Origin of the sequence: Phycicoccus sp. 3266, from assembly GCF_031456495.1 — a bacterium.
In the GTDB taxonomy this organism is placed as follows: domain Bacteria; phylum Actinomycetota; class Actinomycetes; order Actinomycetales; family Dermatophilaceae; genus Pedococcus.
In genome coordinates this window covers 1,590,199-1,814,426 of record NZ_JAVDUW010000001.1, presented here as the reverse complement: position 1 = coordinate 1,814,426, position 224,228 = coordinate 1,590,199, and the positions used below count along the sequence as shown (strand labels likewise).

Below are 224,228 nucleotides of genomic sequence, written 5' to 3'. Positions count from 1 at the left end.
GCGAGGGAGTTGACGGCGGTGGAGTGGTCGGTGGCCCCGGCGGCGTGGCCGGCGAGCGCCAGCGGCAGCAGCCCGCCGACCGCGAGGGCGAACAGCCACGCTATCGTCGCCCGGCTCGTCGCGACGAACGCCCCCACGCACACGACCAGCGCGACCCCGGCGGTGATCAGCTCGACCCGCACGGGCAGGAACTCCCAGGCGAACGTCGTGAACTGCTGCGGGAAGCCCGGGTCGGTGAGGGGCGTGCCGATCGAGTCGGCCATGGTGAGCAGCGCGCCGGCCACCGCCGCCAGCGCCCAGAGGGCCGCGGCCACGCCGGCCAGCCGGGTGGCGGTCTCGCGGCGCCGGGTGCGGGTCGTCTCGGGCACGAGGAACGCCGCGTTGAGCAGCAGGCCCACGGTCGCCGACGCGGCCACGTCGTGGACGACGCGGGCATAGACGACACCCCAGCGCACGACGGCCCCCGGGTCGGAGACCACGGGGGCGGCGGCGGCCTGTCCCACGATCGCCGCGAGGGGGGCGGCCACGAGGCCGGCCACCACCAGGACCCACAGCGGCAGGCGCGTGGGCAGCCGGGCGGGCGCGGACACGGACGTGCTCATGACGACAGCCTAAGTAGGGTGGGGTCATGCCTCTCCACCCGGCAGCCCCTGAGGACCTCGCCGGCCTCGTCGCAGCGTACGAGCAGACGACGCAGGCCGTGGTCGACCTCGGCCGCAGCTGCCGGGACGAGGACTTCTCCCGACCCACCGCGCGCGAGGGATGGACGGTGCGCGACGAGATCGCGCACGTCGTCGCAGGCGACCCGGCGCACCGCGCGGGGGTGAGCGCGCCGAAGCTCGTCTCCGAGCTGGAGCTGGTCGCCGAGCGCCGGGTGCGCGGCCTCACCGAGGACCCGGACGCCGTCGCCGCCCTGCGCCGGGACACCATCGCCGCCTGGGTGGCCGAGCAGGACATCCGCCAGGCCCTCGGCCGGCCCGGCGACCTCGACTCGCCCGCCGCCGCCATCGTCATGGAGGAGCTCTTCGGCCGCCTGCCGGAGCTGGTCGCCGAGCGGGCCGGCATACCGCCCGGCAACGTCGTCATCCTCGAGGTGACCGGGCCCGTGCTGGGACGCGCGGGGGTGTGGGTGGACGCCGGCGAGGACGGCCAGGCACGCGGCATCCCGCTGTTCTCCGGGGTGGCCCACGACGGCGACCCGCAGGACGTCTTCACCACCATCACGCTGTCGACCGACGCCGTCACCCGGCGCTGCGCCGGCCGGGGCGCCGTGGACGAGATCCACTACACGGCGCACGGCGACGAGGACGTGGCCAGGCGCGTGCTGGAGAACCTCACCCTCACCTCCTGAGGGGTCGCGCGCCGGGGTCGGCCGAACGGCTGACCCCGTTTTGCGGGTGCCGCCCCGGTGGCGGATACTTGTATGCCGCAAACAAGTATCCTCGACGAAGGTTCCGATGACGACCCCTGCCCATCGACTCGACCGGGCCACGACCGAGCGGGTCAGCCTCGACCTGGTCCGCCTGGTCAAGCTGCTCAAGGCCGTCCGCCAGCACGCCCCACGGCTGCACCCGGCGGTGGACACCATGGCCTACCCGGTCCTGTTCAACCTCGCCCACGAGGAGCGCCGCGTCTCGGCGCTCGCCGAGTGCGTGCACTCGGACATCTCCACCACCAGCCGCCAGGTGAGCAGCCTGGTCAGCCACGGCCTTCTCGAGAAGGTCAGCGACCCGGAGGACGGCCGGGCGCAGGTGGTGCGGCTCAGCCCCGCCGGGCACGACCTGCTCGCCCGGATCCAGGAGCAGCGCAGCACCTGGTTCGAGCAGCTGCTCGAGGGCTGGACCGCCCAGGAGGCCAGCGACTTCGCCGACCACCTGGAGCGCTTCACCGCCGCCCTCGAGCGGTCGCACCTCTCCTCACCCACGTCCACCACGTCCACCACGGAGCACTGACACCCATGGCAGCAACCGCCACCACACCGCCGGACAACGGCGCCCTCTCCCACCGGCAGATCGTCACGATCCTCGTCGGCCTGATGATGGGCATGTTCCTCGCCGCCCTCGACCAGACCATCGTCGCCACGGCGATCCGGACCATCGCCGACGACCTCAAGGGCCTGGACCAGCAGGCCTGGGCCACCACGGCATACCTGATCACGTCGACGATCGTCACGCCGCTGTACGGCAAGCTCTCCGACATCTACGGCCGCAAGAAGTTCTTCTCGGCCGCAATCACGATCTTCGTCATCGGCTCGGTGCTGTGCACCCTCTCGCAGTCGATGCTCCAGCTCGCGTTCTACCGCGCGGTGCAGGGACTCGGCGCCGGCGGCCTCTTCTCGCTGGCGCTGGCCATCATCGGCGACATCGTCCCGCCGCGGGAGCGCGCCAAGTACCAGGGCTACTTCCTCGCCGTCTTCGGCACCTCGAGCGTCCTCGGCCCGGTCATCGGCGGGTTCTTCGCCGGCCAGACCACCCTGCTCGGCATCTCCGGCTGGCGCTGGGTCTTCCTCGTCAACGTGCCGATCGGCATCGCCGCCCTGCTCGTCGTCGCCCGCACCCTGCACCTCAACCACACCCGCCTCGACCACCGCATCGACTGGTGGGGCGCGGTCACGCTGTCGGTCGGCCTCGTGCCGCTGCTGCTCGTCGCCGAGCAGGGCCGTGACTGGGGCTGGGCCTCGGGTCGCTCGATCGCCTGCTTCGTCGTCGGCGGCCTCGGGATCGTGGCGTTCCTCCTGGTCGAGCGGGCCATGAAGGACGAGGCGCTGCTGCCCCTGACGTTGTTCACCAACCGCACGGTCGCCGTCGCCTCCGGGGCGTCGGTCCTCATCGGCATGGCCATGTTCGGCGGCCTCGCGTGCCTGCCGCTCTACCTGCAGATCGTCAAGGGCGCCTCGCCCACCAAGGCCGGCCTGCTCCTGCTGCCGCTGACGCTCGGCATCATGTTCGGCTCGATCCTGTCCGGGCAGATCATCAGCCGCACCGGCCGCTACCGGCGGTTCCCGATCATGGGTGCCGCGCTGCTGACGGTGTCGCTGTTCGTCTTCCACTACGTCCACGCGGACACCCCGCTGTGGCAGACGATGATCGTGATGGTGTTCTTCGGCCTCGGGCTCGGCTTCAACTTCCAGCCGCTCACCCTCGCCGTCCAGAACGCCGTGTCGCCCCGGATGATCGGTGTCGCCACCTCCTCGGCCACCTTCACCCGCCAGATCGGCGGCACGCTCGGTACCGCGGTCTTCCTGTCGATCCTGTTCTCGACGGTCGGCGACAAGATCGCCTCCGCGCTGCAGAAGGCCGTCCCGACGCCGGAGTTCCAGGCCGCGCTCAAGGACCCGGCCAACGCGGCGTTCGCCAAGCAGATGCAGGCGGCCCAGGCCTCCGGCGGCAGCGCCTCCGGGACCGGCGTCCTCAAGGACTCCTCGTTCCTGAACTCGCTCGACGCCCGGCTCGCCAAGCCGTTCCTCCAGGGCTTCTCGGACTCGATGGACCTGGTCTTCCTAGTCGGGTCCGGCGTCATGGTCATCGGCTTCCTCGTCATGCTGTTCCTGCCGCACGTCGAGCTGCGCGGCGGGTCGGCGTACTCCGAGCGGGGAGCCTCCGACAAGGCCGACGCCGAGCGCGCGGCGGCCGCACCCCCGGCGATGGGTCACTGAGGGCCTCGGTCCTCCGGACGGCCCGCACACGACGAAGGCCCCGCCGCTCTCCGGAGCGGCGGGGCCTTCGTCATGCGGGATCGTCCCGCCGGGGTTCCTCGTACGGGTCAGCCCCAGACGAGCCCACGGGCCGGGTCGGCGAGGATCGCGCCGACGTCGGCGATGAACTTGCTGCCGAGCTCGCCGTCGACCAGGCGGTGGTCGAACGACAGCGCCAGCTGGGTGACCCAGCGCGGCTCGATCGTCTCGGTGCCGTCCTCGGCGGTGACGACCCACGGCTGGCGGCGGATGGCACCGAACGCCAGGATCGCCGACTCGCCGGGGTTGATGATCGGCGTGCCGGTGTCGACCCCGAAGACGCCCACGTTGGTGATCGTGATCGTCCCGCCCGACATCTCGGCCGGCTGGGTGCGACCCTCGCGCGCCGTGGCGGTGAGGGCCCCGATCGCCTCGGCCAGCTGCCGCATCGACATCTGGTCGGCGTCCTTGATGTTCGGGACGATCAGGCCGCGCGGCGTCGCGGCGGCGATGCCCAGGTTGACGTAGTGCTTGACCACGATCTCCTGCGCGGCCTCGTCCCACGTCGCGTTGATCTCCGGGTGGCGGCGGATCGCGATCGCCATCGCCTTGGCCAGCACCAGCAGCGGCGTGACCTTGACGTCCTTGAACTCGCGGTCCTTCTTGAGCCGCTCGACGAGCTCCATCGTGGCGGTCGCGTCGACGGTGACCCACTCGGTGACGTGCGGTGCGGTGAACGCGCTGCCCACCATGGCCTGCGCGGTCATCTTGCGGACGCCCTTGATCGGGATGCGCGTCTCCCGCTCGCCCGTGCGGGCGAAGACCGGAGCCGTGTATGCCGCCTGGCCTGCTTCCGCCGCCGCCGCGCCGGCCTCGCTGCCGCCACCGGCGGCAGGAGCGGTCGCCGGGACACCGGTCGTGGCACCCGAGGCGTGGGCGTCGACGTCGGCGCGGGTGATGATGCCGCCCTCGCCCGACCCGGCCACGGAGGCCAGGTCGACGCCGAGGTCCTTGGCGTACTTGCGCACCGGCGGCTTGGCCAGCGCGCGGGCGCCACCGGCCCGGGCAGCGGGCACCGCAGCCGTCGCGACCGCGGCAGCCGGGGCGGCCGGTGACGCCGCGGGCACGGCCGCGGCAGGCGCGGCGGTCGCGCCGTCGGCCGGCGCGGGAGCGCCTGCACCGGGCTTGCGCGGGCGGCGCTTGGCCTCGGTCTGCTTGACGCCGTAGCCGACGAGGACAGCCGTGCGACCGGTGGACGTCGTCCCGCCGATCTTGCCCTCCTCGATCTCCTCCTCGGCCTGCGCGGCGGCGACCTCGGCGGCGAGCTTCGGTGCGGGGCTGCCCTCGAGACCCGGCTCGACCGGGCCCTCGGCGGGGGCGTCCTGCACCGACGTCGGGGCACCGGCACCGGCGCCGCCGGCGGTGTCGACGGCGATGATCGGCGTGCCGACCTCGACGGTCGAGCCCTCCTCGACCAGCAGGGCGGTGACCGTGCCGGCGAACGGCACGGGCAGCTCGACCAGGGACTTGGCGGTCTCGATCTCGACGACGATGTCGTTGACCTTGACCGTGTCGCCGACCTTGACGTTCCAGGTGACGATCTCGGCCTCGGTCAGGCCCTCGCCGGGGTCGGGAAGCTTGAACTCACGAACGGACATGGGTGTGCGCGCCCCTCTCAGAAGGCCAGCGAGCGGTCGACGGCGTCGAGCACCCGGTCGAGGTCGGGGAGGAACTCCTCCTCGAGCTTGCTGGGCGGGTACGGCAGGTTGTAGCCGCCGACCCGCATCACCGGGGCCTCGAGAGAGTAGAAGCACTCCTGCTGCAGGGTCGCGGCGATCTCCGCGCCCATGCCGAGGAAGGTCGACGCCTCGTGGACGACGATCGCCCGGCCGGTCTTGCGGACCGACTCGGTCAGCGCGGGGACGTCCAGCGGGGACAGCGAGCGCAGGTCGATGACCTCGAGGTCCTTGCCCTCCGCCGCGGCGGCCTCGGCGGCCTGCAGACAGGTCTTGACCATGGGGCCGTACGCGATGAGCGTCGCGTCGGTGCCCTCACGGACGACGTTGGCGCGCAGCAGCTCGCGCGGGGCGCCGTCCTCGGCGACCTCGCCCTTGTCCCAGTACCGGCGCTTGGGCTCGTAGAAGAGCACCGGGTCGTCGGTCTCGATGGCCTGCTGGATCATCCAGTAGGCGTCCTCGGCGTTCGAGCAGCAGACGACCTTGAGGCCGGCGGTGTGCGCGAAGTACGCCTCGTTGGACTCGGAGTGGTGCTCGACGGCACCGATGCCGCCGCCGACGGGGATGCGGATGACCATCGGCAGCTTGACCTTGCCGAGCGAGCGGGCCCGCATCTTGGCGACCTGGCTGACGATGTGGTCGAACGCCGGGTAGACGAAGCCGTCGAACTGGATCTCCACGACGGGCCGGTAGCCGCGCAGGGCCATGCCGATCGCGGTGCCGACGATGCCGGCCTCGGCGAGCGGGGTGTCGATGACCCGGTCCTCGCCGAAGTCCTTCTGCAGGCCCTCGGTCACGCGGAAGACGCCGCCGAGCTTGCCGATGTCCTCACCCATGAGGACGACCTTGGGGTCGCGCTCCATGGCGGCGCGCAGCCCCGAGTTGATGCCCTTGGCGATGGTCATGGTCCCCATCAGTGACCTCCCTCCTCGGCGAAACCGGCGTGGTAGGCGGCGAACTCCTTGCGCTCGGCCTCGACGACCGGGTGCGGCTCGACGTAGATGTGGTCGAACATCGAGTCGCCGGTCGGGTCGGCCATCGACAGGCAGCCCTCGCGGACGTGGGCGGCGAGCTCGTCGGCCTCGCGGTCGACCTCGTCGAAGAACGCCTGGTCGGCCTTCTTCTCGTGCACGAGGTAGGACTTGAGCCGCTCGATCGGGTCGCGGTGCTTCCACACCTCCACCTCGGCGGAGACGCGGTACTTGGTGGGGTCGTCGGAGGTCGTGTGCGCACCCATGCGGTAGGTGAAGGCCTCGATGAAGGTGGGGCCCTGGCCGGTGCGGGCGGCGTCGAGCGCCTGCTTGGTCACGGCATACACGGCGAGGACGTCGTTGCCGTCCACCCGGACGCCGGGGAAGCCGAAGCCGCGCGCCCGCTGATAGAGCGGGATGCGGGTCTGGCGCTCGTTGGGCTCGGAGATGGCCCACTGGTTGTTCTGGCAGAAGAACACCACCGGGGCGTTGTTGACGGCCGCGTAGACGAACGACTCGTTGACGTCGCCCTGCGCGGTCGCACCGTCGCCGAAGTAGGCGATGACGGCCGCGTCGCGGTCCTCGTCACCGGTGCCGACGGCTCCGTCGCGCTGGATGCCCATGGCGTACCCGGTCGCGTGCAGCGTCTGCGCGCCGATGACGATCGTGTAGAGGTGGAAGTTCTTCTCGTTCGGGTCCCAGCCACCGTGGTTGACGCCGCGGAAGAGGCCGAGGAGGTTGAGCGGGTCGACCCCGCGGCACCAGGCGACGCCGTGCTCGCGGTAGGTCGGGAAGGCGTAGTCCTGCGGGCGCAGGGCGCGACCGGAGCCGACCTGGGCGGCCTCCTGGCCGAGCAGCGAGGCCCAGATGCCCAGCTCGCCCTGGCGCTGGAGCGCGGTCGCCTCGGCGTCGACCCGACGGATGAGGACCAGGTCGCGGTAGAAGCCGCGCAGCTCCTCCTCGCCGAGGTCCTTGACGTACTCGTCGTACTCGGTGTTCTCCACGCGCTGCCCCTCGGGGGTGAGCAGCTGGACCATCTCGGGCCCGCCGTCACCCACCTCGGGCACGGGTGCGGTCAGCTCGGCGATCACGTCGCCCTCATGGTCGACGCTGGTGGCGTCGGCGACAGCGTTGTCGCTCACAGGCACTCCTTCTTCACCCTGGCGGGGTCCCCGCCGGTGTCTGGCGGCATGGTGGTGTGGCACTGCTTGTGGCGGCGCTCACATGTGGCCCTTGCACGGGCCAAGATATCGGCAGCAGCCGGGAATCTCAGAATCCGGGACGGGACCCCGCTCCACCGCGGTCGTGGGCGGTGGCGGCGCGCGGCGTGGGGCGGCCGGGCCCGCCGGTCAGCCCGCTGGTCAGCCCGCGGCGGAGGGGGCGGTCCGGCCCAGCAGGGTCGCCTCGGCGGCCGTGGCGGACGAGGTCGACGGGACCGGCGTCCGGGTGGGGGCGGCCGTAGTCGTGCACGAGGCGGTCGGGGTGGGCGAGGCGGTCCCGGAGGGGGACGAGGGGCTCGTCGTGCCCGAGGTGGCCGTGCTCGTCGTCGACCCGGACGGGCACGCGGCGGTGGTCGTGGAGGACGACGGGCTGCTCGTGCCGGTGGGCAAGGTCGTGGTCGACGGCGCCGACGTGGTGCTGGTCGTGGTCGACGTCGTGGTGCTGGTCGTCGTCGGGCTGCCCGAGGTCGTCGACGAGCCCGAGGCCGTGGAGGTGGCGGACGTCGTCGGACTCCCGGTCCACGTGCGGGTGGCCGTCCTCGGCGTGGCGGCCGCCGTGGGGGTGCCGGCCGCGGGAGCCGTGCTCGTCCTCGGGCTGGGGGTGTCAGCCGGGCGGGTCCCGGGCGACGCGGACACCGGGGCGGCCGTCGTCGGCTGGACCGAGGGGGGACCCACGAAGAGCGCGGCCTGGACGGAGGGCGCGCTCCCGAGCACGGTGGTGCCGAGTGCCCCCGGGGTCATCCGCGGCACGAGGGCCAGGACGGTGGCCAGGTAGGTGGCCGAGTGGTTGTAGGACAGGATCGCGGCACGCAGGTCGGCGGGGGCGGACAGGTCCCGACCGCCGGCGCAGAGGTGGTACGCCGCGGAGAGCGAGGCGTCCTCGATGTCCTGCGGGTCGGCCACGCCGTCACCGTCCGCGTCCACGCCCCAGCGCGCCCATGTGGAGGGGATGAACTGCATCGGGCCGACGGCGCGGTCCCACACCGGGTCGCCGTCCCACCGGCCGTGGTCGGTGTCGTGGATGCGCGCGAACCCGTTGCCGTCGAGCACGGGCCCGAGGACCGGCGGTACCGCGCGGTGGCGCGAGTCGAGGCTGCGGCCCGCCAGGGAGCCGGACTCGACCTGGCCGATGGCTGCCAGCAGCCTGGGGTCGAGGTGGCACGACGCCGGGACGGCGGCGGCCGCAGAGCGGTAGGCGGCCCACAGGTCCGCTCCGACCCCGACGGCAGAGCCTGGGCTGCCGGGCGGCTCCACCAGCACGACCGGGGAGAGGGGCAGCACGACCGGCGAGGGAGCCACCGGGAGGCCCGTCCCGGATCCGGCCGCCACCGCGGTGCGTGGCTCGGCCTCCTGCTGCCAGCCGGGGACCTGGGGTGCCGACGCCCGGTCACGGGATGGCGCGGAGCGGCCGTGCGCGTCCGCCGCCTGCGCCCCCGGGCCGGTCGGCGCCGAGGCCGCACCCACCAGCAGGGCCAGCAGCACGAGCGTGGGCCCGGGACGCAGCAGCCGGCGCAGGGAGGGCACGCGCACCACCCGGGGGGCAGCGGGTCCGCCGAGCTGCTGCACGTCCTTCGTCGAGGTCACATCGCGCTCCCACCCCGTCGAGCCTGGCCACGGTCGTCCCTCGACCATGCCCCGCGGCGGCGCGGCCCAAACACCCGCCGATGACGTAGACGGGCCGACCGTGTCGGCCCGCGCCGATCAGGTCGCGACCGGTCAGCCGGCCCACCCCTGTCAGTCCCGGCCCGGTCGGCCCGACCCGGTCAGCCCGGTCCGGTCAGCTGAGCTGGGACTGGGTGCGCCAGAGGTCGATGCCCGCCTCGACGGCGTCGCGGTCGATCTCCTCGAGCTCGGCGTCGCTGAACCGCAGGTTCGCCACGGCCGCGGCCGAGTCCTCGAGCTGGCCCACGCTGGACGCGCCGATGAGCACCGAGGTGACCCGCTCGTCGCGCAGCACCCACGACAGCGCCATCTGCGCGAGGGACTGCCCGCGCTCCTGGGCGAGGTCGTTGAGCTTGCGGACGTGGGCGAGCGCCTCGTCGGTCAGCAGGTCGGGCGACAGCGACTTGCCCTGGCTGGCGCGGGACCCCTCGGGGATCCCGCCCAGGTACTTGTCCGTGAGCATCCCCTGCGCCAGCGGGCTGAACGCGATGCAGCCGACCCCGCGCTCGCCGAGGGTGTCGAGCAGGCCGCCCTCGACCCAGCGGTTGAGCATCGAGTAGCTGGGCTGGTGGATGGTCAGCGGGACGCCCATCTGGCGCAGGAGGTCCGCCGCCTGGGCGGTGAGCTCCGGGCCGTAGCTGGAGATACCGGCATACAGCGCCTTGCCCTGCTGGACGATCGAGGCGAGCGCCCCCATCGTCTCCTCGAGCGGGGTGTCGGGGTCGGGGCGGTGGCTGTAGAAGATGTCGACGTAGTCGAGGCCGGTGCGCTTGAGCGTCTGGTCGAGGCTCGCCACGAGGTACTTGCGCGAGCCGCCGTCGCCGTACGGGCCGGGCCACATGTCCCAGCCGGCCTTGGAGGAGATGACCAGCTCGTCGCGGTACGGGCGGAAGTCGTCGCGCAGGTGGCGGCCGAAGTTGGTCTCGGCGGCGCCGTAGGGCGGGCCGTAGTTGTTGGCCAGGTCGAAGTGGGTGATCCCGATGTCGAAGGCCCGGCGCAGGATGGCGCGCTGGGTCTCGAACGGCTTGTCGTCGCCGAAGTTGTGCCACAGGCCGAGGCTGACCGCGGGCAGCCGCAGGCCCGACTGGCCGACCTTGCGGTACGGCATGGGGCCGTAGCGGTCGGGAGAGGCGAGGTACGGGGGGAGCCAGGTGTCGACCATGGCCCCCACCCTAGGAGGCGGGGTGGTCCGTGAGGAACCGGCCCGCGACCTCGACGAGCGCGTCGTTGGCCTCGGTCTCGCCGATGGTGGCGCGCACGCCGTCGTTGCCGTACGGGCGCACGGTGAGGCCGGCCTCCTGGGCCGCCTGGGCGAACTCGGCCGAGCGGTCGCCGAGGGCGAACCAGACGAAGTTGGCCTCGGTGTCGGGGATGAACCAGCCCTGGCCGCGCAGCAGCTCGACGACCCGGGTGCGCTCGGCCACGAGGGCGTCGACCCGCTCCTTGAGCTCGTCGAAGGCGCCGAGGGAGGCGACGGCCGCCGCCTGCGCGAGCGAGTTCACGCCGAACGGCACGGCCGTCTTGCGCAGCGCGCCCGCGACCGGCTCGTGCGCCACGGCATACCCGACGCGCAGGCCGGCCAGGCCGTACGCCTTGGAGAAGGTGCGCAGGACCATGACGTTGGGGTGCTCGCGGTAGAGCTCGAGGCTGCGGGGCGCGTCCTCGCCGGTGACGAACTCGACGTACGCCTCGTCGATCACCACGAGCACGGTGCGCGGCACGGACTCGACGAACGCCGCGAGCTCGGTGTGCGTGACCACCGTGCCGGTGGGGTTGTTGGGGGTGCAGACGATGACGACCTTGGTGCGGTCGGTGATCGCCGCGCGCATGGCGTCGAGCCGGTGCCGGGCGTGGTCGTCCAGGCCCACCTGGACCGACTTCGCGCCGGCGAGCGCCGTGACGATGGGGTACGCCTCGAACGAGCGCCACGCGTAGACGACCTCGTCGCCGGGGTCGCAGGTCGCCTGGATGACCTGGCCGAGGACGCCGACCGAGCCGGTGCCGGTGGCGACGTGCTCGACCGGGACGCCGAGCCGGTCGGCGATGGCCTGGGACAGCTCGCCGACGGCCATGTCGGGGTACCGGTTGATCGAGCCGGCTGCGTCGCGGACGACCTCCAGGACCGACGGCAGCGGCGGGTACGGGTTCTCGTTGGACGAGATCTTGTATGCCGTGACGCCCTCGCGCGCGGCCGCCGGCTTGCCGGGGACGTACGCGGGCACCTGGTCGAGGGCGTCGCGCAGGCGGACGCCGCCGTCTGCGGCCGAGTCGCTGGAGGTCATGGCGTCACTGTATGCGGCACCGGCCCACGTGCGAGCCCGGCCACGGTCCCCCCACCTGCGACTTCTTGCCCGGCGACGACCTCGGCAGGCCGCCGCCGGCGCCGATCCGGTGCCGACCGGGCAAGAAGTGGGACGAACGCGCGTCAGTCGTCGTCGTCGGGGAGGACCCAGCCGAGGACCATCGAGACGATGGTGATGACCAGGGCCCCGAGGATCGCGTCCCACCAGAAGTGGTCGATGACGAACGACAGCCCCAACGGCCCGGACACCCACTCGGTGAGCTGGAGCATGAACGCGTTCACGACGAAGGTGAACAGCCCCAGGGTCAGCACGATGAGCGGGAAGCTGAAGAACTTGGCGACCGGCTTGACGATGGCGTTGATGAGGCCGAAGACCAGCGCGACGAGAAGGACGGTCGCGAACTTGGACCCGAACTTGCCCTCGCCGAACGAGATGCCCGGCACGAGCCACGCGGCGACCCACAGGGCGACGGCGTTCACCGCGATCTTGATCAGGAAGTTCATGGCCCGATCGTGCCAGAGGGAGGCCGCCGTCCGCTGACCGCGCGGCGGCGGGTCGGCGCCCGACCTGTGCGCCACGATGGCCCCATGACCGACGGCGCAGCGGACGGACCCGACCTCACCCACGTCCGGCGCATGTGGGCGGACGACCGAGCGAGCCGCGGCCTCGGCATGCAGGCCCGCACCATCGAGCCCGACCATGCCGTCGTCTCCATGGCCGTGACGGAGGCGATGGTCAACGGCCACGACATCGCCCACGGCGGCTTCATCTTCACCCTCGCCGACTCGACCTTCGCCCTCGTCTGCAACTCCGGCGGCCGGCTCACCGTCGCTGCCGGCGCCGACATCACCTTCGTCACCTCGGCCCGGCTCGGCGACGTCCTCGTGGCCGAGGGCCGCACCCGGGCGGCCTACGGGCGCAGCGGGCTCACCGACGTGACGGTGACCCGCGAGTCCGACGGCGCCGTCGTGGCCGAGTTCCGGGGGAGGTCCCGCTCCCTCCGCGGTTGAGCGTGGCCGCACAGGCGCCGCGCGGCATACGGTTGCCCCATGCGCGTCCTCGTCACCGGCGGTGCCGGCTACATCGGCTCCCACACCGTCGTCCAGCTCGTCGCCGCCGGCCACGAGGTCGTCGTGGTCGACAGCTTCGCGAACTCCAAGCCGACGGTCGTGCCGCGGCTCGAGGCGCTCATCGGCGGGCCGCTCGAGGTGCACGCGTTCGACCTGACCGACCGCGACAAGACCGAGTCGCTGTTCGCCGAGCGGCAGTTCGACGCGGTGATCCACTTCGCCGGGCTCAAGGCCGTCGGCGAGAGCGTCGCGGTGCCGCTGGAGTACTACCAGAACAACCTCGACTCGACCTTCGCCCTCGTCCGAGCCATGCAGCGCCACGGCTGCTTCAAGCTCGTCTTCTCCTCCTCGGCGACGGTCTACGGGGACAAGGCCGAGCCGCCGTTCACCGAGGACCTGCCCACCGCGGCGACCAACCCCTACGGCTGGACCAAGGTGATGCAGGAGCAGATCCTGCGCGACGTCGCGCTCACCGACGAGCGCTGGCGGGTCGCACTGCTCCGCTACTTCAACCCCGTCGGCGCGCACGCGTCCGGCACGATCGGCGAGGACCCGTCCGGGATCCCCAACAACCTCATGCCCTTCATCGCGCAGGTCGCCGTCGGGAAGCTGGACAAGCTCCGCGTCTTCGGCGACGACTACCCGACCCCCGACGGCACCGCGCTGCGCGACTACATCCACGTCGAGGACCTCGCGGCCGGGCACATCGCCGCGCTCACGAAGCTGGGGGCCACCGACGAGCGGGTCTGCACCTGGAACCTCGGCACGGGCCACGGCACGAGCGTCCTGGAGGTCCTGCACGCCTTCGAGAAGGCCTGCGGCCACGAGCTGCCGCACGAGGTGGTCGGCCGCCGGGCGGGCGACATCGCCGCCTCGTTCGCCGACCCGTCGCGCGCCGAGGCCGAGCTGGGCTGGAAGGCGACGCGGACCATCGAGGACATGTGCGCCGACCAGTGGCACTGGCAGCGGGAGAACCCGCTCGGCTACCCCGACTGAGAGGTCGCCGAGCGGGTCCGTGACCCCCGGCCGTCGTGCGGGACCGGGGCTCGGTCCCGGAGACCGGGCCACGAGGTCCCCGACATCAGGCCCCGAGCGCGGGCTCGCTGCGTGAGGGTCGGCCGTCCTCGAGGTGCCCGGCGAAGGCGCGCAGCCAGTCGCTCCCCGGCACCGAGACGGTGAGGTCGTACCAGCCCGAGGCCGCCGTGGTGTCGAGCACGGCCCGGCCGCCGCGCAGGCGCAGCGTCCCGGCATACCCGTCGCGCACCACGACCTCGACAGCGCGCGGGGCGTCGACGACGACCCCGAGCCGGCGGCCACCGCGTGGCTCGACCCGGACCCGGACAGAGTCGTCACCCGTGCCCCGCAGGCGGCGGAAGAAGCCGTTGGGGCCGTGCAGGTGCACGTCGTACGCGTCGCCGGCCGGCCAGCTCGCCGCGAGCCGGTCGCCCGCGCCGACGGTGTAGCTGTGCGGGTCGCCTGCGGGGGCGATGAGCCTCGCTTGCACGTGCGCACCGAGCCGGCCGCGGTTCACGAACGTGACGCCGACCCGGCCGGGGACGGGCTGCTCGACGACGTCGAGGTCGTAGCCGACGGGCCGGGCGGGGCGGGTGCCGGGCTCCTGTTGCGGCAGGGACCCGGTCACAGGCGGCACCGGCTTGTAGGACGGGTGGCGCTCGTCGTCGGCCGGCTTCCAGGCCGCCGTGCTCGGCAGCTCCGGCACGCGGGTCACGGTGCGGGAGAAGTCGAACGCCGAGGTGAGGTCGCCGCACACGGCCCGGCGCCACGGCGTGATGTTGGGCTCCTCGACCCCGAACCGCTGCTCCAGGAACCGGATCACCGAGGTGTGGTCGAAGGTCTCCGAGCAGACCCAGCCGCCGGTGCTCCACGGGGAGATCACGAACATCGGCACCCGCGGGCCGAGGCCGTAGCTGCCCGGGCCGTGCGTGCCGTCGTAGAACTCGTTGTCGGTGGGCACGGTCGAGGCGCCGGGGATCACCGGGCTGGTGGCGTGCGGCGGGACGAGGTGGTCGAAGAAGCCGTCGTTCTCGTCGTAGGTGATGAACAGGGCGGTCCTGCTCCAGACCTCGGGGTCGGACGTGAGCGCGTCGAGGACCTTGCTGAGGTACCAGGCGCCGTAGTTCGTGGGCCAGTTCGAGTGCTCGCTGAACGCCTCGGGCGCGGCGACCCAGCTCACCGACGGCAGGGTCCCCGCCTGGACGTCACGGCGCAGCTGGGCGAAGTAGTCCTCGCCGGCCGCTGCGTTCGTCCCCCGGCGCGCCTTCTCGTACAGGGCATCGCCCGGCTTCGCGTTGCGGTAGGCGTTGAAGTACAGCAGCGAGTTGTCGCCGTAGTTGCCGATGTACGGGTCGGACGTCCACCCCCAGGAGCCCTGGGCGTCCAGGCCGGTGCCCTGGTCCTGGTAGACCTTCCACGAGACGCCGGCCCGCTCGAGCCGCTCCGGGTAGGTCGTCCAGTCGTACCCGAGCTCGTCGTTGTAGAGGACCGGGCCGCCGCCCTTGCCGTCGTTGCCGGTCCAGCCCGACCAGAGGTAGTAGCGGTTGGGGTCGGTGTTGCCGATGAACGAGCAGTAGTACGCGTCGCACACGGTGAACGCGTCGGCCAGCGCGTAGTGGAACGAGGCGTCGCGGCGCTCGAGGTGCGCCATCGTCGTCGTCCCCTTGGCCGGGACCCAGCCGTCCCAGTGGCCGCGGTTGACCGCCGCCTGCCCGTCGGTCCAGCCGTGCGGCAGGCCCTCGAGGAACTGCGCGCCGAGGTCGTCGGCACTGGGGTGGAACGGAAGGTACTCGCGGGTGCCGTCGGACTGGTGCCACACCGAGCGGCCGCTGGGCAGCTGCGCCGGGTGCGGGTCGCCGAAGCCGCGGACGCCGCGCAGCGAGCCGAGGTAGTGCTCGAACGACCGGTTCTCCTGCATGAGGACGACGACGTGCTCGACGTCGCGCAACGAGCCGGTGGCCCGGTTCGCGGGGATGGAGGCGGCGCGGGCGATGCTCTGGTCCAGCAGCGTCAGGGCGGCGGCGCCGCCGGTGATCTGCAGGAACCGGCGGCGGTCGAGGTCGACCATGGGAACTCCTCGGGGAGACGGGTATGCCGTGGGGGCGGGCACGCGGGCCCGCCCACCCTCGTCGGCAGTTCAGCGCCGCGGCCCAACTCCCGGTGCCGCCCCGGTGACAGCCGGTGGAAGTTCGGGTGTCAGGTGGTCCGTCTCGAGCGGTCCGTCTCACGCGGTCCGTCTCAGGCGGTCCGTCTCAGGCGGTCCGTCTCAGGCGGTCCGGCCGGCGGCACGCACGACCCAGTCGAAGAGCGCCTGCTGGTGCGGGACGCGCTCGGCGTCCACCTCGGGGTGCCACTGCACCGCGAGGACCGACCCGTCGGTCGACTCGAAGGCCTCGACGCAACCGTCGGGAGTCGTCGCCGACAGGACCATGCCGTCGGCCAGCCGGTCGCAGGCCTGGTGGTGGTTCGACCAACCGCCGCGCGCGCCGGGCCCGACGACCGACTCGAGCAGGGTGCCCGGGACGACGTCGACGTCGTGCGGGTTGCTGGCGTGCGCCACCGTGGTCTCGTCGTAGTGCTGGTGGATCGTCCCGCCCAGCACGACGTTGAGGACCTGCATGCCACGGCAGATGGCCAGCACCGGCAGGCCGGCGGCGAGCGCGGCCCGCGTGACCGCGACGTCCGCAGCGTCCTGCTCCGGCAGCGGATGGACCTCGCGCGGGTGGACCTCGGTCACACCGAACGGCCGCAGGTCGAGGTCGTCGCCGCCTTGCAGGACAACGGCATCCGCGACTGAGACGAGGACCTCGGCACGCTCGGCCGTGTCGGGCCAGGCCAGCACCGGCTCGCCGCCGGCCCGGCTGACGGCGTCCACCAGCGTGCGGGGCGCGAAGACGCCCGGCCGCTCGCGGCCGTCGATCACGGCCGCAAACCGGGCGGGGACGAGAACGAGCGGACGGCGGGCACGCGGCATACCGGCGACCCTAGTAAGCCGGTGCGCTCGAGGAGGTGCCGCAGGTCACAGCCGCCCGGGACCTTCGGCCCTGCCAACCTATCTACGACGAGGCGTAGTATTTACTACGGAACGTAGTAGTTCGGCGTCCGCAGCACGCCTTTCTCGACCCGACGAGCCCCGGAGAGTCCCCGATGGACAACCTCGACCTCGCGCGGTGGCAGTTCGCCATCACCACCGTGTACCACTTCCTCTTCGTGCCCATCACGATCGGGCTGTCAGCCCTGGTCGCGTGGTACCACACGGCGTGGGTCCGACGGCACCGCCCGGACGACCTGAGGCTGGCCAAGCTGTTCGGGAAGCTCTTCACCATCAACTTCGCCCTGGGGCTCGTCACCGGCATCGTGCAGGAGTTCCAGTTCGGCATGAACTGGTCCGACTACAGCCGGTTCGTCGGTGACATCTTCGGGGCGCCGCTGGCCATCGAGGCGCTGCTCGCGTTCTTCCTCGAGTCGACCTTCCTCGGGCTGTGGATCTTCGGCTGGGGCCGGATCCCGGAGAAGCTGCACGCCGCGACGATGTGGATCGTGCACGTCGGCACCCTGCTGTCGGCGTACTTCATCCTCGCCGCCAACTCGTTCATGCAGCACCCGGTCGGGTACCGGTACAACCCGCAGACCCACCGGGCCGAGCTCACCGACTTCGTCGCCGTCCTGACCAACAAGGTGCAGCTCGTGACGTTCCCGCACGTGGTCACGGCGGCGTACATGGTCGGCGGCGCGATGGTCATGGCCGTCTCGCTGTGGCACCTGCGGCGCGCGGACGTCGGCGAGGACGCCCCGATGTACCGCCGGTCGACCCGGCTCGGCGCGTGGGTGACCCTGGTCGCCGGCCTCGCGGTCTCGGTCACGGGTGACATCCAGGGCAAGATCATGACCGAGGTCCAGCCGATGAAGATGGCGGCCGCCGAGGCGCTCTACACCTCCTCCGCCGGCAACGCGCCGTTCAGCCTCTTCACCGTCGGGTCGCTCGACGGCAGCCACGAGAAGTTCTCGATCACCGTCCCCGGCCTGCTGAGCTTCCTCGCGACCGGCCGCTTCGACGGCAGCGTCCAGGGCATCAACGACCTCAAGGCGCAGTACGCGACGCAGTTCGCCGGCAACCCGCTCACCATGGACGCGACCTACGCGCCCAACATCCCCCTGTCGTACTGGGCGTTCCGGCTCATGATCGGCGTCGGCGTCCTGGCCGCCCTCATCGCCGTCGCCACGCTGTGGACCACCCGGCGCGACCGCGTGCCGCGCGCGCGCTGGTGGCACTGGCTCGTCCTCGCCGCGCCGCTGCTCCCGGTGCTGGGCAACAGCTTCGGCTGGATCTTCACCGAGGTCGGCCGCCAGCCCTGGCTCGTCTTCGGCGTGATGTCGACCGCGACGGGCGTCTCGCCCTCGGTGTCGGCAGGGGAGGTCGTCACGTCGATGGTCGTCTACACGCTGCTCTACGGCGTGCTCGCGGTCGTCGAGGTCAAGCTCTTCCTCACCTACCTGCGGGCCGGCGCCCCGCCGTTCGAGGAGCCGGCCACCCCCGAGTCCACCGACGAGGACGCCCCGCTGGCGTTCGCGTACTGAGACCCCAACCACGAGAACGGAATCCGTCATGGAGCTCAGCACCGTCTGGTTCATCCTCATCGCCGTCCTGTGGACCGGCTACTTCGTCCTGGAGGGCTTCGACTTCGGTGTCGGCATGCTGCTGCCGGTCCTCGGCCGCGGCCGTGACGCCGAGGACACCGAGAAGCGCCGCCGGGTCCTGGTCAACACGATCGGCCCGGTCTGGGACGGCAACGAGGTGTGGGTCCTCACCGCCGGTGGCGCGACCTTCGCGGCCTTCCCGCACTGGTACGCCACGATGTTCAGCGCGTTCTACCTGCCGCTGCTGCTCATCCTCGTGGCGCTCATCGTCCGCAACCTCGGGTTCGACTACCGGGGCAAGAGGGACGACGCGCAGTGGCGCCGGCGCTGGGACGTCGCGATCGTGGCCGGGTCGGTCGTGCCGGCACTGCTCTGGGGCGTCGCCCTGACCAACGTCGTGCGCGGCCTGCCGATCGCGGCGAACAAGGAGTTCACGGGCAACCTGTTCACCCTGCTGAACCCGCTGTCGCTCCTCGGCGGCCTGGTCACGCTCGGGCTCTTCCTCACCCACGGCGCCTTCTTCACCGCCCTGAAGACGACCGGTGACATCCGCGAGGACGCCCGCCGGATCGCGATCCGCACCGGCGCCGTCACCGCGGTCCTCGCCGTGGCGCTGCTGGGCGTGCTGGGCTTCCAGCAGGGCGACGGCTGGTCCTGGGCGACCACCGTGCTGGCCGCCGGGGCGCTGCTCGGCGCGCTGGCCGCCGGGGCCCGCGGTCGCGAGGGCTGGGCCTTCACCGGCACGTTCGTCACCATCGCGATGGCCGTGGCGACGTACTTCCTCCTGCTGTTCCCCGACGTCATGCCGAGCACGACCAACGCCGCCTGGTCCCTGACGACCGCCAACGCCTCGAGCACCGACCGGACGCTGACGATCATGACCTGGGTCGCGGTCGTCTTCACGCCGCTCGTCGTGGCCTACCAGGCGTGGACGTACTGGGTCTTCCGCAAGCGGATCGGGACCCAGCACATCCCCGCGCCCGCGATGCACTGAGGGCTTGGCTGTCGATGCGTCCGTTCGACCCCCAGCTCCTGCGCACCGTCCCCGAGGCCCGGCGGCCCCTCGCCGTCCTCGCGGCAGTCGGCATCGCCTCGGGCGTGGCCACCGTGGCCACCGCCTTCGCCCTCACCGCCGTCGTCGTCGCGGTGGTGAGGGGCACCTCGCTGGCCGAGCCCGCGGCATACCTCGTCGCTCTGTTCGTGGTCCGCGGCCTGCTCGCCCACACCGGTGAGCGGGTCGCGGCGCGCGCCGGGACGACGGTGAGCTCGGCGCTGCGGCACCGCCTGGTCGCGCGCTGGCTCGGCGCACCGGTCGAGACACGCCCGGACCCGGCCACCGCCGTCACGCTCGCCACGTCGGGGTCGGCGAGCGTCGAGCCGTACGTCGCGCGCTTCCTGCCCGCGCTGGTCACCGCCGCGGTGGTCCCGGCCCTCGCGGTCGTGGTCATGGTGGTCGTCGACCCCCTCAGCGCGCTCGTCGTGGTGCTGACGCTGCCGCTGCTCCCGGTCTTCGCCGCCCTGATCGGTGCGACGACGCAGGACGCGACCCAGCGGCGGTGGCAGGCGCTCGCCGGTCTCAGCGGCCACTTCCTCGACGTCGTGCGAGGCCTGCCGACCCTGGTGTCGTACGGCCGCGGCGAGCGCCAGGTCGAGGTCGTCGGCGCGGTCAGCCAGCGGCACCGGGTCGCCACGATGGCGACGCTGCGACTGGCCTTCCTCAGCTCGGCCGCGCTGGAGCTGCTCGCCAGCATCTGCGTGGCGATCGTGGCCGTGTTCGTCGGCATCCGGCTGACCCACGGCACCGTCGACCTGTCCACCGGCCTGCTCGCGATCCTGCTCGCGCCCGAGGCGTACTGGCCGGTGCGCCGGGTGGGCGCCGAGTTCCACAACGCCGCCGACGGCGCGCAGGCCCTCGCCGACGCGACGCGGGAGCTCGCCGGCGACGACCCGCAGGCCGGGCCCGCGGAACCGCCCGTGCCCACGGTGCCGGGCATCTCGGTGCGCGGCCTCGCGTACACCCACCCCGGCGCGGACCGCCCGACCCTCACCGGTCTCGACCTCGACGCCGGACCCGGCCTCACCGCGGTGACCGGCCCGTCGGGCATCGGCAAGACGACGCTGCTCGAGCTGCTGGCCGGGCTCCGCACGCCGGACGCCGGGGTGGTCCGGGCGCCCGCGACCCACCTCGTCACGCAGCGGCCCTTCCTCACCGCGGGCACCGTGCGCGAGAACCTCACGCTCGGCACGGGGCCCGACACCCCGGCCGACGCCGTGTGGTCGGCGCTGCGGGCGGTCGGCCTCGACGGCGTGGTCGCCGCCCTCCCGCAGGGCCTCGACACCCGGCTCGGCGACGACGGGCGCGGCCTGTCCGCGGGGCAACGGGCACGCCTCGTCCTGGCCCGCGCGGCGCTCGGCGACGCACCGGTCGTCCTGCTCGACGAGCCGACCGCACACCTGGATGACGACTCGATGGCGATGGCGCACAAGGCGATCCGCGCGCTGGCCGACTCTCGCTGCGTCGTCGCCGTGACCCACCGGCCGGAGCTCGTCGCCCTCGCCGACTCCCACGTCCACCTCGGCGCGGAGCACCCCCAGGCCCGGGCGGTGCTCGTCCGATGAGGCTCTTCACCCCCCGCACCGTCGGCGCCGGGGTGCTCGGCGCGGCGGCCCTGTCGTCCGGGGTGGCCCTGACCGCCACGTCCGGCTGGCTCATCGTGCGCGCCAGCGAGCGCCCGGTGATCCTGACCCTGCTCACCGCGATCGTGGCGGTGCGCACCTTCGGCATCGCCCGCCCGGTCTTCCGGTATGCCGAGCGGCTCCGCTCGCACGACGCCGCCCTCGACGAGCTGGCCACCGAGCGCACCCGCCTGTATGCCGCGCTGGTGCCGCTGACGCCCGCCCGCCTCGTGCGGCACGGTCGGGCGGCCATGCTCTCGGGGATCGTGGACGACCTGACCGACCGGGTCGAGGCGCAGGTGCGGGTGGCCGTGCCGTTCGTCGCCACGGCGGTCACGGGGGTCCTCACCGCGGTCCTCTGCGGCGTGGTCGAGCCGTGGGCCGGCGTCGCCGTGGCAGGGCTGCTCGTCGTGGCAGCAGCCACGACCGGACTCGCCTGGCTCGTCGAGGAGCGGGGGCACGACGACCTCGTCCGGGCGCGCGCCGAGGCGACGGCGACCGCGGAGCTCACCGCGAGCCAGGCCCTGGACCTGGCTGCGGTCGGCGCCGGGCCGTCGGCCCTTCGGTGGCTGGGAGATGCCCACGACGCCCTGGCCGCGGCGGTGCGCCGGCAGAGCCGCGGGCGCGCCGGCGCTGCCGCGGCCATCCCGGTCGCCACCGCGGTCGCCACCCTCGTGGCGGCGCTCGTCGCCACCGGCAGCGACCGACCCACGCCGGTGCTGGCCCTCGTGGTGCTGGCGCCGTTCGCGCTCGCCGAGGTGCTCAGCCCGCTGCCGGACGCCGCACGCGCCCTGGCGAGCGCCCGCGCCGCGGGCCGCCGGCTCGACGCCCTGACCGAGGAAACGCCCGCGGTGGCCGCAGCCGCCCGCGCGCCGGGGGACGCCACCGACCGGGCCGCTTCGGCGATGCCGCCTTCGGCACCGCCGCGGCTGCGGCTGAGCGGTGTCACCGCCTCGTGGGACGGGCACCGCCGCGCGGCCGGCCCGGTCGACCTCGAGCTCGCACCTGGCTCCGTCGTCGCGCTGACCGGCCCGTCCGGCTGCGGCAAGTCGACCGTGCTGGCGGTGCTCGCCCGGCAGCTCGACCCGCAGGACGGCACCTACAGCGTCGACGGCACCGACGCCCTCGGGCTGCCGCTGGCCGACGTCCGGTCGCTCTTCGCCGTGGTCGACGACGAGCCGCACGTCTTCGCCACCACCCTGCGGGAGAACCTGCGGCTCGCCCGTCCGGGCGCCACCGACGCAGAGACGGTCTCCGCCCTCGACGCGGCTGGTCTGCGCGACTGGCGCACCGGACTGGCCGACGGGCTGGACACGGGGCTCGGCTCCGGGGGTCGTGGGCTCAGCGGCGGCGAACGCGCCCGGCTGTCGATCGCCCGCGCCCTGCTGTCCGGGCGACCCGTCCTGCTGCTCGACGAGCCGGTCGCCCACCTCGACCACCCGACGGCCGTCGCGGTGCTCGAGGACCTCCTGCGCGCCCGCGGGAACCGCACCGTCGTCGTGGTGAGCCACCGGCCGGAAGGCCTCTCCGGTGCAGACGGCATCATTGACCTGGGTGGCCGCGTCCCTGCGGTCGCCGGAGGATGAGGTAGCCATGCCGCACAAGGCCATGAACCAGCTCGGGGACCTCGAGCGCGCCGTCATGGACGCCATCTGGTCCGCGGTCGACGCCGGCCACCCCTCCGTGTCCGTCCGCGAGGTCCACGAGGCGATCGTCGCCCGCCGCCGCATCGCGTACACGACGGTCATGACCGTGATGGGCCGGCTCGCGGACGCCGGCCTGCTCACCCAGGAGCGCAGCGGGCGGGCCTACCGGTACGCCCCCTCGAGCAGCCGTGAGGCCCTCACCGCGGCGACGATGCGCGAGCAGCTGCAGGGCATGGCCGGCGAGGACCGCCGTGCCGCGATGCTGCACTTCCTCGACGACGCCACCGCCGACGAGATCGAGGACCTCAAGGTGGCCCTCGCGCAGGTCGAGGCCCGTCACTCGGGCACCGGCGAGGGCGGGTCGAGGCGCGGACCGGGGGCGTCGCGCTGAGCCTCGCCCTGGCTCCGGCCGCCCTGGCCGTGCTCGCGGTCCTGCTCGCCGGTCCCGCCCCACGGGTCATGGCTCCGCTCGTGCGCTTCCGGCGTGCTCCGCTGGAGGCGCTGCTCGTCTGGCAGGCGGTCTCGCTCGCCGCGGTTCTCTCCGCGCTCGCCGTCGCGCCCGCGGCGTGGGCGACCGGTGGACCCTCGTGGTGGGGACCGGTGGCGACCCTCATCGGTGTCGCGGTCCTGGCGCGGCTGCTCTGGTCCGGCCACCGGGTCGGCACCGGCATCCGGGCCGACCGGCGGCGCCACCGCCAGCTCGTCGACGTGCTGGGCACCGAGCCGCCGCGCTCCGCGGCCTCGGTGACCACGGGCGGCCACGCGCCCGAGCTGCGCGTGCTGGCGCACCCCACGCCCACGGCATACTGCCTGCCCGGGCTGCGGCGGCGGGTGGTGCTCAGCGAGGGGGCGCTGCAGGCGCTGCCACCCCAGGAGCTGGCGGCCGTGCTGGCGCACGAGCAGGCCCACCTGCGCGCCCGGCACGACCTCGTCCTCGAGTTCTTCACGGTGCTGCACCGCTCGGCCCCGGAGCGACTGCGAGCCCCCGAGGCCCTGCGGGAGGTACGGCTGCTCGTCGAGGTGCTCGCCGACCGGGCCGCCCGTCGGGCCGTCGGCGAGGTGCCCCTGGCCCGCGCGCTGGTCACGCTCGCGAGCGGGCACCACCCGTCCGCGGCGCTCGGCGCGGCCGACCCGGGCAGCACGTCGGCGACCCGGGCGCGGATGGAGCTGCTCAGCCAGGAGGAGGCGCCGCGGTGGCTGCGCGCCCTCATGACCGCCTTCGCGCTCGCCGTCCTCGCCACGCCCGTCGCGCTCCTGCTGCTCGCCCTGCGCTGAACCGGGGCGGGCCGCGGGACCCGCATCCGCTCCCTGTTGAATGGAGGCATGACCGCCTCCCGTCCCTACCGCGTGACCGTCGTCTGCACCGGGAACATCTGCCGCTCGCCCATGGCCGAGTTCGTCCTGCGTGAGCGGTTCACCGAGGCGGGGCTCGGCGACCGGGTGGTCGTCGACTCGGCCGGCACGCACTCCTGGGAGGTCGGCAACCCCGCGGACCCCCGGACCCTGGCCGTCCTCGAGCGCAACGGGCACGAGGACTTCGGCGGGGCCGACCACGTGGCCCGCAAGTTCGAGCGGTCGTGGTTCGACGAGGTCGACCTCGTGCTCGCCGCGGACTCCGGCCACGCGCGCGAGCTGCACCGGCTCGCCCGCACCGACGCGCACCGCGACAAGATCCGGATGCTCCGCTCGTTCGACCCCGAGTCCGAGCGCGCGGGCACCCTGGACATGGACGACCCCTGGTACGGCGAGGACGAGTCCGCCTTCGACCAGACGTATGCCGAGGTGACCGCGGCCGCGGACGGGGTCGTGGAGCACGTCCGCCGCGAGCTCGACGGGCGCTCCTGACCACCGGGACCTGAGGGACAGGGGCGGCAATCCGCCCGTTCGGCCCGGTTCGGCCACGTTCGGACGCTCTCGTCCTCCTCCCTTCGGTCGGGGATCCCTCGTCCCCACCCTCCTCGGTTCGTGTCGTCGGCGAGGAGGTTCGTACCCTCGTGGTCATGCATGAGCCCCACGCCAACGACGAGCGCGTCCTCACCCAGGAGCAGCGCCAGGAACTCGTCGACCTCATCCTGCGCGGCGGCTGGCGGATGTCCGGGAGCGGAGCCACGCCGGCCTGAGCCGCACGGGCGCAGCCCCTGCGGGCCGGGCTCTCCACCGGAATAGTTGAATTCGCAACTATGTTGTGAGGGCATGACCACCACGACCAGCCCGTTCGCCCTCCGCCTCGCCTGGGCGCGCAGCCTGTTCGACCGCGGCGACCACATCGCCGCTGCCGGCGCGCTCGCCGACCTCGTCGCGCAGACCCGCGACGCCGACGTCCTGCACGACACCACCGAGCTGCGGGTCCTGCTGGCCCGCGCCTACTTCGGCTCTGCCCAGCTCGGGCGCGCCGAGGCCGTGCTCCGCGAGCTGGTGGAGGAGCGCCCGGCGGACGGCTACCTGCACCTGCTGCTCGGCCGCACGCTGCAGCGCCAGCAGCGCCACGACGACGCCCGCCGCCACCTGGCCCTGGCCGAGGTTCTGGGCGACTACGAGCGACCCAGCGCCTACGGTGAGCCCACGGCACCGGCGTCGACCTCGGACTGACGCCGGCCCGCACCCGGACCGACGGCGACGACGGGGAGGACCTCGTGACGGACTACGGACACCAGCTGGAGTTCGGCATCTTCCCGACCCCTGACGCGGCGGCGGCCGACCTCGTCCTCGAGATGAGCGAGGCCGCCGACGTCAGCGGCCTGGACCTCGTGACGGTGCAGGACCACCCGTACAACGCCCGGCACCTCGACGCCTGGACCCTGCTGTCCGTGGTCGCGGCGCGGACGACGACGGTGCGGGTGGCCCTCAACGTCGCCAACCTGCCCCTGCGGCCACCAGTGGTCCTGGCCCGCAGCGCCGCGACGCTCGACCTGCTCTCGGGCGGGCGCGTGGAGCTCGGGCTGGGCACCGGCGCCTTCTGGGACGCCATCGCGGCCGCCGGCGGCCCGCGGCGCACGCCCGGTGAGGCCACGACCGCCCTCGAGGAGGCCATCGCGGTCATCCGCGGCGTGTGGTCCGGGCGGGGCTCGGTGTCCGTCGACGGGCAGCACTACCGCGTCAAGGGCCTGCACTCCGGCCCGGCGCCCGCCCACCCCGTCGGAATCTGGCTCGGGGCGTACAAGCCGCGGATGCTCCGACTCACCGGCCGGCTCGCGGACGGCTGGCTCCCGTCGATGGGGTATGCCGGGGCCGCCGAGCTCCCGGCCATGAACGCGACGATCGACGAGGCGGCGCGCGGCGCCGGCCGCGACCCGGCAGCCGTGCGACGCCTCTACAACGTCGACCCCGGCACCTCGCCCCAGCAGCTGGCCGAGCTGGCGCTCGAGCACGGGATGTCCACCTTCATCGTCCCAGTGGCCTCCGTCCGGGACGTGCAGCGGTTCGCCGCCGAGGTGGCCCCGGCGACCCGAGAGCTCGTCGAGGACGAGCGCACCCGGCGGGACGCCGCACCGGCCCCGGCCGTGGTGCACGAGCCCGTCGGCTCGGGCGCGTCCCGGGCGTCGGGCGATGCCCCGGCGCACGAGGGGGCGGGCGCCCACCTCGTGGAGGTCCACGACGGCCTGCGCGCCGAGCTCGCGCGGCTGCGCGACATCGTCGAGCAGGTGGTGGCGGGCGAGGAGGAGGCCCACAGGGCGCGCAACGCGATCAACGAGCTCACCATGCGGCAGAACAACTGGACGCTGGGCGCGTACTGCCAGCAGTACTGCCGCTTCGTCACCGGCCACCACGGCCTCGAGGACCGGTCGGTCTTCCCGCACCTGCGGCGCAGCGACCCGGCCCTCACCCCGGTGCTCGACCGGCTCGAGCAGGAGCACGTCGTGATCCACGACGTGCTCGAGCAGCTCGACGACGCCCTGGTCGGCCTGGTGTCGGGTGCGTCCGGCACCCCCGAGCTGCAGCGCGTCGTCGACCGGCTCTCGCAGTCGCTGCTCGAGCACCTGTCCTACGAGGAGGACGAGCTGGTCCCGGCCCTGGACCGGTACGGCTTCTACTGAGGGATCAGCGGCCCCCGGTGAGCTTGCGGTCCCGCTGGGCGACGCCGGCGGTGCCGTAGGGGTAGTCGTCGGCCTGCGGCGCGCTGACCTCGGTGAGCCGCTCGAGGTGCTCCTTCGGCACGTCGAGGTCGGCGGCGGCGAGGTTGTCGCGCAGCTGCTCGACCGACCGCGCGCCGAGGATGATCGAGGTGACGGCCGGCTGGGCGCCGACCCACGCGAGCGCAACCTGCGCCGGGCTGGCGCCCACGGCATCGGCGACCTCGCGCACCGCGTCGACGACGGCCCACGTGCGCTCCTGCTTGTTGCGCGGACCCCACGCCTCCATGCCGCGCTCCGGGTCCTCGCCGAGGCGCGACGCCCCCTCGGGCTGCTGGTCGCGCTGGTACTTGCCGGTGAGCCAGCCACCGGCGAGGGGGGACCACGGCAGCAGGCCGATGCCGGCGTCGAGGCAGGCGGGCACGACCTCGTGCTCGATGTCGCGGACGAGCAGGTTGTACTGCGGCTGCAAGGTCACCGGCGGCGCCCAGCCGTGGGCGCGCGCGACGTGGACCGCCTTGGTGACCTGCCAGCCGAGGTAGTTCGAGAACCCGTAGTAGCCGATCTTCCCGGCGGCCACGGCGTCGTCGAGGAAGCGCAGCGTCTCCTCGAGCGGGGTCACCGCGTCCCAGGCGTGCATCTGGTAGAGGTCGATGTGCTCGACCCCGAGCCGGCGCAGCGAGTCGTCGAGCGCCCGGCGCAGGTGGCGGCGCGACAGGCCGACGTCGTTCGGGCCGTCGCCCATCGGGAACCGGCCCTTGGTCGCCAGGACGGCCTGCCCGGCCTCGGTCGGGTGCGCCTTCAGCCAGCGGCCGACGATCTCCTCGGACGTCCCCGAGCTGTAGACGTCGGCGGTGTCGAGGAACGTCCCGCCCGCCTCGGCGAAGGCGTCGAGGATCTGCCCGGAGGTCTGCTCGTCGGCCTCCGCCCCGAAGGTCATGGTGCCGAGGCACTGGGTGGAGACGACGGTTCCTGAGTTCCCGAGGGTCGTGTAGCGCATGGTCCCGACCGTATGCCGCGCGCCCGGGCGCGGCACCCCCAGCGGACCGCGGTGCGAGACGCCCGCCGGCGGGGCCGCCGGCGACGGGGACCACCCGCCACCGGGACCCGTCCCACGGACGGCACCTCGCGGCATACGCGCTCCGGCGCTCTGGGAGACTGTGGGCCATGGCCTCGCTTGCTGACGCGACCCCGCCCATCGCCCTCGGCGCCCTCGACGGCCGCTACCGCGGCGCGGTGGCTCCCCTCGTCGACCACCTCTCGGAGCCGGCGCTCAACCGCGAGCGCGTCCGGGTCGAGGTGGAGTGGCTGGTGTTCCTCACCGACCACGGCGTCGTTCCCGGCGTGCGGGCACTCACCGACGACGAGAAGGCGGCGCTGCGCGCGGTGGTCGCGGACTTCGGGGCGGCGCAGATCGCGGAGATGGCCGAGATCGAGCGCGAGACCCAGCACGACGTCAAGGCGGTCGAGTACTTCCTCAAGCGGCGGCTGACCGCCATCGCGCCGGCCGACGAGGACCGCGGCCTGGCCGAGCTGATCCACTTCTGCTGCACCAGCGAGGACGTCAACAACCTCTCCTACGCCCTCATGGTCAAGGGCGCGGTCGAGCAGGTCTGGCTCCCGCGGGCGACCGAGCTCGTCGAGGCCGTCGCGACGTTGGCGTCCGACCTGCGCGACGTGCCGCTGCTCGCGCACACCCACGGGCAGCCGGCGACGCCGACGACCATGGGCAAGGAGCTCGCCGTCCTCGCCCACCGTCTCGGCCGGCAGCTGCGCCGGATCCGCGGGGCCGAGTACCTCGGCAAGCTCAACGGCGCGACCGGCACCTTCGGGGCGCACCTCGCCGCCGTGCCGGGGGCCGACTGGCCGGCGCTGAGCCGTGAGTTCGTCGAGTCCCTCGGCCTGCACTGGAACCCGCTGACGACGCAGATCGAGAGCCACGACTGGCAGGCCGAGCTGTACGCGGACGTCGCGCGGTTCAACCGCGTGCTGCACAACCTGTGCACCGACGTCTGGACCTACATCTCCATGGGCTACTTCGCCCAGGTGCGCGGCCAGGGCACCGTCGGGTCCTCGACGATGCCGCACAAGGTCAACCCGATCCGGTTCGAGAACGCCGAGGCGAACCTCGAGGTCAGCAACGCCCTGCTCGACGTGCTCGGCTCGACGCTGGTGCAGTCGCGGCTGCAGCGCGACCTCACCGACTCGTCCATGCAGCGCAACATCGGGACGGCGTTCGGCCACTCGCTGCTCGCGCTCGACAACGTGCTGCGCGGCCTGGCCGGGCTCGACGCCGTGCCCGCCGCCATGGCCGCCGACCTCGACGCCAACTGGGAGGTGCTCGGCGAGCCGGTGCAGTCGGCCATGCGAGCCCTGGGGGCACAAGGGGTTCCCGGCATGGAGAACCCGTACGAGCGGCTCAAGGAGCTGACCCGCGGCCGCCGCATCACCGGCGACGACCTGCGCGCGTTCGTGGCCGGCCTCGGCCTGCCCGACGACGTGGCCGCCCGGCTCTCGGCGATGACGCCGCAGACGTACGTCGGCGTGGCGCCGCAGCTCGTCGACCTGCTCGACGTCGACTGACCGCACGAGCCGGCCGACGGCGCCGGGTGGACGAAGGGGGACGCGCGTGGCCGCGCTGGGATGGTTGGTGCTGGCGCTCGTCTTCCTCGACGAGGTGCTGGCCGCGGTGGCCGCCGGGGTGTGGGGCTCGTATGCCGGGGGCTGGTCACTGGCCGTCCTCGCACCGGTGCTCGTGGTCGCCGTGTGGTGGGCCTTCGCGTCGCCGCGGGCGCGCTGGGGCGGCCCGGTCGTGCGCCCCGCGGTCAAGGTGCTGGTCTTCGGCCTCGCGTCGCTGGGGCTGTGGGTGGCCGGGCACCACGGCTGGGCGGTGGCGCTGCTCGTGTTCTCCGTGGTCGTCAACGGGCTCGCGCAGCTGCCCTCGGTCCGCGGGCTGGTGACCGAGCAGGAGCGACCCCCCGCGAGCTAGGGCACCCGGCCCTGGCCCGCACCCGGCGGGTCCACCCCGAACGTCCGGCGGCCCCACTCCACCATGGCCCCCAGGTGGGCCAGTGCGGTGAGCACCCCGACGACGCTGGTGACGACCGGACCTGCGCCCACGGCATAGGCGACGAGGGCCCCCAACGTGCCGGCGACCATGGTGTTCACGGCGTTCATGAACATGGCGGTGCTCGCCACGACGTGGCTGAACGTCGAGCGCCGGGCACCCATGAGGTAGGTGAGCATCAGGCCTTCGCGGTCGCTCGTCGTCCCGGCGACGAGGTACGGCGCGATGCCCGGGTCGAGGTCCACGTAGGCGGCGCGGAGCCGGTTCATGCCGAGCACCATGGCCGCGTCGTCGTGGCTGGCGTTGTGCACCCGGGCGGCGGTGAGCGTGCCGAGCACGAGGGAGTATGCCGCCAGCCCGATCGCCATGACCCGGAAGCCGGTCCCGAAGCCGGTCGCCTGCGCGACGAGGGCGAGGACGACCAGCGAGGCCGAGGTGACGGTGAGGTGGATCGTGATGCGGCTCATGACCTCCGACCACGTCATGCTGCGGGTCGCGAGCAGCGACCAGTGCTCGGTGGCGAGGACCTGGGCACGCACCGACGGCGGCACGGGCTGTGCGGGCGTCGCGTCCACGGCCCCTCCTGCTCGGGCGCTGGCGCCGGCCAGGGGCACGTGACCGGCCTCCCCACGGTAGGGCGGCTGTGACGGGGCCGGGTCGCGCGTTCGTCGTAGACGGCCTGGAGGTCGGAGGCCGCGATCACCGGCGCGCGCGCTCTCGAACACGCTGGTCTGTGCACACATGTCCGTGTCACTGCGCGCTGAGCGGATCCGCGCGCAGTGACACGCTGGTCTGTGCGCAGACCTCCGATCAGGGGTGCGACGGGCCAGGGAACGACGACGCCCCGCGCCGGTCGGACCGGGCGGGGCGTCGAGGCGACGTACGGATCAGACGGTGACGGTGCCCGTCGGGGTCGCGAAGGTGACGGCGAGCAGCCCGGGGGTGCCGTGCGGCGCCACGAAGGTGAAGTCGATGACGGTGGAGGTGCCCTCCGGCGGCAGGTCCAGCCACTCGCGGACGCGCGCCGGGTCGCCGGCGATCTGCAGGCCCTCGATGGTCACCTCGGTGTGGGCACCGACGGACGGGTGCAGGGCCCGGTCCTCCCACTGCACGAAGAACGGCAGCTGCGGGTCGGAGATGAGGCCCTTGACCCCGAGCTGGCGCCACTTCAGCTCGACACCGTCGGGGCGGTGGCGGTTGCCCTCGACCGACTGGCGGCCGATCCGCTCCTCGACGGGCTTGATGTCGTCGACGGCGACGACCCAGCCGAGCCAGCCGCCACCGTTCTCGGAACGGGCGCGCACGGCCTGGCCGAACGGCGCCTTGTCGGAGGCGGGGTGGTCCAGCACCTCGACGACCTCGACGTAGCGGTCGTGCGCCAGCGGCAGGATCACGTTGCGAGTGCCGAACCGCGGGTGGATGCCGCCGTCGACGGGGTCCACACCGATCAGCTTCGACAGGCGTTCCGCGGTCGCCTGCAGACCGTCGTGCTCCGCCGCATACGACACGTGGTCAACTCGCATACCCGACATCGTGACACACGCTCAGGAGTGCTCCTGACACGGGTGGGGTCAGTGTGACGAGGCTCCCGCCAGGCCGCGCTGGCGCACCGCCTCGTAGATGACGATGGCGGCCGATGTCGCCACGTTGAGCGAGTTCGCCTTGCCCGCCATCGGGATCCGGACCCGGTGTGTCGCGCGCTCCAGCACCTCGTCGGTGAGGCCGTACTTCTCGGCGCCGACGGCGATCGCGACGGGCCCGGTGTAGTCGACGTCGGTGTGCAGCAGGTCGGTGTCGGGCGTCGTCGCGACGAGGGCGATGCCGTGGGCCTCGAGCCAGGCGAGGGTGTCCTCGGTGCTGTCGCTGGCGACCGGCACGCTGAAGACCGTGCCCTTGGACGCCCGGACCAGGTTGGGGTTGCCCCAGTCCGTCACCGGGTCGGCCGCCACGACCGCGTCGGCCCCGGCGGCGTCGGCGGTGCGCAGCATCGCGCCGAGGTTGCCGGGCTTCTCCACGCCCTGGCAGAGCACGACGAGCGCGCTCGCGCCGAGCTCGAGGTCGGCGCAGGTCCGGGTCACGGCCGGGACCACGGCGAGGAAGCCGTCAGGCCCCTCCCGGTAGGCGACCTTCTCGAACGCGGCCCGCGACACCTGCACGGTGTCGACGCCCCTGGCCCGGACCTCGTCGACCACGCGGATCTGCGTCGCCGGGTCGAGCATGAACTCGGGGCAGTAGTACAGCGACTCGGGCAGCACGCCGGCGTCGAGGGCGAGCGACAGCTCCTCGTACCCCTCGACGAGCGTGCGGCCGGACTCCTCACGGCCGCGGCGACGGCGCAGCGCGGCGAGGGACTTCAGGCGCGGGTTGGCGGGCGAGGTGAGGTGCAGGTCAGCCATGGCGCGCCCCAGTGTGGCAGGTGCGCGCCGGTCGGGGTGGCCGCTCCCGGGTCTGTGCACACACCTGCGTGTCACTGCGCAGGGATTCGCTCACCGCGCAGTGACCCGGGCGTCTGTGCGCAGACGAGCGTGCACGTATGCCGGGCGGCTGCCGGGTCGCCGTCGGGGCGGGTGGCCGGCCGGGTCAGGCGTCGAAGCCGGCTCGGTCGACGACGATGCGGGTGACCCGGCCGTCGGCGACGAGCCGGCCCTCGTCGTCCACCGCCCGGACGTCGAACACGAGGCTGTGTCCCTCGACCACCGGGTCGTCGGCCACGACCTCGACCGCGGCACCCACGGCGGTGGGTCTGCGGTGCGCGAGCTCGACCGACCGGCCCACGCTCGTGGAGCCCTCCGGCACGTGGTGGGCGGCCGCCTCGACGGTCGCCGCCTCGATCCACGCCAGGAGCCGCGGCGTCCCGAGCACCTCGACGTCGCCGCTCCCGAGGGCCCTGGCCGTGTCCTCCGCCGTCACCACGTGGCGCATACCGGCACGCTACCCGGCGGGGGTGGCGTCAGCCCTCGAGCAGGGAGCGCAGGACCGGCAGCAGACCGTCGTCGTCGACGTGGCCGGTCACCTCGTCGGCGACCGCCTTCACCTCGTCGGGGGCGTTGCCCATGGCCACGCCGCGCGCCGCCCAGTGGAGCATCTCGACGTCGTTGCGCTGGTCGCCGACCGCGACGGTGTACCGCGGCTCGACGTCGAGGCGGCGGCGCAGGATCTCCAGCGCCGAGCCCTTGGAGACGCCCTCGGGGTTGAGGTCGAGCCAGGCCGAGAAGCCGACCGCGTAGTTGACCCCGTGCAGGCCGATCCGCTCGGTGAGGGCGAGGAAGTCCTCGGCCGTGCCCTCGGGCGCCCGGAAGGTCACGCGGGTCACCGGGTCGGCGACCAGCTCGTCCCAGGGCACGACCCGGAGCTCGCCCTGGAGCTCCCCGTCGGGGAACGGGGCGCTCAGCTTGAACCCGACGCCCAGCTCCTCGACCGCGACGACGGCGTCGGGCCACTCGACCCGCAGCAGGTTCAGGGCCGGCGCCGGGTCGAACGTCACGGCCTCCAGCACGCGGAAACCCTTGTCCTCGGCGGGATCCAGCTCGATCGTGACCGCGCCGTTGGAGCACACGGCATACCCCGTCGCGATCCCGAGCTCCTCGAGGATCGGGGTCGTCGCCACGATCGAGCGACCGGTCGAGACGATGACGTGGTGGCCGGCGGCCACCACGTCGCGGACGGCGTCGCGGACGGCCGGCGACATGACGCCCGCGTGGTCGATGGTGGTGCCGTCGACGTCGAGCGCGACGAGGTGGGGCTTCATGCCCCGAACCTACGGGAGGCGGACGTGGTGCGGGTGCAGGTCCGCGACCGTGGGGACACCGAGCAGCGCCATCGTGCGCCGGACCTCGGCGGTGAGGATGTCGACGGCCCGCTGGACGCCCGCCTCGCCACCGGCCATGAGTCCGTAGAGGTAGGCGCGGCCGACCATGACGCTGCTCGCGCCGAGGGCCACCGCGGCCACGACGTCGGCGCCGGACATGACGCCGGTGTCGAGCATGACCTCCTTGTCGGGGCCGAGCGCCTCGCGCACCTCGGGCAGCAGCCGCAGCGGCACGGGCGCGCGGTCGAGCTGGCGCCCGCCGTGGTTGGACAGGACGATCGCGTCGACGCCGGCGTCGAAGACGGTGCGCGCATCCTCGACCGTCTGGATGCCCTTGATGATGAGCGGGCCGTCCCACTGCGAGCGCACCCACTCCAGGTCGGCGAGCGTCATCGTCGGGTCGAACAGCGCGTCGAGCAGCTCGGCGATGGTGCCGTCCCACGAGCTCAGGCTGGCGAACGTCAGCGGCTCGGTCGTGAGCAGGTTGACCCACCACGCCGGGTGCATCGCGGCGTCGGCGACCGTGCGCACCGTCAGGGCGGGCGGGATCGAGAACCCGTTGCGGGCGTCGCGCAGGCGAGCCCCGGCGACCGGCACGTCGACCGTGAGGACGAGCGCCTCGTACCCGGCCTGTCGCGCGCGGCGCATGAGGTCCTCGGCCGCGCTGCGGTCGCGCCAGACGTAGAGCTGGAACCACTTGCGGGCCTGCGGGGCGGCGGCCGCGACGTCCTCGATCGACGTCGTGCCCATCGTGGAGAGGGTGTACGGGATGCCGGTGCGCTGGGCGACGCGGGCCACGGCGCGCTCGCCCTCGTGCTGCATCATCCGGGTGAAGCCGGTCGGCGCGAACGAGAACGGCAGCGCGGACGGCCGCCCCAGGAACGACGTCGTCGTGTCGATGGCCGAGACGTCGTGCAGGATCGCGGGCCGGAACTCGAGGTTCGCGAACGTGCCCCGTGCGCGGCGCAGGCTGATCTCGCCCTCGGCGGCGCCGTCGGTGTAGTCGAAGACCGAGCGCGGGGTGCGCCGCTTGGCGACGGCGCGCAGGTCGGCGATCGTCAGCGCGGAGTCGAGCCGTCGCCGGGTGGGGTCGAGCTGCAGCGGCTTGGGCCGCAGCAGCGGCTTGAGCTCGGACCACTTCGGCAGCTGTCGTTGCGTCACGCCACCCAACCTAACCGGGTCGGGCCCTTCGCAAAACGGGAGTTGCTGGCACGAAACGGCAGTCCAGCAGTCCCGTTTCACGCCAGCAACTGCCGTATTGCGGGGTGCGCGGGTGCGAAAAACGGCGGGAGGTCAGGCGGGGCGCAGGACCTCGAGGCCGAGGTACGGGCGCAGCGCCTTCGGGACGACGACCGAGCCGTCGGCCTGCTGGTGGTTCTCCAGGATCGCGACCATCCACCGGGTCGTGGCGAGCGTGCCGTTGAGCGTGGCGACGGCCCGCGTGCCCTGGCCGTTCGGGTCGCGCTCACGGGTGCCCAGCCGCCTCGCCTGGTACGTCGTGCAGTTCGAGGTCGACGTCAGCTCGCGGTAGCGACCCTGCGTCGGCACCCACGCCTCGCAGTCGAACTTGCGCGCCGCCGGACCGCCGAGATCGCCCGCCGCCGTGTCGATCACGCGGTACGGGACCTCGATCTTGGCGAGCATCTCCTTCTCCCAGCCGAGCAGCCGCTGGTGCTCCGCCGCGGCGTCCTCGACCCGGCAGTAGGTGAACATCTCGACCTTGTGGAACTGGTGCACCCGGATGATGCCGCGGGTGTCCTTGCCGTACGACCCGGCCTCGCGGCGGTAGCAGGCCGACCACCCGGCATACCGCTTCGGGCCGTTCGACAGGTCGAGGATCTCGTCGGCGTGGAAGCCGGCCAGGGCGACCTCGGAGGTGCCGGTGAGCCAGAGGTCGTCGTCGGCGAGCCGGTAGACCTCCTCCGAGTGCTTGTCGATGAAGCCCGCACCCGCCATGACCTCGGTCTTGACCAGGGTCGGCGTGATCATCGGGCTGAAGCCTTGCTCGACCGCCTGGGCGACGGCCATGTTCAGAAGCGCCAGCTCGAGCCGCGCGCCGACGCCGGTGAGGAAGTAGAACCGCGAGCCCGAGACCTTGGCGCCGCGCTCCATGTCGACCGCGCCCAGCATCTCGCCGAGCTCGAGGTGGTCGCGGGGCTCGAAGTCGAAGGTGGGCACCTCGCCGACCGTCTCCAGCACCTCGTAGTCGTCCTCGCCGCCGACCGGGACGCCCGGCTCGACGACGTTGCCGATCTGCCGGATGAGCGTGCCGAGCTCCTCCTCGGCGGCGTCCGCGTCGGCCTGCAGCGACTTCACCTGCGCGGCGAGGTGCTTCGTCTTGGTCAGGAGCGCGTGCTTCTCCTCGCCCTGCGCCTGCGCGACCTGCTTGCCCATCGACTTCTGCTCGGCGCGCAGCCGCTCGAACTCGGTGAGGCTGGCCCGCCGGCGGTCGTCGGCGGACAGCACCGCGTCGACGACCCCCTCGTCCTCGCCACGGGCGCGCTGGCTCGCGCGGACCCTGTCCGGGTCCTCGCGCAGGAGCTTGATGTCGATCACCGGGTCAGCCTAGCGAGGGGCCCCGCGGCGTCCGCCACGTGATTCCCCGTTGCCCCGCATGCGCGTGGGGTCCGATCCTGTCGGGTATGCCGTCCGCCGCCACCCTGGGCACGTTCGCCCTCGCCGCCACCGCGCTGATCCTCCTGCCCGGCCCCGCGATGCTGTTCCTCATCTCGCGCGGGATCGGCCAGGGCAGCCGCCGCCTGGCGCTGGCGTCGATGGCCGGGATCGAGACCGCGACGGCCCTCATGGTGGTCGCGACGGCGTTCGGGCTGTCGGCCGTCATCAGCGCCTCGGTCGTCGCGTTCTCCGTCGTCAAGTACGCCGGCGCGGCATACCTGCTCTGGCTGGCGGTCCGCGAGTTCCGCAGCCGCGGGCACTTCGCGCTCGACCGCGTGCCGGTCACCAACCCGCGGCGGGCGTTCGCCGACGCGTTCCTGGTGGGCATCACCAACCCCAAGACCGCGGTGTTCTTCGTGGCGTTGTTCCCGCAGTTCCTGCACCGGGAGTCCGGCCCGGTGTGGTCGCAGGTCCTCGTCCTGGGGGCGATCTTCGTCGTCATCGGCGCCCTGTTCGACAGCGTCTACGCGCTCAGCGCCGGTGGCATCGGCCAGTGGCTGGCCCGCCACCCGCGCGCCGTCGAGCGGCAGAAGTACGTCTCCGGCTCGATCTTCCTCGTGATGGGTGGCGCGGCCGCCCTGACCGGGCACCCGCAGAAGGCCTGAGCCTCAGCGCGGGGCGGCGCTGGGGACGACCCCCACGTCGACGAGGTGGTGGGCCAGGTCGTGCAGCATGTACTGGCCCAGGGTGAGCACGGTGAAGTGCGAGCCGTTGCTGCGCAGGCCCGTCCGCTCCCAGGCGTCGCCGTCGACCTCCTCGAACGCCCGGCACGCTGCTACGGCGGACTCGACGAGCTCGTCGGCGACGACGGTCGGGTCCTGCTCGCCGTAGCGGCCGTCGACGGCGGCCCGGTCCTGGTCCCAGTTGGCGAACCGGGCGCCGTCCTCGGCCAGCATCTGGCGCACCCGGCCCTCGAAGACCCGGCACACGTCGCGGACGTGGCAGGCGTACTCGAGCGGCGACCACACGTCGGGCCGCGGGCGGTCGCGCACGTCCTCGCGCTCCAGCACCGTGCGCCACGGCGCGGTCAGCGACAGCACCTGCTCGGCCACCTGCGGGGCGGTGACGCCGGCCGCCTCGAACCCGCACTCCGGGCACGGGTGCTCCAGCGTCCAGGTCCAGTCCTTGGTGTCCGGTGGGACCGGACCGGACACTTCGGGCAGGCCGTCCTGGTGCTGGTCGGGGGAGGCGTCCATGACCGCAACGGTATGGCAGCACCCCCTCCTACCCTGGGGTAGCGTCTGCCCGTGCTCCAAGAACATGCCGGGTGGGTGGTCGTCGGCGCGATCGCCGTCGTGCTCCTCGCCGCCCTCGGCATCGCTGCCTGGTCGAGCGAGCGCAACAGCCGCCGGCGGGGCGCCCACCGGGCCCGACGCTGGGACCGCCGACCGCACCGCAACGAGTTCCGGCCGGAGGGCACCGTGACAGAGGCACCACGTCGTCGCGTCGCGATCATCGTCAACCCGACGAAGTTCGACGACCTCGAGTCGGTCAAGGAGCACGTCACCCGCGAGGTCGTGAACCACGGCTGGGCCGAGCCGCTCTTCATCGAGACGACGGCCAAGGACACCGGCCGCGGCCAGGCCGAGCAGGCCCTGCGCGAGGACGTCGACCTCGTGTGCCCGCTCGGCGGCGACGGCACGGTCCGTGCGGTGGCCGAGGCCCTCGTCGGCACCGACACCCCGCTGGGCCTGCTGCCGGGCGGCACCGGCAACCTGCTCGCCCGCAACCTCGACCTGCCGGTCGACGACCTCGACGACGCCCTGCGCGTCGCCCTCACCGGTCAGAACAAGCGCATCGACGTCGGCCGCCTGACCGTCGACTCGAGCGGCGAGGACCAACGACCCGAGACCCACGTCTTCCTCGTCATGGCCGGCTTCGGCTTCGACGCCGCGATCATGGCCGACGCCCCGGAGAAGCTGAAGGCCAAGGTCGGCCCCGCGGCATACATGGTCTCGGGCACCCGCAACCTGCGCGGGCCGCAGTTCAAGGTCCGCGTCACGATCGACGACAACGAGGAGTTCACCCGCCGCGCCCGCACGGTCGTGGTGGGCAACGTCGGCAAGCTCCTCGGCGGCCTGGTGCTGCTGCCCGACGCCGAGCCCGACGACGGCCACCTCGACATCGTGATCCTGTCCCCGAAGGGCATCGTCGGCTGGGCCGCCGTCGCCGGGCGCGTCCTCAGCAAGCGCCGCAAGGGCCACGAGCGCGTCGACCACCACACCTGCGAGGTGATCCGCGTGCGCGCGGACCGCCCGCAGGAGGCCCAGGTCGACGGCGACACCATCGGCAAGGCCCGCGCCATCTCCGCCGAGATCGTGCCCGGCGCCCTCGTCGTCCGGGTCGGGTCGGCCGACTGATGCAGACCGCCACCGCGGCCCCCACCTCGGCCACCCGCTCCCGGGTGGTGCGGCTCGGCCGGGGGGCGCTGGCGATGGTCCTGTTCGCGGTGCCGTTCGTGCTGATCGGGTATGCCGTGCGGCAGAAGTTCGACCCGCTGATCCACCTCGACAACGCGATCGCCGACCACGCGACGGACGTGACGCGGTCGCTCGGCGCCGGCAGCGCCCTGCTCGTGCTCCAGGCCGTCAGCCAGCCGTGGGTGCTCTACATCGCGGCGACCCTCGTCTGCCTCTGGGCCTGGCTGGCGAAGCAGCTGCGAAACCGCGCACTGTGGGCGTTCGTCACGATGATGGTGGGCTGGAACCTCGCGCTCGCAGCCAAGCTCGTCGTGCAGCGCGCCCGGCCCGTGGTCGACGACCCGATCTCGCACTCGCCCGGGTACTCGTTCCCCTCCGGCCACGCCGCCAACGTCGCGATCATCGCCACGGCGATGGTGTTCCTGCTGTGGCCCCTGCTGTCGGAGGCGGGGCGGCGGGTGCTCACCACCGTGGCTGTGTTCGTGGTCCTGCTCGTCGGCCTCGACCGCATCTTCCTGGGGGTGCACTTCGCCTCGGACGTGGTCGCCGGGTGGATTCTCGGTGTGGGCACTACGTTCTCCTCATGGCTCGGATTTCTCGGCAGGACCTCACCCAGCTCGTCACCCGGGCCATCGCACCCGGCGTAGTCGTCTGGGCCGCGATCGTCGGCTTCGGCTTCCTCATCACCGGCCCCCTCAAGGGCCTGTCGACGAGCGAGGAGTCGGTCAGCAAGACGCTGGCCTCGGACCGCACCAGGACGTGGAACACCATCACGATGTACTGGTCCCACATCGGGAACACCGAGTACGTCATCGCGGTGTGCATCCTGGTGTCGCTCATCATCCTGTGGCGCACCAAGGACCTGCTCTTCAGCCTCGTGCCGGTCATCGCGATCTCGTTGCAGGCCACCATCTTCGTGCTCGCGACACTGGTCATCGGCCGCCCCCGGCCCAAGGTCAGCCACCTCGACCCGGCGCCCCCGACGTCGAGCTACCCGAGCGGCCACGTGGGCGCCTCGACCGCGCTGTACCTCGCGTTCGCGCTGCTGGCGCAGCGGATCGAGCGGACCTGGCTGCGCGTGCTGACCACGGTCGTGTGCCTGCTGCTGCCGCTGCTCGTCACCTACGCCCGGCTCTACCGCGGCATGCACCACGTCACCGACGTGGGCGTGGGCATGCTCAACGGCATCATCTGCGCCGTGCTCGCGTATGCCTGGTGGCGCCACCGGGCGCGGGAGAACCGCAGCGGTGTGCAGCCGCGGGATGCCGGCACCGGGCGCCGCATGGCCGCGGGGGCGCACGACCGGCTCGGCGCCTGACCGCGACGTCCGCTCAGCGCTCCGGGCGCCCGCCACGCCGGACCCGACCACCGGCCGCCCTCGCCGTGACGAGCCGGGCCACAGCCCCCAGCAGCAGCACGTTGAACAGGATGTGCCCGGAGGCGACGGCGCGAGCGAGCTGTCCGGTCGGGTGGATGTCGCCGTAGCCCACCGTGGCCGTGGTGGACAGGGTGAAGTACAGGGCGTCGAGGCGCGTCCGGATCCCCACCATCTGGCCCACCGCCTGCGTGCCCAGCACGTAGTAGGCGAGGCTGAAGGCGACGGGCCACCTCCACCAGCAGGACCAGGCGCAGCGCGCTGAGCCCGGGTTCCTGCCGTCGCCCCCGTCCGAGCTCGCGCGTGAGGACGACGGTGACGGCGCCGACCCCCACGAGGCTGACGGCCAGGCGTGGCAGCAGCACGTCGGTGCGCACGGTGGCAGTGGGGACGGCGAAGTAGAGCCCCAGCACCCCCGCGAGGTTCGTCGCGCCCAGCACCCACCGCCTGCGCGAGGACCCGCGCTGGGCCGACCGGTCGGGCATGGCGCCGATCATCGCATCCGCAGGTCGTGCGGGCGACCGTCCCCGATGCCATGATCGAGGACGTGCCGGAAGCCACGCCGCCCCGCCCGCAGACGATCTCCTACCCGGCCACGGAGCGGGTGACGAGCCGCAGCCCGCTCGAGCCCGTCGACCCGCACGTGATCGTCCTCTTCGGCGCGACCGGCGACCTGGCCCGCCGCAAGCTGCTCCCCGGGCTGGCCTACCTCGTCACGAGCGACCTCGCCCCCGACATCCGCGTGGTCGGCACGTCGTTGGAGGACTTCGACGACGCCGCCTTCCGCGCCTTCGCCCGGAAGGCGATCGACGAGTTCGGCTCGCACAGGCTGTCGGCCGAGCAGTGGGACGCCTTCGACGACCGGCTCGTCTACGTGCCGCAGAGCGCCGGCCCGGACCGGCTGGCGCAGGCGGTGAAGGAGGCCGAGCAGCAGCTCGGCCCGCAGACGCTGCGGCTGCACTACCTCTCCGTGCCGCCGAAGGCCGCCGTCGCGGTCCTGCAGATGCTGCGCGAGGCCGACCTCGTCGACCGGGCCCGCGTGGTCATGGAGAAGCCGTTCGGCACCGACCTCGCGAGCGCCATCGCGCTCAACAACACCGTGCACGAGACGTTCGCCGAGGAGCAGGTCTTCCGGATCGACCACTTCCTGGGCAAGGAAGCGGCGCAGAACATCCTGGCGTTCCGCTTCGCCAACGGCCTGTTCGAGCCGATCTGGAACCGCAACTTCATCGACCACGTGCAGATCGACATCCCCGAGACGCTCGGGCTCGACCAGCGCGCCGGCTTCTACGAGTCGACGGGCGCCTACAAGGACATGGTCGTCACGCACCTGTTCCAGGTCATGGCGTTCGTGGCGATGGAGCCGCCGACCGCCCTGGAGCCACGGGCCATCTCCGAGGAGAAGAACAAGGTCTTCCGGTCGCTGCTGCCGATCGACCCGGACCAGGTCGTGCGCGGGCAGTTCGCGGGGTACACCAGCCTGGACGGGGTGGCCCCGGACTCCGACACCGAGACGTTCATCGCCCTCAGGGTCGGCCTGGACAACTGGCGCTGGGCCGGTGTGCCGTTCTACCTGCGCACCGGCAAGCGGATGGCCGAGGGCGCCCGGATCATCTCGATCGCGTTCCGCGAGGCGCCGCGGTCGATGTTCCCGCACAACTCCGGCGTCGGGTCGGCCGGGCCCGACCACCTCACCTTCGACCTGGCCGACGAGTCCAAGGTGTCGCTGTCCTTCTACGGCAAGCGTCCCGGCCCGGGCATGCGGCTGGAGAAGCTGTCGATGCAGTTCTCCACCCACGAGACCGAGCGCGCGGCCGACGTGCTCGAGGCGTACGAGCGGCTCATGCTCGACGCGATGCGCGGTGACCACACGCTCTTCACGACGGCCGAGGGCATCGAGTCGCTGTGGGAGCGGTCGCAGCCGCTGCTCGACGACCCGCCGGAGTCCAAGCCGTATCCGGTCGACTCGTGGGGCCCCAACGCGATCCACCAGCTCATCGCGCCGCACGCCTGGCGGCTCCCCTTCGAACGCGCCTGGCGCGAGAAGAAGTAGTTCGGCAAAACGGCGGTTGCGCAGCAAACCGCGGGACAACAACCCGAGTGTTGCCGCGCAATCGCCGTTTCGCGGGGGAAAGCCGGGGTCAGGCGTCGCCGGCGCGCAGGGACCGGAGCCAGGCGCGGGCGCTGCCGAACGCCTCGTCGGTCGTCTGCGGGCTGACCTGCACCGCCGCACCGTGGGCCGCGGGGTAGCTGCCGAGGAACCGCACCTCGGCGCAGACCCGCTTCAGCCCGAGCAGGGCCTCGCCGACCCGCTCGTCGAGCACGTGGCCCTCGATGTCGATCGAGAAGCAGTACGAGCCCATCGAGGCCTTGGTCGGCCGCGACTCCAGCCGCGACATGTTGATCCCGCGGACCGCGAACTGCTCGAGCAGCTCGAGCAGGCCACCTGCGTGGTCCTCGCGCTGGAACAGCACCAGCGTGGTCTTGTCGGCGCCCGTGCGCTCCGGCAGCCGTCCCGGCCGCGCCACCATGACGAACCGCGTGACGGCCGCGGCGTTGTCGCCGATGTCCTCGGCAAGCACCTCGAGGCCGTGGTTGCTCGCCGCGACGGGGGCACAGACCGCCGCGTCGTATGCCGGCCGCTCGCCGGTCGTGGGGCCGTGGCCCGTGCCCGCGGCCGGACCGCCGTGACGGCCGTCCGGACCAGCATCCGGGTCGCCGTCCGGGTCTCCGTGGAGCGCAAGGCCCTCCGCGGCCGAGGCTGTGGAGAGGGTCGGCACGTACGCGGCATCCGGCAGGTGCTCGCCCATCCAGCCGCGCACCTGCGCCCACGCGTGGCTGTGGGTGCCGACGGCGCGCACCGCCGACAGCGGCGTCCCCGGCCGGGCGGCCAGCACGAACGTGATCGGGACGAGCACCTCGGCGGTGACGACGAGCGGGTCACCGCTGGCCAGGGCGTCGAGGGTCGCGCTGACCCCGCCCTCGACGGAGTTCTCGATCGGCACCATCGCGCCGTCCACCTCGCCGGAGCGCAGCAGTGCGAGCGCCTGGTCCACCGAGCCGCAGGGCCGGTGGACGGCCCCCTGCGACGGCGCCCACGCGGCCAGCGCCATCTGGGTGAACGTGCCCTCGGGGCCGAGGTACGCGTACGTCGTCATGGAGCGACCCTCTCGGATCCGGTGGGCCGGCCGTCGGCCGTGGCCACCTCTCGGACGGTGTGCCGGACACCGGCCAGCGTAGGGGCGCCGCCCGGATAGGGTCGACGCGCCATGGACCTCGACCTCGCCACCATCGCCATCGTCTTCGCCGCCATCTTCGTCGTGGAGCTGCCGGACAAGACGTTCATCGCCACGCTCGTCCTCGCGACGCGGTTCCGGCCGCTGTTCGTGTGGATCGGGGTGTCGCTGGCCTTCCTCGTGCAGACGCTCGTGGCCGTGGTCATCGGCGGGCTGCTCGCCAACCTGCCCAAGCGGCCGGTGGAGGTCTTCGCGGCGCTGATGTTCCTCGTCGGTGGCGTGATCCTGCTGCGCGGCGCGAAGAAGGCCGACGAGGAGGAGAAGGAGACCGAGGAGGAGTTCGCGCACAAGGGCGCCGCGACGGCCGTCGGGCTCAAGGCGATCGCCGTCTCGTTCTCGGTGCTGTTCCTCGCCGAGTGGGGCGACCTGTCGCAGCTGCTCACCGCGAACATGGTGCTGCGGTTCCACCAGCCGCTGTCGGTCTTCCTCGGTGCGTTCCTCGCCCTGGCCACGGTGTCCGCGCTCGGCGCCGTCATCGGCCGGGCGCTGCTGGCGCGGGTCCACCTGACGACGATCCGCCGGGTGGGCGGTGTCGTCTGCCTCCTGCTCGCGGCTCTGACCACGCTGGAGATCCTCGGCGTCGTCAGCGCCCCCCACGCCTGACCCACCCGCCCGGCCGCGCCCCGGCATACCCGCTCGTCTGTGCACTCACGAGCGTGGCACTGCGCGCGGAGCGGATCAGGGCGCAGTCACACGCTGGTCTGTGCGCAGACCTGCGTGCTCGACGACGAGCTCGTCGCCGCCGGTCGTCCCCGGCTCGCGCAGGTGCAGCGCCCACCACAGCAGGCCCAGGGCCATGAGCGAGCCGAACGTGTCGGCGTTCTGCAGGACGCGGCCGAACCAGCGCGGCCAGTCCGGGTGGTTGAGCCAGGAGATGCCCCACCACGGCATCCGGCACAGGAAGAAGCCCGTGATCGCGGCGGCTGCCCAGATCCGCCGGCGGTCGCGCAGCGGGTTCGCCCCGAGCACGGCGAAGACGACGACCACCATCCAGTGCAGGTGGTGGATCCACGCGACGGGCGACAGCAGCACGGCCATCAGGCCGACCGCCGCGACCTCGCTGATCGAGTCGCCCGCCCGGTAGGCGCGACGGGCCAGCCGGTAGCCGATGGTCCCCACGACGGCGACCAGGACCAGCCACAGGACGTTGCCGGCCAGGCCGTCCGGGCCGACCCGCAGCAGGAAGCCGCGGATCGACTGGTTCGACGTGCCCGCGTTGGGCCCGAGCCGGGTGGGGTCCTGCAGGGCTCCGCCCCAGAACGCGAACGACGCCTCGGGCAGCAGCACCCACGACCCCAGCGTGACGACGACGGCAGTGACCACCGCGGTGACCGCCTCGCGCCAGCGCCGGTTGACCAGGTAGTGCACGACGAAGACGCCGGGGGTGAGCTTGATCGACATCGCGAGGCCGACGAGGACGCCCGGCGGGACCCGGCGCAGGACCCCCGGGCGCGGCCGGCGCAGGTCCATCAGGCAGGCCAGCACCATGAACGCGTTGACCTGCCCGAACCGGATGCCGTCGGACACCGGGTGCAGCCAGATCATCGGGGCGGTGAGCAGCGCCAGGGCGATCGGCATCCACGGACCCGTGCGGTGCAGCAGGCGCCACCCGGCATACCAGACGATCGCGGTGGTGGCGGCGACCTGGGCGAGGGTCCACAGCCAGCCCACCGCGCCGAAGGGCAGGAACGCCAAGGGGATCGCGAGCACGGCGGCGAACGGCGGGTAGGTGAACGGCAGCAGCTGGGGCGACTCGGTCATCGCGGAGTAGACCGGCCGTCCGGTGAGGATGGAGACGCCCGCCTCGCGGTAGACCTCGACGTCGACCTGCCACTGGTCGACCGGCCAGTAGACGAGGTAGCGCAGCACCGGGATGGACGCCGCGAGGAGCACCAGCACGACGGCCAGCGCCCACCGGGCTCGGGCGGGCCAGGTGGCGATGCGGCGAAGGGGAGTCACACCCGCATTCTGTCGTGTGCCCCGACCCGTAGCCTGTACGGGTGACCCGCCGCGCCCTGACCCTGCTCGCCGGCCTCTTCACGGTGCTCGTCGTGGGCGCGGGCACGGCGTCGGCCGCGAGCGCCGCACCGGCCGCCGACAGCGCCCCCACCGGCCCGGTCATCCTCATCGGCACGGGCGGGCTGACCTGGACCGACGTCGACCAGCAGAACACCCCGGCCCTGTGGTCGATGCTCCGCGACGGGTCGACGGCCGCCCTGTCGGTGCGCTCGGTCTTCACCAACACCTGCGCGGTCGACGGCTGGCTCAGCCTCTCCGCGGGCAACCGCGCCGCTGCACCCGGCCCGAAGGGCGCCGACCGCAGCACCTCCGACCCGTGCCCGGCGGTCCCCGAGGTGGACAGCGGCGTCGTCCCCGGCTGGGACACGTACGTGCGCGCGGCCGACGCCCGCAAGTTCGACAGCAACCCGGGCACCCTCGGCGAGACGCTCGCCACGAGCGGCCAGTGCGTCCAGGCGATCGGTCCCGGCGCCGGGGTCGGCGCCGCCTACACGTCCGGCTCCGTGCCCCGGTATGCCGCGTACGACGCCGGCCAGCTCACCGGCCTGCTCTCCCGGTGCCGGGTGACCCTCGTCGACGTCGGGGCGGTCCGCGACCCGGCCGAGCTGCCCCAGGGCGAGTCGCCGGGCACCCCCGGGAGCCGGGCCCAGCAGGCCAAGTCGGTCGACGACCGCATCAGCCAGGTGCTCAAGGCGGCCCCCAACGGCTCCGACGTCATCGTGGCGAGCCTGGCCGACGCCGGTGCCGAGGAGCGGCTGCGGCTCGTTGCGGCCAAGGGCCCGCACTACGGCTCGGGCACCCTGTTCTCCCCGTCGACGCGCCAGGACGGCCTGGTCCAGTCGGCCGACCTCACCGTCACCCTGCTCTCCGCGGCGGGCGTGGACACCCCCAGCGGGCTCGGCGGCAAGGCCCTGAGCCGCGGCGAGGAGGGGTCGAACTCCGAGTCCGCCGCCCGCGACCGGCTGCGCCACCTCGTCGACTTCGACGACGCGAGCCACGACGTCCACGCGCTCGTGCCCCCGTTCTTCAACGCGGTCGTCTACACGCAGATCGCGATCTACCTGCTCGCCGCGGTCGTCTGGCGCCGCGACTTCGGCGCCATCGGGCTGCGGCTGAAGCTGCTGCGGATCACCCGCCGGGTGGCCGTCGTGGCCGCGGCGGTCCCGGCCTCGACGTTCCTGGCCAACCTCATCCCGTGGTGGCGCTTCCCCGTGCCGATGATCGGGGTCGTGGCGGCCGTCGGCGTCTTCACCGCGATCATCTCCGCCGTCGCCCTGCTGGGCCCCTGGTCGCGGCGGCTCACGGGTCCGCTGTCCGTGGTGGCGCTGGCGACGTTGCTCGTGCTCGGGATCGACGTCATGACCGGGTCGACGCTGCAGATCTCCTCGCTCATGGGCCTCCAGCCGGTCGTCGGCGGCCGGTTCTACGGCATGGGGAACGTGACCTTCGCGCTCTTCGCGACGGCCGCGCTGCTGCTCGCCACCGCGGTCTCCAGCTCGCTGGTCCGCCGCGGCCACACCAGGCTCGCCGCCGGCGCAGCTGCCGCGATCGGTCTCGTCGCCGTGGTCGTCGACGGCCTGCCCGCCTGGGGCGCCGACGGCGGCGGCCCGCCCGCCCTGCTCCCCGGGCTCGCCTACCTCGTGCTGGCCATCCTGGGGATCCGGATGACGTGGCGCCGGGCGCTGGTCGTCGGCGGTGTGACCGCCGGGCTCTTCCTGCTCGTCGCGTTCCTCGACTCGCTGCGCCCGGCCGACAAGCAGTCGCACCTCGGCCAGTTCTTCGAGGCGCTCGGCAACGGCACCGCCGGCGACATCGTCAGCCGCAAGCTCGACCAGAACCTGCAGATCCTGTTCGGCAACTACCGGCTGGCCCTGCTCGTGCCGGTGGCGCTGGTCTTCGTCATCTACATCCTCGCCCGCCCGACCTCGTGGGGCTCCCGTGCCCTGCAGCGCTCCTACGACGCGCTGCCGACGCTGCGGCCCGGGCTGATCGCGCTGCTGGTGACGCTCACGATCGGGTTCGCCATCAACGACTCCGGCGTCGCGATCCCGGCGAACGGCGCGATCATCGCGGTGCCGCTCATCATCGCGGTGGCGGTGCGGGCTCTGGAGGACGAGGCGCGCGCGAGCGCGACGACCCGCTCCATGCGGCGCGTGTGAGCCACCCCCACACCAGCAGCACGGCATACGGCACGGGCACCCGGCGCACCCACAGGGTGACGCGCTGGACGGTCGCGGTCATGCCCTCGACCCGCCCCGGGACGTAGGCGAGCGTCGCCGCGAGCAGGTGCACGAGCAGCGCCCGGTCCAGGACGCTGGCGCCGAGCAGCGGCAGGGTCGCCCAGGTGAGCAGCAGGTACCAGGGCAGGGAGTAGGCGGCGGAGAGGGCGTAGGCCGTCGACAGGACGAACGTCCACCGCGTCGCCGTGCCCAGCACCGACACGGGGGCCAGCCCGCGGGTGAGGCGAGCGAGGACGACGACGAGCAGCAGAGCCACGACGACGGACAGGACCGTCACGAGGGTGCGTGCCGCCGCCCCGCCCAAGGGACCGTCGACGAGCTGGTAGACGAGCCGCCACGGAGTCGCCAGCGAGATCGAGCGACGGGCGCGTTCGAGCTGGTCGAAGACGTGCGGGCCGGCCCACCAGTGCAGCGGCACCGCGGTGACGAGGACGCCTCCCACGTACCGTGCCGAGCGGCTGCCCCACCCGCGGCGCTCGTGCACCCACCACGCGACCAGGACGGCGACCACCACGACGGCGGCGGTCACCTTGGTCGAGACGGCGAGGCCGGCGAAGAGCCCGGCCACGAACGCGCTGCGGGGCGCGGCCCACAGCGTCAGGACGACGAGGGCCGCGGCGACGACGTCGACGTGGGCCCCGAACACCGCGAGCCCGAGCACGAGCGGGTTGGCGAGCCACAGGGCCGTCACGCGCGAGCGGCTGGCGCCGGACTGCTCGAGCAGCATCGGGACGACCGCGAACGCCACGAGGCAACCGACCTGCCACCACAGCACCGTCGCTCGCAGGTTCGACCCGCCGAGTGCCGACGCTGCCTGTTGCAGCAGCGTCGCGAACGGGCCGTAGATGCTCGTCGTGCCGTCCCAGGGCGGTCGAACCGCCGAGATGACCGGGTCGTGGCCGGGCCAGGAGTTGGGCGCCGTGAGGTACGGGTCACCACCGAGGTCGGCGATCCGCCCGTAGGCCGCGTAGTTCGTGTGGTCGGCGGAACCGAACGCGGTCGCCCAGCCGGTGGCGACCGCGATGGCGGGCAGCGCGAGCGCCCAGGTCCACGAGCCGCGCGTCGGCAGCCCCCAGCGCAGGTGCAGGTGCACCCCGAGGGCCCCGAGGACGTATGCCGTCCACAGCAGGACCGTGACGAGCCAGGGACCGGGGGCCCACGGCAGCTCCTGGCCACCCGGGCCGAGCGGGGGCTTGGCCGCGCTGGGGCCGGCGATGCCGACGAGCAGGAGCAGCAGCACGGCGGCCAGGAGCAGGCCGGCCGTCGTCACCCGCCGCGGCGTCCACGGGACGTCGGCGCCCGTCGTCGAGCGCTCGTCCCGCCGGAGCCCGGCCGCCACGGGGCCTGCGTCCCTACCGGAGCCGGCGCCGCGCCCGGCGCCGGGCGAGGGCCAGTCCCACGTCGCGGTACTGCGCGGCCCGGTGCAGCTGGGAGCGCAGGTCCGTGCCCGTGACGCGGTGGTGCAGCTCGCACGGCACCTCGCGCACCTGCATCCCGGCGAGCAGGACGTCGACGGTGAGGCCGACCTCCACACCCCACCCGCGGGCCAGGGGGCTGGCCGCGTCGAACGCGGCCCGCGTCAGGCACCGCATGCCCGACAGCGGCTGCGCCGCCACGAAGCCGGTGAGCTCCTCGATCCCGCCGCGGGCGAGGCGGACGACGAAGCCGCGGCCGCCACCGGGGGTCCGCTGCGGGGGCAGGGTCGCGATGGTCATGTCGACGGCGCCCTCGAGCACGGGGGTGACGAGCACGCCGAGGTTCGCGGCCGAGTCCTCGAGGTCGGCGTCGACGAACAGCAGCGGCCGCCGCTCGTCGGAGCCGCCGACCCGTCCCTCGACCGCCTCGTGCCGGGCGACATAGCCGGCGCCGGTCGTCATCGCCGCAGCCTTGCCGCGGTTGCGGGCGTGGCGGACGACCTCGGCCCCGGCCTCGCGGGCCACCTCGGCCGTCGCGTCCGAGCTGCCGTCGTCGACGACGACGACGAGGTCGACACCCGGCAGGGCCCGGACGGCCCGCACGGTCGCGGCGACCCGGTCGGCCTCGTCCTTGGCCGGGATGACGGCGGCGACGCCGGTGGCAGGGGAGGTCATGTCAGCGCAGGGTGACCTGGCGGCTCAGCAGCCCGGACCGGGCCCGGCGCTCCTCGGGGGTGAGGGGCGTGTCGGATCCGAGCACCGCGGCATACCGCTCCATGAACTCGGCGAGCTCGTCCTCGTAGTCCGCGGCCTCCTTGTCGGGGTCGAGGTCCCAGACGGGCACGAGCAGGCCGCAGGCGCGGAACGCGCCGAGCAGGCGGGTGCCGGCACCCACGGCGTCGTCACCCGCGGCGCGCAGCCGCGCGAGGGCGTCGGTCGCGACGTCCTCGTCGTCGGGCAGGACGAGGCGGATGTGGGTGCGCTCGCCGATGCGGCACCAGTACGCCGAGCGGGTGCCGGCCATGCGCACGGTGGGGATGACGGACTCGTTCGCGCGGTCGAGCGACTCCTGCGCCGCCTCGTCGAGGTCGCTGTCGCCGACCCAGAACTCGAAGCCGTTGTGGACGGTCACCTCGAAGTCGGCGGTGGTGTCGAGCAGGTCCTGCAGGCGGGGCGAGTCGGCCGTGGAGCCGGGCGTGTGCACCACGGGGACGCCCTGCTCGGCCTCGGCGGCGGCGAGCAGGGAGGTCGCGAGGTCGCGGGAGGCGTCACCGGAGACCGAGCCGGACTGGGTGCTGAAGAGCACGGCGCCGTCGGCCCGGTGCAGGCCCGGCCACGCCATCGGCAGCACCGTCGCCACGGTCACCTCGTCGGGCGCACCCTCGGGCGCCCTGCCCTTCGCGAACCGGACCGTCGCGGTCGCCGCCGGCAGGATCTCGCGCATGGCCACCCAGTCGGTCTCGTTCGGCAGCCCCTCGAAGGGACGCGCGACGAACGGGGCGGGCTCGACGCGAGCGGGACGCGAGCCGGTGTCTGCGCCCTTGCGGCGCCGTGATGCCTTACCCATGCCGCAAACCCTAGGGGGTCGGGCGTGGGGTCAGTGGCTGCGGCGCCGGGACGGGCCGCCGAGCGAGGCCCAGACCGTCGAGCCCGTGCGGTCCTCGGTCACGCCCCACTCGTGCGCGAGGCTGCGCACGATCCGCAGCCCACGGCCCGACGGCGCCCAGACGGTGCGCGGCGCCGGGCGCGGGGTGCTGTCGCTGCCGCCGTCGGTCACCTCGACCTCGACGACACCACCCTTGACCTTCCAGTGCACGCGCAGCATCCCGTCGGAGAGGGGGCGCGCGTGCCGGATGGCGTTGGACACCAGCTCGGAGGCGACGATCTCGGCCTCGTCGACGACGGTGGCGGGGACGTCCCGGCCCGCGAGGTCCTCGACGACCGCACGCCGGACCTGCGCGACCGAGGCCGCGCGCCAGGGCACGCGGATGGTGCGCGAGGCGTCGCGGACGGGCGCCGCGGTGGCCGTCCGGAGGGGCCGGTGAGGCTGGGGTGCTGCTGTCATGCCGTGCTCTGTCCGTTCTTGGGGAACGCGAGGGAGGTTACCTGCTGGCGTGCACAGCGTCGAGGACGGCGCTCGGGCGGTTGGTGATGATCGCGTCGACACCGAGGTCGATGCACAGCTGCACGTCCTGCGGCTCGTCCACCGTCCACACGTACACCTCGTGGCCGCGGCGGTGCTGTCGCTCCACCGTCTCCGGGTACCTGCGCACGATCTTGAGGTCCAGCCCGACGGTGTGGACGCCCCTCGGGAGGGAGCCGTCGCGGAACCGCAGCGGCACCGAGTCCTCGACGAGGTAGACCGACGCGACGTCGGGGCAGAGCTGCCGCATCCGCTGGACGGCCAGCTGCGAGAACGACATCACGCGCACCCAGTGGTGGCCGGGACGCTGCGGTCCGTCGAGCCCGAACTCGGCCAGCACCTTGGCCAGCTGCCGCTCCACCAGGCCGGCGTACCGGGTCGGGTGCTTGGTCTCGATGGCCAGGCCGATGGGGCGCTCGCTCTGGGTCACCGTCGTCAGCAGCGCCCGCAGGGTGAGCAGCTGGTTCCGGTTGCGGTCGGGCACCTCGTCCTCGCCACCGTGCTGGGCCTTCCACGAACCCCAGTCCAGGCCCTCCAGCTCGGCCAGCTCCAGGGTGGACACGATGCCGCGACCGTTGCTGGTGCGGTTGACCCGGCGGTCGTGCACGCAGACGAGGTGGGAGTCCGCGGTCAGCCGGACGTCGCACTCGAGGGCATCGGCCCCCTCGTCGATCGCCCGCGTGTACGCCTTGAGCGTGTGCTCCGGCTCGGCCGAGCTGCTGCCGCGGTGGGCGACGACCAGCGGGGTGCGGGCGCGGTCGCCGGAGGGCTGCGCGGGGACGACGGCGTCGGGCACGCGTCCATGCTTCCACACGGCGGCTGGCACAGTTGGCCCCACCGGGTCCGGGAGCGGTGGCGCTCACACGTGCGGGAGGTGCGGCGTTCGATGGGTGTGACCCTGCCTCCCTTCCAGCACCTCGTCGACGCGCACTGGCGTGACGTCGCGCGGCTCGCGCACGCCCTCGCCGGACCCGTGGACGGCGACGACGTGGCGCAACAGGCGTGGACCCAGGCGCTCGCGGCATACCCGCGGCTGCGCTCGACCACCAACCTGCGCGGGTGGCTGCTCACGATCACGCACCGGTGCGCCATGGACGCGCACCGCCACCGGGCCCGTCGCGCGGTGCCCCACGACGACCCGGGACGGTTGGGCGAGGTGCCCACCGCCGCGGCCGCGGACGCGGCCCTTCCCGACACCGACCTGTGGCACCGCGTCGGCGCGCTGCCCGAGCGCCAGCGCCAGGCGGTGGTGCTCAAGTACGTCGCCGACCTCGACCACCCGACCATCGCCGCCGCCCTCGGCTGCTCGCCGGCCATGAGCCGGCGGCTCGTGAGCGACGCGCTCGCCACCCTGCGCAAGGACCTGCCATGACCGACCCCACCCGCCTGCTCGAGGAGTTCCGGCCCCACGTGCGGCCGCCGCAGCTCGACCCCACCGACGTCTCGTACGTCGTGGAGGACACCGCCGTCGGCCGGATGCTGTTGGCGCGCAACGACTCCGGCGCCCTCGTCGCCTCGTCGTTCGTTCCCGGCACCGCCGACGAGGACCGCGTGCTCACCCGGCTCAGCGCGCGGGTGTCGCCCCGCATCCTGCGCCAGCCGCGCGAGCTCGACGAGGCCCGCCGCGAGCTCGAGGAGTTCCTCGCGGGGCGGCGGCGCGCGTTCTCCCTGCGCACCGACCTCGCGCTCGCCTCGGACTTCCAGCGCGTGGTGCTGCCGCGACTCGCCCAGGGCGTCGGCTACGGCCGGCGCGCGACGTACGGCGAGCTGGCGCGGGCGGTCGAGCGGCCCGGCGCCGCGCGCGCCGTGGGCGCCGCGCTCGGTTCCAACCCGCTGTGCGTCGTGCTGCCGTGCCACCGCGTCGTGGCGTCCTCCGGGGCCCTGACGGGGTATGCCGGTGGGCTGGCCGCCAAGCGCTACCTCCTCGACCTCGAGGCCCAGCACGCCACCGACCCCGCCTGACCCGCCGCGCCCCCTCGGCAACGCGGGAAAGGGGGGACCGGGTGGGTCAGGCCGGGTCGCCGGGGTGGTCGCGGGCGTCGAGCTTGGCGGTGAGGGCGTCGACGGCGCGGCGCAGGTCGGCGACCGTCGCGTCCCGCGCGTCGGGCACGAGCTGGAGCGTCAGCGTCCCGCCGGGCTCCATCGAGGCGGACCGCACCTCGGCGAGGCCGTCGGCGCCCTGCTGCTGCAGGGCGTTCAGCAGCTCGGCCTGCGTCATGCCGAGCCGGCGCAGGGCGCGGTGGTCGGCGACGCCGTCGACCACGACCACGGTCGGCTTCCCGTCGACCAGCCACGCGACCCTCGGGCTGACCATGGCCCAGAGGTCCAGTGCCGTGTTGACCGCGACGAGCACCACGGCGCCCAGGACGCCTCCGCCGAGCGAGTTGTCGTTCCCGATGATGGCGTTCTGCACCACGTTCGAGAGGAGCAGCACGACCACGAGGTCCTGGGAGTTCATCTGCGCCATGAGCCGCTTCCCGGCGACGCGGATGATGAGCAGGATCGCCACGTAGACCAGCACGGTCCGGACGACCTTCTCCCACGGCGGCACCCCGAACGCGAGCAGGTCGCTGCCCACGCCACCCGGCAGGGCGGGCAGGCCGGCATACGCACCGGCGAGGGTGGTGAGCAGCTGCGGCACGGGGACTCCTGGGGTCTCCGGGGATCGGACGCCTCAGGTCACCACGGCAGGGGAACGTTCGCGGGGAGCCTCGCCGTGGCGCCGGTGCGGGCACAATGGCGCGACACGGCGCGAGAGGGGACGGCAGGTGCGCGAGCAGCCGGAGAACGACGAGTGGGAGTTCCGCGGGACCGTCTGGTACTGGCGCGGTCCGTCGCCGTACCACTTCGTGACGGTGCCCGAACCGGTCGCCGGCGAGCTGCGCGAGTGGTCGTTCGTGAGCTACGGCTGGGGCATGATCCCCGTGACCGCGAGCATCGGCGGGACGACCTGGCCGACGTCGCTGTTCCCCAAGGACGGCGGGTACGTCCTGCCCCTGCGCGACCACGTGCGCCGGGCGGAGGACCTCGACGTGGACGACGAGGCGTCGGTGCTGCTGCGGATCCGGGAGTCCTGAGTGGCGGGGTCCAGGCCGTCACCCCGGGTCCTCACAGCCGAGCAGGCCCGGCGCATCGCCGTGCGCGCCCAGCTCCTCGCCGCGCCCCGGCCGACCGACCTGCTCGAGGTGATACGGCACCTCACCGTGGTCCAGGTCGACCTGACGGCGGCGGTGGCACCGAGCGCCGACCTCGTCTGCTGGAGCCGGCTGGGTCCGACGTTCCAGCCCGACGACCTCGACGACCTGCTCGACGCGCGTGAGGTGGTCGAGCTCGAGGGCATGCTGCGGCCGGCCGACGACCTCGCCCTCTTCCGCGCCCAGATGGAGCGGTGGCCGGGGCCGGAGCCGCTCAGCGAGTGGCAGGTCCAGCTCCAGGAGTGGGTCGAGGACAACGACGGCTGCCGGCTCGACATCCTCGACGTGCTGCGGTCCGACGGCCCGACCGCCGTCCGGGACCTGCCCGACACCTGCGTGCGGCCGTGGCGGTCGAGCGGCTGGAACAACAACCGCAACGTGACGATGCTCGTCAGCCTGATGGAGCGCCGCGGCGAGATCGCGGTGTCGCACCGCGAGGGCCGCGAGCGGATGTGGGACCTGGCCGAGCGCGTCCACCCCGACGACGACCGGGTCGTCGCCCTCGACGAGGCGCTCCGGGAACGGGCGCGCCGGCGGCTGGCCTCGCTGGGGCTCGCGCGGGCACGCGTGGCCGAGGTGCCCGGGGAGACGTATGCCGTGGGGCCGGTCGGCGAGGAGGTCGCCGTCGAGGGGGTGCGCGGGACCTGGCGCGCCGACCCGGAGCTGCTGGCCCGGGTGGACGAGCCGTTCGAGGGACGCACGGTGCTGCTGTCGCCGCTCGACCGGCTCGTCTTCGACCGCAAGCGGCTGGCCGAGCAGTTCGGGTGGGGGTACCAGCTGGAGATGTACAAGCCGGTCGCGAAGCGTCGCTGGGGCTACTGGGCGCTGCCGGTGCTCGACGGCGACCGGTTCGTCGGCAAGCTCGACTGCACGGCGGACGTCGAGCGTGGCGTGCTGAGGGTGGACGCCCTGCACCGCGACGTGACCTTCGACCGCGGGCTGGAGCAGCGGGTGGACCGAGAGGTGGCCGCCCTGGCGCGGTGGCTGGACCTCGAGGTGACCGGGCCGCGATGAGTTCGGCCCCGCCCGCCGGTCGGTAGGTTCGACGGCGACGGACCTCGGCGGACGGCACCGCCCGGGTCCACACCGGACCCACCGGCCGGACCACCGCACCGGGGTACCGCTACGGGCACCTCACTGCGCCGGACCGCACAGCAACGGAGGAGCAACCATGGGCCAGATCCACGTGCACGAGTTCATCTCGCTCGACGGCGTCTTCGAGGACCCGGCGTGGACGTTCGAGCACGGGTTCGACCCGGCGATGGGCGAGACGCTGGGCGGCATCATGGCCGACGTGCGCGGGATCCTCCTGGGCCGCACCACGTTCGAGATGTTCGCGCCCGCCTGGCGCGTCCGGACGGCGCAGGACGACCCGGGCGCACCCTTCTTCAACGAGACCACCAAGTACGTCGTCGGGGCCACCGAGCCCTCGCAGGAGTGGTCGCCCACCGAACGGCTCGGGGCGTACGACGCCGGCACGATCCGCCGCCTCAAGGACGACCTCGACGGCGACCTCTACGTCAGCGGCAGCGGGCGGCTGGTCCGCGGGCTGCTCGCCGACGGCCTCGTCGACCAGCTGCACCTCTTCGTCTACCCGGTGGCCCTCGGCGCCGGCGGCCGCCTCTTCCGCGAGGGCGAGTCCCACCGGCTGTCCCTCGTCGGCCACGACGTCTACGACAACGGCGTCGTCCACCTCGCCTACGCCCCGGCCTGAAGCCCGTCCGAACCGCAGCCCGTCAGACCTCAGCCCGGCCCTGCCGCCTGCAGCAGCCGCTCTGCCAGCGCAGCGGTCGCGGACCGCACCTCCTCACCCCGGACGACGCGGTAGGCCACTGGCAGGTGGGCCAGGTCCGCGGCATACCCGCCGGGGTTGCTCGTGCTGCCGACGAGACGGGACCGCTGGTCGTCGACGGGCTCGACGCGGCCCATCGTGCGCGGCAGCCACCGCGCGGCGCGCTCGGCCGGGGCGTCGACGACGACCTCCACCTCGAACTCCCACCCGACGCCGAGGTGCTCCTCGAGGGCGCTCACGGGGTCGAGGTCGGCCGGGGGCTCGAACGTCGTGTCCAGCACCTCGGCCTCCAGCACCCGGTCGACCCGGTAGGTGCGCGGCGCGCCGGAGGTCACCGAGTGGCACAGCAGGTACCACCGGCTGTGCCGCACGACGACGGCCCACGGCTCGACCACGAGCGACAGGTCCCGGCCCGACTCGGTCCGGTACGCCAGGCGCACCCGCCGGCGGTCCGCACAGGCGCGCACCAGGGTCACCGTGGTGTCCGGCTGCGGTCTCGCGGCCCCACGGTCCGGTGCGGGAGCAGTCGTGCGACGGACCGCTTCCGCTTGTGCCGCAACGGATTCCGGCAAGGTGCGCAGGATCTTGGCGAGCGCGGCTCCGACCGGGTCGGAGGCGTCGCCGGCGTCGTGGTGGCCGTCGAGGACGGCCATCACGAGGCCGAGCGTCTCGGCCGGGGTGAACACGAGGGGCGACGGCCGCAGGCCGCGTCCTGGCCGGTACCCGCCGGCCGGACCGCTCACCGACGTGATGGGTATGCCGGCCTCGCGCAGCGTGGCGACGTAGCGCCGGGCCGCGCGCGGCGTCACCCCGAGGCGCTCGCCGATCCGCTCGGCCGTGATGCCCGGCGAGCTCTGGACGAGCTCGAGGGCGACGAGGGCACGGGCGGTGGGGCTGGCATCGGGATCCACGCGACGAATTCTCGACGCGGACGCGAACCGTCCGCAATGGGTCCTAGCGTGTCCGCCATGACCGAGATCGTGCTCTTCCACCACATCCAGGGCCTGACCTCCGGCGTCGTCGCGTTCGCCGACGCGCTGCGCGAGGCGGGCCACACCGTCCACACGCCCGACATGTTCGAGGGGCGCACCTTCGAGTCCATCGAGGCGGGGCAGGCGTACTGCGGGGAGGTCGGCTTCGAGGAGGTCCGCGAGCGAGGCGTGCGCGCCGTGCAGGACCTGCCGCAGGGCCTGGTCTACGCCGGGTTCTCGCTCGGCTGCATGCCCGCCCAGAAGCTGCTGCAGGGCCGACCCGGAGCCCTGGCCGGCCTCTTCTACCACGGCTTCGCCGACCCCTCCTGGTTCGGCGCCTGGCCCGAGGGGACGCCCGCGCAGATCCACGCCATGGACGCGGACCCGTTCTTCGTCGAGGAGGGGGACCTCGAGGCGGCGCGGCCGTTCGTGGAGTCCCACGACGAGGTCGAGCTGTTCCTCTACCCCGGCGACGGCCACCTGTTCGCCGACAACACCCTGGCCGACTACGACGCGGGCGCCACGAAGCTCGTGCTCGAGCGTTCGCTGGCCCTGCTCGAGAGGCTCTGACGGTGACGGCGTTCCGGGACGAGCAGCTGCTGGGGGCGACGTTCGAGCACGTCGACCTCTCCGGCGCGCGGTTCGACCGGGTCGACCTCACCGGCGCGAGGCTGCAGATGGTCGACCTGGCCGACGCGGAGGTGCGGGACACCGCGTTCCGCAACGTCCGGATGCGCGGCGTGGAGCTGCAGGACGTCGAGATCAACGGCGAGCTCGAGAACGTCCGGGTCAACGGCGTCGACATCGGCCCGCTCGTCACGGCCGAGCTGGACCGCCGCCACCCCGAGCGGACGAGGCTGCGCCCCACCGACGCCGCCGGCTACCGCGAGGCCTGGGCGCTGCTGGAGGACCTGTGGGCCGGGACCGTCGACCGCGCCCGGCGCCTGGAGTCGGTCGATCCCGACCTGGTGCACGAGGGCGTCGACGGGGAGTGGTCGTTCGTCGAGACGTTGCGCCACCTGGCCTTCGCGACGAGCTCGTGGCTGCACCGGGCCCTCCTCGGCAACCCCTCGCCGTGGCTGCCGCTCGAGCTGCCGTGGGACACCATGCCCGACACCCCGGGCGTGCCCCGCGACCGCGAGGTGCGGCCCTCGCTCGACGAGGCGCTGGAGCTGCGCCTGACCCGCAGCCGCGAGGTCTCGGCATACCTCGCCACGCTCACCGACGAGCAGCTGGCCGGGCAGACCCCGGAGCTCACGGGGACGGGCTGGCCGCCGGCCGGCTCGCGGTTCCCGGTCAAGGACTGCCTCGACGTCCTGCTCAACGAGGAGTGGTGGCACCGCCAGTTCGCCGAGCGCGACCTCGCCGTGCTCGAGCCCCGGCAGGTGGAGACCCGCCAGGACGAGACGCGCCCGGAGGAGACCCGATGACCGAACCCGTCGCCGCGCCGCACCCAGACCCGGTACCCGGGTCCGACGAGACACCGTGGGAGCCGCCCCTCGCCGGGACGGAGGCCGAGGCCCTGCTGGGTGCCCTCGACAGGCTGCGGTGGACGTTCCGGTGGAAGACCGACGAGCTCGACGCCGTCGGGCTCGGCCAGCGGGTCGGGCGGTCGACGCTGACCCTCGGCCGGCTGCTGAAGCACCTGGCCGTCGCGGAGGACCACGCGTTCCACACCAAGCTCGACGGGTCGCCCCTGCCGCCGGTGTGGGACGCCAACGGCTGGGACGAAGACCCCGACTGGGAGATCACGTCGGCCGACGGGGACGAGCCGGCGCAGCTGTACGCGTACTGGGACGACGCGGTCGCCCGGTCGCGCGAGCGGGTGCGGGTGACCCTCGAGCGAGGCGGCCCCGCCCAGGAGGTGCACGCCGGCACCGACACCGGGGAGCACGCCAACCTGCGCCGGCTGCTGTGCGACATGGTCGAGGAGTACGGCCGCCACACCGGCCACGCCGACCTGCTCCGCGAGGCCGTCGACGGCCGCGTCGGGGAGGACCCGCCACCCGGCTGGCGGCCGGTCAGCGGGCGGGGGGGACCGTCCGGCTCATGACGCAGTTCCGCGTGCCCTTGGGCCGGTCGTAGGTGAAGCCGGCACGCTCGAACAGCGCGCGGGTGCCGCTGTAGAGCACCGAGACCTTCGTGCCCTCGTTGTCGTGCGGGTAGGCCTCGACGACCCCACCGCCCGCGGCCGCCACGAGGTCGAGCACGCCCTGCACCGCCACGGCCGACACCCCCGAGCGCCGGTAGCGCTTGTCGACGAACAGGCAGGTGATCCGCCAGTCGGGCTCGCGCTCGCTCGTCTCCTCGTACTCCTTGCGGTGGTAGATGTTCGGCAGCTCCGACGGCGGGCCGTACTGGCACCACGCGACGGCCTCGGCACCGTCGAGCACGAGGGCGGCGTGCGCGCGGCCCGTGCGGACCAGCCGCTCCTTGAGGTCGCGGTTGCTGTCCGCGTCGTAGGTCTTCTCCGCGGCCATGGTGTGGAAGTACGTGCACCAGCACCCGCCGAAGACCCCGTTGTGCCGCTCCATGAGGGCTGCGTATGCCGGCCACGTCGCCGCGTCGAGCGGCCTCACCGTGAGCGCCCCCGGGTCGACGGCCGGCGCCTTCGTCGTCCGTGTCATGGGGTCACGGTAGGAGGGTTCGGGGACGTTCGGCGTCCTGGATGCCGACGAGTCTTCGGCGGGCTCAGGGCGAGGACAGGCGCCGGCGCTCGACCGCGCTCGTCCCCGTCACGATGCTCATCGGCGGCACGTCCTTGGCGACCACGGCGCCCGCGCCGACGACCGAGCCACGGCCGATGGTCACCCCGGGGCAGATGGTCGCGGCCGCGCCGATCCACACGTCGTCCTCGATCGTGATCGGCGCCGAGGTGATGAAGTCGAACCGCTCGGCCGGCTCGACCGGGTGGCCTGCCGTGGTGAGGGTGACCCGCGGGCCGATGAGCACGCGGTCGCCGATCGTGATGCCGCCGAGGTCGAGGAAGTAGCAGCCCTGGTTGATGAAGACGCGTTCGCCGAAGGAGGCGCCGAGGCCGTGGTCGCAGTGGAACGGCGGCAGGACGGTGAGCGAGTCGGGGACCGGGCCGCCGAAGATCTCGGTCAGCAGCGTCCGGCGCCCGTCGAGGTCGTCGAACGGCATCGCGTTGAGCCGCGCGGTCAGCCCCATCACGACCTGCACGCGCTCGGCGAAGGCCCGCGACTCGGGGGTCCGCGTGGGCAGCCGTCGTTCCCCGCGCACGGTCAGGCTGTCGTGCGCAGGTAGCGGCCGAAGTGCGGCACGGTGAAGGCGATCCGGCCGCGCTCGCCGGAGTAGATGAGCCCCTTCTTCAGCAGCGCGTCCCGCGCCGGCGACAGGGACTGCGGCTTGCGCCCGAGGATCGCCGCCACCTCCGAGGTCGCGACCGACTCGATGTCGTCGAGGTCGCCGCCCGCCTCGACCGAGGCCGTCGCGGCGTCCGCCATGGCCCGCAGGTACTCGCGCTCGGCCGGCGTCGCCCGCTCGTAGCGGGACCCGAAGAAGCCGACGGCGAGCTCGGCCTCCGCCTCTGGGGCCGCGACCGCGACGTCGTCGGCCGTGATCGGCGACCGGGGGGCGACGTCCCAGGCGACCTTGCCGTAGGCCTGGATGAAGTACGGGTAGCCGGCGGTCGCGGCATACATCGCCTCGAGGGCCTCGGGCGTGAACCCGGCCTCCTCGTCCTCGGCGGGGGCGACGAGGGCGAGGTCGGCCGCGCCGCGGTCGAGCCGGTCGATGCGCTGGTACCGGAAGAGGCGCTCCGAGTAGGACTTCGAGGCGGACAGCACGGCCGGCAGGTGCGGCAGCCCGGCGCCGACGACGATCACGGGCAGGCCGGACTGACTGATCTCGTGGCACGCGGCGCACAGGGCCGAGACGTCCTCGGGGCCGAGGTCCTGCATCTCGTCGATGAAGACGGCGACTCCGCGACCCACGTCGGCGGCGAGGCCGCCCACGTCGGTGAGCAGCTCGACGAGGTCGATCTCGATGTCACCGGAGTCGGCCCGTCCCGTCGCGGCGGGGGCGTCGATGCCGGGGTTCCAGCGCTCGCGCAGCCTGGCGCCCGGCGCGGTGTCGCGCTGGGCGAAGGCCTTGATGACGCCGAGCACCTGGTCGACCTCCTCGCCGGCCGGGTGCCCGAGCTCGCGCACCGCGACGTGCAGGGCTGCCGAGAGGGGGCGCCGCAGCCGCTGGTCGGGGCGGGCCTCCAGCTTGCCGGTGCCCCAGCTCGCGCGGACGGCGGCGGAGCGCAGGGCGTTGAGGAGCACGGTCTTGCCGACGCCGCGCAGCCCGGTGAGCACCACCGAGCGCTCCGGGCGGCCTCGCGAGACCCGCTCGAGCACGACGTCGAACGCGTGCAGCTGCTCGTCACGGCCGGCCAGCTCGGGCGGGCGCTGGCCGGCGCCGGGGGCGTACGGGTTCCGGATCGGGTCCACGATCGCAGCGTATGGGGATCTCTAGGGCTTTCCCGAGATTTCGAGATACACGTCCATCGTGTCGTCCGCGCCCGGGGGCGGCCGGCGCGCCGGCCCGTGGAGCGCGTCTCAGCCGGCGGCTGGGGAGGAGGCGTCCAGCCGCGCCACCCAGTCGAGGACGTCCTGCGGGACCCGGCGGCTCGACGCCGCTCGGAGGTGGCCCCTGCCGTGGTACCAGACCAGCGAGCAGTCGGGGATCGCGTCACAGGTCGCCTGCACGGCCGACCGGGCGAAGAAGCGGTCCCGGTCACCACACAGCATGAGCACCGGGACCGGGATCCGCGCGAGGGCGGGGCGCGCGTCGAACGCCGCCTCCGCGTCGGCCTCCACCAGCAGGTCCCCCGCCGGGACCCGCGACCCCGCGAAGAGGCGCCCCGCAGCCGGTCCGAGCAGCCGGCGCACCCCCGCGGCGCGCTGGCCCGGCAGGAAGTACTCGAGGAACACGGCTCCTGCCTCCGCGTGGCGGCCCTCGGCCCGCGCCCGCGCCCAGCGCACGTCGACGTCCGTGCCCTCGGGCGTGACGACGGCCGCCGAGACGACGAGGACGACCCGTCGGGCCGTCTGCGGGTGGTCGGCCGCCACGTGCAGGGCGATCATCCCCCCGTAGGACTCCCCGAGCAGCAGGTCCACGGGGGCGCCCACGTGCTCCTCGACGAAGCGGGCACAGTCGGACGCCATGTCGGCCACGGTGTGCCCGGGTGGCATGCCTCGGGGGCGCGTGACCGTCCACACGGCATACCCGGCGCGGACGAAGGGCAGGAACCGCGCCTCGGTGAACCGAGCGAGCAGGCCACTGGGCAGCTCGCTGCCCGGCCCGCCCGGGAGGTTCAGCAGCGTCCTGGGCCCCGAACCGAGGACCGAGTACTCGATCCCGTCCGCGGACGTGCCCGTGCGCCGCGGGGGACGGGCGGCACGGGCCTTGCTGTCGGGGCGTCCCATGCGCCGATCGTCTCCCCCCGAGCCGGGGAGCGGGTCCCCCCGATGGACGACGACCGGGCGGGCCTCGCCCCGGTGCCCAGTCGATCCCAAGTCCAGCCCAAGGGCGGGCACCGACCGTGGGGTCACGACGACCGGCAGGGAGCCGGCCGCGCCCCACCCAGGAGGAACACCCATGAAGACCCGATCCCTGCTCGCCACCGGTGCCACCGCTCTCGCGCTCCTCGCGGTTCCCGGCACGGCCCACGCGGCGTCCCTCGAGAACATCGACCGGAGCCTGTTCGACGCGACACCGGAGACGAGCGCCTCCAGCTGGCACTTCGACGGGGCCACCGCAGGGGAGCTCGGGGGTGCCCTGGACCTGCGCGTGACCGCCTCGGACGGGTCCTTCCCGACGACGCCGGGCGCCTGCGAACCCGTCGACGTCACGGCCGCCCTGCAGCTCTCGCCCGGCGAGGTGCTGTCCGTGACGACGTCGGGCGAGGCGTGCGCCCACGTCGTCGACGGCAGCCTGACCGTGAATGCGCCGTTCGGTCGCGGGGACGTGACCTACGCGGGCACGGCGCACAAGAGGGTGCACGTCGTCGGTGACGGGCTCATCGCGGCGAGGACCAGCTTCCTGGGCGGCCAGGCGAGCGTCGGGATGTCAGTGCGCTGGTAGGCCGCGCCCACCACCGGCTCGAGGTGGCCCTCTCGGAGCGGGTCACCGACGGTTGCGGCGCCGCACCATGTGGCCGACGACGGCCGGCAGCCAGCCGGTCTCGCCCCGCATCCAGCGGCCCGCCACGAGGTTGTGCGGCACGACCACGAACGTCCCCTTGAAGCCCTCGGTCAGCGCCAGGTCGGTGCCGAACACGTCGGTCACCACCTGCCAGTCGAGGTCGGTGTGGCGCTCCAGGTGCTCACCGATGCCGAGGGCGTACCGCTCGACGACCGCCGCGTGGTCCGGGCGTGCACCCTCGGGCGACCGCTCCCAGGCGTGGTAGGCCGCGTCGAGCCCGGCGGAGAGGGAGTCGAGGTCATCGACGTCCACGCCCTCCTGCGCCAGGGCGGCGAGGGCCGCGTCGATGCGCCCGCGCTCCTCGGCACCGATGGGCGCGACCACGGGACGCAGGGACTCGCCGTCGTCCATCAGGGTGGCGCCCGCGGCCGACGGGTCGAGGGCGCCCGAGGCCTCCTCGCCGGCGTCGGGCTCGGCGCGCTCGTCCCGTCGACGCCCGAACCACGCCATGGCGGTGCCGCCTGCCTACTTGACCGTGGCGGCCGCGCCGTCGGCCACGAGCTGCTTGCCCGCGACCTCCCACGCCCTCATGCCGCCCTCGACGTTGGCGACGTCGAACCCCTGCTGGGAGAGCCAGGCCACGGCCCGCGAGGAGCGGCCGCCGCTGCGGCAGACGACGGCCAGCGTGCCGTCGTCGGTGTCCGGCAGGGCGTCCAGGCGCGACGGGAGGTCACCGAGCGGGATGTGGACGGCGCCCGGCGCGTGGCCGGCGTCCCACTCGTCCTGCTCACGGACGTCGAGGACGACCGCGTCGTCGGGGACCTCGTGCACGGAGACCTGGGGAATGTCCATGGGCCCATGAAACCACCCCGGTCCGCAGGGCCGCCCGCCGGTAGCGTGCCGCGCGTGCAGCTCAGCCGGCAGGCAGCGGTCACCCGGGTCGTCTCCGCGACGCGGGTGGCGCTGCGACACCACCCGGACCCGGGCCCCGTGCTCGACCGGCTCGAGGAGCGGCTGCTGGACCTCGTCGTGCGCTGGGACCTCGAGCTCGGTGACGCGTACGGCGAGGGCATCGGGGGCCCGGTCCTGGCCGTCACCGCGGGCGGCCGGCCGGCCGTGCTCAAGCTCGAGGGGGCGACAGCCGCCTTCGCCGCCCAGGTCGCCGCCCTCGCCGCCGCGCAGGGACGCGGGCATGCCGCGGTGCTGGCCAGCGACGTCGCCGCGGGTGCCGTGCTGCTCGAGCGCCTCGGGCCGACCCTGGCCTCCGCCGGGCTCCCGCCCGACCGTCAGGTGGCCCACCTCGTCGGGCCCGTGCAGCGCACGTGGGAGCTCCCGGTTGCGCCCGGGCAGGAGGCCACCGCCAAGGCGGACCAGCTGGCCGGCATCCTGCGCACCCTCCCGGAGCGGGTGCTGTCGCCCGCGGAGCGCGCACGCTGGGCGCCCGCCCTCAACGAGGCGGGCCGGCTCGCTGCCCACCTGTCCTCGACGCGGGACCCCGATCAGGAGGTCCTGTGCCACGGCGACCCCCACCCCGGCAACGCGCTGCTCGGGCCGGAAACGACCGACGGCGACCGGTCCTACCGGCTCGTGGACCCGGACGGGATCGTGACCGAGCCCGAGTACGACGTCGGGGTCGTGCTCCGCGACTTCAGCCGCGAGCTGCTGGCCGCCCCGGGAGCGTCGGCCGCCCGGGACCTGCACGCCGGGCTGTGCCTGCAGGCGGCCGCCGCGACCGGGACGGACCCCGAGCGCGCCGGGCAGTGGGCCATGGTCGAGCGGGTCACCACGGGGCTGTACCTGCGCTGGTTCCACGACGACGACACCGCCGCGACCTTCCTCGACTCCGCCCTGCTGCTGCTCCGGAGGTGATCCCGGCGACGGGCTCCGGACGTGGTCGCAGGTCTACTTGAGCAGGCGGGACATGCGACGGTCCGCCAGCGGCTTGCCGCCGGTCTGGCAGGTCGCGCAGTACTGGAGCGAGGAGTCCGCGAACGACACCTCGCGCACCGTGTCGCCGCACACCGGGCAGGTCTCGCCCGTGCGGCCGTGCACCCTCATCCCGGCCCGTTTGGCGTCCTTGAGCTCGGCCGCGGGCTTGCCCGACGCGGCGGCGACCGCACCTTTCAGCGTCTCGCGCATCGCGGCATACAGCCGGTCCACGGCCTCCTCGTCGAGGCTGGACGCCATCACGAACGGCGACATCTTCGCGACGTGCAGGATCTCGTCGGAGTAGGCGTTGCCGATGCCGGCGATGAAGCCCTGGTCGCGCAGCAGGCCCTTGACCTGGGCGCGCCGCCCCGCGAGCAGCGCTCCGAACGCCTCGCGGGTGAAGTCGTCGGCGAGCGGGTCGGGCCCGAGCGTCGCGATGCCCGGCACGTCGTGGGGGTCGCGCACGAGGTAGGCCGCGAGCCGCTTCTTCGTGCCCGCCTCGGTGAGGTCGAAGCCCGAACCGTCGGAGAACCGCGCGCGCAGCGCGATCGGCGACTTGCCGGGTCGCAGGACGGTGTTCGGCATGGCGTCGGACCACCGCAGCCACCCGGCGCGCGCCAGGTGGAAGACCAGGTGGATGCCGTCGCAGTCGAGGTCGACGAACTTGCCGTGCCGCGAGACCGAGTCGACCGGCACGCCCGCGAGCGCCTGCGGCGGCGGGTCGAACGTCTTGAGCACCGAGAACGACCCCAGCTCGACGCCGGTCACGGCCAGCCCGGCAGTCCGCTCGGCGAGGAAGTCGACGAGCGCCTGGACCTCGGGCAGCTCCGGCACGACGCCAGTCTGTCAGAGGCCGCCGTCACCGGCCGGGGTTCGCAGCGCCACCCGCAGCAGCTGCAACAGCCCGTACCCGTCGCCGGCCCGGCAGACCGGGACGTCCTTCTCGTGCCGGTCCCGCGACGGGGTGAGCTCCTCGCGCGACACCGGTATGCCGTGGGACAGCACCTGCTCCGACGGCGTCAGCTCGCGGATCGCGATGGCCTCGACACGGTCGGGGCGCTGGCGGGCGAAGTCGCCGTAGATCTTCGGGTCGTGCTGGCCGTCGTCGCCGATGAGCACCCAGCGCACCTGGGGGAACTCGTTCGCGAGCCGGTGCAGGCAGGCCCGCTTGTGGTCCTGGCCGCTGCGGAACCAGCCGGTGTTGGTCGGGCCCCAGTCGGTGAGCAGGAGCGGGCCGGCCGGGTAGCCGTGCCGGCGCAGGAACCGGGTCAGGGTCGGCGCGGTGTTCCAGGCGCCGGTGGAGACGTAGACCATCGGGGCACCGGGAGAGGCCGCCAGCAGCTCGCGGTACATCGTCGCCATGCCGGGCACGACGTGGCGCGCGTTCTCGCTCTTCACGAACGTGTTCCACGCGGCGATCATCGGCCGCGGCAGGGAGGTGGAGATGACGGTGTCGTCGATGTCGCTGATGAGGCCGAGGCGCTGGTCGCGCCCGACCAGCATGACGGCCGCCTGCACGGTCTCGGCGTCGACCGAGGTGATGGTCGCCTCGGCCCAGCCGGCCGGCAGGCCGTGGTCCTTGACCTTGACGTCGATGTACCCGCTGCGGTCGGTGCGGGTGTGGATCCGCTTGCTCCCGAGGACGATCGTCACCGGGACGTTCATGGCCGGGGCGGTGATGAAGGCGCGCCAGCCCCGGCGCTCCTCCTCCGCCGAGCGCAGCTGCGCCGACGAGGCGCCGACGTCCTCGCGCTGGCCGCCGGGGTTGCGGCGGGTGAGCAGCACGCGCCCGAGCACCCGCGCCCAGTCCTCGCTGCCGTAGCCGGTGTGCGCGACGATCCGGGTCTGCCACCCCCGGCCCCGGAGCACGGCGTCGACCCGGCGGTGCCAGGCGTCCTCGACGATGGCGGCGGCGTGCGGTCGGGCCATGGCACGACCCTACGGGCTCGCGCCGGACCCCGCGCCCGCCCCTGAGGGACGCGCGGTCCGGCGCCCGGCCCCGGCGCCGGGTCGGAAGGTCCTCAGGGGCGGTCGAGCACGCTGTTGAACTGGTCGACGAGGCGGTCGCCGGTCGCACCCAGCCCGTCGAACTCGAAGACGCGGGTGCCGCGGCTCGCGAGCAGGAGGGGGCCACCGCCCCGGTCGAGGTCCTGCGCCAGCATGATGTCGTCGGCCGCCAGCTGGGCGGCGCGGGCACCGCCGGCGAACAGCTCGATGGCGGGCGCGTCGAGCTCGAGGTCGTTCGCCACCCGGGCGAGGACGCCGGGCTCGTCGAGCGAGTGGCCGCCTACGAAGAAGTCGCGCTGCACCGCCTCGATCACCCGGGACACCCGCGCCTCCTCCGAGGCGAGCAGGGCGATGACACCCGCGGCCACGGCGGGCGCGGCATACCGGCCCGTCTGCACGATCTCCACGTCGACGCGACGGCACGCCGCCCCGCGCAGGACCGCGCTCACCGACGGCAGGTACTCGTAGGCCGACGGGTCGTAGAGGTCGACGACGTAGACGAGCAGGGTCGACCCGTCCTCGGCGACCGCTGACGCGCCCGCGGTGTGGAGCCGCTTCAGGTGGTCGCTCGGTGCGCGACCCCCGCGCAGGGCCCCGGTGTCGGCGAGGCCACGGACGTGCGCGCGCCGGTCCCGGTGCACGCACCAGGCGTCGAGCTTCGACGCGGACGGACGGTCGCCGTACTCCGGCGAGGCGTAGCAGCAGCCACGGATCCCACCACTCATGTGCAACCTCCTCGGGCAAACAAAAAAGCAACCGGTCGGCCGTCGTGGCCGGACCCGGTTGCTTCAGGTGCCCTCGAGACTAGCTCACATCGCCTCGGAACGGGAAGAAGTGACCTCGGACACCACCTGGGCGGCCAGCACGCGCAGCTTGAGGTTCTGCTCCTGGGACTGCTTGCGGAGCATCTCGAACGCCACCACCTCGTCGATGCCGTGGCGCCCCATGAGGACCCCCTTGGCCTGCTCGATGACGGCCCGGCTGGCCATGGCCTGCTCCATCTGCGCGGCGACGGCGCGGGCACCCGCGAGCTCGACCGCGGCGGCGATGGCCTCGGCCGCCCGACCTGCGGCGATGCGCACCACGGCGATCTCGATGGCGTCGAAGGCGTTGCGCTCGTGGGCGTACAGGTTGAGTGCCCCGAACCGCCGTCCGGCCGACGTCAGCGGTACGGCGAGGAGGGTCTGGACCTCACCCGGGTCGCACCCCGCGATGAAGGCCGGCCACCGCATCTCGCCGCCGGTGAGGTCGACGAGGTTCTCGCGGCCGTTGCGGAAGGCGTCGAGGCACGGCCCGTCACCGACCGCGTACTGCACGGCGTCGATCTCCAGCGTGCCGGCGGTCGTGTATGCCGCGGTGCGCGGCCGGTCCTCCATGACCACCGTGACGCCCACGGCGTCGCAGCCGTCGATGGTGCGGTTGACCGACTGGACGAGACGTTCGAGGTACGGCGTGAGGTCGTCGAGCCCGTCGAGCGAGCCGGCGAGGTCGTCCATCAGCCGCTGGGCCGCGTCCAGGCCCTGCGTCGTCTCCGTGTCCACAGGGAGAACGGTATACCGGCTCCACCTGCGGCAACGCCTCGTTCCATCGGCCCGGACTCCGCCCGAACCGGGCGGAACCGGACGAAGCGGCAGGCTCCGAGACATCGCGTACGAAGCACGGACCGGGGCAGGATGGAGCGGTGAGCGCACTCGTGGCCGCCGTCGGCGGCGGCGTCAGCTGGAACCACGTCATCGACGTGCCGCGGCTGCCCAGCGGCCGCACCGAGACGCTGTTCGCCACGGCGTCGCGGACCGGTATCGGCGCCACCGGGTCGGGCAAGTCGCTCAACCTGGCCCGGCTCGGCTTCGACACCCGGCTGCACGCCCTCGTCGGCGAGGACGACGAGGGCGACCTGGCCGTCGACATCCTCGAGGCAGCCGGGGTGCGCGTGCACCGCGTCCCCGACCCGCAGGGCACCGAGCGGCACGTCAACCTCATGGACCCGCAGGGGCGCCGCACCAGCGTGTACGTCAACGACAGCAGCGCCGACCCGCCGGTGACGACCGAGGACCTGGGCGACTTCGTCGACGGGGCCGACTACTCGTGGGTCAACCTGTCCAACTACGCGCGCCGGGCGCTGCCGGCCCTCGAAGCCCGTGGCATGCCGGCGTGGGTGGACGTGCACGACTGGGACGGTGTCTCGGCCCACCACCAGGACTTCGTCGACGCGGCGGCATACCTCTTCATGTCCGACGAGGGGCACCCGGACGCGCTCGGGCTCGCGGCCATGCTCGCGCCCACCCGCGAGCTGGTCGTGGTCACCCACGGCAGCCGGGGCGCGACGGCGTTCGTGGGGACCGCCGACCCCGTGCACGTCCCGGCCCGGCCCGTCGAGGCGGTCGACCCGAACGGCGCAGGGGACGCGTTCTGCGCGGGCGTCATGTACGGGCACAGCCGCGGCTGGGACTGGCGCAGGTCGCTGGAGGCCGGTGCGGTGGTCGCGGCCGGGTGCGTCGCCTCGCCCCACCTCGCCGACCCCCACCTCACGCCGGAGCAGGTGGACCGGCTCGTGGGGGCCGGATGAGCACCGGACGGGTGCCGGACGAGCACCGCACGAGCTCGGGGGAGGTCTTCCGCAAGGGGAGCGCGACCGCCCCGACCGGCTACTTCCGCTGGGAGGCAGCCGGACTGGCCTGGCTCCGTGACGCGCCGGGCGGCGCCCCGGTGGCCGAGGTGCTGGACGCGGGGGAGGACCACCTGAACCTGCGCCGCCTCGTGTTCGCCAATCCCGACCCGGCGTCGGCCGAGGCGCTCGGCGCGGGCCTCGCCCGGACCCACGACGCGGGGGCGCCCGCCTTCGGGTCACCGCCGGCGGGCTGGGAGGGCGACGGCTACCTCGGCCCGGTGTCCGAGCTGCTGCCACTGGCGCTGCGACCCGTGGGGTCCTGGGGCGAGTTCTACGCCGCCCAGCGGATCCTCCCCGCCGTGGCGATGGCGGTCGATAGGGGTGTCTACCGCAGGTCCGATACAGCGGTGTTCGAGGCCGTGGCCCGCCGGTGCGCCGGGGGCGAGTTCGACGACGGCAGCACCCCCGCCCGGCTGCACGGCGACCTGTGGTCGGGCAACGTGCTGTGGACCCCCGCCGGGGCGGTCCTCATCGACCCGGCCGCGCACGGCGGCCACCGGGAGACCGACCTGGCGATGCTGGCGCTGTTCGGGTGCCCGCACTGGGACTTCGTCATCGGCGGCTACCTCGAGCAGCACCGGCTGGACTCGGAGTGGCCGCTGCGGGTGGGCCTGCACCAGCTGCACCCGCTGCTCGTGCACGCCGTCCTGTTCGGCGGGGACTACCCGAAGCGGGCCCTGGAGGTCGCCCGCCGCTACCGCTGAGCGCGTTCGCCGCGGCCGAGCGTGGTTCGCCAACTGCCCCGCTGGGGAGCCACCGGGCACGAGGCAGCAGGGTGGCTGGGTGGGGGCTCAGGCGTCCCCGAGCAAGCCGCGGACGAAGGCCGCCTGCCCGACGTGCTGCTGGTCGTCGTTGACGACGCTGACCAGCCGCACACCGAGGGTCACCGGTGGGTCCCAGCGCTCGTCGACGACGCGCGAGAGGTCCTCCGGCGTCAGGGACCTGACGTACCCGACCGTCTGCTCGTGCACCGCGTCGAGGTAGCCGGTGAGCTGCTCGGCCGTGACCCCGGAGACCTTGGCGACGTCCTCCGAGGACTGGCCGTAGCCGGTCACCTCGGGCCCGAACGGCAGGCCGAACCGGCCGTGCCAGTCCTGGGCGGTCCAGACCTGCTCGACGCCGGCGACGTCGGCCACGTGGTCGTCCTGCACCCGGGCGAGGTGCCAGACGAGCCACGCGATCGAGTTCGCGTGCGGGGTCGGCCGGGTCGCGAGCTGCTCGGGGTCGAGGCCCTCGACGGCCCCGTGCACGCCGTCCCGGATCCGTTCGAACGCGTCCACCAGCAGCTCACCGAGTTCCATGGTCCGACCCTAGGTGCGCGCCGGCGGGGTCGCGCGCCCACTTCCCTTCGTGCCCGCTTCGGCTCGCGGCCGTGGAGGGTGCCGCTAGAGTTGAAGTGGACTCGAACTAGCGTCGCGACGCCCGGAGGTGGACCCGGTGGACACCCACGACGTGCTGACGGTCTCGCAGGTGGCCGCCCGCAGCGGCTTCGCCCCGTCGGCGCTGCGCTTCTACGAGAAGGAGGGACTGATCCGGGCGGGTCGCACCCCGGGCGGCCAGCGACGGTACGAGCGCAGCGTCCTGCGCCGTCTCGCCTTCATCCGCGCCGCGGGCAACGTCGGACTGTCCCTCGAGGAGATCCGCGAGCAGCTCGACGGCCTGCCCGCGGGCCGCACCCCCACGAAGTCGGACTGGCACCGCATCTCGGCGCACTGGCGCAACCGCCTCGACGAGCAGGTCGCGGCCCTGGAGGCGCTGCGCGACAAGCTCGACTCCTGCATCGGGTGCGGCTGCCTCTCGCTCAAGCAGTGCTCCATCTCCAACCCCTCCGACGAGGCCGCGGGCTCCGAGGAGGCGCCGGGGGCGGCATACCTGCCCCGGCTCCTGCGCCGCCCGCCGAGGGTGGCGCCGTGACGACGCGACTGGTCCTGCTGACCTACAACATCCACGGCGGCATCGGGGTCGACGGCGTGCTCGACCTCGGTCGCATCGCCGAGGTGGTCGAGGCCAGCGGGGCCCAGGTCGTGGCGCTGCAGGAGGTGGACCGGCACCTGCGTGCCCAGAGCCGCCACGAGGACCAGGCAGGCCTGCTCGCCGACCGGCTCGGGATGCACCTGGCGTATGCCGTGTGCGTGGACCGGGGGCCGGGGCGCCCGGGCGGCCCGCCGCGCCAGTACGGCACCGCCCTGCTGGCCACGATGCCGTTGGTGGGGCCGTCCACCACGCTGCTGCCGTGCTTCGCGGGGAGCGAGCAGCGCGGGCTGCTCGACGCCACGGTGCGGGTCGACGGCCTGGAGCTGCGCGTGCTCGGCACGCACCTGCAGTGGGACCGCGAGGACGAGCGCGTGGAGCAGGCGCGGGTGGTGCTCGACGCCCTCGACAACCGGGCGACGGTGCTGCTCGGCGACCTCAACACCGAGCCCGGCTCACCGACCCACCGGCTGCTGGCGCAGCGGCTCGTCGACGCCTGGGCGGAGGTCGGCGAGGGCACGGGCCACACGTGGGAGAACGACGAGCCGCACCGGCGGATCGACTACGTGTGGTGCGGCGGGGGCGTGCGGCCGGTCGCGGCGCGGGTGCTCCCGTCCGTGGCGTCCGACCACGCCGCGCTGCGGGTCGAGGTCGAGCTGCCGGGCTGACAGGCAGGACCGGGGCGTCCCGAGAGAGGGCGCCGGGTGGTGGAGACAGCAGCCCCAAGCCGATCCCAAGTGGTGCGCAAGCGGTGGCGCCGACGCTGGTCCCGACCAGTCACCCTCCGCACAAGGACCACCCATGTCTCGCTTCCTCTACCGCCTCGGCCGTGGTGCCGCGGCTCACCCGTGGCGCACGATCTGCGCCTGGGTGCTCCTCGCCGGCGTCGTCGCCGGCCTCGCCGGCGCCTTCGGGGGCACGCCCCAGGACGACTACGACGTCCCCGGGGCCCGGGCCCAGGTCGGCATCGACCAGCTGCGGGCGCACCTGCCCGCCGCCGGCAACGCCGGCGCCCGCGTCGTCGTGCACGACCGTGACGGGCGCACCGTCCCCGCCGATGCCCTCGCGACGCTGACCGGGCGCCTCCGGGAGATGCCGCACGTCGTCCTCGTCGAGCCAGCCGTGCCCTCGGCCGACCGCGACACCGCAGTGGTGGCGCTGCACTACGGCGTGCCCGTCACCCACCCCGACCTGATGGGCAACCTCGCCCCGCTCGACGCGGCCGTCGCACCGCTCCGCGCCAGCGGGCTCCAGGTGGAGCTCGGCGGCGACGTCCCCGAGAGCGCCGCCGCGCCGATGACCGGCCGCGGCGAGCTCGTCGGCGTCGTGGCGGCCCTGCTGATCCTCGTCCTCGCCTTCGGCTCCGTGGTCAGCGCCGGGCTGCCCATCGCCACCGCCCTCGTCGGGCTGGGCATCGGGTCTGCCGGGGTCACGCTGCTCGCCGCCGCGATGGACGTCTCGACCGCCGCGCCGATGGTGGCGACGATGGTCGGCCTCGGCGTGGGCATCGACTACGCCCTCCTGCTGCTCACGCGCCACGCGGAGTACCTGGCCCAGGGCGTGCCGGTGGTCGAGGCCGCCGGACGTGCTGCGGCCACCGCCGGGCGCTCGGTCGTCTTCGCCGCGTCCACGGTGCTCGTGTCGCTGCTCGGCCTGCGGCTCGCGGGGCTGCCCGTGTACAGCTCCTTCGGCTTCGCCACGGCCATCGCCGTGGTGTCGGTCGCCGCGGCGTCGTTGACGTTGGTGCCGGTCCTGTGCCGGTTCGCCGGCCGTCGGGTCCTGCCCAGGGCGGTCCGGCGCGGCACCCGTGGCAGTGCCCAGGGCACCGGCCCCCGCAGCCCGCTGACCGCCCGCTGGGCGGCCCGGGTCGCCCGCAAGCCCATCCTGTGGGCCACCGCGGCCACCGTGGCCATGCTCGCCCTGGCCGTGCCGGCGCTGGACATGCGCACCTGGCCGCAGGACCCCAGCAGCCAGTCGACGTCGGTGACCACGCGGCGCGCGTACGACCTCGTCAGCGCCGAGTACGGTCCGGGCAGCAACGGCCCGCTCACCGTCGTGGCCGACCGCTCCCGCCTCTCCGACGATGCCGTCGCACGCCTCGCCGCCACCCTGGAGGCGCGGCCGGACGTCGTGTCGGTCACCCCGGCCACCACGTCGCCCGACGGCGCGATCAGCGTGCTCGACGCCGTCCCGGCCTTCGGGCCCACGGATGCCCGGACCGGTCAGCTCGTCAGGGACGTGCGGGCCTCGCTGCCCGCCGGGGCCGAGCTGACCGGCGGCACGGCGTTCTTCTCCGACATCTCCGACATGCTCGCCGGCCGGCTGTGGCTCGTCATCGCCTTCGTCGTCGGGGTCTCGGTGCTGCTGCTGGCGATGGTGTTCCGGTCCGTCGTGATCCCGCTCAAGGCGGCGGTCATGAACCTGCTGAGCATCGCCGCCGCCTACGGCGTGATGACCGCGGTGTTCCAGTGGGGCTGGGCCACCGACCTGCTCGGGCTCGACCACGCCCAGCCGGTGTCGAGCTGGGTGCCGATCCTGATGTTCGCCATCCTGTTCGGCCTCTCGATGGACTACGAGGTGTTCCTGCTGTCCCGCATCCGCGAGGACTGGCTCGCCACCGGCGACGCCAGGGCGAGCGTCGTGCGCGGCCTGTCGGCCACCGGCCGGGTCATCACGAGCGCCGCCGCGATCATGGTCGCCGTCTTCCTCGGCTTCGCCAGCGAGGTCGACGTCGTGGTCAAGCAGCTGGGCATCGGCATGGCCGCGGCGATCCTGCTCGACGCCACCGTCGTCCGGATGGTGCTCGTCCCGGCCACCATGTCACTGCTCGGCGACTGGAACTGGTGGCTCCCGCGCTGGCTCGACCGCGTGCTGCCGACCGTCCACGCGGAGCACACCGAGCACGTGCCCGTCACGGACGGGTCCGCGTCGACCGGGGTCACCGGTCCGGCAACCGCCGGACCGCGCCCGGCGACCCACCCCGCGGCACTGCCCGCACCCCACCCCGTGGCCGACGACGAGCCCGAGCTCGTCGGCGCGCCGTGACCGATCCCGCACGAACCGAACGGAGAACCACCATGACCACCACGACACCCACCACCTGGCCCGAGCAGCTCCGGTTCCCGGGGCAGACCGCCGCCCACCCGGGCCCGGTCGACATGACGATGATGTACGTGATGCACCACGGCTTCCGCCGCGACCTGGCGGCGTTCGCCGCGGCGGCCAAGGCCACCCCGGTCACCGACCGCGCGTGCTGGCAGGCCCTCGCCGAGCGCTGGGACCTGTTCGCCGAGGTGCTGCACCACCACCACTCCGGCGAGGACGCCGGCCTGTGGCCGACGCTGCTCGAGCGGACCGACGACGAGGGTCGTCGCGTGCTCGAGGCGATGGAGGCCGAGCACCACGAGATCGACCCGATCCTGCAGGCGTGCGCGGCGGGCTTCCGGCAGCTGTCGACCCACGCCGACGAGGACGCCCGCGCGGCCCTGGCGGTGCGGCTGTGCGCCGGCAGGGAGAGCCTCGCCAGGCACCTGCAGCACGAGGAGACGGAGGCGATCGCCATCATCCAGCAGGTCCTCACCCACGAGGAGTGGGAGGCCCTCGAGGAGGAGCACTTCCGCCAGGGCGTGCCGTTCAGCACCGTCCTGCGGCTGGTGCCGTGGGCTGCGCACGACGTGCCGGTCCCGCTGCTGCGCGAGGTGTTCGCGCGCTCCGGGGGCGTGCACCGCCTCATGTGGCGGGCCACGCGGCGACGTTTCCAGCGGCGTGAGCGGCTGGCCTTCCGGTACGCCGGCTGAGGACCCGCGCTCAGAACGTGAAGCGCTCCCGCTGCGCCCGGAACCACTCCGCGGCCAGCGGGAGCTGCCACGCGTCCAGCAGCTCCTGCGCCGCGTCGGCGTGCCGGGCGGCCAGCTCGCGCTCGCCCACGGCGGCGGCGGCCTGCGCGAGGAACAGGTCGACCGGGCCGATCGCGTTGCCGGAGCCCGCGCACGCCGACCTGCCGGCATACGGCGCCAGGCGCTCGTAGGCCTGGGATGCCAGCGCGTGGTCGTCGAGCCAGAGACCCACCTCCGCGGCCGCGCACCAGTTGAGCATGGAGAACCAGTCGTCGCCGTCGAGGTCGACCGGGTGCTGGCGCCAGCACGACACCGCCCGCTCGCGCTCCCCGCCCCGCAGCCAGAACAGCAGGACGGTGGAGGTGACGGGCAGCGGGCTCACCTCGGCGAACTGCTCGAGCGTCGGCGCCACCTCCGCCGACCGGCCCTGCCACAGCCGCAGCGTGATGAACGCCCCGGTCGTCGCGTCCTCGGTCTGCGACAGCGTCATCTGCTGGTCGAGCCGGACGATGTCCGCCATCAGCTCCTCGCACTCCTCGAACCGGCCGGCCATCGCGAGCCACGGCAGGGTGAGGGAGTCCAGGACGATCAGCCCGTACGGCAGCCGCAGCCGCTGCGCACCATCCCGGGCGACGGCGGCGTGCTCCCACATCTCCTCCGGGAGGCCGAGCTCGGCCGCGACGACCGCCCTCAGCGTGGTGGTCACGACGTACGCGCGCTCGTTGCCCAGGCGGTGGGCCAGCTCCATGCCCTCGGTCATCAGCTCGCGGCGCTCGGGGGCGGTCGAGGGCCGCCACAAGGCGGTGAACGCGAGCTGGCACGCGTCGAGCAGCAGCGCCTCGTCGCCGAGCCGGCGCGCCATCGCCAGGCCCTCGTCGCACAGCGCCCGGCGCTCCTCGAAGGTCGAGCCGTAGTAGATCTCCAGCGCCAGGCTGAGCATCACGCGGCAGCGCACCGGGTCGTCGGTGGCGGGCAGCTGCTGGAGCACCTCGCGCAGCGCGCGCACCACGCCCTCGTTGACGCTGCCGTGGGGGCCGGACTGCCACAGCGCACCCACCGCGGTCGTCGTCGCGGCCCGGGCGAGCAGCTGCACGTCGTCGAGCTCCTCCGCGACCGCGATGAGCTCCTCGGTCGTGGCGATGAGACCGGTCCAGTCCCCGCTCCAGCGCTGGGCCTCGGCGAGGTCGGTGAGCACGTCGTAGCGCTCGCGCGGCGTGGAGTCCGGGTCCAGGGGCAGCGTGTCCAGGGCCGAGCGCAGCAGGCCGGCGGCCTCCTCGTACGCGTGCAGCCGGCGCGCGAGCGCGGCCGCGCCGACCGCGGCGAGCCAGGCGCGGGCCGCGTGGGCCGGCCCCGCAGCGAGCCAGTGGCGGGCCAGCTCGGTCTCGCGGCCCGGCATACCCTGCATCGCCTGGGCGAGGCGGGCGTGGGCCCGCGCGCGCCGGGTGGCCGGGATCGCCGCGTAGATCGTGTCGCGCACGAGCGCGTGGCCGAACAGGAACCGGCCGATCCCGTCCTCGCGGACCAGCCCCGCGTCCAGGGCCGGGTCGAGGCGGTCGAGCAGCGTGTCCTCGTCGAGGCCGGACGCCGCCTCGAGCCGGCCGAGGTCGAACGAGCGGCCGACGACGGCGGCCCACCGCAGCACCGACAGCGTCTCCTCGGGGATGCGCTGCAGCCGGCGCGCCAGCACGTCGTGCACCGCGGCCGGGGCGTGCGGCTCGGAGAGCAGCGCGGACAGGTCGCCGCCCTCCCGCGCCAGCCGGCCGTACTCCACGAGGAAGAAGGGGTTCCCGTCCGTGCGGCCGCGCAGCGCCGCCGCCTCGGCGGTGGACGGCGACCGGTGGCTCACCGCCTCGACGACGCGGGAGGCGTCGTCGGCCGACAGCCCGCGCAGCTCGAGGCGCACCGCGTGCCGGCGGGCGAAGGTCTCGACCGCGTCGAGGAGCGCGTCGGCCGGCTCGGGGTGGCTGCGCCACGTGCCGAGCACCATGAGCCGGGCGTCGTGCATCGTCTCGCCGAGCAGCCGCAGCACCCGCAGGCTCGCGACGTCGGCCCAGTGCAGGTCGTCGAGGATCACCAGCAGCGTGCGGCTCGCGGCCGCGTCCAGGACGTCGGCCGCGATCGCCTCCCAGGTGCGAAAGCGCGCACCCCCGTCGTCGTCGCCGTCCTCCTCCGGGAGGTCACGCCCGAGGCCTCGCAGCACCTGCTGCCACGACCACAGCGGTGGGGCACCGTCGTCCTGCGAGCACCGGCCGAGCAGCACGGTGACCCCGCGCGACACGGCCACCGCGGCCAGCTCGGCGGCGAGCCGGCTCTTGCCGATGCCGGGCTCGCCGACGAGGGCCGCCAGGGTCGGCGTCCCCGACTCCGCCCGGTCCAGGGCGCCGACGAGCTCGGCGAGCTGCTCGGAACGCCCGACGAGCGGCCAGTCCGGCAGGCTCGGGACCGTGCCACGGATCCGGGGCGCCGGCGGCGAGGTCTCCGCCGCCGGCGAGGCGGCCGCCTCGCGCCGGGCGGCCGCCGCTCCCTCGCCCTCGATCCGGGTGGTGGGCTCGATCGCCGGGGCCTCGGGCACGGGCGTCCAGTCGAGCACGGGGTCCTGCCGAAGGACCGCCCCCTGCAGGTCGCGCAGCTCCTGGCCCGGCTCCAGCCCGAGCTCGTCGCCGAGCACCTCGCGCACCTCGCGCAGGGCGTCCAGCGCCTCCGCCTGCCGGCCGGAGCGGGTCAGCGCGAGGGCACGCAGGCCCCACAGCCGCTCACGCAGGGGGTGGGCGGTGGTCAGCGCCTCGAGCTCGCCGGCGACCGTCGCGTGCTGGCCGAGCTCGAGCGCCGCGACGGCCCGGTCCTCGAGGGCGACCACCCGCAGCTCCTCGAGCCGGGCGCGCTCGGCGACGGCGGCAGGGGCGTCCTCCAGCTCGAGGTAGGGCGTGCCACGCCACAGCGCGAGCGCCTCGTCGAGGTCGGCGACGACCGACTGGAGCTCCTCGCGCGTCAACCCGCTGGGCTCGTGCAGCCCGGTGTGCCGGCCGAGGCGGCGGTGCGTGCGGCTGACGACCCGGTCGAACCGCGTGGCGTCGAGGTCGTCCTCGGCCACCCGCAGCGCGTACCCCGGCGCCACGGTGACGAGCACGGTGGACGGGGCTCGCGCGGGCCGGTCGGGCTCGAGGGCCCGGCGCAGGCCGGCGACGTACGCCTGGAGCGTGCCCGTGACACCACGCGGCGGGTCCTGCGGCCAGAGCAGGTCGACGATGGCGTCGACGGACACCGGGCGCCCGGCGTTCATGGCCAGGGCAGCGACGAGGGCACGCTGCTTGCGCGTGCCCAGGTCCACCGGCTCGTCCCCGACCTGCGCCTGCGCGGCGCCGAGGACACCCACTCTCACGCGGCGGATGGTACGCGGGGGGCCGCAGCCGCGAACAGGCCTTTTCGACGGAGCCGGCACCGTCCGGAGGCGGTATGCCGGGAGCGTCCCGATCGTGCCCACATGCCGCGGGACACGGGTGTCCCGCGGGCCCCCCGGACCGCGGCACACCCCCTCGGTGCCCCCCGGCTCCTGTCCTTCGTGGGCGCGTCAGTCGGTGACGCGCCCGTCCTCGACCAGCCGCGGGATGCGGTGGTTGCCGAGGAACACACCCCGCGGGTCGACCGCGGTGCGAATCGCCTTGAGCTGCAGCCAGGCCCGCTCGTCGAAGGCGCTGCGGGCGTCGACCGCGCCCTCGGCGAAGTTGAGGTAGCGGCGACCGCTGCCCCACGGCTCGACCGCCCCGACCAGGCGAGCCGCGTCCACCTCGCCCTGCACCGCCATCTCGGGCGTCGCCGCGACCGCGACACCGAAGGCGAGGAACTGCCCGTCGAGCCGCTTGAGGGCACCGCCCTGCTCGTCGGGCCGGCCCAGCGCCCCGCCGAGCTGGCGCAGCTCCGCCGCGAGCAGCGAGGACGTCGAGCCCGGCCCGACCTCGGCGAGGAAGGCGTCGATGGCGGCGTCCGGCAGCGAGGCGAGCATGGCCGAGTCGGAGACACCGGGGGTCGGGCCCTCGGGGTCCATGTGCAGCCGCACCAGGGAGCGCGCCGGCACCCGGCCGAACGTGTCGATCTCGGGTCGCAGGTCACGCAGGCCGGCGATGAGCTCGGCGCCACGCTCGTCGCTCCCGAGGACCGCGCCGTTCACCATGACGATGGAGCGGCCGCGGAGCATCTCCGGGATCTCGGGGATGGGCGGGAGGTTGAGCACCCGGAACGACGTGGTGACCTCGTCCGGGGCGTCGGGCGCCCACTGCGCCCACCGGCGCAGCACGGGCTCGGCCTGCTCGCGGTCCCAGATGAGCATGCCGGCGTAGGCCGACTCGATCGGGAAGAGCCGGAACTCCAGGGCCGTCACGACGCCGAAGCTGCCGCCGCCGCCGCGCAGGGCCCAGAACAGCTCGGGGTTGCGGTTGGCGTCCGCGCGGACGAGCTCACCGTCGGCCGTGACGAGCTCGACGGCGGTGAGGCTGTTGGTGGCGAGGCCGAGCTGGCGGGCGTACCAGCCGATGCCGCCGCCGAGGGAGTAGCCGGCGACGCCCACGTCCGGGCTGCTGCCGTGCAGCGCGGCGAGGCCGGCGTCGGCAGCGGGCTCGGTGACGTGCTCCCACAGCGCCCCGCTCTCGACGCGGGCGATCCGGCGGGCGCTGTCGATGCTCACGCGGGTCATGGCCGACGTGCGCAGCAGGACGACGTCGCCGAGGCCCTGGGCGGCGAGCGGCCCGGCGTTGTGGCCGGTGCCCTGCGGCGCGACCCGCAGGCCGGCGGCTGCGGCGGCGCGGACGACCCGCTGCACGCCGGCGACGTCGGTCGGGGTGGCGACAGCGGCCGGGCGCTGGTCGACGGCGACGTTCCACGGCATCCGCGCGGCGTCGTAGCCGGGGTCGCCGGGCAGCTGCACCTCCGCGTCGCGCAGGTCCCGGAGGGACTCGGCGCGCAGGTCCGAGGTGGTGAGCTCGATGGTCATGGGTGACTCCTTGTTCCGCTTTCTGGTCTGTGCGGAACACAGTGCGCCCATGCGCTTGGGCCGGACTTGGGACCGACTTGGGGTGCCGGTCCGGACACGCCTCGAGCCCCCGGCGACGCCGGCGGGGGCTCGAGGGGTGCGGGGCTCAGACCTTCATCGGCAGGGCGGTGATGCGCGAGGGCACGGGCGCCAGGACCCGCGAGCGCAGGTCGGCCACGGCCTGCTCGAGCATCCCGATGAGGTGGTCGGCCGGGGAGTCGATGCACGCCACCGCGACGCCCTCCACGGCATACGCGACGATGTGCGGCGCCGTCTGGCGGCGGAAGATGCGCTCACGCACCCGGGCGTCCCGGGCGTACCGGACGGCCCAGGTGTGGGCCTCGGGCACCGCGCTGAAGGCGGCCTCGCAGCGGGCATGGAGGTCCTCGTGCTCCTCGGGCAGCGTGTCGAGCATCCGCTCGGCGGTGAGCAGCCCGACCGCGAGCACGTTCTGCCGGGTCGCGGAGACCAGCGGCAGGGCGGTCGCGGCGGCGTGCACGGCGAGCGAGACGTCGATGGCGAGGTCGTCGCCGACGAGCCCCACGACGTCCGGGACGAGGGTGGCGATGCGCCGGCGCTCGTCGTCGGACAGGGCGTCGTTGACGAGCCGGGCCATCGAGGCGAGGAGCGGATGGGTGCAGCGCGGGTGGTCGCTCCACTTCTCACCGGCGAGGAACGAGGCCATCTCCATGAAGCACGCGCCCTTGCGTGGGCTGCGGTGCTTGCCGGCGGACAGCACGGGGACGAGGTCAGGGGTGTTCGTGACAGGCGACATGCTGGCTCCCAGGAACCGGGTCGGCGGGCCCTCCCCGTGGTCCCTCGTCCACTATGCGCCGCGACCGGGTCGAGCGCTAGCCCGGTTCCACGGCAGGTGGAGCGGGTGACCCGACGCCGTCGGCTGCGGGTGGGGGCCGCGGCCGCCGCACTCCCTCGGCGGTGGGGGTCGCGCCCTGCCACCCCGCGGGTGGGCGGGGCCAGCGCCGCTCCACCGGAGGCAAACGGGCGCAGCCGCAGGGGTGCCGTCAGCCCCGTGGTGGAGACGGTCGGCCCGCTGCGGGCCGATGTGGGCGACGCCCCGGCGACCCACCATGGGAGGTGCGGGGAAAGCGGCCAGGGGACGGGTCGGGCGCCTCGCGCAGGGACAGCTCGTCAGAAGGGAACCGGGGGCATGACAGTCATCGACCGCCTCTACACCAACGCCTGGTACGTCACCCACGCCGCGCCCGAGAAGCGGGAGCAGCTCGCCGCCGACGTGACCCGGACCTGGATGGCGGCGGAGGCGGCCGTCGAGGACGCCAACCGCGCGCGGACGGTGTCGGGCCTGTCGCCCGCCCGCTCCGCCCTCGCCCTGTCGATCGGCAACTCCGCGCAGGCGGAGTACCACCGGGCCCGCTCCCGCGCCCTCGAGGCGGCCCGCTGCACCGACATCATCGCCGGGCACGCGTTCACGATCACCCGCACCGGCGAGCGCGGCGGCCCGGTGCTCATCGAGATCGCCTCGTGCACCTTGCCCCGAACGGTCAGCCTGAGCCAGACGCAGCGGGGCGGGGAGTGGACGGCCACGATGACCGACCCCCAGTCCCGGCACGCGGAGCGGTTCACCACCCTGCTCGGCTCCGACCCGTGGGACGCGATGCACCGCGCGTGCGACTGGATCACCAGCGGCCAGCTCTGAGCCGGTCCCCCCTCCCGACCGGCTCGGAACCCCGCCAGACGCACCAGTGCGGGACCGCCCGGCCCTAGCCTGTCGGGCATGGCGCTGACCGAGACCGACCTGGACCACCTGCGACGCTGCGTCGAGCTCGCCGCTGAGGCGCTCGAGGCGGGGGACGAGCCGTTCGGCTCGGTGCTGGTCGCCGGCGGCGAGCGCCTGGCAGAGGACCGCAACCGGGAGACGACGATGGCCGACCCCACCCGGCACCCGGAGCTCGAGCTGGCCCGCCGGGCGGCCGAGCTGCTGTCGCCGGACGAGCGCGCGGGCGCGACGGTCTACACGTCCGGCGAGCACTGCGCCATGTGCGCCGCCGCGACGGGGTGGGTCGGCATCGGCCGGGTCGTGTATGCCGTGTCGACCGAGCAGTACGTCGGCTGGCTGCGCGGGTGGGGCGTGGGCCCGGCACCCGTGGCCGCCCTGCCGGTGTTAGCCGTGGCGCCGGGCGTCCAGGTCGACGGGCCGGCCGAGGAGCTCACTGGCGAGGTGCGCGAGCTGCACCGCCGGCTGCAGGCGCAACGGCGCGGCACACCCATCGACGCACTGGACTGAGGGGCTAGGCCTCGGGCACGTTGGTGCGCAGCTCCTCCAGCCACGCGCGGCCGGTGACGTCCGACGGCATCCGCCAGTCCCCGCGGGGCGAGAGCGACCCGCCGGCGACCACCTTGGGACCGTTGGGCAGCGCCGAGCGCTTGAACTGGTTGGCGAAGAACCGCGTGAGGAAGGCCTCCTCCCAGCGCCGGATCGTGGCCAGGTCGTATGCCGTGCGCCGGTCCTCGGGGAAGCCGGCCGGCCACTCGCCCGCCTCGGCGTCCGCCCACGCGTGCAGGGCGAGGAACGCGATCTTGCTCGGCCGGTAGCCCCAGCGCAGCACGTGGTACAGCGTGAAGTCGTTGAGCGCGTAGGGGCCGACGGCGTCCTCGGTGGACTGCATCGCCTCGCCCTCGGCGACCGGGACGAGCTCGGGGCTGATCTCCTGGTCGACGATCGTCGTGAGGGTGTCGTTGACCTCGCCCTCGAACTGGCCGCTCGCGACGACCCAGCGGATGAGGTGCTGGATGAGCGTCTTGGGGATGCCGGCGTTGACGCCGTAGTGCGACATCTGGTCGCCGACGCCGTAGGTGCACCAGCCGAGCGCGAGCTCGGAGAGGTCGCCGGTGCCGAGGACGATGCCGCCGCGCTGGTTCGCCGCGCGGAAGAGGTAGTCGGTGCGCAGACCGGCCTGGACGTTCTCGAACGTGACGTCGTAGACCTCCTCACCGTCGCCCGCGGGATGGCCGAGACCCTTGAGCATCTGGGTCGCGGCCGGTCGGATGTCGAGCTCCTCCCACGTGATGCCGAGGCTCTCCATCAGGTGGATCGCGTTCTCCTTGGTGCCCTTGCTCGTCGCGAAGCCGGGCATCGTGAAGCCGAGGATGTCGGTGCGCGGCCGCCCGAGCCGGTCCATCGCCTTGGCGGCGACGATCAGCGCGTGGGTCGAGTCGAGGCCGCCGCTGACGCCGATGACGACCTTGGGCTGCCAGGTGTCCGAGCCGATAGAGCGCAAACGCTGCTCGAGCCCGGAGACCTGGATGTTGTACGCCTCGTAGCAGTCCTGCGCGAGCCGCGCCTCGTCGTCGGGGACGAAGGGGAAGCGGTCGACCTTGCGCCGCAGGCCGATGTCGCCGCGCGGCGGGTCGAGGGTGAACTCGAGGGCCCGGAACAGCTCGCCGTCCTCCTCGCCGATCCACTCGGTGCGCCGGTTGTCCTCGAACGTCCCCTGCCGGATCCGCTCCTGACGGATGCCGTCGAGGTCGACGTCGACGACGGTCGCCTGCGCGGACTCGGGGAACCGCTCCGTCTGTCCGAGCAGCCGTCCCATCTCGTAGGCCATCGTCATGCCGTCCCACGACAGGTCGGTGGTCGACTCGCCCCGGCTGGCCGCGGCATACAGGTAGGCGGCGCTGCACCGGGCACTGGCGGACCGGGCGTAGAGGTGGCGGTCCTCGGCGCGGCCCACGGTGATGGGGGAGGCGGAGAGGTTGACCAGCACGGTGGCGCCGGCGAGGGCGGCCTTGGCGCTCGGCGGCACCGGGACCCACATGTCCTCGCAGACCTCGGCGTGCACGGCGAGGTCCGGGAGGTCGGCGGCGCGGAAGACGAGGTCGACCCCGAAGGGGATGTCGCCGTCCTCGTCCGCCCCGGGCCAGTGCGGTCGGGTGAGGACGGTGCCGCGGATGCCGGCGCCGGAGGCGAACTGGCGGGCCTCGTAGAACTCGCGGTACGTCGGCAGGTGCGACTTGGGGGCGACGCCGAGGACGTAGCCGCCCTGGATCACGACGGCGCAGTTGTAGATCCGGCTGCCGCTGCGCAGCGGGGCACCGACGACGACCAGCGGTCGCAGGCCCCGGGTCGCGGTGGCGAGGTCGACGATCGCGCGGTCGACGGCGTCGAGCAGGACGTCCTGCATGAAGAGATCGTCGATCGAGTAGCCCGACAGGCTCAGCTCGGGGAACAGGGTCACGGCGACGCCGTCCTCGTGGTGCCGCCGCACCTGCTCGAGGATCGCCTCGGCGTTGCGGGCCGGGTCGGCGGCGGAGACGGGGAGGGTGCACGCGGCGACGCGGGCGAAGCCGTGGCGGTAGGCCGAGCGGAAGTCCTTGCTGGGGGCTCCGGAGTCCATGGCCCGAGTCTGTCAGAGCAGGCGCCGGCGGGCCGCCGAGACCGAACGCCCCGCGCGCGGGGCGGCGTCGCTACCGTGGCGGTCAGCCGAGACCGGGAGGGGCCGTGGGCTTCAAGACAGCGTTGTATGCCGTGGGGCCGGGGACGCCGCGCGACGACGTCCGGGCGCACGCCGAGGGTGGACCGGAGGCGGCGCGAGCCGCCGCGACCCGGTGGTTCCCCGACGCCGAGGTGACACCACTGGGGGTGAGCACGCTCGCCGACGGCGGCTACCCCGGCAGCGAGGACGAGCTGTACGTCGCGACGTTCGGGCCGACCACCGTCCTCGGCGGGATGGTGCCGCCGGCGCAGGTGGACCGGCTCGGCCGGGCGGCGGCGGAGGCCGGCCTGATGACGTGGCAGCTGATGATCCACAGCGTCGTCGACCTGTGCCAGTTCGAGGTGCACCGGGCCGACGGCACCGTCCTCCGCTCGTTCGAGGCCTACTCGGACAAGGAGCTCGACGACTCGGTGGCCGACTCGGTGGGGGAGCCGCTGCCGTTCGAGGTGCCGTACTGGGCCGGGGAGCACCGCGAGGAGGAGGACTCGCCGTTCCTGTTCCACCCGCTGGAGCTCGGCGATGCCGCGATCGCGTGGATGTTCGGCACGTTCGGCGAGGGCGCGCCCCCGGACGCGGTGCAGGCCGAGCTGGGGGGGCTCGCCGACCCGTTCGACCTGCCGATGCACGGCTTCCGCCTGCGCACGGCCCGCAGGGGCCTGCTCCGCCGCCTCCGCCGCTGAGGTCGGGGCTGGTCGCGGGCTGCCGCGGAAGCACCCGGGTCAGACCTGCGACCACACCCTTCTCACGAAGCGGAACGGCCGACTCGCATGACGAGACGGCGGGGAACATCCTCCGGCGGGAGGGACTTGGCACTGGTGAGGGCAGTCGCCCGGTGACCCACCGCGAGCGTCGCCCACAGCCCCCCCCACGAAGGAGTTGATGACGTGCAGCAGCGTGTGCTCGGCGACCTGAAGGTCAGCGCGATCGGGCTCGGCGGGATGCCGATGTCCATCGAGGGCCGGCCCGACCGTGAGCGGTCCGTCGCCACCATCCACGCCGCCCTCGACGCCGGTGTCACCCTCATCGACACGGCGGACGCCTACCACCGCGACGCCGGCGAGGTGGGCCACAACGAGTCCCTGATCGCCGAGGCCCTGCAGTCCTGGGGCGGCGACACCTCGTCCGTGGTCGTGGCCACCAAGGGCGGCCACCTGCGCCCGGGCGACGGGTCGTGGACGGTGAACGGCGACCCGGCATACCTCAAGCAGGCGGCGCGCGACTCGGCCAAGCGTCTCGGCGTCGAGGCCATCGGCCTGTACCAGTTCCACCGCCCGGACCCGAAGGTGCCGTATGCCGAGTCCGTCGGCGCGCTGGCGGAGCTGCTCGACGAGGGCCTCATCGCCCGCGCCGGCATCTCCAACGCCACCGTGGCGCAGATCGACCAGGCGAACGAGGTCCTGGGCGGCCGGCTCGTGTCGGTGCAGAACCAGTTCTCCCCGAAGTTCCTGTCCAGCCGCGGCGAGCTCGACCACTGCGCCGAGCTCGGGATCGCGTTCCTGCCGTGGAGCCCGCTCGGCGGCATCTCCGACGCCTCCGAGCTGGGGTCGCGGCACTCCGCGTTCGCGGAGGTGGCGAAGGCGCACGACGTCAGCCCGCAGCAGGTGGCGCTGGCGTGGGAGCTGTCGCTCTCCGAGGTCGTCCTGCCGATCCCCGGGGCGTCCCGCCCGACGTCCATCCAGGACTCGGTGAAGGCGGCCGACCTCGTGCTCACCGCCGACGAGCTCGAGCGCCTCACCACCGCGGGCTGACCCGCCCGCACGCAAGAACCCCGCCAGGCCGTCCGGCCGGGGCACCCGTCACGACGTGGCGGCGTGCCCCAGCCGGGCGGCCTGTCGCGTGAGGTGGTCGCGCTCGGCGGCGTTCGTCGCGGCGCGGGCCGCCGCGGCATACAGGCTGCGGGCCTGCTCCAGGTCCCCGGCGCGTTCGTGCAGGTAGGCCGCGACCGCGTCGTGCCGCGGCACGGAGACGGGCACGGCGGCGAGCGCCCGCAGACCGGCGAGCGGTCCGTCCGCCTCGCCGACGGCCACCGCGCGGTTGAGCGCCACCACGGGGCTGTCGGTGAGCGCGGCGAGCTCGTCGTACCACTCCACCACCTGCGTCCAGTCGGTGTCTTCGGCGGTGGGCGCGTCGGCGTGCAGGGCCGCGATCGCGGCCTGCGCCTGGTACTCGCCGAGCCGGTCGCGGGCGAGCGCCGCCTGCAGGACCTGTACCCCCTCGGCGATGAGGGCGGTGTCCCAGCGCGAGCGGTCCTGCTCGGCGAGCGGGACGAGGCGGCCGTCGGCCGTGAACCGGGCCTCCCGCCGGGCGTGGTGCAGCAGCATCAACGCGAGCAGACCAGCGACCTCGGGCTCGTCGGAAAGCGTGGCCAGCTGCCGGGTGAGCCGGATCGCCTCGGCAGCCAGGTCGACCTCCCCGGAGTACCCCTCGTTGAAGACGAGGTAGAGCACGGTCAGCACCGAGCGCAGGTCCCCGGGGGTGCGCAGCCGTTCGCCGTCCACGGTGCGCTTGGCCCGGCTGATCCGCTGGGCCATCGTCGCCTCCGGGACGAGGTACGCCTCGGCGACCTGCCGCGTCGTGAGGCCGCCGACGGCGCGCAGGGTGAGCGCGACGGCCGAGGCGGGCGTCAGCGAGGGGTGGCAGCACAGGAAGTACAGGAGCAGCGTGTCGTCGGCCTGCTCGGTCGGGCCGGGGGCCGGCTCCTCCAGCTCGCGTTCCTCGCGGCGGCGACGCGCGACCTCCGAGCGCTGGAGGTCGACGAGCTTGCGCTGCGCGACGGTGACCAGCCACGCCTTCGGGTCGCGGGGCAGCCCGTCCGCCGGCCACCGCCGGTACGCCTCGATCAGGGCCTCCTGGACGGCGTCCTCGGCCGCCGCGAAGTTGCCCTCGCGGCGGACGAGGATGCCCAGCACCTGGGGCCCGAGCAGACGCAGCTGTGCCTCCACGTCGAGGGCCGGCGCCTCCTGCGAGGTCACCGGCGGCTCCGCCGTCACTCGACCGCGTTGGGCCGGTGCTCGAGGAAGGGGCGCACCTCGATCCACTCCTGGATCGGCACGCCACCCGGTCCCGGCGCGGACGAGAGGAACGCGGCGGCCTCGTGGGCGCGCTCCTGCGAGTCGACGTCGACGATCATCCACCCGGCGATGAGGTCCTTGGTCTCCGCGAAGGGGCCGTCGGTCACCGGCGGCCTGCCCTCGCCGTCGAACCGGACGAAGGTGCCCTCCGGGGACAGCGCCTGTCCGTCGACGAACTCGCCGCGCTCGCGCAGGGTGTCGGCGACGTGGTCCATGAAGGCGATGTGGTCGTGGACCTCCTGCGGGGTCCAGGTCTCCATGGGGGGCAGCTGCCCCTGTCCGGTCTGCTCGTGGGAGCTGCGGTAGTGCTTGAGCAGCAGGTACTTGGCCATGTCTGGCTGTCTCCTTCGGTCGGGGCGTCCGGGTGGCCGCCGTCAGCCCTGGGACGGAGCCGCCTGCGCGTTCTCGACATCCCGGCGAAGGTGGGCGTCGAGCCAGCCGACGATCTCCTCCATGACCTCGTCGCGGTTGGTCTCGTTGAGGACCTCGTGGCGCGCCCCGGGCCAGTACCTGGTGGTCACGTCGCGCACCCCCAGCCGCCGCAGCTGGTCGGCGACCTGCTGGACGCCCTTGGTGTTCGCGCCGACCGGGTCGAGCGCCCCGGACACGAGGTGTACGGGCAGCTCGTGCGGGATGCGGGCGACGTCCTCGTCGCGGTTGATCCGCGCCAGGCCGCCGAGCAGGTCGGAGTAGAACCCGGCCGTGAAGACGGCCCCGCAGCGGATGTCCTCGATGTACTTGTCGACCTCGGCCTCGTCGCGCGACAGCCAGTCGAACGGCGTGCGGTTCGGCTTGAACGCCGAGTTGTACTGCCCGAACGTCAGGGTGTTCATGAGCCCGCTGCGGTGCCGGCGTCCCTGCAGGCGGGCCTGCACCGTGGCGATGCGCCGGCCGACGGCGCCGAGCAGCCCGGGGTCCCCGGCGGTCCCGATGAGCACCAGCCCGTCGAGCTCGAACCCGTTGCGGATGGCGTACGCGCGGGCCAGGAACGAGCCCATGCTGTGCCCGACGAGGAAGAACGGCAGCTCGCCCTGCTCCTCACGGGCACGACGGCCGATGAGGTGCAGGTCGGCGACCACGGTGTCGAACCCGTCGCGGTCGGCGAAGTAGCCCTCGTCCTCGGGCGCGCGCGCCGTCCCGCCGTGGCCGCGGTGGTCGCCGGCGTACACGGCATACCCGGCGGCGGTGAGGCGCTCGGCGAACCGCACGTAGCGCTCGGAGTGCTCGGCCATGCCGTGCGCGAGCTGCACGATCGCCTTGGTGGGGCCGTCCGGCAACCACCGGTTCACGTGCACTCGGGTGCCGTCGGGGGTCTCGAGGGAGAAGGTGCTCGCCTGCATGGCCCGACCCTAGTGCGCGGCCCGCTCCGGCGTCCCGGGGTCGCCGACCCGGACGCTGCCCGGGGTCACCACGCGGGCGTCGACCCCGAAGACGGGCAGCCCGTCCCGCGGCTCCAGGTGCCGCAGCACCCGGCTGTCGCGCAGCCCGGTGGTCGGGTCCGCGTCGATGACGGCACACCGGTCGATCCGGCCGACGACCTCCACCACGGCCGCGCCGACGCGCAGGCGGCTGCCCGGTTCGGGGTCGCGGTCGGCCTCGAGGGTCACGGTGGCGCGGAACCGCTCGTCGAGCGCAGCGGGGACGGTGGCTCCGGCGGCGCGCAGCCGCCCCGCCAGGCGGTCGAGCTCGCCCGTCGTCACCAGCGACACGGGGGCGCCCCAAACCACCGCGCCCCGTTCCGTGGCGACCACCGTCGCCGGGCGACCGAGGTATGCCGTGAGCGCGGCGTCGTGCGACCCGTCGAGCGGGCGCAGGGTGGCCGGGCGACCCCAGTAGTCGCCCTCGACCGTGCCGCCACCGGCCGCGCCGAAGGCGTCGGCCTCGTCGGCTTCGGCGGGACCGACGAGCACGGTGCCGTCGGGCAGGCGCAGGCGCAGGAGCCCGTCCTCGACCTCGGCCTCGACGCGCGCGAGCGCAGGGTGGTCGACGGTCCGGAGCACCCGGCCCGTGGCCGGGTCGGCCACGGCATACCTCCGGTCGCCCTCGGGCCCGTCGGCTGTGAGCTGCACGAGCGGGCGGGACAGGTGGCGCGTGCCCTTGACGGCGGCGAAGCCCAGTCGACGTACACGCACCGGTCCAGCCTCGCACTGCGGTGTCCGCGGCGGCGCCGACGGTCCCGACGAGTGCTTGCCGTGGTCAGCTGCCGAGGGCGGGCGTCAGGACCACGGGAGGCCGAGCAGCTCGCGCTCCTGCTCCCCACCCGTCCACGGCGGGTCGGCCCGGACGAGGTGGTCGGTGGCGAGGAAGGCCCGGCGCAGCTGCTCGGGCAGTCCGTCGAAGGGGGAGCCCTGGGACCGGTGCAGGGCGATGGCCTCGAGCCGGTCCCCGTAGTGGTCGGAGGCGTCGAGCACCGTGGTGACCTCCTCGTCGGGCGTGCCGATGGACGGGTTGGTCGTGTAGGCCGCCGCAGCGGCGTCACCCTGGTGGTGCCGGACCCACTCGCGCATCAGCGACCGCGGCAGCGCGTGCCGGTACAGCGGCGTCCCGGTGCCGTCGAGGACCACGTCCAGGGCGTCGCGGACGCGACGGTGGTCGCGGTGCCCGTCGCTGCCGTCGAGGGTGACGACGACGTCCGGGTGCAGCGGTTCGAGGGCGGCGGCGAGGGAGTCGACGACCAAGTCGAACGGCGCCCCGCTCAGCGTGTCGGGTGCGCACGGGCCGTCCATCCCGGAGTCGCGGAAGTCGAGCAGCACCACGTCGTCGACGCCCAGCGCCGCGGCCGCCGCCCGCAGCTCGGCCTCGCGGAGGGCCGCCACGCCGCCTGCCGGCACCTGCACGCGCTCGTGCACCTCGCCGGCCTCCCCGCGCGTCGCGCACACGACCACCGTGCGGACCCCTCGGGCTGCGGCGCGCAGGAGCACCGACCCGCACCCGAACGTCTCGTCGTCGGGGTGCGCCACGACCACGGCCAGCACCGTCACGCGACCCTCCCGACGAAGTCCTCGATGGCCGCGACCATCTCAGCAGGCACCTCGAACATGGGGAAGTGGCTCGCAGCCTCCAGCCGGCGCACGGAGAACCAGGGGCGCTCGTCTGCCCATGCCTGCTGGGCGACGAGGAGCGCGGGGTCGTCCGGCTGGGCATAGAGGTGCAGCACGGGGCACGGCTGCACGGCGGCGAACGCCTCCAGCGGCACGGGGTGTCGCTCGAACCCCGCTGCGATCTCGCGCCCGGCGCGGTGCCAGTGCTCCCGCCCATAGGTGCCCATGTCCGCGACGTACCGCCGCAGGTCGGGCAGGTCGAGCCCCGCGGTCCACAGGTCCTGCAGGGCGGCGCGGACCTCCCGCCAGGCGGCGGACTGCAGCGCGGCGAGCGCGTCGGCGAAGCCGGGCGGGGCGCCCAGCGGCATCCAGTCGAGCAGCACCACGCCCGGGACCCGTGCCGGCCCGAGCCGCCGCCGCAGCTCGAGGGCGGTCCACCCCGCGTGCGACAGAGCGACGGGGACGAACGCCTCCACGCCGGCCGCGTCGAGGGTCGCCACGACCGCGTCGGCCAGCAGCGAGCTGTCGTAGTCCCCGGGACGGCGGGACTCACCGTGCCCGGGCAGGTCCACGGACAGTGAGCGCCGGAGCCGGGCGGACCGCTCGAGGAGCGGGTCGAAGACGGTTCGGTCGCCGCACCAGCCGGGCACGAAGACCAGGGCGGGCCCCCCGCCACCGAGGTCGGTCACCGGCAACGTCTCGGCACCGGAGGTGCCCGGGTGGGCCGTGGGTGCGCTGGACGAGGTGGTCGTCATGGTCGGTCCTCTCATTTACTGTCCTGTGCAGTATGTGGGATCAGGGTGATACTGCCCAGGGCACCGTGTCAAGATGTCCCATGCCCAGCGCCCCCACCGGCACCTCCTACGCCGTCCTCGGCCTGCTGTCCCTGCGGTCGTGGACCACCTACGAGCTCGCCCAGCAGGTCCGTCGCAGCCTCAACTGGTTCTGGCCGCGGGCCGAGCGCAAGCTCTACCAGGAGCCCAAGGCGCTCGTGGAGCGCGGACTCGCGACGTCCCGCACGGAGCACACCGGCCGGCGCCCGCGCACGGTCTACACGATCACCCCCGAGGGACGTGCCGCCCTGCGCGAGTGGCTGAACCAGCCCGCGGCACCCCGGTCCGGGGAGTCCGAGGCGATGGTCAAGGTGTTCTTCGCCGATGCGGGTGACCTCGAACAGCTGGACGCGACGCTGTCGCGACAGGGCGACGAGGCGGCCGAGCGGATCGAGTCGCTGACCGCGATGGCGGAGGCCTCGCTTGACGAGTCCGCCTTCCCCGAGCGGCTGCACCTGAGCGCGCTCTCGCTGCGGCTCCAGCTCGAGCAGGAGCTCGCGGTGCTGCGCTGGACCAGGTGGGCCCGCGAGCAGGTCGCGCAGTGGGGGTCGACGTCCGACCCCGCCGGGTGGTCCGCCGCGGACAGCCTGCGCCGGCTGGTGGACGACGGCCGGGCCGCCCTCGCCGGGCACGGCAGCCTCGCCCCGGACCGGCGATGACGGCGACCCGGGCCCGGCACAGCGGGGGTTGAGCAGATCCTCAGGTGGCACCCAGCCCCGCTGCAGTCCGACCCCCGACGATCAGGGGGTGGCGTGGACCGACCGTGTCGTGGTCCCCGGGCGCCTGCGGCTCCCCGGTCGGGCTGTCGCACCCCTGCTCGTCGCGGTGCTGCTCGTGGCCGGCGCGCTCGGTCTCGCCCGCCTCGACGACCAGCCGCTCTGGTACGACGAGGTCGCATCGGCGTGGGCGTCCTCGCTCAGCTGGGTGCGCCTCGACGCGCTGCTGGGCGTGACCGACGCCAACATCGGCCCCTACTACGCCCTGCTGCACCTGTGGCGTGACGTCGTCGGCGCGGCCGACTGGACGCTGCGGCTGCCGAGCGTGGTCGGGTTCGTCGCGACCGTCCTGCTGACCGCGCGGCTCGGCCAGCGCTGGCTCGGCCCCCGGGCCGGGCTGGTGCCGGCGCTGTTCGTCGCGGTGCACCCCTTCGCGGTGGCCTACGCGCGCGACGCCCGTCCGTACGCCCTCGTCACCGCGACGGTCCTCGCCTCGACCCTGCTCGCGGTCCGCCTCCACGACCTCGCACCCGAGGACCCGGCACGTCGGCGCACCTCCGTCCTCTACGTGCTGGCGGCCTCGACCTCGGTCGTGCTGCACCTGTATGCCGTACTCGTCCTGGGCGTGGTGGCGCTCGCTCTGCTGCCCGCTGACGGCCGCGGCCGCCGGCGCTGGCTGGCCTGGAACGTCCCCGTCGGCCTGGTCACCGCGGTGGTGCTCGCCGTCTCGCTGCGCCAGCGGGGCCAGCTCGCGTGGGTGCCACCCATCACCCCGTCCTCCCTCGTCGGCGGGGCGTCACTGCTGGCCGGCGGGCCGGTCGTGCTCGCAGCGACCCTCGCGGCCGCCCTGGTGGTGGCCCGCTCCCGCGTGTTCGAGCGGCGCACGACGCTGCTGCTGCTCGGGGTCCTCGTCGTGCCGCTCGCCGCCCTCGCCGCCGCCAGCGTGGTGGCGCCGACGTTCGTCCCCCGGTACCTCGAGCCGGTCGTGCCGTTCCAGTCCCTCGTCCTCGCCGGTGCCGTCGTCGCGCTGCGCCACCACGCGACCCGGCTGGTAGCTGCCGCCGCCACGGCGGCCGTCCTGGCCGTGGGGACGGTCTCGGTCGTGGCTGCGTCCTACCAGCACGAGGACTACCGCCTCGCCAGCCACGAGCTCCTGTCCCGGGCGCGTCCGGGGGACGGGGCCGTGTGGGCCGACACCTCCGTCCGGCTCGGGATGTCCTACTACCTGCGGCGGGAGGCAGCAGCCACCGGCGACGGGGCGCGGGTCCCCACCGACGTCCTGGCCCTGCCCCGCGGGCACACCGTCGGGTTCCGGGTGCCGCAGGCCACGGGCGCTGCCGCGACGCGCACGGAGGACCGCTACCGGCGCGTGTGGGTGGTCTCCTACGCCGGTAGGGCCCTGCCGTCGCTCGACCCGCGGTTCCGCTGCGAGCCGGGATCGCCGCACGGGGGGCTGGTCGTGCGGCTCTGCGTCAACACGGGCAGCACCGCCTGAGGCAGACCGGTCGCGCTACGACCGTCCCACCCGGGCAGCGCCCCGCTCAGGACTGGTGGCGCCGGCGCGACTGCGCCGCGCGGTCCGCGACGTCCGACGCCGGCACGGGGCGGCCACCGGCCGACCAGTCCTCGGGGTCCGCGGCATACATGAGCCCGTATGCCGCCGTGTCCGGCTGGGTGCGCCAGCCCTCGGACAGCGGTCCGAGGTCGACGGTGTCGTAGCCCAGCTCGTCGAGCAGGCGGGTGACCGTGCCCTTGGCGGCACGGTCGTCGCCGGCGATCGCCAGGGCGCTGCGGTCCGGGGCACCCGACGGGCGCCCGAGGGTGGCGAGGTGCTCGAAGTAGATGTTGTTGAACGCCTTGACGACGCTGGACTCCGGCAGGTGCTGCTGGAGCAGCTCGGAGGAGGTCGTGGACTCGTCGTCGAGCCCCGGGAAGGAGCCGTCCCGCTGCGGGTAGTAGTTCATCGTGTCGATGACGACCTTGCCGCGCAGCGGCTCGACGGGGACGTCCCGCAGGGCGCGGAGGGGGATGGTCACCACGACGACGTCCCCGGCCTCGGCAGCCTCCTGGGTCGTGCCCGCGCGGGCACCCGGGCCCAGCGCGGCGACCAGGTCTGCGAGGGTGTCCGGACCGCGGCTGTTGCTCATCACCACCTGGTGACCGGCCGCGAGGGCGAGACGGGCGACGGTGCCGCCGATGTGACCACTGCCGATGAAGCCCCACGTCGTCATGAGCGGTGCAACTGCGGGTCCCTCACCGGCATTCCGGGCCGGCATCCGGGACCGCGCGCCCGGGTGACCAAAGGCCCTTCGTGCCACGGCCCCGGACCCCGAGGCTGGACCCAGCAGGACGGACCCGGGAGGAGTCGCCACCATGAGCACGATCGAGCGAAGGGACCGCAGGCAGGCCCCTCAGGACGAGTCGAGCCGCCACCTGGTCACCCGGTCGTGGCTGGTGCTCCTCGCCCTGCCCCTGTCGTTCGCGGCGGGGTTCGTCGCGGCGTACCTGCCGTACGCGTTCACCGACTGGCAGGAGAGCGACCCGACGCCGCTGTGGTTCGCCCTGCTGGTGGCCGTGCTGGGCATCGGCGTCACCTGGATCCCGGTCGGGGTGTCCGGGGTGCTGGCGCGACGCGCGCTGTTCGCCGGGCGGCCGGGCGCGTGGGCGCCGCTGCTGCTCGACGTCCTGCTGACGCTGGCCGCGCTCTCGTGGATCGTCATCAGCGTCTGAGTCGCGGCTCGTTCCTCGCCGCTCCTCCCCAAATCCCGCCGTGTCACCAAGTGAACGAAGAAGGACCCCGACGAAAAGCGTGTCGGGGTCCTTCTTCGTTCAGTGCGCAAGGGGGGATTTGAACCCCCACGCCCGTAAGGACACTGCCACCTGAAGACAGCGCGTCTGCCGTTCCGCCACTTGCGCGTGGACGGCCCCCATTGTGGGGTACGTCCCCATCGTTCGCCAAACCGGGTGGCCTGCGGGCGCACATCTGAGGACGACCCTCCGCACGGCGGCACGGCTCCACCCGGCCGACCCGGTTACGATCGTGTGCCGGACACACGGAAGGAGTGCGAGAGGTGGGACTGTTCGACCGCGTCGAGCGGCGCCTCGAGCGTGCCGTCAACGGTGCCTTCGCACGGGCCTTCAAGTCCGAGGTGCAGCCGGTCGAGATCGCGAGCGCGATCCGCCGGGCCATGGACGACCGGGCCGCCATCCTCGGCCCGGGGCGCACGATCGTCCCCAACCTCTACACCGTCGAGCTCTCCGACACCGACTACGACCGCCTCGGCGGTTACGACGAGGAGCTCGAGAACGAGCTGATCGCCGCCGCCCAGGAGCACGCAGAGTCCCAGCGCTACCAGCCCGGGGGCCCCATCCAGGTCTCCTTCTCCAGCGCGAACGACCTCGAGACCGGCGTGTTCCGGCTGCGGACCTCCACCGCGCGCCGCCCCGGAGCTGCCCCGAGCCGTGCGGCCTCGCCCGCACCGGCCCCTGCCGCCGCCCCGGCACCGGTGCCCCCGCCGATCTCGGCCCCGGACGCCGACGGCCTCGAGGCCACCCAGCGCCAGGCGCCGGTCCAGCCGGCACCGCCCCGGCGCCCCAACCCGGCCGACCGGCCGTGGCTCGACGTCGACGGCGAGCGCTACCCCCTGATGGGCGCCATCACGGTGCTCGGGCGGGACGACAGCGCCGACATCATCCTCGACGACCCCGGCATCTCCCGGCGCCACAGCGAGATCCGGGTCACCCACGACGGCCCGCACCTGGTCGTGAGCATCAAGGACCTCGGCTCGACCAACGGGACGTTCGTCAACAGCGAGAGGATCAGCAGCCAGCGCCTGTCCGACGGGGACCGGATCACGGTGGGCCGCACCTCTGTCGTCTACCGCGCCGGTCGGCGGTGATGTCCCCGCATGAGTGAGCTCACCCTGACGATCATCCGCCTCGGCCTGCTCGTCCTCCTGTGGGTCTTCGTGTTCAGCGTCGTCGGCGTGCTGCGCGGCGACCTGTACGGCACCCGCGTCATGAGCCGGACCCCGCGCAAGCCGTCGCGTCCCGCCCGCGGTCCCGCGGCGCCGCCTGCCCGCGAGCAGCCCCGCCCGGCCAAGCGCCAGCCGCACTCCACCGCCCCCCGCACGCTCGTCGTCACCCAGGGGTCGCTCACCGGCACCTCCCTGCCGCTGCGCGAGGCCGGCACGGTGATCGGCCGCAACCCCGAGTGCGCGCTCGTGCTCGACGACGACTTCGCCAGCGGCCGGCACGCCCGCGTGTTCCAGCGCGACGGTGCGTGGTTCATCGAGGACCTCGGCTCGACCAACGGCACCTGGCTGGGCACTCAGCGGCTCACCGAGCCCGTCCGCGTCGAGGCGGGCACCAGCCTGCGCATCGGCAAGACCGTCATCGAGCTGCGGCGATAGGCAGCGACCACGATGCCCTTCGCGTTCAACTATGCCGCCCGCTCCGACGTCGGGATGGTGCGGTCGGAGAACCAGGACTCCGGGTATGCCGGGTCCCGGCTCCTCGCCATGGCCGACGGCATGGGCGGGCACGCCGGCGGTGACATCGCCTCCTCGGTGGTGATCGGTGCGCTGGCCGACCTCGACGACGAGGCCCACGGGTCCGCCGAGGCGAGCAAGGCGCTGCTCGAGCGCATCGAGCGCGCCAACGCCGAGCTCGCCGACATGGTCCGCAGCGACCCGAGCCTGCACGGCATGGGCACGACGCTCATCGCGATCCTGCGCTCGCGCAACAAGCTGGTCCTCGCCCACATCGGCGACTCCCGCGCCTTCCTCGTCCGCGACGGCGAGGTCACCCAGATCACCAAGGACCACTCGTTCGTCCAGAGCCTCGTCGACGAGGGCCGGATCACCGCGGACGAGGCGATCGGCCACCCGCAGCGGTCCCTGGTCACCCGGGTCCTCACGGGTGCACCCGACGACGAGCCGGACATCGCCGTCCGCGAGGCCCGGGTCGGAGACCGCTACCTCATCGCCTCCGACGGCCTCACCGACTACGTGGCGGCCGACACCGTCGCCGAGGTGCTCACCGCCGGGGAGTCCCCGGGCCGCACGGCCGACCGGCTCGTCGAGCTGGCCCTCAAGGCCGGGGCACCGGACAACGTCACGATCGTCATCGGGGACGTCCTCGACGCCACCCGCGCCCAGGAGACCCCGACCCAGCCGCAGATCGTCGGCGCCGCGGCCTCCCGCGGCGGGCGCGGCGGCACCCGCCCCATCCCCCTCACGCCCGCAGGCAAGGCGGCAGCCCTCGCCCGCGAGGCAGCCGGCGAGCAGGACGACGACGACGGGGTCCCCCTGGCCGAGGAGGGCCCGGCCGGACCGGGACGGTGGGTGCGCCGGCTCGCGCTGCTGCTCGTCGTCCTCGTCGTGGTCGGCGGCGGCGCGTACGCGGCATACGCCTGGACCCAGCGCCAGTGGTTCGTCGGGGCGCACGGCGGGCAGGTCGCGGTCTTCCAGGGCGTGTCGCAGGACATCGGCCCGGTGAGCCTGTCGCACGTCGAGCAGCAGACCGACGTGCAGGTCTCGGACCTGCCGGACTTCTACCGCAACAAGGTCCAGTCGACCGTCTCCACCGACACCCGCAAGGCCGCCGAGACGCTGGTGGAGCAGCTGCGGATGGAGGCCTCCCGCTGCGCGGTGGCCCGCGCGACCGGTAACGAGTGCGACGGCTCCGGCTCGACCACGCCGACGCCGTCGACCACGACCACCCCGAGCACGACGGCCGGCCCCACCAGCAGCCCGTCGACCACCGCCAAGCCATGACGACCGTCTCGAGCCATCCCCCGCGCACCCGCCGCAACGTCGAGCTGGTGCTGCTGCTGATGGCCGTCGGCATCGTCGTGCTGGCGTACGTCAACGTCTCGCTCGCCGTCAGCGGCAGCGTCCCGCCCGGCCTGACGACCCAGGTCGCCGGGCTGCTGGTGCTCGCCGTCGGCTTCCACCTGCTGCTGCGCTGGAAGGCCGCGTACGCCGACCCGCTCCTGCTGCCGATCGTGACGCTGCTCAACGGCCTCGGCCTGGTCATGATCCACCGGCTCGACCTCGCGCACGGGCGCTCGCTCGGCGAGGGGCTGGCCCTCAAGCAGCTGACCTGGAGCGCGCTGTCGGTCGCGATCGCCGCCGGCGTCATCTGGCTCCTGCGCGACCACCGCGTCCTGCGCCGCTACACCTTCACCGCGGCGGTCGCCGCGTTCGTGCTGCTCATCATGCCGCTCGTGCCGGGCATCGGGCGGTCGGTCTACGGCTCCCGCATCTGGATCGGCCTGGGTCCGTTCACCTTCCAGCCCGGTGAGGTCGCCAAGATCCTGCTGGCGATCTTCTTCGCCGGGTACCTCGTGCAGACCCGTGACGCCCTGTCGCTCGCGGGACGCAAGTTCCTCGGCCTGACCTTGCCACGTGGGCGCGACCTCGGCCCGATCCTCGTGGCGTGGGCGCTGTCGCTCGGGGTCCTCGTCTTCGAGACCGACCTCGGCTCCTCGCTGCTGCTGTTCGGCCTGTTCGTCGCCATGCTCTACGTCGCCACCGAACGGGTCTCGTGGATCGCGATCGGCATGACCCTGTTCTGCGCCGGTGCCTACGTCGCGTACCTGATCTTCGGCCACGTGCAGGAGCGGGTGCAGCTGTGGCTCGACCCGTTCGCCCCGGGGCAGTCCGACCAGGTCGCCAAGGGCCTCATGGGGATGGCTGCCGGCGGCCTCCTCGGCACCGGCCTGGGCCGCGGACGTCCCGACCTCACGTACTTCGCCGAGTCCGACTTCATCGTCCCGAGCTTCGGCGAGGAGCTCGGCCTCATCGGCGTCTTCGCCCTGCTGATCTGCTACGTCCTCATCGTCGAGCGCGGCATGCGCACCGCGATCGGCGTGCGTGACGGCTTCGGCAAGCTGCTCGCGGCGGGCCTGGCGTTCTCGGTGGCGCTGCAGTGCTTCGTCGTCGTCGGTGGCGTCACGCGCGTCATCCCGCTCACCGGCCTGACCATGCCGTTCCTGTCCTACGGAGGGTCCTCGCTGCTGGCCAACTGGTCGCTCGTCGCGCTGCTCCTGCGGATCAGCGACCGCGCCCGGCGCCCCGTGGCCGAGGTGCCGGAGGGCCCCAGCGCCGCCGCCGAGGCCCGCACGGAAGTGGTGCCGGTCCGGTGAACGCCCCCATCCGCCGCCTGTCGACCGTGGTCGCGCTGCTGTTCAGCGCGCTGCTCGTGTCGACGACCCTCATCCAGTTCGTGCAGGCCAGGTCGCTCAACGAGCGGCCGGACAACCGGCGCACCCTGCTCGCGACGTACGCCCGCGAGCGCGGGCAGATCCTCGTCGGCGGCGCCCCCATCGCCAAGTCCGTCCCCTCGAAGGACGAGCTCAAGTGGCTGCGGACGTACCCCAAGAAGGACCTGTACGCGCACGTCACCGGCTACTACTCGTTCACGTACGGCGCGGGGGGAGGCATCGAGGGGGCCGAGGACTCGCTGCTGTCCGGTGCCTCGGACAAGCTCTTCTACCGCCGGGTGTCCGACATCCTCACCGGCAAGGAGCAGACCGGCGCCAGCCTCGAGCTCACCCTCGACGCCAAGGCCCAGGCCGCGGCCGACAAGGCCCTCGGCAACCAGCGGGGGGCCGTCGTAGCGCTCAACCCCAAGACCGGCGAGGTCCTCGCGCTCGTGAGCCACCCGTCGTACGACCCGTCGGTCCTGAGCAGCCACGACACCACCAAGGTCGTCGCCGCCTGGAAGAAGCTCAACGCCGACGGTGACCGGCCCATGGTCGACCGTGCCATCGCCGGCAACCTCTACCCGCCCGGGTCGACCTTCAAGGTCGTGACCACGGCCGCGGCGCTGGAGTCCGGCAAGTTCACCGAGGAGAGCCAGATCCCGGGTCCGGCCACGCTCGACCTGCCCCAGACGACGGTCAACCTGCCCAACGACGACCGCCGCCCCTGTGGGCCGAACGACAAGACCTCCCTCACCCACGCCCTCGAGATCTCGTGCAACACGGCATACGGCTGGCTCGGCATGCAGGTCGGCGCGGACGCGTTCCGCGCGCAGGCGGCCAAGTTCGGCATCGGCGACCGGCTCTCGATCCCCATGACGGTGACGCCGAGCAGCGTGCCGGCCCAGCTCAACGAGCCGCAGCTCGCGCAGTCCGCCATCGGACAGTACGACGTGCGCGTCACGCCGCTGCAGATGGCCATGGTCGCCGCGGCCATCGCCAACAAGGGCATCGTGATGAAGCCCTACCTCGTCTCCAAGGTGACCTCCTCCGACCTCGAGACCATCGACGAGGCCCAGCCCGAGCAGCTGTCCCAGGCCGTCTCCGCCAACACCGCGGCCGCTCTCACGCGGATGATGGAGACCGTCGTGAAGTCCGGCACCGGCACCGCCGCGCAGATCAGCGGGGTCGAGGTCGCGGGCAAGACCGGCACGGCCCAGCACGCCACGGGCCAGCCGCCGCACGCGTGGTTCATCTCGTTCGCGCCCGCCCAGGACCCGAAGGTCGCGGTCGCGGTCGTCGTCGAGGACGGCGGCAACGCCGGCAGCGAGGCCTTCGGCGGACGCGTGGCCGCCCCCATCGCCAAGGCCGTCATGGAAGCGGTGCTGGGCAGGTGAGCTTCGAGACCGGCCAGGTCCTGGCCTCCCGCTACCACCTCACCGAGCGCATCGCGGCCGGCGGCATGGGCGAGGTCTGGCGCGCCCACGACGCCACCCTCGACCGCGACGTCGCCGTGAAGGTGCTGCGCCCGGACGGCTCGGACGACGCTGCCTTCGTCGAGCGGTTCCACGCCGAGGCGCGGCACAGCGGCGGGCTCAGCCACCCCAACATCGGCACCGTCCACGACTTCGGCGACGACTCCGGCACGGCATACCTCGTGATGGAGCTCCTCGAGGGCGAGCCGCTCTCGGCGATCATCCGCGAGCGGGCACCGCTGCCGCAGGAGGAGGTGCGCGACATCCTCGTCCAGACGGCCCGGGCCCTGCAGGCCGCGCACGAGGCGGGGGTCGTGCACCGCGACGTGAAGCCGGCGAACATCGTCGTCAACGCCGACGGGTACGCCAAGCTCACCGACTTCGGCATCGCCCGGGCGCTCAACGAGGCGCCGATGACCCAGACCGGCGAGGTCCTCGGCACCCCGCACTACCTGTCGCCCGAGCAGGCGCAGGGTGAGCCCGCCGGCCCCCTGAGCGACGTGTACGCCCTGGCGGTGGTGGGCTACGAGATGCTCACCGGACGCCGGCCGTTCTCCGGCGACACCATGGTGACCACCGCCCTGGCGCACGTCAGCCAGCCGGCGCCGCAGCTGTCGGACGAGATCGGCGAGCCGCTGCGCACCACCGTGATGGCGGCCCTGGCCAAGGACCCCGCGAAACGCCCCCCGAGCGCGGCCGAGTTCGCCGAGGCCCTCTCCCTCCCCGACGGCGAGGTTCCCGAGCACCTCCTCCCGGGGGCACGTTCGGCCGTCTCGCCTGTCGTGGCCGGCGCCCCCGGCCTGGCACCGGACGAGGCCCTGCCCACGTCGGTGCTGGTCACCACGCCGGCCCAGGCCGCCCTGCGCGTCACGGAGAGCACGGTCGAGCACGACACCCGGCGCCCGGCGTGGCTGCTCCCGGTCGTCGGGCTCGCCGCCGTCCTGCTCGTCCTGGTCCTCGCGCTCGCCCTCGGCGGACGTGCCGGCGGCTCCACGTCCGGGAAGACCACCAACCCGACACCCGCCGGCAGCGTCACCACAAGGGCGACCTCGTCAACCCCGACGACCGCGCGCACGACCAGCACGACCACGACCGCGAAACCCGCAGCCAGCCAGCCCCAGCCGCCGCCCGCGCACCAGCCGGGCAAGGGCAAGGGCAAGGGAGAGAAGAAGAAGTGATCGCACGACAGGTCCTCGGGGGCCGCTACGAGGTCGGCGAGCTCCTCGGCCGCGGCGGCATGGCCGAGGTCCACCTCGGGCACGACACCAGGCTCGGCCGACCCGTGGCCGTCAAGATGCTGCGCTCCGACCTCGCGCGGGACAGCTCCTTCCTCGTCCGCTTCCGCCGCGAGGCCCAGTCCGCGGCCGGCCTCAACCACGCCTCGATCGTCGCCGTCTACGACTCCGGCGAGGACACCGTCACCGAGGCCGGCGGCGCCACGCGGCCCGCCCCGTACATCGTCATGGAGTACGTCGAGGGCCAGACGCTGCGCCAGCTGCTCGGCGAGCGCTCGCCGCTCGACCCCTCCGAGGCGGCCCGGATCACCGAGGGGATCCTCGACGCCCTCGCCTACAGCCACCGGATGGGCATCGTCCACCGCGACATCAAGCCCGCCAACGTCATGGTCGGCCGGCACGGCGAGGTCAAGGTCATGGACTTCGGCATCGCCCGCGCGATGGCCGACGCCAACGCGACGATGACCCAGACCCAGGCCGTCATCGGCACCGCCCAGTACCTCTCGCCCGAGCAGGCGCAGGGCAAGCACGTCGACGCCCGCTCGGACCTGTACTCCACCGGCTGTCTCCTCTTCGAGCTGCTCACCGGGCGGCCGCCGTTCCAGGCCGACTCGCCCGTCGCCATCGCCTACCAGCACGTCGAGCAGGCCCCGCTGCGGCCGTCGGCGCTCAACCCCGACGTCCCGCCCGCGCTCGACGCCGTGGTCCTGCACGCCCTTGCCAAGGACCGCGAGGCCAGGTACCAGGACGCGACCGCCTTCCGCGCCGACCTGCAGGCCGCGCGGCTCGGCCGCCCGATCAGCGACGGCGCGCGCGGCACCGCCGCGGTCGCCGGCGCCGCCACCACCGTGGCGATGGCCCCGCTGTCCGCGGCGGCCACGACGGTGATCCCCACCCAGACCGGGTATGCCGGGGCGCCCGCGGCCGAGCACGGCAACACCGCGACCCTGCCGGCCATCGGCCACGACCCCGACGACGAGCCGCGCAGGCGCCGCGGCTTCGCCTACGTGCTGCTGCTGCTCGCCGTGGTCGGCGCCCTCGCCCTGCTCGTGCTCGCCGGCAAGTCCCTGCTCAACCGCGCACCCGACACCACTGCGACGGTCACGGTGCCCGGCGTCGTGAACCTGCCGGTGGAGACCGCAGAGGCCAGGATCCGCGCGGCGGGCCTGGTGCCCGAGCGGATGGACGTCGCCAGCCCCAAGGACGTGGGCACGGTGGTCGACCAGAACCCCGGCGACGGCGAGAAGGCCCCCAAGGGCAGCCAGGTCCAGCTCAGCGTCTCCAAGGGCCCGGACACGGTGCAGCTCCCCGACCTCAAGGGCTACGGCCAGGACGAGGCCCGCACCGCGCTGGCCAACCTCGACCTGACGGTGGCCTCCGAGGTGAAGACGGTCGACGACTCCGGCGTGGACAAGGGCAAGGTCGTCGAGACCTCGCCGTCCGCCGGGACGACGGTCTCCGCCGGCAGCGAGGTCGTGCTGACCGTGTCATCGGGCAAGGTGACCGTGCCCGACGTCGTGGGTCGCACCCGCAACGACGCCTCGGATGCCCTGAGCCAGAAGGGGCTCAACATCAAGACCGTGTTCAAGGAGAGCACCGAGCCCGAGAACACCGTCATCGCGCAGAGCATCAAGGCCGACACGAAGGTCGACGACGGGACCACGATCACCATCACGGTGGCGCAGGCCCCCACGCCGACCCCGACGACGACCACGACGACGACCCCGACCACGCCACCCACGACGACGACCACGACCCCCACGCTGCCGACGCTGCCCACCACCCCGCCGGCCTCCTGAGGCGCGCGGGAAGGAGCCGCTGCGTCAGTCGCCGGCTGCGACCACGCGCGCGACGCCCTCGGCGTCCCGCACGAGCGGGCTGAGCCCGGCCGACCGCTCGACGGCGTCGTCCAGCCCGCACAGCACCAGCCAGTTCGCCAGGATCCGGTGACCGCCCTCGGTGAGGACGCTCTCGGGGTGGAACTGCACCCCGTGCAGCGGCAGGTCCCTGTGGCGGGCGGCCATGATGATGCCGGACTCCGTGTGGCCGTTCGGCAGCAGCTGGTCCGGCACCGTGGCCGGGTCGATGGTGAGCGAGTGGTACCGCGTCGCGGTGAACGGCGACGCCAGCCCCTCGAGCACGCCCGTCCCGTCGTGCAGGACCCGCGAGGTCTTGCCGTGCAGCAGCTCGGGGGCGCGGCCGACAGTGGCCCCGAGCACGACGCCGAGCGCCTGGTGGCCGAGGCAGACGCCGAGCATCGGCTGGGCGCGCTCACCACAGGCCTCGATCATCGCCATCGACACCCCGGCCTCCTCGGGGGTGCCGGGGCCGGGGGAGACGAGGACGCCGTCGAACTCCGCCGCGGCGGCTGGGCTGATGGCGTCGTTGCGCACCACCTCGCACTGCGCGCCGAGCTGCTGGAGGTACCCGACGATGGTGAAGACGAACGAGTCGTAGTTGTCGACGACCAGGACGCGGGTCATGCCGCCACCACCTTCGAGACCGTGATGTGGGCGGCCGAGCCACCGTCCACGGTGTTGTCGTTGAACGGCATCGACGGCGCGATGCGGGGGAAGAGCCACAGGAAGCAGAACGCGACCACCGCCGCGAGCAGCACGAGCGCGAGCAGCACCCGCACGACGAGAGGGCCGGGCAGGGCGCGCCAGATCGCGGCATACAGCACGGGTCAGTCCCCCTTCGGGGCGGCGAGGGTGCCCACGGGCAGCCCCTTCGCGCGCGGGTAGGTCCTGTCGAGCTCGGCGAAGACGACGTAGCGCTGCGCCGCGCTGTACTTGGGGTGGCAGGCCGTCATGGTCATCCAGCGCCCCGTCGGCTTCGCGCCCGGCTTGTCGGGGACGGGCGCGATGACGCGGACGGCGGTGGGGTCGACGATCTCGTGCCGCCGCACGACGTACACGCTGTAGGCCTGCGCGGTCTCGACGACGATCTTGTCGCCGGGGCGGAGCCGGTCGATGTCGTGGAAGGGCCGTCCGTACGTCGTGCGGTGGCCGGCCACGGCGAAGTTGCCGACGGCGCCGGGGCCCGCGGTCCCGGTGTAGTGCCCCACGCCCTCCTGCAGGATGTCGAGGCTGGTGCCCTCGAGCACGGGGCGGGCGTAGTCGGCGCCGAGCCGCGGGATGCGCAGGATCGCGAAGGCCTCGCCGAACGGGACGGCCCTGGGCGTCTCGCTGGCCGGGGTGGAGCGCCCTGTGCCGAAGTCGCGGGTGAGGGCGTGCACCGTGTCGCCCTGGACCCGGTTCGCGGTGACGTCGGTCCACCACAGCTGCCAGGCCACGAAGAGCAGCAGCAGGGCCCCGGCCGTGACGAGCAGGTCGCCGACGAGGCCGAGCGACCAGCGCAGTGCCTTCACGAGCCGGTCCTGGCGAACTGCAGGTTGATCGAGCCGGCGTACGCGGGGAACGTCTGCTCCGGCTTGGTCTGCAGGTCGTAGCCGAGGCCCACGGCGTCGACGTACTGCCGGTAGATCTGCACCGACGGGCTGGTGTCGAGCGCGGCCCGCAGCGCCATCGGGTCGCCCATCGCGGTGATGACGTAGGGCGGCGAGTAGACGCGACCCTGCAGGATCAGGGTGTTGCCGACGCACCGGACGGCGCTGGTGGAGATGACCCGCTGGTCCATGAGCATCATCGCCTCGGCGCCGCCCTGCCACAGTGCGTTGACCACGGCCTGCACGTCCTGCTGGTGCACGACGTAGTCGTCGACGGTGAAGCCGTCGGGCAGCGGGTCGGGCACGTTCTTGGCGTCGGTGAGGGTGACCCTGACGGTCGGCCCGGTGACCGCCTCGGTGCCCGCCGCCAGCTGCAGCCTGTCCGCCTGCCGGGTGAGCTGGGTGACCCGCAGGTCACCCGGCGCCTGCTTGGCGGAGAGCTGGTCGACCTGCGCGCGCAGCGACCCGACCTGCTGGGCGGCCAGGGCGTTGGTGCGGGTGTGCTCGCGGATGAGGCCGGGCAGGTCCGAGGTCGAGGACCGCAGGTCGGTGCCCTTGGCGGTCGCGGCACTGGTCGCGAAGAGGATGCCCGCACCGAGCGCCACCAGCGGGACGAGCGCGGACCAGGGCGTCGGGCGGCGGGTCAGCCACGTCAGCTTCTGGTCCGGCATGGCACTACGCTATGCCACACGTCACGGCGGCCCGAACGCCGCTCGAACTCGCAAGGAGTGAACCCGTGCCGGAGTCCAAGGGCCGCGAGAAGCGCGCCTACACCCCGCCCAGCAAGCCCGCGAAGCCGAAGGTCGGCAACCCGGCGTGGTTCGTCCCCGTGATGCTCACCCTCATGGTCGTCGGTCTGCTGTGGATCGTCGTCTTCTACATCACCTCCCAGCGCTTCCCGGTCGAGTCGCTCGGCCGCTGGAACCTCGGCATCGGCTTCGGCCTCATGCTCGTCGGCTTCGGGATGACCACGCGCTGGCGCTGAGGCCCCGTCCTCCGGTTGTCCACAGACCGGCAGTTGTCCACAGGGTTGTTCACAGCTGGGGACAGAATGACAGGCGTGTAATACGTCCTCGGTAGGAGCCGCCGCTCCACCACGCGGCCGAGGACGAAGGTTCCCAAGCGGGGCACATGCCGCGACCCACACGCAGGTCCGCGCACAGACCTCCGCACCACTGCGCTCGGATCCGCTCAGTGCGCACACGGACAGACCTGTGTGCACAGACGAGCGGGTATGCCGCCGCGGCCGCACCCGGGTGCGGCGCCGCGGCGTGCCGGTCAGCCGCCGAGGAAGACCTGGGTGGGGTCGGAGGTGAGGGCGTACTTGGCCACGGCCAGGACGACCAGCAGCGCGAGGACGCCGGCGAGCGCGGGCCACTGGTAGCGACGGCTCTCACGGCCGTTGAGCCCCACGAGCACGGCCGCACAGGCGGCGCCGGTCAGCAGGCCGCCGAGGTGCGCCTGCCAGGCGATGCCCGGGACGACGAACCCGATCACGGCGTTGATGCCGATGGTGGCCCAGATCCCGCCGTTGGACAGGCCGAGCTTGCGGTTGACCACCACGAGCGCGCCGAAGAGGCCGAAGACCGCACCGGACGCGCCGACGGCGGCGGTGAACCAGTTGGTCCCGCCGACCAGCTGGCCCCCGACGACCTGCGGCGGGGTGCTCAGCAGCAGGTAGCAGACGCCCCCGCCGATGGCGGACACGAGGTACACCGCGGCATACCGGACCCCACCGAGCAGCCGCTCGAGGTACTGGGCGCCCACCACCCACAGGGCGAGCATGTTGAACAGGATGTGGGTGATCTGGCTCGGGCTGTGGGCGAAGGCGGAGGTGAGGAACCGCCAGGGCTCCGTGCGCCCGAGCGCCGGCACGAACGCGATGTCGCGGGTCAGCCCGGGGACGGCCAGCTGGAGGACGTAGACGAGCACGCAGAGGCCGACGATCGCGTACGACACGACCGGCGCCGCGTTGGGGCGGCCACCGAGGACGGTCCGGGCCGACCGGACGGTGCGCGCCTGCTCGCGGACGCAGTCGACGCACTGCACCCCGACCGCGGCCGGGCGCTGGCACTCCGGGCACACCGGGCGCTGGCAGCGCTGGCAGCGCACGTACGACACGCGGTCGGGGTGGCGCGGACAGACCGGCGGCGCCTCCTGCTGAGAGGAGGCGCCGGGGGTCGGTGGCTCGGTCATGCGGGACCTTCCGGGTCGGGGCGCGCCGGCCGGCTCTGGGTCGGGGACACCTGGACCGGACGGGTCGGCTCAGTCGTTGACGACGACCTGTTCGATGACAACGTCCTCGACCGGCTTGTCGTTCGCACCGGTGCGCACGTTCGCGATCTTGTCGACGACCTCACGGCTCGGGCCGTCGGCGACCTCGCCGAAGATGGTGTGCTTGCCCTGCAGCCAGGTGGTCGGGCCGACGGTGATGAAGAACTGCGACCCGTTGGTGCCCTTGCCCATGCGCTTGCCGGCGTTGGCCATGGCGAGCATGTAGGGCTTGGTGAAGTCCTTGTCGGGGCTGATCTCGTCGTCGAAGGTGTACCCCGGACCGCCGAAGCCCTGACCGAGCGGGCAGCCGCCCTGGATCATGAAGCCGGGGATGATGCGGTGGAAGACCAGGCCGTCGTAGAACGGGGTCGGGTTGGAGCGGCCGGCGTCGTCGCGGTACTCCTGCTCGCCCTTGGCCAGGCCGACGAAGTTCCGCACCGTCTTCGGCGCGTGGTCGGGGAACAGGGTGACCTTGATGTCGCCGTGGTTGGTCTTGAGGGTGACGTCCATGGCGGTCATCCTGTCACGCCCCGCCACGCACGGCCGACCGAGGCCGTCCACGCCTGTGCGAGGGCGTCCACCACCCGGTCCCGCACCGGGGGCGGGCTTGCCGACCAGCCGAAACACGGCAGGATGGACATGAAGACGATGTCCGCGACAGCCCACAGGAGGCACGGTGTTCCGCACCAAGACCACGACTGAGAAGGCCACCGAGGCCGTCCAGCAGACGGCCCACGACGCAGCGGACTACGCCGGCGCCCTCAAGGAGCGCGTGGTCCCCGCCGCCGAGGCGGCGCGCGAGGCTGCGGTCTCGGCGAAGGACTGGGCGGGTCCCCACGTGGAGGCCGCCCGCGACTGGGCCAAGCCCAAGGTCGACCACGGGATCGAGGTCGCGGCGCCGAAGCTCCAGGGTGCGGTCGAGGGCCTGGCCCCCAAGGTGGACAGCGCCCGCGACACGATCGTCGACTCGCTCCTGCCCAAGGTGGCCGAGGCCATCGCGGCCGTCGCCGCTGCCTCCGCCGCCGCCAAGGAGTCGGCGCGTGACGCCGCGGGCGACGCCGCCGACCGCTCCTCCGCCGCGTACTCCGTGCTCAAGGGCGACGCGGTCGCAAAGCCCCGCCGCCGCAAGGGCAAGCTGCTGATCGCCCTCGGCGTCATCGCCGCCGCGGCCGCCGCCTTCGCGGCGTTCCGCAAGTCCGCTCCGCGCGAGGACCCGTGGGCGACCCCGCTCGACGACCCGTACACCGCGCCCACCACCGGTCGCAGCTCCTCGGTCGGCACCTCGGCCTCCGAGAAGGTCTCCAGCTTGGCGGACGCCGCCAAGGACAAGGCCTCCTCCGCGGCGAGCGCGGTGAAGGACAAGGCGTCCGAGGTCAAGGACAAGGCGTCCGACGCCGCCTCCAGCGCCAAGGACGAGGCGACCGAGACCGCCAACCGCACCAAGGGCGCGGCCCAGGGTGCCGCCGAGAGCGCCAAGGACGCCGCCGACGAGGCGAAGGGCGACGGTACCTCGGCCTGACCCCCGGCCCCCAGGGCCACCCCGACCACCCACAGCGGGGGTCGCAGGACGACATCACGGGACGCCCGTCCCGGTTTCGTCCCGCGGCCCCCGCTGTGACGTAGCGTGGGGCGGCATGTGGGACGTCGTGGCCGGTCCGTTCCTCGCCGCGGCGGGGCTGCTCGCCGTGGCCGGCGTCCCCAAGGTGCTCGACCCGCTCCCGCTGGTCCGCGCCCTGCGCACGGCTGGGCTCCCCGTCCACCGGCAGCTCGTGCGGGCCTTCGCCGTCGGTGAGGTGCTCGTCGGCGTCTGGGCCGTGGTCGCGCCCGGTCGGTATGCCGCCGGCCTCGTGGCCGCGGCATACCTGCTCTTCACCGCGTTCATCGTGCGGGTCCTGGCCCGCGGGGGCGTCCTGGGCTCGTGCGGATGCTTCGGCAAGCCCGACACCCCGGCGACGCGTACCCACGCGGCGCTCACCGGCGCGGCGTGCCTCGTCGCCCTCCTCGTCGCCGTGTCGCCCCCGACCGGGGCGTGGCGCGCGGTGGACGGGTCCACCCTCGCGACGGCCGGCCTCGCTGTCGTCGTCGCCTTCCTGGCCTGGCAGGTGATGGCCGTGCTCCCCGCGACCACCCCCGCCGCCGTCCGCAGCACCACGAAGGGCTGATCCGCATGCTCGCCGCCGTCGTCGCCGAAGGCGTCGCCATCGTCCTGCTCGGCCTGCTGGTGCTGGGCCTGCTGCGCAGCCACGCGCTCATCCTCCGGGCGCTGCACGAGCTGGGTGCCGGGCTCGAGCTCGAGAGGGAGGCGGGTACCGGCGTCACCCGCGCCACCAGCGGCGGCGCTCCCGGTCCGGTGCCGGTCGAGCTCGAGAGCGGGGTCGTCCCCGCCACCCGGCACGACTCCGCCCGGGGGCACGACGTGGTCGGCACGGCGCTGGACCGCACCGAGCGACGGCACGACGTCACGGCCGCGGGCAGCCGCACCCTGCTCGCGTTCCTCACCAGCGGCTGCAGCGTGTGCCAGACGTTCTGGGAGGAGTTCCAGCACGAGGTCGACGTGCCCGGCAACGGCCGTCTCGTGGTCGTCGCCAAGGGGCCGGAGGAGGAGTCGCCGAGCGCGCTGAAGGCCCTCGCCGGCCGGCTCGACGTCGTGCAGTCGAGCCGGGCCTGGACCGACTACGACATCCCCGGCTCGCCGTACTTCGTCTACGTCGAGGCCGGCACCGTCACCGGCGAGGGGTCGGCCACGACCTGGGCCCAGGTCCGCGACCTCATGGCGCAGGGCGTGGCCGACGCCGACGAGGCGCGGGTGGCCGCCGGCCGCTCGGGTCCCGGCGCGGTCGGTTCCGGTGCGGGCTCCGTCCCGGCGGCCGACGACGGTGGCCGCGACAGCCTGACGCGGATCGACGCCGAGCTGCGGGCCTCCGGCATCACGCCCGGCCACCCCAGCCTGTTCGTGCCCCCGGACCCCGAGCCGGGGCGCGCCGGCCGCGACTCCTGACCCGGGCATGGACGCGACGGCCCTCTCCCTCGTCCTCGGGGTCCCCATGGCGGTCGTCGCCGCCGTCCGGGCGACCTGGTCCCCTTGAGGTGAGTCGATGCTCTCGAGCATCAGCCCGCTCGGGGAGCGGGCCCGCAACTCCCGCTGGTGGCTGACCACCACGGCATACCTCGTCGGATCGCTGGCCGGCGGCCTGGCCCTCGGCGCCCTCGCCTCGCTGCTCGGCGCGCTCGTGCCCGTCGCCGCCCGGTCCTCCGCCTGGGCCCTGGGCCTCGTCGGCGTCCTGCTGCTGGTGGGGCTCGTCCTCGACCTGCGCGGAGCCGCGGCGATCCCGTCGTGGCGCCGCCAGGTCGACGTCGCGTGGCTCGACGAGTACCGCGGCTGGGTGATGGGGCTGGGGTTCGGCGCGCAGCTCGGGTTCGGCCTGGTCACGATCATCACGAGCGCGACGACGTATGCCGTGGTGCTGCTGGCGGCTCTGTCCGGCGACGTGCGCGTGGGGCTGCTCGTCGGCGGCGTCTTCGGCCTGGTCCGGGCGATGCCGTCGCTGCTCCTGGCCCGGGTGCACGACCGCGAGGCCCTGCACCGGGTCTTCCAAAGGGTCGAACGATGGGCAAAACCGGCACACATCGTGGCTACAGTGGCTCTGGGCGGTGCGGCGGCGGTGCTGCTGGCCACCTCGATCGGGAGTGGGTGAGGGATGGCTGACCGCTACGGCCTGCGCGCCGATGCGCCTCGGGGGTGGCACGTCGAGGTGACCCGCCAGCCGGGCGCCGAGCCGCCCGCACCGGGGGCCCGTCTCGCCCCGGACGCCGAGCAGGACGTCACCCGCCCGGTGCTGCACGCGTGCACCCGACCGCTGCCTGCCGTGCGCGAGGACTTCGGCACCGGGGTCGTCGACCTGCTCGGCCCGGACGACGTGTTCGTCGCGCTGGTCGACTACGGCACGGAGGTCGCCGACCAGGGCCTGTTCGAGAAGCAGGGTCTGCCCCGGCTGGCGCCGTCGCAGTTCGCGCCGAACCGGATGCAGCGGCCGCTGCCGGGGATGAGTGCCTCGCAGCACTTCTTCAGCTCCGGCGGTCGCGGCTTCTGCCTCTTCACCGTCATCGGCAGCCACGCGCGCCGGATGGCGACCGTGCGGCGCGCGGCCCTGCTCGTCTCCACCCTGCACATCACCGACCGCGAGACCCTTCTGCGGCAGGGAGGCCGCCCGTGAGCACCCTCGACGACCTCACCACCGGAGCGGGCCCGGGCGGCATGGCCGGCGTCGTGACCCGGCTGGCCCAGCGGCTGCGCCCCGTCTCGCGCCGGGGCGTCCTGCTCGGGGCGACCGTGGCCGCCACCGCCCTGGCCACCAAGCCCAGGGAGTACGCGCTGCGGCCCGTCGCGGCATACGCCACCATCTGCGGACCGGGCAACACCGCGTCGAGCGGCTGGACCGTCTTCTGCGCCACGGTGAACAAGGGGGTCAACACCTGCCCGCCCGGCAGCTTCGCCGCGGGGTGGTGGAAGGCGGCCGACTCCTCGTGGTGCGGCGGCGGCTACCGGTACATCGTCGACTGCAACGCCTCCTGCTCCAAGTGCAGCACCGGGTGCACCGACGGCATCTGCGACAGCAGGTGCTGGTCCTGCTCGTGCGGCACCGGCTCGACGGCCACCTGCGACCAGCGCCGCGTGTGCTGCAACGCCTTCCGTTACGGCCAGTGCAACACCCAGGTGAAGTGCTCCGGCGGGGTCCACTGCCGCGTCGTGAGCTGCGTCGCCCCCTACAAGTGGGCCGCCTGTACCACCACCTCCCTCAGCGACAACCGCACGTCCGAGCACAGCTCGCCGCTGCTGCCGCAATGGGGCGTCATCGAGCAGAAGTACCGGAACCTCGGCGCCCAGGGCTCGTTCCTCAAGGCCTCGACCGGTCCGATCCGCTCGGTCGGCGACGGCCGCGGCACCTACGTCCAGTACCAGGGCGGCAAGGTCGTCACCAACTCCACGAACGGCACCCGCGCCGTCCCGTCGTGGATCGACGCCAAGTGGCAGGCGATGGGCGGCGCACGCGGCGCCCTGGGGTACCCCGCCTCGGACCAGATCACCGGCCTCAAGGACAGCGGCTGGATCCAGATCTTCGTCAACGGCGCGGTGACCGACTCCGCCTCCACCACCACCCAGGTCGTCTACGACATCCGCTGGACCAAGTGGAAGGCGGAGGGCCGCGAGACCGGCCTGCTCGGGTACCCGACCGCGCCCGTCGCGTTCAACCTGCGCAACGGAGGGTGGCTGCAGACGTTCCAGGGCGGCGCGATCACCGACTCGGCGTCGACGACGACCCAGGTCGTCCACAACATCCGCTACACCCGGTGGGCCCAGCTCGGGCGCCAGGACGGTGTCCTTGGCTACCCGACGGGCCCGTGCACCTTCAACCTGCGCGACGCCGGGTGGCTGCAGACGTTCCAGGGCGGCAGCATCACCGACTCCGCCTCGACGGCCACGCAGGTGGTGCTCGGGGTCATGGACGTGGGCTGGGCCGCCGCCGGCCGGCAGAACGGCGTGCTCGTCTACCCGGTCGCCGGTGCCGCGAGCGACGCGCGCGGCAGCCACCAGGTGTTCCAGGGCGGCGAGCTGTGGGCGCTCGGCTCCGGGGCCGCCCGCCGGGTGTACGGCGCGGTGCTGACCCAGTGGAAGGCTGCCGGGGGTGCGACGGGTCGCTACGGCTACCCCGTCACCGACACCGTGGCCACCGGGGACGGACGGCTGACCTGCACCTTCGAGGGCGGGACCATCACGGCCTGACGCCGGTCATCGCCCGAGGCGGGCCAGCGCCCGAGCCGGGTCAGCGCCCGAGCCTGGTCAGCGCCCGAGCCGGGCGAGAGCCGCTGCAACGGTCGGGTCGTCCTGCTCGGGCACGCACCGCAGGTCGACGAGGCAGCGTCCGCGTTCCACCCGGGCCAGCACCGGCGGGTCCTGGGTGCGCAGGTCGGCCGCCGCCCACTCGGGCAACGACACAGCCCAGCCGGGCAGCACCTGTCCCGGCGCACCGCCTCCACCGACGACCCCCTCGCTGGGGACGACCGACGCCTCGAGCTGGTCGGGCAGGGCGGCAGCGAGCGCAGCGCACCGCTGGTGCAGGGCGTCGGGGTCGGCCTCGAGGAACTCCCACACCGGGGCCTGCGGCCCGCGCAGCGTGGCCTCGAGCGCGGCGAGGGTGGTCTTGTCGCAGCGGACGGCCCGGGCGAGCGGGTGCCGGCGCAGCCGTTCGACCACGTCGGCGCGGCCGAGCACGATGCCTGCCTGCGGACCGCCGAGCAGCTTGTCGCCGGAGCAGGTGACGACGGACGCCCCCTCCCGCAGGGCCGTGGCGGCGTCCGGTTCGTCGGGCAGGAGCAGCTGGGGTGCCAGCAGGCCGCTGCCGATGTCGTGGACGACGGGGACACCCAGCGTCGCGAGCTCGCGGACGGGGACCGAGGACGTGAAGCCCTCGACCCGGAAGTTGCTGGGGTGCACCTTGAGGACGCAGCCGGTGCTGGGGCCGACCGCGCTGGCGTAGTCCTGCAAGGTCGTCCGGTTCGTCGTCCCCACCTCGCGCAACCGGGCACCCGTGCTCGCGATGAGGTCGGGGAGGCGGAAGCCGTCGCCGATCTCGACCATCTCGCCGCGGCTCACCAGGACCTCGCGGCCCTCCCCGGCCAGGGCGGTGGTGGCCAGGACGAGCGCGGCCGCGCCGTTGTTGACGACCAGGGCGGCCTCGGCACCAGGCACGGCTGCCACCAGCGCCTCGAGGGTGCCGCGGCCGCGCCGGGACCGCTGGGCGGTGGCGAGGTCCAGCTCGACGTCGACGTACCCAGCCGCCGCCGTCATGGCCTCGACGGCGGCCGACGACAGCGGCGCCCGCCCGATGTTGGTGTGGACGACGACGCCGGTCGCGTTGACGACCGGTGTGAGCGACGTCGACCGGCTGGGCAGCGACGCCGTCGCCACGGCAGCCACCTCGGACGGGTCGATCGCTCCGGCCCGGGCCAGCTGCTGGGCCGAGCGGACCGCGTCCTTGACCCGCTCCCGCCCGAGGCGGGCGACCGCCTGGACGAGGGCCGGCTCGGCAAGCACGGCGTCCGTGCGGGGGACCCGGCGTCGTGCGTCCTCGGGTCCGGGCTGCGACATGCCTGCGAGGCTAGCGCAGCAGTTCCGGCAAAGCCCTTGTGAGCAGGGCCGTTCCGGCGCACGCTGGGTCGCATGGCGACGTACGACGTGCACGTGGGCGACGGCCGGGTCGTCCGGGACTTCCGGGCGCACATCACCGCTGCGAGCCCGTCCGAGGCGGTCCAGCAAGCGCGCCAGGCCATCCCCGACCCGGCCTGGCACGGGCTGGTCACCGTGTACCGGCACCGCCGCCTGCGCGGCCGCGCCCTGGTCGGGACGTATGCCGCGGGCGGTCGCGGCGACGACGGGTCCGCGGGCGTGCGCGAGCCACGCCGACCCCTCCCGGCACCGCCCGGACTCTCCCGTGAGGCCGAGCCGCCGGCATACGGCCGTCCCTGACCCTGCTGCAGGGCTGGCCCACGGCAACCAGCGGGCCTAGGCTGCGGGCGTTCCGTCCACTGTGGTCTCGACACGACGAGGTGTGCCATGGCAGGGAAGTTCGAGCTGTACCAGGACAAGTCCGGTAAGTGGCGCTTCCGCCTCAAGGCCGGGAACGGACAGGTGATCGCCGTCGGCGAGGCCTACGAGTCCAAGGCCGCTGCCGAGAACGGCATCGAGTCGGTGCAGAAGAACGCGCCGGGCGCGAGCGTCGTCGAGGTCGACGGCTGAGCCGAGCTCACACCACCCCTGGCCCGGCGCGCCGGCCGGGCGGAACCGTGCTCGTGCTGTTGACGGGTTGCAGCTGACCCGACCGGCGGGACCATGGGTCCATGGCGACTCCGGGGTGGAGGCTCTGGGCGGCACGGGTGGCCGTGGTCCTGGCCCTCGTGGCGGCGTGGGTCGCGCTGAGCCGGTTGTGGAGCTACGCCACCACCGACGACCCCGCGGTCATCGGGAGCTCCGAGGTGGTCGCCGTTGCGAGCGCGGCGTGCGCCCAGATGAGGGAGTCCGCCGCGGCTGCGGCCGTCGGGCCGGCTGCCACGGTGCGCCAGCGCGTGGGCGCCCTCAGTGCGCAGAACGACGCCGTGATGCAGCTCGTCACCAAGATGCGCGCCCTCGGCGAGGCACGCCTGTCCGCCGACGCGCCCTCCGAGCAGTGGGTGCAGGACTGGGAGCGGCTCGTCGCCGCGCGGGATGCGTATGCGCGTGAGCTCGCCGCGGGGAAACGCGCCACCCTGGCACTGCCCGAGGTTGGCGGCCGCCCGCTGCTCGACCGGCTCAACGACGTCGGCCTGAACTGCCGCGTCCCGCGCGTCCTGTTCGCACCCTGAGGTCGGTGGGACCTTCGCCCCTGCCTGCGGGCCAGCACGTGGGTGCACGCTCGAGGCGCAAGGAGGTGGAGACCATGACCACCCACCACCCCGGTCGCACGCACGACCCCGCCGCGATCCACCGACCGCGCGTCCAGGCCCTGACCTCCCTGTGGATGCTCGGCGTCTTCGTCGTCTGGACAGCGGCGTTCATCGCCCTGAGCGCCCCCGCCGCCCGCCTCTTCGGGATCGACACCCCGGGCGGCGAGGTGCCATACATCGAGAACTGGTTCGGCTGGAGCGCCGTCGCCCTGATCTGGGCGGCGCCCCTGGTCGCGGGCGTGGCCTTCGCGTGGCACGCGCTGCGGCGTGACGCGAGCCAGCGCCTCGCCCGGGTCGGGCTCATCGTGAACGGCGTGCTGCTGGTCGTCGTCATCGGCCCGCCCCTGCTGGACCGCATCCTGCACCTGCGCTGAGACCACCGGTCCCGGAGCGGACGGGGACAGGACACGACGAAGCCCCTCCCGATGTCGGGAGGGGCTGCTGTCGTGGTGGAGCCAAGGGGACTCGAACCCCTAACCCCCTGCTTGCAAAGCAGGTGCGCTACCAATTGCGCCATGGCCCCCGAGCGGGTCCGGTGGCCTGTCGGCCGCTGGTCCGCCTAGCGCGGGGAGTCGGTCGCCTCGGCCCAGAGGTCCTTCTCGGCCTGCTGGTCCTTGAGCTTCTTCTGGATCGCCGCGGCGCCGATGGCGGTCGCGACCAGGAGCAGGAGCTTCTTCACGGCCTCCGCCTTCCTCACCGGAACCGCGGGGATCGGGATTGGTGGGCCTAACAGGACTTGAACCTGTGGCCTCTTCCTTATCAGGGAAGCGCTCTAACCGTCTGAGCTATAGGCCCGTGAGCCCAATCTCCGCTGCGCCACGGGAGGTGGCGCGAGGCATGAGGTTACCCCACGCCCACGGTCGGTTCCAAAACGGCCCCGACCGTCCTGCGTCAGTCGTCGGTGAGGGTCAGCTGGATGCCGCCGACCAGCGAGGAGCAGACGTTGTAGAGGAAGGCTCCGAGCGTCGACAGCGCGGTCAGAAGGATCACGTCGATGACCCCGATGACGATCGACAGCGACAGCACCCGGCCGAAACCGAGGTAGTTCATGATGTCGAACGGGTTCTGGCTGTCGGAGAAGATCGTCCCGACCAGGCGGTTGATCTCCGAGAACACGCCCATGCCGGACAGGATCATCCACAGCACGGCCACCATGACGACGCCGGCGATGCCGAGCGCCACGGAGATGAGGAACGACATCTTCATCGCCGACCACGGGTCGACCCGGCTGACGGTGAGCTTGACCCGCCGCTGGCGGACGCTCGCTGCGCCGCCCACCGGACGGGACGCCGTGGTGCCTGCCTGCGCACCGGGCCGCGTGGCGGTCGTCGCGCCGGGGCCGGCGGTGCCGGTCGCCGGCTGGCCGGTCGTCGGACCGCCCTGGCCCAGGGCCGACCTGCTCGTCTGGCCTGCCGTGCTCACGCGTTACCTCCGGTGCCCTCGTCGTCGGACTCGTCCGCGGCAGGAGCCTCGGGCGCGACCTGATCGTTCGTTTCCGACGGTACGGCATCGATGGCCTGCGAGTCGCCTTCGCCACTCACGGGCTGGACAGCCGCGGTGTCGGCCGCAGCTGCGGTCCCGCCCTCGGCTGCCGCCTCCGCCTCGGTCACCACGTCCTCCGGCGCCGTCTCCGGCGCATCGGTCACGGCCACCACGGAGTCACCCTTGCCCGGGCGGGCGAAGATGACGCCCTGGGTGTTGCGCCCGCGGCGCGCGACCGGGGCGACCGGCATACGCACGACGTTGCCCTTGGCGAACACCACCATGACGTCGTCGGACTCGGACACGGTGAGCGCGCCCACGAGGTCGCCGTTGCGCTCGGTGATCTTCGCGACGGCGACACCGAGGCCGCCGCGGCCCTTGACGTTCCACTCCGAGGACGGCGAGCGCTTGGCCATGCCGTTCTCGAAGACCACGAAGACGTCCGGGTCCTCGCCGGCGCGCACCACGCTCATCGACAGCAGCGAGTCGTCACCGCGGAAGCGCATGCCGGTCACTCCGCTGGTCGCCCGGCCCATCGGCCGCAGCTGCTCGTCGGTCGCGTGGAACCGCACCGACTGCGCCTTCCGCGACACGAGCAGCAGGTCGTCGTCGGCGCTGAGCAGGTCGACGCCGATCAGCTCGTCGCCGTCGCGCAGGTTCACCGCGATGAGGCCGCCCGAGCGGGGGGAGTCGTAGTCGGCGAGGCGCGTCTTCTTGACCAGGCCGTTCTTCGTGGCGAGCACGAGGTACGGCGACTGGGCGTAGTCGCGCAGGTCGAGCACCTGGGCGATCTGCTCGTCGGGCTGCAGCGCCAGGAGGTTGGCGACGTGCTGGCCCTTGGCGTCGCGGCCGGCGTCGGGCAGCTCGTACGCCTTGACCCGGTAGACCCGGCCGAGGTTGGTGAAGAAGAGCAGCCAGTGGTGCGAGGACGTCGTGAAGAAGTGCTCCACCATGTCGTCGCCGCGGAGCGACGCCCCGCGGACGCCGCGGCCGCCGCGGCCCTGCGAGCGGTACGCGTCGACGCGGGTGCGCTTGGCGTAGCCACCGCGGGTGATGGTGACGACCACGTCCTCCTCGGGGATGAGGTCCTCCATCGACATGTCGCCGTCGAAGAGGTCGATCGTGGTGCGGCGGTCGTCGCCGTACTTGTCGACGATCTGGCCGAGCTCCTCGGAGACGATCGAGCGCTGGCGGGCCGGGGTGGCCAGGATGTCCTGGTAGTCCAGGATCATCGCCTCGAGCTCGTCGTGCTGGTCGATGATCTTCTGCCGCTCGAGGGCGGCGAGGCGGCGCAGCTGCATGTCGAGGATCGCGCGCGCCTGGATCTCGTCGATCTCGAGCAGCTCGATGAGGCCGTCGCGCGCCTCCTCCACGGTGGGGGAGCGGCGGATGAGGGCGATGACCTCGTCGAGGGCGTCGAGGGCCTTGAGCAGGCCGCGCAAGATGTGGATCTCGGCCTCGGCCTTGCGCAGGCGGAAGGTCGTGCGCCGCTGGATGACCTCGATCTGGTGGTCGACCCAGTGCCGGATGAACGCGTCGAGCGGCAGGGTGCGCGGCACGCCGTCGACGAGCGCGAGCATGTTGGCGCCGAAGTTGGTCTGCAGCTGGGTGTGCTTGTACAGGTTGTTGAGGACGACCTTGGCCACGGCGTCGCGCTTGAGCACGATGACCAGGCGCTGGCCGGTGCGGCCGGAGGTCTCGTCGCGCAGGTCGGCGATGCCGGCCAGCTTGCCGTCCTTGATGAGCTCGGCGATCTTCTGCGCGAGCGTGTCCGGGTTGACCTGGTAGGGCAGCTCGGTGACGACGAGGCACTGCCGGCCCTGGATCTCCTCGACCTCGACGACCGAGCGCATGATGATCGAGCCGCGGCCCGTGCGGTACGCGTCCTCGATGCCGCGGCGGCCCATGATGAGCGCCCCGGTCGGGAAGTCCGGGCCCTGGATGATCGTCAGCAGGCGCTCGAGCAGCTCCTCGCGCGGCATGTCCGGGTTGTCGAGGTAGACCTGCGCACCGGCCGCGACCTCGCGCAGGTTGTGCGGCGGGATCTGGGTGGCCATGCCGACGGCGATGCCGGCGGAGCCGTTGACGAGCAGGTTCGGGAACCGGCTCGGCAGGACGGTCGGCTCCTGCGTCTTGCCGTCGTAGTTCGGCTGGAAGTCGACGGTGTCCTCGTGGATGTCGCGCACCATCTCCATGGCGATCTGCGCCATCCGGCACTCGGTGTACCGCGGGGCGGCGGCGCCGTCGTTGCCGCGGCTGCCGAAGTTGCCCTGGCCGTCGACGAGCGGGTACCGCAGCGACCAGTCCTGCACGAGCCGGACGAGGGCGTCGTAGATCGCGCTGTCACCGTGCGGGTGGTACTGGCCCATGACGTCGCCGACGACGCGGCTGCACTTGTTGTACCCGCGGTCGGGCCGGTACCCGCCGTCGTACATGGCGTACAGCACGCGTCGGTGCACCGGCTTGAGCCCGTCCCGGACGTCGGGGAGCGCGCGGCTCACGATGACGCTCATCGCGTACTCGATGTAGCTGCGCTGCATCTCCGTGTTGAGGTCGATCGGCTCGGTCCGATCGCCCGGGGTGATGGTGGGCGGCTGCTCAGTCATGGATTCCCTTGTCCTTCAATGCCGTTCGCAAAAAGATCAGTCGGTATGCCGGGGGGCTGGTTCCACGTGAAACCCGCCGGCCCGGCGGCATACCTAGATATCGAGGAAGCGGACGTCGCGGGCGTTGCGCTGGATGAAGCCGCGGCGGGACTCCACGTCCTCGCCCATGAGGATCGCGAAGATCTCGTCCGCAGCGGCCGCGTCGTCGAGCGTCACCTGGAGCAGGACCCGGTGGTCGGGGTCCATCGTGGTCTCCCACAGCTCGTGGTAGTTCATCTCGCCGAGACCCTTGTAGCGCTGGACGCCGTTGTCCTTCGGCAGGCGCCACCCGCGGGACTGGCCCTCGAGGATCATCGCGTCGCGCTCGCGGTCGCTGAACGCGAACTCGTGCTCGTGGTTGCTCCACTTGAGCCGGTACAGCGGCGGCTGGGCGAGGTAGACGTAGCCGGCCTCGATGAGCGGGCGCATGAACCGGAAGAGCAGCGTCAGCAGCAGCGTGCGGATGTGCATGCCGTCGACGTCGGCGTCGGCCATGAGGATGATCTTGTGGTACCTGGCCTTGGACAGGTCGAAGTCCTCGCCGATGCCCGTGCCGAAGCCAGAGATGAGCGCCTGGACCTCGTTGTTGGCGAGCACCTTGTCGATGCGCGCCTTCTCGACGTTGAGGATCTTGCCGCGGATCGGGAGGATCGCCTGGGTGTGCGGGTTGCGGCCCTGGACGGCCGAGCCGCCGGCCGAGTCGCCCTCGACGATGAACACCTCGGAGATCGAGGGGTCCTTGCTCTGGCAGTCCTTGAGCTTGCCGGGCAGGCCGCCGGACTCGAGCAGGCCCTTGCGCCGGGTCGCCTCGCGCGCCTTGCGGGCGGCCATGCGGGCGGCCGCGGCCTGGATCGACTTGCGGACGATGTCCTTGCCCTCGTTGGGGTGCGCCTCGAGCCAGTGCCCGAACTCGTCGGTCATGGCCCGCTGGACGAAGCCCTTGACCTCGGAGTTGCCGAGCTTGGTCTTGGTCTGGCCCTCGAACTGCGGCTCGCCGAGCTTGACCGACACGACGGCCGTCAGGCCCTCGCGGATGTCGTCGCCGGTGAGGTTGTCGTCCTTGTCCTTGAGCAGGTTCTGCTTGCGCGCGAAGTCGTTGATGAGCTTGGTCATCGCCGCGCGAAAGCCCTCCTCGTGGGTGCCGCCCTCGTGGGTGTTGATCGTGTTGGCGTAGGTGTGGACCGACTCGGAGTACGCGGTCGTCCACTGCATCGCGAGCTCGAGGCTGAGCTGGCGCTCGGTGTCCTCGGACTCGATCGAGATGATCTCGGCGTTGACCGGCTCGGCCTTCTTCGAGCCGACGAGGTGGGTGACGTAGTCGACCAGGCCGTTGTCGTACCGGTAGGAGACCTGGCGGGGCTTCTTCTCCGCCTCGTCGACGACGTCGTCGGTGGCCGCCTCGTCGCCCGTGGCCGGGTCGCGCTCGTCCACGAGGTTGATGGTCAGGCCCTTGTTGAGGAAGGCCATCTGCTGGAACCGGGCCCGGATCGTCTCGAAGTCGTACGTGGTCGTCTCGAAGATGTCGCCGTCGGCCCAGAAGGTGATGGTGGTGCCGGTCTCGTCGGACGCCTCCATCTGCTCGAGCGGGGCGACCGCCTCGCCGTGGTCGAAGGAGACCCGGAAGACGTGCCCCAGCTGGCGCACCTCGGCGTCGAGCTTGGTGGACAGGGCGTTGACGACCGAGGAGCCGACGCCGTGCAGGCCACCGGACACCTTGTACCCGCCGCCGCCGAACTTGCCGCCGGCGTGCAGCTGGGTGAGCACGAGCTCGACCGTCGACATGCCGTAGGCCTCGTTGCGGCCGGTCGGGATGCCGCGGCCGTTGTCCTTGACGCGCACCCCGCCGTCGGCGAGCAGGGTGACGTCGATCGTGTCGGCGTACCCGGCCAGCGCCTCGTCCACGGCGTTGTCGACGATCTCCCAGACGAGGTGGTGCAGGCCCCGCTCACCGGTGGACCCGATGTACATGCCGGGGCGCTTGCGCACCGCCTCGAGGCCCTCGAGCACCTGGATGGCGCTCGCGTCGTAGTCCGAGCCCGGCTCGACCCCGGCGAGCTGCGCCTCGGCCAGCTCGCGGGCGGCCTCGGCCTCCGCGGCCGTGAGGTTCTCGTCCTGGACGGGTCGGTCGTTCTGGTCGGGCGCGGGCACGGTGCTCCTCTGTGCTTGCGGCACGACGCACGGACGGACCCCGCCACGTCGTCGTACCCTGCTCATGGAACGCGACCAGGCTGGAGACCAGCTGGTCGCGGAATCACCTCCCAGTCTACCTGTCGCGAGGGCCGGAAGTGGCCTCAGGAGGCCCGTGAACGCGCATCAGGGCGAAAAAAACCACGCCTGACGGGGCGGGGGTCGCCACCCGGGCCCCCAGCGGGCCACACGCGCGATTTCCCGACCGCGGGCCGACGCCTCCACCGAACGGGTGGTCCGGGCCAGAACCACCCCTTTCCGGCACGGTCCCGGGTTAGCGTGCCGCGCGTGGGGAGAGCGCGTCCGGAGGCGGGATCCAGGCGGAACCTGCGGGTCCGCGTGGGGGTCCGCCTGCGCGCCGGCGCCGGCGCCGGGGCCTCGTTCCTCGTCCTGTCGCTCGCCGGGTGCAGCGGCGGCCTGACCGGCTCGCCCGGGACGATCACCGCCCTGCCGCCCGACCCGGACGCCATCACCCCGACCGCCACCGTGACCCCGGGCCAGCCGGCTCCGGCCCCCACGCCCGACACGGAGCAGGACCCGCAGCCCGTCTGGAAGGGCGCCCCGCTCACCGCCGACGAGCAGCCGGTCGAGGACTCCGACCTCGGCATCGCGTTCGGCGTACCGCGCACCTTCTCCGAGCTGGACGCCGGGACCGTGGCCAACTCCCAGGGCAGCCTGGAGGAGCGGCGCAAGGTGGCCGCGCTCCTCGGGCTGTCGCTCGAGGACTACACGCAGATGCTCCAGGCCCGGATGGGGCGCATCTTCACCTCGATCGTGGCCGAGCCGGGAGACCCGGTCGCCCTGGTGGTCACGCACACCCCCGGTCGGGCCCTGCCCCCGGACGCCACCCTGCGTGCCGGGGTGTCCACCGGGCTGGCCGGCCCCGTGGACCGCCTCACCCACGTCCGGACCCAGGCAGGCCCGGCGGTGCGACTGACCTACCACCTGGGCGGGACGCGCCAGCTCTACGGAGTCGCGGTCGCGGTCGTCGTCGGCGACCAGGTGGTGACGTTCTCCTCGCAGGGGACGTCCCAGGCCAAGGTCGGCGCCTTCGTGGACCGGGTGGCCTCGACCCTGTGGGCGACGCGCACCCACGGCGTCGTCTGACCGACCACCTTCAGGGCGCCGGACGTCTCGAGCCGACGACGGACGAGCTCAGTGCCGCCAGCGCGACGCGGCGACCCAGCGCCAGCCTCCGGCGCCCATCCCACCGGCCTCAGCCGTCGAGCGTCCGGCTGAGCAGGTCGCGGACGTCCTCGGGGAGGTCCAGCTCGGCCAGGTCCACCTCGTCGGAGTCCGGGGGACAGGCGACGTGGTAGGTGAACGCGTCCGGGACGACGCGCCCCCGACGGGCAGCCAGCGCGTCCAGCCCGTCGTCGGCCAGCAGCCCGCGCCACGCGTGCGCGTCGGCGTCGGGCAGCTCGGCCAGCGCGACGGTGCGGTGACGCTGCTGACCGGCGATGCCGCCCGTCCGGCGCACCCGCACCGCAGCACCGGGCTGGGCCGCGCCGGTCGACGCGGAACCGCCCGACGCACCACCATCCGACGCCGAGCCGGCAGCTGCGGCACCGGCGCCACCCGAGCCGGCAGCGCCGGACGCGGCCGACCCGGACAGCACACCCACCCGGACCCACGCGTCGCGCACGGCGCGCGCCTGCGGTGAGCCCGCGGCATACCTGGCCTCGGCGGCGGCCACCGTGAGCCCGGCGAAGGTGGCGAAGTCGCAGTCGGCGGCGATGGTGCCGCCGGTGAGGACGTCGTACCAGACCTGGCCGGCGCCCTCCCAGGCGTTGCCGCCGATGGCGGTCGCGGCGAGGTAGAACGCGTGGTTGGGGATGCCGGAGTTGATGTGCACGCCACCGTTGTCGTCGGTGGTCTGCAGGTAGCCCGACATGTCGGCGGGCTGCGGGTCCCTGCCGAGCTGGGGGTCGTCGTAGGCCGTGCCCGGAGCCTTCATCGACCGCAGGGCGACGCCCTTCACCGACGGGGTGAACAGGCCCTTGCCGATCAGCCAGTCCGCCTGGTCCGCCGTCTCGCCGGCGGCGCGCTGGCGCACGAGTGACCCGAAGACGTCGGAGATGCTCTCGTTGAGCGCCCCGGGCTGGCCCTGGTAGGTCAGGCCGGCCGTGAGCTCGGTGACACCGTGGGTGAGCTCGTGCCCGATGACGTCGACCGCCACGGTGAACCGGGTGAAGACGCGGCCGTCGCCGTCCCCGAAGACCATCTGCGTCCCGTCCCAGAACGCGTTGTCGTAGTCGGTGCCGTAGTGCACCGTCGCGAGCAGTGGCAGACCCTCGTCGTCGAGGGAGTCGCGGCCGTACTGGTCGCGGTAGAGCTGCCACGTCGCGCCGAGCCCGTCGTAGGCCTCGTCGGCCGCGGCGTCGCCCGTCGTGGGGTCGCCCTCACCGCGGACCCGGCGCCCCGGGAGCGTCTGCGTGCCGCCGGCGTCGCTGACCACGCGCTGCGGGGTGGTCCCGTCGTCCGGGGCGACCCCACCGCCCCCGGCCGGCCGGGCGGTCGCCCCACCGGCAGCCCCACCACCGGCAGCCCCACCACCGGCAGCCCCACCACCGGCAGCCCCGGGGCGTCCGCCGCCGGCAGCCCCGGGGCGTCCGCCGCCGGCAGCCCCGGGGCGTCCGCCGCCGGCGCCCCGTCGCGAGCGCCACTCCCCGTCGCGGTCGAGCGTCCGGGAGGCGCAGTGCGCCACCTCGCCGGACCCCTGCCGCGACAGCGCCTCGAGCAGGTAGGGCGGGACGATCGTGCAGCGGTGCGACTCGGACATCTCGGGCATGGGCCCAATGGTGCTCCCGTCCCCCGACAGCGGCGACCGCACGCCGCCGGGCGCCCCTCCACCCGCCCAGCCGCCCCGTTCCACCCCGATCCGCCGGCGGCGAACAGCCGGCCGCACGGGCCGGGCACGGCATACGGTCGCTGCATGGTCGAGTCCGTCGCGGTCCTGTCCGACGTCCACGGGGTGCTGCCCGTCCTCGAGGCGGTGCTCGCCGAACCGGACGTCGCGGCCGCCGACCTCGTCGTCGTCTGCGGCGACCACGCCGCCGGACCGATGCCGGTCGAGACGCTCGACGCGCTCGCCGCCCTGGGGGAGCGGGCCGTGCTCGTGCGCGGCAACGCCGACCGCGAGCTGGTCGACGTCGCCCGCGGCGGCACGAGCGAGCACCCGGAGTCGCAGTGGGCCGGGTCCCAGCTGCGCCCCGACCAGGTCGAGCTGCTGGCCGGCCTGCCGCACCCGGTGACCGTCGACGTCGACGGGTTCGGGTCGGTGCTCGCGTGCCACGGGTCGCCCCGCGACGACGAGGAGGTCGTGCTCGTCGACACCCGGCTCGAGCGCTGGGCCGAGGCGTTCTCCGGGCTGCCCGACGACGTGCGGACCGTGCTGTGCGGCCACACCCACATGCCGTTCGCGCGCCTGGTGGACCGTCGCTGGGTGGTCAACCGGGGGAGCATCGGTATGCCGTACGGGCGCCCGGGGGGCGCGTGGGCACTGCTGCGCGGCGGCCAGGTGTCGCTGCGGCACACCGAGGTCGACCTCGAGGCGGTCTGCGCCCGGGTGGTGGCCGAGTCGGGGTACGACGACCGGCTGGCCTGGGTGGACGAGTACCTGCGGGGTCGCTACTCCGACGCCGACGCCCTCCCGGTCTTCGCCCCACGCGACGGGCGCTTCCACCCCTGACGGCCGTGCGCGGGGCGAGGCGCCCGCCCGGGGGTCAGGCCCCGTCGTAGGCCCCGGCCGCGATGTCCTCGAGCAGCGTGGGGTGCGTGGGTGACCACCCGAGCCGCGCCCGGGTCGGGTCGCTCCCGGCGGACAGGTCCATGGCGAAGAAGCCGCCGATCCAGCCGAAGTGGTCCGCCACGTCGTCGGGGGCCACGGAGCGTGTCGGCAGACCGAGCCGCGCACCGATGGCCTCGGCGATGTCCCGGGTGGTCACGCCCTCCTCGGCTACCGCGTGCACCGCGGAGCCCGCAGGGGAGGCGTCGAGGGCCAGGGCGACGAGCCGGGCGGCGTCGAGCAGGTGCACCGCGGACCAGCGGTTGTCCCCGTCCCCCGGGTAGGCCGCGACACCCGTGCGGCGGGCGACGTCGACGATGCTGGCGATGAAGCCGTGGTCGCCCCGACCGTGGACCGTGGGGGCGAACCGCAGCGCCACGGAGTGCACGCCCCGCTCGACGAACTCCATCGCCAGGGACTCGGTGCCACCACGAGGCGCCTGTGGGCCACGGGCGGGGTTCTGCTCGTCCTCGGTGGGTGCCCGCCCGTCGACCCGGAATGCCACGCCGGAGGCGAGGAGCAGTCGCCGCCCGCTTCCCTCGAGCTCGGAGGTGAGGGTCTCGACGGCAGCGCGCTCGGCCCGGACCGACTCCGCCGGATTGCTCCAGTCGTGCTTGTTGGCCAGGTGGACCACCGCCTCGGCCGCGCGGGCGCCGCGACGCAGTGAGTCCAGGTCGTCCAGGTCCCCGCGGACGACGGTCACGCCACGGCCCTCGAGGGCCGCTGCAGACGTGTCGGTCCGGGCGAGGCCGCTCACCTCGTGCCCCGCGGCGAGCAGCTCGGGCACGACGGCCGATCCGATCCAGCCGGATGCTCCGGTGACGAACACGCGCATGGTTCCTGCCTTTCCGTGGTCGCCCGGGCTCGGCGACCTCTGGTTGTGATGTCAGGGTGTGACATCACGCTACCACTCCCATGACAGACTCTGACATCACCTAGGATGGCCGTCATGGGTCGATGGGAGCCGGGAGCGCGGGCGCGGCTGCGTGACGCCGCCCTCGACCTGTTCTCCGAGCACGGGTACGAGCAGACGACGGTCGCGGAGATCGCCGCCCGGGCCGAGCTCACCGAACGGACCTTCTACCGCCACTTCGCCGACAAGCGTGAGGTGCTGTTCGACGGCCAGGAGCAGTTCGTCGCCAGGTTCGTCGAGCCGATGACCACGGGCCCGACGACCACGAGCCCGACGACCGAGGGACCCGGGTCGACCGGGGCGCTCGACCTCGTGGCCGCTGCGCTGCGAGGAGCGGGGTCCTACTTCACCCCCGCCATGAAGGGGTTCGCCACCCGCCGGCAGGCCGTCATCGAGGCGGAGCCCTCCCTGCGCGAGCGCGAGCTGCTCAAGCTCGGGTCGCTCGCTGACGCCCTGGCCGACGCGCTCGTGGCACAGGGTGTCCCGACCGACCGGGCCACCCTCGCCGCCGAGGCCGGGGTCAGTGTCTTCCGGGTCGCGTTCGCGAGGTGGATCGCCTCGGGGGACGACCGCTCACTGCAGGATCACCTCGACCACGCCCTGGACGAGCTGAGGTCGCTCACCGCTCAGCCGTAGGTGTCGCGGGGACCCGGGCCCTGGGACCGGCGCGGGCCCCGGGACCAGGACGGGGCGCTCGGCCCGACGATCCTGAGCGCGCTGACCGTGCCCTTGCCGCTCTCGGCCTCGATCCGCTCCATGATGCTCGACTCGAGCAGGGTGAGCTGCACCGTCCAGGCGGTGGAGTCGGCGCGCACGGTGAGCACGCCCCCCTCGAACGTCACCGGCGTGCAGTGCTGGGCCACCTCGTCCCCGACGATCTGCGGCCACCGCCCCATGACCGAACCCACCGCGACGTCGACCTGCCACCCGCGGTCCACGAGCAGCCGGTCCATCTGGTCGCCGAGCAACAGCGGGTCGCGGCCGTCCCGGTTGGCGCGGCTGCCGTCCACGCCGGGCCGGCGACGGCGCATCGGCTTCAGGCCCGGGCGCAGCCCCTTCTCCCGGGCGGCAGCACGGGCGCGCTGCAGGGCCGCGGCCGCGGCGTCCTCCGCCTCCGGATCGGCCGCGGCTCCCGGAGTTCCGTCCGCCGGCGCCGCCGGCGCCGGCGGCTCATCCACCGGCGCCCGGTCGACCGGGAGTGCGTTGGGTGGCACGGGCTGTGACCCGTCCCCCCGGCCCGGCAGCTCAGGCACGCTGGACCACCTCGCCCAGGCTCACGGCATACGACCGGCCGGCCAGACCCGCCGGCACGTCCGCCTCGACGGCCGCGGTGATGAGCACCTGCTCGCAGTCGGCCACCATCGCGGCGAGCCGCTCGCGCCGGCCCGAGTCGAGTTCGGCGAAGACGTCGTCGAGGATGAGCACCGGGTCCTCGCCCAGGTCGTGGCGCAGCAGCTGGTATGCCGCGAGCTTGAGGCCGAGCGCGAAGGACCAGGACTCGCCGTGGCTGGCGTACCCCTTGGCCGGGAGCTCGCCGAGGGTGAGGACGAGGTCGTCGCGGTGCGGGCCGACGAGGGAGACGCCGCGCTCCACCTCGCGGTCGCGCACCTCGTCGAGCGTGGCCAGCAGCTCTCGGCGCAGCTCGTCGGCCTCGGGCACCTCGCCGACGGCGATGCGGGCGGCTGTCTCCTCGCGCAGCGAGCTCTTGTAGGCGATGCGCGCGTCGGACTGGCCGGCGCTCACCTCGTCGTAGGCCTTCCCCAGGTAGGGGCCGAGGTCGCGGACCAGCCGCAGGCGGGCGTAGAGCAGCTGGGAGCCGACGGTCGCGAGGTGGTCGTTCCACACGTCGAGGGTGTGCAGGGCCGACGCGCGCGCGTCCGCTTCGGACTCCTCGCCGGGTCGGGGCGGTCGTCGGCGACCGCCGCGTCGCAGCACCGGCTGGGCCGAACGCAGGAGGGCCCCGCGCTGCTTGAGGATCTTGTCGTAGTCGCTGCGCACCCCCGCCCACCGCGGCTGGCGGGCGACGAGCAGGTCGTCGAGGAACCGGCGTCGCTCGGAGGGGTCGCCCTTGACCAGCGCGAGGTCCTCGGGGGCGAAGAGCACCGTTCGCAGGGTGCCCAGCACGTCCCGCGGCCGGGAGACAGGGGATCGCCCCAGCCGGGCCCGGTTCGCCCGGCCGGGGTTCAGCTCGAGCTCGAGCAGGGTCTCCCGGCCCTCGCGCACGACAGCCCCGCGGACCACGGCCTGCTGGGCGCCGAACCGCACCAGCGGCTGGTCGGTCGCGACCCGGTGGCTCGACAGGGTCGCGAGGTAGCCGATCGCCTCGACGAGGTTGGTCTTGCCCTGGCCGTTGAGGCCGACGAGCGTCGTGACCCCGGGCTCGAGCGGGAGCTCGGCCGTCGCGTAGCTGCGGAAGTCGGCGACGGACAGGTGACGGACGTGCACGGGTCCTGCCGATCAGCCCGCAGCGGGCCCGGCGGTCACCGGCTGCGCTTGCGGGTGGACCCCGAGCCCGAGGTCGCGCCCGAACCGCCGGTCGAGCCGGTGCCGGAGGAGGGGCCGGCCGAGGCGGCCTTCCGACCCTTGGCGGCGGCCTTCGCGGCGCTCTTGGTCGGCTTCTCCTTCGGCGCGACCTTGGCCTGGGCCTCCTTCTCGTGCTTGGGGGCACCCTCGGCGCGCAGCTTCTCGCCCTCGGCGACGGTCATGACCTGGTGGCCGCCGAACCCGCCGCGCAGCGCCGCAACGGCCTGCATCGTCGGCGACTCCTGCTGGCGCGAGGCGAACCGGGAGAACAGCGAGGCCGAGATGACCGGCATGGGCACCGAGTTGGCGATGGCCTCCTCGACCGTCCAGCGGCCCTCGCCGGAGTCGACGGTGTAGCCGGAGACGTCCTCGAGGTGCGGGTTCTTCTCCAGCGCGTCGACGAGCAGGTCGAGCAGCCACGACCGGACGACGGTGCCGCGGGTCCACGCCTTGAAGGCGCCCGGGACGTCGGTGACGATGTCCTTGGCCTCGAGCAGCTCGTAGCCCTCGGCGTAGGCGGCCATGAGCCCGTACTCGATCCCGTTGTGGACCATCTTCGTGTAGTGCCCGGCGCCGACCTTGCCCGCGTGGACGAAGCCCTCCTCGCGGGGGCCCTCCGGCCGCAGCGCGTCGAACAGCGGCATGGCCTTCTTCACGTTGGCCGCGGAGCCGCCGACCATGAGGCCGTAGCCGTTCTCCAGGCCCCAGATGCCGCCGGAGACGCCGCAGTCGAGGTAGCCGATGCCCTTGCCCTTGAGCAGCTTCTCGTTCTCGAAGTCGTCGGTGAAGCGGCTGTTGCCGCCGTCGATGACCAGGTCGCCCTTCTCGAGCAGGTCGCCGAGCTTGGCCACGGTCTGGCGGGTCGGGTCGCCCGACGGCACCATCACCCAGACCACGCGCGGGGCGTCGAGGGCCTTGACCAGCGCGGCGAGCGACTTCACGTCGGAGATGTCGGGGTTGAAGTCGAACCCGACCACCTCGTGCCCTGCGCGGCGCAGCCGCTCGCGCATGTTGCCGCCCATCTTGCCGAGACCGATCAGACCGAGCTGCATGTGAGGAGCCTTTCCGTGCTGTCCAGGGGGACGCGGGTACGCCGCTGTGCCGGCCACCCGGCACACCCGCAGGCCCGGTGGGGCGTGGCTCAGGCTACGCCCGGGGGTGCTCGCCCCGCGAAGCGAGGAGGGTCCGGCGCGGGGAGGCGCCAGGGTCCGGCGCCGCGGGGGGCGGGTCAGCTGGCGAAGCGGACCGGCATGAGGACGTACCGGTAGGAGGTGTCGGCCTCGCCGTCCTGCTCCTCCTGACCGGACAGCACGGCCGGGCGCGAGGGCTGCGTGAACGACAGCCGCGTGAACGGCGTCCCCACGGCGCCGAGGCCGTCGAGGAGGAACTGGGGGTTGAACGCGATCTCGAGCTCGGGGCCGGTGAGGGTCGACTCGACCGCCTCGGACGCCTGGGCGTCGTCGCCGGTGCCGGCCTCGATCGCGACCTGGCCGTCGGTGAACCTCAGCCGCACGGGAGTGTTCCGCTCGGCGACCAGCGCGACGCGCTTGACCGCCTCGACGAGCTCGCCGGTGGAGACCACTGCCTCGCTCTCGACGCTGGTGGGGAAGATCGAGGTGACCTTGGGGTACTCGCCGTCGAGCAGTCGGGTCGTGGTGCGGCGCTGGCCGGCCTCGAACCCGACGAGGCCGTCGCCCCCGGCGGACGAGCCGAGGGCGATCTCGATCGAGCCCGACGCGCCGAGGGCCTTGGCCGTCTCGGAGAGGGTGCGGGCCGGCACGAGCGCGAGGTGCGTCGCGTCGGTGCTGTTGGGGTTCCAAGTGAGCTCGCGCATGGCCAACCGGTAGCGGTCGGTCGCGAGCAGCGTCACCTTGGAGCCCTCGATCTCGACCCGCACGCCGGTGAGGATCGGGAGGGTGTCGCCGCGGTCGGCGGCGACGGACACCTGGGCGACCGCCTTGGTGAAGACGTCGCCGGCGATGGTGCCGCTGGCCTCGGGGGCGGTCGGCAGGGTCGGGTAGTCGTCGGCCGGCATCTGCATGAGGCTGAACCGGCTGGACCCGCAGGTCACCGACACCTTGCTGCCGTCGGTCGTGACGTCGACCGGCTTGGCCGGCAGGTTGCGGGAGATGTCGGCGAGCAGCCGGCCGAGGACGAGGACGGTACCTGCCTCGCTCACGTCGGCGGGGACCGTGACCTTGGCCGAGACCTCGTAGTCGAACGCGGACAGGGTCAGCGACCCCTCGTCGTTCGCCTCGATCAGGACTCCCGCGAGCACCGGGACGGGCGGTCGGGCCGGCAGGCCACGGGCCACCCAGGTCACGGCGTCGGCGAGGACCTCACGTTCGACCCGGAACTTCACCGCTGTACCGCCCTTCACGCCCGGCCACCGCACGGACCCACTGCCTCGGAGATGTGCCCATCGACGAGCTGAGGTGCCACCGATGGAATTCGCACCGACCCTAGTGGGCGCTCGCGGTGCGGCCAACCCGGATCGGTGGAATCGGTCCGCCCGTGGTTCCTGTCATTTGCAGGTCGGTGGGTCGAGCGGGTCGGGCCGGGTTGGTACTCGGGGCGGGATTGCTGAGTTGAGGGATCTCATCATCGTTGTAGGGGGTGTGGGAACTGTGGACGACGCGCGTCGTCGCAGGTCAGCGGCCCGTCTGGCCTGTGTATGCCGCGTGGACCGGCCCGCGGACGAGCGGGCCCCCGGTGTGGACGACCGATCGCCGCCCACAGGGCCTCCACACCCCGGAGGCCACCGGTCCCCAGCGCGGCGCGTGCCGTGCACGGGTTGTCCACGGGTTGTCCACAGGGTCTGGGGGAAAGGCTGTCCGTTCGGACGATGGTCGTGGGGTCCACCCACATACCCACAGAGTTGTCCACAGGTGTGGACCACGGGGGGTTCGTCCGGTTGTGACCGAGTTCGTGCTGCGGGACGACGGCCTGTCGGGGTTCCTGAGCACCGTGTCGGCGGCGTCCGGGCGGAGGTTGCCGTTCGGTGAACGAGTGGACACAGGTGTGGACAACGTTGTGGAGAACGGTGGACAGCCCGTGGACGACGGCTGTGGAGCCCGGCCGGCGGGGTCAGTCGTCCGTCAGGACGAGTCGTCCCGCGACGCCCACCATGTGGTCGAACCAGGCCTGCGGGTCGGCCACCGTCTGCCGCCCGAGCTGCCCGAAGACCTCGGCGCTCAGCGTCCCCATCACCAATGACCATGCCGCCATGCCCGCCAGGAGCGCGTCGGCGTCGATGCCGCTGCCCTCGAAGAAGGGGTCTGCCAGCATCTGCTCCGCACTGGCGCGTGCGCCGGGGGGCGGGGGCCCGTCGGTGGGCGCGGTCGCGAGCCGGCCGGCCCGGGCTGCGTCGTCGAGCAGCCGGAGCACCAGGGCCAGTACCCGCGTGCCGGGCTCGGTGGTGCGCTCCGCGGGGGCCGCGTAGTCCGGGACCGGGGACCCGTAGAGCAGGGCGTACTCGTGCGGCCTGGCGAGCGCCCAGTGGCGCATCGCGCCGGCGACCGCCTGCCACCGGCCATCGAGGTCGTCCGCGTCGACCGCGTCGTGCGCCCGCTCCACCTCCTCGGCGAGCGAGGTGTACGCGGCGACGATGAGCAGGGTGAGCAGGTCGTCGCGGCTGGCGACGTAGCGGTACAGCGCCGAGGAGACGACGCCGAGGTCGCGGGCGACGGCCCGCAGCGACAGGGCGGCCGCACCCTCGCGGGCGAGGTGGCGCAGGCCGATCTCGACGATGTCCGCCTCCACCGCGGCACGGTGCCGCGCGCGCACTCCTCCACCGGTCGGCATACGCCCATTCTGCCACACATCTGGAACTGGTGCTCTCTTTTGTGATCGCTGCTCTTGACAGTGCGGCGGTCGAGGGCGTTCCATGGGCGAAACAGAGAGCAGTGTTCACGAAAGGAACCGTCATGAGCGAGAAGAAGCCCGCGCACGGCACCACCCAGCGGTACGTCATGCCCACCACGGCCGGCGCTCGGCGGACGCTGCGGCTGACCAACGGGACCGTCGCCTGGCTCACCGCCCACGGGGTGTCCCTCGCCGGCTCACGCATCCTGGCCGTCCGCGGCCGCACCAGCGGTGCCTGGCGCACGACCCCGGTCAACCCGCTGGTCGTCGACGGCCGGCGCTACCTGCTCGCCCCGCGCGGGCACACCCAGTGGGTGCGCAACCTGCGCGTCGTGGGCTCCGGCGAGCTGCGCCTGGGTCGCCGGGCCGAGGCCTTCACCGCGACCGAGGTGCCCGACCAGGACAAGCTGCCGGTGATGCGCGAGTACCTGCGCCGGTGGGCCTGGGAGGTCGGCCAGTTCTTCGACGACCTCGACAAGGACTCCAGCGACGAGCAGCTGCTGGCGGCCGCACCCGGCTTCCCCGTGTTCGAGATCGAGCCGGCCGCGTCGGCCGCGCCGGCCCGGCCGGTCAGCGGGACTGCTGCTTGATCCGGTTGGTGAGCTCGGTGACCTGGTTGTAGATGGCGCGGCGCTCGGCCATGAGCTGGCGGATCTTCTTGTCCGCGTGCATGACCGTGGTGTGGTCGCGGCCGCCGAACTGCTGCCCGATCTTCGGCAGGGACAGGTCGGTGAGCTCGCGGCACAGGTACATCGCGATCTGCCGGGCCGTCACCAGCACGCGCGACCGGGACGTGCCGCACAGGTCCTCGATGGTCAGCCCGAAGTAGGCCGCGGTCTGGGCCATGATCGTCGCGCTGGTGATCTGGCTGCCCTGCTCGGTCGGGATGAGGTCGCGCAGCACGATCTCGGCCAGGCCCATGTCGACGCTCTGCCGGTTGAGGCTGGCGAAGGCCGTCACCCGGATCAGCGCGCCCTCGAGCTCGCGGATGTTGGTCGAGATCCGGCTGGCGATGAACTCGAGCACCTCGTCGGGGGCGCTCATCCGCTCCTGGATGGCCTTCTTGCGCAGGATCGCGATGCGGGTCTCGAGGTCGGGCGGCTGGACGTCGGTGAGCAGCCCCCACTCGAACCGGCTGCGCATCCGCTCCTCGAAGCCGCTCAGCAGCTTCGGCGGCAGGTCGCTGGTGATGACCACCTGCTTGTTCGCGTTGTGCAGCGTGTTGAAGGTGTGGAAGAACTCCTCCTGCGTCTGCACCTTGCCCTGCAGGAACTGGATGTCGTCGATCAGGAGCACGTCGACGTCGCGGTACCGCTTCTGGAAGTTGGCGGCCTTGTCGTCACGGATGCTGTTGATGAAGTCGTTCGTGAACTCCTCGGAGTTCACGTACCGCACCTTGACGTGCGGATAGAGGTTGCGCGCGTAGTGGCCGATCGCGTGCAGCAGGTGGGTCTTGCCCAGCCCGGACTCGCCGTAGACGAACAGCGGGTTGTACGCCTTGGCCGGCGCCTCCGCGACCGCGACCGCCGCCGCGTGGGCGAACCGGTTGCTGGCCCCGATGACGAACGTGTCGAACGTGTACTTCGGGTTGAGCCGGGTCGCGGACTCGTCCGTGGTCAGGACCTCGGCCCGGGGCAGGCGCTGGGGCTCGGCGGCCGGGATCGGCATGCTGGCCGGCGGGGTCAGCGGCTGTGCGGGAGCCTGCGCGTGCGCCTGGTGCGCGGTTGCGTCGTATGCCGTGGGGGCTGCGGGACCGGGGGCGACGCCGACAGTGTCCTCGGTGACCGTGTCCAGGGCCGGGTCGACCGTCACGGCGAGGTGGACCGGGGCACCGAGCTGGTCGGACAGGGCGCGGGTGACCGCCTCACGGATGCGCTGCTCGAGCACGTCCTTGGTGTAGTCGTTGGGCACCTTCACCACGGCGGTCCCGTCGAGCAGGCCCGCCAGGCGGCCGAGGCTCAGGAACGCGCGCTCACGGACGGGGAGCCCGTCGGCGTCCAGGGTCGTGATCGTGTTCTGCCAGATCTGTGCATAGTCCAGATCGGCTTGGCTCACGAGGTCCACATCCCTTTCGACGTCTGTGCGGTGCTGCCCTTGTCGCAGGGTCATGGTGCCTTGTCCACATGTTTGTCCACAACCTGTGGGGAACGTGGGACAAGGGGGGGACCGTAACAAGGTGCGGGTGCGCGGAGCAACCGGATCCGGGAAAATGAGCAGCTGGGGCACGACCTCGTGGGTCGCTCCTCGGCGTGTCGGACCGGAAAGCGACGTTTCGTGCTGGTAGAGGGCGGCTCGCTCGCATGCGGTCGTGCTGGTTTGACCCTGTGCCGCGCGCTCGCGTACCGTGGAGCAGGCCTGTCGGCCGTTTTCGCATGCCCGTGACGCTCGATCTCCGGTGGTGGTTCCGCCGGTGCGTCGTGGCGGGTTTCCGATTGCGGCCGACCAGGCGCCCACCCCGACTCATCAGGCCCGCCGGGCTGACCAGCAACGGAGAATCTCGTGAGCAAGCGTACTTTCCAGCCGAACAACCGCCGCCGGGCCAAGACCCACGGCTTCCGCCTGCGGATGCGCACCCGTGCGGGTCGCGCCATCCTGTCGGCCCGTCGTCGCAAGGGTCGCTCCGAGCTCTCCGCCTGAGGCAGACCCCGGTGCTGCCGGCGGGGCACCGGCTCCGTGCGAGCTCGGACTTCGCCGCAGCGCTCCGGGGGCCCAGGGGAGCCCGGGCCGGCTCCACGCTGATCGTGGTCCACGCCAACCAGACCGACGCGCGTGCGGGACAACCGCCGCGGGTCGGTTTTGTTGTCTCCAAGGCCGTGGGCACGGCCGTCGTGCGCAACCGGACCAAGCGTCGGCTGCGGGCACTGATGGCGGCCCGGCTCTGGGACATCCCCGCGGGCACCGACGTGGTCGTGCGTGCGAATCCTGTTGCGGCACAGGCGGATTCGTCCGCCCTGGGTGCTGAGCTGGACCGCCTCCTGGGGCGCGTCCTGGGCCGGTTGGGTGGTGCACGGGCATGAGCGACATCGGCAGGACCCTGCAGAAGGTGGCGGCGGCGCCGCTCATCGGCCTGATCGTCGTGTACCAGCAGGTCATCTCCCCGATGCGGCCCCCGACCTGCCGCTACTACCCGTCGTGCTCGGCATACGCCCTCACCGCGATCCGGCGGTTCGGCCCCTTCACGGGAACCTGGCTGGCGCTCAAGAGGTTGCTCAGGTGCCATCCGTGGACCCCCGGCGGGGTGGACCACGTGCCGGAGAAGCGGCCGGCCACCCCGTCCCACGCCCACTAGGGCCGCGGACACCAGACCTGCCGGACCTGCGGCGCACCGCCGAGGACCGGACCACCGGTGGGACCCCTACGGGACCATCACCAGATTGAGGACACGATGAGTTTCAGCTCCCTGGTCTACCCGTTCGAGTGGATCGTCGCCTGGATCCTGTACGGCTGGCACAGCCTCTTCACGCTCATCGGGATTCCGCCCGCCTCGGGCTTCGCCTGGGTCATGTCGATCATCGGCCTCGTGGTCGTGATGCGGGCGGCGATGATCCCGCTGTTCGTCAAGCAGATCCACGCCTCGCGGCGGATGCAGCTCATCCAGCCCGAGATGCAGAAGATCCAGGCCAAGTACAAGGGCAAGAACGACCCGGACTCCCGTCAGGCCATGACGCAGGAGACCATGGACCTGTACAAGCGGACCGGGACCAACCCGTTCAGCTCGTGCCTGCCGATCCTGCTGCAGTCCCCGTTCTTCTTCGGCCTCTTCCGGGTGCTCAACGGCCTGCAGGGCATGGCCGCCGGCACCAAGGACACCATCGGGCCGATCACGCGTGACCTGGCCCGGCAGGCGGAGCAGTCGACGCTCTTCGGTGCGCAGCTCTCGGACAAGTTCATGGGCTCGGACACGGTGACCGTCAAGGTCGTGACCGTCGTCCTCATCGTGCTCATGTCGCTGTCGACCTTCACCACGCAGCACCAGCTGATGCGCAAGAACATGCCGGCGTCCGCGCTGGACAACCCCTTCGCGCGGCAGCAGAAGGTCCTGCTCTACGTCATGCCGCTGTTCTTCGCGATCTCCGGTGTCAACTTCCCCATCGGTGTCCTGCTCTACTGGCTCACCACCAACGTGTGGTCGATGTGCCAGCAGTTCTACGTGATCCGCCGCATGCCGGCCCCGGGCTCCCCCGCGGAGCAGGCGCTGCGTGAGCGCAAGGCCAAGCGCGGCAAGGTGCACGAGGAGTTCACCGTCAAGGGCCTGGACCAGGCGCCGGCCGAGGAGGCCAAGCCGGTCTCCGGGCAGCGCCAGCAGCCGAGCCGCAAGAAGAAGAAGAAGGCGCCGGCGGCGAAGGCGCCGAACGGCGCGCAGGGCAAGAGCCCGGCCAAGACCCCGTCCTCGGGCGCGAACACCTCGGCCGTCGCCGAGAACAAGCCCCACACCGACAACTGAGAGTGACCCCGATGAGCGAGCACGACACCGTGACCGAGGCGACGACGACCGTCGCCGGTTCCCCTGACGACGCCTCCACCACCCCGCAGGCGGACGCCGAGACGGTTGCCCCGCAGGCCACCGACGAGACCGCCGCTGTCGATGCCGACGAGGCCACGGACGAGGCCGCAGGCGCCGACGACACCGTCGCCCCCACGAAGTCGCGCGGGCGCGCCGACCTCGAGCGTGAGGGTGAGGTCGCTGCCGACTTCCTCGAGACCCTGCTGGACATCGCCGACCTCGACGGGGACATCGACGTCGACATCGACGGCGACCGTGCATCGGTCTCCATCGTCGACTCCGAGGACGGCCGGGTCCCGCGCCGTCTCGTCGGGCAGGACGGCAAGGTGCTCGACGCCCTCCAGGAGCTCACCCGCCTCGCCGTCCAGTCGGCCACCGGTGAGCGCAGCCGCCTCATGCTCGACGTGGCCGGTCACCGCGCCGAGCGTCGCGCGGCGCTCGTGGCGGTGGCCCAGGAGGCCATCGCCGAGGTGAAGGCCAGCAACGCGTCGGTGGCGCTCGACCCCATGAGCGCGTTCGAGCGCAAGGTCGTCCACGACGAGGTCCTTGCCGCCGGCCTGGTGTCCGAATCCGACGGGGTGGAGCCGCGACGTCACGTCGTGGTGCGCCCGGCCGCGTCCTGATCCGTTTCACGTGAAACAGCGCGCATGACGACTCGCCACCACGGCGCCGACGACGGGCGCGGTACCGGAGCTTCCGGTGCCGCGCCCGTCGCGTCTGGTCCCGACGTCCCCGGCCCCGTCGACGACCCAGCCGTTTCCGCAGCCCAGCCGGCCCCGGAGCCCCAGCCGGCTCCTGAGCCGCCCGCTGCCGCTGCGGTCGTGTTCGGCGACCGCCTCGACATGGCAGTGCGCTTCGCCGAGGTCCTCGCGGACACCGGCGTCTCGCACGGGTTGATCGGTCCCCGCGAGGTCCCCATCCTCTGGGAGCGGCACATCCTCAACTGCGCCGTCGTCCACGAGGCCTTCCCGCAGGGTGCTGCGATTGCCGACGTCGGCTCCGGCGCGGGCCTGCCCGGGCTGGCCCTGGCGATCGCCCGTCCGGACCTGCAGCTGCACCTGGTCGAACCGTTGCTGCGGCGCACGAACTGGCTCGAGGACACGGTCGGCGCGCTCGGGCTCGCGAACGTCACCGTCGTCCGAGCCCGGGCCGAGGAGCTCCACGGCCGGCTCCACGTGCCGTATGCCACGGCACGCGCCGTGGCCCGGATCGACAAGCTCGCGCGGTGGACGTTCCCGCTGCTCGTCCCGGGCGGTCAGCTGGTCGCTCTCAAGGGGGCCTCGGCCGCCGACGAGCTGGCGGCGCAGGAGAAGGTGCTGCGGCGGCTGGGCATGACCGACGCCGCCATCGAGACCTACGGGTCAGGACTGCTCGACCCGCCCACGCTGGTGGTCCGCGCCACCGTGACGCCGCGGGCGTCGTCCGGCTCGACGAAGGACCGTAGGAAGTCCCGACGCCGATCCGGATGAGTAGACGCGGAGGACCGACGGTGCGCGACGACACGGCGACGTGCGGTTTCGCGGGTGGGGCCCCGGTGCCGGTCAACGGACCAGCCTCCCGCGGTCACCGGCGTCGGCCACATAGGGTTGGATGATGTCCATGGCCAGCAAGGAGACAGTGTGAGCACGGCGGTACGACACCTCGACCGTGGGTTGGGCTGGCCGTCGCTGGCGGGCCACCCGACCAGCGCCCTGGGATGGCCGGGCATGGACGGCACCCCGCAGGCGAGCGCTGTTTCACGTGAAACAGCTCCGGTTGCCACTGCCTCCGCATCGGAGCCCGGGACTGGGGCCGACGCCCTGGAGCAGCACGCCGACGGTGGCACCGCGGCCCAGGCGGCGCCTGTCACTGGCGACGCAGAGGCAGCCGCCCACGCCCTTGCCGCCGTCTCCGTTTCACGTGAAACAGACGAGCGTGACGAGCTGGCGTCGTCGCTGCCCCGGGTGGATGCGGATACTCCGCTCGCCCTTGCGGTCGCCGAGGACGCGCGCAAGCGCATCGCCCTGACGGGACGGGTCTTCCCCAAGCCGGCAGCCACGCGCGTCCTCACCGTCGCCAACCAGAAGGGTGGTGTCGGCAAGACCACGACGACCGTCAACATCGCGGCTGCCCTGGCGCAGGCCGGCCTGACGGTCCTCGTCATCGACATCGACCCGCAGGGCAACGCAAGCACCGCGCTGGGCATCGAGCACCACTCCGAGGTCATCAGCATCTACGACGTGCTGGTGGAGGGAACCCCCATCGCCGAGGTCGTGCAGGAGTGCCCGGACATCCCGGGACTGTGGTGCGCACCGGCCACCATCGACCTCGCGGGCGCGGAGATCGAGCTCGTCTCGCTCGTCGCCCGGGAAACCCGCCTGCAGAAGGCGATCGCCGCGTACCTCGAGCACACGACCGCAGCAGGGGAGGCTGTGCCGGACTACGTGCTCATCGACTGCCCGCCGAGCCTCGGACTCCTCACGGTCAACGCGTTCGTGGCGGCGCACGAGGTCTTCATCCCGATCCAGTGCGAGTACTACGCGCTCGAGGGGCTGTCCCAGCTGCTCAAGAACATCGAGCTGATCCGCAGCCACCTGAACCCGACCCTCCACGTGTCGACCATACTGCTGACCATGTACGACGGCCGGACGCGGCTGTCGGCGCAGGTCGCGGAGGAGGTGCGGGCCCACTTCCCGGACCAGGTGCTGCGCAATACCGTCCCGCGCAGCGTCCGGATCTCCGAGGCTCCGAGCCACGGGCAGACCGTCATGACGTACGACCCCAACTCCAGCGGCGCCCTGTCCTACCTCGGGGCGGCGGCCGAGCTCGCCGATCGCGGCACCACCCCGACCACCAGCGCTCCCGCGCAGAACTGAGAGAGAACCAGCGATGAGTGAGAAGCGCCGTGCGCTCGGCCGAGGCCTGGGCGCCCTGATCCCGAACGCCCCCGCCACCGCCACCAGCCGTCCGGTCGACGTGTTCTTCCCCGACCAGCGCCCGGCTGCCACCGACGGCGAGGGCAACGTCGCGCCCGAAGCGGGAGACGCGGCCGCGGCGGCGGAGCAGGCCGGCTCGACGACCGGCCCGCAGCGGGACGGGTCCTCCGACAAGTCGGGGCAGGACGCGGGCGCCGGTTCCGCCCAGGGTGACGCGACGGCGACGCAGGACGCCGGTACCGACGAGACCGCCGAGGGCGCGGCGGCGGACACGGGCCTCGCCCCGGTGCCGGGTGCCTCGTACGGCGAGATCCCGCTGGACGAGATCCGGCCGAACCCGCGCCAGCCGCGCTCGGTGTTCGACGAGGACGACATGGCCGAGCTCGTCCACTCCATCCGCGAGATCGGCGTGCTCCAGCCCGTCGTCGTCCGGCCCATCTCCGCGGGCCGGGACGGCGACGTGCCCGAGGGTGTGCGGTACGAGCTCATCATGGGTGAGCGGCGTTGGCGCGCCTCCCGTGAGGCGGGCAAGGAGACGGTCCCCGCGATCGTCAAGGAGACCGAGGACGACGACCTCCTGCGCGACGCGCTCCTGGAGAACCTGCACCGCAGCCAGCTCAACCCGCTGGAGGAGGCGGCGGCCTACAGCCAGCTCCTCGAGGACTTCGGCTGCACCCACGACGAGCTCGCCGGTCGGATCGGCCGCTCGCGCCCGCAGATCTCCAACACGCTACGCCTGCTGAAGCTGCCGCCCATGGTCGCCCGCCGGGTCGCCGCCGGCGTGCTGTCCGCGGGTCACGCCCGCGCGCTGCTCTCCCTCGAGGACGGGGGCGCCATGGAGCGCCTGGCCCAGCGCATCGTGGCCGAGGGGCTCAGCGTGCGCAGCGTCGAGGAGATCGTCGCCCTCGGAGGTGACCTCGGCGACAAGGCCAAGCCGCGCCGGCCCCGAGCCGGCAGCCGTCACCCCCAGCTGGACGACCTGGCGGCCCGGCTCTCGGACCGGTTCGACACCCGCGTCGCGATCGCCCTCGGTCAGCGCAAGGGCAAGCTCACGGTGGAGTTCGCCTCCGTGGAGGACCTCAATCGGATCGTCGACCTGCTGGGTGTGGACCCGCGGGGCTGACAGACTGCCTCACCCGACTGCACCAACCGGCAGGTCGCCGAACGAGCCGCGCCACTGCGCATCACCCGACGAAGCCCGAATTCCCTTGTCCAGCAAGGGAATTCGGGCTTCGTCGGGTGATGTCGGAAGCGGCTCGTGAGGGCTGCCTCAGCCGTGGGCCGCGAGGTAGGCGCGCAGGTCGCCCAGGCGCAGGACACCGGTGGTCGCGGTGTCGTCGTCACCGAGGTAGAGGCGCTGCAGGCTGACCACGACGGCCTCGGCGAGGACGTCGCGGAAGGCCGGGTCGGCGAGCCGGCGGGCGTCCTCGGGGTGGGACAGGTAGCCCGCCTCCACCCGGACCGCAGGCATCGTCGTGTGCGTCAGCAGGGTCCACGAGCGACCGTGCGAGCGGCAGTTGGCCAGGCCGGTGCGGGCGACGACCTCGCGCAGCACGAGGTCGGCGAGCTGCTCGCCGACGGCGGACCAGGCGGTCTTGCGGTCGCGGCCGAAGAAGAAGGTGGCCACGCCGCTGGCGTCCTGGGCCTCGTGGGAGTCGCAGTGCAGCGACAGCACCACGTCGGCCCCGGCTGCGTTGGCGATCGCCGCGCGTTCCTCCTCGGTCGGGTCGGTGTGCTCGGTGCGGGTGAAGACGACGGAGACGCCGATGGCGGTGAGCCGCCCCTCGATGCGGCGGGCGAGGTCCATGACGATCTCGGACTCGACGAGGCCGTTGCCGGTGGCACCCGTGCTCTGGCCGCCGTGGCCCGGGTCGAGGACGACCGTGCGCCCGCTGAGGTTGTGGCCCGACCGGCGGACCCGCTCGCGCTCACGCAGCACGGTGGCGGAGCCACCCGAGACCGACCGGCGCAGGTCCTGGAAGGCGCGCAGGGTCGCGGGACCGACGGACCCGTCCCCGGGGAGGCCGTAGGCGCGCTGGAAGGCCCGCACCGCACGCTCGGTCTCGGGGCCGAAGCGACCGTCCACCCGCCCGGCGGTGAAGCCGAGGGTGTTCAGCCGCTCCTGCAAGGCGGTGACGTCGTCGCCGCGCATGAGGTGGCCGGGGGTGTGCACGAGGAGGCGGTCGCCGAGGTGCCACCGGGCGCCGTCGAGCGCCGTGAAGGTCTCGACGCCCACGACGCCGTCGACGATGAGGCCCTTGTGCTGCTGGAAGGCGCGGACCGCTCGCTGGAGGCCCTCGTCGAACACCTCCTCGCCCCCGGGGCCGGCCGGAGCAACGCCCTCGGGCAGGTGGGCGGGGGAGAGGGCGGCGAGCCGGGCCCGGACGTCGGCGACGGCGGGGCCGGAGCTGCCGAGGCCCAGCAGGCCCTGCTTGCTGTCGGACACGAGACCTCCGTGCGGCGGGTCGGGACGGGTGGACTGGACGGGGCTCGCACGGTGCGGTGATGCGGGCCCGTCGGGGTGCCTCGACCGCGTCTGTGCAGGTCAGGGGCGCATGGCGACGGACCACCGGGGTGGTGGTGACGTCCGAGCCTAGGTCAGGTGGGGGCCGCGCACCAACCTCAACCGCGGTCCGGACCCGGGGCGACGACACCCCGGGAACGACGATGCCGGCCGGTCCCGGAGAGGGACGCGGCCGGCATACGTCGTCGTGGACCGGCGCCGGCGGCACCCGGAGGTGCCGCGAGGCGGATCAGCCCAGGTAGTCGGCGAGCTCGCGGACCAGCTTGGGCTTGGGGAGGGCGCCGACGAGGGTCTTGACGACCTCGCCACCCACGTAGACGTTGAGCGTCGGGATGCCGGTGATGCCGTAGCGGCTGCTCACCTGGACGTTCTCGTCGGTGTTGAGCTTGACGACCTCGATCTTGTCCTTGTGCTGCTCGGCCAGCTCCTCGAGGATCGGGGCGACGGCGCGGCACGGGCCGCACCAGGGTGCCCAGAAGTCCACCAGGACCGGCTTGTCGTTCTTGAGGACGTCGGCCTCGAAGGTGGCGTCCGTGGTGTCCTTGATGGCTCCCACTCGGGGGCTCCTTTCGGTGGTGCTCTACGGGGTTGAAGGTCGCGGCCAGCGTCGCAGGCCGCGGTGACAGCGGTGGGTCAGCGCACGCCGACGGTGGCGTGCTCGGGGTTCTCCTGCTCGATCAGCGCCTCGGACTGCGCCGGGGCGCCCGCCTCGAGGTGCTCGGCGAGGTACTTCTCGGCGTCGAGGGCGGCCGCACAGCCCGAGCCCGCCGCGGTGATCGCCTGGCGGTAGGTGTGGTCGACCAGGTCGCCGGCCGCGAAGACGCCGGGAAGGTTCGTGCGGGTGGTGCGGCCCTCGACGAGCACGTACCCCTCGTCGTCCAGGGCGACCTTCTCGGCGTCGGTGGTGCCGGTGAGCAGCTCGTTGCGCGGGTCGTGCCCGATCGCCACGAACAGGCCGGTGACAGGCAGCTCGCGGGTCTCGCCGGTGACGGTGTCCCGCAGGGTGACGCCGGTCAGCTTGGCGTCGCCGTGGATCTCGGCCACCTCCGAGTTCCAGGCGAACGTGATCTTCGGGTTGTCCAGGGCGCGCTGCGCCATGATCTTGCTGGCCCGCAGCTCGTCGCGGCGGTGCACGATCGTCACCGACCTGGCGAACTTGGTCAGGAACGTGGCCTCCTCGACGGCGGAGTCACCACCGCCCACGACCGCGATGTCCTGGTCGCGGAAGAAGAACCCGTCACAGGTGGCACACCACGAGACGCCGTGGCCGGACAGGCGCTTCTCGTCCGGCAGCCCGAGCTCGCGGTACGCCGACCCCATGGCGAGGATGACGGCGTGGGCGCGCCAGGTGTTGCCCTCGGCGTCGGTGACGACCTTGACGTCGCCCTCGAGCGAGACGGACTCGACGTCGTCGGTGATGATCTCGGCGCCGAAGCGCTCGGCCTGGGCGCGCATGTTCTCCATGAGCTCCGGGCCCATGATGCCGTCGCGGAAACCGGGGAAGTTCTCCACCTCGGTCGTGTTCATCAACGCGCCACCGGCAGTGACGGCGCCCTCGAAGAGCACGGGACGCAGGTTCGCGCGTGCGGCGTAGACGGCTGCCGTGTACCCCGCCGGGCCGGACCCGATGATGATCAGACTGCGGATGTCGGCAGGTGCGGTGGTGCTCACGCGGCTACAGCCCCTTGTGGTCGAGAAGTGGGAGCACCGCTACATGCGGTGTCGAGTACGTCAACCGATCGTAGGGCCTTTGTGTTCCACGAACCGCCCGGAGGCCTGCGGCACGCCGGGTGCTCAGGGGAGCGGGACGGGGCCGGCCAGGCGCGCCGGGTGGGTGCGGTCGCACTCGGGCCCCACGGCATACACCTGCTGGCCGGTGTCGCTGCTGACCACGGCCACGACCGCCTCGCGGCCCTCGTAGCTCGCGACGTCGGCCCACACCGGCATCCAGGCCTCGACGCCGAGCGTGGTCAGGCAGGCGCGCAGCCCCTCCTTGCTCTCTGCGGGGCCCGCGGCGCCGGCCGGCGCGCCCTTGCCCGGTGAGGTGCCGTTCTCGCGACTGGCGCGGACCTGCTGGACCAGCGCGGCGGCGGTGTATGCCGTGCCGGTGCCCACGAGCGTGACCGCGCCGGTCGCTCCGGGGGCGCGTTCGCCGACGGCGATGCCCGGGCTCGTCGCACCGTCAGAGGGCGGGGTCAGGGCCGGGGACGACATCGCGCTGCTCTCCGCACTCCCCGCCGAGCCGGAGGAGGACTCACCGGCCAGCAGGGCCGTCACCCCGCCGAGGCCGCCGCCGGCCAGCGCAGGGAGGCCGACGGCCACGGCGGCGACGGCCGCCGCGGCCACACCGAGTTGCTTCCAGCCCCAGCGGCGACGTGGGGCCAGCGGGACCACGGTGGCGCCGTTGGACCCGTCGTGCCGGCGCCGGGCCTCCTGCTCGGCCGTGAGGGAGGCCTGGATCCGGGCGACGAGGTCGTCGGGCATCGGCCCGGGGTCGGGCAGGGAGCCGAGGAGCGCGCGGATGCCGGTGGGGTCCTCGTCGAGGTCGTCGGGGTCCGGCGGCACGGGCGGGGTGCTCACCACGACGACCTCCGGATCGAGTACGGGAACGGGCTGCGGGTGTCGCCGATCGGTGCCGGCTCGGGAGCCGGGGGACCACCCGGGCGACGGGCGGCCGCGCTGCGGTGGCGACATGGGTAGGACGTCACGACTGCCCCGAAGGTTCCCGCAGCAGCCTGGCCATGGCCTCGCGGCCCCGGCTGCAGCGTGACTTGACCGTGCCCTCGGCGACGCCGAGGACCGCGGCGGCCTCCACGACCGACAGCCCGTGCATGTCGACCAGCACGAGCGCGAGCCGCTGGCCCTCGGGGAGCTGGTCGAGCGCCTCGCGAACGTCGAGCCGGGTGTCGACGGCGCCGTGGTCGTCGTGCCGGTCGGCGAGCTCGCGCTCGGGCAGCTCGCTGGTGGGCCGGTCGCGCCGCAGGCGGTCCAGGCAGGCGTTGACGACGATGCGGTGCAGCCAGGTCGTGACCGCGGCGTCGCCGCGGTAGGAGTCGGCCCGCCGGAAGGCGGAGACGAACGCGTCCTGCACGCAGTCGGCGGCCAGCTCGCGGTTGCCCGTGGTGCGCATCGCCACCGCCCACATGCGGTCGCGGTGGCGCCGGAACAGCTCACCGAACGCGTCGGGATCGCCCTCGACGTGGGCGCGCATCAGCTCGCGGTCGTCGCGCTCCCGCAGCGAGGTGTCCCCCATGCCCGTGCCGCCCGGGTCAGCGGACGGTGACCTCGGCGAGCGTCGCCCGGTAGCGGCCGTCGGAGACCTGCGAGAGCTGGGTGAACCAGACGAAGACGTACTGGCCCTGGACCGGGGCGCCGTCCTTGGTGAGGGTGATCGTGCCGGACTTCCCGGACGTGGACCCGATCTCGGTGGCGGTGTCGCGGTTGCGGTCGGGCCCGACGGAGACGGTGACGTCCGCGGCGTCCGGCAGCACGATCCGCACGGAGTGGACCGCCCGCACCTGGCCGAGGTCGAGCCGCACGCCGACGCCCTTCTTGAGCCCGCCGAGGTTGGCGCTGGCGTACCCCTCCGAGCTCCAGAACGTGCTGGTCTTGCCGTCGTACACGCGCGGTGCCTCGCCGTTGCGCTCGGCGTTGTCGCCTTCCGGGTCGTAGCCGGTGGCGCCGAGGACCGGGTACGGCTCGCCGCCCTGGGCGCCGCCCGTGGTGGTGGCGCTCTGGCCGGGGGTCACCGTGGCCGGGGGGGCCGTGACCGTGACGGTGCCCCGGGGGGTGGGGGCACTGCCGAGGCCCAGGTCGGTGTTGGAGCCGATCCGGGAGACGCCCCAGACACCCAGGACGGTGACCAGGACGAGGAACAGGGCGATGATGCCGAGCACCATCTTGGACTGGTCGCGGGTCGGCGGGGCGGACAGCTCCTGCGGGAGGAGGGGCAGCGGCGGGTCCAGGGGCTCGCCGGTCTCGACGAGGGCGTCGTCGAGGCTGATCCGGCGCGCCTCGGCCCGCTCCTGCGCGGCCTGGCGCTGGGCCCGGCGCTCCGCCGCCTTGTCCGCCGTGGCGCGGGCGAAGCTGCCGACCTTGTGGGCGGCATCCGCAGCCGCGTGACCGGCAGCCTGTCCGGCGGTCCCCAGCGCGGACCCCACGGCGCCCGCCGCGGCGGCGGCACCGGCGGCTGCAGCGGCGCCGCGCGGGGGGCCGGACGTGCCGTCGTCGCCCGTCTCGGTCCCGAGGTCGGTCGTGGCAGCACCGGCGGGCTCGAAGCGCAGGGGCGCTGTGGGCGTGGCCGCGTGGTCGACCGGGGTGGCGGGGTGCAGCTCGCCGGCCGGTGGCGCCGGCAGGACCTGGGTCGCCTGGGGGTCGGCGCCGGCGGCACCCGCCGACGCGGGAGCGGGCTGCTGGCCGGTGGCGTCGGTCGCCCAGGGCAGGTCGGCCAGCGGGAGGGCCACGGTCGGGTTCGAGTCGTCCTCCCGGGCGGACGCGGCGATCCCGGCCACCTGGGACGTCGCCCAGGGCGCGATCTGGCTCGCGAAGTCGCCGGGGGTGAGCGGGCCCTGGTCCTCGTTCAGCGTGAGGCGGCACAGGGCGTCGAGGTCACCCGGGACGCCGGCCGCGATCTCCGACGGCGCGGGCACCCCGCTGATCACGTGCGGCGCCGCCTCCAGCCCGGCACCCGTGCCGGGCAGCGGCCAGCGGCTGGTCAGCGCGGCATACGTGATCGCCACGATGCCCACCGCGTCGGTGCGGGCGGCGACGTCCGGCTCGACGTCCTCGACCTCCGCCATGGCGGCCGCGGTGGCCAGCCCGCGCACCTTGACGGTGCCGTCGGGGCCGCGGAGCACGGCGTGCGGGGTGAGGCGGAGGTGGTGCAGGCCCCGGCCACGGGCGGCCTCGAGGCCGGTCGCGGCCTCGCCGGCGACCCGGCGCGCCTCCTCGGCGGGCAGGCCGCCCTGCTCGAGCAGCTGGGTGAGGGTGTGCGCGTCGCGCAGCAGCTCCTCCACGAAGAAGGCGATCCCCTCGGACCGGCCCACGTCCAGGACGCGCACGAGGCGCGCGTTGTCGATGCCTGCCGCACGGCGGGCGGCATCGAGGGTGGCGTCGGCGTGCGACTCGGTCTCGGCGAAGCAGACCACGACGACGTCCCGGTCGAGGGTGGTGTCGTGGGCCGACCAGCGCTCGCCGCGGGTCAGCTGCTCCAGGCGTCGCTGGACGGCGTACCGGCCGCCGAGCACCGTCGAAGGGCCTACCCCGTGCACGCTGCCTCCCTCGGTCTCCTCGTGCGGTGGTCCCTCATCCTAAGGGCGTGCAGGTCAGGACGGCCGCCGACGCAGGCGCCGGAGCACGGGGTCGAGCAGCTGCCCGACCTCCTCGACGCGCAGCAGGTGCGACAGGACCAGGGCCAGGGCCAGGAAGACGCCGCCGCCCACCACCACCTCGACCAGCGCGGTGAGGTGCGTGTCGGGGAGCCGGGAGGCGAGGAGGCGGTCGAGCGGCCAGGCGACGAGTCCCGCGACGAGGGAGGCGACGGCGAGGCGGGCGTAGAGCCGGACCGTGGGGTGCAGGGCCAGGCTGCCCAGCCGCCGGCGCAGCAGGACGAAGCCGACCAGGGCGGCCACGAGGTTGCTGAGGGTCTGGCCGATCCCGACGACGACGCCGGCCTGGCGGGGGTCGACGGTGAACGCGTAGAGGTTGACCGCGGTGGCGATCCCCGTGACGACGAGCTGGAGGAAGAAGGGTGTCCGGGCGTCCTCGTAGGCGTAGAAGACGCGCTGGACGAGGTAGAGCCAGCCGAAGGGCAGGATGCCGACCATCATCGCGATCATGACGTGGGCCACCGGGCGGGTCTGGGCGGCCGAGTTGCCGAAGAAGAGGAGCCGGACGATGGGCTCGCCGAAGAGCACGGCGGCGACCATGCCGGGGACCAGCAGCACCGCGGGCAGCCGCAGCCCGCGTCCGAGGTCGGCCACCACCTCGGAGGTGCGACCGGTGCTCGCGGCGGTGGACATGCGGGTGAACAGGGCCGTCACCAGCGACAGCGTGATCAGCGAGTGCGGCAGCATGAACAGCAGGAAGGCGTTGCTGTAGGTCGCCTTGCCGGCCCCGATCTGGTGGGACCTGTCCAGCAGCTCGGTGGCGCGGGTGAGCACCCGTGAGGTGACGACGAAGCCGAGCTGGCTGACGGCCAGGGCCGCGAAGGTCCACAGCGCCACCCGCGACGCTGACCCGAGGCCGGTGCCGCGGAACCCCCACACGGGCGTGAAGCGGAACCCGCCCCGCCGCAGGGGGAGGACGAGCACCAGCGCTTGCGCGACGATGCCCAGGGTGGTGGTGCCGCCGAGGATCCACACCATCGTCGGGGTCCAGCCCGAGGGCCCGACCTGCGTCGGGAAGCCGGTGAGCAGGACGAGCAGGCCGCCGATCATGACGACGTTGGCGAGGGCGGGCGCCCACATGTACGCCCCGAACTGGGCCCGGGCGTTGAGCACCTGCCCGAGCACGGTGTAGAGCCCGTAGAAGAACATCTGCGGCAGGCAGATGAAGGCGAACGCGGTGGCCAGCTCGAGCGTGCGGGCGTCGGTGAAGTCCGCGAAGGCGCGCACGAGCAGCGGTGCCGCCGCGGTCACCAGGACCGTCCCGGCCGCGATGAGCGCGATCGAGATCGTGAGCAGGCGGTTGACGAACTCGTGGCCGCCGTCGTCGTGGGTTGCCGCCTTCGTGATCTGGGGGACCAGCACGGCGTTGAGCACGCCACCGGCGAGCAGCAGGAAGAACAGGTTGGGCAGCGTGTTGGCCACGTCGAACGCGTCCGCGGCCAGGCCGGTCGTGCCGATGACGGCCGCCAGCATCGTGGCCCGGACGAACCCCAGCGCCCGCGAGACCACGGTGCCACCCGCCATCACGGCGGAGGAGCGGGCCAGGCTGGACTCGGTCATCGGGGAACCTCGACGGTGGTGGGGGCGGTCAGGCGGCGGCGGGGACGGCGGCGGAAGGTGCGCACGAGGCCGGCGAGCAGGATCAGTCCCGCGAGCCCGCCGAGGGCCCAGTAGACCCAGTCTCCCGTGGGCGTGACGCGGACCTGGACGTCGGCACCCTGCCCGATGACCGTGCCGTCGGGCGTCGTGAGGGTGGTGCGCAGGGGGACGGGGCCTGCGGCCAGGGCGGTGACGCCGACGCTGACGGTTGCCCGGCTGCGCGGCCCGATGCGCAGGATCGGCGGCTGGCTGTCGATCCGCAGCCGCGGGTTCGAGGCCTCGACCGCCAGCCTGACGTTCTCCACCGGCACGGTGAGGTCGTTGGTGACGGTGATCTGCAGGCGGCCGGACTCGGCGAGGAAGTTGATGGTGCCGGCGAGCACCTTGACGGCCGACGTCGTCTGCGCGGCGGCCTGGTCGACCCGGCCCTCGAGGGTGTTCCACGCCGTCGGGGCGGCGCGCCACCGGGTCGAGGCGAGCTGTTCGGCGGCCCGCGTCCACGTGCGGCCGAACTGGTCGCCGTCGTCGCGGATGGTCGCGACCCCCTGCACGGTGCGGACGGTGCTCTCCAGCTCGGCCACCCGGTCGGCGGTCAGCACGGGGCGCCCGCCGGGGACCGGGGTGGTCGGACGCGTGACCGGGGCCGCGGGCGAGGGGGTGGCGCGGCGGGCCCGGGCGAGCTCGGAGTCGGTCGTCGTCGGCACGAGCCACGGGATGGAGGAGACGGTCGTGAAGAACGCGCGGGCCGCCGCCGGGTTGGGGCCCCACGACCGCGGGGCGACGACGAACACGGTCCGGCCCTCGGTCCCGGGCAGCTCGTTGAGCAGGGCGGCGGTGTCGGCCACGAACTGCTGGGCGCTGAGCACCCCCTCCTGCGGCGACCGGGTGCGCGCGAGCAGGCCGCTGAGCTCGTCGTCGTAGGCGAGCAGCGGCAGCCCGGTCACCGACCGCTGGGCGGCCACGGGGGTGTTGGTCGTGGTGCCGGCGGCGAGCACGGACGAGGAGATGACCTGTCCCGCCAGGGCCGGGACCCGGAAGACCCGGCGCAGGGCGGTCTCGCGGCTGGTCGTGTACGCCCCGTCAGCCGGCCACGCGACGTCCGAGCGCCCGTCGAGCGCCTGGGCCACCGGGGTCGAGCGCCCGACGTAGCCCCGCATCAGCGAGTCTCCGGCAGGGGTGCCGACCACGGCGGCCAGGTCGGCGTCGGTGTCGGGCAGCACCCACGGGGTGTGCCGCTGGGCGCCGCTGGTGATCCGGCCCTCGGTGGCCGAGCGCAGGGCTCGTTCGCCGCTTGCGGTCGTGCCCGTCGCGACATCGTGCTGCCCCTGCAGCAGGCTCGGCACCAGGGTCGGGTCGACCGCCCACGTGACCGTGGTGTCCTGGGTGGCGTCGAGGACGCGGTTCAGCCGCGAGCCGTCACCGAGCGCCCGCTGCCAGGCGTCCTCGCGGGGCTGGCCCTCCGCCGCGAACAGGTCGGGGTCGGGGTCGAGGGTCAGCGGGACCGCCCACGCGACCGACAGGGGCTGGTACTGCTTGAGCCGCTGGTAGCCGGCGAAGGTCCGCACGCTGGTGCCGCCGCTCTCGACGCTGATCGGCAGGGCGCCGTAGGTGGACCCCGTGGCGCGGGACGCGAGCTTCTTCACCACGACCCGGAAGCCGCTGCTCGCGCCCGGGGCCACGGTCCCGCCGAGGCGGGCCTGCCCCACCACGGTGCCGCGGGCCGGGCCGGTCGCGCTCGCCCACTCCTGCACGCGCTCGCGCGACCGCTCGACCGGCGTGTCCCCCAGGACCACCCGCACGGTCGGCCGGGCCAGGGGGGAGGTGGTCCCGTTGCGCAGCGAGCCGGTGACGACGAGGTCCTGCCCCGACTGGACCACGGCCGGGCTCACCGAGGTCAGGGTCAGCTCGGTGGACCCGGTGCCGGCGGCGGGGGCGCTCGCCGGCACGCCCGGGTCGGTCACCAGACCGGTGGTTGCTGCGGCAGCCGTCCGGGCCGCCACGCGGGCGGCTTCGCCGGCCTCGAGACCCCCGGAGGTGGCAGTCACGCCGTCGGGGGCACCGGCCGGCGCGCTCGCGGCATACCCGGCCGGCGCACCCGTGCCGAGCAGGAGGGGCAGGGCGGACAGCACGAGGGCCGCCGCGCCGAGCGCGCGGCGCCGGGGACCGCCGACCATCAGCCGTCCCCGGAGAGGCGGGCCCAGGCCTGCCGGGCGATGCGTCGCTCGTTGGGGAAGGTGAGGTGCTCGTGGGCCTCGTGCAGCGGCAGCCAGGCGACGTCGACGGCCTCGTGGTCCGGGTCGTTCTCGATGGTGAGGTCGCCGCCGGTGGCCTCGAGCAGGTAGTGGTGGACGAACTTGTGCACGCGGCGCTCGCCGGTCGCGAACCAGTAGTCGATGGTGCCGAGCTCGGTGAGGACCCGCCCCTCGATGCCGGTCTCCTCCGCCACCTCACGGGCCGCGGCCTCGACCAGCGTCTCGCCGTCCTCGCGGTGGCCCTTGGGCAGGCACCACTCGATCCGCCCGGCCCGGTTCCGACGGGCGATGACCGCGATCCGGGCGATGCCGTCCTGGACGTCGACGACGATCCCCCCGGCCGAGCGCTCCTCCACCGCGGGCAGCCTGCGGGCCAGGCGGTCCGGTTCGGGCGCGGGGGAGGTCACCCCGTCACTCTAACGAGCGCCTAGGCTTGGTCCCCGTGTCCTCCGCCGATCCCCGCGAGCCGCACGCGGCCGGGTCCGCGCCGCAGCTGGAGCTGCTGCGCCGCGCCACCGCCCACCTCGCACCCGTCGTCCCGCTCCTGACCGAGCTGGGCGAACGGTTCGCCGCGGCGGGGCACGAGCTCGCCCTGGTCGGGGGGCCGGTCCGGGACGCGTTCCTCGGCCGGACCAGCCCCGACCTCGACTTCACGACGAGCGCCACGCCGGACGAGACGCTCGCGGTGCTGAAGCCGTGGGCCGACGCGCACTGGGACGTCGGCCGCGAGTTCGGCACCATCGGTGCCCGGCGGGGCGCGACGACCGTCGAGGTGACGACCTACCGCGCCGACGCCTACGACGGCCTCACCCGCAAGCCCGTCGTCGCCTTCGGCGACAACCTCTCCGACGACCTGGTCCGGCGGGACTTCACCGTCAACGCGATGGCCCTGCGCCTGCCGGCCATGGACTTCGTCGACCCGTATGCCGGGCTGGCCGACCTGGCTGCCCGTCGCCTCCGGACGCCGGGACCGCCGGAGGTGTCGTTCGGCGACGACCCGCTGCGGATGATGCGCGCGTGCCGGTTCGTGGCCCAGCTCGGCTTCGAGGTCGCGCCCGAGGTGCGGGCCGCGATGACCGAGATGGCCGGTTCGATCGGGATCGTCTCGGCGGAGCGCGTGCGCGACGAGCTGTCCAAGCTGCTGCTCGCCCCGCGCCCGCGTGCCGGCCTGCGGCTGCTCGTGGACACCGGGCTCGCCGACCACGTGCTGCCCGAGCTGCCGGCCCTGCGGCTGGAGATCGACGAGCACCACCGGCACAAGGACGTCTACGAGCACTCGCTCACCGTCCTCGACCAGGCGATCTCGCTCGAGGGCCCGGCCGACGGCCCGGCCGAGTCCGTGCCCGGCCCCGACCTGGTGCTGCGCCTGGCGGCCCTGCTCCACGACATCGGCAAGCCCGCGACCCGGAAGTTCGAGTCCGGTGGCGGGGTGTCCTTCCACCACCACGAGGTCGTCGGCGCCAAGCTGGCGGCCAAGCGGCTCAAGGCGCTGCGGTTCGACAAGGAGACGGTCAAGGCCGTCGCCCGGCTGACCGAGCTGCACCTGCGGTTCCACGGGTACGGCGAGGGGCAGTGGACCGACTCGGCCGTGCGCCGCTACGTCACCGACGCCGGGCCGCTGCTGCCGCGCCTGCACCGGCTGACCCGGTCGGACTCCACGACGCGCAACGCCCGCAAGGCGCAGCGGCTCTCGACCACGTACGACGAGCTCGAGCGCCGCATCGAGCGGCTGCAGGAGCAGGAGGAGCTGGCGGCGGTCCGCCCCGAGCTCGACGGCAACGAGATCGGCGAGGTGCTGGGCATCCGCCCCGGCCCGGTCCTGGGGCGCGCGTACAAGCACCTGCTCGAGGTCCGGCTGGACCGCGGCGTCATCGGTCGCGAGGCGGTCGAGGCCGAGCTGCGGTCCTGGTGGGCGCAGCAGCCCGAGTCGGCGGGGGAGTGACCGGCCGGTGAGCGTCTTCGGGGGGCGGCCGACCGTCCTGGGCCACCGCGGCCTGGGCCGCGACGAGGTCGACGGCCTGGTCGAGAACTCGGTCGAGTCGATCGTCGCGGCGGCCCGCTGCGGGCTGCGCTGGGTCGAGTTCGACGTGCGCCGCACCGCCGACGACGAGCTCGTCGTCGGTCACTACCCGACGGTCGGTGACGCCGAGTTCGTGGCCGACCTGCCGCTGGCCCGCGCGCGTGAGCTCGGCGCGGTGACCCTCGAGGAGGTGCTCGACGCCCTGCCGGCCCACACCGGCGTGAACCTCGACCTCAAGACCTCCATGGAGGACGCCGTCCGGCCCCGCGCCCGCACCACCGCCGCAGCCCTCGCGCCGGTCGCCACCGAGGCCGCCCGCGACCGGCCCGTGCTGGTGTCGTCCTTCGACCCGTCGGCGCTGCTCATCCTGGGGGAGCTGGCGCCCGACGTGCCGCGCTCGTTCCTCACCTGGGTCGGCTTCCCGCTGCGCAAGGCCCTCCCGGCCGCGGCACACCTCGGCGTGGAGGCCGTCGCCGCCCACTGGTCGTCGTTCGGGCCCAACCCGGTCGACCGGGCCCCCACCTTCCGGTCGCCGGAGTATGCCGTGGGGCTGGCGCACGAGGCCGGGCTCGAGGTCGTGGCGTGGTGCCCCAGGCTCCCCGAGGCTCGCGCCCTGCTGCAGGCGGGCGTCGACGCCGTCGTGGTCGACGACGTGCCCCGCACCCTGCCGCAGCTCGCCGACCTCGCCGACTGACGGCATACCCCGCCTGCTCTCCTGCGCGGAGAGTCGCGGGTCGCGGGCCCGGTGGGTGGGGTGCGTCAGTGGCGGGCGGAGGTCCGAAATGGGCGAGGTTTCGGTGACGCGTCCGGTGTGGGAACCTTGCCCACGTCTGTGCCGGCGGGGTGACGCGGCGGGGTGCCGACGATGGGGAGTGCTCCCCATCGGCAGGTCTCCCCACGCCACCTAGCCTTGCCGGTGCGGCGACGGCTGCCGCCCTGGCCCCCCGAAAGGTCCCGATGCCCACCCTGAAGTACCCGAGCGAGCAGTTCCCCGGCCCTCCCTCGGTCACCGTCGACATCCCCGACGGCTGGTCGCCGGTGCGCGTCCCGGGCACCCTGCTCGCCGCGCGGCGGGCGGAGAAGGGTGGCGCGTTCGCGCCCAACCTCGTCGTCCGCGGGTTCACCCGCTCGGCGGAGTTCACCATCGGGCGGGCCCTGGCCGAGCTCAAGGCGTTCGTGCAGGAGCGGCCCGACGGCGAGATGGACGACCCGTTCGAGGTCGAGATCGCCGACGTGCCGTTCGTCGGCGTCAACGTGTCGTGGACCGACGAGAAGGTGGGGGACGTCGTGCAGGCGCACCTGTTCGCGGGGGCGCGGCGCGGGCAGGTCGTCGACCTCATCCAGGTGACCGGCTCGGTGGGCGGGCCCGAGGTGGAGTCCGAGTACGCCACCGTGCAGGAGCTCATGCAGACCGTGCGGGTGACCCGGTGAGCGCCACCCCGACCACGGTGCACGGGCTGACGCTGCGCGTCGGCGCGGCCACCGACGTCGGCCGCGTCCGCGACCACAACGAGGACTGCCACCTCGCGACCGGCGGCCTCTACCTCGTCGCCGACGGCATGGGCGGCCACGCGGCGGGCGAGGTCGCCAGCCGGATCGCGGTGGAGACCGTGCAGGAGGTGACGTCCCGCGCGGTCGTCGTCCGCGACGACGTCGTGCGCGCGCTCACCGAGGCCAACGACCGCATCCTGCGCTCGGTCGCCCGGCACCCGGCCCAGACCGGCATGGGCACGACGGCCGCGGGGCTGGCCATCGTGTCCCAGGGCGGCTCGAGCCACTGGGCCGTCTTCAACGTGGGCGACTCCCGCGTCTACCGGCTCGCGAGCGGCCGGATGGAGCCGGTGACCGTCGACCACTCCGAGGTGCGCGAGCTGGTCGACGCCGGCCTCATCACCGAGGCCGAGGCGGCCCGGCACCCGCTGCGCAACGTCGTGACCCGCTCGCTCGGCTCCGACACCATGCCGGCGGTCGACCTCTGGGTCTTTCCGCCGCAGCCGGGCGAGCGGTTCCTCGTCTGCTCCGACGGGCTGAACGGCGAGCTCTCCGATGCCCAGATCTCGCACCTGCTGTCCACCCACGAGGACCCGCAGGACGCCGCCGAGGCGCTGGTCCGGGCCGCGGTCGACGCCGGTGGCCGCGACAACGTGACCGTGGTCGTCGTCGACCTCGACGGCCGCGCCGACAGCGACGACGACCCGGACGCCGACACGGCTCCCCGCAGCGAGGTGACGGGGTCACCCGCATGAGCGAGGTCCGGTTCTCCGCCCCCGACCAGCCGGGATGGTCCGCCATCTCGGCTGGCGGCGTGTCCGCCCTCGTGCGCGGCGTCGAGTCCGACGACGTGGTCAAGCGGGTCGCCGAGGCCGTCCACACCGGCGACCTCGACGACGTCCTCGACGCCCTGTCGGCCGAGGGCCTGCGCCGGGCACCCGACTTCGTGGCCGTGCTCGACGGCGACCCCGTGCGCGTGGTCGCCCGCGGCACCGCGTATGCCGTGGTGTCCGGTCCCGACGGCGACGTGGAGGTCCGCGCCGGGCGCGGCCCGTGGACCGATGAGGACGCCCCGGCCGGCGCCTCCGAGGTGGTGCTGCACTCCGGCGAGCCGCTGCCCGAGCCCGAGCCCGAGGGCCTGCCCGACGGCGAGCTCGACCGCCCGGGCGCGGTCAGGGGCTGGCAGCTGCCGGCCCGGCTGCGCCGCGGCGGCCCGCCCCGCGAGCAGCAGGCGCCCGACCGCGACCAGCCCGAGGTGCAGGACGTGCCGGGCTACGACTACCTGTTCGGCGCACCCGGCTCGACCGGCACGCCGCCCTTCCTGGGCAACCACGACACCGGCTCGCTCTCCGAGCCGCCCATCGGCCGGGCGCCGATGGAGGAGGCCGGCGGCCTCGACGAGTCCTCCGCCCACACCCTCCCGCCGCCGCAGCACACCCAGCAGGGCCGGCCGGCCGCCCCGGAGGTTCCCGGTTCAGCCGGGTCCCGGCCCGCCACGTCGGGACCGTCCGGGTCCACCCCCTCGGCGGGCGCGGCCGCCGGCGCCGGGTCCCGGGAGAGCTCGGGCAGCGGCAGCGGCCTGATCGAGTCGGTCCCGTGGCGCCGGGGCGGCAGCAACGTCCCGCCGCCGGAGCAGACGTCGGGCCCCGTCCCCGACCCCACGCCGTCGACCGAGCGGCCGGCTCCTGCGCGCCCCGTTGAGGAGCCGGCTCCTGCGCGCCCCGTTGAGGAGCCGGCTCCTGCGCGCCCCGTTGAGGAGCCGGCTCCTGCGCGCCCCGCCGAGCAGCCGCCCGCGGCACCGACCGGCTGGGGCGCCCTGCCCCCGCTGCCGTCGGCGTCGGAGCCCGTGCCGGGGCCCGTCCCTCCCGCGTCCGCGCCGCCGGCGGCTCCCGCCCCGGCGCCGGTGCAGCCCGAGGAGGCCACGGTCGACCGGGCGAGCCTGCCCGTGACCGCCACCGGCTCGATCCCGCGCGGCCCGATCGTGCTGGCGGTCCTGTGCCCGGCAGGCCACCCGAGCCCACCGCACGCCGTCACCTGCCGCGTGTGCGACCGCGAGATCCCGCCGCAGCAGCCGTTCCAGACGCCCCGGCCGCCGCTCGGAACGATCCGCCTGTCCAGCGGCGACGTCGTCACCCTCGACCGGGGCGTCCTGCTCGGCCGGGCGCCGAAGCTCAACGCCGACCTGCCCGCCGCCGACCGGCCGCACCTCGTGCGGGTCGTCAGCGCGGAGAACGACATCTCGCGCAACCACGTCGAGGTCGTCCTCGAGGGGTGGCACGTCCTGGTCCGCGACCTCGGGTCGACCAACGGCACCACGATCACCCTGCCCGGGCAGCAGCCGGTCCGCCTGCGGCCCAGCGACAGCCAGGTGATCGAGCCCGGCACCGTCGTCGGCATGGCCGACGAGGTCACCTTCACCTACGAGGTGCGCGCGTGAGCACTGCCACGCCGCCCGAGCTCGAGGGCCTGGTCTACCGCGAGCGCATCGGCTCCGGCGGGTATGCCGACGTGTACCTCTACGAGCAGCAGGCGCCCCGGATGCGGGTGGCGGTGAAGGTGCTCAAGGGCGAGGGCATCACCGACGCGATCCGCCGCCAGTTCCGCGACGAGGCCGACACCATGGCCCAGCTCGCCGACCACCCCTACATCGTGCAGGTCTTCCGGTCCGGCAGCTCGGCCGACGGCCGGCCGTACCTCGTCATGAAGTACTACCCGCCGCCGAACCTCGCGATGCGCTCGCGCAGCGAACGGCTGTCGGTCGAGGAGGTCCTGCGCACCGGCATCCAGCTGGCCAGCGCGGTCGAGACGGCCCACCGGGCGGGCATCACCCACCGTGACATCAAGCCGGCCAACGTCCTGGTCAGCCAGTACGGCGCCCCGGGCCTCACCGACTTCGGCATCGCCGGCCAGCTCGGCCACGGCGCCGCCGAGGACGACGACGACGACGTCGGCGTCAGCGTGCCGTGGGCGCCGCCGGAGGTGCTGTTCGGCCAGTCCAGCGGTGACGTCCGCTCCGACGTCTACTCGCTCGCGGCCACGCTGTGGCAGCTGCTCGTCGGGCGCTCGCCGTTCGAGATCCCCGGCGGCGACAACTCCGCCTACGGGCTCATGCCCCGGATCCGCACCAGCCCCGTGCCGGCGACCGGCCGCGCCGACGTGCCCGCCTCGCTCGAGCGGCTACTCGCCCAGGCGATGGCCAAGGACCCCGACGCCCGTCCGCAGTCGGCCCTCGCCTTCGCGCGGTCCCTGCAGGAGATCGAGCAGGAGCAGCGGTTCGCCCGCTCGGCCATCGTCGTCCTCGACGAGCAGGGCCAGACCACCCTCGCCGACCAGTCCGGCGGCCCCGACGGTGGCGACGGCGACCGCACCCGCGTGCGCGCGCCCCAGGCCGTGCAGGGGCAGGTCCCGGTCGTCCCGCCCCGGCCGGTCCGCTCGGTCGGGGGGACGCACGCGGTCACCGGCGCGCAGGGCGTCTCGACCGCGCCCGGCACGCACGCGGCATACGAGCGCAGGCCGGTCCCCGGCGACGTCCCGGAGGGGACGGTCAGCCGCGACCGGCTCGGCACGAGCACCCTCACCGCGCCCGAGGCGCCGGCCCCCGCGCCGACGCGCAACCCGGCGGTGACGTTCGCGGCCCTCGCGGTCGGCGCGGTCGCGCTCTTCGCCCTCTTCTCGTTCCTCTTCGGGGGTCGCGGTGGCGACGACACGGCGACCGACTCCCCGACCACGGCGGCGAGCCAGACCGGTGACGTGGCCCTCGACGTCCCCGACGCCCCGCGCGTGGAGGCGACCGGGGTGGCCAAGGGCGTGCGGCTCACGTGGACCTACCTCGCGCCGCAGAAGCAGGACCGGTTCTTCGTCCGCTCCGGCGCGGACACCTCCGCCCTGGCGCAGGCCCGGGACCGCGGACCCCTCGACTCGGCGACCACGACCATCTCAGCGAAGGCGGGAACCCAGGTGTGTGCCCAGGTGAAGACCAACCGCAACGGCGCGGCCTCGGACTACTCGACCCCGGTCTGCGCGGTGGCGAAGTGAGCGCGGCGGTGGACGCGGGCACGGTGACGGTCGAGTTCTGCGGCGAGGAGTTCGTCGCCGTACCGGGCACGCCGCTGACCATCGGGCGCACCGGCGACGTCGAGATCGACGACAACCCGTTCCTGCACCGCAGCTTCCTGCAGGTCGTCCACGACGGCGGCCTGTGGTGGCTGAGCAACGTCGGCACGACGCTCACCGCGACCGTCGCCGACAAGAAGGGCCTGTTCCAGGCCTGGCTCAACCCCGGCGCGCGGATCCCGCTGGCACTCGAGCGGTTCACGGTCTGGTTCACCGCCGGCCCGACGACCTACGACTTCGACGTCGTCGTCGGCAGCCCCGCCTTCACCTCGACCGGCACCGAGGCGCTCGAGGAGGACGCCGCCACCGGCGAGACGACGGTCGGGCGGGTGACCTTCACCCCCGACCAGAAGCTGCTGATCGTCGCCCTGGCGGAGCCCCTGCTGCGCCGGTCGTATGCCGGTCCCGGCCAGATCCCGTCGTCGGCGGACGCGGCGGCGCGGCTGGGGTGGAAGGTCACGAAGTTCAACCGAAAGCTGGACAACGTGTGTCAAAAGCTCGCAGATGCTGGTACTCGTGGACTGCACGGGGGCCCGGGGAAGCTCGCGAGCAATCGGAAGGCCAGGCTCGTCGAGCACGCGCTGTCGACCCGTCTGGTGACGGAGGCGGACCTCGTGCTCCTCGACGCGATCGACAGTGAAGGACCTGGGGGGAAGTAGTCATGAGCCCGGTGTTCCACCGGAGGGCGGGCATCGCGTCGGGGGTCGTGGTCGCGCTGGCGGCTGCCAGCCTGACCTTCTTCGCCGTGCAGTCCAAGGGGGAGACGGTCCACGAGGCCGACCTCAACGACGGCGGCGTGTGGGTCTCGGCGACGAACCACGCCCAGTTCGCGCGGATGAACAAGGCCGCCAAGCAGTTCGACGCCGGCGTGCAGGCCAACGTCACGCCCGGCTCGGGCCTCGACGTCCTGCAGGACGGGTCCGCCGTCCTCGGTGTCAGCCTCGCGACCAACCAGCTCCTGCCGATCGACCCCCAGACGGGGCGGCTCGACTCCTCGGCGGCGGTCTCCTACCCGAGCCGGGCCAAGCGGGTCGCGAACGAGTACGTCCCCTCCACCGTCGACCTGCGCGGCGGCACCGTCGCGATGGTCGACCCGACCTCGGGCAAGGTCTGGGCGCAGCGCGTCGGCACGTCCGGGCCGCTGCAGGGCCTCGACCTGTCGACGACCGGCGACCCGATCGCCAAGGTCGGGGCGGTCGCCGCGGTCACAGTCGACGTCACGGGCGGCGTGCACGCCGTGTCCGCGGCCACGGGCACGGTCGTGACGATCCCCGCGGCGGGCGACTCCTTCGGCAAGCCGGTCACCTCGCGGGTCAAGCTGCAGGCCAGCGCCGTCGACATCACCGCGGTCGGCACCCGCTGGGTCGTCTACGACCCCGTGGACGACCAGCTGTTCGCCCAGGGCCTCGACGCCCCCGTGGCCGGCGGCGTCCGGCGCACCGGCTCGCTGGCGTACGCCGCGCTCCAGCAGGCCGGCCCGGCCGCGGACTCGGTCGCGCTCGAGACGGCCACCGAGGTCCGCGTCATCGGCCTCGGCGGCCAGCCCGACCAGGGCGGCATCCGCCTGCCCAACGCCACCGGCGCGGCCGAGTCGCCGATGGTCAGCCGGCCGCTGCGGCTCGGGTCGTGCGTCCACGGCGCGTGGGCCCGGACGGCCGAGGCGTACTACGGCGTGAACTGCGGCCAGGACGACGCGACCTCCGCCGGCACCCTGACCCGGCCGGGCGACGTCCCGCTGCGCGACGGCATGTCCCTGCGCACCAACCACGGCCTCGTGGTGCTCAACGACCTCGACACCGGCGACGCCTGGGACCTGGACTCCAAGCCGCTCAAGGTCGACAACTGGGACTCGGTCGTCCCTCCGAGCCAGACCGACGACAACTCCATGAACAAGGACAAGAACGTCGTCGACGACACGAGCACCCCGCAGCCGCCCAAGGCCGAGCCGGACACCTACAAGGTCCGGGCGGGGCGCACCTCCAAGCTGCACGTCCTCGACAACGACACCGACAGCGCGGGCTCCATCCTGGCCATCGCGCCCGACGAGGTGACGACGCCGAACGTCCCCGGCGTGACGACGACGGTGGCCGGCGACGGCCAGAGCATCGACATCACGGTCCCGGCCAGGCCCGGGGCCCGGTCGTTCTCCTTCTCCTACAAGGTCAACAACGGCACGTCGGCGCCCCACGCCCAGGCGACGGTCTCGGTCACCGTGGTCGACGACTCCGTCAACTCGCCCCCCACCCTGCGCGACGGGCAGGCGAAGATCGCCACGACGGCATACCCCGTCGTCGCCGGCGGACGTCTGCCGCTGCAGGTCCTCGGCGACTGGCGCGACCCCGAGTGCGACCCGGTCTCGGTGGCACCCACCGACTCCGGCAGCCTCGTCGACGGCCTCGGCCGGCTCGTCGTGCGCGCCGGCCAGAAGGCCGGGTCCGAGGCGGTCGACTACACCGTCGAGGACGACCACGGCGCGCGCACCAAGGCCAAGGTCACCCTCACCGTGCTCGGCAAGGACTCCACGTTCCGCGCGCCCGGCACCCAGCCGGACGTCGTGCGCGGCGTCGTCGGCAAGCCGCTGCAGATCGAGCCGCTCGGCAACGACATCGCCGGCGCCGACCCGCAGGAGCCGGACGCCCGGATGCGCCTGGCCACCGAGGTGCGCTCGCAGGGCTCGCTCACCGTGCAGACCGAGCTCGACACCGGTGTCGTGACCATCACCGGCTCCGCCAAGGGCACCTACCAGCTGACGTATGCCGCGCAGGTGGGCCAGGGCGTGGCGCCGGGCCGGATCCGGGTCGACCTCATCGAGAACCCCGACCCGGACGCACCGCCGGTCGCCAACGGCGACTCGGCCACCGTGCGTGAGCAGACGCCGGTCATGGCCGACGTGCTGGCCAACGACTACTCGCCGCGGGCCGACGTGCTCGTCACCCGCAGCGTCTCGACCGACGCGGACAGCGACTGGCTGCGGCCGTCGATCTACCAGGGGCGCTGGGTGCGGGTCGAGGCGCTCGAGCCCTTCACCGGCAGTGCGCCGCGCACCGGCACCGTCCGGTACGTCGTCAGCGACGGGCGCAAGGCCTCCACCGGCGAGCTCACGGTCACGCAGCGGCCGGCCGACGACAGCGCGCTGCCGATCGTGCAGGACGACACCGCGGTGGTCCGCTACGGCGACACCGTGACCGTTCCGGTCCTCGACAACGACTCGATGGCCGAGGGCGTGCCGCTCGTGCTCGACCCCGACTCGGTCAAGGTCCTCGGCGGCGAGGCGCAGAACGCGTTCGCGTCCGGGAACGTGCTGCGGTACGTGCCCGACACGACCAAGCCGATCGCCGCCGAGAAGGTCGTCACGATCGAGTACGGCGCCTATCCGATCGGCGACAAGAGCAAGGAGCAGTCGGCCCGGGTCACCGTCACGGTCAAGCCGCCGCCCGGCCCGACCAACCCCAACCAGGCCCCGACCGCCCGCAGCTTCTCCGCCAGCGTCGTCGCCGGCGAGCCGCTGACCATCACCGTGCCCACGTCCGGGGTCGACCCGGACGGCGACAGCGTCACCGTGCAGGGCATCGAGGGCGAGGACGGCGGACCGGTCGAGCTGTCGCTGGGCCGGGTCACCGGGTTCGGCGCCTCGACGATCAAGTACGAGGCGTACCCGCGGGCGGCCGGCACCGAGGTGCTGCACTACCGCGTGGCCGACCGGTACGGCGCCGAGAGCACGGGCTTCGTGCGGATCGGTGTCGTCCAGCCCGGCGACCCCCAGCCCCCGGTCGCGGTCGAGGACGAGGTCCGGGCCGCGCCCGGGAAGACCGTCACCATCGACCCGACCGAGAACGACCTCATCGCCCGGGGCGACGTCGTCGACCTCACGTACAAGGACCTCAACCCGGCCGGCGAGCTGGCCACGTGGCGCATCGACGCCAAGGCGAGCACCTTCCGCACGACCGTCCCGCCGGTGGCGGACGGCCCGCGCCGGCTGACGTACGGCATCGACAACGGCGTGTTCGACCCGTCGCGCTCGACGATCGCAGTCATCCCGGTCAAGGGTTGGAAGAACCGGCCGGTCGCGGTCGACGACGTCGCCAAGCCGAAGGCGGACGAGCAGACCACCCTGGTCGACGCGCTCGCCAACGACCGCGACGTCGACGGCGACCACAGCCAGCTGCGGATCGTGCGCACCCTGTCGCCCGAGGGCGTCGTCGAGGGCAACAAGGTGCGGGTCCGCGTCCTGGACCACCCGCACACCGTCCCCTACGTCATCGAGGACGCCGACGGCGAAACGGCCATGGCGCTCATCTACGTGCCGACGGGCAGCAACGGCGCCCCCTTCGTGGCCGACGGCTCGCTGATCGAGATGGGCAAGGACTCCACCAAGACGGTCGCGATCGGCGACTACGTGAAGTCGCCGCGGGCCCGGGTCGTGTCGCTCACCACCCCCGACACCCTCAGCTCCTCTCCCGCCGCGAACCTGCAGGTGCAGAACGACGGCCCCAACACCCTGACCCTGACGTCGTCCAACGGCTACGTCGGCCCGGGGGCGGTGCTGCTCGAGGTGACCGACGAGGAGAACTCCCAGCAGAACGACGCCCGCACGGCATACGTCTCGATCCCGGTCCAGATCGGGCCGAAGGTGCCGCTGCTGACCTGCCCGGACTTCGCGGTGAGCCTCACCGCGGCGGGCCGGGCGCGCTCGCTCGACATCCCGACGCTGTGCCACGCCTGGCTGCCGCCGGGGCTCACGGCGGACCGGGTGAAGTACCAGGCGAGCTGGGACCCCGAGTCCAGGGGCGTCGACCTCGAGCAGTCGGGCACGGGCGGCCGCGAGGTCGTGCTGCGTGCCGGTCGGGACGCCCCGAGCAGCGTGAACGGGCGGGTGCGGGTGCAGCCCGAGAACGGCTCGCCCTCGTACATCCGCGTCACGGTGCTCGGCCTCGACACCGACCCGGCCAAGGCCGCGGTCGACCAGCAGGGCAACCCGCTGCAGACGGCGCCGCCGCCGCGGGTGCGGCCGTTCTCCGTCGACGGGCTCAAGGCCGGCTCGTCGCAGACGGTCGACCTGCACGGCTACCTCGACTCCCCGCTGGACAAGCCGTCCTGCACCGTCGGGGCCGCGCGCATCGTCAGTGGCAAGCAGCTCACGGCGAGCGCCTCGGGCTGCACGGTCACGGTGACTGCCGGACCCGATTCCTCGGGCAAGGGCGTCGTGGAGGTGTCCGTCTCCGACGGTCCCGGCCGCAACGCCGTGGGCCGCGGCACCATCAGCGTCCTCGGGAAGCCGCTCGCCCCGGGCGGGGTCTCCGCGACCGCCGACCGCGTCAACGGCGGCACCGCGCGGGTCTCATGGACCCCGCCGACGTTCGACGGCGGCTCGCCGATCACCGGCTACACCGTCTACACCACCGGCCCGGGTGCACCCGGCCCCCAGCCGTGCTCGGCCTCGCCGTGCACCGTGGGCGGCCTCACCGACGGTGAGCAGTACACCTTCTCGGTGAGCGCCACCAACGGCGTGGGCGAGGGACCGAGGGCGGGACCGTCGGCCCCGGTCGAGCCCGACACCCTGCCCAACCCGGTCACTGGCGTGAAGATGGTGTCCCGCGGCGACGGCTACCTCGTCGTCGGGTGGAGCGAGCCGCCCCGCAAGGGCAGCCCGGTCAGCAGCTACCAGGTGCAGGCGGTCGACACGACGACCGGCGTGGCCAAGCGGGCGACCGTCACCGTGCCGACGACCACGGCCCGCATCGCCGGGCTGACGAACGACCACGTCCAGCGGGTCTCGGTCCGCGCGGTCAACCGGCTCGGCGCCGGCCCCTACGGGCCCTCCGCCGACCTGCAGTCCGCGGGCACGCCGCAGGCCGTCGGTGCCCCGACCCTGACGACCCCGGCCCCGGCCTCGGGTGACACCAGCAGCTACGTCAACGTGAACTGGAACCCGGTCGCGCCCAACGGCCCGACGCTCGTGCGCTACACCATCTACCGGCGCACCGGCACGGGCGCGTGGACCCAGCGGGGGACCACCTCACCCGGGACGACGTTCTTCCGCGACAACGGTGTGAGCTACTCGGGTGAGACCTACGGCTACGTGGTCACTGCCACGAACGGCGCCTCGAACGAGTCGCCTAAGTCGAACGTGTCGACGATCAAGCCCACCGGGTTCCCGACGACGCCGACGGGGCTCAAGGCCAGGACGGACTCGCCCAACTACAAGGCGCAGTTCAGCGTCGTGCTGGGCGAGTCCAACGCCAACGGCTACAAGGCTGTCGAGTGGTCGTCCGGTGGCAACAGCGGGATCGTGACGTGCACCTGTCCCGAGGGCGCCCGGACCCCTGACCTCACCACGAACGCCAACCTCGGCACGTCGGTGCAGAACCTCAAGGTGCGCGGCATCAACACCGCGGGCCGGGCCGGCCCCTGGTCCACCGCCGTGTCGATCCATCCCTACGGTCCGACGCCGACCCCGAACAACGGGCGGCACTCGGCCTCGGGCAAGACGGTGAACTTCTCGTGGTCGCTGCCGACCAACGGGCGGCCGATCACCCAGGTCAAGATCAACGGCACCGTCTACGGCTCGGCCAAGACGTCGATCTCCTTCACGGGGAACTACTCCCAGAGCTGGACCGTGAAGGTCTTCGCCTACTCCGCCGCCGGCTGGTCGAACAACGCGCTGACCATGACCCAGCAGGCCGAGGCGGCGCCGGTGAAACCGAGCGTCACCGTCCTCAAGGGACAGACCTGCAGCCAGCGGTCCTGCAACACCGGCAACGGTTCCTGCACGTCGTCGGCCTGCCGGTGGATCGCGGTGCGCACCGCCAACTACCCCGGCGGCACGCGCGTCACGTGCTCCTTCACCGCCGACGGGCAGTCGGTCAGCGGCTGGTACAACCTGACGCTCGGGCCGAACAACTACAAGGAGAGCGACAACTTCTACGGCTACTCAGGCCATACCGTCACCGCCTCGTGCACGGGCGGCGTGAAGGACAGCATCACATGGTGAGCGACCTGCGCACCGCCCCGAGACCCCGTACGACGACCCCGAAGGAAGACACGCAGCGATGACCGTCACCCAGGACCAGGCCCAGTGGTTCGAGCAGGCCTTCCGCCAGATGGTGGGCAACATCGAGAAGGCGGTGCTCGGCAAGGAGCACGTCATCCGGCTCGCCGTGACCTGCATGCTGTCCGAGGGCCACATCCTGCTCGAGGACTTCCCGGGCACCGGCAAGACCCAGCTGGCCCGCGCGCTCGCCAGCACGGTGCAGGGCACCAACAACCGGATCCAGTTCACGCCCGACCTGCTCCCGAGCGACGTCACCGGCGTGACGATCTACGACCCGAGCAAGCAGACGTTCGACTTCCACCCGGGCCCGATCTTCGCCAACATCGTGCTCGCCGACGAGATCAACCGCGCCTCGCCGAAGACCCAGTCGGCGCTGCTCGAGGTCATGGAGGAGGCACACGTCACGGTCGACGGCGTGCGGCACGAGGCGGGCCGGCCGTTCATGGTGATCGCCACCCAGAACCCGATCGAGCAGGCCGGCACCTACCGGCTGCCGGAGGCCCAGCTCGACCGCTTCCTCATGAAGACGAGCCTGGGCTACCCCGACGTCGACGCCACCGTCGCGGTCCTGCGCGACGCCAAGGTGCGTGACCGCGCCGGCTCGCTGTCGGCCGTCGTCACGAGCAGCGTCGTCACGGACATGGCCGCGCTCGCGGACGAGATCCACGTCGACCCGGCGATCCTCGCCTACGTCTCCCAGATCGCCGAGGCGTCGCGGCGGCACGTGTCGGTCAAGCTCGGGCTGTCGGTGCGCGGCTGCCTGGCCTTCGTCCGCTGCGCCAAGACGTGGGCCGCCAGCCAGGGCCGCACCCACGTCATCCCCGACGACATCAAGGCCCTCGCCCAGCCGGTGCTGTGCCACCGCCTGCTCCTCACCGCCGAGGCGCAGTTCGCCAACACCACCGTCGACCAGGTCATCACCCAGGTCCTCGGCGAGGTCGAGCCGCCGGTCGAGCGCGTCGCCTGACATGACCTCACCCGCAGGACCCCCCGAGCCCGCTCCCGAGGAGCGGACGGTCAGCCGTGCCGAGCTGCGCGCGCGGTCAGGTGCGCGTGGCCAGGCGACGCGGGCGCGACGTGTGCCGTCGCTGCGCTCCCTGCCCCGGCCGTCGGTGTCGCTGCCGTCGCTCGGCACGGCGGGCACCGGTGCTGGTGGCTCGGTGCTGCCGCCGGCTGCCCGGGCGCGCGTGGACAGGCTCGCCGGGCGGGTCGTCGTGCGTGCCGGCGAGCTGCGGGAGCGCACCCGCCCTGCCTGGACCCCGGTGCTCGCCACCGCGCGCTGGGTCGCGCCGCTCGGTTGGGCCGTGCTGGCCCTCGGCGTCGTCGGGTGGGTCGTCGGGGTGCGCACGGGCTGGACCGAGCTGCTGATGCTCGCGGCGGCGTGCCTCGTGCTGTGGCTGGCCTGCCTCCTGCTCGCCCTCGGCCGGACCCGGGTGCGCATCACCACCGAGCTCGAGCCGGTGCGGGTGAGCGTCGGGGAGCCTGCGACCGGGCGGGTGACCGTCGAGAACGTCAGCAAGCGGCCGATGCTCCCCGTCGTCGTCGAGCTGCCGGTCGGCGTCTCCGCCGCGCGGTTCACGCTGCCCACCCTGGCCGCCGGCAAGGAGCACGAGGAGCTCTTCGTCGTCCCCACCCACCGCCGCGGGGTCATCCCGGTCGGACCGGCCTCGACCGTGCAGGGCGACCCGCTCGGGCTCGTGCGCCGCACCGAGCAGTGGACCGACGTCACCGACCTCTACGTCCACCCGCGCACCGTCTCGCTGGAGCCGCTCGGCGCCGGCCTGCTGCGCGACCTCGAGGGCGAGACGACCCAGGACCTGTCGATGTCCGACCTGGCCTTCCACGCCCTGCGCGAGTACCAGCCGGGGGACGACCGCCGCTACATCCACTGGCGGTCCTCGGCCAAGGCCGGGCGGCTGCTCGTCCGGCAGTTCCTCGACACCCGGCGCTCGCACCTGTGCCTCGTCGTCGACGCCGACCCCGAGCACTACGAGGGCGGTGAGGACGAGGTGGAGACCGCCATCTCCGCCGCGGCCTCGCTCGCCCGCCGCTCGATCCTCGACGACAAGGACACGACGGTCGTCTGCCGGGGCGAGAAGGCGTCCCGCACCACCGCGTCCCTCACCCTCGACGCGTTCGCGCGGGTCACCCTCGGCCCCTGCGACCCCTACGCGCAGTGCGGCGAGGCCCTGGCCCTCGCACCCGACACCTCGATCGCCGTGCTGGTGACCGGTCCCCGCCGCCCCTTCATCGAGGCCCAGCGCGCCCTCGACCGGTTCGAGCTCGAGGTCACCAAGGTGGTCCTGACCATCGACGCCATGCAGGAGACCGGCGTCCGGCACATCGGCGGGGTGGTCCGCCTGAACATCCGCCGGATCCAGGACCTGCGCGCCGTCCTCGCGAGCGGGGCACTGACGTGAGCGACACGGCATACCCCAGCGGCCCGACCGGCCCCCACCGCGACCGCACGGCACCGGGGATGACCCGCGCGCGGTCGTGGACGGTCACCCGCGCCAGGGCGCGGGCCGACGCCGACGGACGCGGGCTGGTCCCCGGGCGGCACGCCCTGGTCGACGCCGCCTTCACCGTCGTCCTCGTGGGCCTGGCACTGCTGGGCTTCCGCACCGACTTCGCCGGGTACGCCTGGGTGCTGGCCGCCGCCGGGGGCCTGCTCGTCGGGCTGCTCCTCGCCCACGTCACCACCGCCCTGCGGCTCCCCGCCGTCGCCACGCTGGCCGCGGTCGTCGTGGCGTACTTCCTGCTCGGGGGCCCGCTCGCCGTGCGTGGCGACCTCGTCGGCGGGGTGGTGCCGAGCCTGCGCACGTTCGCCGACCTCGCGGACACCGCGGTCCACGGCTGGAAGCGGCTCGTGACGCTGCTGCCGCCCGTCGACGCGACCGCCGAGCTGCACGCGCTGCCCTGGGCCGTGGGCCTGGTCGGTGGCGCCGTCACCTACGCCGTCGCGCGCCGCCTGCGCTCGCCGTATGCCGTGGTGCTGGCTCCGCTGGCCGTCCTCGGCCTGGTCATCGTGCTCGGGACGCTCGAGCCCGCCGCGCTGGCGGCGCAGGGCGTCGGGTTCGCCGTCGTGGCGATCGGCTGGATGGTCGAGCGCTCGGCCCGCACGCGGGCAGCGCTGCAGAACGGTGCCGGCCGCACCACCCGGCTCGGGGTGGGCGCCGGCCTCGTCGCCCTGGCGACGGTCGCCGGCCTGGTCGTCGGGCCGCACCTGCCCGGCGGCGACGCCAACCCGCGCCTCGTCGCCCGCGCCCACGTGACGCCGCCGATCGACATCGCCGCGTTCACGAGCCCGCTGGCCGGCTTCCGCAAGTACACCGAGCCCAACAAGGCGGACCTCTTCAACACCACCGTGCTCGACGTGCGCGGCCTGCCGGCCGGCACGCCGCTGCGGTTCGCGACCCTCGACTCCTACGACGGGTCGGTGTGGGGCGCGGCCAGCCGGGCCAACAGCGGGTCGGTCGTGCCCGGCGCGTCGTTCCAGCAGGTGGGCCGCAGCGTCGCGGCGCAGGGGCCGGGTCGCCCGACGACGGTGACGGTCACCGTGCCGGACGGCGGGTACAGCGACGTGTGGCTGCCGACCGCCGGCACCGTGACGGGCTTCCGGTTCACCGGCGCCCGGCAGGAGGCCCTGGCCTCGCAGCTGTGGCTCAACGTCGACACCAACACTGCGCTGGTGCCCGCCCGGCTCGAGGCGGGCGACACGTACACGTTCACCGCCTACGTGCCGGCGACGGCCGCGAGGATGCCGCAGTCGCTCTCGACGTCGACCGGCTCGCTCACCGAGAGCACCGACACCTCGTTCCTCGACGCCAAGCTCGACGCCTGGACCGGCGAGGAGCCCGACCCCTGGGCGCAGTTCCGATCCGTGGCGCGGGTCATGCAGTCCGAGGGCGCCTACACCGACGGCGGCACCGAGAACTCGGTCGAGCGGTTCTACCTGCCCGGCCACAGCATCGGCCGGCTCTCGCGGTTCACCTCCATCCCGCAGCTCGCCGGCGACGACGAGCAGTACGCCGCGACCCTCGCCCTCGTGGGCAACCGGCTCGGCATACCCACCCGGGTGGTCATGGGCGCAATCGTGCCGGCCTCGGGGCAGGTGCAGGGCAAGGACGTCCACGCCTGGGTCGAGGTCCGCGACGCCACCGGGACGTGGGTGCCGGTGCTGCAGGACAACTTCCTGCCGGACCGCGACCGCAAGCCCAAGGAGCTGCAGACCAAGGTCCAGGACCGCAAGGTCGGCGCGCTCGTCCCGCCGCCGCCGGGCAGCAACCCGCCCAGCGTGCTGCAGGGCCCGGACCAGGCGCAGAACGCCACCAACCTCAAGAAGCCGCCGAAGAAGCTCTTCGACCCGACCTCGTGGCCGTGGTGGCTGCGGGTGCTGGTGCTGTACGTGCTGCTGCCGCTGCTCGCGCTCACCCTGCTGTACTGGCTGGTCCGCGGGCTCAAGGCCTGGCGTCGGCGGCGGCACGCCACGCGCGGCCCCACGCCGGCCCGGATCGCCTGGGCCTGGAACGATCTCGTCGCCAGCGCCCGGTCCTACGGCCACCACCCGCCGCGCCGGGCCACCCGGCTCGAGCAGGCCGCAGCGGTGGGCGGCCCGGTCGACCTGCGGCCGCTGGCGGTGTCGGCCAACGCCCTGGTCTTCGGGCCCGGGCTGCCCACGGACGCCGACGCGGCGGCCTACTGGGCGGCCACGAACGACGCCCGCTCGGACCTGCGCGCGAACGCCGACTTCTGGCGCCGCCTGCGCTCCGACGTCGACGTGCGACCGCTGTTCGCGAAGGGCCCGGCCCGTCCGCCCAGGCAGGCCAAGGCGGCACCGGACGCCCCGCGGACCGACGACCGCGACCGCGAGCCCCAGCCCGCCTGACGTCCGGCTCCCCGGCATACGCGAAAGGGCGCCTCCCGCGTGGTGCGGGAGGCGCCCTTCGATGCTCAGGCGAGCGGCGTGACCGGGGTCAGCGCGGTCAGCGCTCCTCGGTGCCGGCGATGAAGGCCTCGAGCTTGGCGCGGCCCTCGGTGTCCTCGCGCTGCACGGGCGGGGACTTCATGAGGTAGGACGAGGCGCTGAGCAGCGCGCCGCCGATGCCGCGGTCCTTGGCGATCTTCGCCGCACGGATGGCGTCGATGATGATGCCGGCCGAGTTCGGGGAGTCCCAGACCTCGAGCTTGTACTCGAGGTTCAGCGGCACGTCACCGAACGCGCGGCCCTCGAGGCGGACGTAGGCCCACTTGCGGTCGTCGAGCCACGCGACGTAGTCCGACGGGCCGATGTGGACGTTGCGGTCCTCCTTCTTGTCGGCCAGCGGGCCGGTGAGGTTGGAGGTGACGGCCTGGGTCTTGGAGACCTTCTTGGACTCGAGGCGCTCGCGCTCGAGCATGTTCTTGAAGTCCATGTTGCCGCCGACGTTGAGCTGGTACGTGCGGTCCAGCGTGACGCCGCGGTCCTCGAACAGCTTCGCCATGACCCGGTGGGTGATGGTGGCGCCGACCTGGGACTTGATGTCGTCACCGATGATCGGCACGCCCGCGGCCTCGAACTTCGCCGCCCACTCCGGGTCGGAGGCGATGAAGACCGGCAGCGCGTTGACGAACGCGACACCCGCGTCGATGGCGCACTGGGCGTAGAACTTGTCGGCGTCCTCGGAGCCCACCGGCAGGTAGGAGACGAGCACGTCGGCCTTGGTGTCCTTGAGCACCTGGACGATGTCCACGGGCTCGGCGTCGGACTCCTCGATGGTCATCGCGTAGTACTTGCCGATGCCGTCGAGGGTGTGGCCACGCTGCACCGTGATGCCGGTCGGCGGGACGTCCGCGATCTTGATGGTGTTGTTCTCGGAGTTGCCGATCGCCTCGGAGAGGTCGAAGCCGACCTTCTTGGCGTCCACGTCGAAGGCGGCGACGAACTCGACGTCCTTGACGTGGTAGTCACCGAACTGGACGTGCATGAGGCCAGGCACGGTGCCGGCCGGGTCGGCGTCCTTGTAGTACTCGACACCCTGCACCAGCGAGCTGGCACAGTTGCCGACGCCGACGATGGCGACGCGCACGGATCCCATGGGGTTACTCCTTGTTTCCTGTGATGGGGTGGGTGGCCGCGGGGCTGCCGGCCTGGGTGGACCGCGGGGCGGACGCGGGGATGTTCCGCTCCGCGGTGATGAGCTCGTTGAGCCAGCGGACCTCGCGCTCGGCGGCGTCCTCACCGTGCTGCTGGAGCGCGGCGGTGTACGCGTCGAGGCGCTCGCGGTTCTTCGCGGACGCCGACCGGATGGTCGCCAGCCGCTCCTCGAGCCGGCTGCGCCGGCCCTCCAGGATCCGCAGCCGGACCTCGGCCTCGGTGCGGGCGAAGAACGCGAGGTGGACGTCGAACGTGTCGTCCTCCCACGCCGTCGGCCCGGCCTCCTTGGCGAGGTCCTGGAAGTGCTCCTTGCCGTCCGCGGTGAGCTCGTAGACGATCCGGGCCCGCTTGGACCCGGACGTCCCCGCCGCGGCGGTGTCGGCGACCTCGGTGATGAGGCCTCGGTCGAGCAGCCCCCGCAGGCAGGGGTAGAGCGTCCCGTACGACAGCGCCCGGAAGACGCCGAGCGCGGCGTTGAGCCGCTTGCGCAGCTCGTAGCCGTGCATCGGGCTCTCGTGGAGAAGGCCCAGGACGGCGAACTCGAGCAGGTCGGACCGGCGACTCACGGGGCCTCCTTCCACGGGACGTCCGGACGAACGGGGTGTCGTCGGCCACCTCGCGATGACCGGTTGACGGGAAGCGTAGCACTGGATATATCGGCGCGATATATCTAGTGCCCTCCCGCCGGGCGAGCCCTCACAGGAAGAGCAGGCCATACTTGACCCGGGTCGCCCCGGGGCGACCCCACGCACGTATGCCGATCGGGAAGGTCAGATGAGCTCCTCACGTCCCAGTACGCGGGCCGGCGCCAAGGCGGCGCGCACCCGCAGGGAGAAGTCCAGCACCCAGCGCACCAGCGGCCCCGGCCGCGGTGGCCGCGGGAAGGTCTGGGCGAAGCGGCTCGGCCTCGTGGCGCTCGCCGGCGTCCTCCTCGGCGTCATCGCCTTCTTCGTCGCCTACGCGATGGTCAAGGTGCCGCAGCCGAACGAGCTCGCCGACCGGCAGGCCTCGATCATCTACTTCGCCGACGGCAAGACCGAGCTCGACCGGATCAGCGAGATCAACCGCGAGGACGTCCCGCTGTCCAAGGTGCCCAAGCCCGTGCAGGAGGCGCACCTGTCGGCCGAGGACCGCGACTTCTACAGCAACTCCGGGATCAGCCCCACCGGCATCCTGCGCGGTGCGTGGGCGACGCTGCGCGGCGGCGAGGTGCAGTCGGGATCGACCATCACCCAGCAGTACGTCAAGAACTACTTCCTCACCCAGGACCAGACCCTTTCCCGCAAGGGGAAGGAGATCATCATCTCGATCAAGATCGCCAAGCAGGAGTCCAAGGACACGATCCTGCAGAACTACCTCAACACGATCTACTACGGCCGCGGGGCGTACGGCATCCAGACCGCGTCGAAGGCGTACTTCGGCAAGGACGTCTCCAAGCTGACCGTCTCCGAGGGCGCCCTGCTCGCCTCCGTCGTCAAGGGCCCGACGTACTTCGACCCGGGCCTGGGGGAGAAGCAGAAGGCCAACGCCGAGGCGCGCTGGAACTACGTCATGGACGGCATGGTCACCAAGGGCTGGATCACCCGGGCCGAGCGCGACAAGGCCCAGTTCCCGACCAAGAGCCTGGTCAAGTACGAGCCGGCCAAGAGCAAGTCCGGGCCCAACGGCTACATCACCGCGCTGGTGAAGAACGAGCTCAAGGCCAAGCTCAAGCTCACCGACCAGGACATCGACCGGGGCGGCTTCCGGATCGTCACGACGATCGACGCCCGGGCCCAGCGCGCCGCCGTCAAGGCGGTCGAGGACAGGATGCCCACGGGCAAGGGGACCTCGAGCCTGCACGTGGGGCTGACCGCCATCAAGCCCGGCGACGGTGCCGTGGTGGCGATGTACGGCGGTGCGGACTACCGCAAGGAGCAGTTCAACACCGCCACCGACGCCACGATGCAGGCAGGCTCGACCTACAAGGTCTTCGCCCTGCTCGCCGGTCTGGCGCAGGACAAGCCGATCAGCACCAAGACCCGGTTCGACGGCCGCAGCCCGCAGTACTTCCCCGAGTTCGCCGACAAGACCTCCAGCAAGGAGTCCGAGCGGCTCGGACGGGTGACCAACTTCGCGGCCGAGCAGTTCGGGAACATCGACCTGCGCACGGCGACCGCGCACTCGGTCAACACCGTCTACGCCCAGCTCAACATCAAGGTGGGCCCGGACAAGACCAAGGACGCCGCCGTCGCGGCCGGCCTGCCCGAGAAGCAGCAGAGCGCCAACTACGCGAACGTGTTCGGCACGACGCACGTCAAGGTCATCGACATGGCGAACGCCTACGCAACCATCGCCTCCAACGGCGTGCGGGTGACGCCGTACTTCATCCGCAGCGTCACCGGCGGCCCCGGCGACCTCAACTACAAGGCCAAGCCGGCGCGCAAGGCGGCGTTCGACAAGAGCGTGACCGCGGACGCGATCGACGCCATGGAGCAGCCGATCAAGCAGGGCACCGCGACCTACGCCCAGAACCTCGGGCGCCCGGCGGCCGGGAAGACCGGCACGACCACGGACAACAAGGCCGCGTGGTTCGACGGGTTCACGCCCCAGCTGGCCACGGCCGTCGGCATCTACTCCTCGGGCAAGAAGGGCGAGGAGCTGTCGATGAACAACGTGCCGGGCGTCGGCGAGCTCACCGGTGGCACGGTGCCGGTCCGCATCTGGACCGACTTCATGACCGCGGCCCTCAAGGGCCAGAAGGTCGTCGACTTCCCGCCGCGCGCCGGTCTCGGTGACAACTCGGTCTACACGCCGCCGCCGACGACCACGTCGTCGTCGTCGACGACCACCACGACCACGACGACCACGACCACGACCACGGCGCCGCCGACGACCACCACACCGACGCCCACCAAGACGAACGGCACGGGCAAGCCGACGGTGACGGTGCCACCCCCGACGACCCTGACCCTGGGGGCGCCGGCGCCGCAGCAGACCACCGCCGCGCCGTGACGGCGGCGGCCCCGGAGCGGCAGGACGAGGGCCTGTCGGGCGGCGCGCTGGCCCTCGCCGGCGGCCCGCTCGGCCGGCACGCCTCCGCCCGGGCCGCGTCGTGGCTGGCCACCGTGCTGCCGCTGCTGGTCGCGGCTGCGCTCACCATGGCGCTGTCGGTGGTCCAGCGCTCGCACTGCATCCAGAAGGGCTGGGCGGGGTCGGACCAGTTCTGGCACGGCTGCTTCTCGGACCTGCCGTCGCTCTACCAGCTCGGCCGCCTGCACGAGGGCCTCGGTTCGTACCTAACCGCCTCCGGCACCACGTCCGACCACCCCGTGCTCAGCGGGAGCCTGCTCGCGCTGCTGGGCGGCCTCGTGCCGGACGGCGCGTTCCTCGACCAGACCCGATGGTTCGTCCTTCTGTGGGCGGTCGTGGCCACGGCCTGCGCCCTCGGCATCGTCTGGCTGACGGCGGCGACCCGCCCGCGGCACGCGGCCCTGGCGGCGCACGTCGCCCTGAGCCCGGTCCTGCTGCTCGCGGCGATGGTGTCGGTCGACCTGTTCGGCGTGGTGCTGGTCAGTGCCGGGGTGTGGCTGTGGGCGCGGCGCCGCCCGCTCGCCGCAGGAGTCCTGCTCGGCCTCGCGGTCACGGCCCGCACCTACCCGCTGCTCGTCCTGCTGGCCCTGCTGCTCCTCGGCGTCCGCACCGGCCGGCTCGCCGCGGTGGGCCGAGCGCTGCTCGGGGCCGTCGTCGCGGTCGCGGTCGTGCTGGTGCCCTTCCTGCTCGGCAACCCCGGCGCGGTCCTGCGCAGCGCCGACGTCTGGTGGCAGAGCGCGCCCGGCCTCGGCTCGGTGTGGCTGCTGCCGCAGCTCGTCGGCCTCGACCCCCTGCCCCCCGGGCTCGCCACCCTGCTCTCGATCGCGACCGGCGTGCTGGCGCTGCTCGCCGGGACCGTCTTCGCCCTGCGCCCGGGCCCACGGCCCACGCTGGCGCAGGTGTCGCTCGTGCTCGTGGCGCTCGTGCTGCTCACCGGCAAGGCGTTCCCCGTCCAGGCGTCGCTGTGGCTGGTGCCGCTCGTCGCCCTGTGCGGCCTGCGCTGGCGCGACCACCTGGTGTGGGCGGGTGCCGAGGCGCTGCACTTCGCCATGGTGTGGCTCTACGTCGCGGGCCTGTCCACGCCCGACCGCGGCCTGCCGCCGGGCTGGTATGCCGTGTTCCTGCTGCTCCGCGTGGGCGGGGTGGCGTGGCTGGTCGTCCGCGTGTGGCGCGGCGTGGCCGCCGTCCCGGCACCCCGGGAGCCGGCGCCGACGGCATACGCCCCGGTGGACGAGGACGTGGCGGAGGGCGAGGTGCGCGAGGACGGGCTCGACGACGACGAGCTGGCCGGCGACTTCACCGGCGCACCGGACCGCCTGCTCGTGCGGATCACCTGAGCCGGCGTCCGGTTGGACCGGGCCTGTGGAGAACGATTCGGGATTGTCGTCGCGGCCCGGTACCCTTGTCAGGTTCCCCCACGGCACGAGCCGGCGGGGGATCGCACTGCAACCCTCCTGTCACGGAAGGACCGTGACCGCCACAGACCAAAGGAGGCGGGTTACCAGCATGCGTCAGTACGAACTGATGGTCATCCTCGACCCCGAGCTGGACGACCGCACGGTCGCTCCGTCGCTCGACAAGTTCCTCACCGTCGTGACCAAGGACAAGGGCACCGTCGACAACGTCGACGTCTGGGGCCGTCGTCGCCTGGCCTACGACATCAAGAAGAAGTCCGAGGGCATCTACGCCGTCGTCAACTTCACCGCTGAGCCGGCCACGGCCAAGGAGCTGGACCGCCAGCTCGGCCTGAACGAGTCGGTCATGCGCACCAAGCTCCTGCGCCCCGGCGCCTGAGCAGCACCGATCCGAACCCCGGTCCCGCACCACGCGACCCGGACCACCTGACACGAACAGGGGACACGCTCCATGGCTGGCGACACCGTCATCACCGTCATCGGCAACATCACCGGCGACCCCGAGCTGCGCTTCACCCCCTCGGGTGCTGCCGTCGCGAACTTCACTGTGGCCTCCACGCCGCGGCAGTTCGACCGGCAGAGCAACGAGTGGAAGGACGGCGAGACGCTGTTCATGCGCTGCTCGGTGTGGCGTGACGCGGCGGAGAACGTCGCCGAGTCGCTGCAGCGTGGCACCCGGGTCATCGTCACCGGCCGCCTGAAGTCTCGCTCGTACGAGACCAAGGAGGGCGAGAAGCGCACCGTCATCGAGATGGAGGTCGACGAGGTCGGCCCCTCGCTGCGGTACGCGACTGCGAAGGTCAACAAGACCCAGCGCTCCGGCGGTGGCGGCGGTGGCTTCGGTGGCGGCGGCCAGCAGGGCGGCGGCTACGGCGGCGGCCAGCAGCAGGACGACCCCTGGGCGACCGGTCCCTCCGGTGGCCAGCAGGGTGGCGGCCAGCAGCAGCAGGGCGGCGGCCAGCAGGGCGGCGGATGGGGTCAGGCCCCGTCCTACGACGAGCCCCCGTTCTGATCGACCTGGTCAGAGGGACCTGACCGGTCCGGATCATCCGGTATGCCGGTGGCGCACCGCTCGCGGGAAGCCCACGGCACACCTCAGCAAGACAGCACCACCACCATCCCTGGGGAACCAGGGCTCATCCTGAAACTCGAAGGAGAGCACCACGATGGCCAAGCCCGTTGTGCGCAAGCCCAAGAAGAAGGCCAACCCGCTGAAGGCGGCGAAGGTCGAGAACATCGACTACAAGGACACTGCGCTGCTGCGCAAGTTCATCTCCGACCGCGGCAAGATCCGCGCTCGCCGGGTGACCGGTGTGTCCGTCCAGGAGCAGCGGCTCATCGCCACCGCGGTCAAGAACGCCCGCGAGATGGCGCTGCTGCCCTACTCCAGCTCGTCCCGCTGAGCTCGGGCGCTAGGAAGGAACTGACATGAAGGTCATCCTGACGCACGAGGTGAGCAGCCTCGGCACCGCCGGTGACGTCGTCGACGTCAAGGACGGCTACGCCCGCAACTTCCTGTTCCGCCGTGGCCTGGCCACTGCGTGGACCAAGGGCGGGCAGAAGCAGGTCGACGCCATCGCCAAGGGCCGCGAGGTCCGCGAGGTGAAGACCCTCGAGGAGGCCAAGTCCATCAAGGGCAACCTCGAGAACGGCACCGTCAAGGTCGTCGCCCACGCCGGTGCGGCCGGCCGCCTGTTCGGTGCGGTCTCCCCGGCCGACGTCGCCGACGCCGTCAAGGCTGCCGGTGGCCCGGAGCTGGACCGCCGCCGGATCGAGATCCCCACCCCGATCAAGTCGGTGGGCTCGCACCAGGCGACCGTCCGGCTGCACCCCGAGGTACAGGCCACGGTCAAGCTCGACGTCGTCGCCGGCTGACACCAGCGCACGACCGACCACGCCCGGTCCGGCTCCCAGGGAGTCGGACCGGGCGTCGTCGTCTCCCCCTGCGGCGTCGTGCCGTGGCGCGGACCGGCGGCTCGGGTCAGGATGGTCCGCATGGGCAGGCGGGTGGCGGTCGCGGCGACGGGTCCGGTCTCCGCCGACGCGGGGATGGCGGCGGCCGCGGCCGGGGGCAACGCGGTCGACGCCGCGATCGCGGCCATGGTCGCGGCGATGACCACCGAGCCCGGGATCGTGTCGGTGCTCGGCGGAGCGTTCGTCACCGTGTGGCCTGCCGGCGGCGAGCCGGAGGTCGTCGACGGGAACGTCGAGATGCCGGGCCGGGGCCTGCCGCGCGATCGGTTCGGGAGCGGCCTGCGGGAGGTGACCACCAGCTACGGCGGCGGGCTCACCCTGTATGCCGGGCACGGCAGCGTCGCCACGCCCGGCGCCTTCGCCGCCCTCGGGGTCGCCCACGACCGGCACGGGACCGCGCCGTGGGGCGAGGTCCTCGCCCCGAGCGTCACCGCTGCCCGGGACGGGTATGCCGTGGGCGCCGCGGCGGCAAGCTACCTCGCGCTGACCGGCGAGAGCGTCTTCGGCTGGGACCCCCACACCCGGCCACTCGTGCGTCGGGCGGACGGCAGCCCGGTGCAGGCGGGCGACCTCGTCCCCAACCCCGACCTCGCGACCACGCTCGAGCACATTGGGGCCGAGGGTGCGCGCAGCCTGTACACCGGGGACCTCGGCGCACGGATCGCGGCCGACATGGACGAGCGCGGCGGGCTGGTCACAGCCGCGGACCTCGCGGCATACCGGGCGCAGGTGCGCACGCCGCTGCGGATCCCGTTGGGCGACTGGGACCTGGCCACGAACCCGCCCCCGTCGGTGGGCGGCCCGATGCTGGCCGTGATGCTGGGCGAGCTCGCGGCCGCCGAGGGCTGGGACTGGGCCCGGGTGGTCGATGTGCAGCGCAGGGTGCTGACCTACCGCACCCGGGTGCACGACCTGTCGACCGACCTCGAGGAGGACGGGTACGCGCTGCTCGAGACGGTCGAGCGGCACGGCCTCGCCGGCCTGCCGACGTCGTCGTCGACGGCGCACGTGTCGGCAGCCGACAGCGACGGGACGGTGTGCGCGATCACGGCGTCGAGCGGCTACGGGTCGGGGGCGACCGTGCCCGGCACCGGGATGATGCTCAACAACTGCCTCGGCGAGCCCGAGCTCAACCGGCTGGGCCTGCACGCCCTCGAACCCGGCACCCGGCTCGCCTCGAACATGGCGCCCTCGGTGGCCAGGGCGAGCGACGGCTCCGTGCTCGCCGTCGGCAGCCCGGGGGCCGACCGGATCACGACGGCGCTGATGCAGGTGCTGGCGCGGCACTGCCTGCACGGCGACCCGGTGCAGGAGGCGATCGACGCCCCGCGGGTGCACGTGCGGGTGCTCGACGGCGACGACGTGCAGGTCGACCACGAGGACGACGAGGCGCTGGTGGCCGCGATCGAGGCGCTCGGCCTGCCGGCGTACTCGCACGGGCCGCGCTCGATGTTCTTCGGCGGGGTGGGTGCCGCCTGGCGTGGGGGTGACGGCAGCCTCGCCGCCGCCGGGGACCCCCGTCGCGAGGCCGCCACCCGCGTCTCCTCCTGACCTGCGCCTGCGGCGGCCCCGCCGACGTCGGTTTGGGGGCCCGAGCGCTCGGGATCGCGAGCGCTCGGGCCCCCAATGCTGGGAGGTGATCCGGGAGAGGGGGAGGGCTGCGGTGGTCGAGCCGGCCTAGCGGGAGGCGCCGGTGACGACCCAGGCGTCGCCGCGGACCCGCCACCAGAAGAACGCCGCCCGGATCGCCATGAAGGCCGTGAACACCACCCACAGCACCGTCACGGCATACGGTGCCCCGTGGGTGAGCAGCCCGTCACCGGCGAGGTGGACCCACACCGCCAGCGGCGCGTAGAGCACGAGCGTGGCGGCCATCGCGCCGGCCAGCCAGCGGCCGTCGCCGGCGCCGATGAGGACGCCGTCGACGACGAAGACGTACCCGGCGAGCGGCTGCCCGAGGGCCACGACGACGAGGGCCGCGGCGAGGGCGGAGCGGACGGCCGGGTCCGTGGTGAAGAGCGCCGGGAGCAGGCGGTGGACTGCGAGCAGCAGCAGGCCGAGGACCGCGCCGCCCCAGACCCCCCAGCGCAGCATCAGGGTCGTGGCCGAGCGCGCACCCACCACGTCGCCGGCCCCGAGCGCCTTGCCGGTGAGCGCCTGCGCCGCGATGGCGAGCGCGTCGAGCGCGAAGGCGAGGAAGCTCCACACCGTCGTCGCCACCTGGTGCGACGCGAGCGGCACGTCGCCGAGCCCGGCGGCCACCCAGGTGGTGAGCAGCAGGATCGCGCGCAGCGCCAGCGTCCGGACGAGCAGCGGTATGCCGGTGAGCCCGGCCCGCAGCACCCGTCCGGGGTGCGGGTGCAGGGTCGCGCCGGCGCGGCGGGTGTGGCCGACGAGCACGGTCGCGAGGCCGGCCGCCATGCCGGTCTGGGCGATCACCGTGCCCCAGGCCGAGCCCGCGATGCCCCAGTGGAAGCCGTAGACGAAGAGCAGGTTGAGCGCGATGTTCGACGTGAAACCGACGACGGAGGCGACGAGCGGGGTGTGGGTGTCCTGCAGCCCGCGCAGGACGCCGGTCGCGGCGAGGGCGACGAGCATGGCCGGGATGCCGAGGGCGGAGATCCGCAGGTACGTCGTGGCGTAGTCGATGGCCGCGCCGGAGGCGCCGAAGAGGCGGCACAGGGGCTCGGCTGCCAGGCCCACCGCGACCGCGGTCAGCGCCCCGAGGCCGACTGCGAGCCAGGTGCCGTCCACCCCGGCGGTCAGGGCGCCGCGCTCGCTGCCCGCCCCGACCTGCCGGGCCACGATCGATGTCGTGCCGTAGGCGAGGAAGACGAAGATGTTCGCCGCGGTGATGAGGGTGGCGCTGGCGACGCCGAGGCCGGCGAGCTGGGCGGTGCCGAGGTGGCCGATGATCGCCGAGTCGGCGAGCAGGAAGAGCGGTTCGGCGACGAGGGCGAGGAAGGCCGGGACCGCGAGCCGCAGGACGTCGCCCGCCTGGCCCGAGCCGGGCTCCCCAGGCCCGGGTTGTCCAGGGCCGGGCTGCTCGGGTCCGGGCTGCTCCGGGCCGTCCCCTCCTGCGGTGCGCACCGCGCCACCGTACCGACGAGGCGTCGGCGGTCAGTCGGTGACCGGCAGGTCGGGTGCCACCTCGACCTCGATCCCCTTGGCGCGGAACGGCTCGAGCGCGGCGGGGTCGACCCCGGAGTCGGTGACCAGGGTCCAGCGCGCAGGCATGACGGCCCAGGCGTGGAACGGTGCCTGGCCGATCTTCGAGGCGTCGGCCAGGACGTAGACGTGGTCGGCGCGGCCCATCATGAGCTCCTTGAGCCGGGTCTGCTCGAGGTCCTTCTCGTTGATGCCCCGGTCGGCGCGGACGCCGTCGGCGCCCATGAACGCCCGGTCGAAGGTCATGCGCTCGAGCGCCTGCTCGGTGACCGGCCCGACGAAGCTCTGGCTCATCGGCCGCAGCCGGCCGCCCAGAAGCACGATCTCGAGGTCCTCGGGCTCGGCCTCGACGAGCACCTCGAGCGCGGGCAGGCCGATGGTCGACACCGACAGGTGCCGGAGCCCGGTGAGCGCCTGGGCGAGCGCCGCGGTCGTCGACCCGCCGTCGAGGAGCACGCTCTCGCCAGGGACGATCTGCGAGGCCGCCCAGGCCGCGATCGCGCGCTTGGCGGCGTGGGCCTGGCCGAGCCGTTGGCGCAGGGAGGCCTCGGGGTGCGGCTCGAGGCTGAGCGCCCCGCCGTACGTGCGGGCCAGCTTGCCCTGCGTGGTGAGCAGGGCGAGGTCGCGCCGGATGGTGGAGGGAGTGACGCCGAAGGTGGCCGAGAGCTCCTCGACGCTGGTGAGCCCGTTCGACGAGGCCATCTCCACGATGCGGTCGCGCCGGGGTCCGGATCGAAGCCTGTCCATGGTTGGGCGCACCCTAGTCGACGCGGCGCTCACGAGGCGACGGGTTCGGGCGCCATCTCCCGGGCCAGCCGCAGGGCCTCGACCATCGAGCGGTGGTCGGCGATCCCCTTGCCGGCGATGTCGAAGGCGGTGCCGTGGTCGACCGAGGTGCGGATGACGGGCAGGCCCACCGTGACGTTGACGCCGGCCTCGAGCCCCAGCACCTTCACCGGACCGTGGCCCTGGTCGTGGTACATGGCGACGACGAGGTCGTAGTCGCCGCGGCCGGCGAGGAAGAAGAGCGTGTCGGCGGGCAGGGCGCCGTGGACGTCGATGCCGTCGGCGCGGCACACCTCGACGCCCGGGTTGACCTTGGACTCCTCCTCGCCGTGGCCGAACAGGCCGTTCTCGCCAGCGTGGGGGTTGATGCCGCAGACACCGATGCGCGGGTGGCTCACACCCGCGTCGACCAGGGCGCGGTGGCCGCGGCGGATGGTGCGCTCGACCAGCCCCGGCTCGATCTTGGCGACGGCGTCGATGAGGCCGATGTGGGTGGTCACGTGGATCACCTTGACCCGCGGCGTGGACAGCATCATGGACACCTCCGGGGTGTCGGTGAGCTTCGCCAGCAGCTCGGTGTGCCCCGGGAAGACGTGCCCACCGGCGTGCAGGGCCTCCTTGTTGAGCGGCGCGGTGCAGATGGCCTGGACGTCGCCCGCCATCGCGAGCTCGCTGGCCACGCGGATGTAGTGGTACGCCGCGTCGCCGGCGACGGCGGACAGCTGGCCGAAGGGCAGGTCCTCCGGCAGCATGCCGAGGTCGATGACGTTGATGCGACCGGGGGTGTACTCGGCGTCCGCGACACCGTCGACCGCGACGACGTCGGCCTCCAGCCCGACGATGCCCGCCGCGGTGCGCAGGCGCCGGGCGTCGCCCACCACGACGCAGTGCGCGCTGTCGGTGACCTCGGGGTCGAGCAGCGCCCGCACCACGATCTCGGGGCCGATGCCGGCGCCGTCGCCCATGGTGACGGCGATGGTGGGGGGTGTGCTCATGACGGCTCCTGGTGGGGTGGGTGGGTGAGGGTCGTGACGATGTCGGCCAGGGCGGCGCCGTGGCCGAAGCTTCCGGGGCGGGTGACGACGGTGCGCCCGTCGTCGGCCAGCGCGGTGACCGCGCCGGCGTCCGCGTGCACGGGTCGCAGGCTGCGCACGCCGAGCCGGTCGAGGACGGCGCGGGCGGTCTCGCCGCCGGTGAGGACCAGGGCGGCGGTGGGCGGTGCGGCCGGCGCGACGGCCTCGGCCAGTGCTGCGACGAGGCGGGTGGAGACTGACGGGTCGACGGGTGCCGCGGCCGGGCGGACCACGGTGACCGGCGCGGTGGCGCCGAGGTCGGGAAGACGGGCGCTGCCCGCGAGCAGGTCGGCGACCGTGAGCTCCACCAGGTCGGCGCCGGCAGCCGCCAGCTCCGCCACCTCCGAGGCGAGGCTCGGTGCCGCAGAACCGGCCACGACGAGGACGCGGGGTGCGGATGCGGCGGTGTCACGGCATACGGACCGCTCCTGCGCGTCGGGTGGGAGGGCGCGGGCGGCAGCGGCGGCGAGCCCGCCCGCACCCACGAGCACGGCGCCCGGCAGCTCGGCGGCCGCGGCAACGAGGGCGTCGAGGTCGGCATCGACCTCGGCATCGCAGAAACAGGTCCGGCCGGCGCGGGCCGCGTCGTGCAGGACGGCGACCAGCCGGTTGCGCGGACCGCGCACGAGATCGAGCGGGACGTCCACGACGTCCAGCCCGGGGAGCGCCTCGGCTGCGCTGCGCGGAGGGGTGCGGTGCTCGGCGTGCCAGAGGTCCGTCTCGTGCAGCGGCCGGCCGGCGACGCGCACGACGCCGTCGACGACCGTGCGGCCCAGGGCCGGGGTGGCGGGGCAGACGACCGCGGCGGGTGCCAGGGACCCGGGTGGCGTGAGCGCCTCGCGCACCGCGCGCACGAGGTGCTCGGGGGTGCCGCGCAGCAGGGAGTCGACCTTGACCAGCACGTGCTGGGGGCAGCCGGCGCTTGCCAGCGCCGTGCGGACCTGCCCCGTGACCGCGGGCTGCGGCTCGTGCCGGGTGTCCAGGTCGATGCACAGGACCCGGGTGTCGGCCGCCGGCTGCGGCTGCGGCTGCGGTGAACAATTCACCTGAATGCGCGTTGTGCGCAACAAGAACTGCGCCGCAGCCTCCGACGCGCCGGAAAGGTCGTCGGCCAGGATGAGCTGCTCCGTCATCGACGCGACCTCCCCGAGCCCTTCGAAGTCCAAGTACCACAGCGGTTTTCGCGGTGGTGGTGCGTGCTCACGCCAGTGGCTGGAGAAGCGGTGCGGCTCTGCACCAGCGTTCACATAACGCATTTCACGCTACAGGTATTGCGCACAACGCGCAACTGTGTCATCGTGGCCGTCGGAGCAGAGACGCCCCCCTGGGCGCATCCCCGGAGACTTCAAGGAGGAAGTTCATGTCCGACATCGTCCGGTCCCTCGAGGCCACCGTTTCCGGGAGCGAGGGTGTGTCCCGCCGAGCCGTGCTGCAGTTCGCCGGCCTCATCGGCCTCAGCACCGCCGTCGGGGCCGCTGTGAGCGCCTGCGCCGGTCCGCAGTCGGCGGCCGGGTCCGGCGGGTCCGCCGCGGCCGACGGCGGCAGCATCAGCATCGTCCTCAACCGCAACCTGGTGAGCCTGGACAACAAGCTGAACCAGTACGACGCCGCGGTCACCGTGCAGCGCGCGGTGCGCCAGGCCCTGACGCGCATCGGCAACGACCTCAAGCCCGAGCTCGTCCTGGCGCAGTCCTTCGAGCAGACGTCCCCCACGGTGTGGACGGTCACGCTGCGCGACGGCATCCACTACTCCGACAAGTCCCCGGTCACCGTCGAGGACGTCGACACCGCGCTCAAGCTCTACTTCCAGGTCAAGGCCGGCTATGTCGCCTCCCAGTTCCCCGAGCAGCCGATGTTCGCCAAGGTCGATGACAAGACCTTCACCCTGACGACCAAGAAGCCGCTCGCGACGCTCAACTCGCTGATGTCGAACATCCTCATCACGCCGGCCAAGGCCAACAAGCCCGAGGAGCTGCGCGACGGCATCGGGTCCGGCCCGTTCACCGTCGCGGAGGCCGACTCGGGCACCGGCACCTACCGCCTCGTGCGCAACGAGAACTACTGGGGTGAGAAGGCGCTGCTCAAGGAGGTCAAGGTCTCCTACCAGGAGGAGGAGGGCGCCCGCGTCATCGCCATCACCTCCGGGCAGGCCGACGTCATCGACACGATCACCCCAGAGTCGACCGCCTCGCTGAAGACCAAGAAGGACATCGACATCGTGCAGGAGCCGGGCACCCGGCTGATCCACCTGTTCTACAACTTCCGCAAGCCGTCGTCCCATCCGCTGTCCAGGCCCGAGGTGCGCGAGGCGCTCTCGCACGCGGTCGACCACGACGCCCTCATCAAGAGCCTGATGAACGGGCTGGTCCGCTCCGCCGAGGGCGTCGTCCCCACGACCCTCGCGGGCTACGTCAAGACCGGCGACTACACCTTCGACCCGGCCAAGGCGAAGTCGATGCTGGCCGCGGCGGGCGTCTCGAACCTCAGCCTCACCTTCATCTGGGAGGACTCGGAGTTCGCCGGTGCGGCCCGCGTGCTCGAGGCGATCTCGGGGATGCTGTCCGACGTGGGCGTGAAGTCGGTCCTCAAGATGATCCCCAAGGGCGGCGACATCAACGCGTGGCGTCGCGGCGAGGCCGGCGACTGGGACGTGCTGGCCAACGGCTACGGCAACCAGACCGGACTGGCGCTGACCAACCTGCAGGGCCAGTACGGCGGGACGCCCGAGAAGGAGAAGACCCGCGACACCTACCAGGGCTTCGTCGCCCCGGACGTCGTGGCGCTGCTCGACCAGGCCTCCGGCGAGGCCGACGAGGGCAAGCGCAACGCGCTGCTCGCCGATGCGCAGAAGAAGATCTGGGCGCTCTGGCCGGCCATGTGGGCGTGGACCCCGGACGTCGTCCTGGCCAAGCGCAAGCGCGTCACCGCGCTCGACCTGTCGCCCGCGAACTCCTACGACCTGTCCAAGGTCAAGGTGTCAGGCTGACCCCATGCGCCGGTACGTGCTCAAACGCGTCGCCCAGACGGTGCTCACCGCCTGGATGACCGTCACCGCCGTCTTCATCCTGCTCCGCATGGCGCCGGGCGACCCCGCCGTGAACTACGCCCCGCCGAACCCGTCGTCGGAGCAGCTCGAGGCGATCCGCCACCAGTTCGGGCTCGACCAGCCGGTCCTGCAGCAGTACCTCACCTACCTCGGTCAGGTGCTGCGCGGGGACCTCGGGCAGTCCTTCCAGTTCCGCCAGCAGGCCCTGTCCGTGGTGATGGAACGGCTCCCGTACACCATCACCCTGGCGGTGGTCGCGATCGTCGTCACGGCGCTGGTCGCGGTCCCGCTCGGGGTGTGGATGGCACGCCGGCGCGACACCGCCCCCGAGCTCGGGGCGAACATGGCGACCATCGCCGGGCAGTCGATGCCGGACTTCTGGATCGGGTTCGTGCTGCTCATCGTCTTCGCCGTGAACCTGCAGATCTTCTCGCCCTCCGGCTTCACCTCGATGAGCTCGATCGTGCTGCCCTGCCTGACGATCGTCATCCTGCAGGTGGCGCTGATCTCCCGGCTCGTGCGGCGCGAGATGGTCACGAACCTCACCGCGCCGTACGTCACCATCGCCCGCTCGCGCGGGGTCTCCGAGCGTCGCCTCACCTGGCGGTACGCGTTCGCGAACTCCGCGATCCCGGTCGTCACCGCCCTGGGCACCCGGTTCGCCGCGATGCTCAACGGCGTGGTCATCGTCGAGGTCGTCTTCAAGTGGCCGGGTGTCGGCGAGCTCGTCGTCGACGCGCTCCAGCGCCGCGACTTCCCGCTGATCCAGGCCACGGTCCTGGTGACCGTCGTCCTGGCCCTGGTCGTCCAGCTCCTGGTCGACCTGCTCTACCCCCTCATGGACCCCAGGGTCCGACTCGGACAGGAGGCCCGCGCATGAGCGACACCGCCCTGCCCCGCCCCCGCGTCGCCGTCCCGGCGCGACTGCTGCGCCGGTCCGCGGCCGCCCGCAAGGCGCGGTACAGCACCGTCAAGATCTGGCTCGGCGCGGTCTGCGCCGCCGTGGTCGTCCTGCCGGTCGTGCTGGCCGACGTCCTGCCGTTGCCCGATCCGCTGCGCGGCAACCTCTCCGCCTCGCACCTGCCGCCGCTCAGCCCGGGGCACCTGCTCGGCACCGACCCGAACGGGCGCGACCTGCTGTCGCGCATCCTCTTCGGCGGCCAGACCTCGCTGCTGATCGGCTTCCTCGCGATCCTGCTCTCCGGCGTGGTCGGCGTGGTCGCCGGCGCGGCTGCGGGCTACCTCGGCGGCTGGGTCGACTCGGTCGTCTCCCGGCTGCTCGAGGCGCAGATGTCGCTGCCCCTGCTGCTCATGCTGCTGCTGGTCGTCGCGCTGTTCGGGCCGTCGGTCCCGGTCATCACCCTCGTCATCGCGCTCGCGCAGTGGCCCGAGCCCGCCCGCCTCACCCGGGCCCTGGTGCTCGTGGAGCGGGAGAAGCCGTACGTCGCCGCGGCCCAGGTCCTGGGCCTGCGCCGCATGACGATCATCGTGCGGCACATCATCCCCAACATCCTGTCCCAGACCCTGGTCGTGGTGTTCCTCCTCCTGGCCCAGGCGGTGCTGCTCGAGAGCGCGCTGTCCTTCCTCGGCGCCGGCGTGCAGCGGCCGTACCCGACGTGGGGCGGCATCATCTCCGACGGCCGCGAGCTGTTCGTGACCGGTGAGTGGTGGCTCGTCACCGTCCCGGGCATCGCGATCGCGCTGCTGGTCCTCGGGGTCAACCTGCTCGGCGACGGCCTGCGGGACCGGGTCCGCCGCGCCAAGGCGGGGAGCGAGTCATGAGCATCGTCGACGTGCAGGACCTGACGGTCGACCTCATGGCGCCGCACGGCGTCGTCCGCGCGGTCGACGGCGTGAGCTTCCACATCGACCGCGGCGAGACCGTGACGATCATCGGCGAGTCGGGGTCGGGGAAGTCCACGACCGCGATGGCCCTGCTGCGGCTGCTGCCCGACGACCTCGCCGTCCTCGGCGGCACGGCCACCATCGACGGCAAGGACGTCGTCGGCACCCGCAAGCACATCACCGCGCTGCGCGGCCGCACGGTCGCCCTCATCCCGCAGGACCCGATGACGGCGCTCAACCCCATCGCCACGATCGAGCGGCAGATGGTCGAGGCCATCCGCCTGAGCCACCCCGAGCTCGGCAAGCGGGACGCCTCGGCCCGGGCGCTGGAGCTGCTGCGCCAGGTGCACCTCAGCGTGCCCGAGCGCCGGTTGAAGTCCTACCCGCACCAGCTGTCGGGCGGGATGCTGCAGCGCGTGCTCATCGCGATGGCGATGTCGGCCGAGGCCGACCTCATCGTCGCGGACGAGCCGACCTCCGCCCTCGACGTGACGGTGCAGGCCGGCATCCTCGACCTGCTCCTCGAGATCCAGGAGGAGACGGGCGCGGCCATGCTGCTCATCACCCACGACCTCGGAGTCGCCCGCCTCATGAGCGACCGCATCCACGTGATGAAGGCGGGCTCGTTCGTCGAGAGCGGCCCGGTGGAGCAGGTCGTCGACGCACCGCAGCACGCGTACACGCGCCAGCTGCTCGCCGCCATACCGGCCCTCGGTGCCTGGCAGGACCCCGAGGCGACGCCCGAACCTGTCGCCCTGCCCGTCGCGGGCGCCGCCGAGCCGGCCCACCGCCCGCGCCTGCTCACCACGAAGGGAGACGTCGCGTGAGCACCCAGAGCCAGCGCACCCCGGGAGCCCCACTGCTGGAGGTCCGCAACCTCGTCGTCGAGTACGGCTCGGGCGAGCACGCCTACCGCGCGGTCGACGACGTGTCGTTCTCGATCCCGGCGGGTGGCTCGCTGGCCGTCGTCGGCGAGTCCGGGTCGGGCAAGTCCACCATCGCCAAGGCCCTCGTCCGGCTGCTGAAGCCGACCTCCGGCTCGGTCGTCCTCGACGGCACCGACCTCGCCACCCTCGGGGAGCGCCAGCTGCGGCCGCTGCGGCACCGCATCCAGATGGTGTTCCAGGACCCGTACGGCTCGCTGGACCCCCACCTGTCCGCCCGCGACATCGTCGCCGAGCCGATGCGCGCCCGCGGGGAGCGGTCCGGGTCCGCCCGGCGCAAGCGGGCCGGCGAGCTCATCGACCAGGTGGGGCTGCCCGCCTCGGCCCTCGACCGCAAGCCGCACGAGTTCTCCGGCGGCCAGCGCCAGCGCATCGGCATCGCCCGGGCGCTCGCGTCCGACCCGGAGGTGCTCGTCCTCGACGAGGCGACCAGCGCCCTCGACGTCAGCGTGCAGGCGCAGGTGCTGGAGATCCTGGCCGAGCTGCGCCGGGAGACGGGGCTGACCTACCTCGTCATCTCGCACAACCTGGGCGTCGTCCGCGCGATCAGCGAGCAGGTGCTCGTCCTGCGCCGGGGGCAGGTCGTCGAGCAGGGCGACACCGAGGAGCTGCTGACGCGTCCGCGCGAGGAGTACACCCGCCAGCTGCGGCGCAGCGCCCTCGACCCGGCCCTCATGTCGGGCCGCAAGCCCCGCGACGTGGTCCGGGCGATCGCCGCGGCCCGCGCCGCCGAGAACCAGGCTGCCGCCCAGGCGGTGGCCTCGTGACCGCCACCGCGACGACCCCCCTGCCCGGGCTGGTCAAGCCGTTGCCGCGCCTCGTGCTCGGCACGATGACGTTCGGCGACACCGCCGACCTCGACACCGCGCGCGAGATGGTGCAGGTCGCGCTCGACGCCGGCGTCACCGCCATCGACACCGCCAACGGGTATGCCGGTGGGCGCAGTGAGGAGATCCTCGGCGAGGTCCTTCGCGGCCGGTTCGAGGACGTGAGCATCGCGACCAAGGTCGGCATCTACGCCGGCGACGCCGGCGGGCACCCGCTGCTGTCGCGAGAGGGCATCCGCCCCTCGCTCGAGGCGAGCCTGCGCCGGTTGGGCACCGACCGCGTCGACCTGCTCTACCTGCACCAGCCCGACCGGTCGGTGCCGCTCGACGAGACGGCGGCGGCCCTGGCCGAGCTGGTCGACGAGGGCCTCGTCGGGGCCCTCGGGGTCTCGAACTACGCGGCCTGGCAGGTCGCGGACGTCGAGGCGGCGTGCGACCGCGCCGGCGCCCCGCGCCCGGTGGTCGCCCAGCAGCTCTACAACCTCGTGGCCCGCCGGATCGAGCAGGAGTATGCCGAGTTCGCCACGACCCACGGGCTCGCCACGGTCGTCTACAACCCGCTGGGCGGGGGCCTGCTGACCGGCCGGCACCGGTTCGACGAGGCGCCCGGCGAGGGCAGGTTCGGGTCGTCGGCCCTGTCGCAGATGTACCGAGACCGCTACTGGAACCGCGCGCTGTTCGATGCGGTCGAGGCGCTCGACGGCATCGCGCGCGACGCCGGTCTCGGCCTGCCGGAGCTCGCCCTGCGCTGGCTGCTGTCGCAGGAGGTCGTCTCGGCGGTCCTGCTCGGCGGCTCCAAGCCCCACCAGCTGCGGGCCAACCTCGCCGTCGCCGACCGCGGACCCCTGCCCGCCGACGTCCTCGACGCCTGCGCGGAGGTGGGCCGCACCCTGGACGGCCCCATGCCGGCATACAACCGCTGACCGACACCGACACCGACACCGGAGACCCGAGTGACCACGCAGCCCCTGACCACCGAGCCCGTGCCCCCGACCGCCAGGGCGTTCACCGACCGGCTGCGCCGCCGTGAGGCGGCGGTCGGCTACTGGGTCGTGCTCGACGCCCCCGTCGCCACGGAGCGGATCGCCCGCCTGGGCTACGACTACGTGTGCGTCGACGGTCAGCACGGGCTCGTCGAGTACTCCGGCATCCTGCGCGCGCTGACGGCTGTCGACGCGGGCGGCCGGTCGGTCGGCCTGGTGCGGGTCGGCGCCAACGACCCGTTCCTCATCGGCCAGGCGCTCGACGCCGGCGCGGCCGGTGTCATCGTGCCGCTCGTCAACTCGGCCGAGGACGCCGCCCGCGCGGTCTCGTCCGCGACGTACCCGCCCCAGGGGACGCGGTCGTACGGCCCGATGCGCTCCGGACTTCGGGTCGGTCCGGTGCCGGCGGAGGCGAATGCCGCGATCGCCTGCCTCGCGATGATCGAGACGCCCGAGGGCCTGGAGGCGGTCGAGGAGATCTGCGCCGTCCCGGGGCTGACCGGCGTCTACGTCGGGCCGTCGGACCTGTGCCTCGCCGTCGGCGGTGCCTTCCCGGGCGACCCCGCCGTGGCCGACGTGTTCGAGGCGGCGCTGGAGCGCATCCGGACCGCGGCCGCCGCTGCCGGTGTCGCCGCGGGCATCCACACGCCCGCCGGTGCCGACGCCGCCAAGCGGCTGGCCGAGGGGTTCACCTTCGCGACCGTCTCCTCCGACCTCGTGCACCTCGAGCGGGCGGCCGCCGACCACCTCTCCGCGGCGCGGGGCGACCGGTGAGCCCCGGCGTCCCGGCGCACACCCCGGGCGCCGCCACGAGGGCCGGCTCCACCGGCCCCGCGGCCACCTCGCGCCTCCCTGCCGCCGAGGTGGTCGCGGACGGGGTGCTGCGCCCCCGCGCGGACGGGCTGCTCGAGGCCTACCTGCCCTCCCCGACGGTCCAGGCGCACGCGGCGAACCTCGCGGTCCTGCCCGGCGGTGACCTCGGGTGCGTGTGGTTCGGCGGCACCCAGGAGGGCGTGGCCGACATCTGCGTCTGGTTCTCGCGGCGGCCGGACGACGAGAGCTCACCGTGGTCGGAGCCGGTGCGGCTCAGCGACGACCCCGACCTCTCGGAGCAGAACCCGGTGCTGTTCGTCGCCCCCGACGGGGTGCTCTGGCTGTTCTGGACCGCCCAGCGCGCCGGCAACCAGGACACGGCGGTCGTGCGCGTGCGCACCTCGGCCGACGCGGGCCGGACGTGGGACGACCAGCGGACCCTGCTCGCCAAGGACGGCGAGGGCGTCTTCGTCCGCCAGCCGCCGGTGGTGCTGCCGGACGGCCGGTGGGTGCTGCCGACCTTCGCCTGCGTGCCGATGCCCGGCGAGCGGTGGGTCGGCGACCGGGACACGAGCAGCGTCTGGGTGTCCGACGACGCGGGCGCGCACTGGCAGGAGCAGCCGGTCCCGGACTCCACCGGGGCCGTGCACATGTGCGTCGTGCCCCCGGCCGGCGGCGGCGGGTGGACCGCGTTCTACCGCAGCCGCTGGGCCGACCACGTCCACCGCAGCGCCTCCTCCGACGGCATCGCCTGGAGCGCGCCCGTCCCCACCGAGCTGCCCAACAACAACTCCTCGATCCAGGCCGTGCGCCTCACCGGTGGACGGACGGCGATGGTCCTCAACGAGTCGAGCCGCCTCGACGCCACCGCCCGCCGCGCCTCCCTCTACGACGAGATCGACGACGACGGCATCGCCGAGGGCGCTGCTCCCGCGGTGGTCGCCCTCACAGACGAGCGGGCGGAGGTCGTGGGCGCCGCGGCGGTGCAGGTCGGCCACGGCGGCACCACGCCCGACGTGGCAGCTCCGCGGGTCGCCTTCTGGGGCGCCCCCCGCGCACCGCTGACGCTCGCGGTGTCGGGCGACGACGGCCGCACCTGGCCGTGGCGCCGGGTGCTCGCGGACGGCGACGGCTACGCCCTGTCGAACAACTCGCGCGACGGGCTCAACCGCGAGCTCAGCTACCCCTCGGTCGTCGAGGGTGCCGACGGCACCGTCCACGTCGCCTTCACCCACCACCGCAGGGCGATCCGCTACGTGCGCGTCCCTGCCGGCGAGGTCCCCGGCGCCGGCCAGACGGCGGCTGACCGGACGTGATGACCGCCGCCGGCATCCGCGCGAGCACTGCCGGCGCCCGGACGGCCGTCGTGACGGGCGCGAGCTCGGGCATCGGTCGCGCCGTGGCGGTGCGCCTGCTGGCCGACGGCTGGAACGTCGTGGGGCTGTCGCGGCGCGACCCGGGCCTCGAGGGCCTGGACTGGCGGGGGTGCGACCTGTCGGACCCCGGGGCCCCGGCCGCCGCGACCGCCGACCTGGCATCGGTGCGGGCGCTCGTCCACGCCGCCGGCTTCCAGGAGAGCGGGATGCTCGCCGACCTCGACCCTGACTCCGGGCGCCGCATGTACGACGTGCACGTCGGGGCCGCGACGACGCTCGCGCACGCGCTCGTCGGCCGCCTGGAGGACGGCGGCCGCATCGTGCTCGTCGGCAGCCGCACGGCGGGCGGGGTGGCGGGCAAGAGCCTGTATGCCGCGAGCAAGGCCGCTCTGCGCGGCCTCGCCCGCTCGTGGGCGCAGGAGCTCGCGCCCCGCGGCATCACCGCCAACGTGGTCGAGCCGGGCCCGACACGCACCGCCATGCTCGAGGACCCCCGTCGTGCCGCGACCCCCGTGGCGCTGCCTCCGCTCGGGCGCCTCGTCGAGCCCGAGGAGGTCGCCGCCCTCGTGGCCCACCTCGTCGGGCCGGACGGTGCCATGGTGACCGGCCAGCACTGGCAGGTCTGCGGGGGCGCCTCGCTCTGAGGGCCCGGGGACGCCGCAGCCCTCACCGAACCCGATCGCCTCCCGGGGGCCGACGGTGTCAGCGACCCCAGCGCGCCCGGACGGTGGCGACGTAGTCCGCGACATGGGCGGCCATGTCGACCTGCGGGTCCATCAGCCACTGCAGCTGCAGGCCGTCCATGAGCGCGATGACCTGCCGGGCGATGCCGGCCGCCGGCAGGTCGGGGTCGGCCTGGCCGTCCTCGACGGCCTCGCCGAGCGCTGTCGTGATCGCCGCGACGGCGGCCGCGTGGTGCCGTCCGAGCCACTCGTGCCCCGGGTGCGCCGGGTCGACGGCCTCACCGGCGAGGCTGGTGAACAGCCGCACGAACCCCTCGCGCCCGGCGTTGGTGCGCACGAGGTCGACCATGTCGTCAAGGACCTCCCAGCCCCGTGCGGCCCCGCCGTGCCGCTCGGACATGGCGGCCAGGTCCCGGATGTCGCGCTGCTCGAGCACCTCGGCTAGCAGCACCTCCTTGGACGGGAAGTGGTGCAGCAGCCCCGTCTGCGACAGGCCCGACGCCTCCGCCACCGCGGTCATCGGCGTCGCGTGGAACCCCCGCTCGGCGAACAGCTCGGAGGCCGCCGCCACGATCCGCTCGCGCGTGGCCGCCGGCGCGCCGCCACCCCGCGGCCGGCCGCGTCCCCGGCGGGGGCGGCTGGCGGCGGGGGTGGCGGACACGTCGGCCAGCGTATGCCGTGGGCTCACCCCAGCGGGATGCGGTGGCGCACGTCCCCGAGGCCGCGGGCGACGAGGAGCTCACCCGCACCCGACAGGGACGCCCAGGCACCCGCGTCCGTGTCCCAGCGACGCCACAGCCGCGCCTCGGTCGTCACCTCGACCGTCGCCTCGCCGCCGGCCGGGACGGTGACCCCGGTCCAGCCGACGAGCCGGACCGGCTGGTCCTCCTCGGCCGGCTGGAAGTAGACCTGCACGACCTCGCGGGAGTCCCGGGCCGAGGTGTTGCGCACGGTCACCTGCACGGAAGGCGTGCCGGCGCCGCCGGCACCCCCGACGTCGGCCGTACCCGCCGCACCCTCGGAACCGGCACCGGTCCCGAGGAGGCCGGCGTCGGCATACTCCCAGGAGCCGTAGCCCTCACCGGCGCCGAGCCAGTACGCGGGCGCCGGCGCGCGCCCGGCGTGGAACCCGCGGTACCCGACGAAGGTGCCGTCGGTGTACTCGAGCTGCAGGTCGGTGGGCTCGACGTCCCAGGCGGGGGCGGCACCGTCGGCGGCCGGCCACGAGGTGACCAGCCGGCCGGCGGGCTCGCGCACCCCGAGGAGCGCGTCCGCCACGGCGTGGCCACCCTCCTGGCCGGGGAGCCCGACGACGAGGACGGCGTCGACCTCACCGGCCCACGGCATCAGCACGGGGGTGGCGGCGTTGACGACGACCACGGTGCGACGGGCGGCTGCGGCCACCGCGGCGACGAGGTCGTCCTGGCGACCGGGCAGCGCGAGCGTTGTCTTGTCGGTGGCCTCGGTCTCCTGCTCGGGCGTGAGGCCGACGACGACGACCGCGACGTCGGCCGAGCGGGCCGCCCCCACGGCCGAGGCGATGACCTCGTCCGCCGGCGCGGGAACCGGCGCGACCACGAGCGACTTGATGCCCATGCCGGAGGCGATGGCGTGCGACAGGGTGCTCATCTTCCCGTCCGGGCCGGGCTGCGGCTCGGACCGGACGACGGTGAGGACGGCCTCGACGAGCGTGCCGGCGGGCAGGTCCAGGTCGGTGGTCCAGACCGGCGGCTTGAGCATGGACTCGCCCGGGTCCGCGCCCTCGGCGGCGAGGTCGGCCGAGCCCACCTCGGTGCCGTCGACCAGCAGCTGCCAGCGGCCGGTGCCGCTGGCGCCCAGGCGCACCGGGCCGCCCTCGACGAGCTGGGCCGAGAGCCGCAGCTGCTCGGTCGGGCGGGGGAGGGTGTCGTCCCAGCCGGTGGTCACCGAGCTGGAGTCGCTGTGCTCGGCGAGCATGACCGCGCCGTCCGCGTCCACGTGCTCGACGTGCAGGCCGGGCGTGCCGGTGCGCGGGTCGCGAACCGCCTCGGTCGGGGCGGGCAGGGCGCGCTCGCGGACCTCGACGCCGTCGACCACGGTGAGCCGGTCGGCGAGCACCGCGCGCAGGCCGTCGGCGACGGACACCTGGTGCGGCGGGTTCACCTGCGCGGAGCCGCCGCCCATGCAGGCGGTGTCGACCGCGTGCCGGCCGACGAGGGCAACGGTCTGCTCGCCGGACAGCGGGAGGACGCCGTCCTCGTTGCGCAGCACCACCATCCCGTCGGTGGCCAGGCGGCGCAGCTGGGTGCGGCGTTGCGGTGAGTCCGGGGCGGGAGAGTCGGTGGGCCAGGTGCGGCGGTCCTCCGGTGCGCCCAGCGCGCCGACGCGCTCGGCGAGCCGGAGCAGGCGCACGACGTGCTCGTCCACGACCGACTCGGGCACCGCCCCGGAGCGCACGTCCGCCACCAGCGCCTCTCCCCACGGGCCGTCGGGGCCGGGCATGACGAGGTCGAGGCCGCCGAGTGCAGCGGGCGCGGACGTCTTGGTCGCGAACCAGTCGGACATGAGCAGCCCGTCCCAGCCCCACTCGCCCTTGACCACCTCGTTGTTGACGTGGTCCTGCTCGGTGGCGGCGACGCCGTTGACGTCGTTGTAGGCCGCCATGATCGACCACGGGTTCGCGTCGTCGACCGCGATCTCGAACGGCAGCAGGTAGACCTCGCGCAGCGCCTCCTCGCTCACCACCGAGTTCATGTAGTTGCGCAGCGTCTCCGACTCGTTGGCCACCAGGTGCTTGGGGCAGGCGCCGATTCCCTTGTCCTGCAGGCCCTTGACGTATGCCGCGGCGAGCCGGCCGGTGAGCAGCGGGTCCTCGGAGTACGCCTCGAAGAGCCGGCCGCCGAGCGGCGTGCGGTGCAGGTTGATGGTCGGCCCGAGCACGACGTGGATCTGCTGGCGCTCGGCCTCCTCGGCGAGCAGCTCGCCGACCTCACGGGCGGTGTCCTCGTTCCAGGCCCCCGACAGGAGGGTGGCGGTGGGGACGAGCGCGACCTCCTCGCCGCCGGTGAACTTCAGCCCGCGGACCCCGGTCGGGCCGTCGGAGAACGCCATCGGGGCCAGCCCGATCGAGTCCTCGCCGTGCAGGGTGAAGGAGGTGGCCCCGGTGAGCAGGCGCACCTTGGTCTCGAGGTCGAGGCGGGCGACGAGGGCGGCGTAGTCGGTCACGGTGCCAGTCTCGTCCTGCGCGACGACGTCGTCGCGGCGACCCTGCCCGGCAGCTGCCCGGGTGGTGGACGTGGGGGCGGAGGGGCCGGCAGCGGCGTCGGTCTCGGTGGCGTTGCCGGCGTCGGTGCTCACGGGGGTGGTCACGGGGTCACTTCACTTTCTTGACGGGGAGGATCACGAGCGCCCCGACGACCGCCACGACGGCGGCCGTCCAGAGCAGGAGGGTGTAGGAGGGCTGGGCGGCGGCGCCGACGCCCAGCAGCAGCGAGCCGAGGAACGGCGCGGCCGACTGCGGGATCGCGTTGGCCATGTTGAAGACGCCGAGGTCCTTGCCGGAGTCCTGCGGGTTGGGCAGGACCTGGAGCACCAGCGCCATGTCGACGCTCATGTAGATGCCGTAGGCGAGGCCCATGACGGCCTCGACGAGGTAGAAGCCGGTGAGGGTGTGGGTGTGGGCGAGGACGGCGACCCCGACGCCGAACAGCCCGGTCGACGCCGCGACGAGGGTCTTGCGCCGGCCGGTGCGGTCGGACACGACGCCGGCGGCCCAGCCGGCCAGGACGAGCACGACGGTGTAGACGAGGATGCCGGTCGCGATGGCCTGGGCGGCGGCGGCGTCCTTCAGCCCGATGCGGTCGACGAGGAAGTTCAGGCGGAAGGTCGTGAACAGGAAGCTGCTCAGGATGATGAGGAAGCGGCTCCACCAGGCAAAGCCGAAGTCCCTGTGCCGCAACGGGTTCACCCAGAACGCACCGGCGAGGGTGCGCAGGTCGAGGCGCGCGGGACGCTGCTCCAGCACCGGGTCCGGCAGCACCACGGCATACGCCACCATGCCGACCACGCCGATCGCGGCGGGGACGAGGAAGAGGCCGAGCATGCTGTCGGTGAGCCGGGAGGCGATCTGGGAGGCGGCGAGCACGCCGACGTTCTGCATGATCCCGACCATTGCCGAGACCTTGGCGTACTGGCGCTGCGGCAGCTGGTCGGCGAGAGTCGCGGTGAAGGCGGCGAAACAGGCGTTGGCGCCGAGCTGCGCGACGAACCAACCCGCTGCGAGGGCCGGCACCGACCCGGCTTGGGCGATGAACCACAGGGCCGCGGCCATGACGAGGACGCCGCCGACGATCCACGGCCGGCGGCGGCCGAAGCGTGAGGTGGTGCGGTCGGACAGCCGGCCGAACAGGGCGTTGCCGGCGAACGCGGCGACGGCGCCGACGCCGAGCACGACACCCAGGGCGCTGGTCCGCTCGGTCGGGGAGGCCAGCAGCGTGTTCACCTTGAGGGCCATCGAGACGATGACCGGCCCGAGCAGGGCGACGAAGAGGCCGAACTGGGCGAAGCCGAGCGCGCCGACGAACAGCGGCGAGCGGGGCTCGGTGGGCGGCTCCCCGCAGCGCAGGCGGCCCTGGACGACCCGCGGTCTCGCCGGGGCCTCGGTGGGGAGGGTGGTGTGGGTGGGGATGGTCATCATCGACTCCGGGTTCCCGTGCCCGGCTCCGTTGCCGGGTCTCCTGCTCCACCAGTAGCGGGCTGGCGGGTCCAATAGTAAATAGTTACGTATAACTATTTCAATCCTTGAGACGACCCGGGTGCGGGGCGGCGTCAGCGGTGGCGGGCAGAATGACGCGGTGCCCACGATCGTCTTCCTCCACGCCCACCCCGACGACGAGGCATCGCAGACCTCCGGCTCGATGGCCCGCGCCGCCGCCGAGGGGAGCCGGGTCGTCACCGTCTTCGCGACGAACGGCGACCACGGCGAGCTGCCGGTGGCCGGCCTGCCCGAGGGCGAGACGCTCGTCGACTGGCGGCGCCGTGAGGCGCTGGCGGCGGCCGACGTGCTCGGTGTGCAGCGGGTCGCGTGGCTCGGCTACGCCGACTCCGGCATGCGCGGGTGGGAGCAGAACGGCGCCGACGGCTCGTTCCACGGGGCGGACCCCGAGGAGGCCGCCCGGCGGCTGGCCGACATCCTCGACGAGGAGGACGCCGACGTGCTGGTCGGCTACGACTCCCACGGCGGCTACGGCCACCCCGACCACGTCAAGGTGCACCCCGTCGTCCACCGTGCCGCCGAGCTCGCCCGGCGCCGGCCGCGGCTGCTGGAGTCGACGATGAACCGCGACGCCGTGCGCCGGATGTACCAGGCGGCCGTCGACGCGGGGATGGCCGACCAGGCATGGGACCCCGACCAGCCGATGGACGACGGCAACCCGCTCGGCACCCCCGAGGCCGAGATCACCTGGGAGGTCGACGTCCGCGACCAGATCCCGCAGCGCCGCGCGGCCCTGGAGGCCCATCGCAGCCAGGCGAGCGACATCGAGATGATGCTCGGCATGCCGGAGGACGTCTTCGCCGCGATGTTCGGCACCGAGCACTACATCGAGCCGGGCGCCGAGCCGGGCATGCGCCGGGGCTGGCCCTTCGGCGGCTGAGGTGACGCAGCCCGACCCTGCACCGACGACCGGTGGCGGCACGCCCCGCAGCGGTGCGGACGGCGTCGGCCCGGACGGTGTCGACGCCCGCCGCGTCGGCACGGACGGCGTCGGCACCGAGGACGTCGGGGTCCACCCCGCCGACCTGCTGCGCCGGCCGCAGGTCGGGCGGCTGCTGGCGTCGGCGCTCGTGGGGCGGCTGCCGAACGGCATGGTGCCGCTCGCCCTCGTCCTGTTCACCCGCGACAGCGGCAGCGGGTACGGCCGGGCGGGACTGCTCACCGCGGCATACTCGCTCGGCTGCTGCCTCGGGGGCCCGGCCCTGTCGCGCGCCATGGACCTTCGCGGGCAGCGGGTGCCGCTGGTGCTGGGCGGCGTCGTGTCGTCGCTCGCCCTGTCGCTCCTGCCGGTGACCCCCACGTCACTGGGGCTGCTCGTCGCGGTGGTCGCGGGCCTGGCGACACCTCCGCTCGAGCCGGCGCTGCGGACGCTGTGGCCGTCGGTCCTGCACCTGCGGCAGGTGCCCGCGGCGTTCGCTCTCGACGCCGCCGCGCAGGAGCTGGTCTTCGTCCTCGGGCCGCTGCTCGTCCTCCTGGCGCAGCTCGCCGGAGGGGGCGGTGGCCTCGTCGCCGCGGCGCTGGTCGGGCTGGCCGGCACCGCGTGGTTCACCTCGGCGCGCGCGTCGCGCACGTGGGTGCCACGGGTGCACGAGGACCGGCACTGGCTCGGCCCGCTGCGCGCGCGTCGCCTCGTGGTCCTGTATGCCGCGGTGCTGCTGGTCGGCCTCACCATCGGGGTGCCCGCGGTCGCCCTCGTGGCGTGGGCCGAGCAGGCGGGCGGCCGTGGCCTCGCCCCATGGCTCGTCGCCGCCAACGCCCTCGGGGCGCTCGCGGGCGGCGTCGGCTACAGCCCGCGGGCGCCGCACCGTGACGCCCGGCGCGACCTGCTGCTCGGGGTCGGCGTGCTCGTCGTGACGTATGCCGCGCTCGGCCTGGCACCGCGGAGCGTGCCGTTCATGGCGCTGCTCACCGTGGCCAGCGGGGTGGGACTGCCGGTCGTGCTGACCTGCGTCTTCCAGCTCGTGGACCGGCTGGCCCCGCCCGGGACGACCACCGAGGCGTTCGCGTGGCTGGTGTCGGCGTTCCTCGTGGGGTCGTCGGTCGGCGCCGCCGTGGCCGGCCGGCTCTCGGACGCCGGGGCCGTCGGCGGTGCGTTCCTCGTCGCCGCCGCGTCCTCCGCCGCGGCCGGGCTCGTCGCGGCCGGCGTGGTCAGAGGTGCTTCAGCGCCTCGCGCCGGCTGAGCCCGCTCAGCCGGCCGTCCCACTCGGCCACCCGGTCGCGCACCCAGTCGGGGTCCGTGCGCGCGTACTGGCGCAGGGCCCAGCCGATCGCCTTGCGCAGCCAGAAGCTGCGGTCGTCGAGGTTGGCCTCGACGGCCTCGGTGAGGAGGTCCAGGTCGGTCCGCTCGCGCGCCCCCAGCTGGCAGATGACGCTGGTGCGGCGCAACCACAGGTCGTCGTCCGTGGTCCACGAACGGACGATCGGCGTCGCGTCGTCCTTGTGCGACAACAGGATCGGGCCCACCCGGTTGGCCGCCACCTCGTCGACCAGGTCCCACCAGGCGCCCGTGACGACGAGGTGCCGGTAGAGGGGCAGGGTGTCGGCGTCCTGCCACGCGCGGTAGGCGCGGTGCCCGCTGAGCGCCGTCGCGGCATACCGGTCCTCACGGTGGGTGGCCCCGTCCCAGAGCTCGCGCACGGCGCCCTCCCACGCGGCGCGGTCGCCGATGCGCAGCGCGGGGTCGGCGAGCAGCGGGCGCAGCAGCGCCTTGAGCTCCGGTGCGGTGATGCCGCGGAACGGCATGGCGGACTTCATGTACGCCTGCTGGGCGCGCGCCCGCTCCGGGTCGGCGCTCGCGGCCAGCGCCGCACGGATCGCCTCGACGAGCGGGGATGTCACGGCAGCCAGCATGGCCCGGTACCCGCCACCCTGTCGCCGTCCGATGACGCGGCACCGCGCCGGGTCCCTGGGGGTCGGGCGCGGTGGTGGCGGCCGAGCCGCGAGGCGCGAGGCGCTGGGGCGTCAGTGCCCGGCCCGGCCACCCTCGCCGGTCGGCGTGGCCGGGGTGCGGACCGCGAAGGCGGTCCCGACCGCGACCACGGCGAGCACGGCCCCGACACCGAAGCCCCACCGGATGCCGTCGCTGAGGGCGTCCAGCGGCGCGGCGCCGCCCTCCGCGGCCGTGGCGGCGCGCCCGGCCATGACGCTGACGACGACCGCGGTGCCGGCGGCCGCGGCGACCTGCTGCAGCGAGCCGAGCACGGCGCTGCCGTGGGCGTAGAGGTGCGGCGGCAGGACCGACAGCCCGGACGTGAAGACAGGCGTGAAGATCAGCGCCAGCGACACCATGAGCACGACATGGGCGGCGAGAACGAGCCACGGGGAGGTCTGCGGCGTCACGCGGGTGAACAGCGCCAGCGTGCCGGCCATGACCACGGCGCCCGGGACGACGAGCCTGGGCGCGCCGAGCCGGTCGTACGCCCGGCCGACCACCGGCCCGAGGACACCCATGGCGAGCCCACCGGGCATGAGCAGCAGCCCGGTCGACAGGGTGCTGAGCCCGAGGACGTCCTGCAGGTAAAGCGGCAGCAGGATCATCGCGCCCATCATCGCCATGAACGCCGAGCACATGAGCGCGAGGGCGATCGTGAACGGGCCGAAGGTGAGGGTGCGCAGGTCGAGCAGCGGCCCGGCGCCGCGCTGCAGCCGCACCTGGCGCACCGCGAACGCCGCGAGGGCGAGCACCCCGACGACCGTCACCAGCAGCGGGGGCACCGCGTGGGTCGCCCTGCTGCCCTCGCCGAGGCCGCTGAGGCCGTAGACGAGCGTGCCGAACCCGACCGCCGACAGGACGACACTCGGCAGGTCGATCCGGGTGGCGCTGGGCTCGCCGATGTCGACGAGGGCGCGCAGCCCGAGCAGCGCGGTCACGCCGGCGATCGGCAGCACCACCGCGAAGATCAACCGCCACGACCCGAGCTGCAGCAGCACGCCGGACACGGCCGGCCCGAGCGCGGGCGCCACCGACATGACGAGGGTGACGTTGCCCATGACGCGGCCGCGGTCCTGCGGCGCGACGAGCGTCATCATCGTGGTCATCAGCAGCGGCATCATCACCGCGGTGCCGCTGGCCTGGACGACGCGCGCGCCGAGCAGCACCCCGAACGTCGGCGCCGCGGCGGCCAGTGCCGTGCCCGTGACGAACAGCCCCATGGCGAGGGCGTATGCCGTGCGCGTCCGGACCCGCTGGAGGAACCAGCCGGTCGCCGGGATGACGACGGCCATGGTGAGCATGAACGCGGTCGACAGCCACTGGGCGCTGGTGGCCGGCACCGAGAAGTCGCGCATCAGCCGCGGGATCGCGTTGACCATGATCGTCTCGTTGAGGATGACGACGAACGTGGAGAGCACGAGGATCCGCAGCACCAGCGTGGTGTCGACGGCTGGCGGGACGGGCGCGTCCTGGGCCGGGAGGTGGGCGTCGAGGGCGACGGCCGCGGGGCCGGGAGGCACGGCGGTGTCGTCGGTGGTGGCAGTCATGGGAGAGGTCCTTCGGGTCGGCGGGTTCACAGGGTTCGACGGGGGTCGGTCGCGGAACTCATCGCTCGTCCATAGCGGACATCCTCGCGGGCAGCAGGGCCCGCACCCAAGGGCTTTTCGGCCGGGAGCCGGGGTGGGCTGCTCAGGCCACGCCGTACCGGGCGCGCGAGCGTTCGCGCGCCTTCTCGGCCTCCACCTCGCGGTCCTTGGGCGGCGCGGTGGTGGTCAGGTGGTCCAGCAGGTGCTGCGTCGCGTGCGCCACCTCGAGGACGGCGGCGTCGAACGCGGCCTGGTTGGCCTGGCTCGGACGGGTGCTGCCGCTCACCTTGCGGACGTACTGCAGCGCGGCCGCGCGCACCTCCTCGGAGGTCGCCGGGGGCTCGAAGTTGTGCAGCTGGCGGATGTTCCGGCACATGCGGGCAGGGTACGTCGGGCCGGTGCCCGCTGTCCCGTCCCCGCGCAGGCTCGCCCACAGCCCGGGACACGCCCGGAAGTTTCTTCCCTCCACATCCCGTGGACGGCATACACGCAGGTCAAGGGGTCTTGCGGGACGCACCGTCGCGGAAATCCACAGGGTTATCCCCCGACTGTGCACAAGCCGTCCCGGCGTTGCCCACACCTTCTCCCCAGCTCGTCCACAGGGGGGATTCGACGGCCCTCCGCGCCCGGCCCTAGCGTGTGCCGGTCACCCGCTGGAGGCGCTGTCGGTACCGACTGGTCCACTGGTAACCACACGGGTGTCGTTCGTTACGCACAGACAGGGGAGTAGCCGGTGTCACTGGCCGAGTTGAGCACGAGCGCCTTCGGCTTCACCGGCGACGGTGCCCCCGGTGGCGACAACCGTGTCCCCCCGCAGGACGTCCACGCCGAGCAGTCTGTCCTCGGCGGCATGCTGCTGTCCAAGGACGCGATCGCCGACTGCGTCGAGGGCCTCAAGGGCATCGACTTCTACCGGCCGGCACACGAGCTCATCTACGACGCCATCCTCGACCTGTACTCCCGGGGCGAGCCGGCCGACGCCATCACGGTCTCCGACGAGCTGTCCAAGCGCGGTGACCTCCAGCGCATCGGGGGCCAGGCGTACCTCCACCAGCTCATCCAGGCGGTGCCGACCGCCGCGAACGCCGGCTACTACGCCGAGATCGTCGCCGAGCGCGCCGTGCTGCGCCGCCTCGTCGAGGCCGGCACCCGCATCGTGCAGCTCGGGTACCAGCAGGGCAACGGCGACGTCGAGGACATCGTCAACGCCGCCCAGGCCGAGGTCTATGCCGTGGCCGACAAGCGCGGCGGCGAGGACTACGTCGCGCTCGGCGACGTCCTCGAGGAGACCCTCAACGAGATCGAGGTGGCGGCCGGGCGTGACGCCAACGAGATGCTGGGCGTGCCGACCGGGTTCATCGAGCTCGACGAGCTGACCCACGGCCTGCACCCGGGTCAGATGATCGTCCTCGCGGCCCGCCCCGCCGTCGGAAAGTCGACGATGGGGCTCGACATCGCCCGCGCGGCCGCGATCAAGCACAAGCAGGCCACGGCCATCTTCTCCCTCGAGATGAGCCGCTCCGAGATCACCATGCGCTGCCTGTCGGCAGAGGCCCAGATCCAGCTGCAGGACCTGCGCAAGGGCACCATCGGCGACCAGGGCTGGAAGAAGCTGGCCCGGATCATGGGGCAGATCTCCGACAGCCCGCTGTTCATCGACGACTCCCCGAACATGTCGCTCATGGAGATCCGGGCCAAGTGCCGCCGGCTCAAGCAGCAGCACAACCTCAAGCTCGTGGTCATCGACTACCTGCAGCTCATGAGCTCGGGCAAGAGGGTCGAGTCGCGCCAGCAGGAGGTCTCGGAGTTCTCGCGTGCGCTCAAGCTGCTGGCCAAGGAGCTCGAGGTCCCCGTCATCGCGATCAGCCAGCTGAACCGTGGCTCGGAGCAGCGCGCCGACAAGCGGCCGGCGATGTCCGACCTGCGTGAGTCGGGCTCCATCGAGCAGGACGCCGACATGGTGATCCTGCTGCACCGCGAGCCCAAGGTCGAGGGCCGCGAGGGCGAGGTCGACGTCATCGTCGCCAAGCACCGCAACGGCCCCACCAAGGACATGGTGCTGGCCTTCCAGGGCCACTACGCCCGGTTCGCCAACATGGCCCGCGACGGCTTCTGATGGGTGCGGACGTGCACGCCGGCGCTGAGCGCGACCTGCTCCTCGGGCGCCTGGCCGGACAGCGACGGCACGTGCTGGCGGCGGTCGACGGCCTCTCCGACGAGCAGCTCCGGCGGTCTGTGCTGCCGTCGGGGTGGAACGCTGTCGGGCTGGTGCGGCACCTCACGCTGGGCCTCGAGCGGTACTGGTTCGGGACGGTCATGGGTGGCGCACCGCTCGACTACTGGCCTGCGGGTCTGGGACCGGACGATGGCGCCGCGGACTGGCGGGTCGGCGACGAGGAGTCTCCCGCCGAGGTCCTCGAGGAGTACCGGCGCGCCGTCGAGGCGTCCGACGCGGTGATCGAGGGTCTCGAGCTGAGCGCCCCACCGGCACTGCCCGAGGCATGGTGGCCAGACGCGGGCCTGTCCTTCCCGGACCTGCGCAGCGTCGTGGTCCACGTGCTCGTCGACACCGCCACGCACGCGGGTCACCTGGACGCCGTGCGCGAGATCATCGACGGACACCAGCATCTCGTCCTCTGACGCGGACGACCAGCCCGAGAGCCGGTCGGCTCGCTGTGACGACCGCCCGTACCGGGGACTCGTGTCGGCCTCCATGGCCGCCGGGGTGCTGTTCGGCCTGGGCGTTTTCGTCGTTGCCGCCGTGTTCATGGGCTTCGACTACTTCGCCGTGCGCGACAAGCCGACCGAGCACGCCGTCGTGATCTCCCAAGGGCCGTCCGGCACCAGGGAGACGTGTGGACCCCGAGCCCTCAGCCCGGACACGCCGGGGGAGCAGACGACGTACCGTTCGGCCGACCCGCCCGACGGGCTGCCTGCGGAGTTTCGGATCAACCACTGCCCCGACTGGGACGACCACCCCGGTGACGTCGTCGAGGTCCGCCGCACCGGCCTGACGCAGGACGACATCTACATCGACCCGATCCAGAGCGCTGGGCAGTGGCTCGGCATGGCCGGGATCGTCGGGGCTGCCACGACCGTGATCGTCGCCATACTGACCTTCGTGAAGGAGGCGTGGGGAATCCACCGCGCCCAGCGCAGGATCCGTCGCAGGGGACCGCGTGCCCAGTAGGGCCGCATGGGAGACGTCATCGACCGTGCGCCCTAGTGGGTGGTGGATCCGTCGCCCCCCGTCACACCCAGATCGCCGCGGGTATGCCGTCCGAGAAGGTCTCCGGGGGATCCGGCAGCGAGCGGGCCTCGCCGTTCACCCACCGGGCCGCGGTCCACGCGGCGGCGCAGGCATCGAGGACGTCGTCCGCGGCATACCCCGGGCCCGAGAGGACGGACGGCGATGCTAGGCCCGCGGCGCGGAGGGCGGCCAGTCGCGCGACCCTGCCCTCGTCCGTCTTCTTGCCTGCCGTGAGCGGCGCGCCGGCCATGGTGGCGAAGGAGAGCTCGGGGTGCGCTTCGACCACCCGGACCGTCGGGCGACTGCGCACCCACGCGTCGACCTCGAGGATCTTGGCGCGCAACCCGAACGCCTGCGCCCCCACGCCCTGACCGGTCAGCGCGCGGTTCACCGGGTCGGCGGCGTCCCGGGTCGGCTCGCCGTAGGCAGCGCGGGTCAGCGTCGTGAAGACCGAGGACGCCTTGCCCCGCAGGGCTTTTCGCGCCAGTGCATCGGCTGCTCGGGTCGTCGAGTCGGGCAGCCCGATCGGGATGTCGATCGCCACCACCTCGATCGCCAGCGACTGGCGGACCGTCTCCACCAGCGCGTCGACGGTCGCGGCCACCGCGATCCGGGGGCGAGGGGTGCCGGGCTCGAGGATCGCGCCGACCCAACCGGCCTTGAACGCGTCGACGCCCAACACGGGTGCCGACACGACGACCGGCGGCAGCGGCTGCGGACCGGCGCCAGTCATCGCGGCGGCCACGGTCGCCTCGAGCTCGGTCACCGAGGAGCGAGCGGCCACCAGCGCGGCCTCGGCGGCGGCCGGGTCGGAGGAGTCGGTGTCGAGCAGCGCTGCCAGCGCGGCTGCCTGGTCGGCCCAGCGCCGCGAGAGCTCACGAGCGTCCGGACCACCCGCCATGCCGATGCCGCCTCCCGTCGAACCGCCGATGGGTGAAACAGTGCCAGACATGCAGGCAACCCCCGAGCCCCAGGCTGCACCCACTGTCGACGTCGAGGCGCTGCGCGCGCAGTTCCCGGCGCTGCAGGGAGGCGCGGCGCACTTCGACGGACCGGGCGGCTCGCAGGTCCCGCGGGCCGTGGCCGACGCGATCTCCCGACAGCTGACCAGCCCGATGTCCACCCGCGGCGAGGTGACCGCCGCCGAGCGCAACTCCGACGCGGCCGTCCACGGCGCACGAGAGGCGCTCGGTGACCTGATGGGCACCGACCCGGGTGGCGTGGTCTTCGGGCGGAGCATGACGGCGCTGACCTTCGACCTGGCCCGCACCCTGGCCCAGGACTGGGGCCCCGGCGACGAGGTCGTCGTCAGCCGGCTCGACCACGACGCGAACATCCGGCCCTGGCTGCTCGCCGCAGAGCGGGTCGGCGCGACCGTGCGGTGGGCCGAGTTCGACCCGTCGAGCGGCGAGCTGCCTCCCGACGCGGTCGGTGCGGTCGTGACAGACCGCACCCGGCTGGTCGCGGTCACCGCCGCGTCGAACCTGATCGGCACCAAGCCCGACCTTCCTGCCATCGCGGCTCTCGCCCATGACCGGGGCGCACTGCTGTTCGTGGATGCCGTCCACCTCGCGCCGCACGCGCTCGTCGACCGGATGGGGATGGGCGCAGACCTGGTGGCGTGCTCGCCGTACAAGTTCTTCGGACCGCACTGCGGCGCGCTCGCCGCCGCGCCGGAGCTGCTCGATTCGCTGCACCCGGACAAGCTGGTGCCGTCGTCCGACGCCGTGCCCGAACGGTTCGAGCTCGGCACGCTGCCCTACGAGCTGATGGCCGGCGTCACCGCTGCCATCGAGGTGATCGCGGGCATCGTCCCCGGTGACGGTTCCCGTCGGGAGAGGCTCACCACCTCGCTCGCGGCGGTCGCCGCCCACGAGCTGCAGCTGCGCCAGGACCTCGAGCCACGACTTGCCGAGCTCCCGGGCGCGACGCTCCACTCCCGCGCCGGGGATCGCACGCCGACGCTCCTGGTGACCTTCGAGGGCCACGACAGCAAGGACGTCTCCCGCCAGCTCGCGGCCTGCGGCGTCAACGCCCCCGCCGGGCACTTCTACGCGCTCGAGGCCTCCCGTGCCCTCGGCCTCGGCGACACCGGCGGCCTGCGCATCGGGCTCGCCTCCTACACCGACGCCGACGACATCGAGCGCCTCCTGGACGGGCTCAGCGAGGTCGTCGGGCGCTGAGCCGGGGCCCACGCGACCAGGTCAGGCGGGGGCGGACAGCCGGGGTCAGGCCGAGGCGGACAGCCGGGCGAGGGCAGCAAGGCCGCGGTCGGTGTGGGCGGCGAAGCGCTCGCGGGCGTCGTCGAGGAGGGCTGACCCGGCATACCCCGGCGGCACGCGCGTGGGGTTGAGCGCGACGCCCCTCAGCCACTCGGCGATGTCGGGCTCGGCGGAGAAGGTGAGCGTGTTCCGCAGGCCCACGTGGTTCATGCCGGCCCACTGCTGCAACGAGTTCCCGTAGTACGACGGCCGGCAGACGCGGTTCTTCTCGGTGTCGTCGTCCCGGGTCGCCTCGACGTAGCCGGTGAGGGCGGCGCCGAAGCAGGGGAACCCGGTCCGGACCGGCTGGAGCGTGATCGACTCCGGCCGCCACACCGGCACCAGCGGCGGGTTCTTGAGGCCGTCCGCCGCGCAGTGCACGACCACGGCGTCGTCGGCCACGGCGACCGAGCCGTCGTCGAGGACCAGCCGGCCCCGCTCGACCGACCGCACGTGGCCACGGCGCACGACGTCCTCGATGGTGCGCAGCTGCTCGAGCTCCCACGTGGCGAGGGTCGGCACCTTGGCCATGGTCGGCCGGACCTCGCGGTCGATGCGCAGCAGGACGCCGGCGTCCTCGAGCCGGAGGAAGAAGTCGTCTAGGGAGCCCGCCTCGTGCGCCGCCTGCAGGATGTCGGCGGACGTGCCGAGGAAGACGCCCGGGTCCGGCTGGACGACAGCGCGGTTGAGCATCCACGGGTCGCGCGGCCGCACCCAGCAGACGGCGTCCGGGTCGACGCCCCGCGACAGCAGCCAGATGCAGGCGTCGGTCGCGGTCTTGCCCGACCCGACCACGACGTACTGGCTGGGGGCGTCCTCGAGTCGGGCCAGCGCGTTGACGGGCACCACCCGGGCGTCGTCGGCGACGGCGAACGGTGGCGGCGTCTCGGCCGGGATCGACGGGGCCAGGTAGCGGGCGTCGACCACGCGGCACGCGGGGCCCACCTCGTACCGTCGACCCGAGACGTGGGAGACGACGGTGTGGTCGCCGAGGTACTCGCTGTTCGGGAGCAGCTCCACCCTCCCGGTGTCGACGAGGCGCTCGAGCACGCCGGCGTAGTAGGCGCAGACCTCGGGCTGCGCGGCGCGCTCCTGGAGCCCGACCTCGGGTCCGCGCTGCTGCAGCCGGCCACCCCCTAGCCGGGTGGAGGCCACGCCGTAGAAGCTGGACGACTGGTGCAGCCGCACGAATGGGTACGCCTCCAGCCAGTGGCCCCCGACGCCGTGTCGCCGGTCGACCATGACGACGCGGGCCCGCTCGTCGTGGTCGACGAGCGCGTCCGTGAACGCCATGCCCATGGCGCCGGCACCCACCACGAGGTAGTCGGCGTCGACGACCTGCCTCACCCGTCCGGCCTCAGGGATTCTGGACCAGCCGGAGCAGGGTGCCGTCGGGGTCGACGAGGTAGCCGATGCGCAGCCCCGAGTGCTCGAGCCGCGGCGGGTGCAGGCGCGGCCACCCGCGGTCGGTCTCAGGGATGCCCGTCCGGCGACAGGTCTCGTAGAAGCCGTCGACGTCGTCGAGCCGCAGGCAGCAGCTGAACGAGCTCGTCGCCGGGTCGAGCCCCGGGTACAGGAAGAACTCGACCGTCACGTCGTGGCCCGTGAGGATCAGCCAGCCCTCGTCGCGGTACGCCTGCCCGAACCCCAGCTCGGCGTAGAACTCCGTCGTCGCGTCGAAGTCGCGGGACGGCAGGTTGGGGGTCGCCAGGTTGGCCACACGATCCTCCTTGCTCCTGGCGCCAGTGTTCACCCGGCGACGCCGCGAAGGAAGGCTCCGAGCGCAGGTGCCGGGTGCGCCGCTGTGCCCACGTTCGCCGCGGTGACCAGCGCGAACGCCAGGGCCGGGAGCAGCACGACGGTCCCCGCCGCGCGTCGGCGGCGACGCCAGAGCAGCGCGACGACGCCGGCGAGCACGGCCGTCGTCGCGGTACCGAGCACGGCCATGGCTGCGTGGTATGCCGCGAAGTCGCGGACCAGGGACGTCGTCGCCGCTGACCACGGTGCCGCCGCGAGGTCCGCGCCGACCGCCTTCACCGTTGCGACGACTGTGGGGTCGGAGGACCCCGGCGGCAGGAACGACAGCACCGAGGACAGCGGTGCCACTGCCCCCTGGACGTTGGCGACCAGCGCCAGGAGGGCCACTCCGGCCAGCGCCGCCGCGGACGTCCCGCCGAGAAGTCGCGCGGCCCGGCGGAACCGCGACCCGGTGGCCTCGGGCGCCGGCCCCGCAGTCGGCCCCGCGGGTGTCCCCGACGCTGCTGCCGTGGTCCGGGCCGGCCACACCCTGACGGTCAGCAGCGTGCTCACGAGCAGCAGCTGCGCGGCGAGGGCCGCCTTGACGAGGTGGAAGGACTGCCAGAACCGGGTCGCGTCGGCGAGGGAGGACGCAGCACCACCCGGGCTGGCGACGTGCCGGGTCCAGTCGCGGACGAGCCCGTCGGCAACGCCGTGGGCGAGGTCGTGCGGACCGGTCCACGACGATCCCACCCACCAGCTGGCGAGCGGCCACGGCACCAGCAGGGTCGCGACGACGAGGACGAGCGCGATCAGCGAGAGCGGACCGGGACGGGTCGCCCGGCCGAAGACCATCGAACTCATGCTGGGGACCCTACGGCGGTGGCCGCTTCCGGCGCAGGCACCCGACCCGGGGCGCCGTCGGCCGGCCGGATGCCGCGCACGGCCAGGACCGAGGCGAGGGAGATCTCCCACGCGAAGAGCGGCACGGCCAGTGCGGGCTGGGGGGTCATGACCCCGAACATCACCGCGACGTTCATCGCCGCGACGAGGACGGCGCCGACGATGCCGAGCAGCGGCACGAACCGGGGCACGAGCCGGCGGCGCAGCAGCAGGACCGCGAGCACGACGGCGTTGACCGGGTTCACCAGGCCCGGACCGACGAGGAACGTCCAGTCGTGCACGAGGTGCAGGCCCGCGACGACGCCCGGGTCGAGCGCGGGTGCCGCCGTCGAGGCCGGCCGGGCCACGGCCGGGAGGATGGCGACCACCCCCGCGAGGATCACCGTCGCCTCGAGGGTGCGCAGCGCGGCATACCCCAGCGCGGCCCCGGGGCCGTGCGGACGCAGCAGCGGGTAGAGGGCGAGCGCGGTCCCCACGACGGCGAGCGCGAGGACGACCTCGAGCAGCCCGGCGGCGAGCACGGACCCGCGCCCGGCGAGCGCGGCGCCGGCGTCGAAGGCCGAGCCGCCGTAGAGCGGCACGGCTGCGACCGAGGTGACCCAGGTGACGAGGTACAGCGCGGCTGCGCCGAGGGCGAGGCGACGGGGTGCGGTCATGGCTCCTCCAGTGCGGCGGGAGGTGTACGGCGTACACCTCGATGTCGGGAACGGTAGGTGTACGCTGTACACCTCGTCAACCCCAACCCGTGGAGGGCCGTATGCCGCGTGGCGGCCGGGAGTCCCTGTCCCGCACCAAGGTCCTGCGCGCCGCGGTCGAGCTCGCCGACGCCGAGGGCCTCGACGCGGTGACGATGCGGCGGCTGGCCGAGGTGCTCGAGGTGGTGCCGATGGCGCTCTACAAGCACGTCGCCGACAAGGACGACCTCCTCGCCGGGATGGTCGACGTCCTCGTCGAGGACATGGCCGTGCGGCCCCCGGCCTCACCGACGCGGTGGCGCGGCGGCGTCCGGGAGGCGCTGCACGGTGCGCGCCGGGTGGTGGGCGCCCACCCCTGGGCCCGGAGGGCGATCGAGTCCCGGACCGTGCGGACGCCAGCCGTCCTCGGTCACATGGAGCGGGTGAGCGCGGTCTTCCTCGCGGGCGGGTTCACGCCCGACCAGACGCACCACGTCATGCACCTGCTGGGCAACCGGATCTGGGGGTTCAGCCCGGAGCTGTTCACGGACGCGCCGGAGGCGGACGGGTCGTCGGCGCCGGCTCGCCGGGGTCGCGGGCCCGAGCCGGACCCGGCGGACTACCCGACGATCGTGGCCATCGCGACGGACGCGCGCGCCCGGCGGCCCGACGCCACCGGCTGCGACGAGGACTTCGAGTTCGACTTCGCCCTCGACGTGCTCCTCGACGGCATCGAGCGCCTGCGACGGAAGGGCTGGACCTCGCCGACCGGGTCGGGGTCCTAGCCGCGCGACGGGTGCGGTCCCGCGCTGGGTGAACAGGGGTCGGCCCAACGTTCGCCGGGCGTTCGCCCCGGTGACGCTCACCGGCGACGGGGGCTGCCTAACGTCGCCGACGTGCTGAGGCAGAAGGCTTTCCGGTGACCGTCCCCGCGGTCCGGGCGCGTGGGATCACCACCACCTACGGCGACGTCGTGGCCCTCGACGGGGTGGACCTCGACATCCCGCAGGGCCGGGTCCACGGCCTCGTGGGGCCCAACGGCGCGGGCAAGAGCACCCTGCTCGGCTCCCTGCTCGGGCTGTCGGTGCCGGACCGCGGTGAGCTCGAGGTCCTCGGCGTCCCGGTGTCACGCACGCTCGGGGTCCCCGCCGGCGTCACCGGTTTCGTCGACGCTCCGGCCCTGTACCCCTCACTCACCGCGCGCCAGAACCTGACCGCAGTCGCCACCTTGCGCGGGGCCGGCCGAACCGCCGGGGAGGGGGGGGCGGGCGCGGTACCGAGCTCGACGGGGGTCACGCCACGGAGGTCGACCGTGCCCTCGCCGAGGTGGGCCTCACCGACGTCGCCGACGACCGGCTGCGGGGGTTCTCGCTGGGGATGCGGCAGCGGCTCGGCCTCGCCGGCGCCCTGCTCGGCCGGCCCCGGCTGCTCGTCCTCGACGAGCCCACCAACGGCCTCGACCCCGCCGGACGTCGTGGCATCCGGCGCATCCTCACCCGCCTTGCGGACGAGGGCGCGACCGTCGTGGTGTCGAGCCACAACATGGGCGACCTGATGACCCTGTGCGACGAGGTCACCATCCTGTCGGCCGGCCGGGTCGTGTTCACCGGGCCGGTGGCCGAGCTCGCAACGAGGACGGAGTGGCTGGAGCACCGGCTCGTCACCTCCGACGCGCAGGCCGCGCGGCGGCTCGCCCTGGAGGTCCGCGGCGTGTGGGTCGCGGCCGAGGGTGGCACCCATCGGACTTCGCCCGGGGAGTTGGTCGTGGGTGGCTCCGTGGCCATGATGGACGAGCTGGTCACCAGGTTGGTGCGGTCCGGCATCGCGATCCGCGAGCTGACGCCGGTCACCCCGCCCCTCGAGGCTGCCTTCATCGCCCTGGTCGACGGCGATGCCCAGCCGGCGGACGTGGCCTGACGTGGGGGCCACCGACTCGTCTCTCGCCCCGCCCCGGGACCAGCTCGTCGGAGGCGTCGCTCCGCCGACGGCCCGCCACCGCCGAGCCGAGGATGCGCCGGCCGAGGGGGCGTCCGTCGCCGCGGCACCGCTGGGCCGCACGCTGCGGTTCGAGCTGGTCAAGCTGCTCGCCCAGTGGCGGGTGCGGGTCGCGCTCGCCGCCTGCTGGCTCGGTCCCGCGGCCTTCGTCGTGGCGGTCGGCCAGCAGACCCAGCTGCCTGCCGACACGGTGTTCGGGCGGTGGATGCACGCGAGCGGCTGGGCGGGGTCGCTGGTGGTGCTGGGCTTCTGCTGCACCTGGGCGCTGCCCCTGCTGACCGCGCTCGTGGCCGGCGACGCGTTCGCGGTCGAGGACCGGCTCGGCACGTGGCGCCACCTGCTCCTCGTCGTGCGCTCCCCGCGCCGGATCTTCGCGGCCAAGGCGCTCTCGTCGGCCGCCGTCGTGGGCCTCATGGTCGTGGGGCTGACCGCGTCGAGCATCGTCGGCGGCCTGCTGGGGGGCGCCGGGCACGACCTCGTCGGGCTGTCCGGCCAGCACGTCCCGACCGGCCGCGCCGCGGGTCTCGTCCTGCTGGCCTGGGGGTGCGCGCTGGTCGGCGCGCTCGTGTACGCCGCGGTCGGGCTGCTCGGTTCGGTCGCGTTCGGCCGTTCACCCATGGGTCTCGCGGCGCCCGCGCTGCTCGCCGTCGTCCTCCAGGGCGCCCAGCTCTTCCCCCTGCCGGCGGTCGTGCGGCTCGCCCTGCCCAGCCAGGTCCTCCTCGGCTGGCGCGGCCTGTTCACCGCACCCGCCCAGACCGGCCCGGTGCTCGCCGGCCTCGCCACGGCGCTGGCCTGGACGGCGGTGGCGACGGCCGCGGCACACCTCCTGTTCGTCCGCCGTGACTTCGCGAACCCGACCGACGACGGCACCGGCCGCCGCGCGCTCCTGCTGGGCGCCCTCCCCCTCGTCGGCGTCCTCGCCGCCTCCACGACGCTCGTCGCCCTGGCCACGCCGGCCCGCGGCTCGGGGATCGAGCAGGCGCAGGTCGAGCGGGCCGTGGCGACCTCGTTCGCCCACCTGTACCGGCTGCAGACCGAGGAGCTCCACCGGCCACCCGTGACCGAGCAGCAGCTGGCCACCGGTGCGACGTGCGACCGCGCCGGGGGCCGGTATGCCGCGCAGGGACCGGGCAACGACTGGCGCTGCGTCGTGACGTGGCACCTCCCCGGGGCGCGGGCGGTCGGCTCGGCCGTCTACCAGATCGACGTCGCGGCCGACGGACGGTTCGTCGCGGACGGCGACGGCCCCAAGGAGGTCAACGGCTACTTCACCGTCCGCACCCCGGACGGGGACCAGGCCAACCCCCTCTGGCAGGTCGACGGCCTCGTCGACCTCATGGCTCCACCCCCCTCGAAAGGATGATCATGCAGGTCACTCGACAGCGCCGGCAGACCGCCGGCGTGCCCTCCGCCCTCCTCGGGCGGGGGAGCCGCCGGCTGCGGTTCGCGGTCGCCGGCACCGCGGTGCTCACCGTGGTCGGCGGGGCGATCGCCTACGCCGACACCGGTGTCTTCGGCACCCGCACCGTGGGCACGCAGTACGCCGACGGGCTCCAGGTCTCCGACAACCAGGTCATCGAGCCGATCGGTGACCGCGTCATGACCGAGTACGGCAAGTTCATGGGCTCGACCCTGAGCCCGGACCACCGGTTCCTCGCCGCGAGCAGCATGGACAAGGGCGTGGCGCTCCAGGTCTTCGACCTCTCCACCCGCAGGCTCGTCTACCGCGTCGGCAAGGCCAAGGGCGTCGACCAGGTGCTCTCGGACGGCACCGTGGGGCAGGAGGGCCCGACGTACTCGCCCGACGGGAAGTTCCTCTGGCTGCCGCAGCGCGACGCCATGACCCGGTTCCCGGTCAACCCCGACGGGACCCTCGGCGCCGCCACCCGCTTCGCCCTGCCGCAGGTGGCCGGCAACTCCGCCCTGCCCGCGGGCTCGCTCTACTCCCCGGACGGCTCGACCCTGTGGGTCGCGGCCAACGGGCAGAACTCCGTGCTGGCCCTCGACCCCGCGACCGGGGTCGTCCGGCAGACGTGGAAGGTCGGCACCGCCCCCCGCGCCCTGCACCTCGTCGGCGGCCGCCTCTACGTGAGCAACGAGGGCGGTCGGCCTGCCCGCCCCGGTGAGCCGACGATGAACTCGTACGGCACGGACGTCCCCGCCGACACCTACCTCGGTACCTCGACCACCGGCACGCTGAGCGTCATCGACCCGAGCAGCGCGTCCGCCCCGGTCGCCTCGATCGCGGTGGGCCTGCACCCGACTGCCCTGTATGCCGCCGGGTCGGCCCTGTTCGTGGCCAACACCGGCAACGACACGGTCTCGGTCGTCGACACCCGCAAGGGCGCCGTCGTGCAGACCATCGCGACCCAGCCCTACAGCGGCTCGGCGGTCGGCTACGCCCCCACCGGCATCGCCCTGACCAGGAGCGGTCGGCTTCTCGTCAGCCTCGGCCGGGCCAACGCCCTCGCCGTCTACAGCTGGTCGGGCGACCCGCAGGACCCCGTGGGGTACCGCGGCCTGCTGCCGACCGACTACTACCCCGAGGACGTCGTGACGATCGGCGACCAGGTCGTGGTGACCAACACGCGCGGCATCGACGCGCGGGGTCCGGCCATCACCACCGACAAGGGGTACGGCGTCCCGGTCGTGAGCGGCCACGACACGCACAGCACCACCGCGTCGCTCACCACCTTCGCCATGCCCGCCGACTCCAGCCTCGCTCGCTACACCACCGAGGTGTTCCACCAGAACGCCTGGGGACGGGCCGATGTCCAGCAGTCCCAGGGGTCGAGCGTCGCGGCCGTGCCGGTGCCGCGTCGCATCGGCGACCCGTCGACCATCAAGCACGTGTTCGTGCTGGTCAAGGAGAACCGCACCTACGACCAGGTCTACGGCGACGACGCCCGCGGCAACGGCGACGCCACGCTCGCCCAGTTCGGCAAGGACGTCACGCCCAACCAGCACGCCCTCGCGAAGCAGTTCGGCCTGTACGACAACGTCTACGACATCGGGACCAACTCCGCCGAGGGCCACAACTGGCTGATGCAGGGCGACGACCCGGAGTACACCGAGTCCAGTGCCGGCGAGTACGTCCGCAGCTACGACACCGAGGACGACGTGCTGGGGCACCAGCGGTCCGGGTTCCTGTGGACCTCGGTCGAGTCGGCCCACCGCAGCGCCCTCAACTACGGCGAGTTCACGCAGTTCCTCACCAAGCCTGCGGGGGCGACGTGGCAGCAGTACTACTGCACCACCAGGGCCGTCGAGGGCGGGGTGGACCCGAGCGCCCTCACCGGCCCGACGGTGAAGTCCGACACCGAGTCGCCGATCCCGTCGCTCAACGCGATCACCGTGCACGACTACCCGAAGTTCGACGTCAACATCCCGGACACGTACCGGTACCAGGTCTGGAAGCAGGACTTCGAGAAGAAGGGTCCGGCGAACCTCAACATGCTGTGGCTCTCCAGCGACCACACCGGTGGGGCGCCGGACGCCCGGGCCCAGGTGGCCGACGGGGACCTCGCCGTCGGCCGCGTCGTCGACCAGATCTCGCACAGCAGGTGGTGGAAGGACTCCGCGATCTTCGTGGTCGAGGACGACAGCCAGGACGGCGCGGACCACGTGGACGGCCACCGGGCCCCCGTGCAGGTCATCAGCCCGTATGCCGTGCACGGCAAGGTCGTGAGCACCTACTACTCGCAGATCAACATGGTGCGGACCATCCAGCAGATCCTCGGCGCGCAGCCGCTGAACCAGAAGCTGGCCGCGGCGACGCCGATGTTCGACGCCTTCCAGGCCAAGCCCGACCTGACCCCGTTCACCCAGGTGGCCAACAGGATCCCGCTCACCGAAGGCGTCACGCCGGCCCCCGAATGTGGTGTCGACACCCCTGCGGGCGCGGAGACTGCGGCGCCGTCGACCCAGCCCAGGGAGGCGGCCGTCCCGCCGTCGATGAAGGGGGTCGCCGCCCAGTGGGAGCACTGGCGCACGGCCCAGGCCTTCAACGGTCCCAACGCGGTCCCGGACTCGGCCGGGCCCGAGCAGATGAACCGGTTCACCTGGTACCAGGCGCACGGCTTCGCGGTTCCCTACCCGGGTGACCCGAAGGTGTACGCGCCGAACGACGTCCCGGGCGCCTACCTGCGCACCGAGGACGGGCGGTAACCGGACGGGACCACCCGCGCCCGAAAAGGCTCCGGTCCGCGACACCTCCACCGGACCGGGTGGGACAGGGGCGGCGTCGAGCCACGGCGCCGTCCCTGTCCGCGTCCTGCGGGCACGCCCACGGGAGGGGGCAGCGGGTGGCGGGTCAGCGGGCGGTGTCGCGGACCTGGCGGCGCACCCAGTGGATCGTGTCGGCCACCTCGGGGCGCACGCGGGCGGGGTCGGTGAGCCAGTCGACCAGGACGTGGTCGTCGTGGGTCACCCCCGACAGCGCGTCGGCGGTGGCCGCCGCCAGGAGCGCCCCGGTGCGCGGCACGGGGAGCTCGTCTCCCAGGGAGTCGTCGGCCCAGCCGTCGGCCAGGACCAGCAGGTCGTCGTCGACGTGCCGGCGGCGGGCGGTCGCCACGGCCGCGGCTGCTGCCGGCAGCGCGCCGACTGCCTCCTCGCCCGCGACCGAACGCACCTCCGCCACGAGCTCGTCGAGGTGCAGCTCCATGAGCCAGGAGGGCATGCCGCGGCCGGCGAGCACCCGGCAGAGCCAGGCGACCTGGCGCGTGGCGCGCTCCTCGCCGAGGTGGGCGAGCGAGATGAGCCACGCGGAGTCGGTGCTGGCGAAGCGGGACCCGCGCTCGCCGTAGCGCAGCCCGTAGTACGGCATGGCGTCCAGCGACCGCTGCGCCGCGCGGACCGCGGCACGCACGAGCGTGGCGTCCGTCGTCACCTCGTAGGCGCCGGCGTCGGGGTTCACGAGGGCGGCGTCGACCGCCTGCCGGTTGGTCCTTCGCACCAGACCCGCCGCCACGTGCCGCTCGCCCTCGGCGACGAGGTTCGCGACGTCCGAGCCGTGGCCGTGGTCCGGCAGACGCCCCTGCAGGGCTGCGCGCAGCACCTCGGGGTCGGTCGAGCCGGTCGCGACGACCAGCCGCTCGACGCCGACCACCGCCGCGAACACCGCCGGGTCCTCGAGCGGCCCGGTGACCGTGCGGTCGGCGTTCGCGAGCAGGAGCTGTCGTGCCTCGTCGGCACCGGCGTCGGTCATCCGGGCATTGTGTCGTGCCCGGCCCGGGTCGCTCGTCGGGGCGTGCAGTCGGGCGCGGGGGTGACCTCGGTGCGAGGCTCAGCCGCCGGACGGCGCCCAGCCGTACACGCGGTCGACGCGCAGGGTGACGAGGAGCCGGTGCTCGCGGACCATCGCGGCCCGGAAGTCGGCCCAGTCCGGGTGCTCGCCGTTGAGGGCGCGGTAGTGGTCGACCAGGGTGTCGACCGTCTCGTCGTCCGGGGCGGCAGCCACGAGGCCGAGCTCGGCGGTGGCCTCCGCCACGGCATACGCCCCGAGGTCCGGCGTCGTCACCATGAGGCTGGCGCGCGGGTCACGGCGCAGGTTGCGCGTCTTGGCCCGGTCGTCGGTGACCGAGACGAGTGCCGTGCGGGCGGAGGGGTCCCAGAGGTAGCCCACGTTGGACAGCTGCGGGCGGCCGTTGCCGCGGATCGTGGCGAGGACCGCCCGTCGCGTCGTGCCGAGCAGGTCCCACAGCGGCTGGTCGTCGGTGCTCACCCGGCCACCGTGCCACAGCGTGCGCCGCGACGCCGGGCGGTGGGCCACAATGCCGGCATGACGCAGGGGGAGACGCTCGGGGAGGCCGCGGGGGCGGTCGGGGCGAGCCGGTGGGCGAGGGCGGCCGTCGCGCACGTCGACGGACTCGCCCAGGGTCCGCCGCTCGACCGGAGCCTGCGGGTGACGGTGAACTTCCACCCCGACCGCGTCTCCCACGGCCTGACGGTGCTGGAGCACCTGGCGCGCGACGGCGTCTACCGGTCGCAGTTCGAGACCGGGACCAGCAACGGCGGCCTCACCGCGCACCCCGGCGGCAACCGGTGGCGGTGGGAGCAGCGGATCTTCGGGCACGCGTACGACGACGCCCCCGCCGCCGAGCGCCCCCGGTACGGCGCGCTCAACCACCGGCGCCGCCCCACCGGCGGCTCGCTGCGGTTCGGCTCGGCGCACCTGCGGCTGGCCGAGCACGTCCTGGACCGGGCGACGTTCTGCTTCCCGGACTCGGTGTTCGAGCCGGTCGACTTCGGGACGGCCCGGCGGTTCGACCTGCTGCCCCTCGCCGACGCCTTCGACGCCCGCCCGCTCACCGACGCCCTCGAGCTCAGCGAGGGCGGGGTCCTCGACGACTACGTCGAGGCGCACGTGCACGGCCCGGTGGCGCTGGCGACCGATGTCGAGGCGCTCGTGCTCGACCCGGCCCACCGCGGGACGGCGACCGAGGCGCAGGCGCAGGCCCTCGGCATACCCGTCGAGTGGCACGAGGGGCGGCGCCTCACCGTCGACGAGCTCGAGCGGCACCACGACTTCCGCGGGCCGCACGTCGTCGAGGTCGGCCGCCGGGTGGCGCGCGACGGGGTCCTCGACGCGGCGGTCGTCGGCGACGCCGTGCGGGCCGGGAGCGAAGACCCGCAGGACCTCAAGAAGGTGTGGCACCACGTCGCCCGGTTCGGCTCGCCAGTCGCCTGATCGCGCCCTCCGCGCGGGCGGCCGGCACGTCCCGCCTGGACCGTCGGTCCGGGTGCGGCGGCCGACCGGGGGCCGATCGGCGCGTCCCGGGTTCGCGGGTTAGCGTGCGACCCATGGACCTCGTCACCATCGACGCCCCCGACGGACCGGCCGAGGCGTACGTCGCCCGCCCCGACAGCGGCAGCGGACCCGGCGTGCTCTTCTTCATCGACGCGATCGGGCTGCGGCCGCGGATCGCCGAGATGGCCGACCGCATCGCCTCGTGGGGCTACGTCGTGCTCGCCCCCAACGTGCTCTACCGCAGCGGCACCGCCGCCGAGACGAGCCCCACCACCGACCTGCGCCAGCCGGGCGCTCGGGAGGCCTTCTTCGCCCACACCGGCCCGCGCATCGAGGCGATCACCGCTCCCCGCGCCGAGGCCGACCTCCGCGTCTGGACCGACACCCTGGCCGGGCTCGAGGGCGTGGACCCGCGCGGCCCGTTCGGCACGGTCGGCTTCTGCATGGGGGCGCGCCTCGCCATCCGTGCGTCGGGCCTGGACCAGCGGTATGCCGCGGTGGGCGGCTTCCACGGCGGCGCCCTGGCGACCGACGCCCCGGACAGCCCGCACCTGTCCCTGGCGACGGCCCGGGCCGAGTACGTCTTCGGGCACGCCGACAACGACGGCTCGATGCCGCCGGAGCAGGTCGAGAAGCTCGGGGCGGCGCTGTCCGACGCCGGGCTCACCGCGAGCAACGAGGTCTTCCCGGGCGCTGCGCACGGGTACTCGATGTCGGACACCTCTATGTACGACGAGGCCGCCACCGAGCGCATGTTCACCGAGCTCGAGGCGCTCTTCGCCCGCACCCTCAAGGCAACCTGAGGCGCCCAGACCCTGTCCGGGCGCGTGCCCGGCATACGTCACAGCCACCCGCTGGCCCCGCGACACGGCAGTTGCTGACGTGAAACGGCAGTCCCGCAGTCCCGTTTCACGCACGCAACTGCCGTTTCGCGCGCAGGCCCCGCGGGGTGGGTGGGGCGTCTATCGTCGTCGGATGCGTCGCACGCTCTGGCTCGGGCTGGTCCTCGTCCTGGTGACGGGGTGTGCCCAGGCGACCGACCGGACGTCCCGCACCACG

General features: G+C 73.4%; 214 protein-coding genes, 3 tRNA genes and 1 pseudogene (2 of these 218 only partly in view). 117 read left to right on the top strand and 101 right to left on the bottom strand.

All coding sequences use genetic code 11. From position 1 onward, the window contains the following. On the bottom strand, positions 1-602 hold the start of the coding sequence (locus tag J2X64_RS08730; protein WP_310152481.1) for a cytochrome c oxidase assembly protein. 1,393 nt of this gene lie to the left of the window's left edge; only the first 602 of its 1,995 coding nucleotides appear in the window; its start codon is at positions 600-602; its stop codon lies off the left edge, out of view. 26 nt (positions 603-628) lie between these two features. Between J2X64_RS08730 and J2X64_RS08725 the strand changes: the two genes are divergently transcribed. From J2X64_RS08725 to J2X64_RS08715, 3 genes are all read left to right on the top strand, one after another. Next, positions 629-1,351, top strand: coding sequence for a maleylpyruvate isomerase N-terminal domain-containing protein (locus J2X64_RS08725; protein WP_310152479.1), 723 nt, complete (start codon positions 629-631; stop codon positions 1,349-1,351). Between the two features lie 106 nt (positions 1,352-1,457). Continuing rightward, positions 1,458-1,952, top strand: a complete 495-nt coding sequence (locus tag J2X64_RS08720) for a MarR family transcriptional regulator (RefSeq protein WP_310152476.1) — start codon at positions 1,458-1,460, stop codon at positions 1,950-1,952. Between the two features lie 5 nt (positions 1,953-1,957). Continuing rightward, positions 1,958-3,655, top strand: a complete 1,698-nt coding sequence (locus J2X64_RS08715; RefSeq protein ID WP_310152473.1) for an MDR family MFS transporter — start codon at positions 1,958-1,960, stop codon at positions 3,653-3,655. Positions 3,656-3,762: 107 nt separating this feature from the next. Here the strand turns inward: J2X64_RS08715 and J2X64_RS08710 are convergent, their stop codons facing one another. The 7 genes from J2X64_RS08710 to J2X64_RS08680 form a co-directional block, all read right to left on the bottom strand. Beyond that, complete coding sequence (locus tag J2X64_RS08710; RefSeq protein WP_310152469.1) at positions 3,763-5,331, bottom strand: dihydrolipoamide acetyltransferase family protein; 1,569 nt, start codon at positions 5,329-5,331, stop codon at positions 3,763-3,765. A gap of 17 nt (positions 5,332-5,348) precedes the next feature. Next, positions 5,349-6,323, bottom strand: a complete 975-nt coding sequence (locus J2X64_RS08705; protein WP_310152466.1) for an alpha-ketoacid dehydrogenase subunit beta — start codon at positions 6,321-6,323, stop codon at positions 5,349-5,351. After that, a complete protein-coding gene (gene pdhA / locus J2X64_RS08700) occupies positions 6,323-7,522 on the bottom strand; it encodes a pyruvate dehydrogenase (acetyl-transferring) E1 component subunit alpha (RefSeq protein ID WP_397444022.1) in 1,200 nt (399 codons plus the stop codon). The genes J2X64_RS08705 and pdhA overlap by 1 nt, the downstream gene beginning before the upstream one ends. 219 nt (positions 7,523-7,741) lie before the next feature. Further along, positions 7,742-9,184 carry a lytic transglycosylase domain-containing protein gene (locus tag J2X64_RS08695; RefSeq protein WP_310152464.1) on the bottom strand — a complete coding sequence of 481 codons (1,443 nt, stop codon included), beginning with the start codon at positions 9,182-9,184 and terminating at the stop codon, positions 7,742-7,744. Positions 9,185-9,377: 193 nt separating this feature from the next. Further along, positions 9,378-10,424 (bottom strand): L-glyceraldehyde 3-phosphate reductase, encoded by a 1,047-nt coding sequence (gene mgrA, locus J2X64_RS08690; RefSeq protein ID WP_310152462.1) that lies wholly within the window; start codon positions 10,422-10,424, stop codon positions 9,378-9,380. Between the two features lie 10 nt (positions 10,425-10,434). Beyond that, on the bottom strand, positions 10,435-11,544 hold the full coding sequence (gene hisC / locus J2X64_RS08685) for a histidinol-phosphate transaminase (protein ID WP_310152459.1): 1,110 nt from the start codon (positions 11,542-11,544) through the stop codon (positions 10,435-10,437). Between the two features lie 143 nt (positions 11,545-11,687). Then, positions 11,688-12,068, bottom strand: coding sequence for a phage holin family protein (locus J2X64_RS08680; RefSeq protein ID WP_310152456.1), 381 nt, complete (start codon positions 12,066-12,068; stop codon positions 11,688-11,690). An 84-nt stretch (positions 12,069-12,152) separates the two neighbouring features. Here J2X64_RS08680 and paaI point away from each other — a divergent pair, with 84 nt between their 5' ends. Beyond that, the gene (paaI, locus tag J2X64_RS08675; RefSeq protein ID WP_310152453.1) at positions 12,153-12,575 is read left to right on the top strand and encodes a hydroxyphenylacetyl-CoA thioesterase PaaI; all 423 of its coding nucleotides are present in this window, start codon (positions 12,153-12,155) and stop codon (positions 12,573-12,575) included. 39 nt (positions 12,576-12,614) lie between these two features. Next, positions 12,615-13,631 carry a UDP-glucose 4-epimerase GalE gene (gene galE / locus J2X64_RS08670; protein ID WP_310152450.1) on the top strand — a complete coding sequence of 339 codons (1,017 nt, stop codon included), beginning with the start codon at positions 12,615-12,617 and terminating at the stop codon, positions 13,629-13,631. Between the two features lie 85 nt (positions 13,632-13,716). On the opposite strand, the gene J2X64_RS08665 is transcribed toward galE, so the two are convergent. Further along, positions 13,717-15,717, bottom strand: a complete 2,001-nt coding sequence (locus J2X64_RS08665) for a phosphocholine-specific phospholipase C (RefSeq protein ID WP_310152447.1) — start codon at positions 15,715-15,717, stop codon at positions 13,717-13,719. A 198-nt stretch (positions 15,718-15,915) separates the two neighbouring features. Continuing rightward, positions 15,916-16,623 carry a gamma-glutamyl-gamma-aminobutyrate hydrolase family protein gene (locus J2X64_RS08660; RefSeq protein ID WP_310152444.1) on the bottom strand — a complete coding sequence of 236 codons (708 nt, stop codon included), beginning with the start codon at positions 16,621-16,623 and terminating at the stop codon, positions 15,916-15,918. A gap of 173 nt (positions 16,624-16,796) precedes the next feature. On the opposite strand from J2X64_RS08660, the gene J2X64_RS08655 reads away from it, so the two are divergent. From J2X64_RS08655 to J2X64_RS08615, 9 genes are all read left to right on the top strand, one after another. Then, positions 16,797-18,227 (top strand): cytochrome ubiquinol oxidase subunit I, encoded by a 1,431-nt coding sequence (locus J2X64_RS08655; RefSeq protein WP_310152441.1) that lies wholly within the window; start codon positions 16,797-16,799, stop codon positions 18,225-18,227. Between the two features lie 28 nt (positions 18,228-18,255). Then, complete coding sequence (gene cydB / locus J2X64_RS08650; protein WP_310152438.1) at positions 18,256-19,281, top strand: cytochrome d ubiquinol oxidase subunit II; 1,026 nt, start codon at positions 18,256-18,258, stop codon at positions 19,279-19,281. 14 nt (positions 19,282-19,295) lie between these two features. After that, positions 19,296-20,906: a thiol reductant ABC exporter subunit CydD gene (cydD, locus tag J2X64_RS08645; RefSeq protein WP_310152436.1), complete on the top strand. Its 1,611-nt coding sequence runs from the start codon at positions 19,296-19,298 to the stop codon at positions 20,904-20,906. Then, entirely contained in the window at positions 20,903-22,549 is a 1,647-nt protein-coding gene (cydC, locus tag J2X64_RS08640; protein WP_310152434.1) for a thiol reductant ABC exporter subunit CydC, read from the top strand. Before cydD ends, cydC begins: the two co-directional genes overlap by 4 nt. A gap of 7 nt (positions 22,550-22,556) precedes the next feature. Beyond that, positions 22,557-23,000 carry a BlaI/MecI/CopY family transcriptional regulator gene (locus J2X64_RS08635; RefSeq protein ID WP_310152432.1) on the top strand — a complete coding sequence of 148 codons (444 nt, stop codon included), beginning with the start codon at positions 22,557-22,559 and terminating at the stop codon, positions 22,998-23,000. Positions 23,001-23,068: 68 nt separating this feature from the next. Beyond that, positions 23,069-23,884, top strand: coding sequence for a M56 family metallopeptidase (locus J2X64_RS08630; RefSeq protein ID WP_310152429.1), 816 nt, complete (start codon positions 23,069-23,071; stop codon positions 23,882-23,884). A 48-nt stretch (positions 23,885-23,932) separates the two neighbouring features. After that, positions 23,933-24,454, top strand: coding sequence for a low molecular weight protein-tyrosine-phosphatase (locus J2X64_RS08625; RefSeq protein WP_310152427.1), 522 nt, complete (start codon positions 23,933-23,935; stop codon positions 24,452-24,454). Between the two features lie 348 nt (positions 24,455-24,802). Further along, positions 24,803-25,198 (top strand): tetratricopeptide repeat protein, encoded by a 396-nt coding sequence (locus J2X64_RS08620; protein WP_310152425.1) that lies wholly within the window; start codon positions 24,803-24,805, stop codon positions 25,196-25,198. A gap of 44 nt (positions 25,199-25,242) precedes the next feature. After that, on the top strand, positions 25,243-26,643 hold the full coding sequence (locus J2X64_RS08615) for an LLM class flavin-dependent oxidoreductase (RefSeq protein ID WP_310152422.1): 1,401 nt from the start codon (positions 25,243-25,245) through the stop codon (positions 26,641-26,643). 4 nt (positions 26,644-26,647) lie between these two features. Here J2X64_RS08615 and J2X64_RS08610 read toward each other — a convergent pair whose 3' ends face one another. Then, positions 26,648-27,679 (bottom strand): aldo/keto reductase, encoded by a 1,032-nt coding sequence (locus tag J2X64_RS08610; RefSeq protein ID WP_310152419.1) that lies wholly within the window; start codon positions 27,677-27,679, stop codon positions 26,648-26,650. Between the two features lie 167 nt (positions 27,680-27,846). Between J2X64_RS08610 and purB the strand changes: the two genes are divergently transcribed. Then, positions 27,847-29,262, top strand: coding sequence for an adenylosuccinate lyase (gene purB / locus J2X64_RS08605; protein ID WP_310152413.1), 1,416 nt, complete (start codon positions 27,847-27,849; stop codon positions 29,260-29,262). Between the two features lie 46 nt (positions 29,263-29,308). After that, the gene (locus J2X64_RS08600) at positions 29,309-29,668 is read left to right on the top strand and encodes a DUF2568 domain-containing protein (RefSeq protein WP_310152411.1); all 360 of its coding nucleotides are present in this window, start codon (positions 29,309-29,311) and stop codon (positions 29,666-29,668) included. Here J2X64_RS08600 and J2X64_RS08595 read toward each other — a convergent pair. From J2X64_RS08595 to serS, 7 genes are all read right to left on the bottom strand, one after another. Further along, entirely contained in the window at positions 29,665-30,321 is a 657-nt protein-coding gene (locus J2X64_RS08595; protein WP_310152409.1) for a hypothetical protein, read from the bottom strand. The two genes, J2X64_RS08600 and J2X64_RS08595, sit on opposite strands and share 4 nt — an antisense overlap. A gap of 312 nt (positions 30,322-30,633) precedes the next feature. After that, complete coding sequence (locus J2X64_RS08590) at positions 30,634-31,269, bottom strand: VOC family protein (protein ID WP_310152406.1); 636 nt, start codon at positions 31,267-31,269, stop codon at positions 30,634-30,636. 48 nt (positions 31,270-31,317) lie between these two features. Beyond that, positions 31,318-32,142: an RNA methyltransferase gene (locus tag J2X64_RS08585; RefSeq protein WP_310152404.1), complete on the bottom strand. Its 825-nt coding sequence runs from the start codon at positions 32,140-32,142 to the stop codon at positions 31,318-31,320. A 184-nt stretch (positions 32,143-32,326) separates the two neighbouring features. Further along, entirely contained in the window at positions 32,327-32,668 is a 342-nt protein-coding gene (locus J2X64_RS08580; protein WP_310152401.1) for a thioesterase, FlK family, read from the bottom strand. A gap of 28 nt (positions 32,669-32,696) precedes the next feature. Next, a complete protein-coding gene (locus J2X64_RS08575) occupies positions 32,697-33,494 on the bottom strand; it encodes an HAD family hydrolase (RefSeq protein WP_310152397.1) in 798 nt (265 codons plus the stop codon). A 9-nt stretch (positions 33,495-33,503) separates the two neighbouring features. Further along, on the bottom strand, positions 33,504-34,715 hold the full coding sequence (locus tag J2X64_RS08570) for an alpha-hydroxy acid oxidase (RefSeq protein WP_310152394.1): 1,212 nt from the start codon (positions 34,713-34,715) through the stop codon (positions 33,504-33,506). A gap of 132 nt (positions 34,716-34,847) precedes the next feature. Further along, on the bottom strand, positions 34,848-36,110 hold the full coding sequence (gene serS / locus J2X64_RS08565; protein ID WP_310152391.1) for a serine--tRNA ligase: 1,263 nt from the start codon (positions 36,108-36,110) through the stop codon (positions 34,848-34,850). A gap of 86 nt (positions 36,111-36,196) precedes the next feature. Between serS and J2X64_RS08560 the strand changes: the two genes are divergently transcribed. Next, a complete protein-coding gene (locus J2X64_RS08560) occupies positions 36,197-36,835 on the top strand; it encodes a LysE family translocator (RefSeq protein ID WP_310152388.1) in 639 nt (212 codons plus the stop codon). A 3-nt stretch (positions 36,836-36,838) separates the two neighbouring features. Here the strand turns inward: J2X64_RS08560 and J2X64_RS08555 are convergent, their stop codons facing one another. Then, a complete protein-coding gene (locus J2X64_RS08555; protein WP_310152386.1) occupies positions 36,839-37,426 on the bottom strand; it encodes a DinB family protein in 588 nt (195 codons plus the stop codon). Between the two features lie 51 nt (positions 37,427-37,477). Here J2X64_RS08555 and J2X64_RS08550 point away from each other — a divergent pair, with 51 nt between their 5' ends. The 3 genes from J2X64_RS08550 to J2X64_RS08540 are packed head-to-tail and all read left to right on the top strand — an operon-like array spanning position 37,478 to position 39,968. Next, positions 37,478-38,590 (top strand): diacylglycerol kinase family protein, encoded by a 1,113-nt coding sequence (locus J2X64_RS08550; protein ID WP_310152383.1) that lies wholly within the window; start codon positions 37,478-37,480, stop codon positions 38,588-38,590. Continuing rightward, the gene (locus J2X64_RS08545) at positions 38,590-39,297 is read left to right on the top strand and encodes a phosphatase PAP2 family protein (protein WP_310152380.1); all 708 of its coding nucleotides are present in this window, start codon (positions 38,590-38,592) and stop codon (positions 39,295-39,297) included. Before J2X64_RS08550 ends, J2X64_RS08545 begins: the two co-directional genes overlap by 1 nt. Continuing rightward, entirely contained in the window at positions 39,234-39,968 is a 735-nt protein-coding gene (locus J2X64_RS08540; RefSeq protein ID WP_310152377.1) for a phosphatase PAP2 family protein, read from the top strand. Before J2X64_RS08545 ends, J2X64_RS08540 begins: the two co-directional genes overlap by 64 nt. Positions 39,969-39,981: 13 nt before the next feature. On the opposite strand, the gene J2X64_RS08535 is transcribed toward J2X64_RS08540, so the two are convergent. After that, a complete protein-coding gene (locus J2X64_RS08535; protein ID WP_310153189.1) occupies positions 39,982-40,410 on the bottom strand; it encodes a potassium channel family protein in 429 nt (142 codons plus the stop codon). Positions 40,411-40,563: 153 nt separating this feature from the next. On the opposite strand from J2X64_RS08535, the gene zwf reads away from it, so the two are divergent. Next, the gene (zwf, locus tag J2X64_RS08530) at positions 40,564-42,078 is read left to right on the top strand and encodes a glucose-6-phosphate dehydrogenase (protein WP_397444036.1); all 1,515 of its coding nucleotides are present in this window, start codon (positions 40,564-40,566) and stop codon (positions 42,076-42,078) included. Positions 42,079-42,166: 88 nt separating this feature from the next. Here zwf and J2X64_RS08525 read toward each other — a convergent pair whose 3' ends face one another. Further along, complete coding sequence (locus J2X64_RS08525; protein WP_310152373.1) at positions 42,167-43,183, bottom strand: prephenate dehydratase domain-containing protein; 1,017 nt, start codon at positions 43,181-43,183, stop codon at positions 42,167-42,169. A 111-nt stretch (positions 43,184-43,294) separates the two neighbouring features. Between J2X64_RS08525 and J2X64_RS08520 the strand changes: the two genes are divergently transcribed. Beyond that, the gene (locus tag J2X64_RS08520; protein WP_310152370.1) at positions 43,295-43,924 is read left to right on the top strand and encodes a TMEM165/GDT1 family protein; all 630 of its coding nucleotides are present in this window, start codon (positions 43,295-43,297) and stop codon (positions 43,922-43,924) included. A 75-nt stretch (positions 43,925-43,999) separates the two neighbouring features. Here the strand turns inward: J2X64_RS08520 and J2X64_RS08515 are convergent, their stop codons facing one another. Beyond that, complete coding sequence (locus tag J2X64_RS08515; RefSeq protein ID WP_310152368.1) at positions 44,000-45,280, bottom strand: glycosyltransferase 87 family protein; 1,281 nt, start codon at positions 45,278-45,280, stop codon at positions 44,000-44,002. Positions 45,281-45,321: 41 nt separating this feature from the next. On the opposite strand from J2X64_RS08515, the gene J2X64_RS08510 reads away from it, so the two are divergent. Then, positions 45,322-47,499 carry a hypothetical protein gene (locus J2X64_RS08510; RefSeq protein ID WP_310152366.1) on the top strand — a complete coding sequence of 726 codons (2,178 nt, stop codon included), beginning with the start codon at positions 45,322-45,324 and terminating at the stop codon, positions 47,497-47,499. Here the strand turns inward: J2X64_RS08510 and J2X64_RS08505 are convergent. The 5 genes from J2X64_RS08505 to J2X64_RS08485 are packed head-to-tail and all read right to left on the bottom strand — an operon-like array spanning position 47,423 to position 51,934. After that, positions 47,423-48,919, bottom strand: a complete 1,497-nt coding sequence (locus J2X64_RS08505) for a hypothetical protein (protein ID WP_310152365.1) — start codon at positions 48,917-48,919, stop codon at positions 47,423-47,425. The two genes, J2X64_RS08510 and J2X64_RS08505, sit on opposite strands and share 77 nt — an antisense overlap. Before the next feature lie 13 nt (positions 48,920-48,932). Beyond that, entirely contained in the window at positions 48,933-49,670 is a 738-nt protein-coding gene (locus J2X64_RS08500) for a glycosyltransferase (protein ID WP_310152362.1), read from the bottom strand. A 1-nt stretch (position 49,671) separates the two neighbouring features. Continuing rightward, complete coding sequence (locus tag J2X64_RS08495; RefSeq protein WP_310152359.1) at positions 49,672-50,562, bottom strand: DUF5926 family protein; 891 nt, start codon at positions 50,560-50,562, stop codon at positions 49,672-49,674. 30 nt (positions 50,563-50,592) lie between these two features. Beyond that, positions 50,593-51,060 carry an ATP-binding protein gene (locus J2X64_RS08490; RefSeq protein ID WP_310152356.1) on the bottom strand — a complete coding sequence of 156 codons (468 nt, stop codon included), beginning with the start codon at positions 51,058-51,060 and terminating at the stop codon, positions 50,593-50,595. A 37-nt stretch (positions 51,061-51,097) separates the two neighbouring features. Beyond that, a complete protein-coding gene (locus J2X64_RS08485) occupies positions 51,098-51,934 on the bottom strand; it encodes a glycerophosphodiester phosphodiesterase family protein (RefSeq protein ID WP_310152354.1) in 837 nt (278 codons plus the stop codon). A 90-nt stretch (positions 51,935-52,024) separates the two neighbouring features. Here J2X64_RS08485 and J2X64_RS08480 point away from each other — a divergent pair, with 90 nt between their 5' ends. Together J2X64_RS08480 and J2X64_RS08475 are read left to right on the top strand one after the other, a co-directional pair. Continuing rightward, positions 52,025-52,510: a sigma-70 family RNA polymerase sigma factor gene (locus J2X64_RS08480; RefSeq protein ID WP_310152351.1), complete on the top strand. Its 486-nt coding sequence runs from the start codon at positions 52,025-52,027 to the stop codon at positions 52,508-52,510. Then, positions 52,507-53,100: a methylated-DNA--[protein]-cysteine S-methyltransferase gene (locus tag J2X64_RS08475; protein ID WP_310152348.1), complete on the top strand. Its 594-nt coding sequence runs from the start codon at positions 52,507-52,509 to the stop codon at positions 53,098-53,100. The genes J2X64_RS08480 and J2X64_RS08475 overlap by 4 nt, the downstream gene beginning before the upstream one ends. A 46-nt stretch (positions 53,101-53,146) precedes the next feature. Here the strand turns inward: J2X64_RS08475 and J2X64_RS08470 are convergent, their stop codons facing one another. Beyond that, positions 53,147-53,779: a YetF domain-containing protein gene (locus J2X64_RS08470; RefSeq protein WP_310152345.1), complete on the bottom strand. Its 633-nt coding sequence runs from the start codon at positions 53,777-53,779 to the stop codon at positions 53,147-53,149. 127 nt (positions 53,780-53,906) lie between these two features. Between J2X64_RS08470 and J2X64_RS08465 the strand changes: the two genes are divergently transcribed. The 3 genes from J2X64_RS08465 to J2X64_RS08455 all read left to right on the top strand — a co-directional run bounded on the left by J2X64_RS08465 (position 53,907) and on the right by J2X64_RS08455 (position 56,046). Further along, the gene (locus J2X64_RS08465; protein WP_310152342.1) at positions 53,907-54,215 is read left to right on the top strand and encodes a DUF1905 domain-containing protein; all 309 of its coding nucleotides are present in this window, start codon (positions 53,907-53,909) and stop codon (positions 54,213-54,215) included. Next, the gene (locus tag J2X64_RS08460) at positions 54,216-55,346 is read left to right on the top strand and encodes a DNA glycosylase AlkZ-like family protein (protein ID WP_310152340.1); all 1,131 of its coding nucleotides are present in this window, start codon (positions 54,216-54,218) and stop codon (positions 55,344-55,346) included. It abuts the gene before it with no gap. Between the two features lie 157 nt (positions 55,347-55,503). Further along, on the top strand, positions 55,504-56,046 hold the full coding sequence (locus tag J2X64_RS08455; protein ID WP_310152337.1) for a dihydrofolate reductase family protein: 543 nt from the start codon (positions 55,504-55,506) through the stop codon (positions 56,044-56,046). 29 nt (positions 56,047-56,075) lie between these two features. On the opposite strand, the gene J2X64_RS08450 is transcribed toward J2X64_RS08455, so the two are convergent. Beyond that, positions 56,076-57,035, bottom strand: a complete 960-nt coding sequence (locus tag J2X64_RS08450) for a WYL domain-containing protein (protein ID WP_310152334.1) — start codon at positions 57,033-57,035, stop codon at positions 56,076-56,078. A 57-nt stretch (positions 57,036-57,092) separates the two neighbouring features. Here J2X64_RS08450 and J2X64_RS08445 point away from each other — a divergent pair, with 57 nt between their 5' ends. Genes J2X64_RS08445 through J2X64_RS08435 form a run of 3 tightly spaced genes read left to right on the top strand, consistent with a single transcriptional unit; the run spans position 57,093 to position 59,148 of the window. Then, entirely contained in the window at positions 57,093-57,665 is a 573-nt protein-coding gene (locus tag J2X64_RS08445; RefSeq protein ID WP_310152332.1) for a dienelactone hydrolase family protein, read from the top strand. Positions 57,666-57,667: 2 nt separating this feature from the next. Further along, positions 57,668-58,525, top strand: coding sequence for a DinB family protein (locus tag J2X64_RS08440; RefSeq protein WP_310152329.1), 858 nt, complete (start codon positions 57,668-57,670; stop codon positions 58,523-58,525). Further along, positions 58,522-59,148: a DUF664 domain-containing protein gene (locus tag J2X64_RS08435; protein ID WP_310152326.1), complete on the top strand. Its 627-nt coding sequence runs from the start codon at positions 58,522-58,524 to the stop codon at positions 59,146-59,148. The genes J2X64_RS08440 and J2X64_RS08435 overlap by 4 nt, the downstream gene beginning before the upstream one ends. Here the strand turns inward: J2X64_RS08435 and J2X64_RS08430 are convergent. From J2X64_RS08430 to J2X64_RS08415, 4 genes are all read right to left on the bottom strand, one after another. Continuing rightward, positions 59,117-59,722 carry a GNAT family N-acetyltransferase gene (locus J2X64_RS08430; protein ID WP_310152324.1) on the bottom strand — a complete coding sequence of 202 codons (606 nt, stop codon included), beginning with the start codon at positions 59,720-59,722 and terminating at the stop codon, positions 59,117-59,119. The two genes, J2X64_RS08435 and J2X64_RS08430, sit on opposite strands and share 32 nt — an antisense overlap. A 64-nt stretch (positions 59,723-59,786) precedes the next feature. Next, positions 59,787-60,338, bottom strand: a complete 552-nt coding sequence (locus J2X64_RS08425; RefSeq protein ID WP_310152322.1) for a sugar O-acetyltransferase — start codon at positions 60,336-60,338, stop codon at positions 59,787-59,789. Between the two features lie 2 nt (positions 60,339-60,340). Beyond that, complete coding sequence (locus J2X64_RS08420; protein ID WP_310152319.1) at positions 60,341-61,552, bottom strand: ATP-binding protein; 1,212 nt, start codon at positions 61,550-61,552, stop codon at positions 60,341-60,343. A gap of 108 nt (positions 61,553-61,660) precedes the next feature. Next, positions 61,661-62,530 carry an alpha/beta hydrolase gene (locus J2X64_RS08415; protein ID WP_310152316.1) on the bottom strand — a complete coding sequence of 290 codons (870 nt, stop codon included), beginning with the start codon at positions 62,528-62,530 and terminating at the stop codon, positions 61,661-61,663. Positions 62,531-62,702: 172 nt separating this feature from the next. Here J2X64_RS08415 and J2X64_RS08410 point away from each other — a divergent pair, with 172 nt between their 5' ends. Continuing rightward, entirely contained in the window at positions 62,703-63,188 is a 486-nt protein-coding gene (locus J2X64_RS08410; RefSeq protein WP_310152313.1) for a hypothetical protein, read from the top strand. A gap of 42 nt (positions 63,189-63,230) precedes the next feature. Here the strand turns inward: J2X64_RS08410 and J2X64_RS08405 are convergent, their stop codons facing one another. Both J2X64_RS08405 and J2X64_RS08400 read right to left on the bottom strand, forming a co-directional pair. Then, on the bottom strand, positions 63,231-63,758 hold the full coding sequence (locus J2X64_RS08405) for a DUF3806 domain-containing protein (protein WP_310152310.1): 528 nt from the start codon (positions 63,756-63,758) through the stop codon (positions 63,231-63,233). Positions 63,759-63,773: 15 nt separating this feature from the next. Continuing rightward, entirely contained in the window at positions 63,774-64,100 is a 327-nt protein-coding gene (locus J2X64_RS08400; RefSeq protein ID WP_310152308.1) for a rhodanese-like domain-containing protein, read from the bottom strand. Between the two features lie 54 nt (positions 64,101-64,154). Here J2X64_RS08400 and J2X64_RS08395 point away from each other — a divergent pair, with 54 nt between their 5' ends. After that, the gene (locus tag J2X64_RS08395; RefSeq protein WP_310152305.1) at positions 64,155-65,117 is read left to right on the top strand and encodes an aminoglycoside phosphotransferase family protein; all 963 of its coding nucleotides are present in this window, start codon (positions 64,155-64,157) and stop codon (positions 65,115-65,117) included. A 33-nt stretch (positions 65,118-65,150) separates the two neighbouring features. On the opposite strand, the gene J2X64_RS08390 is transcribed toward J2X64_RS08395, so the two are convergent. The 4 genes from J2X64_RS08390 to J2X64_RS08375 all read right to left on the bottom strand — a co-directional run bounded on the left by J2X64_RS08390 (position 65,151) and on the right by J2X64_RS08375 (position 68,725). After that, the gene (locus J2X64_RS08390; RefSeq protein ID WP_310152303.1) at positions 65,151-66,011 is read right to left on the bottom strand and encodes a DNA-formamidopyrimidine glycosylase family protein; all 861 of its coding nucleotides are present in this window, start codon (positions 66,009-66,011) and stop codon (positions 65,151-65,153) included. A gap of 12 nt (positions 66,012-66,023) precedes the next feature. Next, on the bottom strand, positions 66,024-67,106 hold the full coding sequence (locus J2X64_RS08385) for a phosphatase domain-containing protein (RefSeq protein WP_310152299.1): 1,083 nt from the start codon (positions 67,104-67,106) through the stop codon (positions 66,024-66,026). 92 nt (positions 67,107-67,198) lie between these two features. Further along, entirely contained in the window at positions 67,199-67,909 is a 711-nt protein-coding gene (locus tag J2X64_RS08380) for a hypothetical protein (protein WP_310152296.1), read from the bottom strand. A gap of 84 nt (positions 67,910-67,993) precedes the next feature. Next, positions 67,994-68,725 carry a GAF and ANTAR domain-containing protein gene (locus J2X64_RS08375; protein WP_310152293.1) on the bottom strand — a complete coding sequence of 244 codons (732 nt, stop codon included), beginning with the start codon at positions 68,723-68,725 and terminating at the stop codon, positions 67,994-67,996. Positions 68,726-68,865: 140 nt separating this feature from the next. Between J2X64_RS08375 and J2X64_RS08370 the strand changes: the two genes are divergently transcribed. Continuing rightward, positions 68,866-69,750, top strand: coding sequence for a PfkB family carbohydrate kinase (locus tag J2X64_RS08370; RefSeq protein WP_310152291.1), 885 nt, complete (start codon positions 68,866-68,868; stop codon positions 69,748-69,750). After that, positions 69,747-70,556, top strand: a complete 810-nt coding sequence (locus tag J2X64_RS08365; RefSeq protein WP_310152288.1) for a fructosamine kinase family protein — start codon at positions 69,747-69,749, stop codon at positions 70,554-70,556. The genes J2X64_RS08370 and J2X64_RS08365 overlap by 4 nt, the downstream gene beginning before the upstream one ends. 87 nt (positions 70,557-70,643) lie before the next feature. Here J2X64_RS08365 and J2X64_RS08360 read toward each other — a convergent pair whose 3' ends face one another. Beyond that, the gene (locus tag J2X64_RS08360; RefSeq protein WP_310152285.1) at positions 70,644-71,153 is read right to left on the bottom strand and encodes a mycothiol transferase; all 510 of its coding nucleotides are present in this window, start codon (positions 71,151-71,153) and stop codon (positions 70,644-70,646) included. Positions 71,154-71,289: 136 nt separating this feature from the next. Between J2X64_RS08360 and soxR the strand changes: the two genes are divergently transcribed. From soxR to J2X64_RS08340, 4 genes are all read left to right on the top strand, one after another. Next, positions 71,290-71,766 carry a redox-sensitive transcriptional activator SoxR gene (gene soxR / locus J2X64_RS08355; RefSeq protein WP_310152281.1) on the top strand — a complete coding sequence of 159 codons (477 nt, stop codon included), beginning with the start codon at positions 71,290-71,292 and terminating at the stop codon, positions 71,764-71,766. Next, on the top strand, positions 71,763-72,491 hold the full coding sequence (locus J2X64_RS08350) for an endonuclease/exonuclease/phosphatase family protein (protein ID WP_310152276.1): 729 nt from the start codon (positions 71,763-71,765) through the stop codon (positions 72,489-72,491). Before soxR ends, J2X64_RS08350 begins: the two co-directional genes overlap by 4 nt. Positions 72,492-72,624: 133 nt before the next feature. Beyond that, entirely contained in the window at positions 72,625-74,868 is a 2,244-nt protein-coding gene (locus tag J2X64_RS08345; RefSeq protein ID WP_310152273.1) for an MMPL family transporter, read from the top strand. A gap of 32 nt (positions 74,869-74,900) precedes the next feature. After that, complete coding sequence (locus J2X64_RS08340) at positions 74,901-75,620, top strand: hemerythrin domain-containing protein (protein WP_310152268.1); 720 nt, start codon at positions 74,901-74,903, stop codon at positions 75,618-75,620. A gap of 10 nt (positions 75,621-75,630) precedes the next feature. Here the strand turns inward: J2X64_RS08340 and J2X64_RS08335 are convergent, their stop codons facing one another. From J2X64_RS08335 to J2X64_RS08325, 3 genes are all read right to left on the bottom strand, one after another. Continuing rightward, positions 75,631-79,038 (bottom strand): BTAD domain-containing putative transcriptional regulator, encoded by a 3,408-nt coding sequence (locus J2X64_RS08335; RefSeq protein ID WP_310152265.1) that lies wholly within the window; start codon positions 79,036-79,038, stop codon positions 75,631-75,633. 189 nt (positions 79,039-79,227) lie between these two features. Beyond that, complete coding sequence (locus J2X64_RS08330) at positions 79,228-80,643, bottom strand: FAD-binding oxidoreductase (protein ID WP_310152260.1); 1,416 nt, start codon at positions 80,641-80,643, stop codon at positions 79,228-79,230. Positions 80,644-80,788: 145 nt separating this feature from the next. Beyond that, positions 80,789-81,457, bottom strand: a complete 669-nt coding sequence (locus J2X64_RS08325; RefSeq protein ID WP_310152258.1) for a hypothetical protein — start codon at positions 81,455-81,457, stop codon at positions 80,789-80,791. A gap of 393 nt (positions 81,458-81,850) precedes the next feature. Between J2X64_RS08325 and J2X64_RS08320 the strand changes: the two genes are divergently transcribed. Beyond that, positions 81,851-82,357 carry a hypothetical protein gene (locus J2X64_RS08320; protein WP_310152255.1) on the top strand — a complete coding sequence of 169 codons (507 nt, stop codon included), beginning with the start codon at positions 81,851-81,853 and terminating at the stop codon, positions 82,355-82,357. A 78-nt stretch (positions 82,358-82,435) separates the two neighbouring features. Then, complete coding sequence (locus J2X64_RS08315; protein WP_310152252.1) at positions 82,436-82,945, top strand: nucleoside deaminase; 510 nt, start codon at positions 82,436-82,438, stop codon at positions 82,943-82,945. A 4-nt stretch (positions 82,946-82,949) separates the two neighbouring features. Here the strand turns inward: J2X64_RS08315 and J2X64_RS08310 are convergent, their stop codons facing one another. Beyond that, positions 82,950-85,055 carry an NAD(+) synthase gene (locus J2X64_RS08310; protein WP_310152249.1) on the bottom strand — a complete coding sequence of 702 codons (2,106 nt, stop codon included), beginning with the start codon at positions 85,053-85,055 and terminating at the stop codon, positions 82,950-82,952. 104 nt (positions 85,056-85,159) lie between these two features. On the opposite strand from J2X64_RS08310, the gene J2X64_RS08305 reads away from it, so the two are divergent. Then, positions 85,160-85,834, top strand: a complete 675-nt coding sequence (locus J2X64_RS08305; RefSeq protein ID WP_310152246.1) for a DUF6928 family protein — start codon at positions 85,160-85,162, stop codon at positions 85,832-85,834. Positions 85,835-86,038: 204 nt separating this feature from the next. Then, entirely contained in the window at positions 86,039-86,902 is an 864-nt protein-coding gene (locus J2X64_RS08300) for an aldo/keto reductase (RefSeq protein ID WP_310152243.1), read from the top strand. A 48-nt stretch (positions 86,903-86,950) separates the two neighbouring features. Here the strand turns inward: J2X64_RS08300 and J2X64_RS08295 are convergent, their stop codons facing one another. The 6 genes from J2X64_RS08295 to J2X64_RS08270 all read right to left on the bottom strand — a co-directional run bounded on the left by J2X64_RS08295 (position 86,951) and on the right by J2X64_RS08270 (position 92,021). Beyond that, positions 86,951-88,126 carry a sigma-70 family RNA polymerase sigma factor gene (locus J2X64_RS08295; protein WP_310152241.1) on the bottom strand — a complete coding sequence of 392 codons (1,176 nt, stop codon included), beginning with the start codon at positions 88,124-88,126 and terminating at the stop codon, positions 86,951-86,953. Between the two features lie 14 nt (positions 88,127-88,140). Continuing rightward, the gene (locus J2X64_RS08290; RefSeq protein ID WP_310152238.1) at positions 88,141-88,557 is read right to left on the bottom strand and encodes a YciI family protein; all 417 of its coding nucleotides are present in this window, start codon (positions 88,555-88,557) and stop codon (positions 88,141-88,143) included. A gap of 42 nt (positions 88,558-88,599) precedes the next feature. Next, complete coding sequence (locus J2X64_RS08285) at positions 88,600-89,565, bottom strand: alpha/beta hydrolase (RefSeq protein WP_310152235.1); 966 nt, start codon at positions 89,563-89,565, stop codon at positions 88,600-88,602. Positions 89,566-89,574: 9 nt separating this feature from the next. Beyond that, positions 89,575-90,357 carry an MOSC domain-containing protein gene (locus tag J2X64_RS08280; protein ID WP_310152232.1) on the bottom strand — a complete coding sequence of 261 codons (783 nt, stop codon included), beginning with the start codon at positions 90,355-90,357 and terminating at the stop codon, positions 89,575-89,577. A gap of 84 nt (positions 90,358-90,441) precedes the next feature. After that, positions 90,442-91,206: a PIG-L deacetylase family protein gene (locus J2X64_RS08275; protein ID WP_310152230.1), complete on the bottom strand. Its 765-nt coding sequence runs from the start codon at positions 91,204-91,206 to the stop codon at positions 90,442-90,444. Further along, entirely contained in the window at positions 91,203-92,021 is an 819-nt protein-coding gene (locus J2X64_RS08270; protein ID WP_310152226.1) for an alpha/beta hydrolase, read from the bottom strand. Before J2X64_RS08270 ends, J2X64_RS08275 begins: the two co-directional genes overlap by 4 nt. Positions 92,022-92,101: 80 nt before the next feature. On the opposite strand from J2X64_RS08270, the gene J2X64_RS08265 reads away from it, so the two are divergent. Further along, positions 92,102-92,758, top strand: a complete 657-nt coding sequence (locus J2X64_RS08265) for a PadR family transcriptional regulator (RefSeq protein ID WP_310152222.1) — start codon at positions 92,102-92,104, stop codon at positions 92,756-92,758. 88 nt (positions 92,759-92,846) lie between these two features. Further along, entirely contained in the window at positions 92,847-94,310 is a 1,464-nt protein-coding gene (locus J2X64_RS08260) for a glycosyltransferase family 39 protein (protein ID WP_310152219.1), read from the top strand. A 46-nt stretch (positions 94,311-94,356) separates the two neighbouring features. Here J2X64_RS08260 and J2X64_RS08255 read toward each other — a convergent pair whose 3' ends face one another. Continuing rightward, the gene (locus tag J2X64_RS08255) at positions 94,357-95,046 is read right to left on the bottom strand and encodes an NADPH-dependent F420 reductase (RefSeq protein WP_310152216.1); all 690 of its coding nucleotides are present in this window, start codon (positions 95,044-95,046) and stop codon (positions 94,357-94,359) included. A 142-nt stretch (positions 95,047-95,188) separates the two neighbouring features. On the opposite strand from J2X64_RS08255, the gene J2X64_RS08250 reads away from it, so the two are divergent. Beyond that, positions 95,189-95,545, top strand: coding sequence for a hypothetical protein (locus J2X64_RS08250; RefSeq protein WP_310152213.1), 357 nt, complete (start codon positions 95,189-95,191; stop codon positions 95,543-95,545). A gap of 103 nt (positions 95,546-95,648) precedes the next feature. Here J2X64_RS08250 and J2X64_RS08245 read toward each other — a convergent pair. Further along, positions 95,649-95,731, bottom strand: a tRNA-Leu gene (locus J2X64_RS08245). A 155-nt stretch (positions 95,732-95,886) separates the two neighbouring features. On the opposite strand from J2X64_RS08245, the gene J2X64_RS08240 reads away from it, so the two are divergent. Genes J2X64_RS08240 through pknB form a run of 7 tightly spaced genes read left to right on the top strand, consistent with a single transcriptional unit; the run spans position 95,887 to position 104,531 of the window. Next, positions 95,887-96,714, top strand: coding sequence for a DUF3662 and FHA domain-containing protein (locus J2X64_RS08240; protein ID WP_310152210.1), 828 nt, complete (start codon positions 95,887-95,889; stop codon positions 96,712-96,714). Positions 96,715-96,723: 9 nt separating this feature from the next. After that, the gene (locus tag J2X64_RS08235) at positions 96,724-97,227 is read left to right on the top strand and encodes an FHA domain-containing protein (protein WP_310152207.1); all 504 of its coding nucleotides are present in this window, start codon (positions 96,724-96,726) and stop codon (positions 97,225-97,227) included. Between the two features lie 12 nt (positions 97,228-97,239). Next, positions 97,240-98,592, top strand: a complete 1,353-nt coding sequence (locus J2X64_RS08230) for a protein phosphatase 2C domain-containing protein (protein WP_310152204.1) — start codon at positions 97,240-97,242, stop codon at positions 98,590-98,592. Further along, positions 98,589-99,965, top strand: a complete 1,377-nt coding sequence (locus tag J2X64_RS08225) for an FtsW/RodA/SpoVE family cell cycle protein (protein WP_310153183.1) — start codon at positions 98,589-98,591, stop codon at positions 99,963-99,965. The genes J2X64_RS08230 and J2X64_RS08225 overlap by 4 nt, the downstream gene beginning before the upstream one ends. Continuing rightward, complete coding sequence (locus J2X64_RS08220; RefSeq protein ID WP_310152200.1) at positions 99,962-101,419, top strand: penicillin-binding transpeptidase domain-containing protein; 1,458 nt, start codon at positions 99,962-99,964, stop codon at positions 101,417-101,419. The genes J2X64_RS08225 and J2X64_RS08220 overlap by 4 nt, the downstream gene beginning before the upstream one ends. Continuing rightward, positions 101,416-102,675 carry a serine/threonine-protein kinase gene (locus J2X64_RS08215; RefSeq protein ID WP_310152197.1) on the top strand — a complete coding sequence of 420 codons (1,260 nt, stop codon included), beginning with the start codon at positions 101,416-101,418 and terminating at the stop codon, positions 102,673-102,675. Before J2X64_RS08220 ends, J2X64_RS08215 begins: the two co-directional genes overlap by 4 nt. After that, on the top strand, positions 102,672-104,531 hold the full coding sequence (gene pknB, locus J2X64_RS08210) for a Stk1 family PASTA domain-containing Ser/Thr kinase (protein ID WP_310152194.1): 1,860 nt from the start codon (positions 102,672-102,674) through the stop codon (positions 104,529-104,531). The genes J2X64_RS08215 and pknB overlap by 4 nt, the downstream gene beginning before the upstream one ends. A 24-nt stretch (positions 104,532-104,555) precedes the next feature. Here pknB and J2X64_RS08205 read toward each other — a convergent pair whose 3' ends face one another. Genes J2X64_RS08205 through J2X64_RS08190 form a run of 4 tightly spaced genes read right to left on the bottom strand, consistent with a single transcriptional unit; the run spans position 104,556 to position 106,851 of the window. Then, positions 104,556-105,215: an aminodeoxychorismate/anthranilate synthase component II gene (locus tag J2X64_RS08205; protein WP_310152192.1), complete on the bottom strand. Its 660-nt coding sequence runs from the start codon at positions 105,213-105,215 to the stop codon at positions 104,556-104,558. After that, positions 105,212-105,415 carry a hypothetical protein gene (locus J2X64_RS08200; RefSeq protein WP_310152189.1) on the bottom strand — a complete coding sequence of 68 codons (204 nt, stop codon included), beginning with the start codon at positions 105,413-105,415 and terminating at the stop codon, positions 105,212-105,214. Before J2X64_RS08200 ends, J2X64_RS08205 begins: the two co-directional genes overlap by 4 nt. A 3-nt stretch (positions 105,416-105,418) precedes the next feature. After that, complete coding sequence (locus J2X64_RS08195; protein ID WP_310152187.1) at positions 105,419-106,102, bottom strand: class E sortase; 684 nt, start codon at positions 106,100-106,102, stop codon at positions 105,419-105,421. Further along, positions 106,099-106,851 carry a DUF881 domain-containing protein gene (locus J2X64_RS08190; RefSeq protein WP_310152184.1) on the bottom strand — a complete coding sequence of 251 codons (753 nt, stop codon included), beginning with the start codon at positions 106,849-106,851 and terminating at the stop codon, positions 106,099-106,101. The genes J2X64_RS08195 and J2X64_RS08190 overlap by 4 nt, the downstream gene beginning before the upstream one ends. Before the next feature lie 65 nt (positions 106,852-106,916). Here J2X64_RS08190 and J2X64_RS08185 point away from each other — a divergent pair, with 65 nt between their 5' ends. Continuing rightward, the gene (locus tag J2X64_RS08185; protein WP_310152181.1) at positions 106,917-107,165 is read left to right on the top strand and encodes a cell division protein CrgA; all 249 of its coding nucleotides are present in this window, start codon (positions 106,917-106,919) and stop codon (positions 107,163-107,165) included. A gap of 293 nt (positions 107,166-107,458) precedes the next feature. Here J2X64_RS08185 and J2X64_RS08180 read toward each other — a convergent pair whose 3' ends face one another. Both J2X64_RS08180 and J2X64_RS08175 read right to left on the bottom strand, forming a co-directional pair. Further along, entirely contained in the window at positions 107,459-108,376 is a 918-nt protein-coding gene (locus J2X64_RS08180; RefSeq protein WP_310152179.1) for a rhomboid family intramembrane serine protease, read from the bottom strand. A 69-nt stretch (positions 108,377-108,445) separates the two neighbouring features. Beyond that, positions 108,446-108,964: a peptidylprolyl isomerase gene (locus tag J2X64_RS08175; protein ID WP_310152177.1), complete on the bottom strand. Its 519-nt coding sequence runs from the start codon at positions 108,962-108,964 to the stop codon at positions 108,446-108,448. A 166-nt stretch (positions 108,965-109,130) separates the two neighbouring features. Between J2X64_RS08175 and J2X64_RS08170 the strand changes: the two genes are divergently transcribed. The 6 genes from J2X64_RS08170 to J2X64_RS08145 all read left to right on the top strand — a co-directional run bounded on the left by J2X64_RS08170 (position 109,131) and on the right by J2X64_RS08145 (position 114,236). Beyond that, positions 109,131-109,973: a hypothetical protein gene (locus J2X64_RS08170; protein ID WP_310152174.1), complete on the top strand. Its 843-nt coding sequence runs from the start codon at positions 109,131-109,133 to the stop codon at positions 109,971-109,973. Between the two features lie 115 nt (positions 109,974-110,088). Further along, a complete protein-coding gene (locus J2X64_RS08165) occupies positions 110,089-110,616 on the top strand; it encodes a MauE/DoxX family redox-associated membrane protein (RefSeq protein WP_310152171.1) in 528 nt (175 codons plus the stop codon). A gap of 5 nt (positions 110,617-110,621) precedes the next feature. Then, positions 110,622-111,452, top strand: a complete 831-nt coding sequence (locus J2X64_RS08160) for a hypothetical protein (protein WP_310152168.1) — start codon at positions 110,622-110,624, stop codon at positions 111,450-111,452. Between the two features lie 97 nt (positions 111,453-111,549). Beyond that, positions 111,550-112,149, top strand: a complete 600-nt coding sequence (locus J2X64_RS08155) for a hypothetical protein (protein ID WP_310152166.1) — start codon at positions 111,550-111,552, stop codon at positions 112,147-112,149. A 3-nt stretch (positions 112,150-112,152) separates the two neighbouring features. After that, positions 112,153-112,668: a hypothetical protein gene (locus J2X64_RS08150; RefSeq protein WP_310152163.1), complete on the top strand. Its 516-nt coding sequence runs from the start codon at positions 112,153-112,155 to the stop codon at positions 112,666-112,668. After that, positions 112,665-114,236 carry a hypothetical protein gene (locus J2X64_RS08145; RefSeq protein ID WP_310152161.1) on the top strand — a complete coding sequence of 524 codons (1,572 nt, stop codon included), beginning with the start codon at positions 112,665-112,667 and terminating at the stop codon, positions 114,234-114,236. The genes J2X64_RS08150 and J2X64_RS08145 overlap by 4 nt, the downstream gene beginning before the upstream one ends. A 57-nt stretch (positions 114,237-114,293) precedes the next feature. Here J2X64_RS08145 and selA read toward each other — a convergent pair whose 3' ends face one another. Further along, entirely contained in the window at positions 114,294-115,601 is a 1,308-nt protein-coding gene (gene selA / locus J2X64_RS08140) for an L-seryl-tRNA(Sec) selenium transferase (RefSeq protein WP_310152160.1), read from the bottom strand. A gap of 72 nt (positions 115,602-115,673) precedes the next feature. Here selA and J2X64_RS08135 point away from each other — a divergent pair, with 72 nt between their 5' ends. The 4 genes from J2X64_RS08135 to J2X64_RS08120 all read left to right on the top strand — a co-directional run bounded on the left by J2X64_RS08135 (position 115,674) and on the right by J2X64_RS08120 (position 117,306). Next, positions 115,674-115,979, top strand: coding sequence for a hypothetical protein (locus tag J2X64_RS08135; RefSeq protein WP_310152157.1), 306 nt, complete (start codon positions 115,674-115,676; stop codon positions 115,977-115,979). A gap of 87 nt (positions 115,980-116,066) precedes the next feature. Beyond that, positions 116,067-116,249, top strand: a complete 183-nt coding sequence (locus tag J2X64_RS08130) for a YegP family protein (protein WP_310152155.1) — start codon at positions 116,067-116,069, stop codon at positions 116,247-116,249. A 101-nt stretch (positions 116,250-116,350) separates the two neighbouring features. Continuing rightward, positions 116,351-116,851 (top strand): hypothetical protein, encoded by a 501-nt coding sequence (locus tag J2X64_RS08125; protein ID WP_310152154.1) that lies wholly within the window; start codon positions 116,351-116,353, stop codon positions 116,849-116,851. Between the two features lie 74 nt (positions 116,852-116,925). Beyond that, complete coding sequence (locus J2X64_RS08120; RefSeq protein ID WP_310152151.1) at positions 116,926-117,306, top strand: hypothetical protein; 381 nt, start codon at positions 116,926-116,928, stop codon at positions 117,304-117,306. A 73-nt stretch (positions 117,307-117,379) separates the two neighbouring features. Here J2X64_RS08120 and J2X64_RS08115 read toward each other — a convergent pair. The 6 genes from J2X64_RS08115 to gyrB form a co-directional block, all read right to left on the bottom strand. Continuing rightward, positions 117,380-117,455, bottom strand: a tRNA-Ala gene (locus J2X64_RS08115). A gap of 36 nt (positions 117,456-117,491) precedes the next feature. Further along, positions 117,492-117,611 (bottom strand): DLW-39 family protein, encoded by a 120-nt coding sequence (locus tag J2X64_RS08110; protein WP_310152148.1) that lies wholly within the window; start codon positions 117,609-117,611, stop codon positions 117,492-117,494. A gap of 39 nt (positions 117,612-117,650) precedes the next feature. Next, positions 117,651-117,727: transfer RNA gene (locus J2X64_RS08105), tRNA-Ile, on the bottom strand. 96 nt (positions 117,728-117,823) lie between these two features. Next, on the bottom strand, positions 117,824-118,354 hold the full coding sequence (locus J2X64_RS08100; protein WP_310152145.1) for a DUF3566 domain-containing protein: 531 nt from the start codon (positions 118,352-118,354) through the stop codon (positions 117,824-117,826). Further along, positions 118,351-121,020, bottom strand: coding sequence for a DNA gyrase subunit A (gyrA, locus tag J2X64_RS08095; RefSeq protein ID WP_310152143.1), 2,670 nt, complete (start codon positions 121,018-121,020; stop codon positions 118,351-118,353). The genes J2X64_RS08100 and gyrA overlap by 4 nt, the downstream gene beginning before the upstream one ends. A 93-nt stretch (positions 121,021-121,113) precedes the next feature. Beyond that, entirely contained in the window at positions 121,114-123,273 is a 2,160-nt protein-coding gene (gene gyrB, locus J2X64_RS08090; protein WP_397444021.1) for a DNA topoisomerase (ATP-hydrolyzing) subunit B, read from the bottom strand. Positions 123,274-123,534: 261 nt separating this feature from the next. Between gyrB and J2X64_RS08085 the strand changes: the two genes are divergently transcribed. Then, positions 123,535-124,353 (top strand): hypothetical protein, encoded by an 819-nt coding sequence (locus J2X64_RS08085; RefSeq protein WP_310152139.1) that lies wholly within the window; start codon positions 123,535-123,537, stop codon positions 124,351-124,353. 109 nt (positions 124,354-124,462) lie between these two features. On the opposite strand, the gene J2X64_RS08080 is transcribed toward J2X64_RS08085, so the two are convergent. Continuing rightward, entirely contained in the window at positions 124,463-126,037 is a 1,575-nt protein-coding gene (locus tag J2X64_RS08080; RefSeq protein WP_310152135.1) for a protealysin inhibitor emfourin, read from the bottom strand. Between the two features lie 144 nt (positions 126,038-126,181). On the opposite strand from J2X64_RS08080, the gene J2X64_RS08075 reads away from it, so the two are divergent. Continuing rightward, the gene (locus tag J2X64_RS08075) at positions 126,182-126,937 is read left to right on the top strand and encodes a metallophosphoesterase family protein (protein WP_310152133.1); all 756 of its coding nucleotides are present in this window, start codon (positions 126,182-126,184) and stop codon (positions 126,935-126,937) included. A gap of 34 nt (positions 126,938-126,971) precedes the next feature. Here the strand turns inward: J2X64_RS08075 and J2X64_RS08070 are convergent, their stop codons facing one another. Next, positions 126,972-127,868 carry an SDR family oxidoreductase gene (locus tag J2X64_RS08070; RefSeq protein ID WP_310152131.1) on the bottom strand — a complete coding sequence of 299 codons (897 nt, stop codon included), beginning with the start codon at positions 127,866-127,868 and terminating at the stop codon, positions 126,972-126,974. A 114-nt stretch (positions 127,869-127,982) separates the two neighbouring features. On the opposite strand from J2X64_RS08070, the gene J2X64_RS08065 reads away from it, so the two are divergent. After that, entirely contained in the window at positions 127,983-128,582 is a 600-nt protein-coding gene (locus tag J2X64_RS08065; protein WP_310152129.1) for a helix-turn-helix domain-containing protein, read from the top strand. On the opposite strand, the gene J2X64_RS08060 is transcribed toward J2X64_RS08065, so the two are convergent. The 5 genes from J2X64_RS08060 to J2X64_RS08040 all read right to left on the bottom strand — a co-directional run bounded on the left by J2X64_RS08060 (position 128,573) and on the right by J2X64_RS08040 (position 134,273). Further along, entirely contained in the window at positions 128,573-129,124 is a 552-nt protein-coding gene (locus J2X64_RS08060; RefSeq protein ID WP_310152126.1) for a DciA family protein, read from the bottom strand. The two genes, J2X64_RS08065 and J2X64_RS08060, sit on opposite strands and share 10 nt — an antisense overlap. A 67-nt stretch (positions 129,125-129,191) precedes the next feature. Continuing rightward, positions 129,192-130,391, bottom strand: coding sequence for a DNA replication/repair protein RecF (gene recF / locus J2X64_RS08055; RefSeq protein WP_310152124.1), 1,200 nt, complete (start codon positions 130,389-130,391; stop codon positions 129,192-129,194). 35 nt (positions 130,392-130,426) lie between these two features. Then, positions 130,427-131,521: a phosphogluconate dehydrogenase (NAD(+)-dependent, decarboxylating) gene (gene gnd, locus J2X64_RS08050; RefSeq protein ID WP_310152121.1), complete on the bottom strand. Its 1,095-nt coding sequence runs from the start codon at positions 131,519-131,521 to the stop codon at positions 130,427-130,429. Positions 131,522-131,697: 176 nt separating this feature from the next. Beyond that, on the bottom strand, positions 131,698-132,831 hold the full coding sequence (gene dnaN / locus J2X64_RS08045) for a DNA polymerase III subunit beta (protein WP_310153178.1): 1,134 nt from the start codon (positions 132,829-132,831) through the stop codon (positions 131,698-131,700). A gap of 725 nt (positions 132,832-133,556) precedes the next feature. Continuing rightward, entirely contained in the window at positions 133,557-134,273 is a 717-nt protein-coding gene (locus J2X64_RS08040; RefSeq protein WP_310152117.1) for a TetR-like C-terminal domain-containing protein, read from the bottom strand. A 122-nt stretch (positions 134,274-134,395) separates the two neighbouring features. Between J2X64_RS08040 and J2X64_RS08035 the strand changes: the two genes are divergently transcribed. Beyond that, positions 134,396-134,923, top strand: coding sequence for a nitroreductase/quinone reductase family protein (locus J2X64_RS08035; protein ID WP_310152114.1), 528 nt, complete (start codon positions 134,396-134,398; stop codon positions 134,921-134,923). Here J2X64_RS08035 and dnaA read toward each other — a convergent pair. Then, positions 134,904-136,388, bottom strand: coding sequence for a chromosomal replication initiator protein DnaA (gene dnaA / locus J2X64_RS08030; protein ID WP_310152111.1), 1,485 nt, complete (start codon positions 136,386-136,388; stop codon positions 134,904-134,906). The genes J2X64_RS08035 and dnaA overlap by 20 nt on opposite strands. A 444-nt stretch (positions 136,389-136,832) precedes the next feature. Here dnaA and rpmH point away from each other — a divergent pair, with 444 nt between their 5' ends. The 8 genes from rpmH to J2X64_RS07990 all read left to right on the top strand — a co-directional run bounded on the left by rpmH (position 136,833) and on the right by J2X64_RS07990 (position 142,875). After that, on the top strand, positions 136,833-136,970 hold the full coding sequence (rpmH, locus tag J2X64_RS08025; RefSeq protein WP_106297453.1) for a 50S ribosomal protein L34: 138 nt from the start codon (positions 136,833-136,835) through the stop codon (positions 136,968-136,970). A gap of 11 nt (positions 136,971-136,981) precedes the next feature. Next, positions 136,982-137,350 carry a ribonuclease P protein component gene (gene rnpA / locus J2X64_RS08020; protein ID WP_310152103.1) on the top strand — a complete coding sequence of 123 codons (369 nt, stop codon included), beginning with the start codon at positions 136,982-136,984 and terminating at the stop codon, positions 137,348-137,350. Further along, positions 137,347-137,622: a membrane protein insertion efficiency factor YidD gene (yidD, locus tag J2X64_RS08015; RefSeq protein ID WP_310152101.1), complete on the top strand. Its 276-nt coding sequence runs from the start codon at positions 137,347-137,349 to the stop codon at positions 137,620-137,622. The genes rnpA and yidD overlap by 4 nt, the downstream gene beginning before the upstream one ends. 96 nt (positions 137,623-137,718) lie before the next feature. Beyond that, entirely contained in the window at positions 137,719-138,777 is a 1,059-nt protein-coding gene (yidC, locus tag J2X64_RS08010) for a membrane protein insertase YidC (RefSeq protein ID WP_310152098.1), read from the top strand. Positions 138,778-138,788: 11 nt separating this feature from the next. Beyond that, entirely contained in the window at positions 138,789-139,460 is a 672-nt protein-coding gene (locus tag J2X64_RS08005; RefSeq protein WP_310152093.1) for a R3H domain-containing nucleic acid-binding protein, read from the top strand. A 219-nt stretch (positions 139,461-139,679) separates the two neighbouring features. Next, complete coding sequence (gene rsmG, locus J2X64_RS08000) at positions 139,680-140,306, top strand: 16S rRNA (guanine(527)-N(7))-methyltransferase RsmG (RefSeq protein WP_310152090.1); 627 nt, start codon at positions 139,680-139,682, stop codon at positions 140,304-140,306. Positions 140,307-140,543: 237 nt separating this feature from the next. Beyond that, on the top strand, positions 140,544-141,692 hold the full coding sequence (locus J2X64_RS07995; RefSeq protein ID WP_310152087.1) for a ParA family protein: 1,149 nt from the start codon (positions 140,544-140,546) through the stop codon (positions 141,690-141,692). Positions 141,693-141,705: 13 nt separating this feature from the next. Then, positions 141,706-142,875 (top strand): ParB/RepB/Spo0J family partition protein, encoded by a 1,170-nt coding sequence (locus J2X64_RS07990; RefSeq protein ID WP_310152084.1) that lies wholly within the window; start codon positions 141,706-141,708, stop codon positions 142,873-142,875. Positions 142,876-143,022: 147 nt separating this feature from the next. Here J2X64_RS07990 and J2X64_RS07985 read toward each other — a convergent pair whose 3' ends face one another. The 9 genes from J2X64_RS07985 to J2X64_RS07945 form a co-directional block, all read right to left on the bottom strand. Next, entirely contained in the window at positions 143,023-144,198 is a 1,176-nt protein-coding gene (locus J2X64_RS07985) for an N-acetylmuramoyl-L-alanine amidase (protein ID WP_310152081.1), read from the bottom strand. Between the two features lie 307 nt (positions 144,199-144,505). Then, on the bottom strand, positions 144,506-144,832 hold the full coding sequence (gene trxA, locus J2X64_RS07980) for a thioredoxin (protein WP_310152078.1): 327 nt from the start codon (positions 144,830-144,832) through the stop codon (positions 144,506-144,508). A 77-nt stretch (positions 144,833-144,909) separates the two neighbouring features. Continuing rightward, positions 144,910-145,947, bottom strand: coding sequence for a thioredoxin-disulfide reductase (gene trxB / locus J2X64_RS07975; protein WP_310152075.1), 1,038 nt, complete (start codon positions 145,945-145,947; stop codon positions 144,910-144,912). A 123-nt stretch (positions 145,948-146,070) separates the two neighbouring features. Continuing rightward, positions 146,071-146,856 carry a hypothetical protein gene (locus J2X64_RS07970; RefSeq protein ID WP_310152073.1) on the bottom strand — a complete coding sequence of 262 codons (786 nt, stop codon included), beginning with the start codon at positions 146,854-146,856 and terminating at the stop codon, positions 146,071-146,073. 124 nt (positions 146,857-146,980) lie between these two features. Next, on the bottom strand, positions 146,981-147,529 hold the full coding sequence (gene sigM / locus J2X64_RS07965) for an RNA polymerase sigma factor SigM (protein WP_310152071.1): 549 nt from the start codon (positions 147,527-147,529) through the stop codon (positions 146,981-146,983). A gap of 16 nt (positions 147,530-147,545) precedes the next feature. After that, the gene (locus tag J2X64_RS07960; protein ID WP_310152069.1) at positions 147,546-149,546 is read right to left on the bottom strand and encodes a protein kinase family protein; all 2,001 of its coding nucleotides are present in this window, start codon (positions 149,544-149,546) and stop codon (positions 147,546-147,548) included. A gap of 54 nt (positions 149,547-149,600) precedes the next feature. Beyond that, positions 149,601-151,223 carry a murein biosynthesis integral membrane protein MurJ gene (gene murJ / locus J2X64_RS07955; protein ID WP_310152067.1) on the bottom strand — a complete coding sequence of 541 codons (1,623 nt, stop codon included), beginning with the start codon at positions 151,221-151,223 and terminating at the stop codon, positions 149,601-149,603. Further along, a complete protein-coding gene (locus J2X64_RS07950; protein WP_310152065.1) occupies positions 151,220-153,436 on the bottom strand; it encodes a DUF6049 family protein in 2,217 nt (738 codons plus the stop codon). The genes murJ and J2X64_RS07950 overlap by 4 nt, the downstream gene beginning before the upstream one ends. After that, positions 153,436-153,921: an NUDIX hydrolase gene (locus tag J2X64_RS07945; protein ID WP_310152063.1), complete on the bottom strand. Its 486-nt coding sequence runs from the start codon at positions 153,919-153,921 to the stop codon at positions 153,436-153,438. The genes J2X64_RS07950 and J2X64_RS07945 overlap by 1 nt, the downstream gene beginning before the upstream one ends. Positions 153,922-153,956: 35 nt before the next feature. On the opposite strand from J2X64_RS07945, the gene J2X64_RS07940 reads away from it, so the two are divergent. The 11 genes from J2X64_RS07940 to J2X64_RS07890 all read left to right on the top strand — a co-directional run bounded on the left by J2X64_RS07940 (position 153,957) and on the right by J2X64_RS07890 (position 173,077). After that, positions 153,957-155,456, top strand: a complete 1,500-nt coding sequence (locus tag J2X64_RS07940) for a CCA tRNA nucleotidyltransferase (RefSeq protein ID WP_310152060.1) — start codon at positions 153,957-153,959, stop codon at positions 155,454-155,456. Positions 155,457-155,463: 7 nt separating this feature from the next. Further along, positions 155,464-156,228: a glycerophosphodiester phosphodiesterase gene (locus J2X64_RS07935; protein ID WP_310152058.1), complete on the top strand. Its 765-nt coding sequence runs from the start codon at positions 155,464-155,466 to the stop codon at positions 156,226-156,228. A gap of 263 nt (positions 156,229-156,491) precedes the next feature. Further along, on the top strand, positions 156,492-156,965 hold the full coding sequence (locus J2X64_RS07930; RefSeq protein WP_310152055.1) for a hypothetical protein: 474 nt from the start codon (positions 156,492-156,494) through the stop codon (positions 156,963-156,965). Further along, a complete protein-coding gene (locus tag J2X64_RS07925) occupies positions 156,962-157,780 on the top strand; it encodes a protein phosphatase 2C domain-containing protein (protein WP_310152053.1) in 819 nt (272 codons plus the stop codon). Before J2X64_RS07930 ends, J2X64_RS07925 begins: the two co-directional genes overlap by 4 nt. After that, positions 157,777-159,462 carry an FHA domain-containing protein gene (locus J2X64_RS07920; RefSeq protein ID WP_310152051.1) on the top strand — a complete coding sequence of 562 codons (1,686 nt, stop codon included), beginning with the start codon at positions 157,777-157,779 and terminating at the stop codon, positions 159,460-159,462. The genes J2X64_RS07925 and J2X64_RS07920 overlap by 4 nt, the downstream gene beginning before the upstream one ends. After that, entirely contained in the window at positions 159,459-161,060 is a 1,602-nt protein-coding gene (locus J2X64_RS07915; RefSeq protein ID WP_310152048.1) for a serine/threonine-protein kinase, read from the top strand. The genes J2X64_RS07920 and J2X64_RS07915 overlap by 4 nt, the downstream gene beginning before the upstream one ends. Continuing rightward, the gene (locus tag J2X64_RS07910) at positions 161,057-161,797 is read left to right on the top strand and encodes a hypothetical protein (protein ID WP_310152045.1); all 741 of its coding nucleotides are present in this window, start codon (positions 161,057-161,059) and stop codon (positions 161,795-161,797) included. Before J2X64_RS07915 ends, J2X64_RS07910 begins: the two co-directional genes overlap by 4 nt. Positions 161,798-161,799: 2 nt before the next feature. Then, positions 161,800-168,129, top strand: a complete 6,330-nt coding sequence (locus J2X64_RS07905; RefSeq protein ID WP_310152041.1) for an Ig-like domain-containing protein — start codon at positions 161,800-161,802, stop codon at positions 168,127-168,129. Positions 168,130-168,187: 58 nt separating this feature from the next. Further along, entirely contained in the window at positions 168,188-169,156 is a 969-nt protein-coding gene (locus tag J2X64_RS07900; RefSeq protein WP_310152038.1) for a MoxR family ATPase, read from the top strand. A gap of 1 nt (position 169,157) precedes the next feature. Then, positions 169,158-170,609: a DUF58 domain-containing protein gene (locus tag J2X64_RS07895; RefSeq protein WP_310152036.1), complete on the top strand. Its 1,452-nt coding sequence runs from the start codon at positions 169,158-169,160 to the stop codon at positions 170,607-170,609. Further along, positions 170,606-173,077 carry a transglutaminaseTgpA domain-containing protein gene (locus J2X64_RS07890; RefSeq protein ID WP_310152035.1) on the top strand — a complete coding sequence of 824 codons (2,472 nt, stop codon included), beginning with the start codon at positions 170,606-170,608 and terminating at the stop codon, positions 173,075-173,077. Before J2X64_RS07895 ends, J2X64_RS07890 begins: the two co-directional genes overlap by 4 nt. Positions 173,078-173,174: 97 nt before the next feature. Here J2X64_RS07890 and J2X64_RS07885 read toward each other — a convergent pair whose 3' ends face one another. Next, the gene (locus J2X64_RS07885) at positions 173,175-174,266 is read right to left on the bottom strand and encodes an inositol-3-phosphate synthase (RefSeq protein WP_310152032.1); all 1,092 of its coding nucleotides are present in this window, start codon (positions 174,264-174,266) and stop codon (positions 173,175-173,177) included. A 4-nt stretch (positions 174,267-174,270) separates the two neighbouring features. After that, a complete protein-coding gene (locus J2X64_RS07880; RefSeq protein WP_310152029.1) occupies positions 174,271-174,891 on the bottom strand; it encodes a PadR family transcriptional regulator in 621 nt (206 codons plus the stop codon). 208 nt (positions 174,892-175,099) lie between these two features. Here J2X64_RS07880 and J2X64_RS07875 point away from each other — a divergent pair, with 208 nt between their 5' ends. From J2X64_RS07875 to J2X64_RS07845, 7 genes are all read left to right on the top strand, one after another. Next, the gene (locus J2X64_RS07875) at positions 175,100-177,319 is read left to right on the top strand and encodes a transglycosylase domain-containing protein (protein WP_310152026.1); all 2,220 of its coding nucleotides are present in this window, start codon (positions 175,100-175,102) and stop codon (positions 177,317-177,319) included. Continuing rightward, positions 177,316-178,734 carry a glycosyltransferase 87 family protein gene (locus tag J2X64_RS07870; RefSeq protein WP_310152023.1) on the top strand — a complete coding sequence of 473 codons (1,419 nt, stop codon included), beginning with the start codon at positions 177,316-177,318 and terminating at the stop codon, positions 178,732-178,734. The genes J2X64_RS07875 and J2X64_RS07870 overlap by 4 nt, the downstream gene beginning before the upstream one ends. A 169-nt stretch (positions 178,735-178,903) precedes the next feature. Continuing rightward, a complete protein-coding gene (gene rpsF, locus J2X64_RS07865; RefSeq protein WP_310152019.1) occupies positions 178,904-179,191 on the top strand; it encodes a 30S ribosomal protein S6 in 288 nt (95 codons plus the stop codon). A 72-nt stretch (positions 179,192-179,263) separates the two neighbouring features. Beyond that, on the top strand, positions 179,264-179,824 hold the full coding sequence (locus J2X64_RS07860; RefSeq protein WP_310152015.1) for a single-stranded DNA-binding protein: 561 nt from the start codon (positions 179,264-179,266) through the stop codon (positions 179,822-179,824). Between the two features lie 154 nt (positions 179,825-179,978). Further along, complete coding sequence (gene rpsR, locus J2X64_RS07855; RefSeq protein WP_056884210.1) at positions 179,979-180,215, top strand: 30S ribosomal protein S18; 237 nt, start codon at positions 179,979-179,981, stop codon at positions 180,213-180,215. Positions 180,216-180,240: 25 nt separating this feature from the next. Further along, positions 180,241-180,687, top strand: coding sequence for a 50S ribosomal protein L9 (gene rplI, locus J2X64_RS07850; protein WP_310152000.1), 447 nt, complete (start codon positions 180,241-180,243; stop codon positions 180,685-180,687). A 120-nt stretch (positions 180,688-180,807) separates the two neighbouring features. Continuing rightward, positions 180,808-182,337 carry a gamma-glutamyltransferase gene (locus J2X64_RS07845; RefSeq protein ID WP_310151997.1) on the top strand — a complete coding sequence of 510 codons (1,530 nt, stop codon included), beginning with the start codon at positions 180,808-180,810 and terminating at the stop codon, positions 182,335-182,337. A 126-nt stretch (positions 182,338-182,463) separates the two neighbouring features. Here the strand turns inward: J2X64_RS07845 and J2X64_RS07840 are convergent, their stop codons facing one another. From J2X64_RS07840 to J2X64_RS07825, 4 genes are read right to left on the bottom strand one after another with little or no spacing between them, the layout of a single operon-like run. Then, on the bottom strand, positions 182,464-183,876 hold the full coding sequence (locus J2X64_RS07840; protein WP_397444020.1) for an MATE family efflux transporter: 1,413 nt from the start codon (positions 183,874-183,876) through the stop codon (positions 182,464-182,466). Positions 183,877-183,906: 30 nt separating this feature from the next. Further along, positions 183,907-184,701: a DeoR/GlpR family DNA-binding transcription regulator gene (locus tag J2X64_RS07835; RefSeq protein WP_310151993.1), complete on the bottom strand. Its 795-nt coding sequence runs from the start codon at positions 184,699-184,701 to the stop codon at positions 183,907-183,909. A 29-nt stretch (positions 184,702-184,730) separates the two neighbouring features. Continuing rightward, positions 184,731-185,735 carry a 4-hydroxythreonine-4-phosphate dehydrogenase PdxA gene (pdxA, locus tag J2X64_RS07830; protein WP_310151989.1) on the bottom strand — a complete coding sequence of 335 codons (1,005 nt, stop codon included), beginning with the start codon at positions 185,733-185,735 and terminating at the stop codon, positions 184,731-184,733. Continuing rightward, positions 185,732-186,946, bottom strand: coding sequence for a four-carbon acid sugar kinase family protein (locus J2X64_RS07825; RefSeq protein WP_310151986.1), 1,215 nt, complete (start codon positions 186,944-186,946; stop codon positions 185,732-185,734). Before J2X64_RS07825 ends, pdxA begins: the two co-directional genes overlap by 4 nt. A 227-nt stretch (positions 186,947-187,173) precedes the next feature. Here J2X64_RS07825 and J2X64_RS07820 point away from each other — a divergent pair, with 227 nt between their 5' ends. From J2X64_RS07820 to J2X64_RS07780, 9 genes are read left to right on the top strand one after another with little or no spacing between them, the layout of a single operon-like run. Further along, positions 187,174-188,799 carry an ABC transporter substrate-binding protein gene (locus J2X64_RS07820; protein WP_310151984.1) on the top strand — a complete coding sequence of 542 codons (1,626 nt, stop codon included), beginning with the start codon at positions 187,174-187,176 and terminating at the stop codon, positions 188,797-188,799. A 4-nt stretch (positions 188,800-188,803) separates the two neighbouring features. Continuing rightward, positions 188,804-189,739 carry an ABC transporter permease gene (locus J2X64_RS07815; RefSeq protein ID WP_310151981.1) on the top strand — a complete coding sequence of 312 codons (936 nt, stop codon included), beginning with the start codon at positions 188,804-188,806 and terminating at the stop codon, positions 189,737-189,739. Beyond that, the gene (locus J2X64_RS07810; protein ID WP_310151978.1) at positions 189,736-190,641 is read left to right on the top strand and encodes an ABC transporter permease; all 906 of its coding nucleotides are present in this window, start codon (positions 189,736-189,738) and stop codon (positions 190,639-190,641) included. Before J2X64_RS07815 ends, J2X64_RS07810 begins: the two co-directional genes overlap by 4 nt. Next, on the top strand, positions 190,638-191,531 hold the full coding sequence (locus J2X64_RS07805; RefSeq protein ID WP_310151975.1) for an ABC transporter ATP-binding protein: 894 nt from the start codon (positions 190,638-190,640) through the stop codon (positions 191,529-191,531). Before J2X64_RS07810 ends, J2X64_RS07805 begins: the two co-directional genes overlap by 4 nt. Then, positions 191,528-192,415 (top strand): ATP-binding cassette domain-containing protein, encoded by an 888-nt coding sequence (locus tag J2X64_RS07800; RefSeq protein ID WP_310151972.1) that lies wholly within the window; start codon positions 191,528-191,530, stop codon positions 192,413-192,415. The genes J2X64_RS07805 and J2X64_RS07800 overlap by 4 nt, the downstream gene beginning before the upstream one ends. Further along, positions 192,412-193,398, top strand: coding sequence for an aldo/keto reductase (locus J2X64_RS07795; protein WP_310151969.1), 987 nt, complete (start codon positions 192,412-192,414; stop codon positions 193,396-193,398). The genes J2X64_RS07800 and J2X64_RS07795 overlap by 4 nt, the downstream gene beginning before the upstream one ends. Before the next feature lie 60 nt (positions 193,399-193,458). Then, positions 193,459-194,232 carry an HpcH/HpaI aldolase/citrate lyase family protein gene (locus J2X64_RS07790; protein ID WP_397444035.1) on the top strand — a complete coding sequence of 258 codons (774 nt, stop codon included), beginning with the start codon at positions 193,459-193,461 and terminating at the stop codon, positions 194,230-194,232. After that, a complete protein-coding gene (locus J2X64_RS07785; protein WP_310151964.1) occupies positions 194,229-195,587 on the top strand; it encodes an exo-alpha-sialidase in 1,359 nt (452 codons plus the stop codon). The genes J2X64_RS07790 and J2X64_RS07785 overlap by 4 nt, the downstream gene beginning before the upstream one ends. Further along, positions 195,587-196,291 carry an SDR family oxidoreductase gene (locus J2X64_RS07780; RefSeq protein WP_310151962.1) on the top strand — a complete coding sequence of 235 codons (705 nt, stop codon included), beginning with the start codon at positions 195,587-195,589 and terminating at the stop codon, positions 196,289-196,291. The genes J2X64_RS07785 and J2X64_RS07780 overlap by 1 nt, the downstream gene beginning before the upstream one ends. A gap of 58 nt (positions 196,292-196,349) precedes the next feature. Here J2X64_RS07780 and J2X64_RS07775 read toward each other — a convergent pair whose 3' ends face one another. From J2X64_RS07775 to J2X64_RS07765, 3 genes are read right to left on the bottom strand one after another with little or no spacing between them, the layout of a single operon-like run. Next, positions 196,350-196,991, bottom strand: coding sequence for a helix-turn-helix domain-containing protein (locus J2X64_RS07775; RefSeq protein ID WP_310151959.1), 642 nt, complete (start codon positions 196,989-196,991; stop codon positions 196,350-196,352). Between the two features lie 23 nt (positions 196,992-197,014). After that, the gene (locus J2X64_RS07770; protein ID WP_310151956.1) at positions 197,015-199,678 is read right to left on the bottom strand and encodes a glycoside hydrolase family 3 C-terminal domain-containing protein; all 2,664 of its coding nucleotides are present in this window, start codon (positions 199,676-199,678) and stop codon (positions 197,015-197,017) included. Positions 199,679-199,682: 4 nt separating this feature from the next. Then, positions 199,683-201,002: an MFS transporter gene (locus J2X64_RS07765; RefSeq protein WP_310151953.1), complete on the bottom strand. Its 1,320-nt coding sequence runs from the start codon at positions 201,000-201,002 to the stop codon at positions 199,683-199,685. A 160-nt stretch (positions 201,003-201,162) separates the two neighbouring features. Here J2X64_RS07765 and J2X64_RS07760 point away from each other — a divergent pair, with 160 nt between their 5' ends. Next, positions 201,163-201,963 (top strand): PIG-L family deacetylase, encoded by an 801-nt coding sequence (locus J2X64_RS07760; RefSeq protein WP_310151951.1) that lies wholly within the window; start codon positions 201,163-201,165, stop codon positions 201,961-201,963. A 1-nt stretch (position 201,964) separates the two neighbouring features. After that, positions 201,965-203,263 (top strand): MFS transporter, encoded by a 1,299-nt coding sequence (locus J2X64_RS07755; protein WP_310151949.1) that lies wholly within the window; start codon positions 201,965-201,967, stop codon positions 203,261-203,263. On the opposite strand, the gene J2X64_RS07750 is transcribed toward J2X64_RS07755, so the two are convergent. The 3 genes from J2X64_RS07750 to J2X64_RS07740 form a co-directional block, all read right to left on the bottom strand. Next, positions 203,232-203,921, bottom strand: a complete 690-nt coding sequence (locus J2X64_RS07750) for a DNA alkylation repair protein (protein ID WP_310151946.1) — start codon at positions 203,919-203,921, stop codon at positions 203,232-203,234. The two genes, J2X64_RS07755 and J2X64_RS07750, sit on opposite strands and share 32 nt — an antisense overlap. A 123-nt stretch (positions 203,922-204,044) precedes the next feature. Then, a complete protein-coding gene (locus tag J2X64_RS07745; protein WP_310151944.1) occupies positions 204,045-205,562 on the bottom strand; it encodes a DHA2 family efflux MFS transporter permease subunit in 1,518 nt (505 codons plus the stop codon). 142 nt (positions 205,563-205,704) lie between these two features. After that, positions 205,705-205,977 carry a DUF2277 domain-containing protein gene (locus tag J2X64_RS07740; protein ID WP_310151940.1) on the bottom strand — a complete coding sequence of 91 codons (273 nt, stop codon included), beginning with the start codon at positions 205,975-205,977 and terminating at the stop codon, positions 205,705-205,707. A gap of 372 nt (positions 205,978-206,349) precedes the next feature. Here J2X64_RS07740 and dnaB point away from each other — a divergent pair, with 372 nt between their 5' ends. The 3 genes from dnaB to J2X64_RS07725 all read left to right on the top strand — a co-directional run bounded on the left by dnaB (position 206,350) and on the right by J2X64_RS07725 (position 208,791). Next, positions 206,350-207,717, top strand: a complete 1,368-nt coding sequence (gene dnaB / locus J2X64_RS07735; protein WP_397444034.1) for a replicative DNA helicase — start codon at positions 206,350-206,352, stop codon at positions 207,715-207,717. 11 nt (positions 207,718-207,728) lie between these two features. Beyond that, entirely contained in the window at positions 207,729-208,241 is a 513-nt protein-coding gene (locus tag J2X64_RS07730; protein WP_310151937.1) for a DinB family protein, read from the top strand. Between the two features lie 61 nt (positions 208,242-208,302). After that, positions 208,303-208,791 (top strand): hypothetical protein, encoded by a 489-nt coding sequence (locus tag J2X64_RS07725; RefSeq protein WP_310151934.1) that lies wholly within the window; start codon positions 208,303-208,305, stop codon positions 208,789-208,791. Between the two features lie 61 nt (positions 208,792-208,852). Here J2X64_RS07725 and J2X64_RS07720 read toward each other — a convergent pair whose 3' ends face one another. Next, a complete protein-coding gene (locus J2X64_RS07720) occupies positions 208,853-209,803 on the bottom strand; it encodes a DUF429 domain-containing protein (RefSeq protein WP_310151932.1) in 951 nt (316 codons plus the stop codon). Here J2X64_RS07720 and J2X64_RS07715 point away from each other — a divergent pair. Then, the gene (locus J2X64_RS07715) at positions 209,802-211,034 is read left to right on the top strand and encodes a cysteine desulfurase-like protein (protein WP_310151929.1); all 1,233 of its coding nucleotides are present in this window, start codon (positions 209,802-209,804) and stop codon (positions 211,032-211,034) included. The two genes, J2X64_RS07720 and J2X64_RS07715, sit on opposite strands and share 2 nt — an antisense overlap. Before the next feature lie 45 nt (positions 211,035-211,079). Here the strand turns inward: J2X64_RS07715 and J2X64_RS07710 are convergent, their stop codons facing one another. The 4 genes from J2X64_RS07710 to J2X64_RS07695 are packed head-to-tail and all read right to left on the bottom strand — an operon-like array spanning position 211,080 to position 214,408. Continuing rightward, complete coding sequence (locus tag J2X64_RS07710; RefSeq protein WP_310151926.1) at positions 211,080-212,459, bottom strand: NAD(P)-binding protein; 1,380 nt, start codon at positions 212,457-212,459, stop codon at positions 211,080-211,082. Between the two features lie 10 nt (positions 212,460-212,469). Continuing rightward, positions 212,470-212,832: a bleomycin resistance protein gene (locus J2X64_RS07705; protein ID WP_310151923.1), complete on the bottom strand. Its 363-nt coding sequence runs from the start codon at positions 212,830-212,832 to the stop codon at positions 212,470-212,472. A 29-nt stretch (positions 212,833-212,861) separates the two neighbouring features. Next, positions 212,862-213,713, bottom strand: a complete 852-nt coding sequence (locus tag J2X64_RS07700; RefSeq protein WP_310151920.1) for a hypothetical protein — start codon at positions 213,711-213,713, stop codon at positions 212,862-212,864. Then, entirely contained in the window at positions 213,710-214,408 is a 699-nt protein-coding gene (locus J2X64_RS07695) for a DUF4386 domain-containing protein (protein WP_310151917.1), read from the bottom strand. The genes J2X64_RS07700 and J2X64_RS07695 overlap by 4 nt, the downstream gene beginning before the upstream one ends. Positions 214,409-214,509: 101 nt before the next feature. Between J2X64_RS07695 and J2X64_RS07690 the strand changes: the two genes are divergently transcribed. The 5 genes and pseudogenes from J2X64_RS07690 (at position 214,510) to J2X64_RS07670 (ending at position 220,588) form a co-directional block, all read left to right on the top strand. Further along, positions 214,510-215,211, top strand: coding sequence for a TetR/AcrR family transcriptional regulator (locus tag J2X64_RS07690; protein ID WP_310151914.1), 702 nt, complete (start codon positions 214,510-214,512; stop codon positions 215,209-215,211). A 134-nt stretch (positions 215,212-215,345) separates the two neighbouring features. After that, a pseudogene (locus J2X64_RS07685) lies at positions 215,346-215,591 on the top strand (ATP-binding cassette domain-containing protein); the annotation flags it as partial. Between the two features lie 161 nt (positions 215,592-215,752). Next, positions 215,753-216,343, top strand: coding sequence for an ABC transporter ATP-binding protein (locus tag J2X64_RS07680; protein WP_310151910.1), 591 nt, complete (start codon positions 215,753-215,755; stop codon positions 216,341-216,343). A gap of 1 nt (position 216,344) precedes the next feature. Beyond that, a complete protein-coding gene (locus J2X64_RS07675) occupies positions 216,345-217,784 on the top strand; it encodes an ABC transporter permease (RefSeq protein WP_310151908.1) in 1,440 nt (479 codons plus the stop codon). Between the two features lie 2 nt (positions 217,785-217,786). Beyond that, positions 217,787-220,588: a bifunctional YncE family protein/alkaline phosphatase family protein gene (locus J2X64_RS07670; protein ID WP_310151904.1), complete on the top strand. Its 2,802-nt coding sequence runs from the start codon at positions 217,787-217,789 to the stop codon at positions 220,586-220,588. A 145-nt stretch (positions 220,589-220,733) separates the two neighbouring features. Here the strand turns inward: J2X64_RS07670 and J2X64_RS07665 are convergent, their stop codons facing one another. After that, the gene (locus J2X64_RS07665; protein WP_310151899.1) at positions 220,734-221,627 is read right to left on the bottom strand and encodes a hypothetical protein; all 894 of its coding nucleotides are present in this window, start codon (positions 221,625-221,627) and stop codon (positions 220,734-220,736) included. A gap of 78 nt (positions 221,628-221,705) precedes the next feature. Further along, the gene (locus J2X64_RS07660; protein WP_310151896.1) at positions 221,706-222,143 is read right to left on the bottom strand and encodes a PPOX class F420-dependent oxidoreductase; all 438 of its coding nucleotides are present in this window, start codon (positions 222,141-222,143) and stop codon (positions 221,706-221,708) included. A 57-nt stretch (positions 222,144-222,200) separates the two neighbouring features. Here J2X64_RS07660 and J2X64_RS07655 point away from each other — a divergent pair, with 57 nt between their 5' ends. The 3 genes from J2X64_RS07655 to J2X64_RS07645 form a co-directional block, all read left to right on the top strand. Further along, positions 222,201-223,109, top strand: a complete 909-nt coding sequence (locus tag J2X64_RS07655; RefSeq protein ID WP_310151893.1) for a DUF3626 domain-containing protein — start codon at positions 222,201-222,203, stop codon at positions 223,107-223,109. Between the two features lie 113 nt (positions 223,110-223,222). Beyond that, complete coding sequence (locus tag J2X64_RS07650) at positions 223,223-223,972, top strand: dienelactone hydrolase family protein (protein WP_310151891.1); 750 nt, start codon at positions 223,223-223,225, stop codon at positions 223,970-223,972. Between the two features lie 172 nt (positions 223,973-224,144). Next, positions 224,145-224,228 carry the beginning of a hypothetical protein gene (locus J2X64_RS07645; protein ID WP_310151888.1) on the top strand. The gene runs 831 nt beyond the window's last position, so the window shows 84 of its 915 coding nt (coding positions 1-84); the start codon lies at positions 224,145-224,147; its stop codon lies off the right edge, out of view.

What these genes read in the sequence shown, in the direction of transcription:
- J2X64_RS07780 (WP_310151962.1), top strand. Translation starts at nt 195,587, where the DNA reads ATGACCGCCGCCGGCATCCGCGCGAGCACTGCCGGCGCCCGGACGGCC.
- J2X64_RS08715 (WP_310152473.1), top strand. Translation starts at nt 1,958, where the DNA reads ATGGCAGCAACCGCCACCACACCGCCGGACAACGGCGCCCTCTCCCAC.
- J2X64_RS08575 (WP_310152397.1), bottom strand. Translation starts at nt 33,494, where the DNA reads ATGAAGCCCCACCTCGTCGCGCTCGACGTCGACGGCACCACCATCGAC.
- J2X64_RS08585 (WP_310152404.1), bottom strand. Translation starts at nt 32,142, where the DNA reads ATGGCTGACCTGCACCTCACCTCGCCCGCCAACCCGCGCCTGAAGTCC.
- J2X64_RS08720 (WP_310152476.1), top strand. Translation starts at nt 1,458, where the DNA reads ATGACGACCCCTGCCCATCGACTCGACCGGGCCACGACCGAGCGGGTC.
- J2X64_RS08555 (WP_310152386.1), bottom strand. Translation starts at nt 37,426, where the DNA reads ATGGACGCCTCCCCCGACCAGCACCAGGACGGCCTGCCCGAAGTGTCC.
- gnd (WP_310152121.1), bottom strand. Translation starts at nt 131,521, where the DNA reads ATGCAGCTCGGTCTGATCGGTCTCGGCAAGATGGGCGGCAACATGCGC.
- J2X64_RS08035 (WP_310152114.1), top strand. Translation starts at nt 134,396, where the DNA reads ATGAGCGAGAAGAAGCCCGCGCACGGCACCACCCAGCGGTACGTCATG.
- J2X64_RS08665 (WP_310152447.1), bottom strand. Translation starts at nt 15,717, where the DNA reads ATGGTCGACCTCGACCGCCGCCGGTTCCTGCAGATCACCGGCGGCGCC.
- J2X64_RS08540 (WP_310152377.1), top strand. Translation starts at nt 39,234, where the DNA reads ATGGCTCGGATTTCTCGGCAGGACCTCACCCAGCTCGTCACCCGGGCC.
- J2X64_RS08520 (WP_310152370.1), top strand. Translation starts at nt 43,295, where the DNA reads ATGGACCTCGACCTCGCCACCATCGCCATCGTCTTCGCCGCCATCTTC.
- pdxA (WP_310151989.1), bottom strand. Translation starts at nt 185,735, where the DNA reads ATGAGCACACCCCCCACCATCGCCGTCACCATGGGCGACGGCGCCGGC.
- J2X64_RS08400 (WP_310152308.1), bottom strand. Translation starts at nt 64,100, where the DNA reads ATGGACATTCCCCAGGTCTCCGTGCACGAGGTCCCCGACGACGCGGTC.
- galE (WP_310152450.1), top strand. Translation starts at nt 12,615, where the DNA reads ATGCGCGTCCTCGTCACCGGCGGTGCCGGCTACATCGGCTCCCACACC.
- J2X64_RS08590 (WP_310152406.1), bottom strand. Translation starts at nt 31,269, where the DNA reads ATGCGAGTTGACCACGTGTCGTATGCGGCGGAGCACGACGGTCTGCAG.
- J2X64_RS08290 (WP_310152238.1), bottom strand. Translation starts at nt 88,557, where the DNA reads ATGGCCAAGTACCTGCTGCTCAAGCACTACCGCAGCTCCCACGAGCAG.
- selA (WP_310152160.1), bottom strand. Translation starts at nt 115,601, where the DNA reads ATGTCGCAGCCCGGACCCGAGGACGCACGACGCCGGGTCCCCCGCACG.
- gyrB (WP_397444021.1), bottom strand. Translation starts at nt 123,273, where the DNA reads ATGAGCAGGGTACGACGACGTGGCGGGGTCCGTCCGTGCGTCGTGCCG.
- J2X64_RS08205 (WP_310152192.1), bottom strand. Translation starts at nt 105,215, where the DNA reads ATGACCCGCGTCCTGGTCGTCGACAACTACGACTCGTTCGTCTTCACC.
- J2X64_RS07900 (WP_310152038.1), top strand. Translation starts at nt 168,188, where the DNA reads ATGACCGTCACCCAGGACCAGGCCCAGTGGTTCGAGCAGGCCTTCCGC.
- J2X64_RS07700 (WP_310151920.1), bottom strand. Translation starts at nt 213,713, where the DNA reads ATGAGTTCGATGGTCTTCGGCCGGGCGACCCGTCCCGGTCCGCTCTCG.
- sigM (WP_310152071.1), bottom strand. Translation starts at nt 147,529, where the DNA reads ATGGGGGACACCTCGCTGCGGGAGCGCGACGACCGCGAGCTGATGCGC.
- J2X64_RS08710 (WP_310152469.1), bottom strand. Translation starts at nt 5,331, where the DNA reads ATGTCCGTTCGTGAGTTCAAGCTTCCCGACCCCGGCGAGGGCCTGACC.
- J2X64_RS08150 (WP_310152163.1), top strand. Translation starts at nt 112,153, where the DNA reads ATGGCTGACCGCTACGGCCTGCGCGCCGATGCGCCTCGGGGGTGGCAC.
- rpsR (WP_056884210.1), top strand. Translation starts at nt 179,979, where the DNA reads ATGGCCAAGCCCGTTGTGCGCAAGCCCAAGAAGAAGGCCAACCCGCTG.
- rpsF (WP_310152019.1), top strand. Translation starts at nt 178,904, where the DNA reads ATGCGTCAGTACGAACTGATGGTCATCCTCGACCCCGAGCTGGACGAC.
- J2X64_RS07745 (WP_310151944.1), bottom strand. Translation starts at nt 205,562, where the DNA reads ATGACTGCCACCACCGACGACACCGCCGTGCCTCCCGGCCCCGCGGCC.
- J2X64_RS08130 (WP_310152155.1), top strand. Translation starts at nt 116,067, where the DNA reads ATGGCAGGGAAGTTCGAGCTGTACCAGGACAAGTCCGGTAAGTGGCGC.
- J2X64_RS08330 (WP_310152260.1), bottom strand. Translation starts at nt 80,643, where the DNA reads ATGACCATCGAGCTCACCACCTCGGACCTGCGCGCCGAGTCCCTCCGG.
- J2X64_RS08230 (WP_310152204.1), top strand. Translation starts at nt 97,240, where the DNA reads ATGCCCTTCGCGTTCAACTATGCCGCCCGCTCCGACGTCGGGATGGTG.
- J2X64_RS07765 (WP_310151953.1), bottom strand. Translation starts at nt 201,002, where the DNA reads ATGACCATCCCCACCCACACCACCCTCCCCACCGAGGCCCCGGCGAGA.
- J2X64_RS08165 (WP_310152171.1), top strand. Translation starts at nt 110,089, where the DNA reads ATGTGGGACGTCGTGGCCGGTCCGTTCCTCGCCGCGGCGGGGCTGCTC.
- rplI (WP_310152000.1), top strand. Translation starts at nt 180,241, where the DNA reads ATGAAGGTCATCCTGACGCACGAGGTGAGCAGCCTCGGCACCGCCGGT.
- J2X64_RS08070 (WP_310152131.1), bottom strand. Translation starts at nt 127,868, where the DNA reads ATGCGCGTGTTCGTCACCGGAGCATCCGGCTGGATCGGATCGGCCGTC.
- J2X64_RS07845 (WP_310151997.1), top strand. Translation starts at nt 180,808, where the DNA reads ATGGGCAGGCGGGTGGCGGTCGCGGCGACGGGTCCGGTCTCCGCCGAC.
- J2X64_RS07720 (WP_310151932.1), bottom strand. Translation starts at nt 209,803, where the DNA reads ATGTCTGGCACTGTTTCACCCATCGGCGGTTCGACGGGAGGCGGCATC.
- J2X64_RS07825 (WP_310151986.1), bottom strand. Translation starts at nt 186,946, where the DNA reads ATGACGGAGCAGCTCATCCTGGCCGACGACCTTTCCGGCGCGTCGGAG.
- J2X64_RS08435 (WP_310152326.1), top strand. Translation starts at nt 58,522, where the DNA reads ATGACCGAACCCGTCGCCGCGCCGCACCCAGACCCGGTACCCGGGTCC.
- J2X64_RS08495 (WP_310152359.1), bottom strand. Translation starts at nt 50,562, where the DNA reads ATGGGTAAGGCATCACGGCGCCGCAAGGGCGCAGACACCGGCTCGCGT.
- J2X64_RS07905 (WP_310152041.1), top strand. Translation starts at nt 161,800, where the DNA reads ATGAGCCCGGTGTTCCACCGGAGGGCGGGCATCGCGTCGGGGGTCGTG.
- J2X64_RS08065 (WP_310152129.1), top strand. Translation starts at nt 127,983, where the DNA reads ATGGGTCGATGGGAGCCGGGAGCGCGGGCGCGGCTGCGTGACGCCGCC.
- J2X64_RS08310 (WP_310152249.1), bottom strand. Translation starts at nt 85,055, where the DNA reads ATGGACTCCGGAGCCCCCAGCAAGGACTTCCGCTCGGCCTACCGCCAC.
- J2X64_RS07990 (WP_310152084.1), top strand. Translation starts at nt 141,706, where the DNA reads ATGAGTGAGAAGCGCCGTGCGCTCGGCCGAGGCCTGGGCGCCCTGATC.
- J2X64_RS08235 (WP_310152207.1), top strand. Translation starts at nt 96,724, where the DNA reads ATGAGTGAGCTCACCCTGACGATCATCCGCCTCGGCCTGCTCGTCCTC.
- J2X64_RS07650 (WP_310151891.1), top strand. Translation starts at nt 223,223, where the DNA reads ATGGACCTCGTCACCATCGACGCCCCCGACGGACCGGCCGAGGCGTAC.
- J2X64_RS08320 (WP_310152255.1), top strand. Translation starts at nt 81,851, where the DNA reads ATGACAGTCATCGACCGCCTCTACACCAACGCCTGGTACGTCACCCAC.
- purB (WP_310152413.1), top strand. Translation starts at nt 27,847, where the DNA reads ATGGCCTCGCTTGCTGACGCGACCCCGCCCATCGCCCTCGGCGCCCTC.
- J2X64_RS08635 (WP_310152432.1), top strand. Translation starts at nt 22,557, where the DNA reads ATGCCGCACAAGGCCATGAACCAGCTCGGGGACCTCGAGCGCGCCGTC.
- J2X64_RS08080 (WP_310152135.1), bottom strand. Translation starts at nt 126,037, where the DNA reads ATGCCCGAGATGTCCGAGTCGCACCGCTGCACGATCGTCCCGCCCTAC.
- J2X64_RS07815 (WP_310151981.1), top strand. Translation starts at nt 188,804, where the DNA reads ATGCGCCGGTACGTGCTCAAACGCGTCGCCCAGACGGTGCTCACCGCC.
- J2X64_RS07885 (WP_310152032.1), bottom strand. Translation starts at nt 174,266, where the DNA reads ATGGGATCCGTGCGCGTCGCCATCGTCGGCGTCGGCAACTGTGCCAGC.
- J2X64_RS07740 (WP_310151940.1), bottom strand. Translation starts at nt 205,977, where the DNA reads ATGTGCCGGAACATCCGCCAGCTGCACAACTTCGAGCCCCCGGCGACC.
- J2X64_RS08500 (WP_310152362.1), bottom strand. Translation starts at nt 49,670, where the DNA reads ATGACCTCCCCTGCCACCGGCGTCGCCGCCGTCATCCCGGCCAAGGAC.
- J2X64_RS08175 (WP_310152177.1), bottom strand. Translation starts at nt 108,964, where the DNA reads ATGGACGTCACCCTCAAGACCAACCACGGCGACATCAAGGTCACCCTG.
- J2X64_RS07665 (WP_310151899.1), bottom strand. Translation starts at nt 221,627, where the DNA reads ATGACCGACGCCGGTGCCGACGAGGCACGACAGCTCCTGCTCGCGAAC.
- J2X64_RS08340 (WP_310152268.1), top strand. Translation starts at nt 74,901, where the DNA reads ATGACCACCACGACACCCACCACCTGGCCCGAGCAGCTCCGGTTCCCG.
- J2X64_RS07930 (WP_310152055.1), top strand. Translation starts at nt 156,492, where the DNA reads ATGCCCACCCTGAAGTACCCGAGCGAGCAGTTCCCCGGCCCTCCCTCG.
- J2X64_RS08040 (WP_310152117.1), bottom strand. Translation starts at nt 134,273, where the DNA reads ATGCCGACCGGTGGAGGAGTGCGCGCGCGGCACCGTGCCGCGGTGGAG.
- J2X64_RS08455 (WP_310152337.1), top strand. Translation starts at nt 55,504, where the DNA reads ATGGGCCAGATCCACGTGCACGAGTTCATCTCGCTCGACGGCGTCTTC.
- J2X64_RS08005 (WP_310152093.1), top strand. Translation starts at nt 138,789, where the DNA reads ATGAGCGAGCACGACACCGTGACCGAGGCGACGACGACCGTCGCCGGT.
- yidD (WP_310152101.1), top strand. Translation starts at nt 137,347, where the DNA reads ATGAGCGACATCGGCAGGACCCTGCAGAAGGTGGCGGCGGCGCCGCTC.
- yidC (WP_310152098.1), top strand. Translation starts at nt 137,719, where the DNA reads ATGAGTTTCAGCTCCCTGGTCTACCCGTTCGAGTGGATCGTCGCCTGG.
- J2X64_RS08480 (WP_310152351.1), top strand. Translation starts at nt 52,025, where the DNA reads ATGGGTGTGACCCTGCCTCCCTTCCAGCACCTCGTCGACGCGCACTGG.
- J2X64_RS07695 (WP_310151917.1), bottom strand. Translation starts at nt 214,408, where the DNA reads ATGACCGCACCCCGTCGCCTCGCCCTCGGCGCAGCCGCGCTGTACCTC.
- J2X64_RS08265 (WP_310152222.1), top strand. Translation starts at nt 92,102, where the DNA reads ATGCCCAGCGCCCCCACCGGCACCTCCTACGCCGTCCTCGGCCTGCTG.
- J2X64_RS08365 (WP_310152288.1), top strand. Translation starts at nt 69,747, where the DNA reads ATGAGCACCGGACGGGTGCCGGACGAGCACCGCACGAGCTCGGGGGAG.
- J2X64_RS07895 (WP_310152036.1), top strand. Translation starts at nt 169,158, where the DNA reads ATGACCTCACCCGCAGGACCCCCCGAGCCCGCTCCCGAGGAGCGGACG.
- J2X64_RS08160 (WP_310152168.1), top strand. Translation starts at nt 110,622, where the DNA reads ATGCTCGCCGCCGTCGTCGCCGAAGGCGTCGCCATCGTCCTGCTCGGC.
- J2X64_RS08705 (WP_310152466.1), bottom strand. Translation starts at nt 6,323, where the DNA reads ATGGGGACCATGACCATCGCCAAGGGCATCAACTCGGGGCTGCGCGCC.
- J2X64_RS08385 (WP_310152299.1), bottom strand. Translation starts at nt 67,106, where the DNA reads ATGGCCCGACCGCACGCCGCCGCCATCGTCGAGGACGCCTGGCACCGC.
- J2X64_RS08725 (WP_310152479.1), top strand. Translation starts at nt 629, where the DNA reads ATGCCTCTCCACCCGGCAGCCCCTGAGGACCTCGCCGGCCTCGTCGCA.
- J2X64_RS08180 (WP_310152179.1), bottom strand. Translation starts at nt 108,376, where the DNA reads ATGACCGAGCCACCGACCCCCGGCGCCTCCTCTCAGCAGGAGGCGCCG.
- J2X64_RS08270 (WP_310152226.1), bottom strand. Translation starts at nt 92,021, where the DNA reads ATGACGACCACCTCGTCCAGCGCACCCACGGCCCACCCGGGCACCTCC.
- J2X64_RS08490 (WP_310152356.1), bottom strand. Translation starts at nt 51,060, where the DNA reads ATGACAGCAGCACCCCAGCCTCACCGGCCCCTCCGGACGGCCACCGCG.
- J2X64_RS08525 (WP_310152373.1), bottom strand. Translation starts at nt 43,183, where the DNA reads ATGACGACGTACGCGTACCTCGGCCCCGAGGGCACGTTCACCCAGATG.
- J2X64_RS07805 (WP_310151975.1), top strand. Translation starts at nt 190,638, where the DNA reads ATGAGCATCGTCGACGTGCAGGACCTGACGGTCGACCTCATGGCGCCG.
- paaI (WP_310152453.1), top strand. Translation starts at nt 12,153, where the DNA reads ATGACCGACGGCGCAGCGGACGGACCCGACCTCACCCACGTCCGGCGC.
- J2X64_RS08120 (WP_310152151.1), top strand. Translation starts at nt 116,926, where the DNA reads ATGACCACCCACCACCCCGGTCGCACGCACGACCCCGCCGCGATCCAC.
- J2X64_RS08610 (WP_310152419.1), bottom strand. Translation starts at nt 27,679, where the DNA reads ATGCGCTACACGACCCTCGGGAACTCAGGAACCGTCGTCTCCACCCAG.
- J2X64_RS08625 (WP_310152427.1), top strand. Translation starts at nt 23,933, where the DNA reads ATGACCGCCTCCCGTCCCTACCGCGTGACCGTCGTCTGCACCGGGAAC.
- mgrA (WP_310152462.1), bottom strand. Translation starts at nt 10,424, where the DNA reads ATGGTCGACACCTGGCTCCCCCCGTACCTCGCCTCTCCCGACCGCTAC.
- J2X64_RS08410 (WP_310152313.1), top strand. Translation starts at nt 62,703, where the DNA reads ATGAAGACCCGATCCCTGCTCGCCACCGGTGCCACCGCTCTCGCGCTC.
- J2X64_RS08560 (WP_310152388.1), top strand. Translation starts at nt 36,197, where the DNA reads ATGCCGTCCGCCGCCACCCTGGGCACGTTCGCCCTCGCCGCCACCGCG.
- hisC (WP_310152459.1), bottom strand. Translation starts at nt 11,544, where the DNA reads ATGACCTCCAGCGACTCGGCCGCAGACGGCGGCGTCCGCCTGCGCGAC.
- J2X64_RS08380 (WP_310152296.1), bottom strand. Translation starts at nt 67,909, where the DNA reads ATGAGTGGTGGGATCCGTGGCTGCTGCTACGCCTCGCCGGAGTACGGC.
- cydC (WP_310152434.1), top strand. Translation starts at nt 20,903, where the DNA reads ATGAGGCTCTTCACCCCCCGCACCGTCGGCGCCGGGGTGCTCGGCGCG.
- J2X64_RS08285 (WP_310152235.1), bottom strand. Translation starts at nt 89,565, where the DNA reads ATGCAGGCGAGCACCTTCTCCCTCGAGACCCCCGACGGCACCCGAGTG.
- J2X64_RS08475 (WP_310152348.1), top strand. Translation starts at nt 52,507, where the DNA reads ATGACCGACCCCACCCGCCTGCTCGAGGAGTTCCGGCCCCACGTGCGG.
- J2X64_RS08125 (WP_310152154.1), top strand. Translation starts at nt 116,351, where the DNA reads ATGGCGACTCCGGGGTGGAGGCTCTGGGCGGCACGGGTGGCCGTGGTC.
- J2X64_RS08620 (WP_310152425.1), top strand. Translation starts at nt 24,803, where the DNA reads ATGACCACCACGACCAGCCCGTTCGCCCTCCGCCTCGCCTGGGCGCGC.
- J2X64_RS07655 (WP_310151893.1), top strand. Translation starts at nt 222,201, where the DNA reads ATGACGCAGGGGGAGACGCTCGGGGAGGCCGCGGGGGCGGTCGGGGCG.
- J2X64_RS08250 (WP_310152213.1), top strand. Translation starts at nt 95,189, where the DNA reads ATGAGCACGATCGAGCGAAGGGACCGCAGGCAGGCCCCTCAGGACGAG.
- J2X64_RS08580 (WP_310152401.1), bottom strand. Translation starts at nt 32,668, where the DNA reads ATGCGCCACGTGGTGACGGCGGAGGACACGGCCAGGGCCCTCGGGAGC.
- J2X64_RS08430 (WP_310152324.1), bottom strand. Translation starts at nt 59,722, where the DNA reads ATGACACGGACGACGAAGGCGCCGGCCGTCGACCCGGGGGCGCTCACG.
- J2X64_RS08075 (WP_310152133.1), top strand. Translation starts at nt 126,182, where the DNA reads ATGGTCGAGTCCGTCGCGGTCCTGTCCGACGTCCACGGGGTGCTGCCC.
- J2X64_RS08255 (WP_310152216.1), bottom strand. Translation starts at nt 95,046, where the DNA reads ATGACGACGTGGGGCTTCATCGGCAGTGGTCACATCGGCGGCACCGTC.
- J2X64_RS07715 (WP_310151929.1), top strand. Translation starts at nt 209,802, where the DNA reads ATGCAGGCAACCCCCGAGCCCCAGGCTGCACCCACTGTCGACGTCGAG.
- J2X64_RS07810 (WP_310151978.1), top strand. Translation starts at nt 189,736, where the DNA reads ATGAGCGACACCGCCCTGCCCCGCCCCCGCGTCGCCGTCCCGGCGCGA.
- J2X64_RS08155 (WP_310152166.1), top strand. Translation starts at nt 111,550, where the DNA reads ATGCTCTCGAGCATCAGCCCGCTCGGGGAGCGGGCCCGCAACTCCCGC.
- J2X64_RS08655 (WP_310152441.1), top strand. Translation starts at nt 16,797, where the DNA reads ATGGACAACCTCGACCTCGCGCGGTGGCAGTTCGCCATCACCACCGTG.
- J2X64_RS08405 (WP_310152310.1), bottom strand. Translation starts at nt 63,758, where the DNA reads ATGGCGTGGTTCGGGCGTCGACGGGACGAGCGCGCCGAGCCCGACGCC.
- J2X64_RS07995 (WP_310152087.1), top strand. Translation starts at nt 140,544, where the DNA reads ATGGACGGCACCCCGCAGGCGAGCGCTGTTTCACGTGAAACAGCTCCG.
- J2X64_RS08225 (WP_310153183.1), top strand. Translation starts at nt 98,589, where the DNA reads ATGACGACCGTCTCGAGCCATCCCCCGCGCACCCGCCGCAACGTCGAG.
- J2X64_RS07820 (WP_310151984.1), top strand. Translation starts at nt 187,174, where the DNA reads ATGTCCGACATCGTCCGGTCCCTCGAGGCCACCGTTTCCGGGAGCGAG.
- cydB (WP_310152438.1), top strand. Translation starts at nt 18,256, where the DNA reads ATGGAGCTCAGCACCGTCTGGTTCATCCTCATCGCCGTCCTGTGGACC.
- J2X64_RS08360 (WP_310152285.1), bottom strand. Translation starts at nt 71,153, where the DNA reads ATGGAACTCGGTGAGCTGCTGGTGGACGCGTTCGAACGGATCCGGGAC.
- J2X64_RS08135 (WP_310152157.1), top strand. Translation starts at nt 115,674, where the DNA reads ATGGCGACGTACGACGTGCACGTGGGCGACGGCCGGGTCGTCCGGGAC.
- J2X64_RS08315 (WP_310152252.1), top strand. Translation starts at nt 82,436, where the DNA reads ATGGCGCTGACCGAGACCGACCTGGACCACCTGCGACGCTGCGTCGAG.
- J2X64_RS07670 (WP_310151904.1), top strand. Translation starts at nt 217,787, where the DNA reads ATGCAGGTCACTCGACAGCGCCGGCAGACCGCCGGCGTGCCCTCCGCC.
- J2X64_RS08345 (WP_310152273.1), top strand. Translation starts at nt 72,625, where the DNA reads ATGTCTCGCTTCCTCTACCGCCTCGGCCGTGGTGCCGCGGCTCACCCG.
- cydD (WP_310152436.1), top strand. Translation starts at nt 19,296, where the DNA reads ATGCGTCCGTTCGACCCCCAGCTCCTGCGCACCGTCCCCGAGGCCCGG.
- J2X64_RS08325 (WP_310152258.1), bottom strand. Translation starts at nt 81,457, where the DNA reads ATGTCGCCTGTCACGAACACCCCTGACCTCGTCCCCGTGCTGTCCGCC.
- J2X64_RS08445 (WP_310152332.1), top strand. Translation starts at nt 57,093, where the DNA reads ATGACCGAGATCGTGCTCTTCCACCACATCCAGGGCCTGACCTCCGGC.
- J2X64_RS08415 (WP_310152316.1), bottom strand. Translation starts at nt 62,530, where the DNA reads ATGGGACGCCCCGACAGCAAGGCCCGTGCCGCCCGTCCCCCGCGGCGC.
- J2X64_RS07835 (WP_310151993.1), bottom strand. Translation starts at nt 184,701, where the DNA reads ATGGACAGGCTTCGATCCGGACCCCGGCGCGACCGCATCGTGGAGATG.
- murJ (WP_310152067.1), bottom strand. Translation starts at nt 151,223, where the DNA reads ATGACCGAGTCCAGCCTGGCCCGCTCCTCCGCCGTGATGGCGGGTGGC.
- J2X64_RS07690 (WP_310151914.1), top strand. Translation starts at nt 214,510, where the DNA reads ATGCCGCGTGGCGGCCGGGAGTCCCTGTCCCGCACCAAGGTCCTGCGC.
- J2X64_RS07920 (WP_310152051.1), top strand. Translation starts at nt 157,777, where the DNA reads ATGAGCGAGGTCCGGTTCTCCGCCCCCGACCAGCCGGGATGGTCCGCC.
- J2X64_RS08545 (WP_310152380.1), top strand. Translation starts at nt 38,590, where the DNA reads ATGCAGACCGCCACCGCGGCCCCCACCTCGGCCACCCGCTCCCGGGTG.
- J2X64_RS08630 (WP_310152429.1), top strand. Translation starts at nt 23,069, where the DNA reads ATGGCTCCGCTCGTGCGCTTCCGGCGTGCTCCGCTGGAGGCGCTGCTC.
- J2X64_RS07875 (WP_310152026.1), top strand. Translation starts at nt 175,100, where the DNA reads ATGAGCTCCTCACGTCCCAGTACGCGGGCCGGCGCCAAGGCGGCGCGC.
- J2X64_RS08680 (WP_310152456.1), bottom strand. Translation starts at nt 12,068, where the DNA reads ATGAACTTCCTGATCAAGATCGCGGTGAACGCCGTCGCCCTGTGGGTC.
- J2X64_RS08190 (WP_310152184.1), bottom strand. Translation starts at nt 106,851, where the DNA reads ATGCCGGACCAGAAGCTGACGTGGCTGACCCGCCGCCCGACGCCCTGG.
- J2X64_RS07860 (WP_310152015.1), top strand. Translation starts at nt 179,264, where the DNA reads ATGGCTGGCGACACCGTCATCACCGTCATCGGCAACATCACCGGCGAC.
- gyrA (WP_310152143.1), bottom strand. Translation starts at nt 121,020, where the DNA reads ATGACTGAGCAGCCGCCCACCATCACCCCGGGCGATCGGACCGAGCCG.
- J2X64_RS08660 (WP_310152444.1), bottom strand. Translation starts at nt 16,623, where the DNA reads ATGCCGCGTGCCCGCCGTCCGCTCGTTCTCGTCCCCGCCCGGTTTGCG.
- J2X64_RS07950 (WP_310152065.1), bottom strand. Translation starts at nt 153,436, where the DNA reads ATGGTCGGCGGTCCCCGGCGCCGCGCGCTCGGCGCGGCGGCCCTCGTG.
- rsmG (WP_310152090.1), top strand. Translation starts at nt 139,680, where the DNA reads ATGGCAGTGCGCTTCGCCGAGGTCCTCGCGGACACCGGCGTCTCGCAC.